The organism is Ruegeria sp. BB10 (genome assembly GCF_056535725.1).
In genome coordinates this window covers 1,636,273-1,861,103 of the sequence record NZ_JBQFIW010000001.1, presented here as the reverse complement: position 1 = coordinate 1,861,103, position 224,831 = coordinate 1,636,273, and the positions used below count along the sequence as shown (strand labels likewise).

The window sequence follows — 224,831 nt, the reverse complement described above, 5'->3', positions numbered from 1 at the left end:
TGCCGAAACCGTATGTCAGGGCCGAATCCGGGGATTGGTATGCTTTGTAGCTCAATTGGATAGAGCGGCAGGTTTCCCATCTGTAGGCGAAGGTTCAATTCCTTCCAAAGCTCCAAATGTAGCTCATTCTGGTGAGAGCAATCGACCGCAAATCGATGTGTAACGGGTTCGAATCCCGTCATTTGACAAAGCTGTTAAGTCAGCACCGGCCTTCCACGCCGGCCCGTGAAAACGGTCCAAAATCATAAGGGTCCGGGTGTTCCCCAGCAGGGGCGACACCGCGCAACGTCAGGCTTTGGCCGGGCGGGGCAAGGGTCTTCGCTGCTCTGGCTTTGTGCCGGAGGGCAGATGACGGTGTCGTCGGATCGGTGCCCCGCTTAGCCATTAGGGCGAGGCGGCGCATCGGTTCCGCGCCCCTCTCTCTGACCCTCCCGCGCAGGGACATGGCGCGGGGGATGCCCGGATCTTTCCTGCCTTCAACTGAAGGCTTCACAACTGTCACCCGTTCGGGGTGCAACCCACTGAAAACATGAAAAGGAGTTCGCATTTGCGACGACGATAGAGCGAGACGAAAAGGAGAAATGACATGACACTGTTCCAAGATCTGATTGACCGGCTGACCGGTCATCACCGGGTAACCCTGACCGAGACCCAGCGAATGCTGGTCCTGCGCAACGGGGTGTTCGATGCAATCCTGGGTGCCGGGAAACACCGGTTGCCGCGCAAGGATGTACTGACCGAGCTGCACGATCTGGAGAATCTCTTTTTCGTGTCACCCTATGAGCGGGCGCTGATGCAGAACCGGCCTGAACTGGCCGCCACGCATCTGACCGAGTTCCGGGCCGGGCCTGACGAAGTTCTGGTTCTGCTGCGGGATGGGGTGCCTGTTCGGGTACTGAACCCCGAAGCACGAGCGCTTGTCTGGAAGGACGCAGGGCCATGGAAGGTCGAACATCACGCTCTGACCGAGACCATGACTGTGCCCAAAGTGACGGCTCAGCGGTTGGTTCGGGCCGGGCTGCGGCTGAACCTGACGCAGGTCGAGGTTGCCGAAGGGCATACCGGGTTGCTGACGGTTGACGGGGTGCTGGTGGATCAACTGAACCCCGGGGCGCATGCCTTCTGGAAAGTGGGGCGGAAAGTCGAGGTCAAGCAAATCGACCTTCGGCAACGGACCCATGAGGTGACAGGGCAAGAGATCCTGACCAAGGACCGGGTAACCATCCGGGTCAACTTGTCTGCCGACTACCGGGTCGTTGATCCGGTCACGGCGGTGGGGGCGGTCAAGGATTTCGATCAGGCCTTGCACCGGGCGCTGCAACTGGCGTTCCGGAAGACCTTGGGGGCGATGACGCTGGACCGGCTGCTCGCCGAGAAGGTGACCGTCGACACCGAAGCCGCGGATCGGGTGCGGACACAAATGGCCGGGATCGGTATCGAAGTGGGGGAGATTGCGTTGAAAGACGTCATCCTGCCCGGTGAGATGCGGGAGATCCTGACCGCCGTGGTCGCCGCCGAGAAACAGGCTGAGGCCAACGTCATCCGGCGGCGGGAAGAAACCAACGCCACGCGGTCTCTGCTGAACACCGCAAAGGTGATGGCGGAAAACCCGGTGATGCTGCGGTTGAAAGAGCTGGAAGCTCTGGAAACCATCGCCGGGAAGGTCGAACGGCTGACGGTCCATAACGGGACCGAAGGGCTGATGTCCGACCTCGTCAAACTGCGGGAGTAATCCCGAATAAGGGCCGGTCCGGGGTTTTCCGGGCCGGTCCGTCTATTCAGAAGCGGCGTTTTCTTTCAGAAGGCGCAGCGGAACGATCTCAAGCGCCCTCTGATGGGTCGCCTCAAGATGCACCTTCGGGGCGCAGCCTTCGTCATGGGCCTGCAGAAAGCGTGCTGCGCATAGGCACCAACGGTCACCTGGGTTCAGGCCCGGAAAATTGAACTCGGGGCGCGGGGTGCTCAGGTCGTTTCCGACATATTTTGAAAAGGCCAGAAATTCAGCCGTCATCACCGCGCAAACTGTGTGGCTGCCCTGATCCTCAGGGCAGGTGTTGCAGGCCCCGTCACGAAAAAAACCGGTCAGCGGATCACGGGAACAGGGACTGAGCACACCGCCCAAAACGTTGATACTGTCTTGTTTTTGCATGAGACCACTTTACAGGCTTTGAGCGATCTTGCGGAACATTTCTACGTTTGCCTCGTTAATCCCGGGATCGCGGAACTTGCGATCTGCCCCGGTTGTGACGATCAATACGCCGCGCGGTTGGTCGAAATAGATATACTGACCGTAAACGCCACGGGCCAGAAACTCGCCCTCATGCGCGCCAAGAGGGATCCACCATTGATAGCCATAGCCAATTTTGCCAGGTGCGGTTGGGGCGCTGGGCAGGACGGATTCGGCGATCCAGTCCGCAGGTACAAGCTGCTGCCCGTCATGCACGCCGTTTTGCAGGATCATCTGACCAAAGCGCGCAAAATCGCGCGTAGTGAAGTTCAATCCGCCCAGCACAAACGCAACTCCAGCACCGTCGGTCACGTAATATCCGTCGTGTTCTAGGCCTAAGGGCTGAATGATCTTTTCGACCAGCAAATCTGTCACACTGCGCCCGGTGGCCCCGCGGATCACCATGCCTAGGACATGTGTGTCAATCGACACGTATTGCCAGGTCTCGCCCGGCGTGGCGAACGTATCCTGCAGTGAGGCCGCGAAATCGTCCAACTCTCCGCCCAAGGCGATGACACGACCCATTCGGTTGATGTCCGAATTGGGGTCGAAATAATCCTCATCGAAAGTAACTCCGCTGGCCATGTTCAACACATTGCGGATCGACGCGCCGTCATAAGCGGTGCCCTCCAACTGCGGCGCATATTTCACCACGGGATCGTCCAGCGAGTCGATTGCGCCCTCGGCCAACAGGATGCCGAAAAGCGCGGACAGATAGCTTTTGGCCACCGACCACGAAATCCGGCGATCCTCGGGCGTGGTGCCCAGATAGTATTCTTCGAACCGGATTTGCCCGTCCTGCATCACCAGAAGAGAGGTGACAGCGCGATCTTCGATCCACGCATCGGTATCCTCGGGCAGATCAAAGCCGGGTCCGTAAGGCAATTCCCAGGTCGGCCCGTCGCCACGGGGCAAGTCGACCGTCAGGAAAGCGTCGTTCATATGAGAGAAGTTGTGAACGATCTTTTCCTCGGAAAACAACGAGTTCACGGCCATAAGGCGTTGCAGTTCTTCGCGTTTCCAGAACCCGACAACGACCGCTGCCAGCACCAGCATCAACACGATGCGCAGCACCCATTTCAACATAGATCTCATATGTGGCCTCCCCGATCCATGCTGCATTGGAACGCGCCAAAAGCCGTTGTGCAATTGGGACGTTGCGGCAAGGTCACCCGTCTTATTTGAACTTGTCCAGTAGCTTCTGCATGGCCGAGCGCGTATCGACCTCTGGTTTTGCAGCACGTTTGGCGGTTGCTTTGGGCGCTTCGGCCGGTGACTTTGACGACCGGGGCGGGGCTGTGCGTAGGGCGACGGCGTTCATGAACTTGCCGCCATCCCCGTCGGCCAGATAGCCTGCACCGTCCGACACGCCGCGCAACACGTCGTCAAGCCAGTCAGCGTCGGCCTTGGCAAAGTCGCCCAGAACGTAAGGAGAGACCATTTCCTTCCGGCCCGGATGCCCGATCCCCAGCCGTACTCGATCATAGGCGGGGCTGATATGTTCGTGGATTGAACGTAGCCCGTTGTGCCCGGCATGCCCGCCGCCCGCCTTGACGCGCACCTTGCCGGGGGCGAGGTCCAGCTCATCATGAAAGATCGTCACATCGGTCGAGTCGAGCTTGTAAAACCGCATCGCCTCACCCACTGACTGACCAGAACGGTTCATGAAAGTCTGCGGTTTGATCAGCAGTACCTTTTCGCCGCCTAACCGACCTTCGGAGATCTCGGCCTGAAACTTGGATTTCCACGGGCCAAAGCGGTGATCCTCGGCAATGCGATCAACAGCCATAAAGCCGATATTGTGCCGGTTGCGGGCGTATTTAGACCCCGGGTTCCCCAATCCGACAAACAATTTCATAGTCTCGTCCTTGTGCATTGCAACATGTGCAGGTGGTTGATGACACGGAATGCCACCGGTTTTCCAGCCCATGTGCGCCAAAAGAAAACGGGGCCCGATCAAGGCCCCGTTTCCAAATCCGAATTGTTGGGTCCGGACTTATTCTTCTGCTTCTTCCTGGCCGACGACTTCAACTTCGTCAACTGCCACTTCTTCGCCTTCTTCCTCATCGTCGTCGGTCGCCAGACCGGTCGGTGCCGAAACGTTCGCAATCACGAAGTCACGGTCGATGGTCGGCTTAGTGCCTGCGGGCAGGTCCACGGCCGAGATGGTGACAACGTCGTTGATCTCCATGCCGGTTACATCGACGATGATCTTCTCAGGAATGTCACCTGCGGTACACATCAGTTCGACTTCCGGACGGACAACGGTCAGAACGCCGCCCTTTTTGATGCCGGGTGCTTCTTCTTCGTTGATGAACTCAACTGGGATGAACAGCGCGATCTTAGTGGTCCGACGCAGGCGCATCAGGTCCAGGTGGGTCGGCAGGTCTTTGACAACGTCACGCTGAACGTCGCGGCAGATGACACGAACGTCTTCGTGGCCTTCAACCTTCAGGTTCCACAGGGTCGACTTGAACCGGCCTGCTTTCAGGCGCTTGAACAGGACGTTGAACGGGATCTGAATCGGCAGCGGCTCTTTATCGCCACCAAAAACAATGCCCGGAACCATGCCGTCGCGGCGTGCTTGACGAGCGGCGCCCTTGCCTGTCCCCGTCCGTTCCAGAGCTACGAGATCAGGAATCTCTCCAGCCATGATAAATTCTCCAATGTTAGGGCGGGCATCCTCCAAGGCTGTATGCCCGCGTGAAGCCGCGTCCTTATCTCGATTCATTGGGTTTGGAAAGGGGTTCACCCGAATAATTTTTAGCGAGGCTCTGCCTCGCGCTCCGAGGTATTTTGGGCCAGATGAACAGGGGGTTCCAAGTTCATCTGGCCTCAATGACACAGTGGAGGCGGCCGTAAAGTCCGCAGCCCAGCCGCGGGTCAGCTCGCAGTTGGTGTATTTTGCCAGAGGCCGCCGAAATCCTCGGGGATCAGCAGATTGTGACGTCCCAAATCGCCAACATTGCGTTCGCCACATAGCGCCATGGTTGTGTCCAGTTCCTTTTGAATGACGTCCAGCGCAGTGGTGACACCTTTCTGACCCATCGCACCCAGCCCATAGACAAAGGCGCGACCGACATAGGTGCCCTTGGCCCCCAGAGCCAGCGCCTTCAGCACGTCCTGACCCGAGCGGATTCCACTGTCCAAATGAACCTCGATGTCACCGCCGACGGCATCCATGATCTGCGGCAGCATGCGAATAGAGCTGAGCGCACCGTCCAACTGACGCCCGCCGTGATTTGAGACGATAATGGCATCGGCCCCCAATTTCGCGGCCATTTTGGCGTCTTCGGCATCCAGAATACCCTTGAGGATGACCTTGCCGCCCCATTGCTTCATCAGCTTTTCGACCTTGGCCCAGTCGAGGCTGGGGTCGAACTGTTCAGCCGTCCACGCACCTAGGGACGACGCATCCGAGATACCCTCGACATGGCCGACGATGTTGCCAAACTCGCGCCGTTTCGCCCCCAGCATTTCGATGCCCCAGGACCACTTGGTCATCAGGTTCGCAATCGTTTTCGCGGTCAGTTTTGGCGGTGCAGACAGGCCGTTTTTCAAATCCTTGTGCCGTTGGCCCAGAATCTGCAAATCCAGCGTGATGACCAGGGCCGAGCATTTCGCATCTTTGGCCCGTTGGATCAGGCGGCTGACATAGTCCTGATCCTTCATAGTATAAAGCTGAAACCAGAACGGTTTTGACGTGTGCTCGGCCACATCCTCGATTGAATTAATCGACATGGTAGACAGGGTAAAAGGCACACCGAATTCCTCGGCGGCTTTGGCGGCCTTCATTTCGCCGTCCGCGTGCTGCATGCCCGTCAATCCAACCGGCGCCAGCGCGACCGGCATCGCCACATCTTCACCGATCATCTGCGAAGCGGTGGATCGTCCCGCCATATCCACGGCCACCCGTTGACGCAGGCGGATCTCCGAGAAATCCGAACTGTTGTCGCGAAACGTTTGTTCGGTCCAACTACCGCTTTCGGCATAGTCGTAGAACATCCGAGGCACCCGTCGTTCATAGATACGTCGAAGATCTTCGATAGTGGTGATTATGGGCATGAGGCAGCGCCTTTGATTGGTCGGTCAGGTAGTTCTACTGGCGCAACATCAAGGGCGCAATTGGCTGAGGCGCGAAAAAAACTGCAGCAGGCCGGAGGCTTGCTGCGGTTTTGTTTATTGGATCTTGTGATTGGTCGATCAGGCAGAATGGGCGCCGTCGGATAGTGTTTTCACAAAGTCCAGAACCTCGGCCACGGGCTTTCCTGCTCCGATCTGGCTGACAATGGCCGAGCCGACAACCGCGCCGTCGGCAACGCTGGCGATGGCCTTGGATTTCTCGGGTGTGTTGATGCCAAAGCCCACGATCACGGGCAGGTCGGTCGCGGATTTGATCCGGGCCACTTCGGGGCCGACATTCGTGGCTTGCGCTTCGGCAGCGCCGGTGATGCCGGTGATCGAGACGTAATAGACAAAGCCCGAAGTATTCTGCAGAACGCGGGGCAGGCGTTTGTCATCGGTGGTCGGCGTCGCCAGGCGGATAAAATTCAGACCGGCGGCCTGGGCCGGCAGGCACAGTTCCTCATCTTCTTCTGGCGGCAGGTCGACGACAATCAGACCGTCGATACCGGCAGCTTGCGCATCGGCCAGAAAGGTGTCCACGCCGCGGCTGTAGATCGGATTGAAATAACCCATCATAACAATCGGAGTGGTGTCGTCGGTTTCACGGAAGGCGCGGGCCAGATCCAGTGTCCGCTGCAAGGTCATGCCACTGTCCAATGCCCGTTGCCCTGCGGCCTGAATGGTCGGGCCATCCGCCATGGGATCGGTGAACGGCAAGCCCAGCTCAATCACATCCACACCAGCGCCCGGCAGGCCCTTGACCACCTCAAGCGAAGTTTCATAGTCGGGGTCCCCCGCCATAATATAGGCGACAAAAGCCTTTTTCCCTTCGGCCTTCAGGGCGGCGAACTTGGCGTCGATACGGGTCATCGGATGTCCTTGCAGTCAGGTTTGGACCTGATGTGCAGAAACTTTGCGCGAAAATCAATCCCGGTCCCGCGGGATACCGTCAGAATGCGAAATGATATCGCACCAGCGCCGAATTAACACCCGGGTTGTCATCCTGTGTGCTGGCGTTGGATTTGTGGGTGATTGCCAAGGACACTTTGTTACCACTTTCTAAGGTGTATCCGAGACCCAACAGGGTGCGAATCTGGAACTCTCCCCCAAGATCGTTGCGGCCTTCGCCCTCTGAGAAATACCCCGGCATGACACTGCCTTCGACGAACCAACGCTCGGCAAACCCGTAGGTTCCGATAAGGCCGATACCGATATGAATATCACCTGCGGTATCCACAGTCAGGGCACTACCCCATGTTGCGGAAAAACGGGAGGCCTGGTGAAAGGGGCTGTGCTGATATTCGAGTGAGAACACAGCCTCGTCCTCGGATTGGCTTTCCGAGAAATCTGAAAATCCTGCGCCAAAGACAAGGGATTGAGCTTGCGCTGCTGGTGCGGCCAAAAGCAGCGCCAAAATTGCAGAGGTAAACTTCATATTACACATTCACTATATGTTTGTTTGCAACACCTTACGTGGTGATCTTAGTGTGCCAATTTCAATCCGGGCAAGTTCACGAATGACGAACGATTTCGTGATGTTGTAAATTGGTCTTTTCCTCGTTTCCGCAGTCTGGCTTGCGCATTGATCCGGACCTGCATAGAAGCACCTCTCGAATGGCATCAGGAGGCCGCTATGGGCTTTAAAATGGGAATCGTGGGTCTGCCGAATGTGGGCAAGTCGACCCTCTTTAACGCGCTGACCAAAACCGCAGCCGCTCAGGCGGCAAATTTCCCGTTCTGCACCATTGAGCCCAATGTGGGGGACGTGGCCGTGCCTGATGACCGGTTGGACAAACTGGCGGCGATTGCCAGCTCTAAGCAGATCATCCCAACACGGATGACCTTTGTGGACATCGCCGGTCTGGTTAAAGGCGCGTCCAAGGGTGAAGGGCTGGGCAACCAGTTTCTGGCCAATATTCGCGAGACCGACGCCATCGCCCATGTGCTGCGCTGTTTCGAAGATGGTGACGTGACCCATGTGGACGGCCGCGTCGACCCCGTGGCCGATGCCGACACGATCGAGACGGAACTGATGCTGGCCGATCTGGAAAGCATCGAAAAGCGCCGCGCCAATCTGGTGCGCAAGCTGAAAGGCAACGACAAGGAAGCACAGCAGCAGGAACGCTTGCTGGCCGAGGCGCAGGCGATGCTGGAAAATGGCAAACCGGCGCGTCTGGTTGAGGTCTCGGACGAAGACGCCAAAGCGTGGAAGATGTTGCAACTGCTGACCACCAAACCAGTGCTATACGTTTGCAACGTGTCCGAAGAAGAAGCAGCTGACGGCAATGAATACTCTGCGAAAGTCGCCGAGATGGCCGCGGCGCAGGGCAATGCCCATGTCATCATCAGCGCCAAGATCGAAGAAGAGATCAGCCTGTTGGAAGAAGACGAAGCGCAGATGTTCCTGGAAGAGATGGGTTTGGAGGAACCCGGCCTCGACCGTCTGATCAAAGCTGGTTACGACCTGTTGAAGCTTGAGACTTATTTCACCGTCGGCCCGAAAGAGGCCCGCGCCTGGACCATCCGCACAGGCACCGCCGCACCACAGGCTGCTGGTGTGATCCATGGCGACTTCGAAAAAGGCTTTATCCGCGCCGAGACCATCGCTTATGACGACTTTATCTCGGCAAATGGCGAACAGGGCGCGAAAGAGGCCGGCAAGATGCGGGCTGAGGGCAAGGGCTACATCGTCAAGGACGGCGACGTAATGCACTTCTTGTTCAACACCTAAGAGGTCTCTGTGTGCCCGGTCCATCAGAGACTGGGTGCATTTTAGACGCCGGAGTTAGTTTCCGGGTTCCAGTTCCTGCCGTTGGGTGAAATAGTCCCAGACAACCCAGCTTTCCGCGATCTTTCCATCGGCGATCCGGTCGATCTGAACGCCGGTCCAGTTTACTGGCCGGTTAGTCGCGGGCACACCAAGGTATGCGCCTTTCTGGGTCCCGAAAAAGCGCCAATGGGTGGATACCCGGTCGCCTTCAGCGATCTGCCCAAAAATCTCGACCTTTAAATCAGGAAAGGCTTTGTGGTTTGCCTCGACAATTTCGGTCCAGGTGGCCAAATCGACGCTTCCGGTTCCACCGGTTGCTAATGGCGCCTGATGGTTTTGATACTCGTCAGCGAAAATTGATCGGTCAATAGTGGAATCCGCAGCCCACATTTCAACAGCCTGTCGTGACAGATTTTTTGCTGCGGAGTTATCATTCTGTTGAGCCATCACGTTTCCTCCTGCCGCAATTGTCAGTAGTATTGTTAACGTCAAAATACGCCCTGCCAAACCGGTGAGCTGTCTGGTCATTGGCTTCCTCCGTCAGTCATGTCGACACCAGTTTACGATAGCGCGCGCCAGGCCATTGCGGAAAGTGCCGTCTGCGGGTCGCCGGATCGCAACTTGTGCTTTCACCGGGCCGCAAACACGTTACTCTGCGCTTCTGATCTTAAGAAGAAGAACGGCATGATCGAAATCCGTGACCTGCAACTGCTTAGCGCCTTGGCGCGGCACCGTCATTTTGCCAAAGCGGCCGAGGAATGCGGGATATCGCAACCCGCCTTTTCAATGCGTATCCGCAACCTGGAAGATCGCTTGGGCGTGTCGATCGTCCGCCGCGCCAACCGGTTTCAGGGCCTGACCGAAGAGGGCGAGATGATCGTCCAGCGGGCACGGCGTATCCTTGATGACACCAAGGCGCTGGAACAGCAGGTGCTGGCCGCCAAGGGTGAGATCACCGGCACCCTGATACTGGGTGTGATCCCGACCGCGATTGCCTTTACCGGGCGGCTGACCAAACGGTTGCGGGATGCGCATCCCCGCATCATTACGCGCATCGAGACAATGTCTGCCACAGCGATCCAGCACCGTCTGGACGAGGGCAGTCTGGACGCGGGCATCACCTATGGGGATAGCATCGGAACCGATTTGCGGCAGGTGCAACCTTTGTACGAAGAGACCTATGTCTTGCTGGTGCCGTCGCATATGACGGATGAAACCGGCCCCATACCATGGGCACGTGTGGCCGAATTCCCGCTCAGCCTGCTGGAGCCACAGATGCAGAACCGGCGCATCCTCGACCGGATTTTCGCTGAACAGGGCCTGCACCCGGATGTCGTCGCCGAAACCAGCGGATTTACCGCTTCGATGGTCATGGCGCGCGAGGGGTTGGCGGCCACCGTGGTCCCTCGGGTGCTGGTGCGAGCGCTGGGTGATCTTAAGGGAACAAAGGTGCTGCCGCTTGTCGATCCCGTTGTCAGCAAGCCGATTTGTCTTGCGACCCTTACACGGGATCCCGAATTGCCAACAGTCGAAGCGCTGCGTGCCGTGGTGACGTCTTTGCGGTGATAAACTGTCGTTATCGTGCGATTGAAATATGCGATTTGACGATATGCTATTCTGATGAGACACGGAGCCTCAATCGGAGGGCATCATGGCACCATTAGACACCAAGCCATCAGGCGCACCCAAGGGCGTCTGGAAGTCAGGTAAAGGCAAGGGGCGGCACACGCCCAAAGGCCGTCAATTCACGGATGAGGCACAGGCGGAAATTACACGTCTGCTGGGCGACCGCCCACGCCGTCGCGATCTGCTGATTGAATTCCTGCATTTGATTCAGGACGCACACGGCCATATCAGCGCCGACCACATTGCCGCTTTGGCGGTCGAAATGCGGTTGGGGCAGGCAGAGATCTATGAAACGGCAACCTTCTATGCCCACTTCGATGTAGTGAAAGAAGACGAGGCTCCTCCGCCCGTGTTGACGATCAGGGTCTGTGATTCTTTGTCCTGCGAAATGGCTGGTGCCCAGCAATTGCAAAAGGCGCTTGAGGATGGTCTGGACGCGTCCGAGGTTCGCGTTGTCCGCGCGCCTTGCATGGGGCGCTGCGATACGGCCCCCGTGCTTGAGATCGGTCACAACCATATCGACCATGCGACGCCGGAAAAGGTGCAGGCCGCGATTGCTGCCGGTGATACCCACGCCCATTTGCCCGACTATGAAACCTTCGCTGCCTATGCTGAAAACGGCGGCTATGCCAAACTGAAAGAGCTGCGCGACGGTGGCGATTGGGAGAAGGTGCAGGAAGACGTCCTGTCCTCGGGCCTGCGTGGTTTGGGTGGCGCTGGCTTCCCGTCCGGCAAGAAATGGGGCTTCGTTCGCATGAACGAAGGTCCGCGCTATCTGGCTGTGAACGGCGATGAGGGTGAGCCCGGCACGTTCAAGGACCGTTACTATCTGGAACGCACGCCGCATGTTTTCCTTGAGGGCATGCTGATCGCCGCTTGGGCGGTCGAGGCTGAGACTTGCTTTATTTACATGCGCGACGAATATCCGGCAGTGCTGGAAATCCTGCGCCGTGAGATTGTAGCGCTGGAAGAGGCCGGGATCGTTGAGCCAGGCTATATCGACCTGCGCCGGGGGGCTGGCGCCTACATCTGCGGTGAAGAATCCGCGATGATCGAGTCGATCGAAGGCAAAAAGGGCCTGCCGCGTCACCGTCCTCCGTTTGTAGCGCAGGTTGGGGTCTTTAACCGCCCGACCTTGGTGCACAATGTCGAGACGCTGTATTGGGTCACCAAAGTGTGCCGTGAAGGGCCGGAATGCCTCAACAGCACTGAAAAGAACGGTCGCACGGGCCTGCGCAGCTATTCGGTCTCGGGCCGGGTGGCGAAGCCTGGCGTTTACCTGCTGCCCGCAGGCTCGACCATTTTGGATGTGATTGAGGCCGCTGGTGGCATGGTCGAGGGTCAGACTTTCAAGGCGTATCAGCCGGGTGGACCGTCTTCGGGTCTGCTGCCTGCATCGATGGACGATATCCCGCTGGATTTTGACACGTTGCAACCACATGGCACCTTTATCGGCTCGGCCGCCGTGGTGGTTCTGTCCGACCAGGACACCGCCCGCGACGCGGCGCTGAACATGCTGCGGTTCTTCGAGGATGAAAGCTGTGGCCAGTGTACGCCTTGCCGGGCCGGCTGTGAAAAGGCGGTCAAGCTGATGCAGGCCGACAAGTGGGATCAGGACCTGCTGGAGGATCTGTGTCAAGTCATGGGCGACGCGTCCATCTGCGGTCTGGGGCAGGCGGCCCCGAACCCGATCCGCCTGGTCATGAAACACTTCGCTGACGAAATCTGAGGGAGACAGAGCCATGCTTGATGCAAGCCCAACCAAGACCGTCACCTTCAACCTTAACGGCGACGACGTCACCGTGCCCGAAGGCACCACGATCTGGGACGCGGCCAATGGCCGTGGACTGGTAATCCCGCATCTGTGCCACAAACCGGCACCGGGTTATAAACCCGACGGCAACTGCCGCGCCTGTATGGTCGAGGTGGAAGGCGAGCGCACTCTGGTCGCCTCGTGCATCCGCCCTGCCTCGGAAGGTATGGTTGTCAAGACAGACACCGACCGCGCCGAAAAATCGCGTGCGATGGTCATGGAACTGCTGGTCGCTGACCAGCCCGAACAGCCGCATGATGTGTCCAGCCATTTCTGGGACATGGCCAAGCTGAACGATGTCAGCGACAGCCGCTTCCCGACCAAAGAGGCCGAAAAGATCCCGCTGCTGGATGACAGCCACGTTGCGATGCGCGTCAATCTGGACGCCTGCATCAACTGTAACCTCTGTGTCCGCGCCTGCCGTGACGTGCAGGTCAACGACGTGATCGGAATGGCCGGTCGCGGACATACCTCGCAGGTGGTGTTCGATCAGAACGACCCGATGGGGACTTCGACCTGCGTAGCTTGTGGCGAATGTGTTCAGGCCTGCCCGACGGGTGCCTTGATGCCGGCCACCGTGCTGGACGATCAGCAACAGGGGGACAGCAAGGATTACGACTCTGAAACCGAAAGCGTCTGCCCGTTCTGTGGTGTTGGCTGCAAAGTCTCGCTGAAGGTCAAGGATGGCAAGGTCAAGTATGTTGAAGGCATCAACGGCCCCGCAAACGAAGGCCGTCTGTGCGTCAAAGGCCGCTTTGGCTTCGACTATATCCACCACCCACACCGCCTGACCAAACCGCTGATCCGGCGCGAGGATGCGCCTGCCAAGGGCCTGAACGTCGATCCCGGCAACCTATCGACCCATTTCCGCGAAGCGACCTGGGAAGAGGCGATGGATCTGGCGGCCACCAAGCTGAAGGCGATGCGCGACGAGGACCCGCGCAGCGTTGCGGGCTTTGGCTCGGCCAAATGCACCAACGAAGAGGCCTATCTGTTCCAGAAGTTCATCCGTCAGGGCTTCCGCCACAACAACGTCGACCACTGCACCCGTCTGTGCCACGCGTCGTCGGTTGCGGCCCTGATTGAGAACGTAGGCTCCGGCGCTGTGACCGCGACTTTCAACGAGATCGAAAACGCGGATGTGGCGATCATCATCGGGGCCAACCCGATCGAAAACCACCCCGTTGCAGCGACCTATTTCAAGCAGTTCACCAAGCGCGGTGGCAAGCTGATCGTGATGGATCCGCGCGGCGTTGGAATGCGCAAGTTCGCGGATGAGATGCTGCAATTCCGCCCCGGTGCGGATGTCTCGATGCTCAACGCGATCATGAACGTGATCGTCGAGGAAGAGCTGTATGACAGCCAATACATCCACCGCTGGACCGAGAACTGGGAGGCCGAGAAAGAGCATCTGCGCCAGTTCACACCCGAAGCGATGTCGCCGATCTGCGGTATTGAACCGGACCAGCTGCGCCGTGTCGCCCGCACCTTTGCACAGGCCAAAGCCGGTCTGATCTTCTGGGGCATGGGCGTCAGCCAACACATCCACGGCACGGATAACTCGCGTTGCTTGATCTCGCTGGCACTGATGACCGGAAATGTTGGTAAACCAGGCGCGGGTTTGCACCCGCTGCGCGGTCAGAACAATGTGCAAGGTGCCTCTGATGCGGGTCTGATCCCGATGTTCTTGCCGGATTATCAATCGGTTACTGATGATAATATCCGCGCCAAGTTCAACAACGTATGGGACTCTGAGGATTTCTCGAACGAGAAGGGCCTGACGGTTACCGAGATCATTGATCAGGCTTACGCGGGCAACATCAAGGGGATGTACATTCAGGGTGAAAACCCGGCCATGTCCGACCCGGATGTAGGTCACGCGCGCGAGGCACTGGCCAAGCTGGATCTGATGATCGTACAGGATATCTTCCTGACCGAAACGGCGAACTATGCTGACATCATCCTGCCCGCTTCGGCGCTGTATGAAAAGAACGGCACCGTTTCGAACACCAACCGTCAGGTGCAGCGGGTGCGCCCCGCTGTGACGCCTCCGGGTGAGGCGCGCGAGGATTGGAAGATCACGGTGGAACTGGCGCAGCGCATCGGTCTGAACTGGGATTACACGGATGTGTCTCAGGTCTTTGCCGAGATGAAGCTGACCATGGCGTCGCTGGACAACATTACGTGGGAGCGTCTGGAAACAGAAACGATCACCTACCCGTCGCTTAGCGAAACCGATCCGGGTCAGGCGATTGTGTTTGGCGATGGTTTCCCGCGTGCCGATGGCCGTGCGCGGTTTACCCCTGCCAGCGTCATCCCACCGGACGAAGCGCCGGATGACGAATACCCGATGATCGCCACGACCGGCCGTCAGTTGGAACATTGGCACACCGGGTCCATGACCCGCCGCGCCAAGGTTCTGGATGCCGTAGAACCGGAAGCGAACTGTTCATTGAACCCCCGAACGCTCAAGCAGATGGGGATCGAACCGGGCGAAATGATCCGTCTGACCACACGACGTGGTTCGATCGAGATCATGGCACGCGCAGACCGCGCCATTGCCGAGGATATGGTGTTCATCCCCTTCGCCTATGTTGAGGCGGCTGCGAACATCCTGACCAACTCGGCCATCGATCCGTTTGGCAAAATCCCCGAGTTCAAGTTCTCGGCTATCCGGGTTGAAAAAATCGAAGACGCGGTCGCGGCAGAATAACCTTGTTGCGTACGCAGCATGAAAGGCGGCCGATTGGGCCGCCTTTTTCTTTCCTTGACAGTAAGTTACTTGCAGCCAACCCTGTCGCCGTCACTGGTGCAGGAGTTTTACATGACCCGCCGTTTCGTCGATCTGTCCGTTCCGTTGGAAACCGGGATCGTTTCGGACCCGCCAATCATGCTGCCCGAAATCGAATACATGACCCATGATCAAACCGCAGAACAGGTCATGTCCTTCTTTCCCGGCTTGCAAAAACAGGACCTACCGGGCGGCGAAGGCTGGGCCATTGAGCGGCTGCAAATTGCCACGCATAACGGCACCCATCTGGACGCGCCGTATCACCACCACTCGACCATGAATAATGGCGAGAGGGCGATCACCATCGATGAGGTGCCGCTGGAATGGTGCATGAACCCCGGCGTAAAACTGGATTTTCGCCATTTCGACGACGGCTATGTGGTGTCTGCCACCGATGTTGAGGCCGAGTTGAAGCGGATCGGGCATACCTTGCAGCCGTTGGATATCGTGGTCGTGAACACCTCAGCCGGTACGCAATACGGACAACCCGACTATCTGATGAAAGGCTGCGGTATGGGGCGCGAGGCGACGTTGTACCTGACCCAACGCGGGGTGCGGGTCACTGGCACAGACGCCTGGAGCTGGGACGCACCCTTTGCGCTGACGGCCCAGGAATATGCCGAAACGCGCGACCCGTCGATTATCTGGGAGGGCCATCGGGCGTCGATGGATATCGGGTATTGCCACATTGAGAAATTGACCAATCTGGAAGACCTACCACCAACAGGTTTCGAAATTTCGTGTTTTCCGTTCAAGATCAAGGGCGCCTCGGCGGGTTTTGTGCGAGCCGTCGCAATATTCGAGGAGAATCCAGATGACTAACCCCCTCAGCGGTCACGATGGGCCCTATGATGCCCCGATTGAAATACGAGGGTTTAGAGTTTTGCCTAAGTGGATCGACTATAACGGCCACATGAATGTGGGGTTCTACGGCGTGGCCTTCGACCGCGCGCTGGATCACTTGATGGATGATCATCTGGGTCTGGGCGAGGCGCAGGTCAGCGCGTTGGGGCAGGGGCCTTACATCCTGCAGTCGCATATGAATTTTCTGCGCGAGATTAGGCAGGACGAACCGTTCTGGTTTCGCTTTCGGATGTTGGATTCCGATCAGAAACGGGGGCATTACTTTGCACAGATGCTGTCCGATGATGGCGAACTCTGTGCGACGCAAGAGGCGCTGTTCATGAACGTCAGTCATACGACCGGGCGTTCCACTCCTTATCCGGACTGGGCGGTAGCGCGGTTGGCCCGTATGGTTCAAGATCATGCACCATTGGACCCCGCGCCGCAGGTTGGGCACACCATTGGCATCCGCCGCAGCGATTAATAATCCCGTTCGAAAAACACGCCAACCCCGGTTTCTCCGCGCCCGTCGACTGAACCGCGGACAGTAAAACTGTCCGACACGTCAAGGTTCAGGTTCACCTCGGTGTCACCTTCGGTGTTGACGGTGAAATCGGTGTAGAGATTGTCGCTCAGATATGCACCGGCCCCCAGTCGGCCCGCACCGCCTTCGGATGCGCCGATATCCACCGTGTCAACGCCGGTCGAATCGCGAAGCCCTTTGGTTGCATCTCCCCCGGCACCGCTGAGCTGCGCCAGAGACGCCGCCATTTGGGCGATGACAAAGGGTGAAATTTCGGAAAACCGGTTGCCGAACAAGAGCATGGCCAGCGCCTCTTCGGCTGGGCGTTCAGGGTCGGAATAAACGTCAACCTCCGGCGCATCCAACGGGCCCGCGATTTCGATTGTGGCGGTGCCATCGGACGTGCTGGTGGATGAGGCGAACTCGATATACGGCGTTAGGTCGCCTTGCAGTGTCACGATGCCTTTTGTCAGGGCCAGCCTGCGGCCCAGAATGTCGAAATTTCCCCGGATCAGTTCGATTTGGCCGGATGGGATAACTGCGGTGGTCGTGCCGCCGATATTCAGCCGCCCCCCTAGTTCGGCGTTCACACCCCGGCCGCGCACGAAAACCGCCTTGGGCGCCAACAGGCTGACATCCAGCGCGATACGTGAATCGCTTTTTTGCGCGCCTTCCTCGACAACAAGGCCCGCGCGTTCCCGTGTCAGGTAACCAGCCGCGCTTTCATTGACATGCCTGATCTCGGGGATCGGTGCAGCGCCCACGGCACCAGCCGCGGCAGCGAGGTTGATATTGGTTTCCTCGAACGTGATCTGACCGGAAATGGCGCTGTTGCCCGCCAGCGCTCCGGTCATGGCGATCTCACCGTTCAAAGTGGTCTCATACAGAAGCTTGTCTGTTAGCACCAACTGATTGAGCCGCGTAACAATGTTCGCGTTCAGCGGCGGTGTCAGGTCCAATGGCCCCGAGATGGTAAAAGTGCCGCCCGCGCGCATGCCACCATTCAACGAGATATTGGCGCGACTCTGCGCCAATTCGACCGAGCCGCTGATGCCGGTTATTGTCTGTCCGATCTCAGGGATCGCAATTGACGTGCCTGAAGTGGTGATAGAACCGCTGAGCGAACTTAGCTCGGGCTTTCCCTTGAGCCGCAGATTGTGCCGGGCCGATCCTTCGATCTTGTTGGGTGAGATAAAGATGTTGGCGACACCCAGGTTGATGCCACCCTGCGCCCGCAGATCGGCCTCGCCGCTGTTTTCATCGAAGGTTCCAGCGATAGTGCTATTGATCTCGGCCGGGCCATTGGCTGACCCGTCAATGGTCCAGACGCCGTTGTCGCGCTTGGCTGTGCCGGTTGCCGCAACGGTGCCAGGGAATTCGGGCGCGAACCGTTCGATCCTGTTCAACTTGGCGTCGAATTCCAAATCGGCCGAACCATCGGTGTCTACTGTTCCGGTCAGGGCTGCATAGGAACTGTCCGGGCCGCTCAGGCGCATTTCCCCTTCCAGTCCCGATCCCGTTGGGGCAACATTCCCGTCCAACGTCAGCGGGCCGGACATCGACGTCATGACACGGGACAGGTCGTCAAGCTGGGCCGAGAAGGTCAGGCCACCCGCCTCTCGGTCCAGTTTGCCCGATGCTGTAGCCGATAGGGCAGTGCCCCTCAGGCTAAATGTACGGACTTCCATACCGTCGTCGTCTTTGTCGGCATCAATGTTCAGGGTCGTGCGGCCCTGGATCAATTTATCGACCAAATCAATCCCGGTCTGAAGGTCGTCAGCGTCCACATTGCCCTGAACGTCAAAGACACGATTGGCGAGATTTCCGTTGCCCTGCACATTCGCGGTGACCGAGCCGCCCAGATCCCGCTTGGCCAACTCCGAGAACAGCGACAGATCCGGGGCGTTCACACGAGCGTTGCCGTCAACCGAAAGCTCTCCGGTAGGGTCATCCACCGTTGCGGCGACTTTTGCAGTTAAGGCGGTACCGTTGACCGTCGCTTCGCGGATTTCAATCCGATCGGTCGTGCGTGCCCCGTCCCAGGTTATCGTGGTCTTGCCGGTCAGCAGCGGATCGATGTCGGACATGCCGGTTTGTATATCCTGTCCGATCACGCTGGCCGTGCCGTCGAATTCCAAAGTCTGCACGGTGCCTTTGCCGTCCATTTCCGCCCGCAGGGCGCCACCCAGTTCACGCTTGGCCAGACCGGAAAAGACCGACAGGTCAGACGCATTCACGCGGGCCTTGCCGTCAATGGTCAGGTTGCCGTCAGGTGTCGTGACCTCGCCGCTGGCCTTTGCCTGCGCAGCTTCGCTGTTCAGGTCAAACTCGCGAATGGTGATGCCGTCGCTGCCTCGGCTGGCATCCAATGTGATGGTGGTTTCGCCTTTGATGACGGGATCGATATCGTCGCGCCCGGTGACCAGATTGCTGCCCTCAAGCACCAGTTTGCCGTCGAAGCTACGCTCTAATGGTGAGCCTGTGCCGTCAACGCGGGCCGCGGCACTACCGCCCAGATCCAGCTGCGCCAGGTCCGAAAAACGCGACAGGTCCGATGCCTCAAGCGTGGCCGAACCGTCAACCGTCAGGCCACTATTCAATCCGTCGATCAACGCATCCAGCCCAAGGGTATAGTCGGTTCCCACCAGTTCGAACCCCGACAGGTTCAGCGACTGATCGCTGCCGTAATCGAACTGCCCATCCAGCGTGATGTTCTCTCCCAAGGCCGTGTTCAGGGCCTGATCATTCAGATCGATCCCGTCGACGATGGCCTGAAGGTCTCCCGTTACACTGAATGAAGTGCCCTGTTCCAACGTGCCCTGCGCGGTGATGCGGGCTGTGTCCAGTTTCGCTTGCGGAGATTGAAACGCATTCGCCGTCAGGCTCAGATCCCACAAATTGCCGTTTTTCTGATCGAACAAAGCGGAAATCTGCGCCGCTTCAATCGAGGTTTCGCCGCCTTTGACCGGCAAAACCACCGTTGTTCCGTCGGGCGGGGTGATCCGGCCTTGCAAGGCCGCCAATTGCAACGTGCCGCCTTCGGCCAATTGCAACTCACCCTTTAGGTCCAGGGCTTGGGTGGTCAATTCCAGATCGGGGATGTCCAGCGCGCCTCGCGGTTTGGTTTGGCCGTCCACGAACAAGCGTGTTTTCGGGCCAAAGAACGGGTCCAGATCCTCGGCCATAAAGGGGGTCAGGTCGCCACCCAGATCGGCGGTAAAGGCGATCCCGTCTGCCGCACCGGTTTCAGCGGCGCGCAGCTGTATCTGCCCTGTGACCTGTTGCTGATTGTCGCTGCTCAGGGCGATATCAGCAGTGAAATCGGTCACTGGGCCCGAGCCTGTGACCGACAGGCCGATCGGTGGGCTGTCGGGAATATTCAGCGCAGTTGATATCACGCCGCCTGCGGCCTCTTTCACCTGCAGGTCCAGATTGATCTCGCGCGAGGTGTTCTGGAACCCGGCGGTCAGTGTCACCTCATCCCCTCCGCGGTCCAGGCGGGTGACATCCAGGTTGGTGTCCAATGTACCATCGGCCAGTGACAGGTTCCCCGTCACCGCCAGATCGGCGGCAACCCCGATCAGAGGTTTACCCAGTGACAGCTCATCAATCCTGATTTCACCGATCTCGATGGAAACGGGCAGTTCCGGTAGTTCGAAAGGTTTGGTCTCGGCTGTCGGCGCAGGCGTGTCCTTGGTGGTTGTGCCCGGCGCGCGGGCGATATCGATTTCCTGCGCGGTCAGGGCATTGACGGAAAACCGACCCCGTATAAGAGCCAGCCGGTTCCAGTCCAGCTCGGCGTCCTTGATGGTCAACCAGACGCCTTCGTCGTCCGACACGGTAATCTCTTCAATCGTGGCGCGGGCGCTCAGCGCGCCTTGCAGCCCTTTGACGGTGACGTTCTGATCATCTCCTGACAAGGTGTCCTGCAGGAAACGTTCCAGCATGCTGCCGCCGCCATCATCCTCTTGCGCGAGTACAGGTGGCGCTGTCAGGATCAGCACAGTTGTCACAACCGGATATGAAAACTGCCGTATCAAAACGCTTGTCCGATCCCGATATAGAATTGCAGACCATCGCCAGTGTCGCCCTGAACCGGCAGGGCTAAGTCAACGCGTAGAGGGCCGAACCCCCCAAGATCATACCGCACCCCAAGCCCGGCACCGGAATGGTATTCTGCACCGCTGCCGATGAAAGAAGAAGTGTCCACAGTACCGAAATCATAGAACCCGACAAGCGATATCGTGTCGGTGATCTTGCCACGGACTTCTCCCGACAGACCGAGGAAGGACTTGCCGCCTGCTTCACCACCGTTGACTGGAATGCCGAGGCTTTCGAACGGCTGCCCACGCACTGTGCCGGCACCACCCGAGAAGAACAGGAAATCCGGCGTCACATTGCTTGGGGAAGGACCGATTATCGATCCTATCTGAGCCCGACCAGCCAAAACGAGCCGCCCGCCCGTGCCCAGGCTGGTATAGGCGCGTGTGTCGGCGAACAGCCTGATGCCCGTGTCTGTGCCGGAAAAACCTACAAAGGGCATGATTTGCGCATCCAGATAGAACCCGCGGGTCGCGCTGACCTTGCTGTCACGCTCGTCCCATTCAGACCGGGTTGGGATAATGAAATAGCGGAACTTGCGGCCGCTGCCATAGGCGTCATCTGCATCCGACCACTGAAATCCAGCCGAGGCTTCGGCATAAAGCCGGTCGGAAAAGGTGCGACGCGCACCATAGGCCAGCGAGGCCACGGATACGTTGTAATTCTCGGTATTCCGCCGCTCCAGCAGGGCGCTCCAAAAGGTGTTGTCGTCCGGGCCCAGCCGGTCGGGTTGATCAAGGCGCAAACCAATGCGGCCGTCCAAATCCTCGGTTCCGCCGATATTGCGCAGAGCGGCTTCGAACCGCAGCCGTTCCGCGCGGCGGAAGACGTTGCGATGGGTCCAGGTCGCGGTGACGTCCAGCCCGGCATTCGAGGCCAGCTCGACCCCGAAGGTCAGGCGGCGTTTGGGCATGTCCTCAAAAGTTGCATCGAAATCCAACGTGCCATCGGGATTGGGCGTTTCATGTTCTTCGATCGAAACGATGCTGAACGTACCTGTCCGACGCAAGCGGGTGCCGACCTTCTGGATTTCCGCTGGCGAATAAACCTCGCCCGAGGGAAAGCCGGCGATCTTGTTGATCGAGTGGTGGCGTACATCTGTATCGCCTTTGATGAACATCTTGCCGAAGGTCAGGCGCGGACCGGGTTCAAGGTCGATTTCAGCATCCAGCTTTCTCTGCGCATGGCGAGCGATAACGGTTTGGTCTTCAAGTTGGGCTTTGGCGTGACCGGCGTCCCGCCAGCCCTGTGCCCCGGCCGAGGCTGCCTGTTGGATGGCACCGGTCGTGGCCAGTTTTCCGGGAGCGAACTCCTCTGGCAGGATTGTCTCCGGCGTAACGGGGGCGACGATAGCCGTTCCAAAAGTGAAGGTCGGTCCGGTATTTACCGTGATAACCGCTCGGTTGATCGTGTTGGGTACGGTTAGCGAGCTGATGTCAGCCGCTTCCCGGCCATCCAGCTTGATGCTGACGACGGGGCTGAAATAGCCCTCGTCATACAGAATCTGAACGAGTGTGCGGTAATCTGACAGGGCGGCAGACAGAACCTCGAGCGGGGTATCCAAACCACGTTCATCTGCCGTCAGGACAGATGAGGTTTCTTCGATACGTTCAACCACGCCCTGGGGCGCACCGGGCGCGGACAGGGATGTTTCCAGCGCGGCCAGAGATGAGGGCAGAGCGGCGGCAATAACGCCAAGCAGACAATATTTCACAAAGGCCTGTGGCCTGCTTCCCCGCATCGAATGGCTCCAACTGCCCCAAGTCGAAATCAATTTCACCGTCTTATGAAAAACAACGGCTGATACCGTTCATGTTAGAGCATCAGTTTCCACACAGGGAAAGAACTTATCGAATGAGATGCCAAATTACCGGTTTGTGTGCCCCGTCAGCCCCGTTTGCGGGGCGGTAATGTGGCGCCAACCCATGAACGCATTGACGGGCTCCTCCCGCCCGATCCCATCGCATCAATGATGCTTGTGATCCGTTGGGCCGGGCAGCGCCCGGGCAAGCCCGCGCGCTGCGGTTCCACGAATTCAAGGCTGTGCCATCAGGCGGGCGACGTCGAGCATACGTGCGGAAAAGCCCCATTCATTGTCATACCAGCCGAAAATGCGAACCTGCCGGTCGCCGACCATCCGCGTTTCGGGGCCTGCAATGACCAAAGATTCCGGTCGTGTACGCAAATCTGACGACACCAGCGGGTGATCGGTCCATCCCAGAATGGGAGACTGCGCGACCGTCTTGCGCAGCTCGGCTTCAAAGTCAGTGGCGGACATACCGCGTTCAAGTGTTGCGACCAAATCCACCGCAGACACGCTGGCTGTGGGGACACGCACCGCCGCGCCCGAGATGCGACCCGCGAGATGCGGCATGACCTCATCAATCAAGTGCGTGGCGCTGGTGGTGGTGGGCACCATGGAAAGCGCCCCGGCGCGTGACCGGGCCAGATCGCCGCGCGGGGCGTCAATCATGGGTTGGCTGTTGGTATAGCAATGGATGGTCGTCATATGGGCCGAGGCGATGCCGCCGATTCCATCCAGCACCTTGATCAGTGGGGCCAGCCCATTGGTGGTGCAGGACGCGTTCGAAACGATCCGGGCGTTGCCCAACTGCGCTTCGTTGGCACCCAGAACGATCGTGACTTCGGTTGCGGGCGAGGGACCCGAGATCAGCACTTTGCCCGCCCCGGCGGTCAGCCCCTGGCTGGCAACATCCGAGGTACGGGCGACGCCGGTGCAATCCATCAGGACATCCACGCCGCTCAGGTCGACGCGGGACAGGTCGGGGCTGTGGGTCACCGGGATTGTGTGGCCGTCGATGACAAGGGTTCCGTCGCCGGTATCGACAGGCCCAGAGTAGGGGCCGAACGTGCTGTCGTATTTGAACAGGTAGGCACAGGTTTCCAGCGGTGCGATATCGTTGATCAGCACCAGCTCAATATCCTTGCCCCACGGCAAAGCCAGCAGCTGCCGCAGGATCGTGCGGCCAATACGGCCGAATCCATTGATTGCAAGTTTCATGCGCAAGCTATGGCAGTGGGCCGCGCTGACCTCAATGCCCGTTTCGTGGCAAGATCAATTGCAGCTGACCTGCGAAAAGAACTGGCCTGAGATGTTTTGATACATGCTGGCCCGGATAGGCTTGCATCCGGTGGCTGCCTGAATGGCGGCCATAGCTTGAATGGTGCGCAGGCGCGGTGGCGGACCGAACGGGTTCAGATTGTTGTTGTCACGCGTGGCGCGGTACACGACCGGAGCATCCGAGACCTGCGTAACGGCCCATGTGCGGCTCATGACGAAGACCGATTTGGTTTCCTCTTTGGCGACTACAGGGGTCGCCTCTAAGGCCGTCAGGCCAATTACAGCTGCCAGTGCCAGCAGGGATCCGCGCAGTACCATTGAACAATCTCCAGTGCTAAAAACGGTGCTATTTCACCAGATTCAAGCGCTTCTGTGAACCCCTGCGCGGGAAAAACTGAATCGGCGTAAGTGGTTAGCCAGTTGCGGGGTGGTTGCTGGTTCGCGTCTTTGCACAGTTGATCGTGGTTGTTTCGGTCCGCCCACGCACCATAAGGGGCACTCGTGCGGGGTAACTCAGTTGTGCCGGGCGAACGCCACGAATGGAATGCCATGCGAGTAGCGGCCTTAGACTGTCAAAAGAATTGTTCTGGATAGTTTTAGCGTTTGCCCAACAGGGCTTGGCCCCCGTTCGCTGCCGGTATAGTCTTGAATGCAAATCTATTTCAGCAAGGTGAGGCGATCATGAAAGCCTGGATTTCTTCTACATTTGTAGCTGTTGTTGTTCTGGCGGCAATCCCGACCGTGCAGGCCAAGCCGCTTTCCCGAATCATCGCAGAAATGGGGCTGACACCTGCAGATTTCGAGGTTGTGAACACAGCCGCTGACGCGATGCTGTCAGGCGCGACACCCCGGGTGGGTGAGGAAAGTTCCTGGGTGAACGAAGCCACCGGTTCGAAAGGCACGATTCGCGTCCGCGACGTACGTGACAACTGCGTACACCTGCAGCATTTCATTCGACCCGAAGGATCGGATCAGACTCGCGAGGTCAGAACCCGCCGGTGTCGCGACGCAGGCGGAAACTGGATCCTGACACCCTGATCTGGGTCTAGTAACCGCGGGCCCTGTCGACTTCGTGCAGCAAAGGGCCTCCTGCGCTCAGGCGGCGGAAATTCTCGCCCACATCAGCCAGCGCTTCGCCCAGATGCCAGCCCGACACGTGCGGCGTGATGGTGACACTGGGATGTGTCCAGAGCGGGCTGTCGGACGGAAGTGGTTCGGTCGAAGTCACGTCCAGCACCGCATGACCGGGTGTACCATGGTCCAGCGCGGCGATCAGGGCGGTTTCTTCAATCAGATCCCCGCGACCCGCGTTCAGTAACTGGCTACCTGGCTTCATTGCCGCCAGCATCCCTGCATCGAACAAACCGATTGTCTGCGGGGTCGAAGGCAGGATCGCGCAGACATGGTCGCACTGACCCAGCAGTTCTGGCAGAGCCGCGTCGCCATGCAGGCAGGTAACCCCATCGATCTGCTTGGCTGAGCGGCTCCAACCCATCACCTGAAACCCGACGGCGCGTAGCATTTTGGCGCTGCGGGCACCGATATGGCCCAGACCCAGCACACCTACCACGGTGTCTGGCGAATAGAGTGGTGCTCTGGGGGTCCATTCCGCGCGGTTTTGCGCCTTTTCATGAAAGGTCATGTGTCGTTGATGGCGCAGAACATAAGCGACGAACCATTCGGCAATACCCTGCGCGGGGGCGTCCGGTTTCAGCCGTGTTATACGCACATGCGTGGGCAGGTGCGGATTGCTGACGATGGTTTCGACCCCGGCGCCCAGTTTTTGCACCAGTTTCAGGTTGGGCAGCCGCTTGGGGTGATCGTTGCACAGCACGACGACGGCGACCATCGTGATTTCGGTCGGATCACCAAGGGTTTCAGGCGTGCGTACATCTATGTCCGGGTGCAGCCGCCGAATGTCTTGGGCGATGTCGTTGTCGCTTATCCAGTCGGACAACCCGGTTTCGATCAGCAACGCCATGTCGCGCCCCCCTCTGCTTCAATTTGCCAGTGATGACGTGCCGTCACTGAACTGGACATCGTTGCCGCAGCTAAGTCATTCTTTGTCCCAAGGTAAAGCCCGGTCATCGGATCGGATGACCAGACACGCACAGAAAACTTTTGAGGCAGCGTATGAACGGGACACAAGACCTGAGCCAACAGGCCTATTTTCATCTGCGCCCTGATGGCGCTTTTGTGGGCAATGACCCCGCCCGGGGGCCGTGGTCGGCCGATCACTGCCACGCCGGGCCTGTCAGCGGTCTGATCGTGCGTGCCGCGGAAACCGAGGTGGGACCGGAAAAGATGCTGACCCGCCTGACGGTCGATCTGCTGCGCCCACAACCCTTGGCAGGGCTGCGCGTTGCTGCCGAGACTACGCGCCACACCAAGACGCTGGCGACCACGCGGGTAACGGTTCACGATCTGGATGACACGCTCTGCGCCACTGCGACCACGATGCACTTGGCCCACCGTAACTTGGGACCGGTCCCGAATGTCACGATTACTTCACCCCGGCTGGAAGATGCGGTGACGGGGCCATTTCCGATCGGTGAGATACGCCACGGTCTGCCGGGCTTCGCCAACCACTCAGAAGTGCTGTACCCGAAAGACGGCAATCAGGGCGCCGGTCCCAAGACGGTCTGGATGCGCACCCCGGCTTTGCTTGAGGGCGAGGACCCTTCGCCGATTCAGGCACTGTGCCCGCTGGCCGATTGTGGCAACGGCATCTCGTGGAACGCACCGACGACCGAGATGGGGTTCATGAACACCGATCTGACCGTGCAAATCCATCGCGAGCCGGGGTCGGATTGGCTGGCCTCAGAATCACTGTGCCATTGGCAGCCGTCGGGGATCGGAATGTCCCAGTCCGTATTGTATGACACGCAAGGTCCTGTCGGTACGGCCTTGCAAACACTGGTTCTGTTCCCGCCAAAATGACCCTTTGGCCGGTTTCTGCGGGCGCTGATTGAATCGCATTGCCGCGCGCGGACGCAGGCCCTATCTTTCACGCATGCGTTGGATTGTAACCCTGTTGACCTGCTGCCTCCCGATCCCGGCCATGGCGCACCCGCATGTCTTTATCGACACCGGGCTGGAATTCATTGTGGATGACGCCGGCCACCTGACCCATATGCGGGTGACCTGGGCTTATGATGAGCTTTACTCGCTGTATCAACTTGAAGACATGAAATTGGATCAGGATTTCGACGGAGTTCTCACTGAAAATGAAGAGAAATTCCTGGCCGGTTTCGACGCACAGTGGATCGAAGGGTACAATGGCGATCTGGTCGTCTTTGCAGATGGCGTGCCCGTGTCGCTGTCCGGCCCATTGGAACCGACAGCAACCACCGAAGATGGTCGTATCGTGACAACCCATTTGCGCGCGGTTGATGGCGATGCGGTGTCTGCATCTTCGCTGACGGCGAAGGCTTTTGATGAGACGTTCTACATTGCCTATGAACTGACCCGCCCGGTGACGGTGAGTGGCCCTGCGTCCTGTCAGATGGATCGGATCGACCCCGATATCGATGGTCAGCTGGCGCAGATGCAGGCCTTTTTGTTGACACTGGACGCCGATTACGACCTTGAGGAAAACGATATCCCGCTGGTCGGGGAAAACTTTGCGACCGAGATTTTCGTGTCATGTCCAAATACCTGATTGTTCCGGTTGCCATCGCCATTGCGTTGCTTCTGTGGTTTTGGGGCAGCGGTGGGTTTGACAGTCTGGCCGCGTGGGCGGCGGGTGAGCAGCGTGAGTTTCAGAACCAGATCGCCCGATCCTTACGCGCCGCACGGGCAGAACAGCCCGAGGCCGTCGCCACCCTGCTGACGGTTTGTTTCGCCTATGGGTTCTTTCATGCCATCGGTCCAGGTCATGGCAAGGTGCTGATCGGCGGGTACGGGCTGGGTCGTCGGGTCGCCTTTTGGCGGTTATCCGCAATCAGCGTGCTGTCCAGTCTGGGGCAGGCAGTGACAGCAGTCGTGCTGGTTTACGCTGGCGTTTTGGTGTTTCAGATGTCACGCGAAAGCCTTGTGGGAACAACCGAACAGGTCATGGCCCCGATCAGCTATGGTGCCATCGCCGCGATCGGTCTGTGGCTGGTGTTTCGCGCCATTCGCAGCTTTGCCCGCAGACACCGCAGTAACACAGCGCAAGCGCATCACGACCACGGTCATCACCATGGTCACGACCATCATCACGACCACGATGTCTGTTCAGATTGCGGCCATCGTCACGGCCCCTCAGCGGAAGAAGTAGCGCAGGTCGGTAGTCTGCGCGAGGCGTTGCTGCTGATTGCCGGTATCGCGGCCCGACCCTGTACCGGGGCGCTGTTTGTGTTGATCCTGACTTGGCAGATGGGAATCGCGATGGTTGGCATCGCCGGGGCGTTTGCCATGGCGCTGGGCACGGCGCTGGTCACGACTCTGGTCGGGTGGACGTCGTTCGGGTTGCGCGGTGGATTGCTGGCCTCTGCCTCGGCCACAAGGTTTGCATCTGTGCTGGCCCCGACCATTGAATTGGTGGCGGGTCTGACGATTTCAGTGATTGCCAGCGGTTTGCTGCTGCGCGCGATTTAACCGAAGACCGGTTCGGGATACCCGACCCGCGCCAGGTACAAGCCCTGCGGTGGGCATACTGGCCCACAGGCGGCGCGATCAGCGGCCTGCAGCGCGTCGCACACATCTTCGGGCGTCCACGCGCCCGCACCGACACGCTCCAGCGTTCCGACAAAGCTGCGCACCTGATTGTGCAGGAACGACCTGGCGCGGACGTGGAAATGTATCTCAGGTCCCGAGAAACCATCGACCTGTTCAACTCGCAACTCATCCAGCGTTTTGACCGGGCTCGCGGCCTGACAGATGGACGAGCGGAAGGTGGTGAAGTCATGCTGCCCGATCAACATATCCGCCCCGGCCTGCATGGTATCGACATCCAGCTGGTGATTGATCTGCCAGACTTGCCCGGCGTCATGGGTCGCAGGCGCACGACGCATCAGGATGCGGAACAGGTATTGCCTCTCTAACGCGGAAAACCTGGCGTGCCAGTCTTCGTCAACCTGTGCGGCTTTGACGATGGCCACCGGCTGCGGCTTGAGGTGATAGTTCAGCGCCTCAGACAGGCGGAAAGGGTCCCAATCCTTGACCAGATCGCAATGGGCGACTTGACCCAGCGCATGAACGCCCGCATCGGTGCGGCCCGCTGCAGCAATGGTGTGATCACCGGGTTGAATTCGCGACAAGGCCTGTTCGATTGCTCCCTGCACAGACGGCAATTCCTTTTGCCGCTGCCATCCTGCAAACGGTTCCCCTTGGTATTCGACTTTCAGCGCGTATCTAGGCATGGGCTGCTCGTAGCGCGCCGCGCGGGAACGGGCAAGAGTGGGAAAGCGCTGGTATGTACGGCGCCCTCTACCTATCTTGAGCGAAACGATAAAAGCGGGGCGACAGTTTGGTCATCTCATCCCTGGCAGACAGTCTTGTGCGCGGTGTCGAATCCGTAGGCGACCGTGTGTCTGAAACTCTGTTTGAACCGGTCATCCGTCTGGGCGTTACCGGGTTGGCGCGGTCGGGAAAGACGGTGTTCATCACATCCCTGGTTGCGAATCTGCTGGACCGGGGGCGTATGCCAGGATTGGTCGCGCAGCAGGAGGGCCGCATCAATTCGGTCTACTTACAACCCCAGCCGGACGATACGGTGCCGCGCTTTGATTATGAAAACCACTTGGCTGCGCTGACCGGGCCGCAGCCTCATTGGCCAGATAGCACGCGCGCCGTGTCCGAGCTGCGCCTTTCCTTCAAGGCCCGTCCGGCAGGGTTGCTTGCGGGTCTGCAGGGGCCGCGCACGGTTCATCTGGATATTGTGGACTATCCGGGTGAGTGGCTGCTGGACTTGGCACTACTGGACAAATCATATGAGGTCTGGTCAGCCGAAACCTTAAACCGTATCGAAACGCGGACCGAAGCGGCCGCGTATTTGACGCAGGCCCGGGTGGCAAACCCTGCGGATGCTCATGACGAACCCACGGCTCAGGCGTTGGCCAAAGCCTTTGCTGCGTATTTGAACGCCGCACGGGATGCAGGCTTTTACGACTGTACGCCGGGGCGGTTTCTACTGCCCGGCGATCTGGCGGGTTCTCCGGTGCTGACCTTTGCGCCATTGCCGGTGGAGGGCCACGCGCCGCGCCGCAGCCTGCACCGCGAAATGGCGCGGCGGTATGAGGCGTATAAATCGCAAGTGGTGAAACCCTTCTTTCGCGATCATTTCTCGCGGATCGACCGTCAGGTGGTTCTGGTCGATGCGCTGGGCGCAATCCACAAGGGGCCGCAAGCGGTTGAGGATATGCGTCGCGCGATGGCCGATATCCTGTCGGCCTTTCGACCGGGGCGCAATGCGTGGCTCAGCCAGTTGCTGTTGGGCAAGCGGGTTGAACGTATACTGTTCGCAGCCACCAAGGCCGATCACCTGCACCACACACAGCACCCCGGTCTGACCCATATCATGGAGGCCCTGACCCGCGATGCCCGCGACCGGGCCAGCTTTGCCGGGGCCGAGACGGCGGCGCTGTCGCTGGCCGCCCTGCGTGCCACGACCGAGGAAATCCGGACGCATAACGGGGCGGATCTGCCTTGTGTGCGTGGGACGTTGCTGAACGGCAAACAGGCGGCCTTTTATCCCGGTGATCTGCCTGATGACCCGGCGCATTTACTGGGTCCGGCCCGAAACGGGGCTGAAAGCTGGTTGGACAAGGATTTTGGGTTTATGGCCTTTGCCCCAGCGCATCTGACCTTGCGTCCAGGCGATGGCCCGCCCCATATCCGGTTGGACCGTGCCACGCAGTTTCTGATCGGAGACCGCCTGTGACCGTGACTCTCCGCCCCGCTCGTACCACGGATGCCGGAAAGATCGGAGAGATCCTGCACGGCTTTTCGCGCGAAAACGATTGGATGCCCGAGCTACATACCTGCGCTGAAATCATCGCCTTTTGCGGTTGGATGATCGATCTAGGGTGGGTCACGGTGGCCGAAACCGATACTGGCGTTGTGGGGTTTCTTGCGCTCAATGAAACAGAAGTTCATTCCCTGTATTTGACACCGCCAGAATGTGGACAAGGCATTGGACAGCGCTTGTTGGACCACGCCAAGTCCAATCAGATCGAACTGTCCCTTTTTGCGTTTCAGGCCAACCACGGGGCGTGCCGGTTCTATGAGCGCAACGGTTTTGCCGAAGTTGCCCGCAGCAACGGGGCCGATAACGATGAAAATCTGCCAGACATCAAATATGTCTGGCGGCGGAAAGGGGTGGCGGATGGCTAAAGGTCCGGTACTGATTGATCTCGATACGGAAGAACCTGCTGCCGACGTAGCACAGGCTCCGCCGGTCCCCGATATTGAGCCACCTCAAGGTCAGGCGATGCAAGCGGCAGCCCGCTTGGCTGCGCGGAAACCCTCGGTTCTGTCACGATGGTTTTGGGGTCTGGCGCTGGCCGTGATTGGCGCGGTGGTTTCTGTTGCCGCATGGGATTTCGCCACCTCGCTGTTGTTGCGGTCACCGATATTGGGCTGGGTTGTAACTGGTCTGATCGGTGCGTTGGTTCTGGTCGCCCTGATCATCGCCCTACGGGAGCTGGCAGCCATCGGGCGCTTGTCCCGCGTGGATGGGATGCGCCGCGCCGCAGATGCCGCGTTGGCTGAGGCGGATTTGGCACAGGCCCGTGCAGTCACCAACCGCCTGATCGCGTTTTACAAAGGGCGCGAAGAAACCCGGTGGGGCCGTGACCGTCTGGCTGAACGGATGGAAGAGCAATTCGACGCCACAACCCTGCTGACCTTGGCCGAGGACGAATTGCTGGCCCCTCTGGACGCTGCCGCCAGCCGTGAGGTCGAGGCCGCCGCCCGTCAGGTTGCCACGGTGACCGCACTGGTGCCCTTAGCGTTGGCCGATGTTGTGACGGCGCTTGCGGCCTCATTGCGGATGATCCGTCGGGTTGCTGAGATTTATGGCGGACGTGCCGGATTTCTGGGCAGCTGGCGCCTGACCCGTGCAGTGTTCGTGCATCTGGTAGCGACCGGGGCCGTGGCCGTGGGTGATGATCTGCTGGAACCTATTCTGGGCGGATCGGTCCTTAGCAAACTGTCGCGCCGGTTTGGCGAGGGGCTGGTGAACGGCGCGCTCAGCGCGCGGGTTGGTGTGGCTGCGATGGAGGTCTGCCGACCACTGCCATTTTCCGACCGGCACAAGCCATCTACGCGCGGGATGATCAAACGCGCGCTCAGCGGGTTGTTTTCCAAAACTTGACCTGACGCAAAGTCCTATGGCCCGCTGGTGTGCATAACAAAGCCGGAGCCAGCCATGACCGATCACGGACACAGCCAGCAGGAAATCGCCGCGCGGATCAATGCGCCTCCGGGGCGAGGGGTGCTGCGGGACGTGGTGTATGGCGGTATCGACGGATCGGTCACCACCTTTGCGATCGTGGCCGGGGTTGCCGGAGCGGGGCTTTCGCCGTTCATCATCGTGGCGCTGGGGCTTGCCAATGTTCTGGCCGACGGGTTTTCCATGGCTGCCGGGAATTACTCGGGCACCAAGGCCGAGTTAGACAACATCCGTCGCATCCGCGCCATCGAGGAACGCCACATCAGCCTTTACCCGGAGGGCGAGCGCCGCGAGGTGCGCGAGATACTAGCCCAAAAGGGCCTGTCGGGCGACGTTCTGGATGACGCCACCGATGCAATCACCGCCAACCACGACAATTGGATCAACCTGATGGTCGAAGGCGAATACGGGTTGGGCAGCGTCGATCCCCATCCGTTTAAAGCTGCCATGGCGACCTTCATCGCCTTTCTTGTCGCGGGCATGGTGCCATTGCTGCCATTCCTTTTATCGGTCGATCATGCCTTTGCCATCTCGGTCTGCATGACGATGGGTGTTTTCTTTGCCATTGGGGCCTTCAAAGCCCATTGGTCGCTGTCCCCGTGGTGGCGGTCCGGGCTCGAGACCTTTTTGATCGGCGGTGCAGCGGCCTTGATCGCTTTTCTTGTCGGCTCGCTGTTTCACCCCTGACGGCCAAGATTGTCGCAGTGGGTCCCATAGGGCTGGTCAATTGTTGGCCAACGGTTACGCTGCCGCAGACAGGTTCATCGGGTTGAGCAACCATTGCGGATTGAGAATAAAAACGTCCTGGTTTTAGGGGCTTATGGCTTTATCGGCGCTGCGGTGACGCGATCTCTGCAAGCCGAGGGTGCGCATGTGGCGGCCTTTGTGCGTAACTTGAAAACCGGGGTGCAGGTTCTGCCGGATGTCACGCAGGTGCAAGGCGATTTGCGGGCTTGTCTGCAGCCCAAGGACTGGGTCGCGCATCTGGAGCACGTTGACTGTGTCGTGAACTGTGCAGGAGCATTGCAGGATGGTCCCGCCGATGATCTCGAGGCTGTGCATCACACCGCCATTGCGGCCTTGGGGCAAGCCTGCGCGCAAAGGGGCATTGCGGTGGTTCAAATCTCGGCCATTGGTGCCGACCTCGATGCAGAAACGGATTTCATGCGCACCAAGGCGGCTGGGGACGCTGCGCTGCGGGCCTGTGATGTGCCGCTTTGGATTTTCAAACCCGGTCTGGTGATCGGGCAATCCGATTATGGCGGAACAGCGCTGCTGCGTATGCTGGCAGCGGTTCCTTTGGTACAACCCATCGCGTATCCGTATGTTTTGGTTCAATGCGTCGGCATGTCGGACCTGTGCCGTGCCGTGACCGCAGCCGTGGCCGATGAGGTCCCACAGGGCACTTACGATCTGGTCGAAGACACGCCCGCCCCACTATCTGAGGTCCTGGCCGAGACACGGCGCTGGATGGGTTTTCCCGCAGCGCGATTCACTGTGAGAATGCCGGCGGTTGTTACAGCCATAGTCGCACGCGGCGCTGATGCGTTGGGCCATTTGGGTTGGCGCTCGCCTTTGCGCAGCAATGCGATGACCGTGATGGGCGAAGGTGTGGTTGGTGATCCGGAACCGTATCGCGCCGCAACAGGCCGGTCACTGGCACCCTTGCCCCAGGTTTATGCAGGCCTGACTTGCGCCCGTGAACATCGGCTGGTTGCGCGAATGTCCTTGCTGATGCCACTGGTCGTCGCCGCGCTCAGCCTGTTCTGGCTGCTGTCCGGCTTTTTCGGGCTGATTGGTCTGCCTAAGGCTACATCGGTTCTGACCGGGGCCGGGTGGAGCACCGGAATGGCCGTTGCCAGCGTTTTGTTCTGGTCATTGGTCGACATTTTTTTGGGGCTTGCGATCCTGTGGCGACCGTGGGCTGCGCGCGCCTGTCTGGCGCAGGTCGCGGTGGCCTTGTTCTATTTGCTGGCGGCCAGTTTCACCGTACCCGGCCTGTGGCTGGACCCGCTTGGCCCGTTGATCAAAATCCTGCCGGCGATGACCTTGTCGCTTATTGCCTGGCCCCTGTTGCAGAGCCGCTGATGGACCCTGACCTGATCCTGCGTTTCTTACACGTTATCGGCGCCTGCGTCCTGTTGGGCACGGGGGCAGGCATCGCGTTTTTCATGCTGATCGCGCATCGTTCTGGTGACGCCAGGTTCATCGCGCAGACCGCAGGAACCGCGGTGCTGGCCGATCTGCTGTTCACGGCAACGGCGGTTGTACTGCAACCGGTGACAGGCGGATTGCTGGCGTGGCGGTTGGGCTGGCCTTTGACCGAAGGTTGGGTTTTGGCCTCGCTGGTGCTCTATGCGGTTGCGGGGGCGTTTTGGTTGCCGGTGGTGTGGATACAGGTTCGAATGCGCAGGTTGGCGCAGGCCTCTGCAGATGCGGACGCGCCGCTGCCTTGGGCTTATAACAGTCTGTTCCGCATCTGGTTCGCTTGCGGATTTCCTGCCTTTGCGTCGGTTTTGATTATCATCTGGCTGATGATCGCCCGTCCGTCGATTGGTTGGGTGTAGCCCTAAAGACCGACAAACAACTTATCGGGAATTCTGGCTGTTGCTGACTGTTCGCCTCAGGTAGCCTGACATCGAAACCGCCCGGAGAACCCATTGGAATCCCTTCTTGTCCTTGTCGGATTGATCGTGCTGGCCATTCCGGTCACCATCGTTGTGCTGTTAGTCAACCATACACGCCTACGTCGACGGGTTGAGCATCTGGAGCGCCAAATACTGTCCCTTGGCAGCGATGCGCCGGAACCGCAGCAGGTTGAGCCGCGCAAACCGACCGAAAAGCCGGACAGGGCATCAAAACCTGCCCCATGGTCTGCAGCCAAGGCGCAATCGGTCAAACCTGTGGCCGAGCAAACGCCACCCGCAGCCGTTGTCATTCGCGAGGATCGTCTGGCCGCGCTGACAATCTGGCTGCGCGAGAACTGGTTCTATGCGGTCTCGGCCCTGTCGCTGGCGCTGGCGGGGATATTCCTGGTTCAGTACGGCGTTGAAAGCGGGCTGTTGCCGCCATCCGCTCGTGTGATCGCGGCGTTGCTTTTCGGCGCAGTGCTGATTGTTGCTGGCGAGGTCATCCGGCGCAGATATGGTGATGACGAAAGCACAGCGACTGCCTATCTGCCGTCGGTCTTTTCCGGTGCTGGGCTGGTCACGCTGTTCGGAGGCGTTCTGGCCGCGCGGCAGCTTTATGACCTGATCGGCCCCGAGGTCGCTTTGACCGCAATGGTCGCGGTTGCGCTGGTGGGATTGGTTTTGGGCTGGTTTCACGGCCCTTTGCTGGCCGCTGTCGGATTAATTGGTGCGTTTTCTGCCCCCTTCGTGGTTGGTGGCACGTCAGAGAACCCAAGCTGGCTGTATACCTATTTCGTTGTCATCGCTGTTCTGGGTCTGGGAATCGACACGGTGCGGCGTTGGGCATGGATCTCGGTCCTAACCTTGTTTGGGGCCTACACAACCTGCCTGCTGCTGGTGTTGTCTTCGCCCCTGACCGAGGCCGCATACTTGTTTTGCGTGACGGCATTGGCTGTGATCGCCATCGCAATTCCGGTCCGGCGCGTTTGGCCCAATCATGGCGGGTCGATGATCTGCGAAATCGTTAGGAGGAAAAAGGGCGATGCATGGCCGGAATTTCCAACCCGACTGGGCTTTGGCGCGGTCGCTGTCAGCTCGGCGATTGTGTCGCTGCACTGGGCGGACAGTGTTGATGAGTTCTGGTTGGGCGTTGTTCTGCTATCCGGGATGACCCTTGGATTGATGTTATGGGCACAGCGGGCCGAAGCGTTGCAGGATGCTACGGCACTGCCTGCGCTTGGTTTCGTCTGGTTTGTCCTGATGCATGGTTGGGACAACGGGGTCGTATTGCGTCAGTTTGCCGAGACCTATGCAGAAACGCCCGAGGCGGATTTTCCGTGGGTAGTAACCATTCTCATCGCCCTTGGCGTGGTGATTTCGATCACTGCGGCATGGCGGTCGATGAATGCGCAAAGATACGCGGCAATCTGGGCCGGAGCAGCGGCGGTCTTTGCCCCCGCGTTGGCCATCGCGCTTGAGGTCGGCTGGCATCCGGCCCACGTCATCGGGGCATACCCTTGGGCCTTGCACGCAATTGCGCTGGGCGTGCTGATGGTCGTTCTGGCGGAACGCTTTGCACGCGCGGATGGCGAGGACCGGATGCGTCCGGCGCTGGCTACGATATCAGCCCTGTCCTGCCTGAGTTTTGCCTGCATCATTGTTCTCAGCTCGGCCGCGTTAACCATTGCGCTGGTCGTGATGGTCGTGGTGGCAGCGGCGCTGGACCGCCAATTCAATCTGCCACCTATGACTTGGTTCATCTGGGCAGGCGTATTCACAGTCACCGTTCGGTTGGTTCTGACACCGGGCCTTGTCTGGGCCAGCTATGCACCGGTGCCTGAGATGGCGCTGGTGTATGGCGGGGCCACTTTGGGATTTGTGATCGGGTGGTTGCTACTGCGGCCGATGCATCGCCCGGTGGCGAGCCTGTTGTTGGAAAGCGCGGCTTGGGCAACCGGGGGCATTCTGCTGTCCTTGCTTTTGGAGCGCTGGCTGCAAAGCTTTGGCGAAGGCAACGCCACCAACAGCCACTGGGGGTTGGGCTTGCTGGCGATCATCTGGCTGCTTCTGGCCTTCGCGCAAGTCCAGCGGTTGGAGCTGGGGGGTAAGCTGAACTACGTCCGCTATCTGCTGGCCGCGTTCTTTGCCAGCCACGGCTTGTTGCGTCTGGCGCAGGCGGTGGTCGAGGCGAACCCGCTGCTCGGCACAGCCGTGCCACCGGTTCTGGGACCGCCGGTTCTGAATACGCTTGCGGTGGCCTATCTGCTGCCTGCGCTGATTATCGGTTTCTCGGTCTGGCGCATTTACGCAACCCCGCTTTGGCTAAAGCGTGCCAGTTGGGGATTGACCTGTGTACTTGCCGCCCTTTGGCTAGGGTTGATGATCCGCCATGTTTGGCAGGGCGCCGCTGGGATGTATGAAGGCAACGGCGTGACACAGCCCGAACTTTACACCTACACCATGGCTTTGCTGGCGATTGGTGCGGTGCTGTTCTACCAATCACTGGCGCGCCGATCCGACCTGATGCGCAAGGCGGGTCTGGTGGTGATCGGACTGGCCGTGGCCAAGGTGTTCCTGATTGATATCGCTGGCCTGGGTGGGCTGATCCGGGTGTTCTCGCTGCTGGCGCTGGGCCTGGCATTGGCAGGGCTGGCATGGCTGAACCGATGGGCCAAGCTGCGCCATTCGCCGCAGGACCCGGAACCTCTGGACCATTGAGGGCGGGCGTCCTATAAGCGCGGCCATGTATGACCGGATGGCCATCATTATTCGAATTATATCCCCGGCGCTCTGACCCATTGAGACGCCGGGCAAAGGTGTTTGAGACTTCGCACCGACCGCTTCGAGCCATAAGACGACCAGATCATCCAAAGGACGCCCCCAATGTGCGCCGACACGATCCAGACACCTGATTACAAAGACACGCTGAACCTGCCCAAAACCGACTTCCCCATGCGCGCCGGCCTGCCCAAACGCGAGCCCGCATGGCTGGAGCGGTGGGAGACCATCGGCGTCTATGACCGCTTGCGTGAAAAAGAGAACCGCACGCCCTTTACCCTGCATGACGGCCCCCCCTACGCCAACGGCCACCTGCATATCGGCCACGCGCTGAACAAGACGATCAAGGATATGATCGTCCGGTCCCATCAGATGATGGGTCATGATGCGCGCTATGTGCCCGGCTGGGATTGCCACGGCTTGCCAATCGAATGGAAGATCGAGGAACAATACCGCAAGAAGGGCAAGAACAAAGATGAGGTGAACATCGTCGATTTCCGCCAGGAGTGCCGGAAGTTCGCCGAAGGCTGGATCGACATCCAGCGCGAAGAGTTCAAGCGTCTGGGCATCACCGGCAACTGGCCCGATCCCTACATCACCATGGATTACCATGCCGAAGCCGTGATCGCGGACGAGTTCATGAAGTTCCTGATGAACGGCACGCTCTATCAGGGCTCGAAGCCGGTGATGTGGTCGCCCATCGAAAAGACCGCGCTGGCCGAAGCTGAGGTCGAGTATCACGACAAGGAAAGCTTCACCATCTGGGTGAAGTTTAAAGTCGTGAATGCAGGCGACTTGGATGATGCTTTTGTCGTGATCTGGACGACGACTCCATGGACCATGCCGTCGAACAAGGCGGTCGTGTACGGTAAGGATATCTCCTACGGCCTGTACGAAGTCACCGGCGCACCTGAGGAATGCTGGGCCAGTGTCGGCGACAAGTTCTTGCTGGCAGACAACCTTGCCGCTGACGTGTTGGGCCGCGCCCGTCTGAACGACGATCAGTGGACCCGCGTCCGCGACGTGACGACGGATGAGTTGGTCAATGTTCAACTGACCCACCCGCTGGCCGGTGCCGAAGGTGGCGACGGCGAATGGGATGACATCCGCGACTTCCGTGCCGCTGAATTCGTGACCGATACCGAGGGTACAGGCTTCGTCCACTGCGCGCCGTCGCATGGTATGGAAGAATTCGAGCTTTACCGCGATCTGGGCATGCTCGAGCAGGTCATCACCTACAATGTAATGGATGACGGCTCGTTCCGCGCCGATCTACCGTTCTTTGGCGGAAAGTACATCTTGTCCCGAAAAGGTGGCGAAGGTGACGCCAATAAGGCCGTGATCGACAAGCTGGTCGAGGTCGGTGGTCTGCTGGCACGCGGCAAGATCAAGCACAGCTATCCGCATTCGTGGCGCTCGAAAGCTCCGATCATCTATCGCAACACACCGCAGTGGTTTGCCTCGGTCGACCGCAAGCTGGATGACGGTATGGGCGAGATGGGCGACACCATCCGCGAACGTGCCTTGCGGTCCATCGACGAACTGGTGAAATGGACGCCGCAAACCGGTCGCAACCGCCTGTATTCCATGATCGAAGCGCGCCCGGATTGGGTTTTGTCTCGCCAACGTGCTTGGGGCGTACCGCTGACATGTTTCACCAAGAAGGGCGCGCTGCCGACTGACGCGGACTATCTGCTGCGTAACGATGACCTGAACGCCCGCATCAAAGCAGCGTTCGAGAAAGACGGCGCGGATATCTGGTACACCGACGGGTTCAAAGAGAAAATCCTCGACGGTATCGCCAACCCCGACGACTACGATCAGGTGTTCGACGTGCTGGACGTGTGGTTTGACTCCGGCTCAACCCACGCTTTCGTTCTGCGAGACCGTGAAGATGGGACCGAGGACGGTATCGCCGATGTCTATATGGAAGGCACTGACCAGCACCGTGGGTGGTTCCATTCGTCAATGCTGCAGGCCTGCGGCACCAAGGGCCGTGCGCCCTATCGCAATGTGGTAACCCATGGCTTCACGCTGGACGCCAAGGGCAACAAGATGTCCAAATCGTTGGGTAACACCATCGTACCGGAAGAGGTCGTCAAGCAATACGGTGCCGATATCCTGCGCCTGTGGGTGGCCCAGACCGACTATACCGCTGACCAGCGGATCGGGCCGGAAATTCTGAAAGGCACCGCCGACAGCTATCGCCGTCTGCGCAACACCATGCGGTTCATGCTGGGCTCATTGGCCGACTTCACCGAGGCCGACCGCGTCGCGCCCGAGGATATGCCGCGTCTGGAACGCTGGGTTCTCAGCCGTCTGGCGGAATTGGATGAGCAGGTGCGCAAGGGCTATGCGTCCTTCGATTTCCAGGGCGTGTTCAGTGCTGTGTTCACCTTTGCCACCGTTGACCTGTCATCGTTCTATTTCGACGTCCGTAAGGATGCGCTGTACTGCGACGGCGACACCCTGCGCCGCCGCGCTGCGCGCACCGTGTTGGATATCCTGTTCCACCGCCTGACCACATGGCTGGCCCCGGTTCTGGTCTTCACCATGGAAGAGGTTTGGCTGGAGCGGTTCCCCGGCGACGACAGTTCGGTTCATCTGGTGGATTTCCCGGATACTCCCACCGAGTGGCGCGATACGGAGCTGGAAACCAACATGGCCAAGGTTCGCCGTGTGCGCCGAGCTGTAACCGCCGCGCTGGAAATCCAACGTCAGGACAAGGTGATCGGATCCAGTCTCGAAGCCGCCCCGATCGTACATGTCGAGGATGGCGACACCCGTGACCTGCTGGCGACCTTCGACGTGGACGACATGTGCATCACGTCCGGATTGACCGTCACTGGCGACCCGGCCCCGGCCGAGGCGTTCCGCGTGCCGGAAATCGAAGGCGTCGCGGTGCTGTTCGAAAAGGCCGAGGGCGACAAATGTCAGCGTTGCTGGAAAATCCTGCCCGATGTGGGCCGCCACGCCCATGAAGGCGTCTGCGGACGCTGCGACGAGGCGCTGAGCTAACCTTAGAACCCCCGGCCACACGCCGGGGGTTTTCTCTTCTTGCGCCCAGCCTGGCGATCTGAAACGGTGCGGTCATGCCTATGATTGCTGTAGATACCCAGTTTGGTCGCCTTGGAATTGAAGAGACAGATGGTGCAATCACACGCGTTGTCTGGGACGGTGACGACGACCAACCAGACTCCGCTTTGTTGCAAGAAGCAGCCGCACAGATGGAAGCCTATGATGCTGGGCAGTTAGAGCAGTTTGATCTTCCATATTTCGTCGCCGGATCAGCCTTTCAAAAGCAGATTTGCGACGTGATGTATGCCATCCCGTTCGGCGAAACTCGAACGTATGGTGACATTGCCAAAGAAGTTGGACAGCCCCCACAACCTGTTGGGCAGGCCTGTGGCGGTAACCCCATCCCTGTGATCATCCCCTGCCACAGGGTTCTGTCGGCCAGCGGTCTGGGTGGGTTCTCGGCCAAGGGTGGGGTAGAGACCAAGGTTGCCCTGCTGCGCCATGAACGGGCGGCGGGCTTGCTGATCTGATCACGGAAATCTGTTGCAATCCGGCTGGTTGAGGCTCAACTTGTATCAGATAGAGAATTCAAGGGATCGCATTGCATGACTGCCTCAACAGACCCGGCCGTCCGAAAAAGGGCCATCATTGATAAACTGATGTCATTGGAAGCACAGGAATTGGCGACGGCACAGGCCCATTACGACGCTTTCCTGAGGGATTCTCAGCTGGATGACCGGGAAGGGCATGACAAGGACGATATCGCGGCCTCGCGCGAGAACGCGGATCTGGCGGCGGCTTTTGATGCCCCTGTGCATGCCCATCACGCCAAGATTGATGTGATTGAAAACACCGATTTCAATATCACCGATAGGGTGCAGCCCGGGGCCGTCGTCAAGTTCAACAATCGCCGCTTCGTGGTCTGCGTTTCGACCACGCGGTTCGATGTGGACGGCAAAACCTATATGGGCATCTCAACACAAAGCCCGATTTATCTGGCCATGGTTGGCCTGCAAGAGGGTGACGTGTTCACCCACAATGGGACCGAGTTTGAGGTTCAGGAAGTCTTGTAATCTGCGCTCTTGCGCTGTGGAATGATCTGCTGCGCAATTCCTGCGAACACCAGGTACAGGCTGGTAATCACCAAACCCCAATGCGCCCAGCTTTCGGGGTGAAAATCGACCCAGGCCGCCCAACCTGCAAAGAATGTCCAGGCAAACGCCATGGGCAGCGACACTGTGCGCCAGCGCTCGGTCCGGACTGGGTGGATGAATTTCAGCGGCAGGAACATCGCCAGCGAAAGCAGCGACACAAGCAGCAGGATGACCCAGAAATTGGGCTCTAGCGCGAAGATGACAATCACGAACATGTTCCAGCAACCCGGGAAGCCGGAAAAGGAGTTGTCCTTTGTTTTCATCCGTGTGTCGGCAAAATACATCGCGCTGGCAAAGGTGATAACGATAATGGCGAACCAACCCGTCCAGCCGTCCATCAAACCGGATTTGAACAGCGCGAAGGCCGGGATGAACACATAGGTCAGATAGTCGATGATCAGATCCAACAGCACCCCGTCAAATTCGGGTGCGTTCTTTTTGACGTGGTAGTGCCGTGCCAGTGGGCCGTCGATGCCGTCCACGATGAACGAGACCACCAGCCATAGATACATCAGGCTCCATTTTTCTTCGACGGCCGCCAACATGGCCAGCATTGCGAAAACAGCACCTGTGGCAGTGAACAGATGGACGGAAAGGGCTTTGAATCTAAGAGTCATGGAGGGTTCATGTACGATGCATTCGGCAGATGCAAACCAAAAGCAAGATTAGAGTGAGCACCCAACGTTACGATGTAGAGACATCACGCTTTGGGATGAGCGCGGTTGTAGACCTCCATCAACCGCGCTGTATCCACAGCAGTGTATGTCTGTGTGGTCGAAAGCGATGCGTGTCCAAGCAATTCTTGAATGGCGCGCAGGTCCCCTCCGGCGGACAGAAGATGCGTGGCAAAGCTGTGTCGCATCGCGTGCGGCGTGGCGGTTGCCGGCAGGCCGAGTTGCATTCGGGCCTTGGCCATTACCCCCTGTATCGCGCGCGGATTCAGTGGGCCGCCGCGTACACCGCGAAACAGAGCTTTGTCCTTGGCGTGTGGATGTGGGCAAAGTCGCAGATAGTGGTCCACCGCTGCGCGGGCCGCGGGCAGAACCGGGACGATTCTCTCTTTGTCGCCTTTACCGATGATGCGCAGGGTCTCCGGCAGGGGGGCATCTGAGCCGGTCAGCGAGAGCGCCTCGGAAATGCGCAGGCCGCAGCCATAGAGCAGCGTGACCACCGCCACGTCACGGGCCGAGACCCAATCGTTTGTCGATTGCAGCTCGACCGTTTCGATCATGGCGCGGGCGGCGTCTTCGGCCAGTGGCCGGGGCAGTTTCTTGGTAAACTTTGGCGCGCGGGTCGACAGCACGGCAGTTGGTTCGAACCCCTCACGTTCGGACAACCAGCGATAAAAGCTTTTGACGGCTGAAAGTTTGCGGGCAAGCGAGCGTGCGCCCACGCCAGACGCGCGTTGATCGGCCATCCAGGCGCGCATGTCGGATACCGTGATCCGCGCCAACGCCGCCAGACCCTGCCGCTCGCTGTGGTGCAGGGTCATGAAGGACAGGAAATCTGTAATATCGCCGCGATAAGCGGTCTGCGTATTCTCTGACCGTCCGGCCAACGCCCCCAGACTGTCCAGCCAATGCTGCAACGCATCGCGACAGGCCGGAGAGATCAGGCTCATGACAACCAGTGGCGCATTGATCGTTCGAACACACTGGCAAAAAACGACAGCAGATCGGTGCCCAGTTGCGGAGTGAAATGGTTGGCGTCTTTGGATCCCATAACAATCATGCCGGGCAAGCGCCCATCGCCCAAATTCAATTTCAGACAGGCCTCGGACCTGAACTGATTGGCCGTAGCCCCAAAAATCCGGGGATTTGGGTTTGGAACCTGACGCAGAACAACCTCGCGTGCGGGGCCGCCGCGGTCTTGGCTGAGATAGGCGTTGATCGCGCCTGGTTCGACCACGGTCAGCACGCCGCCCAGTTTTTCGATTGCCTGATCTTCCTGCATCACTGTTGTTTCCAGAACCAACGTGATGTGATCGATGCGCAGAATCTCGGCCACGTCGCTGCCCAGCGCGCGCAGGAAATCTTCGAATTCGACCGGTTCCAGCAGGCGCAGGATGGCGCGATGCACCTGATTTGTGCCCGCCAAGTTTTCGTATGCCGCTGCAATGACCGAACGGTGCGTGTCCTCAAGCCGGTCCAGCCGCGCCTCAAGCCGTTGCATGGCGATGCCGCGCAGGTCGATGACATTGTCACCGCGCGCCTGTTCGTTGGCTGCGACCAGCGCCTGCATCAGATCCTTGTCGTCCAGCACAGCGTCCGGTTCAGCCAGAATCGCGGCGCGGAGATTATCCTTGAGTTTGGTGTTGCTGCTCATGTCCCGTCCGGTCTTTTTTTGTTGAGCGGCTTATAACACGGGTTGGTGCATTTGCCTTGGAAAAAATACAGGCAAAAGTAGAATTAAACTTGGGCTGTGTCGGAAAAGCTCCCGCCTGCAATACACTGATCAGAAGATCAGATTCTGCAGTTGGGCCGGGCGCGACGCCAGAAGGCGCCGCGCGGGTGCGTTACAGGATCAGAGGATTTTCTGACCGGTCTTGGCCCAGTCGGCCAGAAAGGTTTCAAGACCCTTGTCTGTTAGTGGGTGATCGGCCAGTTTTTTGATCACGGCGGGTGGTGCGGTGATCACGTCTGCGCCAATACGGGCGCTATCTGTCACGTGGTTCACGGTGCGGATCGAAGCCGCCAGAATCTCGGTCTCGTACCCATAATTGTCATAGACCTGACGGATATCGGCAATCAGGTCCATGCCGTCGAGGTTGATGTCATCCAGACGGCCAATAAAGGGCGAGATGAATGTTGCACCCGCCTTGGCAGCCAGAATCGCCTGATTGGTTGAGAAGCACAGGGTCACGTTAACCATCTGGCCTTCGTCGGTCAGCGTTTTACAGGCCCCCAGGCCGGCCCATGTCAGCGGTACTTTGACAGCGATATTCGGCGCGATCTTGGCCAGCTTGCGCCCTTCGGCGATCATATCGTCGGCTTCGGTCGCAACCACTTCGGCGGACACGGGGCCGTCGACTAGATCGCAGATCTCTTTGGTCACTTCCAGAATGTCGCGTCCCGATTTCAGGATCAGCGAGGGGTTGGTGGTTACGCCGTCCACCATGCCCAGATCGTTCAGTTCGGCGATGGCGTCGATCTCGGCGGTGTCTACGAAGAATTTCATGAGGGCAGTCCTTTGATGGGTTGGCCTTGGTCGCGGATGCCTTTACCTCAAAGAGACCCATGCTGAAACCCCCTGGCCCAAGGATATGCATTGAGCACTCAGGAGTATTTCGACCAAGGTGAGCTGGTGGCCGTGCTGACCGCACAGCCGCTGGACCGGACGCTGGATTACAAGGCGCCCGAGGGCGGGTGTTTTCTGGGCGCGTTTGTCGAGGTGCCGCTGGGCCCGCGCAAGGTTCTAGGCGTGGTGTGGGGGCCAGGGCAGGGCGGCTTTGATCTAAGCAAGGCCCGATCGGTGATCCGCGTGCTTGAGGTTGCGCCGATGCGCGAAGAGATGCGCGTGTTTCTGGGGCGCGTGGCTGACTACACGCTGACGCCGATGCCATCAATGCTGCGGTTGGCGACGCGCGCGCCTGGACTGGGTGATCCACCGTCAATGCGCAAGATTTATCGCCTTGGACAAGGTGAGCCAGACCGGATGACCGACGCGCGGACCCGTGTTCTGGAGGTTTTGCGGGACTATGGCGGGTTGGCATTTACGCTGAAGGAATTGGCGGAACAGGCTGGTGTGACATCGTCAGTTGTCAAAGGCTTGGTGAAACAGGGTGCCGTGCGCGAGGAGGACAGCCCGCGCGATTTGCCCTATCCACATTTGGATCCGGATCTGCCGGGCAAGACCCTGACCGAAGATCAGACGGCAGCGGTTGCTAAGTTGCAGACCGGTCAGCGTACCGGCGACTATGGAACGACATTGCTGAAGGGGGTGACCGGCTCAGGCAAGACCGAGGTCTATCTGGAAGCTGTGGCCGAGGCGTTGCGGATGGGTCGGCAGGCGCTGGTGTTGTTGCCCGAGATTGCCCTTACCGCCGAATTCCTGACGCGGGTTGAGGCGCGGTTTGGCGCGCGCCCGGCCGAGTGGCACTCGGGTGCGACAATGACCGAACGCCGCCGGGTTTGGCGGATGGTCGGGCAGGGTGACGCGCAACTAGTCGTGGGCGCGCGTTCGGCGTTGTTCCTGCCGTTTCGGGATTTGGGTTTGGTTGTGGTCGATGAAGAACACGACACCTCGTACAAACAGGAAGACGGCGTGCATTACAGCGCCCGTGACATGGCGGTTCTGCGGTCGGCCATTTGCGGTGCGCGGGTAATTCTGGCCAGCGCCACGCCGTCGCTGGAAAGCTGGGCCAATGCCGAGGCGGGCAAGTATGAGCGGCTCGACCTGACATCGCGGTTTGGGGCGGCAGTACTGCCCGAGATGAAGCCGATCGACATGCGGGCCGAGCAGATGCAGCCGGGCACGTGGATTTCTCCAAGCTTGCGGCAGGCCGTGCGGCAGCGGATCGAAAGGGGCGAGCAGTCGCTTTTGTTCATCAACCGCCGCGGTTATGCGCCGGTGACGTTGTGTCGGGCATGCGGCGAACAGATTGCCTGCGATCACTGTGATGCGCGGATGGTTGAACACCGGTTTCTCAAGCGTCTGATGTGCCATCAATGTGGTGAGACCAAACCGATGCCTGACGCCTGCCCCTCGTGCGGTGTCGAAGGCAAGCTGGCCCCGGTCGGGCCCGGGATCGAACGGTTGGCAGAAGAGGCCGAGGCGACATTCCCCGAAGCTAAGATCGCGATGCTCAGCTCTGATCTGTTCGGATCGGCGCGGGCGTTGAAGGCCAAGATCGAGGAGATCGCCGAGGGGGATGCCGACCTCATTATCGGCACGCAGTTGGTGGCCAAGGGACATAACTTTCCCAAGCTGACCTTGGTGGGAGTTATTGATGCCGATCTCAGCCTGCATGGCGCCGACCTGCGCGCCGCCGAACGCACGTTCCAGTTGATGCGACAAGTCGCAGGTCGGGCTGGGCGCGCGGACAAGCCGGGGCAGGCGTTGTTACAGACGTTTCAGCCAGAACATCCGGTGATCCGCGCCATTCTGTCGGGTGACGAGGAAGGTTTCTGGAAGGCCGAGGCCGCAGGGCGGCAGGCGGCTGGCGTGCCGCCTTACGGGCGCATGGCCGGGATCGTTTTGTCTGGGCCCGAGGTCGGCCCTGTCTTTGACATCGGCAATACCATGGCCCGAAACGATGCACCGCTGCGCGAGATCGGGGCGCAGGTGTTCGGCCCGGCCCCCGCGCCCATCGCGCGTATCCGGGGCAGACACCGTGTACGCCTGCTGGTCAAAGCCCCGAAAGGTGCGCCTATTCAAGACGCTATCGCCCGTTGGATCGCCCCATTGCGCCTGAAAGGCGACATCCGACTGACTGTGGATATCGACCCGCAGAGCTTTTACTGACTCTGCACTGGCGCAGAGCGATTGTGCATGTGCAGCTTTCCTCTCGCCAAGCAGCATAAATGGGCGTAGAGGGGTCTCATGCTGAAACCCATGCCCCTTGCTGAGGCACAGAGCCTTCCGTTCTGGCGCCGCCCGGTGACGCTCTTGTTCGTAATGGCGTTGACTATGCCCATTGCCTTCAACGCGTGGAGCGCGCTGTTGAACAACTTCGTGATCGAGGTTGCCAATTTCGACGGTGCAGATATCGGCCTGTTGCACACGGTTCGTGAGATTCCTGGCTTTCTTGCCATCGGCGTGATCGCGGTGATCATCTTTATCCGCGAACAAGTGCTGGCGATGATCTCGCTGATGATGCTGGGTGTGGCAACGGCGGTGACGGCGTGGTTCCCAAGTTTGGGCGGGCTGCTATTCGTTACCCTGTTCAGCTCGATAGGCTTTCACTACTACGAAACCGTCAACCAATCGCTGCAACTGCAATGGTTGCCTAAGGACCGCGCACCGCAGGTACTGGGTTGGCTGGTTGCAATGGGCTCGGCAGCTACGGCGGTTGTGTATGGTTTGATCGTGCTGACCTGGGAACGGTTCGATCTGTCCTATAACTTCGTGTTTATGGCGGCAGGTGGAGCAACGGCCCTTCTGGCGCTGTTTTGCTTGTTCGCTTTCCCACAATTTGATGCGCCTACGCCGCAGACCAAGAAACTGGTCCTGCGTCGCCGGTACTGGTTGTATTATGCCTTGCAGTTCATGGCTGGCGCTCGGCGGCAGATTTTCGTCGTCTTCGCAGGCTTTATGATGGTCGAGAAGTTCGGATTTGAAGTGCATGAACTGACCAGCCTCTATCTGATCAATCTGATGATCAACATGATGGCCGCCCCGTTGCTGGGCAAGGCGGTGGCACGGTTTGGTGAACGGCGTACGCTGATCTTTGAATATGCGGGTCTGGCCATCGTGTTCGCCGCATATGGCGGCATCTACTGGTTTGGCTGGGGCGTCATACTGGCCGCAACCCTCTATGTGATCGACCACGTTTTGTTTGCGTTGGCTTTGGCGCTGAAGACCTATTTCCAGAAGATCGCCGATCCGGCCGATATCGCGCCCACGGCGGCTGTGGCCTTTACCATCAACCACATCGCGGCAGTGTTCCTGCCTGCGTTGCTGGGCCTGCTTTGGGTGGCCTCGCCTGGAGCGGTCTTTGCACTGGCCGCCGCGATGGCGATGGTGTCGCTGGGCTTATCGCTGCTGATCCCGCGCCATCCTGAGGCTGGCAACGAAACCATCCTGTCGAAATACGCCCCGGCCCCAGCAGAATAAGTGCAACTGCTTGACCTTGGCGGGCCCACGCCCTAGGCGCTGTTTCAACTGAGACAGGAGGCCCCCATGCCCACATTCACTGCGCTTACCACTCTGACCGGCAGGAAAGCCGCCGAAGATCTGGGCGAAGCGATGGAGCGGCTAGACCCGGAACCCACGGGCGTTGGCGTGTTCGAGGTCGAGGACGGCTCGGGCCTGTGGGAAGTTGGCGGTTATTTCACCGAAGCCCCCGATGACACCGCATTGGCCGTTCTGGCCGCGGCCTTCGAGGCCAAGCCGTTTGTGGTTTCGGAACTGCCCGAAACCGATTGGGTTGCCCATGTGCGCCGCGAACTCGCCCCGGTCGAGGCAGGGCGGTTCTTCGTCTATGGCAGCCACGATGCCGATAAGCTGCCCGAAGGGCGCATCCCGCTATTGATTGAGGCCGCGATGGCCTTTGGCACCGGTCACCATGGCACGACCTTGGGTTGCCTCAAGGCGCTGGATTTCCTGCTGGACGATGGATTCACGGCATCCAAAGTTGCCGATATCGGCTGCGGGACTGCCGTTTTGGCCATGGCTGCCGCGCGGGTTTGGGACGGTGATATCATCGCCAGCGACATAGATCAGGTTGCGGTAGATGTGGCCGAGGCCAATCTGAAAGCCAACGATATGGCCGGTAGGGTTCAATGCATTGAAGCCGCTGGATTCGATCACCCGGATCTGCAGTCGCACGCCCCTTACGACCTGATTTTTGCCAATATTCTCAAAGGCCCACTGGTTGCCTTGTCCCCCGAAATCGGAGCGAATCTGCGGGCCGGAGGATATGCAGTTCTTTCGGGAATCCTCAATGAGCAGGCCGATGATGTGATCTCGGTTTATCTACAAAACGGGTTCAATTTGACTAAAAGAGATGAGATTGGTGAATGGACAACGCTAATCTTAAGCAAACAGGGCGTAATTTAGACCATTTTCAGGAGTTTCATGGATTCTTGCCTCTTTTTTGTCGCAATCTGTAACTACCGTCAGGACGTGGTTACGGGGGCGGTTTATTGGAGGCTGCCATGACGGGAAAACAACTGGAATTTGGTCAGCGCGTTCATCGCCTGAACAAGAAACACGCCAAGCTCAGCCGGGGCTATCGCGCCACGATGCGCAAAGATGGCCTGGTGGTGATGAAACCGCAGCGAGTCAAATCTGCGGTTCCGGCTAAGCTGCTTTTGATCTGTCTTGCTGGGCTGTTTGCATTCAAGACCTTTTTGCTAACTAGCCTTGGCGCTTCGGCCTATCAATATCGCGTTGATAGTCTGGCGCAGGGTACGTCGGTTGAACAGGCCGGCGCCTGGGTCATGCAGATTGACCCCGTGTCAGAGTTTTTGGCGACGAATATCAATAGCCTCATTCGCTGAATTCGGTCAGCTTTGAAAAGAAACGCCGCGCATCGTGAAATGCGCGGCGTTCTTTTGTGCCCCTGAGGGAGGAAAGGGGCGAATGAGTGATGGTTGCGTCTTACCGACGACCTTCCACCACGACGTCAATATCGCCGCGGCACAGGCCGATATCTTCCAGCTCGCGATCAGTCAGACCGCTCAGCGTGTTGCGGGTTACACGGGCGTCATTCCATTCTGCGACGGCGTTTACGACCGATGCGAAAGTTGCGCCGATACGGCCGACGAGGCCGAATGAGCCAGTGGTGGTGCGGGTGGTGTCCAATGCAGCCATATCCTGTTTCCTTCTGGTTGGTGTTACAGTTTTGATACTAAGCGGGCATCTAGTGATGCCGATTTGGCCGTGCAAGAGCAGAAATTGCATGTGTCCTATGCAATTTTTGCAAGGGTGGTTATTTCTAAAAAACCCTTAATTTATTAGCCATTTAACGGTCATGAAACGTGTCGAATTCAGGCATTTCACTGTCGCAAACAGGCCGCTCTGTCGCGGGTGGGTTAGGTGTGTCGTTTTCAGGCTTCGTGTCAATTCGCTTGGAAAATGTTCACGCTTCGTGCTAATCGGAAACAAAGATCACAAAAAACCCGAGCAGGCCGAGGCACGACATGCGAATTCTGGGCATTGATCCGGGGCTAAGGACCCTGGGATGGGGCGTCATCGAATCACATGGCAGCCGCCTGACCCATGTTGCCAACGGTTTGTGCAAATCAGACGGGGACGATCTGGGCGAGCGGTTGTTGTCGCTGCACAATCAGATCGTCGAGGTCATCGCCGAGCATCAACCTGATCAGGCAGCTATCGAACAGACCTTCGTCAACAAAGACGGGGCCGGAACGCTAAAGCTTGGTCAGGCGCGCGGAGTGGCCTTGCTGACACTGGCGCAGGCCGGATTGCCGGTGGGGGAATATGCACCCAACCGGGTCAAGAAAACGGTTGTGGGTGTCGGTCATGCCGAAAAAGAGCAGGTACTTCACATGGTCAAACTACAGCTGCCTGGGTGTCAGCCCAAAGGGGCGGATGCGGCGGATGCGCTGGCGATTGCCATCTGTCATTCGTATTACGGCACAGCGCCACAGGCGCGCATGAAAGAGGTGCGGGCATGATTGGGAAACTGACGGGGCGGCTAGATTATCGCGCGGCGGATCACGTGCTGATCGACGTTCGCGGCGTGGGTTACCTCGTCTATTGCTCGGACCGGACGATGGCGGCGCTGCCGGGGGTGGGTGAGGCTGTCTCGATCTACACCGACATGGTGGTGCGAGAGGACCTGATGCAGCTTTATGGTTTTCTGTCATTGGTCGAAAAGGAATGGCACCGGCTGCTGTGCTCGGTGCAGGGGGTTGGGGCCAAGGTTTCTTTGGCTATCCTTTCGGCCTTGGGCCCCGATGGGGTCAGCCGTGCAATTGCTCTGGGCGACTGGGGCGCGGTTAAGGCGGCCAAGGGTGTCGGACCAAAGACCGCGCAGCGCATTGTGCTGGACCTCAAGGACAAGGCGCCGGGTGTGATGGCCATGGGCGGAACCGTAACCGAGGCAATGGACGGCCCAGAGCTAGAGGTTGTCGAACTGGCGGAACCGGCACCTGCGCCGAAGCGAGCGGTGAAGCAGGCTTCGGGGGCTGCGGCGGCCTCGGCAGGGGCGTTGTCGGCGCTGTCAAATCTGGGGTATGGGCCGTCTGACGCGGCATCCGCCGTGGCCGAAGCGGCAGCCAACCTGCCTGACGCGGGTGAGGCTGATCTGATCCGAGCAGCGCTGAAACTGCTTGCTCCGAAGGGGTGATTGAATGGTAGATGCAGATCCCACCCTGCGGCCCGAGCCGATGCCCGAGGATAATGACCGCGCCCTGCGTCCGCAGGGTCTGGACGAATTCATCGGTCAGGCCGAGGCACGCGCCAATCTGCGTATCTTCATCCAATCCGCCCGTCAGCGGGGCGAGGCAATGGATCACACGTTGTTTCACGGCCCTCCGGGGCTGGGGAAAACCACTCTGGCGCAGATTATGGCGCGTGAGTTGGGGGTGAATTTCCGCATGACCTCGGGGCCGGTTCTGGCCAAGGCGGGGGATCTGGCGGCGATCCTGACCAATCTTGAATCGCGGGACGTGCTGTTTATCGACGAAATTCACCGTCTGAACCCAGCGGTCGAAGAAGTGCTGTATCCGGCGATGGAGGATTTCGAACTGGATCTGGTGATCGGCGAAGGCCCTGCCGCCCGGACCGTTCGGATTGAATTGCAGCCCTTTACGCTGGTCGGTGCGACCACGCGGATGGGTCTGCTGACCACGCCGCTGCGCGACCGCTTCGGGATACCGACCAGGCTGCAGTTTTATACGGTCGACGAGTTACATGAGATTGTCACCCGCAACGCCCGAAAACTGGGGGCACCTGCGGATGATGACGGTGCGCGCGAGATTGCGCGACGTTCGCGCGGAACACCGCGGATTGCTGGGCGGCTGCTGCGGCGGGTTGTCGATTTCGCTATTGTCGAAGGCGACGGCCGGATCACGCGCGAACTGGCGGACGGGGCCTTGACGCGGCTGGGCGTGGATCATCTGGGGCTGGATGGCGCAGACCGGCGCTATCTGAAGCTGATTGCCGAGAATTACGCAGGTGGTCCGGTGGGGATTGAGACCCTGTCGGCGGCGCTGTCGGAAAGCCGCGATTCGCTGGAAGAGGTGATCGAGCCCTTCTTGTTGCAACAGGGTCTAATCCAACGCACCCCGCGCGGCCGGATGTTGGCGCAAAAGGCATGGACGCATCTGGGCATGGCCGCGCCGAAGGGACAGAGCGATCTGTTTGGTTGAAGTACGCACCATTAGATTTTATGCCACCGGCGGCCGTATTTGATTCAGAAAAGGGGCAGGGCGTGACACCCGATCAGATCGAGGCGCTGTTTACGCGCGAAAGTGGTGAGTTTCTGTTTGCCCGTTGGGGGCGCCCCATCGTGCCGATTGTCTTTGGTGTTGAGGATGAAACACTGGCAACCGTCAAAGGCGCGATCGAGGCCGTGGTGGCATTGGCCGGGCACAAGATGGCCGAAACGGATCCGGAACTGGGTGCCAATTGCATGGTGTTCTTTTTCCGAGACTGGAAAGAGCTGCTGGAGGTTCCCGATCTGGATCGGCTGATTCCCGATTTGGCACCCCTGGTGGATCGTCTGATGGCTGCGGATGCCAACCAGTACCGGATTTTCCGCTTTGAAGAAGATGGAGCGATCCGCGCGGCTTTTGTTTTTCTGAGAATGGACAAGGAACTGTCCAAGGTTCCGGCGGAAACACTGGCGCTTAGCCAGGTGGTGCAGACCATCTTGCTGTGGTCGGACACCGCATTTCGGACCCAATCCCCATTGGCTGTTGCCGGGGAAACAACCGTTCTGCGACCCGAAATCGCCGAGGTGATCCGCGCGGCCTATGACCCGATCCTGCCCGGGGCTGCGCAGGATGCGTCACACGCGCTGAGGCTGTTTGCGCGGCTACAAGCGCCGCAATAAAGCCTAGGCAGGTGATTTGCTCTGGTGCTGAAACGCCTTAGTTAGATCGCTGCCGGTGTCAAAGTATGCGTCAGGCCCGACCAGATCGGTGACACTGTAGCGGTCCAGTTCTTTGCGGACATCCGGTTCGACCAGCAGAAAAACCAGTCGAATGTTCTTGGACTGCAGCAAGCCGTGGATATTTCGCAATGAGTAACCTGCGGTGAAATCCACATCATCAATGGCAGAAGCTTCGATGCAGAACCACCGCAACTTGGGGTCGGCCCTATTGACGATTGAAGCGACCTCGTCCGACAGCCGTTGCGTGTTGGCGTAATAAATGCTGTGGGAAAAGCGATAGATCACCAGGCCGGGTTTGAACTGATTTGACGTGGTGACGGGACTTACATGCCAGCCGCCATCAGGGCTTTGGGCGATGATCGCGTTCTTAGGGTGGTATCCCCGGCGCGTGTGGTCGATCAGCGACAGAACCATGGCAAAGATGATCCCTTGCTCGACCCCGATCAGAACCACAACACCTGCTGTGGCCACCGCGATCCAGAATTCTGACCGTGCCTGCCGATAAATGGCAGCAAGGCCCTTCAAATCGATTAGCTTTACACCGATCAGGAAGACTACCGCGGACAGCGCGGCATTTGGCAGGAACGCAAGCGGCCCGGTCAGAAACAGGATTACCACCAGAACAATCGCCACCGTCGTCAGTTGTGCGATTTGATTGCGGCCTCCGGCGCTGGCCACCATCTCGGTTTTGGTGGGGCTGCCGTTGACGACGAAAGTGCCAGTAAAGGCTGCGCCGAGATTGGCAAAACCCAACCCGACAAGATCGGTGTTTTCGCTGAACTTGTCCTCGTACCGGGCCGCATAAGCGCGCGAGGTTGCGGCGCTCTGGGCAAGGATCACCACAAAGATCGACAGGGCGGTAGGGGTCAGTTGCTTGAAAAGAGGCCAGTTCCAATCCACATCCGGGATTGAAAGGGCGGGCAGGCCGCCAGGAACCGCGCCCAGCACGGTGACGCCCGCCGCGCTGAACTGGAAAGTCCAACTGCAAAGGATGATGCCCAAAATTGCGATCAGCGGGCCCGGTATTTTGGGCGATAAACTTTTGCACCCAATGACGACGACTAGAACGGACAAAGATACCGCAATCGTTGGCCAGCTTGTCTGGTCATAGTGCCGTATCAAGCCCTGAAGTTTGGCCAGCGTTCCGTGGCCCGACGCCTCGATCCCCAGCATTCCGGGTACCTCTCCCGTGGCCACCTGAATTCCTACACCTGTCAGAAAGCCGACCAATACTGTGCGAGACAAGAAATCTGCCAGAAATCCAAGGCCGATCAGGCGCGCGACAATCAACAGCACAGCTGCCATCAGCGCCAGCAGTGAAGCCAGCGCCAAGTATTCGGACGATCCAGAAACCGCCACGCCCGCCAGAGCCGAGGCGGTTATGGCCGCCGTGGCGGAATCCGCCCCCACAACAAGATGCCGCGATGATCCGAACAATGCGAACAGCGCCATCGGTATCAGAATCGTGTACAGCCCCGTCACCACAGGGGTGCCTGCGATTTTGGTGTAGCCCATCACCTCGGGGATCGCGAGACAAGCGAAGGTCAGCCCGGCAAGAACCTCAGTCGGCAGGGACGACCGCTTGATCGGCACGATACCCTGCAGGATGGGCAGTGGGAATTTGCCCTCTTCTCGGTGGGGGGTGGCCATGGGATCCCCTTTAAATTCAAACCTCTATTTGGTCAGCCTAGCCAGCAATGGGATGAATTTCGATACCAAGTGTTGGGTGATCTGATTTTTGTAACCTTATGGGGATTGCGTGCCGGCCTGTATCTGTGTGAGGCATGTCCTGCCCCGTTCCAATGATTTCAACAGGATGGATTGCCAGTATGACCGCCCCGCAAAAGCACATCTATTCGGTTCGGGTCTATTATGAAGATACCGACATGGGCGGCGTGGTCTATCACGCGAATTACCTGAAATACATCGAGCGCGCCCGGTCGGACTATGTGCGCCGGTTGGGCAATGACCAAAATGCGATGCGCGATGATGGGATCGTTTGGGTCATCCGGCGGATTGAGGCGGATTACCTGGCCCCGGCCAAGTTCGACGATGAGTTGACCATCGAAACTCATTTCATTTCACGCTCGGGCGTTCGGCTTACGATGGGGCAGTTGGTAAAAAGGGGCGAAACCGAGATTTTTCGTGCTACTGTCACCGCCGTTTGCATGAATGCACAGGGCAAACCGGTGCGGCTTCCGGCAGAGATTCGCGCATTGCTGTAACAAATTGCGGCGTTGGGGTGGTTCTGTTGGCTTTTAAGGACCATCTGGGTTAGCGTTTGGCAAAACAAGGCCAAACGAACGGCCAACAGGCAAAACAAAGAGCAGGTTCATGGAAGCTGAAACGCTGGCGCTGGCGCAGGAGATCGATTTCTCCATGTGGGGGCTGTATGCCCGCGCGACCTTTATCGTCAAACTGGTGATGCTGATGCTGATCGGCGCATCTATCTGGTCCTGGGGCATCATCATTCAAAAGCTGATCAACTACCGCGCGGCACGACGTGAGGCCCAGGTGTTTGATGAAAGCTTCTGGTCAGGGAACCCCCTTGATGAGCTGTTCGAACAGATTGGAACGCAGCCTGATGGCAGTTCGGAAAAGATTTTTGCCGCCGGTATGATCGAATGGCGGCGGTCTCATCGCACTGATGGCGGGCTGATCGCCGGGGCCACGGCGCGGATCGACCGATCCATGGACGTTGCCATCGCGAAAGAGGCTGAGACGCTGCAAAAGGGCCTTCCTATTCTGGCGACCGTCGGCTCGACCGCGCCGTTTATTGGTCTGTTTGGAACCGTTTGGGGCATCATGAACGCCTTTATTGAGATTGCCGAGCAACAGAACACAAACCTCGCCGTTGTGGCGCCGGGTATTGCCGAGGCGTTGCTGGCCACGGGTCTGGGCCTGCTGGCGGCGATCCCGGCGGTCATTTTCTACAACAAGCTCAGTGCGGATAGTGACCGGATCGTTGGCGGGTACGAAGCCTTTGCCGACGAGTTCGCCACCATCCTGTCGCGACAATTGGACAGCTAACGATGGGCGCGGCAGTTCAGCAAAACGGTGGTGGGAACGGGCGCAGACGCGGGCGGCGTCGCGGCCGGGCGCAGCCAATGGCCGAAATCAACGTGACGCCGTTTGTGGACGTTATGCTGGTGTTGCTGATCATCTTCATGGTCGCGGCCCCATTGTTGACCGTGGGGGTGCCGGTAGACCTGCCGAAAACGGCGGCCAGTGCCTTGCCCGGCGATAACGAAGAACCACTGACCGTAACACTGACCGCGGATGGACGAGTGCAGATCCAGACGACGGACGTGGTGCGCGAAGAGTTGATTGGCAAACTGCGCGCCATTGCGGCAGAACGCAGCAGTGATCGCGTGTTCCTGCGGGCCGACGGGGCGATTCCTTACGCGCAGGTGATGCAGGTAATGGGTGCGTTGAATGCGGGTGGGTTTTCCAATGTGGGTCTTGTGACCGATAGCGGCGGGCCTGCCCTGGACGAAGGTGGAGAGTGAGGCCGCGCGGTGGATACCGGCACCAAGATCTCGGCTGTTGCCCATGTCGTCTTGATTGGATGGGCTTTTTTCGGCGGTACGTTCCGGTCCGACCCCCTGCCTATGGCTGTGCAGGAGGTGTCGGTGGTCTCGGTTGATCAGTTCGATGCTTTAACCGCACAGCGCACCGCGCCTGAGGTGTCGACACCCGTTGCCCTGCAACCGCCCGAAGTGCCCACCGAAGATGTGACACCGCCCGCACCGGTTGAAGAAGAACAAACCCCACCCGAGGTTGTGACCCCAGCTGAACCCGAGCCCGATCCCGTACCCGAACCGGTCGAGGCTCCGCCAGAACCCGAAGTGGTCGACGAAGCGCCGACACTGGATCAGCCCGAGCCAGTGACCGAAGTGCTGCCCGTGGCTCCGGGCCCCGAGGCGCAGCCGCGCCCCGCTGACAAGGTTGCACCGGAACCCATTGCGCCACCACCGCCCGAGGCGGAACCGGACGAAGTGGAAACGCCCGCTGTGTCGCTGGATGAGGGTGCGGATACCCAGCAGGAACAGCAGGATCAAACCGCTCCGGAAGAGGCCACGGATCAGATCGTGACCGAAGCCGAGGAAACCAAAGAGAACGCTCCGCGTACGTCCCCGCGACCGCAGGTGCGGCCAAACCGACCCGCGCCACCGGCAGATCCGGTAGTGGCAGAACCTGAGGAGCAGGAGTCGACGCCACCAACACAAGTTGACGAAAGCGCCGTTGAAGATGCTTTGGCCGAGGCTTTGCAAGAGAGTAGTGAGCCTGCTGGTCCTCCACTGACAAGCGGTGAGAAAGATGCAATGCGTCTGGCCGTGTCGCAGTGTTGGAACGTTGGGTCATTGTCCACGGATGCCTTGCAAACGGTTGTAGTCGTTGGATTTTCATTGACCCGTGAAGGGATGGTGGAAGGCGGGAGCCTGCGTATGATCGATAGCTCGGGCGGAACAACGGCGTCTGCTCAACAAGCTTACGAAGCCGCCAGACGGGCAATATTGCGCTGTGGTGCCAAAGGTTACGACCTGCCTGCTGACAAATATGCTCAGTGGCAAGATATTGAGATTACATTCAATCCCGAGAGGATGCGGATCAAATGATGAGATTTCTGACCAGCCTATTGCTTGGCCTGACGATTATGACAGCGCCGGTATACGCACAGAGCGGACCGCTGCGTCTGGAACTGGATCAGGGGATCATTGAACCCTTGCCTTTTGCGGTTCCGAATTTTGTGCCTGACGGGCCAGCCGCGGCGCAATATGCCAACGACATCTCTCGGGTCGTTGCCGCCGACCTGACCGGTACGGGGCTGTTCCGCGAAATCTCATCGGACGCATTCATCAGCCGGGTCAGTAGTTTTGATGCGCCGGTCCAGTTTGCCGACTGGAAAGCCATCAATGCCGATGCGCTGGTGACGGGTGCTGTGAACGTCTCGGGCAACCGGCTGACTGTGCGATTCCGGGTGTGGGATGTGTTTTCGGGTCAGGAACTGGGCAACGGTCTGCAATTTGCAGGCACTACCGAAGGGTGGCGGCGTATGGCGCATAAAGTGGCCGATCAGGTTTACAGCCGCATCACGGGAGAGGGCGGATATTTCGACAGCCGCGTGGCCTTTGTTTCGGAAAGCGGGCCCAAGGATCAGCGCCTGAAACGTTTGGCGATCATGGATTATGACGGAGCCAACGTGCAGTACCTGACTGACAGTGCCGCCATCGTCCTTGCCCCGCGCTTTTCGCCGTCGGGCGATCGGTTGCTCTATACCAGTTATGAAACCGGTCAGCCACGCATCTATGTTCTGGACGTCGACCGAGTGAAAAGAACCGAATTGCAGACGCAAGAAGGCACGATGAGCTTTTCCCCACGCTTTTCGCCCGATGGCCGCTCGATTGTTTATTCGCTGATTCAGGGCGGCAATACCGACCTGTGGAAGATGGACCTGGCCTCGGGCCAAAGCGTTCGACTGACGAATACGACGGCTATTGAAACCGCACCCAGCTATTCCCCGGACGGTTCGCAGATCGTGTTTGAAAGCGACCGCTCGGGCACACCGCAGCTGTATATCATGCCCGCCAATGGGGGTGAGGCAACACGGATCAGCTTTGGTCAAGGCCGCTACGGCACCCCGGTCTGGTCGCCGCGTGGCGATTTGATTGCGTTTACCAAGCAGAACAAGGGCCGTTTTCACATCGGTGTCATGCGTACGGATGGCAGTGAAGAACGACTGCTGACCTCATCCTTCCTTGATGAGGGGCCGACCTGGTCCCCCAATGGCCGCGTCATCATGTTCACCCGCGAAACGCAGGGGGCCAGCGGGCGGGCGACGCTGTATTCGGTGGATATTTCGGGGCGGAACTTGCATCCGGTGCGCACTCCGGATGGCGGCAGCGATCCGTCTTGGGGGCCATTGCAGAATTGATCGGGGCAGGCGGTTGGAAAAGTTCACAAAAATCCTGCACTGTGATACAGAGACGGCAATAAACCGATAAAACAACGAGGCACTTGAAATGAACGTATTGGGCAAAGTTCTGGCTATAGGCGCGCTGAGTGTAATCGCCGCCTGTACCAACAACGATCCATCGGCACTGGGTGGCGGTTTTGGAAATGGCGCAAATGGTGCCATTGCGCCGGGCTCGCCCAGCGATCCGCGCTCGCCCGCCTATTTCCAGCAAACTGTTGGCGACCGGGTATTGTTTGCAGTGGATCAGTCCACACTGACGCCACAGGCGCAAACGGTCTTGCAGGGGCAGGCAGACTGGCTTTTGGCCAACCCGGATTTCGTGGCTACTATCGAGGGTCATGCAGATGAACAAGGCACACGCGAGTATAACCTTGGTCTGGGCGCGAAACGGGCGAATGCGGCCCGCGACTATTTGATCTCGCGCGGGGTGGCAGGGAACCGCCTGACAACAGTCAGCTACGGCAAGGAACGCCCGATTGAGATTTGCAGCACCGAGGAATGCTATTCCAAGAACCGCCGCGCGGTTACGGTGCTGACCGGTTCAACCTTGGGGTAAAACGATGAGACTTGCAGGATGGGTTCTGGCCGCAGTTATTGCGACCGCCGGTGTGGCACAAGCACAGGATCAGCAGACGCTGGCGGATATCCGTCAGGAATTGACAGTGCTGCACGTGGAGATTCAACGCCTAAAGCGTGAGTTTTCGACGACCGGATCTCCGGCGCCGAACCTGTCTGGCAGTTCCATTCTGGAACGGGTCGACGCGATCGAGGCCGAGTTGCAACGCCTCACGAGCCAGACCGAGCAGCTAAATCAGCGGGTTCAGAACGTCGTGACCGATGGCACCAACCGGATCGGCGACCTGGAGTTCCGTCTGGTCGAACTGGAAGGCGGAGATCTGAGTACGCTTGGCGAAACCTCGACCCTGGGTGGAGATTCAGGAGCTACGGTCGGTTCTGCGGTACCCATTTCACCAACGCCCTCTTCGGTAAGTGAGCAGGGGGAACTGGCGATCGGCGAACAATCAGACTTCGAAGCTGCTGCGCTGGCCCTGTCCGAAGGGGATTTTCAGGCCGCAGCCGACCAGTTCGCGCAGTTCGATTCGTCGTATCCAGGCAGCCCGCTTGCGCCCGAAGCACATTTGAAGCGCGGGCAGGCGCTCGACGGATTGGGCGACACGCGTGAGGCCGCACGGGCGTTCCTGGCCAGCTTTACCGGCGATTCCGAGGGTGCGTTTGCCCCCGAGGCCCTGTTTGAACTGGGTGCCGCGTTGGGGCGTCTGGGACAAACCGAACAGGCCTGTATCACCCTGACAGAGGTTGGCGTGCGGTTCCCGGCCTCGGCCACAGTATCCGCTGCCACTCAGGAAATGGCGTCGCTGGGCTGTTCTTGACGGGCGAGGCCGAAACACTCCGATCAGAACTCCGCGCGCGGTTGCCTAACCGACTGCCGCCACGTTTGGGTGTCGCCGTATCTGGTGGCGGAGATTCGGTGGCGCTGCTGCATCTGCTGCATGAAATCGCGCGGTCCGAGCAGGTCGATCTGTTTGCGGCCACCGTGGATCATGGACTACGCCCCGAATCAGCATCCGAGGCCATTTGCGTGGCCGAACAGGCCGCTGGATTGAATATCCCGCACGAAACGCTCCGATGGCAGGGGTGGGATGGTGCAGGCAATCTGCAGGATCAGGCCCGTCAGGCGCGGTATCGATTGTTGACCGACTGGGCGAACCGGAATGACATACCGGCGATTGCATTGGGCCATACAGCCGATGATCAGGCCGAGACCGTTCTGATGCGATTGGGCCGGGCGGCTGGAGTGACGGGATTGTCAGGGATGCCTTGGGTACGGGACCAAAACGGCGTGTCGCTGCTGCGCCCGATGTTGGGAATCACCCGGCAAACCCTGCGCGGCTACCTGTCGCGGATCGGCGCAAGTTGGATCGAGGACCCGTCGAATCAGGACTTCAAATTCGACCGGATCAAAGCGCGTAAAGCCCTGACAGGGCTGGAACTGCTGGGGATTTCTGCACAATCGCTGTCGCGCGTGGCCGAAAATCTTGCACAAGCGCGTGAAGCACTGGCGCGTTATACGCAGGAATCCGCACGACGGGTTACTGCAGTTGATGGCGGGGACATCTGCGTGGACCGCAACGGCTTTGAACGGCTTCCGGCAGAGATCCAACGACGGCTGGTCATTGGAATCACCGCGTGGATTGCAGGACCGGGCTATCCGCCGCGCGGGGCTGCGGTGGATCAGGCTGTGGCAGCCGTTCGGGATGCAAAGACCCTGACTCTGGCGGGCTGTTTGTTGATCCCACACGGCGATAAAATGTGGTTTTGCAGAGAGCTAAACGCCGTGGTGACAGAAATCACAACCCCGGAAAAGCTTTGGGATGACCGCTGGGTTCTGTCCGGCCCTCGGGCCGTGGGCGCCGAGGTGCGTGCGCTGGGTGAGGCTGGTTTGCCGCAGGTGCCGGAATGGCGCGCATTGGGCAAACCACGCATGGCGCTTTTGGCCTCGCCTGCCGTGTGGAGCGGTGAAAAACTGCTTGCTGCACCCTTGGTTGATTATTCCAATGGTTGGACAGCAGAAATCGCCGCACAAAGGCCCGAGTTTTACTCTTCGCTTTTATCGCATTGAACATGCTTGAATCATCTCTATTTTATAGGGCAAACCGGCAGACCCCCACCTGCCGAAATCTTTTGGGAGATATTCCTTGGGCAACGCTCGTAACATCGCCTTCTGGGTCGTTCTGTTTCTGCTGATCCTTGCACTGTTCAATTTCTTCAGTGGTCAGGGCGGAACGCTTCAGAGCAATGAAAGAACCTATTCCGATTTTGTCAGCGCAGTTGAAAGCGGCGAAGTCAAAAATGTGACGCTGGACGGTGAACAGATTCGCTATTCCACGCAAAGCGGCGCGACCTATGTCACCATCAAACCCGCCGATGCCGAAGTCACCAAGCTGCTAATCGATGAGAACATTCCCGTTCAGGCCGTGAAACAGCAGCAATCCGGATTTCAGTCCTTCCTGATCACGCTGCTGCCCTTCCTGCTGCTGATCGGTGTCTGGATTTACTTCATGAACCGGATGCAGGGCGGTGGCAAAGGCGGCGCGATGGGCTTTGGCAAGTCCAAGGCCAAGATGCTGACCGAAAAGCATGGCCGCGTGACCTTTGACGATGTGGCGGGCATTGATGAGGCCAAGGAGGAGCTGGAAGAGATCGTGGAATTCCTGCGCAACCCGCAGAAATTCAGCCGTCTGGGCGGTAAGATTCCGAAGGGCGCGCTGCTGGTTGGCCCTCCGGGTACCGGTAAAACGCTGCTGGCCCGTGCCATTGCGGGTGAGGCAGGTGTGCCGTTCTTCACCATCTCGGGCTCCGACTTTGTCGAGATGTTCGTTGGTGTCGGTGCATCCCGTGTCCGCGACATGTTCGAACAGGCCAAGAAGAACGCGCCCTGTATTGTCTTCATCGACGAGATCGACGCCGTGGGTCGCCATCGTGGTGCCGGTTATGGCGGTGGTAATGACGAACGCGAACAGACCCTCAACCAGTTGCTGGTCGAGATGGACGGGTTCGAGGCCAACGAAGGCGTGATCATTCTGGCGGCCACCAACCGTAAGGACGTTCTGGACCCTGCGCTGCTGCGTCCGGGCCGGTTTGATCGCAACGTGACCGTCGGCAACCCCGACATCAAAGGCCGCGAAAAGATTCTGGGCGTTCACGCACGTAAGACGCCTCTGGGCCCCGATGTGGACCTGCGCATCATCGCGCGCGGTACACCAGGCTTCTCGGGAGCGGATTTGGCGAACCTCGTGAACGAGGCCGCGCTGATGGCCGCGCGCGTGGGCCGTCGCTTTGTCACCATGGAAGATTTTGAGAATGCCAAGGACAAGGTGATGATGGGGGCCGAGCGTCGCTCGATGGTGCTGACCCAGGATCAGAAAGAAAAGACCGCCTATCACGAGGCGGGTCACGCCGTTGTCGGCCTGACTCTGCCGCTGTGTGATCCGGTCTACAAGGCGACGATCATCCCGCGCGGTGGTGCGCTGGGCATGGTTGTTTCGCTGCCGGAAATGGATCGCCTGAACTATCACCGTGACGAATGTGAGCAGAAGCTTGCCATGACCATGGCGGGCAAAGCCGCAGAAGTGATCAAGTACGGCGAAGACCATGTTTCGAACGGCCCAGCCGGTGACATCATGCAGGCCAGCCAATTGGCGCGCGCCATGGTGATGCGCTGGGGTATGTCGGACAAGGTCGGCAATATCGACTATGCCGAGGCGCATGATGGATACTCTGGCAATACCGCCGGGTTCTCGGTTTCGGCCCATACCAAAGAGCTGATCGAGGAAGAGGTGAAGCGTCTGATCCAGCAGGGTTACGAGCGCGCCCACCAGATTCTGACCGAACAGAACGAGGAATGGGAGCGTCTGGCACAGGGTCTTCTGGAATATGAGACGCTGACCGGGGACGAGATCAAGCGCGTCATGAACGGTGAATCGCCCAGCGAGGGTGATGATGATGGTGACAATCCCGACGAGGGCAGCGCGCCCAGCGTGACGGCGATTCCCAAGACAAAGGTCAAGAAGTCTCCGCCCGATGGCGGGATGGAGCCGGAACCTTCAGCTTAAGTACATCAGACCCGGGCATTGTCCCGGGTTTTTTGCTTCACTTCACAGTCGGGATACGTACGGTGCGAAGAGCCGTTGTCAGGAATTTGGAGCGAGGCCCCACATGCCGGTGATGCGAAAAACCGAGTATTCGGCGCAGGTTGTCTGGTTGGGGCATGTCCCGTCAGGTGGCTCGCTGCGCGCCCGTCCGGTCGATCGGTTGGATCTTGATTTTACCGGGGAAACAGGCGCACGTCACGCAGGGGTCAATCGCGCCTCATGTATGCGTATGAAGAACCTGTACCCCGAAGATACTGAAATTCGAAATGTGCGTCAGTTGACGATTCTGTCGTCCGAAGAACTGGACGATATCGCAAGTGAAATGGGGCTGGAAACGCTCGACCCCACCTATTTGGGGGCGTCGATCGTGCTAAAGGGAATACCGGATTTTACCCATATTCCGCCCTCATCGCGGCTGCAGGCCCCCGATGGGCTTACGATGACCGTTGATATGGAGAACCGCCCTTGCATTTATCCAGGGAAAGAAATGGAATCTGACATTCCAGGCTATGGCAAGACGTTCAAAACCGCTGCCAGGGGCCGTCGTGGCGTCACGGCCTGGATCGAACGTCCGGGAACGTTGAAGCTGAACGACTCCGTCTCGCTTTTTGTGCCGGATCAGCGCGCGTGGGAACCCTTATAAGCCTCGGAATGTTGCGCTAACAGCGCCAGAACTGGGTCAACGCCGTTTCACGCCATGATTATGTCGGAATTCATATCCATTGCGATTGTACACGACGGTATGGATTGATCAGCACCGACGTATTGCGTCGGCACGCACGGCATTCAATCAGGGACCCTGCCCAATGAGCTACAAATCCGACATCGAAATCGCCCGTGAGGCGAACAAGAAGCCGATTCAGGAAATCGGTGCGAAAATTGGCATCTCCAGTGACGATCTGCTGCCTTACGGCCACGACAAGGCGAAAGTCAGCCAGGACTTCATCAACTCGGTTCAAGGTCGTGAAGACGGCAAACTGATTCTGGTGACCGCGATCAACCCGACCCCTGCGGGTGAGGGTAAGACAACCACCACCGTCGGTCTGGGCGATGGCCTGAACCGCATCGGCAAAAACGCGATGATCTGTATCCGCGAAGCCTCGCTTGGCCCGAACTTCGGGATGAAGGGTGGTGCTGCGGGTGGCGGTTACGCGCAGGTTGTTCCCATGGAAGAGATGAACCTGCACTTCACAGGTGACTTCCATGCCATCACCTCGGCCCACTCGCTGCTGTCGGCGATGATCGACAACCACATCTACTGGGGCAATGAGTGCGAGATCGACATTCGTCGCGTTGCGTGGCGTCGTGTGGTCGACATGAACGACCGTGCGCTGCGTCAGATCACCGCCAGCTTGGGTGGCGTGTCGAACGGTTTCCCGCGTGAAACCGGCTTTGACATCACCGTGGCGTCCGAGGTCATGGCGATCCTCTGCCTGGCCACCGACCTAAAAGACCTGGAAAAGCGTCTGGGTGACATCATTGTCGCCTATCGCCGCGATAAGACCCCGGTTTACTGCCGCGACATCAAGGCCGAAGGCGCAATGACCGTTCTGCTGAAAGACGCGATGCAGCCGAATCTGGTGCAAACGCTGGAAAACAACCCGGCCTTTGTCCATGGTGGTCCTTTCGCGAACATCGCACACGGCTGTAACTCGGTCATCGCGACCAAAACCGCTCTGAAAGTGGCCGATTATGTTGTCACCGAAGCGGGTTTTGGTGCTGACTTGGGTGCCGAGAAATTCATGAACATCAAGTGCCGCAAGGCGGGCATCGCGCCGTCGGCAGTTGTTCTGGTCGCCACCGTGCGCGCGATGAAGATGAACGGCGGTGTTGCCAAAGCCGATCTGGGTGCCGAAAACGTCGACGCGGTTCAGTCGGGCTGTGCCAACCTGGGCCGTCACATCGAGAACGTGAAATCCTTCGGCGTGCCCGTTGTTGTCGCCATCAACCACTTTGTCACCGACACCGATGACGAAGTGCAGGCCGTCAAGGACTATTGCGCCGAACATGGTGTCGAAGCAGTTTTGTCGCGTCACTGGGAGCTCGGTTCAGACGGTTCTGCGCCTCTGGCTGAGAAAGTTGTGGAAATCGTCGAAAATGGTGCTGCGAACTTTGCACCGATCTACCCCGACGAAATGCCGTTGTTCGAAAAGATCGAAACCATCGCCAAGCGCATCTACCGCGCTGACGAGGTTCTGGCCGACAACAAAATCCGCAACCAGTTGCGCGAATGGGAAGAGGCCGGATACGGCAATCTGCCGGTCTGCATGGCCAAGACGCAATACAGCTTCTCGACTGATCCGACCCTGCGCGGCGCGCCCACCGGCCATTCGGTTCCGGTGCGTGAGGTTCGCCTGTCGGCAGGTGCCGGGTTCATCGTGGTTGTCTGCGGCGAGATCATGACCATGCCCGGCCTGCCACGCAAACCGGCTGCTGAAACCATCTGCCTCAATGACGCAGGTGAGATCGAGGGCTTGTTCTAAGCGCCCGAATGATACATCTCGTGGTCCGGGGGTATCCCCGGACCGCAGGAGATTGAAATGCCCACTCTGATACCGCCGCAGGACTGCCACTCGATGCGGGAATTGCGGGTTCAGATCGACAAGCTGGATCGCCAATTGATTGAAATGTTGGTGGCGCGCGCAACTTACATAGATCGTGCGTCTCAGTTGAAACCCGGCGAGGGGCTACCCGCCCGAATTCCGGATCGTGTCGAAGATGTGGTGCAGCGCGTGCGCACAAGTTCCGACGAGTTGGGCATGGACCCCGATCTTGCCGAGAAGCTTTGGCGCATCTTGATTGACTGGTCGATTGCCCGCGAAGAACGCGTGCTCGGCCCCGAATGAAGAACCGGGCGCTTTGTGCGCCCGATCCGTTTTTGAAAAGAAGGGATCAAAGGATGGTAGCGCAGGTTATCGACGGTAAGGCCTTTGCCGCAAAAGTACGCGGCCAGGTGGCCGACCAGGTCGCAAAGCTGAAAGAAGAAAACGGCATCACCCCCGGCCTGGCCGTGGTTCTTGTAGGCGAAGACCCGGCAAGCCAGGTCTATGTGCGGTCCAAGGGAAAGATGACCGTCGAGGTCGGCATGAACTCGTACGAGCACAAGCTGGACATCGACACGTCCGAAGAAGATCTGCTGGCGTTGATCGACAAGCTGAACAACGACCCAGCCGTGCATGGTATTCTGGTGCAGTTGCCCCTGCCGAAGCACCTGAACGAAGATCTGGTGATCAACTCGATTGACCCGGCCAAGGACGTTGATGGTTTCCACATCTCGAACGTGGGACTGCTGGGTACCGGGCAGAAGTCGATGGTGCCTTGCACGCCGCTGGGGTGTTTGATGATGCTGCGCGACTACCATGGTTCGCTCTCGGGTATGGATGCGGTTGTTGTGGGCCGATCGAATATCGTGGGTAAGCCGATGGCGCAGTTGTTGCTGGGTGACAGCTGCACCGTGACCATCGCACACAGTCGCACCAAGGACCTGCCTGATGTTGTGCGCCGCGCAGATATCGTCGTTGCTGCCGTTGGCCGCCCCGAGATGATCCCGGGCGATTGGATCAAGGAAGGTGCCACGGTCATCGATGTAGGCATCAACCGAATTGAACGGGACGGCAAGAACAAGCTGGTCGGAGACGTAGATTACGCCAGCGCGGCCGAACGCGCCGGAGCGATCACACCCGTGCCCGGTGGCGTCGGACCGATGACCATTGCCTGCCTGCTGGCCAACACACTGACCGCCTGCTGCCGCGCCAATGCCTTGCCAGAGCCCGAAGGCCTGACAGCTTGATCCAAAGGAAAAAAAACTGAACAAATGGACCGAAGAGCAAACGCTTTTTGGTCCATTTGCTTTCTGAAGATTGAATTAAGTTTCACGGGCCGGGTTTGAATGTCCGGTAAATTGGTGATAAGTAAGCTATTCCAGCCGGTTACGAGAGATTGGTGAAAGCCGTGTGGTGTTGGGCTGGAACCTGTAGTCTTGTTTGTTGAGTATGTATGACCGAAGTGCCCAGACCAATTCTGGCCGAATTCACGTTACGCCGAGTGATAGCAGGCGTTGGTTTCCCGCCTTTGTTGGCCAGTGCGTTCCAGCCTTTTCCGGCCATCTACCTGACCTATCCCCAGCGGCTTGTTTTCTGGTTCGGTGTACTGGGATTGGCCCTGTGCGTGACCTGGATCGTCACACGCGTGAGCCGGAAATTTTTCGCAGAAGCCCAATTCAGCTGGCGTGACATTGCACTGGTTTTCTTCATTCTGGTTTTGTTCGTGCCATCTATGTGGCTTATGTCATATCTGCTGTTCTCTGCAGGGGGGCAACAGGCGCCGGATGTTCTGGCGGTGGCCCCTTATGGTGCCCTGTTTGCAACCGGGCTGGTCCTGGTGCGCGGGTATAGTCACGTTGATGAGCCGGTGCAGGATCAGATCGCGCCACCCTCGCCACGCCTGACCAAGCGTTTGCCAGAGTCGTTTTCCGGTCAGATCTATCGACTGACAGTCCGCGACCATGCGGTTGATGTTGTGACTTCAGCGGGGACATTCACCATCCGATCCCGCCTGACTGATGCGATCGCCGAGATGGAACCGGTACCCGGCCACTGTACGCATCGTTCCCATTGGGTGGCAGACGATGCCATTGTCGGGGTTGAAAAGCTGGACGGAAAAACCTTCTTGCGTCTGAAGAACACCGATCTGGTTCCGATCAGCCGAAAATACAAACCGGGGCTAGAGCTAGACGGCCTTATCTAAGCCACTCTATCTGGGCATTGGAATGACCCGAGGATGCGATCCGGTGAGTATGGCTATGGCCTGACCATCCATCAAAGCGTCCAATGTATGATCCGAACTGCGTAACCCGCCAGTATATGTGCCGTAGGCCGGTAGGATCAGCCGCGTCTTGTCCACCAAAAAGGCGGGCCGGGTGATGGTTCGACCCCGCGCGTTCAGACGTGCTTTGGGGTGGTAGTGGCCTGACACCTCGGCTTGCGCTGGTGCCTGCGCGATATGGCGGAAAGTCAGCGGGGCAATCTTACACTCGGACAGATGCGTACCGCCCAGATCAATCGGACCGGGGTCGTGATTACCCTCGATCCAGATCCAGCGCCGACCAGCCTGCAGGGCCGTGATATCACGCTGTTCTTCCGCTTGCATTGCGGCCGAAGCTTTCAGATCGTCGAAGCTGTCGCCCAGGCAGATCACGGTGGCAGGATTGGTTCTGGCAATATCCACAGCCAGCCGGTTCAGGGTTTCTTGACTGTCATAAGGCGGCAGACTCGGGCCGCCCCGCCGAGCGATGCGCTCAGACTTGCCCAGATGCAGGTCGGATACGCACAGCAATTGCTGATCCGGCCACCACAAGGCCCCAGATCCCAATGCCTTCAGGGTCTGTCCCGCAAAAGAAAACGCCACTTCGTTCATGATCCGTTCTTTGCGTGTTTCACCTCCGGACGCAAGCCGTATCAATCAGGTGTTAACCCGGCGGCTTGCATCAACCGCGCGCTTTCTTCTGCCAGTAGGCGTTCTTCGGCCGCGCCCTTGACCGGAACCTTGCCGACCTCAAGAAACAAAGGGGCGGCAAGAGGCGACACGCGATCCAGCCGCAGCAGATCAATACGGTCTCCGATCCGAGCGATCATCGCTTCGATCCGCCCGAAATCCACCAGCCCGCGCATGGCCTCTTCGCGGGTGATCTGCATCAACAAATGATCCGGGTCGTATTTCAACAAGGTGTCATAAAGGATATCCGACGAGAACGTCGCCTGACGACCGCTTTTGCGCTGACCGCCCATGTTCCGTTCGATCAGCCCAGCAATCGTGGCCGAGGCGCGAAAGGTCCGTTTCATCACGGCATTTCCGGCCAACCAAGTCTCAAGCCCGTTACGCAGGGCATCCAGTTGAAACAGTGGCCGCGGGTCGGTCACTGCATCCAGCCCCCAGATTAGTGTGGCATAATCGGTTGCGACAAAACCCAGCGGGGCGAGCCCGGTTTCCTCCATACGTTTGGTCAGCAATAGGCCCAGCGTCTGCTGTGCGTTGCGGCCAGCGAAACCGTAGACGCACAGATTCTCGCGCCCGTCATTCGGAAAGCTTTCGATCAGCAGCCGGTCGCGTTGAGGCAGGCGAGACATGTCGCGCTGCAGAGACAGCCAGTCGGCAGTGTGTTTAGGCAGTTGCGGCCAATCCGGCTGGGCAAACATCCGCAGAATCCGGTTGCTTAACTGCGTCGAGGTGGCGAATTTCGTGCCCGCAAAAACAGCAACTTTCGGTTTTCTGTCCGCACGGCGGCTGACCTCAACCACCATCTCGCGCAGGCCCTCATAGCGGACAATCTGCCCCCCGATCAGAAAGGTATCTCCGGGCGTTAGCGAGGCGGCAAAGGCCTCTTCCACTTCACCCAGCGGTTTGCCTCCGCGGTTGCGTTTCAAACGTACCTTCAGCGTGTCGGTGTCCTGAATGGTGCCCAAGTTCATGCGGATACGCTGCGCTGCGCGCGGGTCGCGCAGCTGCATTTGTCCGTCTGCGCGCTGTTGCAAGCGCTGCCAGCGATCATAGGCGCGTAGGGCGTAACCTCCGGTCGCGCAGAATTCCAGACAGGCGTCGAATTCATCGCGTGACAGATGCGCGTATGGCCCAGCTGTGGTCATTTCCGAAAAAAGCGCGCTGGCGTCGAACGGGCCTGCCGAAGCCGCTATCAAGATATGCTGGCATAGCACATCGCGGGGGCCAGAGCCGCGCGGTTCACCGTCCAGATCATGCGCTCTGGCGGCCTCAAGTGCCGCGACGCATTCCACCACCTCAAAGCGGTTGGCAGGTACCAGCAGGGCCTTGGAGGGCGCGTTGTAGCGGTGGTTTGCTCGCCCGATCCGTTGCACCAGTCGTTTGACATTTTTAGGCGCACCAATTTGGATCACAAGGTCCACGTCACCCCAATCGATGCCAAGGTCCAGGCTGCCGGTACATACTATGGCGCGCAGGTCGCCCCGCACCATGGCGGCCTCGACCCGCTCGCGTTGCTGTCGGTCCAGACTGCCGTGGTGAATGCCGATGGGCAGGCCGTCATCGTTGGCAAGCCACAGATTGTGAAAGAAAATCTCGGCCTGTGCGCGGGTGTTGTGGAAAATCAGCGTTGTCTTGTGTTGCTTGATCTGCTCGAGCACCGCCGGGATCGAATAAGCTGCACCACCGCCGGACCAGGGGGGCATTTCCTGCGTTTCCAGCATGCGGATATCCGGATCAGGTCCGGGGTCGGCCTGAACAATCTGACAAGGGTCCGGATGACGAGCAAGAAAGCGCGCGATGGCCTTGGGATCCTCGACCGTAGCTGAAAGACCGACCCGGCGCAGGTTAGGGCACAGGGTTTGCAGACGCGCCAAGGCCAGCATCAACTGATCTCCTCGCTTGCTTTCGGCCAATGCGTGGATTTCGTCGACAATCACCCGTTGCACCCCCGCAAACATCCGAGGCGCGTCCTCGTATGAGGTCAGCAGCGCCAAGCTTTCAGGGGTGGTCAGCAAAATATGGGGTGGGTCTACACGCTGCCGCTTTTTCTGCGTGGCCGAGGTGTCGCCGGTGCGGTCTTCGATCCGAATGGGTAGGCCAATCTCATCCGCAGGGCCGCGCAGGTTGCGGCGGATATCAGCGGCCAGTGCCTTGAGCGGAGACACATAAATCGTGTGCAACCCCTCATGCGTGCCATCTGCAAGTTCCGCCAATGTCGGCAGAAACCCGGCCATTGTCTTACCGCCCCCGGTCGGCGCGATCAGCAACGTGGCCGGGTCCAAGGCCCGGTTGAACATATCATGTTGATGGGGGTGAATGGACCAGCCCTTGGCGGCAAACCAAGATGTGATCCGGGCGGGAATCTGCGTCATACGCGCAGATTACCCGGCCCTTTACCGAAATGGCACGGCGTTATTTGACGATGGTCTCGTCCTTGACGAACATGTTTGACCACGCGCGGTCGATCAGGTCAGGGCTCATCTGATAAGGGATGCCCTCAAACTCGCAGATCGAGATCATCTGGTCGATCAGGAAGATCGGCTGATAATTCGCATAGATATTGTTGATGGTCGGGTATTTAACCTTCAACAGATGGACCAGAGCAGCCTCGTCAAGCGGCATGCCGCGTTTGCGCGCCACCATGGCAAAGATTTTCAGGAAGTTCTCCTGGTTCGGGCCGTCGATCTTGATCTTGAAGAAGATCCGGCGCAGGGCCGCTTGGTCGAAGATTTCATTCGGGTGGAAGTTGGTCGAGAAGATGACCAGCGTGTCGAAGGGAACTTCGAACTTTTCACCCGACTGCAGGCCAAGGATATCCTTGTTCTCTTCCAGCGGAACAATCCAACGGTTAATCAGGGCCTGCGGTGGTTCCTGCTGACGGCCAAGGTCGTCCACGATGAAGATACCGCCGGTCGATTTCAACTGCAAAGGGGCCTGATAGGTTCGCGCTGTGGGGTTATAAACCAGATCCAGCATACCCAGCGTCAATTCACCACCTGTAACCACGGTTGGACGTTCGCACTGAACATAGCGTGTGTCGAACCGTTTGCGGCGGCGCAGGCTGTTGGGATCGTCTGGCTCCTGTTCAATCGCAGTATGAACGATCGGGTCATAAACCGTAATCACCTGACCGGCATATTCGATGGCGAAAGGCACATAGACATTATCGCCCAGTGCATCGCGAATCCCGTTTGAAATCGAGGATTTACCGTTGCCCGGAGGGCCATACATCAGGACCGAGCGACCGGCGCTGACCGCCGGGCCCAATTGATCCAGCAGGCTGTCGGGCAGAACCAAGTGGCCCATTGCGCCAATCAGCTGGTCGCGGGTCACCTGAATGTTGCGGATCGACTGGCGTTTCACCTGTTCGCGGTAGACGTCCAGCGGTACGGGCATGGCGCCGAAATATTCTGACTGGCTCAACGCGTCCAGTGCGCGGGCCTTGCCGGCATCAGTCAGCTGATAACCCATCTCATTACCGCTGTTGGCATTCAGGGTACCGGTGGCCTCGATCAGCTTTTGCTCGCGGGCCATGTCGATCAGTTCCTGCGTGACGGAGCCCGGCAGACAAATCGCCACGGCGATCTCGGACACGGTGTCTACGTTCTTGCGAAAGATCGTTTTCAACATGATGTCGCGCATCATGACGATGGGCAGTCTCATTTCGCCCAAACCCTTTGGGGCAGGGGGGGCCATTACCGAAGTTGTCTGCATATTCATGAGCGTTGCCCGTCTATCCAGTATTCACGCCAATGGCCCCAATAAGGGCCGCTTAGGGGAAATCTGGCCCGGCTTTGTGGCAGTACCAAGGCGGCGACAAGGCGCGTTAATGATAGTTTACGAGCCGTAAACAGTGCCTAAGATCAGGTAAATAGCCAGGCTGCCACCAAGAGGCAGGCCCATTGGAAAGTGCTTCTTCCTGTTCCAGCTTTCCCAATTTGGCGCAACGTTGCGCAACGCGGTATGCATGGCCAGTCGATGCGTGACAAAGGCAGCAAGCGTGGTGGCTGCCAGAATAAACATCACCAGAACCCAATCCCCAGACCAGACAAAAGGTGAGGCGGCGGCCATGAACTTGGCATCCCCGGCACCCAAAACGCCAGCGGCATTAAACAGAATGCCCAAGATCAGCACGGTCACAATATGCAGCAAGTGCCAGACGTAAGGGGGAAGTGCCACCGAGAACGACCAGATCGTTAGTGAGGTCCACTGGGTGGACCACGGGGACAGCACAAACAACCCGACAATGGCGAAAATGACGGCCAGCGCAACAACGGCGTGGTTCTTGATCAGCATGTCCCGCAAGTCTGTGAACGCCACGTAAAAGCAGATCGGCAGAACAAACGGAAGAAACCACAGCGCAGCAAACGCGGGAATACTCATCAATCAGGCATCCTCAAGCGCGCGCAGCGAGCGGACAGCCTCGTCAAAATGCTGTGGATGGGTGGCGATGGCTTCGCGGAACAGGTTTTTGGCTGTCGCCACATCCCCTTGCTTGACCGCAGAGATACCCATCGTGTTCAGCAGCCTGGCGCGTTCCACCTGTGTCATGGGAACAACCGGTAGGCTGTAATTTCCTTGCGCAGCTCGGGCCAGAACCAGATTGTTCTTGGCGGTGAACAGGGATTTGTCCTGACGGATCGCCTCGGTAAACAGGCGTTCGGCTTCGGCAAACTGGCCGCGTGTCAGCTTGGAATAACCCCAATTGTTCATGACACCACCGGGGCGCGTGGTCAGGCCGACCGCGGTTTCATAAAAGTGGTCTGCGCGTTTCCAATCCTGTTTGGAGTCTGCGACCACCGCTTCAAGCCGATACCGTTTGAAGGTTTCATAAGTGGGTGGAATGGTATCCAGAACCGATTTGGCCTGCCCCCAATTGCCGGCACGTACAAGCGCGTCAGCATATTCGAGCTTGTCGACGTTTCCGGCGCCTTTCATCGTCGTCACCTTTTTCCAGGCGGCAACGGCTTCGGTCGACCGTTTCGCACGAGACAAGGAAATCGCCAGTCCCCGCTGCAGGTCAATCCGACCCGGATTTTTGGCGGCTGCGCCTTGAAAGTAGGTGACCGCCTCATTTGGATCGGCGGCGGTCAGCAAGACCTCGTTCAGGTTGGTCTCGTCAATGACGTTGACCTCCTGATAGGTACGCTCGACCTTTTCTTCCTCGGTTTCTTTTTCGCAGGCAGAAAGGATCAGCCCGCACATCACGATTGGCGCAATCAAGAATTGTTGGCGCATTTTTTGCGTCCCTTACTGCTCTTGCCTGTTTTACGGGAGCTTGCGCAGCTTGAATTGCCCGTCGCCTTGCTGCTCCAACGTATATTCTTGTTCTTCTGCCGTAGTATTAACAGGATTTTCCATTTTTGCGAGCGCTAAGCGCAGATTGTCCCGGATTGCGTCACTTTCGCCATTGTCCAGCGCAAAGGCCCGCTTGAAAACCTGCGCGGCCTCGGGATATTCGCCCTTTTCGACCAGCACCACGCCTAGATTGTTCCAAGCAACTGGCCAGTCAGGATTGTCCTTGACGGCCCGTCGCAGTAGGGTTTCGGCCTGTCCTAGACGTCTGAGCCCCAGATTGGCCGTGCCCATCGCCGTCAGGATTTGTGTTGTCATCCCCTGATCCAATGCGGCGCGGGCAAAAGAATCCAGCGCCAGCTCGTATTCCCCGGCGGCCATCAACCGGTTTCCCACCGTAATTTCGTCCGCCCTTTGACCTTTAGGGTCAATTCCGGGGACGTCCAGATCATCTGACGACCCTGTCTCAGTGCAAGAGGCCACCATGGCGATCACCATGGCGGCCTTTAGCATGTGGCGTATACCGTCGTGGATGCGCCTGAAGCCTACTAAATTTGGGTTATTAATTACCCGCCGCAAAATCAGCGATTCCTTTTGCCGAAGGTCCGACCAGAATAACCAGCAAAGGCGGCACCGTCAGGATCATTGTGGCAAGAGTCATCTTGGTTGGCAACTTGTTCGCGGCTTCTTCGGCGCGCATGACCCGTTTGTCGCGCATTTCGCCAGCGTAGACCCGAAGCGCTTCGGCGATCGAGGTGCCGAACGTCGCGGACTGGATCATGACGGTCACGAATGAGCTGACATCTTGCACGCCGCAGCGGGTTCCAAAGTCACGCAAAACCGTGTCCTTGTCCTTACCAGCCTTCAATTCATAAGCGACAATTTCGAACTCTTGCGCGATATCGGGGTAGGAGGCCTTCATCTCACGCGCAACCCGTACAATGGCTTGATCCAGAGATTGTCCGGCCTCGACGCAGACCAGCATAAGGTCCAGCGTATCGGGAAAACCGGCGACAATTGCTTCATTACGTTCGGCAACACGCCGGGTGATCCAGTAGCGCGGCAGAAAATATCCTGCACCTGCCGGAATCAGAACCCTAAGAGCCATCTGTTGACCAGTGAATTCCTGGCCACCCGACAGGACGGTAACCAACATGACGCCGACCAGAATGCCGATAATACCCAGCGCAAATTGTGCAAAGTGGAAGAACCGCACAGCATCCTTTGAATGATATCCGGCTTGCCGCAGCTTTAGCTGCATTGCCGACAGTTCGGCTTCGTTTTGCGGCTCAAGGAATGTCGCGAACTTTTCAAGCTGCTCGTTGCGGCTGGTGTTGCGAAGCTTGTCCTTTTTGGATTTCTTATCGTGTTTTGGTGCGGCAGTGGATTTTTGCAGCTTTTTCAGAGGGTCCTCTGGTTGGTTCAGCATCAGAGTGACAGCGATTAAGATCATCGCCAGACCCAAAACGCCGATCACGATAAGTGGACCGAATTCGCCAAGGTACTGTTTGATCAGGTCGTTGATTGGGGCCAGAACTTCCATTGCAATTCCCTCAGACCTTGATGTTGGTAAGAACGCGCATCACGATCAGGTTCAGCGTCAGCATGATGCCCACGAAGAAACAGGCCGGGATGAACAGGGGATGATCAACCACGTCGTCATAGTAATTGGGATCTGTCACCATGATGAACAGCAGGCAGAAAAGGGGAAACCCTGACAGAAACTTGCCGGACCATTTTGCCTCGGCGGTGATCGCCTTTACACGCCGGAACAGGCGGAAACGGGCGCGGATCACCTTAGCCAGACCAGCCAGAATTTCAGCAAGGTTACCGCCTGACTGTTGTTGGATACCCACGGCCACCGCCAGAAAGCGAAGGTCCTGCATGTCCAGACGTTCAGCCAGATCACTCAGCGCCTCACCCACGTCCCGGCCATAGGCGCATTCGTCGGCAATGACACCGAACTCGGTTCCCAGTGGGTCCTGTACTTCGTTTGCGACAATCTGAATGGACGACACAAATGGGTTGCCCACGCGCAGGGATCGGACCATCAATTCAACCGCGTCAGGCAGTTGCTCTTCCATCATGCCCATGCGTTTACCGGCCTTCCGGCTTACCCAGGTGTAGACACCGCCAACACCGATAAAGACCGACAATGCCACCCGCAGAACCATTTCCGTTGCGGTGCCGACGCTCAGGCCGACGAAAGCAAAGCCTGACAAAAGGATCATGACCATGATCAGTTGTTTCGGGGTGAAGGCAATAGCTGCCTTCTGCGCTTTGTCAGCCAACAGCGAATAGAGCGGGATGCTCTGCGTTTTCATATGCTGCTGCATTTCCTTGCGCAGCTGTTCCAGCACTTGTTCCCGCCCGACACCTTTGTCGAGCATATCCAGACGCCGGTTTACACGGCTGTTCAGGCTGATGGATTTGCCGAAAGCCACCAGATAGATGCCTTCGACCAGGGCGAACACCGCGACGAAGATCACGACATAGATGAGCGCCTCAACAGGCAGTTGCATTGCCAGATCTCCTACATATTCGTTGGTTCATAGACCGAAGCGGGCAGGTCAAAGCCCCACAGGCGGAAGCGCTCAGAATAGTGACTGCGCACGCCGGTCGCTGTGAAGTGACCGATGATTTTGTTGTCCGGTGTTAGCCCAACACGTTGAAATTTAAAGATTTCCTGCATTGAGATCACATCGCCTTCCATGCCCGTAATCTCGGTGATTGAGGTCATCCGACGCGAACCATCCTGCAAACGGCTGGCCTGCACGATCAGGTTCACAGCTGACGAAATCTGGCTTCTTACCGCTTTGATTGGCATTTCGATACCGGCCATCGCGATCATGTTTTCCAGGCGCGAAATCCCGTCGCGCGCCGAGTTGGCGTGGATCGTGGTCATCGAACCGTCGTGGCCGGTGTTCATGGCCTGCAACATGTCGATCACCTCGGCGCCACGCGTCTCACCCACGATGATGCGGTCAGGACGCATACGCAGGGCGTTTTTCAAACAGTCGCGCGGGCTGACCTCACCTTTGCCTTCGACGTTGGGCGGACGGCTTTCCATCCGACCCACATGGGTCTGTTGCAGCTGAAGTTCCGCCGTATCCTCGATTGTTAGGATGCGTTCTGCGTCATCGATGAAACTGGACAAGGCGTTCAGTGTGGTGGTTTTACCCGAACCCGTACCACCTGAAACGATGATGTTCAGACGGGTTGACACGGCGGCCTGAAGATAAGCGGCCATCTCTTCGGTAAAGGCACCGAAATTCACCAGGTCATCGATGCCCAGCTTGTCTTTTTTGAACTTACGAATTGAGACCAGCGATCCATCCACGGCAATCGGCGGCACCATCGCATTGAAACGCGAACCATCAGCCAAGCGAGCGTCAACGTAAGGGTTGGATTCATCGACACGACGTCCCACAGCGGACACGATCTTGTCGATGATCCGCATCAGGTGCTTTTCGTCTTTAAAGGTGATGTCGCTGATTTCCAGCCTACCGTCGCGTTCCACAAAGATCTGTTGCGGACCGTTGACCAGAATATCGTTGACGGTATCGTCCTGCAGCAAGGTCTCTAGCGGGCCAAGACCCGTCACTTCGTCATACAGTTCCTTGTTCAACTGCGAGCGGTCCTCGCGGTTCAGAACAATGTTCCGGGTTTCCAAAATTTCGCTGACAATCGAGCTGATTTCCGCGCGCAATTCAGATTCGCCTGCATTTTCGAGCGCCGCTAGGTTCAGGTTTTCCAACAGTTCGCGATGCAGTTCGATCTTGATCTCGCCAAGGCGTTCCTTGCGCTTGCGATCGCGATCTCCGGCCACCGGTTCGGCCGCCTTTTTCTGCACGGGCCGTCGAGCGACGGCATTAGCAGTGGGCTTTTTTTCCGCAACAGGTTCAGGTGTCGCGGCCGGAGTTTGAACCGGCTGCGCTTCGGGCTGTTTCTTGTAACGTGAAAACACGGCGGCTCTCTCCCTTTAGTACTGGTTACGCGGCCTCAGCGTCGCTGCTGCCCAAACTATGAAGCGATTTCGCAAGCTTCGCGATTTCGCGGCGCAGCGGATTCTTGGCGGCTGCATTGGCCAGCGGTTGTCCGTGGTCGCCACTCTGCATGACCGGCTTGCCGCCATCCGGCAATTGCAGGTCAATGGAGATACCCAGGCTTTCACCCATCCGTTTGACCCGGCTTTTGCCGTTCAGATCGGTAAATTTCGGCGCCCGATTCAGAGCAAAGCGCAATTTGTTGAAAGGCAATTCCTCGGCCTGCAGCGCACGTTTCAGGCGCAGCGCGTTCTGAGCCGAGCGCATGTCCAGTTCAATCATGGCGAAATACACATGTGCGGCCTGAAGAACGGTTTCAGACCAGTGAACCAGCGTCGAGGGCATGTCCACGATCACATAATCAAAGTTCCGGCGGGCTGTTTCGATCACGCGCTGAATATCTTCGGGTGTGATCAGATCGAGCGGCACCATGTCCGATGGCGCTGTCAGAACTTGCAGTTTCTCTTCATAGGTTTGCAACGCTTGAGAAAATACGTCGTCATCCATCAGCGATGTGTCCGAAAGCATTTCAAAGACAGTTTCGCGCCGTGGTAAATCCAGATAGGTCGAAACTGTGCCGAATTGCAGATCCAGATCCAACAGACAGACTGATGGCGCGTCTTTGTCCGATACGGTGGCCAATTCCCAGGCCAGATTGACTGCCATAGTGGTGGAACCGACGCCTCCGGCAAGTCCGTGGACCACAAAGAGGGCCCCTTCTTTCGATTCACCTTGCGCCAAAGGTGCAGCGGCCTGCTGTACTGCAACTGGATCGGGCTGGTTCATCCGGGCGATAGCTTCCTGCAATTCGCCTTCGGGCAGAGGGTAGGGGACGAACTCGTCCGCGCCTTTGCGCAACAGTTGGTGTAGAGACGCGGGAGTGACGTCTTCGGCGATCAGGACGATTTTGATCTTCTTTTCTTTGGCTCGCGTGATGATCTCACCCATCAAGGACAGGTTGTCTTCATCTTCGCCGTCAATCGCCAAGGCGACAAACTCCAAAGAATCGGCATCAGGTTGGCTGAAGAATGCCAGAGCTTCGGCAAAACCGAGATCACCCCATCGTTCTCCCAGTGCAACCTCCATATCTTCGATCAGAAGGTCGAAATTCTGGACGTCACGGCTGATGGTGCAGGCCAGAATGGCGTTTTTATCATCTTGTGGCGATGCGCTCGTCATTAACACAATCCTTGTCGCGAGAGCCGACCAACCCAGAGAACCCGAAGATTCTGTCTGGTTCGCTCTTGCCCCGTCGCGGCCAGATTTGGCCGCAGGTCACCTAATTGTTGAAAATTTGGCTTGGAACTTAGGCAAGATTTAGGCGCAAAAGAACCAATTGTAGGGAAATGGGCGACGATGTCGCCCAAATCCGACTTATTGTTCGGTTGTATCGCCAACTCGTGTCTGGCTACGCAGTTGCGCCTCGTACGTCGCGCTTTGTACATATTCGCGATAGACGATGGCGGCATACTTGCCGTCCAGAACCAGCGGGTTGCGATCCACAAAGCCCGAAACCTCGGTCACGGTGCGGCGGTTGCGCCGATCGCGATTCGGGGTATCGATCAACGGGCGTGACTTGCCGAAGGAAACGACAGCCTCAAGACGTGAGCGCGAGATGCCCTGCTGTGTCAGGAAGGCAACCGCCGCATTGGCGCGTCGCTGGCCCAGTGCCTTGTTGTAACCAGTCGAACCGACGGCGTCGGTATGGCCATAGACCCGGAACCGCGCTTCGGGGAACTGTTTGATCCACGCAGCCTGCCGCAACAGAACCCGCTGAGCCGTTTCGTCCAGCTTTGCGCTGTCAAAGGCAAAGTTGATCTGCGTCGGAACCTCGGCCGCGAACCGCTGACCCAGGATTTGGGCATAGGTCAGTTCGCCGTTCATGACCTGGGTGTTGTTCAGGGTCGCATTCCCGAAAGCACCTTGATCAACTTCATACCCGGCTTCACGCGTACAAGCGGCGACAGCAACCGAAAGACCCAGTGTGATTATCCACTTCTGCATTGGTCCTATCCTCCTATCAATCCAGAACGTAGCCGTAGGAGCTGCCAAAGTCCTGCTTGGCTACTTCCGAGGCTGCGCCGGCACCCGGGCGCGTTGTACGACCGACTTTGCCGTTCACGAACAGATCAAATTCGCTGGGCGGCTTGACCCGATCTGTTGGCAATGCCAGCGCTTCACCACGTGTCGGCGAAACCAGATGCGCAGTGATTATGATAACCAGTTCGCTTTGTTGGCGCTGGTATTCCGCAGAGCGGAACAACGCTCCCAGCACCGGAATATCACCGACCCAGGGAACTTGGCTGTTCAGGTCTGCAAAGTCATCTTGAATCAACCCCGCGATTGCGAAGCTCTCACCATCTCGCAATTCAACCGTCGTGCTGGTCTGACGAGTGACAAAGCTAGGAACTGTATCGCCTTGGATAGTAAAGTCTGAACTGGTGTCAATGCTGGACACGGCGGCGGCAAGCTCAAGATTGATCAGATCGCCATCCACAACGCGTGGAATAAAGTCGATTTCAACGCCGAACGTCTTGTACTCAATGGCAATAACACCATCTTCTTGCGGCACCGGAATGGGAACTTCACCGCCGGCAAGGAAGGTTGCTTCCTGACCCGACAGGGCAGACAGGTTTGGCTCTGCCAGACTGCGGGCAAGACCTTTGGCCTCCAATGCTTCCAGCAGCAAACGCACCTGCGTCGATCCGGCCCCAAAGCCGAACAGGATGGCGCCTGTATTTGTTTGAAGTATGGGGATATTGTCGTTCAGTGCGTTGGCCAGAGCACCCGCATTGTTGAGGGTGTTGAAACCACCTGTCACGTCACCGCCGCCGAAGCCCAGCGAAGCGGTCAGGCTTTTGGCCACCGAGCGGTTCATCTCGGCAAAACGTACTTTCAGCATGACTTGCTGTACGCCCCCGACTGACATCAGGTTCGAAACACGCTCGGGCGCGTAACGCTCGGCCAGTTCCAGTGCCCGCGCCAGTTTTGCGCCGCTGGAAACCGTTCCCGAAAGGACGATGCCATCATTGGCTGTGCGCACTTCGATCTGTTCACCTGGCAAAATCTGAACCAAACGCTCTTTGAATTCAGATACATCCGGCGATACGCGAACCCGAACATTTGCCAGCAGGTTACCCGCGCCGTCAAACAGGGTCAGCGTGGTCAGGCCCGGAGCCTTACCCAGCACATAAATAGTGCGATCCGAAAGCGACGAGATATCGGCGATGCCGGCATTAGCAATGCTAAGTTCGGCGAAAGGTTCTTCGCTTTCCACCACAATTGCGCGGTTCATCGGAACGTCCAGCGTTTCCGCTGAACCATTCTTTACCACGCGCAAAGTTTCAGCCCAGGCCGTATGGCCGACCGGACCAACTATAAGCGCCAACCCCATAAGGGTTGCGCTGATCCAAGTACGTATTGTCATGTGACCTGCCTCTCCGATCACGCCTCGTTTTTTGGGTCTATGCCCTATGTCAGGTAACACTGCGCGAATTACGAATTTATTGCAATAATCAAGGGTTTCTGGAATTTTCCTTATGTGGACAATGCGCAACATGCATAACGAAACAAGCCGCGCAGTTGGCGCGGCTTGTATTGGTAAATCTCTGATTTAACGTCAGTTTGTGCAAGGAATTTCGGTTTGCACAATTTCTCCGCTACGTCGAACTCTCGTGTAGCATTTCCGTTCTTCAGCCTGAACCGGGGCGGGGGCTGCTTCTTTGATTCCCAACAGTTTTCGCTGGTCCACTTCAACCGCACTTGCGATTGTGTCGTCCTGCACCCCAACTAAGGCCAATGACAAGCGACCTGTGTTCTGTGCTTGGGCCAAAGCCGCGATTTCTTCTGGGGTGGCGGCTACTGTCACAGTACGCGCAATTGTTGTGCCCGTCAGATCTGATCCCGCTGACTGGTCAATCGCGACCAATTCGATGTTGGTCTGAATCAGGCGGGTGATTTCGCCGACTCCAGCCTGAAGGTTGCTGTTAACGGTTCCGGTCCAATACACATCTACACTATCACCAGGGCGCAAAAAGCCAGAAACACCAGACGCAACATCAACGCTGATCGCAAAAGCGCGTTTACCTTTTTCTATCCGTGAGGTCAGACCTGCAGCCTCCCCAGGATTGGTGACTTTGACCTCCATGAGGGCCTCGTCTTTTTCCATCGCTCTCAGGACGAATCGGTCTCCCTTAGCGTCTTCAGGAAACAAAACGGCCATGTCCACGAAGCTGCCTTCCGGGATTGCTTCGTCAGGCCAGTTGACGACACGAACGTCTTCCTTGGTCAGGCGCTCTCCGTATTTCATGGCTCGGTTGGATACAAGAACGCCAGTGGTCCCTTCCAGGGCGGCATTTTCCAACGCTTGTTGCGCGGCCAGGCGTTCTCGGGCGAGTTGGTCCTGATGCTGTGCGATGTAGTCGCGCGCCAAATAGACGGCGCCTCCGGCCAAAGCCACCCCGACAATCAGGACAAGTCCAAATACTGCACGCATTCACGTCCCCTCATATTGTTCTATTTTGGTTTGTTCGCCGTGACATTACGACGAAGTCCAGTCCTTCGTAATGTTAAATTGTGTCGAAAAGGGGGACAATCTCGATTAATTTCGTGATTGTAATTCCGCACTCATTCTGAGGCGTTTCCGCATCAGGGGCTGGTGGCAGAAAACTTGGTTCGAATGTCTTGAACCTCAACCGCAGAGACTGCGGCACCATTTTTTGCGTCCAGGTTTTGCACAGGATCTGCGATGTAAAGACCGATGAAAGAACCAAACCCAACCAGCATGGCTGTCAGCACAACCCAATCAACCGTTACGGCCCCGTCCTCTTGGCGAGAAAATGTTGCAAGTCTCTTCAGCATAGGAGCACCACTTTAGGGATATTGCATAAAAAGAGGGGCCAAGCCTAAGCAAGCATGGCCCCACCATATAAATCTCTACTGGCGTTTATATTAGCCGCCGGTTGTGCCGAACTTGGTTTTGATGTCTTCAACCGTGGTGCCGTCGATCTCGGTACCGATCTTGTCCGACAGAGCTGCGGTGCCATCACCGATCGCGCTGTAAGCAACAGCGGCCAGGCCAACGATAGCTGCAGTCAGAACGACCCAGTCAACTGTTACGGCGCCGTCTTCGTCTTTGCGGAAGTTCTTGATGAACTTGATCATGTTACGTCCCTCCTAAAGGATCAAAAGTCAAATAAACCTCGGGGTCTATCAGAGCTTTCTCTCTCAGTCCGCTCCCGACCGTCTCGGTATGGCACTATGATTGCCTGTCAGGCGTGGCAGGAATTGGGCTAAACACCATTTTTTTTCTTTTCCGCTTAACTTTTTGGTAGTTTTTTCTTCAAGCTATTGAAAGTAAACAAATAAAAGTTCGTTACCGATTGGGGTGTTCTGTGTTGCCGATGCAAAATTGCGCCAAATGAGGCGAAATTGCCCCATTTCGACGTGTTTCTCTGGCTTTACAACGGGATTCGCGGTTCAAATCCCGTAAAAGAAAAAACATGAGGCAGGCAAAATGAAACTCCGGGACGCAATGATCTGCGCCGGCACGTTGGCTTTGATAATGTCAGGGCCCTTGCCCGCTATCGCGAATGAAGTTGAACCCAGGGGCGTATATAAAAGAGTAAAGCCCCCCAAACCGGGGACGCGACCCAAGATAACTGTTCAGATTTCGCCCGAAGAACATGCATCGGCGCCCTTCGCGCCCAGCACCGGGGCCGAGCTCGTTATTCCTGAGATCGTCAAACGCGCCAAGGTTGTACCCCCAAGTGTTCCAGGGACTGGATCGCAAAACAAGCCGGTCGGGTCTTACAAGGCTTTCTGGGATAAAATCTCACCTGCTTTGGCCGAAGCAGGAGCCTGGCGGTTGGATGCAGCCATAAACGCGCTGGCCGCGACCAATGTGGCCTCACCACGTTTGCAGACGCTCCAGAACATTGCGCAACAACAAGGGATCGAGATTCTGCGCTCGACCGTAGGAACAAATGTATCGCCGGCTTTGGTGCTGGCCGTGATTTCGGTTGAATCAGCGGGTCGTGAGAATGCGGTCAGCTCAGCCGGGGCGCAGGGGTTGATGCAGTTGATGCCAGCCACCGCCAAACGATTTGGTGTTAAGGACAGCTTGCAGCCGTCTCAGAATATCTCGGGCGGTGTGAAATACCTGAACTGGTTGATGGAAGAATTTGGAAATGATCCGATCCTAGTGCTGGCTGGATATAATGCGGGTGAAGGTGCTGTGCGCAAGCACAGCGGAGTTCCCCCTTATGCCGAGACGCGGGATTACGTGCCCAAAGTCCTTGCGGCCTTTCAGATCGCCAAGGCCCTTTGTTCAACCCCGCCCGAGTTGATTTCGGATGGCTGTGTGTTCCAAACATTGAATTGATAGAGGCCCGCCAGAACCGGCGGGCCTTTTAAATCTAGCGGATCAGTTGACGATCTTGGCCTCGGTGGCGGCACGAATCTCGTCTTCGGTTACACCTTCGGCGATTTCGACGATCTTCAGGCCACCGTCGACCACATCCAGAACACCCAGATTGGTAATGATGCGATCCACCACTTGTTTTCCAGTCAGGGGCAGGGTGCATTTCCTCAGCAGCTTGGACTTGCCGTGCTTGTTAGTGTGATCCATCACAACGATCACGCGGCCAACACCGGCCACAAGATCCATCGCACCGCCCATGCCCTTGACCAGAACGCCGGGAATCATCCAGTTGGCCAGATCACCTTCCTGATCAACCTCCATAGCGCCCAGAACCGCTGCAGCAATCTTGCCGCCCCGGATCATGGCAAAGGATGTGGCGCTGTCGAAATAGGACGTGCGCGACAATTCAGTGATCGTCTGTTTTCCTGCGTTGATCAGGTCGGGGTCTTCTTCACCTTCGAACGGGAAGGGGCCCATGCCCAGCATGCCGTTCTCGGATTGTAGAGTGATGTCCTTATCACCCACATAGTTCGCCACCAGCGTCGGAATCCCGATGCCGAGGTTCACATACATGCCGTCTTCCAGCTCTTGCGCCGCGCGGGCGGCCATTTGATTGCGGTCCCAGGGCATTATGCTTCCTCCTTCTTGCGGGTGGTGCGCTGTTCGATGCGTTTTTCGTGATCGCCCTGAATGATCCGGTTCACGTAGATGCCGGGCAAGTGGATCTGGTCGGGATCCAGCGAACCGCGTGGCACGATCTCTTCGACTTCGGCGATGCAGACCTTGCCGCAGGTCGCTGCGGGCACGTTAAAGTTGCGGGCGGTCTTGCGAAAGATCAGGTTGCCGGTGTCGTCGGCCTTCCATGCCTTGACGATGGCCAGATCGGCAAAGATGCCTTCTTCCATGATATAGGTTTCGCCGTTGAAATCCTTATGCTCCTTACCCTCAGCGATCACGGTGCCCACACCTGTCTTGGTATAGAAGCCGGGGATTCCTGCACCACCAGCACGCATACGCTCAGCCAATGTACCCTGCGGGTTGAATTCCAATTCCAACTCACCCGCCAGGTACTGACGCATGAATTCCGCGTTCTCGCCGACATATGAGCTGATCATCTTCTTGACCTGCTTGGTTTGCAGCAGGATGCCGATGCCGAAATCATCGACGCCCGCATTGTTCGAGGCAAAGGTCAGGTCCTGAGCACCCGACTCCTTGATCGCCTCCAACAGCAATTCAGGAATACCGCACAGGCCGAACCCGCCTGCTGCGATCATCATGCCATCCGACAACACCCCATCAAGCGCTTCGGTGGCATTGGCATAGACTTTCTTCATGGAAAACTCCCCCAATGACATGGTGATGGGCAGGTTGTGCCGCCACGTCACGGGGAAGTCAACGAATCCAAGGGGGTGGTGGTATTTCTACCTAGCCACCCTTAGGTGGCTGCCTTCTTGGTCGTTTTCTTGGCTGCCGCTTTTTTCTTGGGTGCGGCCTTTTTCTTGGTACCCTTCTTGGCAGCCCGCTCATTGACCAGCTCAATGGCCATTTCCTGCGTCACGTCTTCGGGCTTGATATCCTTGGGAATGGTGGCATTGACCTTTTCCCACTTCACGTATGGCCCATACCGCCCATCAAGAACCTGCATTGCGCCGCCATCGGGGTGCTCGCCCAGTTCTTTGAGCGGTTTGGCAGCGGCCCTGCGTCCGCGCCCCGGATTGGCGCGCTTCTCGGCCAGCATTTCAACTGCGCGGTTCATACCGATCTCGAACACATCGTTGGGGTCTTTGAGGTTGGCATAGACCGGTTTTGCTTCCTCGGGCAATTGGTGCATCAGATACGGTCCAAACCGCCCAAAATTCGAGCTGATCATACCGCCCTCGGGGTGTTCGCCGATCTGGCGGGGCAGGGACAGCAACGTCAGCGCCTTGTCCAGATCCACGTCATCCTTGCTCCACCCGCGGGGCAGGGACGCGCGCGGCGGCTTCTTGTTCTCGGGCGTGGGTTCGCCGCGCTGAACGTAAGGACCGAACCGGCCGGATTTCAGCCAAATCTCATCGCCCGCATCCTCACCCAGCAGACGTTCGTCGCCTTCAGCCCCTTCGCCCGCGATGGGACGGGTATAGGTGCATTCGGGATAGTTGCCGCAACCCACAAACCCGCCCGTGCGCGAGGTCTTCAGGTGCAGTTGTCCCACGCCGCATTTCGGGCAGATACGCGGATCAGACCCATCCTCGCGCGGGGGGTACAATTGCGGCGCCAATGCCTCGTCCAACTTGTCCAACACCTCGGAAATACGCAATTCCGATGTCTCGCCAATGGCGGCTGAGAAATCACGCCAGAACTTGCCCAGCAGTTCTTTATAGTCGCGGCCACCGGCGCTGACATCATCCAGCTGTTCCTCCAGATTGGCTGTGAACTCATAGCCCACATATTGTCGAAAGAAGTTCAGCAGAAAGATCGTAACGATCCGGCCTTTTTCTTCGGGCATCAGACGGTTCTTGTCCTTGCGTACATACTCCCGGTCCTGAATCGTGGTCACGATCGAGGCATAGGTTGAGGGGCGCCCGATCCCCAGCTCTTCCATCCGCTTGACCAAGGTGGCCTCGGTATAGCGCGGCGGCGGCTGGGTGTGGTGTTGCAGGGCCAGAACGGATTCGTTGTCGGACAGGATGGCGGCCTTGTCCTCAGCCTTGGCGCACTGATCTTTCAGCGATGTCTTGGCAAACGGTGCTGGATCACCCTGCATGATCTGCGGCAAGCGCTTCTCGTCGTCATCGGCCACATCATCGCGGCCTTCTTCATACACGCGCATGAAGCCGTCAAACAGCACCACCTGACCGGTGGCACGCAGGCCAACCTGGCCATCGGCGCTGCCTACCTCAACTGTAGTTCGCTCCAATCGCGCAGCAGCCATCTGACAGGCGATGGTGCGTTTCCAGATCAAGTCATACAGCTTGCGCTGATCCTCATCCGTCACCTTCAGTGCCTTGGCATCCCGCGCCATGTCCGTTGGGCGGATACACTCGTGCGCTTCCTGTGCGTTCTTGGCCTTGTTCTTATACATACGTGGGCTGTCCGGCACATATTCCGCGCCATACCGGTCGGCAATTGTATCGCGGGTGGCGGCCACGGCTTCGGGCGCCATATCGATACCATCGGTCCGCATATAAGTGATGTAACCCGCCTCATACAGCCGCTGCGCCACCTGCATGGCATGGCGGGCACCCATGCCAAATTTGCGGCTGGCCTCTTGTTGCAGGGTCGAGGTCATGAACGGTGCGCTGGGGTTGCGCGCGGCGGGCTTGGCTTCGACCGAAGTAACGCTGAGCGCGCGGCTGGTGACCGCCTGAACCGCCAGTTCCGCCTGAGTGGCATTGGCCAAGTCGTGCTTGTCCAGCTTTTTGCCCGCCAGAGTGACCAAGCGTGCCTCATAGGTCTGACCGCGTGGCGTTTCAAACAGGGCACGTACCGACCAGTATTCGACAGGTTTGAATGCTTCGATCTCCATCTCGCGCTCGACGATCAGGCGCAGACAGACCGATTGCACACGTCCTGCCGATTTCGCGCCGGGCAGTTTACGCCACAAAACCGGAGACAGGTTGAACCCGACCAGATAGTCCAGCGCGCGGCGGGCCAGATACGCCTCGACCAACGGCATGTCGACCTCACGCGGGTTCTGCATCGCCTCGGTCACCGCGTCTTTGGTGATGGCGTTGAAGGTCACGCGGCTGACGGGTGTATCCTTTTTGATCGAACGGCGCTTGGTCAGCGCCTCTTGCAAGTGCCAGCTGATCGCCTCACCCTCACGATCGGGGTCAGTGGCAAGGATCAGGGCATTGTCTTCCTTCAGCGCGTCGGCGATGGCTTTGACATGTTTACGGCTGTCGTTGCCGACCTCCCATTTCATCTCAAATTCATGCTCGGGGTCGACGGAACCGTCCTTGGGGGGCAGGTCGCGAACATGACCATAAGATGCCAGGACAGTGTAATCAGGGCCAAGGTATTTGTTGATTGTTTTGGCTTTGGCCGGGGATTCTACAACAACAACAGGCATTTAAGGGGAAACCTCGCTCGACGGATTGGGCGCCTTCTATGATCGTGCAAGATGTGTAGGGCAAGAGCGAATTGTCAATGCGTTCCTTTAAATACGTGAATTTTACGGCGATTTCAGCGCGATAGCCTTCAAAAAATCAGCGCGGGGCGTGAGACGCTTGCTCAGGCCGTTAGTGACAGCAACCCACCGGGCTGACGTTGGATGCGCCCGTCCAATTCCAGATCAACCAGCGCCGGACCAATCTCGCCTGCCGTGGCTGCGATGTCGCGGATCAACTGGTCCTCGGCGATGGGCGAAGGACCAAGCCGAGCCAGAATTTCGCGATGAAGGGCGGCACCCGAGGCGGCGGGTTCGGGTGTCATTTCGGGAACTGGGGTCTCGAATAATTCGGCCTGTTGCTTTGGCAAGGCTTCGATAACGTCTTCGGCGGACCGCACCAGAGTGGCCCCGTCGCGGATCAGCAGATTGCAACCGGCGGCGCGGGCATCGAAAGGATGGCCGGGTACTGCCAGAACCTCGCGCCCTTGATCCAGCGCGTCGCGTGCGGTGATCAGGCTGCCGGATTTTGCTGCCGCTTCAACCACCACAACAGCCTGTGCCAGGCCCGAGATAATGCGGTTACGACGGGGAAAGTGCCGGGCTTGCGGTGTCACGCCCATGGGCTGTTCCGACAGGCGCAGGCCAGATTGGGCGATGTCCCTTGCCAGATCGGTGTTTTCCGCAGGATAAATCACATCCACGCCGCCGGCCATGACCGCCACCGTGCCAGTATTCAGCGCCGCCAAATGCGCCGAGGTGTCAATCCCGCGGGCCAGGCCCGAGACCACGACATATCCCTGTTTTCCGAGGTCGATTGCCAGGCCACGCGCCATCCGCGCCCCTAAAGACGAGCAATTGCGCGCACCGACCATCGCAATCGTGGGCTTGCGCAACACGGATACGTCGCCAATGGCCCAAAGCATCGGTGGGGCATCGGACAAATCGTTCAGGGCAGTGGGGAAATCAGCGGACCCAAGGCACAATAGCCGCGCGTTTGCGGCTTTTGCGGCCTTGAGTTCCGCCTCAATCATGCCAGGCGGGCAAATTTCATACCCTTTGATTCCGGCGGCACGTGCCATTTCAGGCAGCGCGGCCAGCGCGTTCTGCGCTGAGCCATGTTCGCGCAGCAGCCGACGAAACGTCGCCGGGCCGACCTTGCGCGAGCGCAACAGACGAAGCCAGGAAAACCGGTCCTCTTCCGTGGTGGGTGGGAGTGTGGGGTGATAGGAAGAAAGCTGCTCTTCGGTCATCCGTTGCTCCGCCTGATTGCAGAACTGGTTTACGACTGAGGGGGTTAACAGCTTGTAAATCTTGTCAAATTCTTCAGAAGATTTCCCAGAATTGATGGCGCGCTCGGTGTAACTATCAGATAATAAACAGGAAAATAAAATGCCTGCCCGATGGAAGTTCTCAGGCAGGCATCAATATTGATTGATCGTCCACACGTGGCGTTAACCTTGTCGGTGACCGATTCTGTGTCAGGCAGCAGATCCGCCGACGGTCAGGCCGTCCATCAGAACGGTTGGCTGGCCGACACCTACCGGCACCCATTGGCCGTCTTTTCCACAGGTGCCCATACCCGGATCAAGCGCCATATCATTGCCCAATCCCCGGATGCGGTTCAGGGCGGAGGGTCCGTCGCCGATCAGGGTTGCACCCTTGACCGGGGCACCAATCTTGCCGTTTTCAACGCGGTACGCCTCGGTGCAGGAAAACACGAACTTGCCGTTGGTGATATCCACCTGCCCACCACCAAAGCCCACGGCCCAGATACCGTCTTTGATATCGGCCACAAGCGAAGCAGGATCGGCGTTGCCGCCCAACATCACCGTATTGGTCATTCGTGGCATGGGCTTGTGCGCATAGCTTTGCCGCCGCCCGTTTCCGGTGGGCGCAACATTCATCAGACGCGCATTCTGACGGTCCTGCATATAACCAGTCAAAACGCCATCCTCGATCAGCACTGTCCGCGAACTGGGCGTGCCTTCGTCATCTACAGTGATTGATCCGCGTCGGTCGGCGATCGTGCCGTCATCCACGACGGTGACGCCTTTTGACGCGATCTGCTGTCCCATCAGGCCCGCGAAGGCCGAACTACCCTTGCGGTTAAAGTCACCTTCAAGCCCATGTCCGATGGCCTCGTGCAGCAAGATACCGGGCCAGCCGGGGCCCAGGGCCACCTCCATCACGCCCGCCGGGGCAGGGATGGCGTCCAGATTGACCAAGGCGATCCGCAGCGCCTCGCGTGCTTTGTCCTGCCAGTCTGCCGGGTCGATGAGGCCATCCAGACCAACGCGTCCGCCACCCCCGGCCGAGCCGCTTTCACGGCGGCCGTTCTGTTCAACAATGACCGAGATGTTCAGGCGGGTCATCGGACGCACATCGCGCACCAGAACCCCGTCGGGGCGCAGGATCTCGACCTCTTGCACAGCGGCGGCGATCGTGGCGCTGACTTGCACGACGCGAGGATCGAGGTCGCGGGAAAAGGCGTCGATTTCGCGCAGAGTTTCAATTTTCACCGGGAAACTTGCCGATTCGATCGGGTCCTCGTCCGTATAAAGCCGCGTGTTGGTTGCGCGGGGCGCCTCGTCCAAGGTGCCACCACCATCGCCTACCGCCAGACGCGCGGTTTCGGCGGCGCGCTTCAATGCCGGGATCGAAACGTCGGTAGAATGCGCATATCCCGCCACCTCACCTTGCACCGCGCGCAGGCCGAATCCTTCGGAGGCGTCATAGGACGCCGTCTTCAAACGCCCGTCGTCAAAGACCAGAGACTCGGATTTTCGCCGCTCGACAAACAGCTCGCCATCCACGGCCCCGGCGGTAGCCGACTGCAAAACTGCAAGCGCTTCGTCCTGCGGAAGAACGCTTTCAAACGGGCGAAACGGGTCGTTGGGCATCGGTTGGGACCTTTCGAGTTTGATCCAGATCAAAAATAGCGTCTGTTTGACGCAAGCATTTTGCTTTATCTACCCGCCGGAATATGGTTTTTAACGCGGCCAAAGACAACGGGAGAGGTGCGACTGATTCACACCTTTTCGCCAGAGAAGCTAAGATCAGACGATCAGGACAGAAAATGAAGAACGCTTTGATGCTTTCCGGGCTTGCAACAGCCCTCTCCAGCCTTCCCGCCATGGCTCAGGAGCTTGAGATTATTGGCAAGCCGGTTGCCGGCGGTGTAAATTTCCAGCCTGCAGCTACAGACCTTGCCGTGGGGATTCACAGACTGGACGCGATGATTCTGGTGATCATCACCGTCATCTGTCTGTTGGTCGCGGGCCTACTGGTCTACTGCATCATGCGTTACAATCAGCGCGCAAACCCGACACCGGCGCGATTCTCGCACTATACCCCGGTTGAAATTGCTTGGACCCTGGGGCCGATCCTGGTTCTGGTCTTTATCGGTGCGTTCTCACTTCCGGTTCTGTTCAAACAGCAGGAAATTCCCGAAGGTGACGTGGTAATCAAGGTGGTGGGCAACCAGTGGTACTGGACCTACGAATATGTTGATCACGATTTTGCGTTCGACAGCTATCTGCTGGGTCACCCCGCAACTCTGGATGAAGGTGCCCGCCCGGCGGATGCCGACGTAACGCCGTTCGTTCTGGATGATGCGATGCGCTCTAAGCTGGCCGATTCCGGTTACAGCGATGATGAGTGGCTGCTGGCCACCGATACGGCCGTTGTTGTGCCGGTCGGTAAGATCATCGTCATGCAGGTGACTGCGTCGGACGTGATCCACTCTTGGACCATCCCGTCCTTTGGCGTGAAGCAGGACGGCGTACCGGGTCGTCTGGCCGAGCTGTGGTTCCAGGCTGACAAGGAAGGCATCTATTTCGGTCAGTGTTCCGAACTGTGCGGAAAGGACCACGCTTACATGCCGATCACCGTCAAGGTTGTCAGCGAAGAAGCCTATGAGCAATGGCTGCAAGGCGCTTTGGAAGAGTACGCAGGTCAACCTGCGGCCTATCAGGTTGCCTCGAACTGATCCGGGCATTGGCCGGATGAATACATGATGCAGGCTGTGCGGTGATCGCGCAGCTTTCGCCCCAAAAGGACCCGACATGAGCGACGCAAGCTTCAATGCCAGCACCGTGACCGCGCAGACCCGCGCGGACGAGGCCAGCTTTGGCGACTATTTCGCCCTGCTGAAGCCGCGGGTCATGTCGTTGGTGGTGTTCACGGCGCTTGTCGGTCTGCTGGCGGCACCTGTGCCGGTCCATCCCTTTGTCGGCTTCTGCGCCATCTTGTTCATTGCCATCGGTGGTGGTGCCTCGGGTGCGCTGAACATGTGGTGGGACGCTGACATTGACAAGGTGATGAAGCGCACCAAAGGCCGTCCGATTCCGTCCGGCAAGGTTGATGCTGGCGAGGCCATGGCCATTGGGCTGGCGCTGTCTGGCCTGTCGGTGATCATGCTGGGTCTGGCAACGAACTGGTTTGCCGGAGCCTTCCTGGGTTTCACCATCTTTTTCTATGTCGTGGTCTACACGATGTGGCTAAAGCGTTCGACGCCGCAGAACATCGTGATCGGTGGTGCGGCAGGGGCTTTCCCTCCGGTAATCGGTTGGGTCGCGGCCACGGGGTCGATGACGCTTGAGCCGTGGTTGATGTTTGCCTTGACCTTCATGTGGACTCCACCGCATTTCTGGGCTCTGGCGCTGTTCATGCGCTCGGATTACGACGATGCGGGTGTGCCGATGCTGACCGTGACACACGGCCGCCGCGCGACGCGCTGGCACATTCTTGTTTACACCGTACTGCTGGCGCTGCTGGCGGTTGGCACGTCCTTCTCGGGCATCGGTGGCCCGATCTATCTGACCGTTGCTGTTGTGATGAACGCCCTGTTCCTGCGCGGAGCGTGGCAGATCTCGCGTCGCACCGAGGATGACTCAGAGGCAGATAACTTCAAGGTCGAGCGCTCATTCTTTAAGCTGTCGCTGCTCTACCTGTTCCTGCACTTCGGCGCGATTCTGGCTGAGGCGTTGTTGAAACCCTATGGATTGGGAGGTTGGTCATGAGTCTGCGCAAAAGCCATGAACTGCACCAGCGCCGGTTCAACCGCAATCTGGGGGTGGGTCTGACGCTGGCTGCCTTCATTGTGATCATCTTTGGGCTAACGATCGTAAAAGTCTCGGGCACTGGCCTGGGTCAGCCGACACAAGAGGTTCAGAACTGATGGCCTTGTCCGGTCCGCAAAAAACAGTGATGCAGACGGTCAGTGTGGTCGTGCTGATGGGCGGTTTGGCCTGGGCGGCGGTGCCGTTTTACGACTGGTTCTGCCGGGTCACTGGTTTTGGCGGTACGGTTGGTGTGGCCGAAACCGCGCCCGAGGATATTCTGGACCGCAAGGTCACTGTCCGCTTTGACGCCTCGAAAGCCAAAGGCATGGCGTGGGAGTTCAAACCGGTCGAGCGTGAGATGGAAGTGCGCATCGGTGAGACCGGATTGGCCTTTTACGAAGCCCACAACCCGACCGACCGTCCGATTGCCGGGCAGGCGTCTTACAACGTCGCGCCGTATTCGGCCGGTGGGTATTTTCAGAAAATCGCCTGTTTCTGTTTTGAAGAGCAGGTGCTGCAACCCGGTGAGCGGGTGCAGATGCCGGTAACCTTCTTCGTCGACCCGGAAATCGTCGAGGATCTGGAAGCCAAGTATGTGCATACGATTACTCTGTCGTATACATTCTACGAAATAGACCTGCCCGAGGGCTACGCAGCCCTGGATGAGCAGGCAGATACAAATACGAACTAACGCCTGTAGGTGAGGGACGCTGATGGCACACGCAAAAAACCATGATTATCACATTCTGGCCCCGTCGATCTGGCCGCTGATCGGCGCGATCGGTGGCTTTGTGATGCTGTTCGGGGCCGTCCTTTGGATGCACGGTGTTACACCGTTTGTGTTCTGGGCCGGTCTGGTGGCCGTTCTTTACACCATGTTCGCCTGGTGGTCCGAGGTTGTGGCCGAAAGCCGCGCCGGTGATCACACACCGGTGGTACGCATCGGTCTGCGTTATGGTTTCATCCTGTTCGTGATGTCCGAGGTGATGTTCTTCTTCGCCTGGTTCTGGTCGTTCTTCAAACACCGCATGTATCCGATGTACGACTATGCTGGCACCGAGTACATCCAGCCGGATATTCACGCGGTTGACCCCTTCCACCTGCCGCTGATCAACACGCTGGTTCTGCTGCTGTCGGGCTGTGCGATCACCTGGGCGCACCACGCGCTGGTGCATGACAATGACCGCAAGGCGCTGATCAACGGTCTGGCTATCGGTATCGTACTGGGTATCGCATTTACCGCCCTGCAGGGCTTTGAATATTATGAATTGCTGGCGCACGAAGGCTGGAAATTCGGCGACGATCAGTTCTATTCGAACTTCTTCATGGCCACCGGGTTCCACGGTTTCCACGTGATCATCGGTACCATCTTCCTATCGGTCTGCCTGATCCGGGCGCTACGCGGTGACTTTACCCCTGAAAAACACGTCGGGTTTGAAGCGGCAGCCTGGTACTGGCACTTTGTGGATGTCGTCTGGCTGTTCCTGTTCTTCGCCGTCTACATTTGGGGTCAGGCCCCGCTGATTTAACGCCGGTCAGGCGATCCAATTGCAAAAGCCGCCCCAAGGGGCGGCTTTTTCTCTATCCGAGGTGCAAGATTGCGCCCGATACAATTGCGTGGTTGCAATCTTGCACGTGGCACCCTTAACAAGGCGCCGGTTCAACCCGAGCCTTTAGGTAACGAAATCTGGTCCCGATATGCGCCGCATCCTGTTCCTGCTGATATTTGGTATTGCCGGTTTGGCGATCCTGTTGTCTCTGGGCTTCTGGCAGATGCAGCGACTGACATGGAAACAGGGTGTTCTGTCCGAGATTGATACTCGCATCACGGCAGCACCGGTTGCCTTACCCGACAGCGTTTCTCCTGAGGATGACAAGTACTTGCCGGTAACGATTTCTGGTGAGATGGAGCCCGGGGAAATCCATGTTCTGGTTTCGGTCAAACTTGTTGGCGCAGGTTACCGCATTATTCAGCGGTTCAGCACTGAAGACCGAACAATTCTTGTAGACCGGGGGTTTGTTCCGACCACTGCCAAGCAGGCTGAACGGCAGGTGGGTCAGATGGAGGTAACGGGTAATCTGCATTGGCCCGATGAGGTCGACGGGTACACACCCGAACCGGACATGGAAAGCAATATCTGGTTTGCCCGCGACGTGCCCAATCTGGCCGCTGCTTTGGGGGCTGAACCGGTGCTTCTTATCGCCCGTTCACAAACTGACCCGGGCGTGACGCCCCTGCCTGTCGACACTGCGGGTATTCCCAATGACCACCTGCAATATGCAATCACATGGTTTGGTCTGGCTCTGGTCTGGGCCGCGATGACCGGTTATTTCCTGTGGCGCAATCGCGCCCCTTCTGAAAGTGAAGAGCAATGAAATACATCTCGACCCGTGGCCAAGCGCCTGAACTGACCTTTGAAGAGGCGATGCTGACCGGGCTGGCCCGCGATGGTGGCCTGTACCTGCCTGCCGAAATTCCGGTGATGAACCAGGAAGAGATCGCAGCATTGGCAGGGTTGCCCTATGAGGAAATCGCGTTCAGCGTGATGTGGCCCTATGTCAGCGGGTCCTTTGCCGAGGATGAGTTCAAGGCGATCATCGCCCGCGCCTATGAAGGCTTTGGTCATGATGCCCGTGCGCCACTGAAGCAGCTGAACGAAAACCACTTCCTACTGGAGTTGTTCCACGGTCCGACACTGGCGTTCAAAGACTTTGCCATGCAACTGATCGGGCAACTGTTCCAGGTAGCCCTGAAGCGGCGCGGTGAACGTGTGACCATCGTGGGCGCAACCAGCGGCGATACGGGCTCGGCCGCGATTGAGGCGTTCCGGGGGCTGGATGCTGTGGACGTGTTCATTCTGTTCCCCCATGGTCGTGTGTCCGAGGTGCAACGCCGCCAGATGACCACGCCGGCAGACAGCAATGTGCATGCATTGGCCGTTGATGGCGACTTTGACGATTGTCAGGCTGCCGTAAAGGACATGTTCAACGATTTCGAATTTCGCGATGGGGTGAAACTGGCGGGTGTGAACTCGATCAACTTTGCCCGCGTGTTGGCGCAGGTGGTCTACTATTTCTCGGCTGCGGCCAGCCTGGGGGCACCGCATCGCAAGGTCAGCTTCACCGTGCCTACCGGCAATTTCGGTGACATCTTTGCCGGTTATATCGCCAAGTGCATGGGGCTGCCCATTGATCGGTTGGTTGTGGCCACAAATCAGAACGACATTCTGCATCGCTGCCTTTCGGGGCAGGGGTACTTCAAGGGCGACACCATTCCTTCGATCAGCCCGTCGATGGATATTCAGGTCAGCTCGAACTTTGAACGTGCGCTGTACTATGCCTATGGCGAGGATGGCAGCGCTGTATCGCAGTTGATGGATGAGCTGAAGAATGGCGGCTTCAACGTCAGTCAGGGCGCGATGGAAGCACTGCGCGAGAATTTCGACTCGGGCCGGGTGTCCGAGGATGAAACACTGGCCACCATCAAATCCACATTGGCCCACAGCGCCGAGCTGGTTTGCCCGCACACCGCGGTCGGTATCAAGGTCGCCGAAGATCACCGTGTGGCTGACGTTCCTATGATCACTTTGGCTACTGCGCACCCAGCAAAATTCCCGGCGGCGGTTGAGAAGGCGAGTGACGTACATCCGCCTCTTCCCTCTCGCATGTCTGATCTGTATGAACGTCCGGAACGGGTGACCCGCATCGCCAATGATCTGGGTGCCATTGAGGATCATATCAAAAGGCATATTGCTGAGTGACTGTCAGACAAGACCAACTGAAGAACGGCTTTCGTATCGTCAGTGAACATATGCCGGGGCTGCAATCGGCGGCCATCGGCATTTGGGTAACCGCCGGTGGGCGGCATGAACGGATCGAGCAGAACGGTATTGCCCATTTCCTTGAACATATGGCGTTCAAGGGAACTGAGCGCAGGTCTGCGCTGCAGATCGCCGAAGCGATCGAGGATGTGGGCGGGTATATCAACGCCTATACCTCGCGCGAGGTAACGGCCTTTTACGCACGCGTTCTGAAAGACGATGTGGCGCTGGCGATGGACGTGATTGGTGACATCGTTCTGAACCCTGTCTTTGACCCGCGCGAGATCGAGGTCGAGCGCGGCGTGATCCTGCAAGAGATCGGCCAGGCTTATGACACGCCGGACGACGTGATTTTCGACTGGCTGCAAGAGCAGAGCTATCACGATCAACCACTGGGACGCACCATTCTGGGCCCAACTGAGCGGGTCAGCGCGTTTTCGCGCGAGGACCTGTCGGGTTTTGTCGCCGAGCATTATGGCCCCGAGCAGATGATCCTGTCTGCCGCGGGTGCTGTGGATCACGATGCGCTGATGAAAATGGCCGAAGAGATGTTTGGCCATCTGCAACCGCGCAAAGGGCTGGTTCCTGAAACGGCCCGCTTCACCGGTGGCGAAGCGCGACAAGAGAAAGAGCTGGAACAAGCCCATTTCGCACTCGCGCTGGAAAGCCCCGGTTACCGCGACGATGAGATCTATACGGCACAGATTTACTCCACCGCTTTGGGTGGCGGCATGTCCTCGCGCCTGTTTCAGGAGGTGCGCGAGACACGTGGCCTTTGCTACACAATCTTTGCGCAGACCGGGGCCTATGCCGATACCGGCACAACAACGATCTACGCAGGCACCTCGGCGGATCAGGTCGCAGAGCTGGCCACGATTACCATCGATGAGATGAAGCGTGCCGCCGAAGACATGAGCGCCGAAGAGGTTGCCCGCGCCCGCGCGCAGATGAAAGCCGGGATGCTGATGGGGCTGGAAAGCCCATCAAACCGAGCGGAACGTCTGGCGCGTCTGGTTCAGATTTGGGACCGGGTGCCGTCGCTTGAGGATACGGTCGCCAAGATCGATGCAGTCAGCACCGGGGATGTTCGTGCGTTTGCAGAAAAGATGGCGCTTCAGGCGCCGGCGGCCTTGGCGCTCTACGGTCCAGTTTCCGCCGCGCCCACGCTGGTAGAATTGCAGGAGAGGCGTGCGGCGTGATGCTGTTGGGCAGACGCAAGCTGAAACTCGAGACCGAGCGCCTAAGCCTGCGCCCGCCCGTTCACTCTGATTTCAACGATTGGGCGGCGCTACGGCGAGCGTCCCAAGAATTCCTTACCCCGTGGGAGCCGATCTGGGCTAAGGATCATCTGACGCGCAAATCTTTCACCAATCGCGTCTACTGGGCGCAGCGTTCAGTGGCCAGTGGCACAGCGATTCCTTTGTTTCTATTCCGTCGATCCGATGATGTGCTTCTGGGGGCGATCACGCTGGACAACGTGCGCCGCGGCCCGGCGCAGGCCGGTACGCTGGGATATTGGACCGGTCAAACCTTTGCCCGCAACGGGTATATGCGCGAGGCGATAGGCGCGATTGTCCACTATGCCTTCACCCGCTTGGATCTGAGCCGGATCGAGGCCGCGTGCCTGCCCGAAAACAAGCCCTCGCGTGGGTTGCTGGAAAGCTCGGGCTTTAAATATGAGGGCGTGGCGCAGTCTTATCTGCAGATCAACGGGCGGTGGCGGACGCATGTCCTGTATGCCAGCCTGCGGTCGGATCGGCGCGGCAAGACGGACGCGGGGTAGAGGCTCTGCCCCCGGCGCGGCCAGCCGCGCCTCCCCCGAGATATTTTTGGCCAGATGAACAAGGGGCATGACTTGTTGGCGTTCTGCGCTACACTTGCCCCATGCGCTGGATTGTTGCGGTATTGATGGTGATCTCGGGCGGGGCTGTGGCGCAGGAGCGGCGGCCGAGCCATTGTATCGCCATCGCGGATGCCGCGCCGGGGATCGAGTATATTCACAAGGCGGCGTGGCAGGACCCGATCCCGGAATTTTCCGTGCGGATCAGCTATATCGCCCATGCCTCTTTCCTGATCCAGACGCAGGGCGGGTTGAACGCAGTGACGGATTTCACCGGCTTTATTGGTAGTGCCGATTTGATCCCGGATGTGGTCACCATGAACCATGCGCACAGTACTCATTGGACCGCTCATCCCGATCCTGCAATCCCGCATGTGTTGCCGGGGTGGGGCGAGTTTGGGCAGGGTATCGATCATTACCTTGATCTGGGCGAGATGCTGGTACGCAATGTCTCGACCGATATCCGATCTGCGTATGGCGGCGTGGAAGAGCGCGGCAATTCGATCTTTGTGTTCGAGGCGGAAGGGCTGTGCATCGGCCATCTGGGCCATTTGCACCATATACCATCCGATGAACAATTTGCGGCGTTGGGGCGACTGGATGTTGTTATGGCGGCGGTGGATGGGGGAACGACGATGCCTCTGCCCGAGATGATCTCGGTCCTTAAGCGGCTGAAAAGTTCCGTTATCATCCCGATGCACTGGTTCTCGGGCTTTTCTCTGGACCGGTTTTTGGTCGATGTCCGCAATGATTTTCCGGTTGAACGCAAGGGAGCAACCGAAATCACCGTGTCGCTGCGTACTCTGCCAAGTCAGCCAACAGTGGTCGTGCTGGAGCCGCAGTATCTGATCGAACTGGAATAGGGCTTGTCCGAGCGCGCTCGCTTGGGCAATGAGGTGGCATGACACTGAATCCTGCCGATGAGAACCTGGCCCGTTTGATCCGGGCTGATCTGGGTGAAGATATTTTGCGCCCGGTCACGGAACGCTATCTGGAAGAGCCACGGGGGCGTTTTACCGGACATGCCGGTTTGTTGGCCTTACCGAGAACGGTTGATGAAGTAGCAGCGCTGGTGCGATTGGCCTTGGATAAGCGGGTACCGGTGGTGCCTTACGGTGGTGGCACAGGGCTGGTAGGCGGACAGGTAATGCCGGACGGGCCAGCGCCCCTCTTGATCTCGTTAGAGAGGATGACCGCGATCCGGGCGGTTTACCCGACCGAGAACATTCTGATTGCCGAGGCAGGTGCCATTCTGGCTGATGTACAAACCGCCGCGGAAGAGGCGAACCGGTTATTCCCTCTGGCTCTTGCAGCGCAGGGATCGTGCCGGATCGGGGGCAACCTTGCCACCAATGCGGGTGGGGTCAACGTGTTGCGCTATGGCAATGCGCGCGACCTTTGTTTGGGGCTTGAGGCGGTTCTGCCCAGCGGTGAAATCTGGCACGGGCTCAGCCGGTTGCGCAAGGACAACACCGGCTATGATCTTCGTAACCTGCTGATAGGTGCGGAGGGTACATTGGGGATCATCACCGCCGCCTCGTTGAAGCTTTCTCCGCGGCCCGAAGCGGTCGGAACCGCGATGCTTCAGGTCGCTTCGCCCCAAGCGGCGATCGATTTACTATCATTGGCCCACGACCAACTGGGTGGAGCGGTCAGCACCTTTGAGCTGATCCACAAGCAGGGGCTGCAATTCCTGACCGAGGTTTTGCCAGATGTGCGCCAGCCATTTGAGACGCAGCCTGAATGGTGCGTTCTGATCGAACTTGGATTGTTTGCGGGGCACTCGCCCGCCGACGCGCTGGAAACGCTGTATATCGAAGCGGACAAAGCTGGCCTCGTCGGGGAGGCGGTTATTGCGCAAAGCGAGGCGCAGCGTATGGACCTATGGGCCGTGCGCGAGCGTATCCCCGAGGCCAACCGGCTGATCGGGTCGGTGTCCAGTCACGATATCTCGGTCCCGATATCCCGAATTCCCGAATTCATTCAACGCGGGGCCGAGGTCGTGGCCGCGCTTGGGTTGTTCCGCATCAACTGTTTTGGTCACGTTGGTGATGGCAATCTGCACTACAACGTGTTCCCGCCCTTGGGCCACAGCCGTTCGGAGTTTGATGACGAGAGACAGGCCGTCAAACACGCTGTGCATGATCTGGTGGAGGCCTTTGGTGGCTCGGTCAGTGCCGAGCATGGGGTAGGGCGTCTGAAAGCCGATGATCTTGAGCGCTATGGCGGCGCGACAAAGCTGTCTGCAATGCGTGCCATCAAAGCTGCGCTGGACCCGCAGGGGATCATGAATCCAGGTGCGGTTTTGAGGGCGGATTGATCGTACCGCTTTCCGCGCCTCGCCCTTGGAATGAATATTGAATGAAAGGCGCTTACAACCCTTCGAATTCGCACAGAACGTGCACATCCATACCCATGTCTTCCAACGCCTTGCGGCCGCCCAGTTCCGGCAGGTCGACAATGAACGAGCATGATACGATCTCACCCCCCAGCCGTTCAATCAGCTTGATCCCGGCAGCGGCGGTGCCGCCCGTTGCCAGCAGATCGTCGACGACAAGGATTTTCTCGCCCGGTTGAATGGCGTCATCGTGAATCTCGACGATGGCCTCACCATATTCCAGTTTGTAATCCTGGCTGATGGTGGTGCCGGGCAGTTTGCCCTTTTTGCGGATCGGCACGAAGCCGACACTCAGCTGATGGGCAATGGCACCGCCCAGTATGAAGCCGCGCGCCTCGAGGCCCACGACTTTGTCGATCTGCTCACCCGCGTAGGGGTGCAACATCTGGTCGATTGCCATACGAAAACCGCGCGGATCAGCAAAAAGTGTGGTGACGTCGCGAAACATGATCCCCTCATGCGGGAAATCGACGATGGTTCGGATGTAATCCTTGACCGACTTGTTTCTGGACATTGCCAATCCCTCTGACGTCAAAACACGCGGGCGTATTTGGCCCATTGGGGACAGCCTTGCAAGGAAAGATTATCGCTGACTTCCCGACAGGGAGCGGAATTGAGCTTTGATAATACGAAATAGCGATGCTGTGCGGTGGGTGACCACGATGGACGCGCCGGACTGGTAAATGGAATGCCTGAGTCGCGGGAAGGTTGATTGCCAAAACTCAGTTTTGTTGGTAGGTCGCCGGTACCTGAAATTGCTATGCATTGTATATGCAGTGTATCGCTTGTGGATTTAGGCATTGAACAGGGTGTGCGGGAAAGATGGACAGCAAGGTATCTGCCAAGAAAAACAGCCAGTTGGTCCTGCGCCTGGACAAGGATGAGCGGGACGCATTTGTTGAATTGTGCAGGGAACTGGATACATCAGCCGCACGCGAAATACGGCGTTTTATCCGTGGGTTCATGAAAGAACACGAAGCGAGCTGAACCCTCAGGCCGGGCGGCGCAGCACGGCGGTTGCAACCCCCATTCCAATCAAAGTCAGCCCTCCGAACTGGGTCATCGCAGTGATGACCCCGGCGCGTCCGATCATCCGGCGCAGCCGGTCAGCCAACAGCGCATAGGCCAGCGCGTTCAGCCAGGCCAGACCCACGAAAGTCGCGATCAGGATAGCGAATTGCGGGCCCAATGGGTCCGCCGGACGCAGGAATTGCGGTACGAAGGCGATGAAAAAGGCAATGGATTTCGGGTTCAGCGCCGTAACGGCGGCGGCATGGCCAAAGACACTGTGTGCGGTGACATTTCGCCCGGTCGCTGGCGCCTCTAACCCGCCCGAGGGCGCGCTACGCAGCAGCTTGATGCCCAGCCACACAAGATAGGCCGCGCCCACCCATTTCAGCACAGAAAACAAAGTGGCCGAGGCTAGCACCAGCGCCCCCAGCCCCAGTAGCGACGCGGTCATTGCAACCAGATCCCCCACCGCCACCCCTGTGGCCGAGGCCACGGCGACGCTGCGCCCTTTTGATAAGGCATAGCTAAGCACCAGCAACACAGTCGGGCCGGGGATAAGCAGCAAGGCGGTCGATGCGGCCACAAAAGCCAGCCAAAGTTCAAAAGACATGGGGTTACCCGTTTGGTTTCGCCCTCACCAAGCCCCGCCGCGACGGTGAGGTCAAGCCTTTCGTGGCTCGGTGACGCGACGCATCAATGCCTCAAGTGGGCCGCGCTTGAACCGGCGGAACCACAACAGGGCAAAACCCGAGGACAAAGCGCAGAACCCAAGCGCGTAAACCACGATCTGTGTTGGTTTGAGCGTGCCATTTAGCAAACCAAGCTCCTCCAGCAATCCCATCCCGATCAGGATATGCGCCACATATAGGGTCAGGCTCTGCCGTCCCGGAGCGGTCAGGGCAGAGCCAAGGCGCAGTTTTTCGATCTTCGGCCATAACTTCAGCAACAGTCCGATCACCACGCACGCCGATCCGGTGCTGGCCAGGATATAGAACGGCCCTGGCGGAATCGACGCAGTGCCTAGATAGGCAACCAATTCCGGTTCGGACACCAACCTTTGTGGAAACAGGGCCAACACAGCAGCGCCAAATCCCCACATGATCAGGCGGTGTTGAATGCAGATCGTGTGAAGCCTTGATCGCCCGATGGCCATGCCGATCAGCAGGAAAGCAGCCCAAGGTAAAACCGGGTGCCAACCGTTGAAAATTGCATTTCGTAAAAAGCCGGGCAGGGTCCAGAGGTCGGTATAGCTAAGCGTGGACCAATCCCAGCCCCGTTCATAGTCTATGATCAAGTTGGCCAAAACGGCCAGCGCAACAATTCCCAACGCCCCCAGCCACAACATACGTCCCGAGGCCGAAAGAAACGCCGCCCCCACCACAAAATACAATGCGTAGAAATGCAGAATGTCAGCGTCGAACACGGTCATGTTGATCAGGCCGAGAACGATCAGAAAGGCCGCGCGCCGCAGCAGCACACCAGCGGGGATGCTCGACAGACCCAATCCTACACCAGCCAGAATGACGAACAGTGCGGCGGCCCTCCCCTCCAATGCGTCGACAAAACCCGACGCCCAGTCTTGGCCCGACGCAACTTGCGCCGCGATGCGGAAGTTCACCAGCACCATGCCGCAGAAAGCAAAAAAGCGGGCGGCGTCCAGGGCTTCGAGTCGTTTCATGGTGCTCCTCTGTTTGGGGTGTACTGAAATGATTTTGTGGCACAAATGCGGTTCAGTGGCGTGTTTAAGATAAACAAATTGCGAGGATTAGGGCGACCTTGCCACCCCCAACGGTCACATTGTACCTGGGTTGAGTAAGTTAAAGATTGTGTGAAAGCGTGCGTACCGTCCTTGAAACACCGGTCTGGCTCTACAACCTAGGGCATATCAAAGGATCGGAGGCGAAGGTGACGCAGACACATCCCGACTATACAAAAGCGTTCAAGGACATGTCCCGCTCAAACGACGGGCGGTTGAAACGTGTGCTGATCCTTCTGGTCCTGATCAGCGTCGTGATTTACGCCGGGATTGTAGGGTACATGTACGCCAATCAGGATGAGCTGCTATACAAACCGTCCGGAGAATTGCCCGCCCCCAATGAGGTTGGGCTGGCCGATGTCGACGTGATCTCTCTGCCCATGGCCGACGGGGTTGTGCTGACGGCGTGGTCCGCGCCACCGGCCACTGAAGATGCGCCGACCGTTCTTTTTTTCCACGGTCAAAGCGGCAATCTGGGTGACCGGGCCGACCGGCTGCGGGAAATCCTGAACAGTGGTTTTGGCCTGCTCGCCCCCAGTTATCGCGGTTTTCCAGGCAGTGGCGGCGAGCCCTCGGAACTGGCGCTGATCTCAGATGGGGTTCACATGTTTGACCAACTGGAGTCTGAGGGTGCAGCCGTCGTCCTGCACGGTCAAAGCCTTGGCACCGGCGTGGCGGCCGCTGTCGCCCAACAGCGTCCGAATGCACAGTTACTGGTGCTAGAGGCCCCCTTCACCGCGACTGTGGATGTCGCGGCCGAGCGCTATCCGTTTCTGCCGGTTTCGGTCTTGATGAAGGATCAGTTCGCCACCCGAGACTTTATCGGCGATGTTACGGTGCCAACGCTGATCTTCCACGGAACCGAGGATGAAACCGTTCCGGTGCATCACGGCCAAGCGCTGGCGGCGATGTCGGGCGACACGGCCGAACTTCATGTCATCCCCAACGGCACCCACAACGACCTCTGGTCGTATGGCTTGTGGGACGAGGTGCAGCAGACCCTTGCGCAGTAGTGTGGTTTAAAGAATCCGGCCTGCGACCGCATCCAGCTTGGCCAGTAACGCCGGATCGCGTTTTTCGGGCGCAGTGAGGATCGCAAACTCCAATGCCCGATCGCAGCCATGCGGGCAGGGCGCGCGTTCAGCCCCCAACAGATCGGGCAGGCCCTTGACCAGCGCCCGGCCTTTTTCCGCATTCCCGGTTAGGGTGGCGATAATGGCGGTTACGTCGACCTCGCCGTGATCCGGGTGCCAGCTGTCATAGTCGGTCACCATGGCGATCGAGGCATAACAAAGTTCGGCCTCGCGGGCGAGTTTCGCCTCGGGCATGTTAGTCATGCCGATCACGTCACATCCCCAATGCTCGCGATACATCTTGGATTCGGCCAGGGATGAGAACTGCGGCCCCTCCATCGCCAGATAGGTGCCGCCGCGATGGATGGTGATACCTGCCGCCTTGCCTGCGCTCTCACAAGCGTCCGACAGGCGCGGGCAGGTGGGATGCGCCACGCTGACATGGGCGACGCAACCAGTGCCGAAAAAGCTTTTCTCGCGCGCAAATGTCCGGTCAATGAACTGGTCGACAATGACGAAATCCCCCGGCGCCATATGCTCGCGAAACGATCCGCAGGCGGAAACCGAGATCACGTCCGTAACCCCCAGCCGTTTCAGCGCATCGATATTGGCGCGATAGGGCACCTCGGTCGGTGAATGAACGTGGCCACGCCCGTGACGGGGCAGGAAGGCCATTTCGACCCCATTCAAAGCCCCCGTCAGAATCTGGTCCGAAGGTGCACCCCACGGCGTTTCAACCGTAACCCATTCCGCCTTTTCCAGCCCGTCGATATCGTAGATACCTGATCCGCCGATGATTGCGATTTTCGTCTGGGTCATGGCTGCGCTCCGAATGAAAAAACACGATGCAGACTGTCTGAGGGGCAGCGGAGGATTTGGCAAGTGGGTTCAACGGTTTGTGTTGGCTGAAGGCGCGGTATGCGTCTGTTGCATATCTGGGTCCCACCTGGCGCGGTATCTCCTGCGGGGATTGACCGCTAAAAGACCCCTTTCGCGCGAACCCAAAATACCAACAGGACCGTCCCATGCCCCGAGCCATGCTGGCAAGCTTTGCCAATCGTATAGCTAAACCCGATCTTCGTTGGGTGCCGGACGAAGGGCTGACTGCCTCGCGCCTGCGGATCGAACTGCTGTCCGGTCTGACTGTGGCGCTGGCGTTGGTGCCCGAAGCAGTGGCCTTTGCCTTTGTTGCCGGGGTGCATCCGCTGGTTGGTCTGTACGCGGCCTTTATGGTCGGTCTGATCACGGCGCTGATCGGTGGCCGTCCGGGCATGATTTCGGGCGCGACCGGGGCGTTGGCCGTTGTGATGGTGGCGCTGGTGGCCCAACACGGGGTTGAATACCTGTTCGCGACCGTGGTTTTGATGGGTATCCTGCAAGTGATCGCCGGGGCCATGCATTGGGGCCGGTTCATCCGGCTGGTGCCGCATCCGGTGATGCTGGGCTTTGTGAATGGTCTGGCTATCGTGATTTTTCTGGCGCAGTTGGGTCAGTTCAAAGTGCCTGGCACCATGGAAAACACCGGCCATGGCGTCGGTGGCGGCGAATGGCTTTCGGGTCTGCAGCTTTACACGATGCTGGGCCTGGTCGCACTGACCATGGCGGTGATCTGGGTCATGCCGCGTATCACGCGCATCATTCCTGCGCCGCTGGCCGGTATTTTTGTTGTTGCCGCGCTGGTGATTGGCTTTGGTTTGGACGTGCCTCGCGTCGGTGACCTGGCGTCTATCGAGGGAGGTTTGCCGCCGTTCCACATCCCGATGGTGCCGCTGACCTGGGAAACTTTTGAAATTATCCTGCCCTATGCCGTCATTCTGGCAGCAATCGGCCTGATCGAATCCCTGCTGACGTTGAACCTTGTTGGAGAGATCACCGGTAAGCGCGGCGGGGCTTCGCAGGAATGCATCGCGCAAGGCGTTGCCAACGTCGCCACCGGTTTCTTCGGTGGCATGGGCGGCTGCGCAATGATTGGTCAGTCGATGATTAACGTGAAGTCCGGTGGCCGGACCCGTATCGCCGGTATCGCGGCGGCGCTGTTCCTGCTGGTGTTCATCTTGTTTGCCTCACCGCTGATCGAGCAAATCCCGCTGGCCGCACTGGTCGGGGTGATGTTTATGGTGGTGATCGGTACATTCGCCTGGAACTCGTTCAAGATCATGCGCAAGGTGCCGTTGACGGACGCGTTCGTGATCGTTCTGGTGACTGTGGTGACGGTGATGGAAGACCTCGCGGTCGCGGTTGTGGTTGGTGTCATCGTCTCCGCGCTGGCCTATGCGTGGAACAACGCCAAGCGTATCCATGCCATCACGCGAGAATCGGAAACCGAAAAAGGCGCAAAAGTCTACGAAATCCAAGGGCCTCTGTTCTTTGGTTCCTCCGAGGGTTTTGTCGAGTTGTTCGATGTGCCAAGTGATCCTGACACAGTGATCGTGGATTTTGCCGAAAGCCGGGTTGTGGACCAGTCCGCGCTGCAGGCCATCGAAAACGTCGCGTCGAAATACGAGGCCGCAGGCAAACGCGTCATGCTGCGCCACCTCAGCCGCGATTGCCACAAGCTGCTGAACAAAGCAGGGCATCTGATGGTCGACAGCGATGATGACCCCGATTACCAACTGGCGGTGGATTATTCTGTTCGCACCGGCATTCTGGGCGGCCACTGAGTATTTTGCGAGGCTCTGCCTTGCGCTCCGAGGTATTTGCGACCAGATGAATACAGGATCCCCTGCTTCATCTGGCTGAAAATACCTCGGGGGAGGCGCCCAAAGGGCGGCGGGGGCCGCGCCCCCCTGTAATTCCTAATCGTCTGGGCGACTAAGCGAGAACAACTCGGTTACGACTGAATAGTCCCGATATCCAAGCCGGGCGAGCGGGTTGAAGGTCGTCACGTCGAATATTCCATCCCTCAAACAATCGTCTCGCAGGTGGACACCGGTTACTTCTCCGAAAACAACCCGATTTGCCTCGCCCGGCAGATCGACAATCTTGGTCAATTTGCATTCCAGAGCAGCCGGGACGCCCTCGACTCGAGCGCAGGGGATGGTTTCGCATTCAACCGGCGTCAGGCCAGCATGTTCGAATTCGTCGTGATGTTTGGGAAGGCCTGCGGAACTGGCGTTCATCGCATCGCGGTGTGCGTGTGCCACCACGTTCACGCAGAACACTCCGGTTGCTTCGATGTTCGAAACACTGTCCTTGCCACCGTCCTGATCGTGTTTGGTGCCCGTTGAAGCGAACATCACCTGTGGGGGCGTGTAGGCGACCCCGTTGAAGAAGGAATAAGGTGCCAGATTGTTGATCCCATCGGGGCTGCGGGTGGATATCCAACCGATCGGGCGGGGGGTAATGACAGCGTTGAATGGATTGTGCGGCAGACCGTGGCCGTCTTCGGGTCGATAGAACATCTCTACTCCAAGCGTTTGCCCAAGGCGTAGCGAAGTGCTAGGGCGAATGCCAGCAAGGAAAAGAGGGCTGAGGTGCAGCAGTTCGGGATCAGGCCGGAAGAGCCGGATGATTGGTGGGAGGTCGAAGCCCTCTATGACCTGTGTTTTGCGCCAGGGCGCGAGGCGCTGTCTTCGTATCGTCTGCGCGATGATGTGCCGCCGGTTTCAGGCTTGTCTTTGGTTGCGCGTGACGGGCAGGGCATTCTGGCTGGGGCTATTCGGTTCTGGCCGGTGCATGTGGGTGATCACGATGCCTTGCTGCTGGGGCCGGTAGCCGTACACCCGACCCATCAAGGCGAGGGCCTTGGGGGTTTTCTGATCCACGAAGGTATCGAAGCTGGCCGGGCGATGGGCTGGGATCGGGTCATGTTGGTTGGTGACGCACCCTATTATGCCCGGTTCGGGTTTTCCCGTCTGAATGGGGTTGAAATGCCCCCTCCGACCAACCCGGACCGAATTCTGGGGCTGGAATTATCCTCGGGTGTTTGGGACGGAGTGGATGGGCTTGTCACCCGTTGGACCCGCTGAACTATTGAAACCTTGGCTATAAACCCCGATGTCTAATGGGCAGGAGGGTATTTATGCAGGACGTGGTTCTTGTTGAAAAGCTGGATGCTGAGGCGGAACTGGACCGATTGGCGGGGTACTACCGAACGGCCGGAGGGCCGGGCGTCAAGCTGTTGAATAGCCTCGGAGGTTCGGCAGAATCCTTGTTGGAGCAATTGCCCGAACCGATCAGGCAGGGCCTGACGGGTGCGACGGAACAGGCCCTGTGGTTGGCAATGCATGCTGCCGAAGGGTCAAGACGGGCTGTGCCGGACCAGCATCCCTGGGTCAACACCGCGGTAACCACGGCCATGGGTGCAGCCGGAGGGTTGGGCGGAATGTCCACCGCATTGATGGAATTACCTGCGACGACCGCGATGCTGTTGCGTGCCATACAAGGGGCGGCTGCGCGCGAAGGGTTTGATCCGTCGGAAGATGGTGTGAAATTTGATTGCGTGCGTGTCCTGTCCGCCGCCGGGCCTTTGTCCAATGACGACGGTGCCGATCTGGGGTTCTTCTCGGTCAGGTTGACCTTGACAGGACCTGCCATGCAGAAATTGATCGCAGCGGTCGCTCCGCGGCTGTCAGTTGTGTTGGGGCAGAAATTGGCGGCGCAATCCGTGCCGGTATTGGGCGCCATTGCCGGAGGCGGCACCAACTATGTCTACACGCGGTATTACCAGCAGATTGCCCGCGTGCATTTCGGCCTGCGCCGTTTGGCGGTCGATGCCGATATTCCCCACGATGAACTGGTGCGCAAACTTGCCGCCCGAATGTGATTTTTCTTCAAAGGCTTGGAGAATTTCACCGCATATGGTATTGATGATTTGAGCGTCCGCTAAATAAACCAAAACAACGCGGGCAAACAGGCAAATATCCATATGAAAGGCGGCTCGGCGTGATTGACGCAAGGCTTTCGCCTCATGTTTCCAACATTGCCCGGCACCTGCCGGTGCTGCAGCAATCGGCGGCTTTGTGCTATCGTGTCGAGCAAGGGCAACCCGAAGTGCTGTTGATTACAACGCGCAAATCACGCCGTTGGATCATTCCCAAAGGGTGGCTGATTGACGGATTGACTGCGTCTCAGACCGCAGGCCAGGAGGCGTGGGAAGAGGCCGGCATTCGAGGAGAGTGCGACACGCAGGCAATGGGGCAGTTTTGCTATCGAAAACGTCATCAGAAAAAAGGCGCAGTATTGTGCGTCGTGGATGTCTTTCCGTTATTGGTGACATCGGTTGCTGCGTGTTTTCCCGAATTCAAACAGCGGCAGAGACAATGGTTTGTGCCGAAAAAAGCCGCAGTTCACGTCAATTTCCCCGAACTTGGGCAAATGTTTCAAAAACTTGAGCCAATCATGCGCTAAGATGCCTCTGGTAGGGCTTGATATTGCCATGTCTGTGGTTATCAATTCGACAACCGACATTTGGACGGATCATGATTCAATACGCATTGAAATGCAGCAACGGCCATACATTTGACAGTTGGTTCCAATCGGCCGCCGCTTACGACAAACTGGCATCCACGGGCATGGTGACTTGCGCTGTGTGTGGATGTGCGGATGTTGAAAAGGCTATCATGACCCCACGTGTCCGCCCGGCCCGCGAAGCCGTGGCAAAGACCATCGCCCCCATGCCCGAGGCGGAAACGATAGATGTGGCCGCCCCGGCGCCAGACATTGAAAAAGTGCTGGCCGAGTTGCGTCGCAAGGTCGAAGAGAACTCGGACTATGTGGGTAAGGATTTTGCCAGCGAAGCGCGCAAAATCCACCTTGGTGATGCGCCCGAGCGTGCGATCTATGGTGAGGCCAAGCCGGACGAAGCGCAGGCCCTGATCGACGATGGGGTTCCAGTGGCACCTTTGCCTTTTGTTCCCAGCAGAAAGACAAATTAAGCCGTGCATGTAGTTATTACGGGGGTCAATCGTGGCATTGGCCGAACGCTGGCCGACAATTACCGGGCCCGCGGGGACAAGCTGACCGGCACCGCGCGGGATGGCAGTGCGCAGGTTGTTCTGGATGTTACCGACCCTTCGCAACATTCCGACGTGGCCACGTATCTGGCAGATCAACCCGTCGAATTGCTGATCTGCAACGCCGGGGTCTATCTGGACAAAGGGCAGAGCATTGACGGCTATCCCGCCGACATGTGGGCGCAAAGCTTTGCCATCAACGTGACAGGCGTGTTTCTAACCGTTCAGGCATTGTTGCCGAACTTGCGGGCCGCACGAGGAAAGATTGCGATTATTTCATCGACGATGGCCTCGCACACCCGCGCGCCGGGGGGCAGCTATATCTACCGCGCATCAAAGGCCGCAGCCTTGAGTCTGGGACGCAATCTGGCCACGGATTTGCGCGATGATGGAATCGCCGTAGGTATCTATCACCCGGGCTGGGTGCGGACCGATATGGGCGGGCCCGAAGCCGATATCACCCTGGATCAGGCCGCAGAGGGCCTGATTGAAAGGTTCGATGCGTTGTCACTGGAAACAACGGGTTGTTTCGAAAACTGGGACGGTCGCCCCCACGCTTACTGACGTATCAACGCTGCAGTGGGGATTTCGTAGACCTCATCCGGGTCGATGAAGATCACGGTCAGGTCACCACGTGTTTCATGGCTGATCTTGGCGGGTGAACTGCTGGAATTCGGCACGCCATCGGTGAAATAGATGCTGCGCACTTCACCGCCGCCCAATGACACAGCCAACGTCGTCGTGCCGTCGTCATGGTGGCGCAATTCGGCATGGCAGCTGTCGAGCGGTGCGCCGCCCGAGGCGCAGGGCACAGTGCCCAAAGCATTCTTGCCGTCAGTTGCGGCCAGAGTTGAAACCTGTGCAAGGGCAGGGGAAGACAGCAGGACAACTGCGAGGGCAAGGCGGAACATGGAAAACCTCTTGGAAAATTCGATGACTAAGGCTGACAGCCTCGCTGCCGGATGTAAAGCAGCCCCATGCGGCATTCGGGGCGGTTTTGAACCCTTGCCCTTGCGGCCCCCCTCGCATAAGACGCACGGAACCTGAATTCCAAGGCGCGGAGAGACCACCCCCATGCCCGTACTCGTAATGAAATTCGGTGGCACGTCGGTTGCCAACCTTGACCGTATCCGCCGCGCGGCGAAACGCATCGGTGTTGAGGTGGCCAAGGGCTATGACGTGATCGTCATTGTCTCGGCAATGTCGGGCAAGACCAATGAGCTGGTGGGATGGGTCAACGAAACCTCGCCCCTATTTGATGCGCGTGAATATGACGCCGTGGTCTCCTCGGGCGAGAATGTGACCGCCGGTCTGATGGCGCTGACATTGCAGGAAATGGATATTCCCGCGCGCAGCTGGCAGGGCTGGCAGGTGCCGCTGATGACCACCAGTGCCCACAGTCAGGCCCGGATCGAAGAAATTCCGACCGAAAACCTGATCCAAAAATTCGACGAAGGCATGAAAGTGGCCGTTGTCGCAGGCTTTCAGGGCATCAGCCCCGAAGGGCGCATCACCACGCTGGGCCGGGGCGGGTCGGACACCACCGCCGTGGCCTTTGCCGCCGCGTTCGGCGCCGAGCGTTGCGATATTTATACGGATGTGGACGGCGTCTATACCACCGACCCGCGCATCTGTGAAAAAGCGCGCAAACTGGACCGTATTTCGTTCGAAGAGATGCTCGAACTGGCCTCGCTGGGGGCCAAGGTGCTGCAAACCCGCTCGGTCGAACTGGCGATGCGGTATAAGGTGAAACTGCGCGTTCTCTCAAGTTTCGAAGAACAATCCGACGAGGCCGGTACGCTGGTCGTTGACGAGGAGGATATCATGGAATCCAATGTTGTGGCCGGTGTGGCCTATTCCCGTGACGAGGCTAAGATGACCGTCGTTTCGGTGGCGGACCGACCCGGTATCGCCTCGATCATCTTTACCGCGCTCAGCGATGAGGGCGTGAACGTGGACATGATCGTTCAGAATATTTCGGACGAGGGGCGCACCGACATGACCTTCTCGTGCCCGACCGATCAGGTCGCGCGTGCCGAGAAAGCGTTGTTGGCGATCAAGGACGCGGGTGAACTGAACTATGCCGAACTGGTTGCGGACGAAGATGTCTGCAAGGTCTCAGTTGTGGGCATCGGAATGCGCTCTCAGTCGGGTGTTGCGGCCAAAATGTTCAAGATACTCTCGGATGAGGGGATCAACATTAAGGTCATTACAACCTCTGAGATAAAAATTTCCGTCCTTGTGGATCGGAAATACATGGAACTTGCGGTTCAGGCACTGCATGATGCCTTTGAACTGGACAAGGCGGCCTGAGCATTTCAGCCAAGGATCTCGCCTGACACAATAATTTGGTTGGGCCATGGCGGACGGCACCGAAACAGAATCCCGCAAGCTGCTTGGGCGGCTGCGCGAAGAAATGGCGAGCGAAGCCGCCGGTCAGGAACGTCTTGACCGAATTACGCATCTGATCGCCGACAGCATCCGGGCCGAGGTCTGCTCGGTCTATCTGTTTCGCGACGAAGACACGTTGGAGCTGTGCGCCACCGAAGGCTTGGCACCCGAAGCGGTGCACAAGACCCGGATGCGTATGGGCGAAGGTCTGGTTGGCCGCGTCGCCCAATCTGGCAAGGTCGTGAATACCCCTGACGCGCCGTCGGCCAAAGGCTTCCGCTATATGCCGGAAACCGGCGAAGAACGGTTTTCGTCTTTTCTGGGCGTGCCGGTTCAACGGCTGGGTGAAAAACTGGGCGTTCTGGTGGTGCAATCCCGCGAGGCGCGCCAGTTTTCGGCGGATGAGGTTTATGCGCTGGAAGTCGTTGCAATGGTTTTGGCCGAGATGGCCGAACTGGGCGCCTTTGTCGGTGAGGGTGCGGCCCTGTCGCCCCTGCACCAGCAATCAGTACAGCTGAGCGGTGGTCCCGCACAGGAAGGATACGCCGAAGGTCATGTCTGGCTGCATGAGCCCCGCGTCGTGGTCACCAACCCGATTGCCGATGATCCACATCGCGAACGTGAACGCCTGAATGAAGCGGTCGAAGAGCTGCGCGTTGGCGTCGACAAGATGCTTGAAATCTCGCAGGGCGGCGACAAGGAACAGCTGCAAGTCCTTGAGGCTTATCGCATGTTTGCCAATTCCAAAGGTTGGATGCGCCGGATGGAAGAGGACATCGCCCTGGGCCTAAGCGCCGAGGCAGCGGTTGAAAAAGAACAATCGCAGGCCCGCGCGCGGATGGGGCAGGTAACCGATCCGTATTTGCGTGAACGGCTGGCTGATCTGGATGACCTGTCCAACCGGTTGCTGCGCATTCTGACCGGGCAAGGCAATACAAATGGCTCTGACCTGCCACCTGATCCGATCCTGATCGCCCGCAATATCGGTCCCGGAGACCTGCTGGAATACGGTCGATCACTGAAAGGCATCGTGCTTGAGGAAGGCTCGGTCGGCAGTCATGCCACTATCGTGGCACGTGCGTTGGCTATTCCGCTGGTGGTGCATGTGGGCCGGATCACGACCGAGGCGCTGAACGGCGACCATATCCTGGTCGATGGGGATCAGGGCATTGTCCATCTGCGTCCCGAAGACACCGTGGCAAACGCTGTGCGAGATAAAATCGCGATGCAGGCCAAGGCGCAGGAACGCTATGCCTCAATCCGTGAAACCCCGACAGTGACGCGGGATGGGGAGCGGATCAATCTGGTAATGAATGCGGGGCTGATGGCCGATCTACCCTCATTGAATAATTCCGGGGCCGAGGGCGTGGGCCTGTTCCGAACCGAGCTGCAGTTCTTGATCCGCAACCAGATGCCCAAGCGGTCAGAATTGGTGACACAATATCAACGGGTTCTGGACGCTGCTGAAGGCAAGCGCGTGATCTTTCGCACGTTGGATATCGGGTCCGACAAGGTTCTGCCCTACATGAAGCACGTGGCGGAACCGAACCCGGCGCTGGGCTGGCGCGCGATCCGCGTCGGTCTGGACAAACGCGGCGTGATGCGGATGCAGTTGCAGGCCCTCTTGCGTGCCGCCAATGGCCGCCCCCTGTCGATCATGTTCCCCTTCGTGGCGCAAGCCGACGAGTTTTACGAGGCTCGCTGGGAGGTCAATAAAACCATCGAGCGTGAGAAACGTCTGGGTCACATCCTGCCCGAAACGCTTGAGGTCGGGGCGATGCTGGAAACACCGTCGTTGGCCTTTGCGCCGCAGAAATTCTTTGACGAGGTCGATTTTGTCTCGGTCGGAGGCAATGACCTGAAGCAGTTCTTCTTTGCTGCTGACCGGGAAAATGAACTGGTACGTCGTCGCTATGACACGCTGAATGTCAGCTTTCTGAGTTTCATCGCGCAGATCGTTGAGCGCTGCAACTCCTCCAACACGCCGCTTTCGTTCTGCGGCGAGGATGCCGGCCGCCCGGTCGAGGCGCTGTGCCTGGCCGCGATGGGTATTCGGACACTGTCCATGCGTCCGGCCTCGATCGGTCCGGTCAAAAGCGTGTTGCTGCGGGCCGATCTGCAATCTTTGCGCAAGATCATCGCGGATGCGCGGCACCGGGGTGAGCAATCGGTGCGCCCCGCCGTCATGGAGTGGCTGCGCAATCAGGGCTGACATCCCAAATCCGGGCTTGCTTTCTGCATCTGCATTGCCTATGCCATTTGCAAATGTTAGCGTTAACATCGCTCAAACCACAAGTGCTGAGACTTTCTAGTGCTATGTTGGCAGAGGTAGAACTGAAGGAGCCCGTCGATGGTTTCACGCGTAATTCCGGTTAACCCGTTCGATCTGGTGCTGTTCGGTGCGACCGGCGATCTGGCTCAACGCAAGATTCTACCGGGCCTATATCACCGCTTTGAGGTCGGGCAGATGCCCGAGGACGCCTGCATCATCGGTTCGGCGCGATCGGACATGGACAGTGATGCATTCCGCGATCAGATACGCGCCTCGATGGCGGAGTTTGCGCCGGAATTCAAAAAGGACGTTCTGGATCGCTTTCTAAGCCGGGTTTCGTATGTCACTGTTGATGCGTCAGGCGATGCCGGCTGGTCGAATTTGGCCAAAGCATTGCGCCCTGACGTCGTGCGTGCGTTCTATTTGTCGGTGGGGCCTGGCTTGTTTTCGGGCATTGCGCACCGGCTGAACCAACACGGGTTGGCCACATCAGACAGCCGCATCGTGGTGGAAAAACCCTTTGGTCATGATCTGGCATCCGCCAAAGCGTTGAACGAGGGGCTGCGTACCTGCTTCGAAGAACACCAGATTTACCGGATCGACCACTATCTGGGTAAAGAGACGGTTCAGAACCTGATGGCCCTGCGTTTTGCCAATTCCCTGTTCGAACCGCTATGGAACTCGACCCATATTGACCACGTACAGATCACGGTTGCTGAAACTGTGGGCGTTGAAGGGCGCGGCGCTTATTATGATCAGTCCGGTGCCATGCGGGACATGATTCAGAACCACTTGGTACAGCTTTTGTGTCTGACGGCGATGGAACCGCCGTCGAAATTTGCGCCCAACGCTGTGCGCGATGAAAAGGTCAAGGTGATCGAAGCGTTGGAGCCTGTTGAGCAGAAAGATATCGCGCGCGGCCAATACCGCGCCGAACACGGGCAGGGTGGTTATGTCGATCACGTTGGCAACCCCGGAAGCCGTACGGAAAGCTTCATCGCGCTGAAGGTACATCTGGGCAACTGGCGGTGGGCGGGTGTTCCGTTCTATCTGCGCACCGGCAAGCGGCTGCGGGCGCGGGAATCCGAGATTGCCGTGTTCTTTCGTGACCCACCGCATACGATCTTTCCGAATGTTGGCCCGCTGCACGGGAACGTGCTGGTGATCCGCCTGCAACCGGACGAGGGCATCACCCTACGCACCACCATCAAAGATCCAGGCCCAGGCGGGTTCCGACTGTCTGATGTGGCGTTGGACATGAGTTTTGCCGACGCTTTGGGCGTCGAGGCCAGCGCGCCGGATGCCTATGAGCGGCTGATTATGGACGTCATACGTGGCGACCAGACCCTGTTCATGCGCGGTGACGAGGCCGAGGCCGCCTGGGCCTGGGTCGATCCCATCATTCAAGGCTGGGAAGATCGCGGCGATCGCCCGGCACGCTATGATCAGGGCAGTTCGGGCCCCGAAGAAGCATTGATGCTGATGCACCGCGACGGACGTCGCTGGCGTCAGATCGGAGGTTAACCATGGTTCATTCTGTTATCACTGACGTCACCCAGCGGATCATCGACCGCAGCGCCGACCTGCGTGGCCCGCATCTGGAACGGATGGAACAGGTCAAATCCAAAGGCCCGGCTCGCGCGCATCTGTCCTGCAGCGGTCAGGCCCATGCTTATGCTGGGGCGGGGACAGATCAACAGGCGATGGCGACCGGTGCCGCCGGAAACCTTGGTATTGTTACCGCTTACAACGACATGCTTTCAGCTCACCAGCCGTTTGAACGCTACCCCGGCCTGATCCGCGATGCGATCCGCACTGCCGGTGGTACTGCGCAAGTTGCAGGTGGTGTACCTGCCATGTGCGACGGCGTCACCCAAGGCGAGGCCGGGATGGAGCTGTCGCTGTTTTCGCGCGATGTGATTGCATTGGCCACGGGCGTCGCGCTGAGCCACAATACCTACGACGCAGCTGTTTTCCTTGGCGTTTGCGACAAGATTGTTCCCGGTCTGATAATTGGGGCGCAGGCCTTCGGCCATTTGCCCGCCGTGTTCCTGCCCGCAGGCCCGATGACCAGCGGCCTGCCCAATGATGAAAAGGCCAAGGTGCGCCAGAAATTCGCTGCCGGAGAAATTGGCCGCGATGAACTTATGGCCGCCGAAATGGCTGCTTATCACGGCCCCGGCACCTGTACCTTCTACGGTACCGCCAACACCAACCAGATGCTGATGGAGTTCATGGGGCTGCATCTGCCGGGCTCTAGCTTCATCAATCCGAACACGCCGCTGCGGGATGCCTTGACCGAAGAGGGCGCGCGCCGTGCCCTGTCACTCAGTGCGTTGGGCAATAACTACACGCCGGTTTATCAGGTGTTGGATGAGCGAGCCTTCGTGAATGGCATTGTCGGGCTGATGGCCACCGGTGGCTCGACCAACTTGCTGATCCACCTGATCGCAATGGCACGGGCGGGTGGTATCGTTTTGGATTGGCAGGATTTTTCCGATATTTCCGCCGTTGTCCCGCTGGTCGCGCGAGTCTATCCCAACGGTTTGGCGGATGTGAACCATTTCCACGCGGCTGGTGGTTTGGGGTATTGCATCGGCACGCTGCTCGACGATGGGCTTTTGCACCCGGACACCCTGACAGTCGCAGGGCAGGGCCTGCACAATTACACCAAGGAACCCAAGCTGAAAGACGGCGATCTGGTCTGGGAAGAGGGCGCGGGCCACAGCCTGAACGACAAGATTGTCCGCCCCGCCAAAGATCCTTTCCAGCCTACCGGTGGACTGTCACGCCTGACTGGCAATCTGGGCACCGCCGTTATGAAGGTTTCCGCAGTCGCGCCCGAACATCAGATCGTCGAAGCGCCCGTGCGTGTTTTCCATGATCAGGCCGAGGTCAAGGCGGCCTTCAAGGCGGGCGACTTCACCGGGGACGTGATCGTTGTGGTCCGTTTCCAGGGACCAAAGGCCAATGGCATGCCCGAATTGCATTCACTGACGCCAATCCTGGCGATCCTCCAGGGCAGGGGCCAAAAGGTGGCGTTGGTCACGGATGGCCGTATGTCAGGTGCCTCGGGCAAGGTTCCCGCCGCGATCCATGTCTGCCCCGAGGCGCTGGAGGGCGGTGCAATTGCCTATCTCCAGGATGGTGATGTGCTGCGCGTTGACGCAGTGAAAGGCGAATTGGAAATCCTCACTCCGGGTGTGCTGGACCGCACCCCGGTCACTGCGGATCTGTCCGCCAATCAGCACGGTGTCGGACGGGATCTGTTCGCCGTATTTCGCAACAACGTCGGGTCTGCCGACGCGGGTGCTAGCATTTTCGGAGTGTAATCTTCATGTCAAAAACCCAACGAACCCGCGAAATCTGCGAGCTGGCACCTATCGTTCCGGTTCTGGTCGTCGACGATGCCGCGCAAGCCCGGCCTTTGGCCGAAGCGTTGGTGGCAGGTGGCTTACCCGCCCTGGAGGTGACCCTGCGCACTCCGGCGGCACTGGATGCCATCCGGGCTATGGCGCAGGTGCCCGGTGGGGTGGTGGGCGCTGGCACGCTGGTCACCCCCGAAGACGTACGCGCCGCAAAAGAGGCAGGCGCGCAGTTCGGTGTTTCGCCCGGCGCAACAGACGTATTGATTGCAGCGTGTGAGGCCGAAGGCCTGCCTCTGCTGCCCGGCGCGGCCACGGCCAGCGAGGCGATGCGCCTGCTGGAAAAAGGCTATGACATGCTGAAGTTCTTCCCCGCCGAGGCGTCTGGCGGCGCGCCCGCGTTGAAAGCCATCGGCGCGCCGCTGCCGCAGATCACGTTCTGTCCGACGGGTGGTGTTTCGCCAGCCAATGCCAGCGATTACCTGTCGTTGACGAATGTCGCCTGCGCTGGCGGCAGCTGGGTTGCGCCCAAACAGATGGTGCAGAGCGGTGATTGGGCCGGGATCGAAGCCCTTGCGCGTAACGCCTCAAAGCTGATGGATTGACGCGGCTTTTTGCTGCGCTAGGTTGGGCGTCAATTCAAACAGGTTGATCCCATGACAAACCATCTCTCTCTTGCGCAGGGGCGCGAATATCTGGCGATTCCCGGACCCTCAGTCATGCCTGACGCTGTGCTTCAGGCCATGCACCGCCCGTCACCCAACATCTATGACGGCGAGCTGATCGAGATGGTGCCGACCCTGACACGCGATCTGAAACGCGTGGCGGGCACGGATCACAACGTCGCCATCTATATTGCCAACGGCCATGGCACTTGGGAAGCCGCCCTGTCCAACGTTATTGCAGCGGGGGAAACGGTGCTTGCCCCGGCCTCGGGCCTGTTCACCCACGGATGGGCCGAGATGGCGCGCGGAGTTGGCGCCGAGGTCGATCTGATCGATTTCGGTGCATCCTCGCCTTGGGATATGGATCGCATCGCCGATAGCCTGCGTGCTGACACGGCTCATCAAATCAAAGGCGTGCTGGCGGTGCATGTGGACACGTCCAGTTCGATCCGCAACGATATCCCGGGGTTGCGGGCGTTGCTGGACGATCTGAACCACCCGGCGTTGTTGATGGCGGACTGTATCGCCTCGCTGGGCTGTGATCGGTTCGAGATGGATGCCTGGGGCGTCGATGTCATGGTGTCGGCCTGCCAAAAGGGGTTGATGACCCCGGCGGGCGTGGGTTTTGTGTTCTTCAATGACAAGGCACAGGCCAAACGGGCAACGATGCCGCGCGTCTCGCAATACTGGGACTGGCAGCCGCGTGTGAACCCGCAGGTGTTTTACCAATACTTCAACGGCACCGCGCCGACGCATCATCTGTATGGTCTGCGGGCAGCGCTCGACATGATCCATGCTGAAGGGATCGAGAATGTCTGGGCTCGCCATGATCACCTCGCCAAGGCCATCTGGGCGGCATGCGAGGTCTGGGCAGAAGGTGGCGCGCTTGAGATAAACGTAGCCAACCCCGCCCATCGCAGCCACGCGGTTACCACCTTGCGTCTGACCGATGGGCGGGGAACACCACTGCGCCAGTATACCGAGCGCCAGTTGGGCCTGACCCTTGGCATTGGGCTGGGCATGGAGGATCAGAACAGCTGTTTCCGTCTGGGGCATATGGGCCACGTGAACGGCCAGATGGTCATGGCGATGCTGGGAGGGGTGGAAACCGCCATGGCCGCCCTGAACATCCCGCGCGGCTCGGGTGCGCTTGAGGCCGCTGCTGCCGCGTTGGCCGCTGAACCCTCCAAAGCCCGGGTCAAATCGTGGCCTTCGCAGTGGCCAGCGCCTTTGGCAGAGCTGCAGCAAAGGCATCCAGATCCGTAACCGTACCACAGCTGACGCGAATACAACGGTTCTGTGGGGCGGCAAAGGGCATGCGCACAAATATCCCTTGTGCCACTAACCCCTCGAGCACCGCTTTGGCAAACGCTCCATCGCCACCGCAATCAATCGCCACGAAATTGGTGGCCGAGGGTAAGGGTACCAAGCCGTTTTCCCGTGCGATCTGGACGATCCGGTCGCGTGCCGTAGCGATCTGTGCCTGAACTTGCGACAGCCAGTTGGCATCCTGCAAGGCCGCCAAGGCCCCCGCTTGTGCAGCCCGGTTCATTCCGAAATGGTTGCGGACCTTGTTGAAAGCTTCGATCAATCCCGGCGCGCCGATCGCATAGCCAACCCGCGCCCCGGCCATGCCATACACCTTGGAAAATGTGCGCATCCGGATCACACGCGGATCATCGGCTGAAACCGGGGCTGTGGTGCCTTCTGGCGCGCATTCCACATAGGCTTCGTCCAGCACCAGCAGGCATCCCGCAGGCAGGGCCTCCATCGCGGCCAGGATATCCGCGCCTTTATACCAACTGCCCATTGGGTTGTCGGGGTTCGCCAGATAGACCAGTTTTGCGTCCACCTCGACGGCTTTGGCAAACAGCGCCTCGGGGTCCTCGTGATCGTCACGATAGGGCACCTTGTGCAACGCGCCGCCAAACCCGGCCACGTGGTAGTTGAAGGTCGGATACGCCCCGTCCGAGGTCACAACTGTATCGCCGGAGCCAACCAGCAACCGCACGAGGTAACCCAGCAGGCCATCAATGCCTTCTCCGACCACGATGTTTTCCGGCTTTACACCGTGATGATCGGCCAGTGCATGTCGCAGGTCGTGACTTTCGGGGTCGCCATATTTCCAGATGTCCGTTGCTGCCATCGCCTCGATAGCGCGGGGGGAGGGGCCAAAGATGCTTTCATTCGCCCCCAGCCGGGCGACAAAGGGCGCGCCGCGCTGACGTTCCTGCGTTTCCGGCCCGACAAAGGGCACGGTTGCAGGCAGTGACAGGGCAAGCGGAGTATAGCGTGGGTCAGTCATGGTGCGAGATAACCCCATGCCCACCCGTCAGGCAACCACCTGCGACGCGCAGCCAGAAGTGCCCCAACGTTGAGGTGGAACTTGGCAGACCTTCCGGGCATGGTTGGGTCAACAAGATCAGGAGGCCCGCATGACCCGCGTATCCGTCGAGTACAAAGACCACATCGCCCATGTCACGCTGACGCGCGGCGACAAGATGAACGCGCTGGACGACGCGATGATCAAGGCGTTGCTGTCTGCCGGGCAAGAGGTCGCAGCCTCGGACGCACGCGCCGTGGTCCTGTCGGGCGAGGGCAAGAGCTTTTGCGCCGGGCTTGATATGGCCAGCTTTGCCAAGATGGCGCATATGGACCCGACTGAGTGGCTGATGACCCGCAGCCACGGGGATGCGAATGAAATGCAAGAACTTGCCCTGATCTGGCGGCGTGTGCCAGTTCCGGTGATCTGCGCCATTCAGGGTGTTGCTTATGGTGGCGGGCTGCAAATCGCGCTGGGCGCGGATATTCGCATCGCACACCCCGACGCCAAGCTGGCGGTGATGGAGATGAAGTGGGGCATTATCCCCGACATGGGTGGGATGGTTTTACTGCCACATCTGGTGCGCTCGGACGTACTGCGCCTGCTGACCTACACCGCGCGCCCCATCGGCGCGCAGCAGGCGGCGGACTGGGGGTTGGTGACGAAACTGTCAGACGATCCACTGACCGAGGCATTGGCGTTGGCCGAAGACATCGCGGGCAAAAGCCCCTCGGCCATTCGCGCCGCCAAGCGTCTGATCGAAGTGGCCGAAACCAAGACCCGCGCCGAGGTTCTGTTGGAAGAATCCGCCGAACAGGTCGAACTGATCGGAAAACCTGATCAGATGGAGGTTGTGATGGCGCAGATGCAGGGGCGAAAACCTGATTTCAAGTAGCTAGCGCATAAAGGCCCGTCGCGCATCTCGGGCCATGTTGTACCGCATCTCCAACTCGGCGATGCGCGCCATGGCAGCTTTACGTGCATCTGCATCGGTCAACTCGGCGTAATCCTTTCGGGCAGCATCAAGCTTTTTCCTGATCTCGAACTCTTCCGGCAGCACTCCGGCCTGCGCCATGATCCGGTGCCCAGTGGCGATGGCCGGATCACTCTGCGCCTCACCCGATCGATCCGGCAAAGGTTTGCCTTCACCCTCGAGCCCCTGCAACTGGCCCTCGGCCTGTGCCTTTTTGATCTGGCGTTCGATCAGTTTTCCAAGCGATCCGAGCATGGTCAAACTATATCCCAAGCCGAGTGAGCACCGCTAGCGAATTCGCTTCGTGACCAGATACGCAATGCCACCAGCCAGCAAACCCCAGACTGCCGCGCCCAGACCAAAGACCGAGATACCTGAAGCAGTGATGGCAAATGTCAAAATAGCGGCTTCCCTCTCCGCTGGAACATCAAGCGCTGCGTGGGTGGCGTTGGCAAGCACTCCGATCAACGCAATTCCTGTCAGGGTGCCCATCAGCAGCGGATCAGCATGTACGGCAAACCCGGTGATGGCCACCGCGAATACACCAAACAGGCAATAGAATACGCCTGCCATCACCGCCGACCAATACCGTTGGGCTGGGTCTGGGTGGCTGTCTTCGTTGGAACACATGGCGGCGGTGATCGCTGCAAGGCAGGTGGCCGGCGCTCCGAACGGGGCCGACAGGATACTGGCCGAACCGACCGAAGAGAACAACCTGCCGGGGGCTGGGGTGTAACCAAAGCTACGCATCACCGCGATACCGGGGATGTTCTGCGTCGCCATGGTGACAATGAACAGCGGCAGGCCAATACCGACGGCAGAGGCCAGCGAGAAGGTTGGCATTGTCCAGACCGGTGCGGCGACAAGATGGGTTGGCGTGACGGACGTGTCGCCCGCATTCAGAACCACAACAATTGCTGCGGCGACAACCGCTGCCGGAACCGCAAACAAGCGGTTCACCCGCCCTGCGATGAACCAAGTCAGGATCACCGGCAAAGCCTGCCAGGGCAGTTCAACAGCGGCCTTGAAGGGCAAGATGCACAGGGGCAACAGAACACCACCCAGCATTGCCTGCGCCAATGTTGTCGGGATGGCCGCCGCCAGCCGTCCCAAAGGTCGCCACAGCCCGGCCAGCACGGTCAGCGCTCCCGCGCCCAGGAACGCGCCGACCGCGTCGGAAAACCCTGCTGAAGGCATCGCGGACACGGCCAACAGCGCTACGCCCGGAGTGGACCACGCAACGCTGATGGGTTGCCGATACCACAAGCTGAGACCGATGGCCGTCACTCCCATGGCAATGGCTGCCATCATCAGGCCCGACGCGGAATCCTGCGCCGAGGCCCCCATGGCCGCGAGCCCTTGCAATACGATAGGGAAAGAGCTGAAGAACCCAACAATGGCGACCACCAGCCCGGTCGAGATGGTTTGGATCGGGGGGAATGCGCGTGCCATCTGAGTCCTCGGGGTTATTATCCGCCTTTGCTAGCAAGGGCTTGCGAGTGGGGGCAAGGGTCGTGTGTGCAAAAGTAAACCCCACCGTGGCATGCGCGGCGGGGTTTGGAATTTGAGAATTTTTGAAAAGATGAAGATCAGGCGATTTCGGCCAGACGGGCCAGCGCCTCGTTCAGCTTGGCCTCTTCCTCTTCACGGGCTGCGAGATTGGCCTTGGCTTCGGCAACAACCTCCTCCGGGGCCGAGGCCACGAATTTCGGGTTGTTCAGGCGTCCGCGCAGGCCGCCGAGTTCCTTGGCCAGCTTGCCTTTAGCTTTTTCCAGCCGTTCCTTTTCAGCACCGATGTCGATGATATCCGCCAGTGGCAGGCCGAAAGTGGCGCCCGGTGCGGCAATGGAAATCGTTCCTTTGGGTAAGTCGTCGACCTTGGTCAGGCTGTCGATCCGTGCGAGACGCTTGATCAGCGCCTCGTTGCGGTCCCACGCTGCCTGTCCGTGGGCGTCGATCTCGGTCACCAACATCGGCACATAGAGCCCTGCGGGAACCCGCATCTGCGCACGGGCCGAGCGTGTATTTTCAATCACCGAAATTACCCAGTTCATCTCACGATCCGCATCGGCGTCGATCAGGTCGGCGGGGGTGTAAGTTGGCCAGTCGGCGTGGACGACCATCTTGGCGCGGTTGCCGGTTAGGCCCCACAGTTCTTCGGTGATGAAGGGCATAATCGGGTGCAGCAGGACCATGCACTGATCCAGAACCCAGCGCATTGTGGCGCGGGTTTCGGCCTGCGCCTCGGCGTCGTCGCCTTGCAACAGCGGTTTCGACAGTTCCACATACCAGTCGCAGACCTTGCCCCAGACAAAGGCATAGAGCCCATTGGCCGCGTCGTTGAAGCGATAGCTTTCCAGCGCGGCGTCGACCTCAGCCCGCACGCGGGCGGTTTCGCCGATGATCCAGCGGTTGACGGCGGCCTTGGGTTTCAAGTCGGTCACGTGCAGTTGTGGCACCGCGTCAGTGAAGACTTCGTTCATCTCGGCAAAGCGGACGGCGTTCCACAGCTTTGTGCCGAAATTTCGATAGCCGGTGATGCGCTCGCGGGACAGTTTCAGCACGCCGCCAATCGCCGCCATCGAAGCGTTGGTAAAGCGCAGCGCGTCGGCGCCGAATTCATCCACAATTTCCAGCGGATCGATGACGTTGCCGGTAGTTTTGGACATCTTCTTGCCCTTCTCGTCGCGGACGAGCTGGTGCAGATAGACGGTGTGGAACGGAATCTGATCGACCACGGCCAGTTGCATCATCATCATCCGGGCGACCCAGAAGAACAGGATGTCGAAGCCGGTGATTAGAACGTCTGTGGGGAAGTAGCGCTCCAGTTCCTCGGTCTGCTCGGGCCAGCCCAGCGTGCCGATGGGCCAGAGGCCGGAAGAGAACCAGGTGTCGAGCACGTCGGGGTCGCGCCACACCGGATAGACAAGCTTGGTCGGGTCTTGGTCGACAGCGTATTGAGCAAGGCTTTCAGCGAACTGATGGATCGCTTCCTGTTTGTCTGCGACTTCGATAACGGTCGCGTGGCTCAACGGGCTGGGGATGTTGGCATTGTCGTCGAGGAATTTTTCCGTGACGGCCTCAAGGCTCGCCGCGCACTCCATGACATTGCCACGGTGCAGCATGCCGCCTTCGTTCAGCAAACGACCCAACTCGACCAGATCAAGATCGCCGTCGTTCTCGTCGTCTTTGAACCCTTCTGCGGACAGGTCGATCCCATACCAAACCGGAATCTGGTGCCCCCACCACAGCTGACGCGAGATGCACCAAGGCTCGATGTTTTCCAACCAGTGGTAATAAGTCTTCTCGCCTGACTCGGGGATGATTTTGACCGTGCCGTCTTTGACCGCGTCCAGCGCGGGGCCGACAACCTTTTCGGCGTCGACGAACCACTGGTCGGTGAACATCGGCTCGATGACAACTTTCGAGCGGTCGCCGAAGGGCTGCATGATTGGTTTGCTCTCGACCAGCGGGACCAGCTTGTCGGCACCTTCATGCTCGGGCTTCAGCGCGGTCGAACCCAGACGTGCGTCATCGGCGCGGCACATGACGGCCAGTCCATCGGCGGTGATTTCTTCGACCACTTTCGCGCGCGCCTCGAACCGGTCGAGGCCACGCAGGTGATCAGGGACAAGGTTGATTGCGTCGATTTCGTTCTCGGTAAATTTACGCCCTCGCGCGTATTCCTGCGCTTTCCCTGCTTCGTCTGCGTAAGGGGCGCCATCGGCCCGCATCGCGCCTTTGGTGTCCATCAGACGGTACATCGGAATGCCGCCGCGCTTGGCAACCATGTTGTCGTTGAAGTCATGCGCACCGGTGATCTTCACCGCGCCCGAGCCGAAATCAGGATCAGGGTAGTCGTCGGTGATGATCGGGATCTGACGGCGGTGTTCTTTCGGACCAACCGGGATTTCGCAGAGTTTCCCAACGATTGGCGCGTAACGCTCATCCGACGGGTGAACCGCAACCGCGCCGTCCCCCAGCATGGTTTCGGGCCGCGTGGTGGCGATCGAGATATAGTCGCGCTCCTCGCGGAAAGTCACATTTCCATCTTCATCTTTTTCCAAATACTCATATGTCTCACCGCCCGCCAAGGGGTACTTGAAGTGCCACATATGCCCGGCGACCTCAATATTCTCGACCTCCAGATCCGAGATCGCCGTTTCGAAATGAGGATCCCAGTTGACCAGTCGTTTGCCGCGATAGATCAGGCCCTTTTCGTACATATCGACGAAGACCTTGATCACCGCGTCATGAAAATTCGCAGAATTTTCGTGCCCCGTGCGTGGATCACCCGCCGCACCGGCCATAGTGAAGGCATTGCGCGACCAGTCGCAGGATGAGCCGAGACGCTTCAACTGCTCGATGATCGTGCCGCCGTATTCGCCTTTCCATTCCCAGACTTTCTCAAGGAACTTCTCACGGCCCAACTCGCGCCGTCCGGGCTGTTGGGTCGCAGCCAGCATCTTTTCCACCTGCATCTGGGTGGCGATACCGGCGTGGTCCTGACCCGGTTGCCACAGCGTGTCGAAGCCACGCATACGGTGCCAGCGGATCAGAATGTCCTGCAGCGTGTTGTTGAAGGCGTGGCCCACGTGTAGCGCGCCCGTCACGTTGGGCGGCGGGATCATGATGGTAAAGCTTTCGTCGCGCGATTGGTTTGCGCCTGCCTTGAAGGCTCCGGCCTGTTCCCAGGCCTCGTAAATGCGGGCCTCAGCCTCGGCCGCGTTGAATGTCTTTTCCATCGCCATGGGGTGCGTCCTGCGTCATCAATCTTGGGTCAGCGCCTGCAATAACGAATGCGCAGGGGAAGGGGAAGGGTCTGCGGGTACTCTGGACAACGAACCGGTGCAGCCTAAAGTCGCCCCTACAGGCCGAGGCAGGAGCATCCAATGGACAAGTTCGGAAAAAGTCAGCCGGTCAAACGGACCGAGGATCAGCGGTTTCTAACCGGGAAGGGGCAGTACATCGACGATGCTGTGCCCGGCGACGCCCTGTTTGCGGCGTTTTTTCGCAGCCAGGTTGCGAATGGGCGGATCACCGCGCTGGATCTGGATGCCGCGCGTGAGGCGAATGGCGTGCGGCTGGTCATGGCGCTGGACGAACTGACTGAGGCCGGGATCGACACAGTTTTAAACGCGGCGCTTGTGTCGAACCGGGACGGCTCGAAAGCGGCGGCGCCGGATCGCCACATGCTGGCCAAGGACCGAGTGCGTTTTGTCGGTGAGCCGGTCGCGGTGGTCATCGCCGAAACGCAGATACAGGCCCGTGATGCGGCCGAGTTGATCTGGATGGAAACCGAGGATCTGCCCGCCAAGCTTGATTTGGAGGTGGGCGGCGAACCGCTGCACATCGAAGCTCCTGACAACCGTGCCTTTGACTGGGGCATGGGGGATGAGGCAGCGACCGAGGCGGCCTTTCAGGACGCCGCGCACAGAGTGCAACTGAACGTTGCGGATAACCGGGTGATCGTTACATCGATTGAGCCGCGCGGCTGTCAGGCTGCTTGGTTCGACGGGCGGCTGCACTTTGCCTATAGCGGGCAGGGCGTCTGGGCGATGCGCGGGCAATTGGCGCAGAAGCTGAAGCTGGAACCTGAATTCATTAGGGTCACCACGCCCGACGTGGGCGGTGGGTTTGGCATGAAGGTGATGCCGTATCCCGAGTATTTCTGTGTCGCCGTCGCCGCGGTGAAACTGGGCCAACCCGTTCACTGGATGTCGGACCGATCTGAGGCGATGCTGTCTGATCACCATGGGCGCGACCTGACTTCGCTGGCTGAGCTGGCTTTTGATGAAGACCACCGAATTACCGCTTACCGCGTGCATAGCAAGGTCAATCTTGGGGCCTATAACAGCCATTTCGGTCAGGCAATCCAGACAAATCTGTTCAGCAAAGTTCTGATGGGGGCCTATGATGTGCAGACCTCTTATCTGCGGGTCGAAGGGTTCTTTACCAACACAACGCAGGTGGACGCTTATCGCGGCGCTGGTCGGCCTGAGGCTATCTATGTGCTTGAACGGGCTATGGACCGCGCCGCGCGTGAATTGGGCGTCGATCCGTGGGAGTTGAGGCGCAAAAACTTCATCCGGCCTGAAGCTTTTCCTTACAAAACGACGACTGGTGAGGTCTATGACGTCGGCGATTTCGACATGGTCCTGAGCCGCGCGAGTGAACAGACATTAGGTTTTGCTGCCCGTAAGGCGGCTGATGCCGAACGCGGCCTGATCCGGGGGCAGGGCATCTGTTACTATATCGAAAGTATTTTGGGCGACCCTTCCGAGAACGCAAAGATCGCATTCTGCGAAGATGGCACCGTGAACCTCTATGTGGGGACGCAATCAAACGGCCAGGGCCATGAGACGGCCTATACCCAGTTTTTGTCGGATCAGATCGGAGTTCCGTTGGATCAGATCAATGTCATCCAGGGGGACAGCGATCAGTTACCTGCCGGAGGAGGGACAGGAGGATCGCGGTCCGTTACAGTCCAAAACACGGCCACCCTGGCCACAATCGACGTCATGATCGCCGCATTCGCGCCTTATCTGGCCGATAAGATGGGCGTCGAGGAGGCTGACGTGAATTTTGATCACGAAACATTCCGCGCGCCAGGGTCGAACCTGACGCCTACATTGATCGAAGCGGCCGAGATGGCCCGCGCCGATGGCCGAACCGATCTTCTGCAACATGAGGCGCGCATTACGCTGGACGCACGCAGTTATCCGAATGGCGCACATGTTGCCGAAATCGTTATTGATTGTTTCACCGGTGAAACATGGGTCGACCGCTACACCGTAGTTGACGATTTCGGCAATCTTATCAATCCGATGTTGGCCGAGGGGCAGGTACATGGCGGCGTGGCGCAGGGCATTGGTCAAGCCCTGTCCGAGCGTGTTGAGCATGATGCGCAGGGGCAACTGCTCACGGCTTCGTTGATGGACTACGCCTTGCCCCGTGCGTCTGAGATACCCATGATAAAGTTTACCTCGGCACCGGTTCCGTCAACTTCGAACCCAATGGGTATGAAAGGATGCGGAGAGGCCGGCACCGTGGGCGCGCTGGCCGCTGTGGCGAACGCGGTGCAGGACGCGCTTTGGGAACATGGGGTACGGCAGGCGGATATGCCATTCACACCCCTAAGAGTTTGGGAATTGCTGACGCATGGTTCTGTCACGGCTAAGTAAAAAGATACTTGGATGGCTCGGACGGCCTTTGCGGTCCGAACATTCGGCCGAGGCGCTTCACCGTGAACCTATTAGTCATGTCATTATCCTTGACGGCACCATGTCGACGTTGGAGCCGGGATTTGAAACTCATGCGGGTCAGACCTACCATCTGTGCCGCGAGATGGGCGGCAAGGTCTCGGTCTTTTACGAATCCGGTGTGCAGTGGGAAAGCTGGAAAACCTCTCTGGACGTGATGATGGGGCGCGGCATCAACCGGCAAATCCGGCGGGCCTATGGCTATCTGGCGTCACGCTACAAACCTGGTGATAAGATATTTTTCATCGGCTATTCGCGCGGCGCTTACGGCGTGCGCAGCCTTGCGGGCGTGATCGACATGATCGGTCTGCTCAAGGCCGAACACGCGACCGAGCGCAACATCAAGCAGGCCTATCGCCACTATGAATGTACGCCTAGCGGCGAGGCAGCCTGTGAGTTCCGCCAAAAATTCTGTCATGACGAGCTCGCAATTGAAATGATCGGTGTCTGGGACACCGTCAAGGCGTTGGGCCTGCGTCTTCCGCTGCTGTGGCGCTGGGCCGAAGATAAGCACGCGTTTCACAACCATGAACTTGGCCCCGCCACCCGGCATGGCTATCACGCTATGGCGCTGGACGAGACGCGCGAGGTGTACGAGCCGGTTCTGTGGAAATGTACGCCCGAGTTTAAGGGCCACGTTGAACAGGTCTGGTTCCGTGGAACACATGGTGACGTGGGCGGGCAATTGAACGGGTTTGAAGAGGCGCGTCCCCTCAGCAATATTTCCCTGATCTGGATGCTGGACAAGGCCGAGCAGCATGGATTGCCGCTGCCCGAAGGTTGGCGCGACCGGTTCCCAACTTCAACTACTGCAACTTCGGTCGGGACCTGGCGGGGGTGGGGCAAGGTTTTCTTGCTGCGCAAGCATCGCAAAGTCGGGATGGACCAGTCCGAGCAACTGCATGTCTCGGTCGCCCCCGATGAACTGCCGGGTTGGGTACCGATGCCGGATTCGTCCTCGCACCCGGCGCAATAGGTCAATCGAACAGAGTTTGGGATTGGTCTGTTGAATGGGCGCGGAACGCTGCTGTGACATCCGCGTGAATATTTCGTGCCAAAGATAGTGCAGGTATTTTGTCCGGGGGAAAGAAGGCCGCGTCGCTGGTCTCGGCACCCGGCTGCGGGGCGTCCGTGCCATCCTCATCGCACAGGAAGAAAAGTTTATAAAAATCTCGCGAATCCGGCGGGTAGGGATGCCGTGCCTTGTGGCGCAGAGCATAGAGGTGTCTGGCACGGACCTGCAGCCCAGCCTCTTCCCAGACTTCACGTTCCATATTTTCCGCTGGAGAGCTGCCAATGTCCGCAAAACCACCCGGCATGGCCCACAGCCCGTCCAGTCGTTCGCGGACCAGCAGAATGTGGCCATCACGGATTACAGCGCCGCGAATGTCGATGCTGGGCGTGGCATAACCACCAGCATGATCCGAGATCAGCCCCTCGATCCGCGATAGAGGCACCCGGCCCAAATCGGCCAGCATGGCGCGGGCCATGGCTGCGATCTCGTCATAGCGTTCGCGATCAAATGGGTCTTTGGTGAAATGCTGGCCGGTTTCGGCCAGCGCCAACAAGCGTTTTGCCCGTTTCAGCCAGGCATCCTCCAGTGCAGTCGGATCCTGGCGCATCTTCCTTACCGCCGACGGTCGCGGCGCGAGCTCATGGGTTGGAAGGCCACGCCCACATGCGCCTCGCAATAGGGTTTGCCGGCTTCCACAGGCAGGCCGCAGAACCAAAAATCCTCAGTCGCAGGGTCGCCGACAGGCCATTTGCAGGTCTTCTCGGTCAGTTCCATCAACGTCAGTTTCTTAGCCTTCTTCTCGATCTCATTGACCTTGGCCAAAGCCTCGGGGCTGATTTCGTTGGCCGAAGGCTGCGGTGGCAGCGGCTGACCAGCCGGAATGATCTGGCGGCGGGCAGGCACAGCGGGCTTGGCCTCGGCCGCAGGTGCGGGGGCCGGGCGGGCCGGTTCGGTTTTGGGTGTCGGTTTCGGCTTGGCCTCGGCCTTGGGCGCGGGGGTCGGTTTTTCCTTGGGCTCGGCCTTGGCCGGGGATGCACCGGTGGCACGGTTCGACAGGCCCAGACGGTGCACCTTGCCGATTACGGCGTTGCGGGTCACCCCACCCAGTTCCTTGGCGATCTGGCTGGCCGACTGGCCTTCGCCCCACATTTTCTTCAGCAGCTCTACACGCTCGTCAGTCCAGGACATCATTTGCCTTTCAAAAGCGGAAAGCGGCCCCGGATTCGGGCCGCCTTGGGAAATCGTCTCAGCCCCCTATTCTAATCACTGCGCCCCGAGTTACAAGCAGTCTTCGAATCAGGTTGAGGTCAGATGATGCGGATACCCCTTGAGCAGAACGAACACCGTTTCGGAGCGGTTAACTGGATGGGTCTTTTTACGTTGGCTCAGCGCGAAACATTGCGTTTTCTGGCGGTCTGGACCCAGACCCTGTTGGCGCCGCTGGTGACCGCAGGTCTGTTTCTGCTGATCTTCAACATCGCTATTGGCCCCAGCCGACCCGACGTGATGGGGGTGCCGTTCCTGACATTTCTGGCGCCGGGTATCATGATGATGACCGTGATTCAGAATGCTTTTGCCAACACCTCGTCTTCGATGGTGATTGCCAAGGTACAGGGCAACATTGTTGATACGTTGATGCCACCACTGTCTCCGTTGGAAATTCTATTGGGCTATCTGGCGGGAGGCATCGTGCGTGGTGTTCTGATCGCCTGTGTGGTTGCCGTTGCGCTGGCGCTGGTGCTGGGGCTGGTGCCGCGGAACCCGTTGATTGCGCTGCTGTTTGTTGTTCTCGGCGGTGCTTTCATGGGGGCGTTGGGCCTGTTTGCGGGAATATTTGCCAACAAGTTCGATCAAATGGCGGCGATTACCAATTTCATCGTCACGCCGCTGGCCTTCCTGTCGGGTACATTCTATTCGGTCGAGGCATTGCCACCTGTTCTCAACCGCCTCAGCCACGTGAACCCGGTATTCTACCTGATTGATGGGTTGCGAAATGGCATGATCGGGGTGTCTGACAGCTCTCCCGCACTGGGTTTCGCGGTTTGCAGTGGCGCAACGTTGATTGTCTGCGCCATTACCTGGCAGATGCTGCGAAAGGGATACAGGCTGAAAGCATGACGGTGCAGGTTTTGGATCCCGCAATCCCAAAAAAACGCCTAGCTAGGCGGTTCTGACGCGTGCCTCGCGCCAGACAAGGATTAGTCCGCCCGTCAGAATGATTGCAGAACCGATTTGGCTAACCACATCCGGGATAACGCCAAACACCGCAAAGTCATAGAGGGCGGCAAAGATCAGTGTGGCATAGCTGATTGGCGCCACAAAGGATGCATCCGCGCGCGCCATCCCGTTGACGAAACAGGCTTGGGCACAGGCCATCAGCACCCCGATTGCCACCAGCGCGATCCATTGTTCGGGCGTTGGCATCTGGAACACAAAGCTGACCGCGACCGAGGCGATGGTCAGCCCCATCGCGTTGTTGATCAACAGAATCTGGATGGGAATTTCACGGCCCGAAAGCTTTTTGATAAAGATCAGCTCCATCCCGATCACAGCCGCCGCCGTCAGGGCAAGCAACGCCGCAGGTTGGAAGCTGGCCGGTGTCGGGCGTAGCAGGATCAATGCACCGGTCAGAGCAACAGCAGCGGCCAGCCAGCGCCACGGCCCAACGCCCTCTTTCAACAGCGGGATGGCCAGGACCATGCCAAAGACGGGGTTCAAAAAGGAAATCGCAGTGGCATCCGAGATCGGGATGAACGCGACCGAGGCGAACATCAGCGTAATCCCCACCCAGCCAAAGCTCGTCCGCCCAATATGCAACCCCCAATGCGGGCGGCTTAACCGTGGGCGCAAAACGCCCACCGCGCTGACGATCACCAGAAACGCGAACAGGAACCGTCCGTGGCTGATCTGCATCGGATGCAACGCCGGGCCTAAGGTATCCGTCCCCAACGCTTTGGCCAGAAGTGTGGTGGCGGCCAGAAAGGCGCTGGCGGTGACGATCAGCAAAGCCGCAAGGGCAGGGTTCTGGCGCGCGGGTGTCATGACCCAGCGGTGCGTCACTGCGCCCTAAATGGCAAGCGATAAAAGCTGAGTTTCAAAGTGAAGTTTCTGATTTTGGAAATTCGGGGTTTTCAGAGGTCAAACACCCGGCTATACGGCCCCGCATGATCAAACACGCACATATCCTGCGACTCCGACGCCGACGCATTACTGCGTAACCAGCCTGTTTGACCCATTGCGCGCTGTAAATCCGCGCAAAGCCCACCAAATCTGTTGACGAATCCGGCCTTCGTGTATCACTCACGGGGCTTAACCTAACGAAAAGGATGATCCGATGATCCCGTCCGTTCTGCCGACCTATAATCGCGCGCCCCTGACTTTCGTGAAGGGCGAAGGCGCCTGGCTGACCGAGGCGGATGGCCGACGTTTCCTTGACCTAGGTGCCGGGATTGCGGTGAACGCGCTTGGCCACGCACATCCGGCGCTGGTCAACGCGCTGACTGAACAAGCGCACGCACTTTGGCATGTCTCGAACCTGTACAACATCCCGCAGCAGCAAGCGTTGGCGGATAAGTTGGTTGAACATACCTTCGCCGATACGGTTTTCTTCACAAACTCGGGCACGGAATCCTGTGAGCTGGCCGTGAAAATGGCCCGCAAGTATTTCTATGACAAGGGGCAACCCGAACGGGTCGAGATCATTACCTTTGACGGCTCGTTCCATGGCCGGTCGTCGGCTGGTATCGCGGCGGCCGGATCTGAAAAGATGACCAAGGGCTTTGGCCCGCTGTTGCCCGGGTTCGTGCATGTCACATTCGGCGATCTTGACGGCGTTACCAATGCGATCACGGACAAGACCGCCGCGATCCTGATCGAACCGATTCAGGGTGAGGGTGGCATTCGTCCGGTGCCCGACGTGGAACTCAAGGCCCTGCGCCAGATCTGCGACGACAACGGCCTGTTGTTGATTTTGGATGAGGTGCAATGCGGCGTTGGCCGCACCGGCAAGCTGTTTGCCCACGAATGGGCAGGTATTACCCCCGATATTATGATGGTTGCCAAAGGCATCGGCGGCGGCTTCCCCTTGGGCGCGGTGCTGGCCACCGAAGACGCGGCCAGCGGTATGACCGCGGGTACCCATGGCTCGACTTATGGGGGCAACCCTCTGGGCTGCGCCGTGGGTTGCGCGGTAATCGATCAGGTGGCAACGCCTGCTTTCCTTGAAGGCGTGAACCGCAAGGCGGGGATGCTGCGCCAGAAGCTCGAAGGCCTGATCGCCGATCACCCCGACGTGTTCGAAGAGGTGCGCGGTACGGGCCTGATGCTGGGCTTGAAATGCAAGGCGACCAATACCGATGTGGTTAACGCGGGCTATGACAATGAGGTCATCACCGTTCCCGCCGCCGACAATGTCATCCGCCTGTTGCCGCCCCTGACGCTGACCGAGGATGACATTGCTCAGGCCATGATCCGCCTCGACAAGGCTGCCGCACAAGTCGAAGCCAGCCTCGAATCCGCGTAATCCTCATCTTTTTCTAAATACTCCGGGGGGCCGGGGGCAGCGCCCCCGGCGACCGACAGCCAAAAGCGAAACGATATGAACCATTTCCTCGATATCCACAAAACCGATGCAGGCGATCTGCGGACGATGATTGATCAGGCCGGCGAAATGAAACAGGCCCGTCTGGGTCGCCCCAAAGCCGCGCAGGATGATGATCAGCCGCTCAAGGACCGCATGGTCGCACTGATCTTTGAAAAACCCTCGACCCGAACGCGCGTGTCCTTCGATGTGGGCGTACGGCAGATGGGCGGGCAGACCATGGTGTTGTCGGGTAAGGACATGCAACTGGGCCACGGCGAAACCATCGCCGACACGGCCCGTGTCCTTTCGCGTTATGTCGACATGATCATGATCCGGACGTTCGATGAAACCATCCTGACCGAGATGGCTGAATATTCCAACGTGCCGGTGATCAACGGCCTGACCGACCGTACGCATCCCTGCCAGATCATGGCTGACGTGCTGACTTTTGAAGAACATCGCGGGCCGATCAAAGGAAAAAAAGTGGTCTGGACCGGAGACGGCAACAACGTCTGCGCCTCGTTCCTGCATGCGGCGGGCCAGTTTGGATTCGATCTGACCTTCACCGGTCCCGCTCAGTTCGATCCCGAGGAAGAATTCATGGGGTTCGCCCGTCAGAAGGGTTCGAAAATCGTGGTCGAGCGTGACCCTTACAAAGCGGTGGAAGATGCCGATCTGATCGTGGCCGATACTTGGGTCTCGATGCACGATTCCCAATCGGCCAAAGAGCGTCGTCACAACCTGCTGCGCCCCTATCAGGTGAATACCGAGTTGATGTCTCATGCCAAGCCGGATGCGCTGTTCATGCATTGCCTGCCTGCGCACCGCGAGGAAGAGGCGACATCCGAGGTCATGGACGGACCGAACTCGGTAATCTTTGACGAAGCTGAAAACCGTCTGCATGCCCAAAAGGCGGTCATGCGCTGGTGTCTGGGCGTTTAACTGCGCCGCCGGATATCCCACACACGCAATCTGGCGAGCGTTCGGACGCTCGCCAACAGAACCAGAACGCAGAGGGCGGTTTTGGTCATGATCTCCATCGTCCCTTCAATCAGCATCGCATGCACGACACTGCCGACAATGGTTATGGCGGCTAACCCTGTGTGACCCAGCCTCCAGATACGGTACCGCGGGGCCAGACGCTGCCGAAAGATGCCCAGACAGGCGGCAGCGAAGGCGGCCCACATCGCAACGACGCCCCAGGCTGAAAACGGGGTGGGTGAGACGAGCAGCAACGCATCCACAACATCCGGGGGGCTGGTGATCCACAAGCCGCCCACATGCACCACAAGGGCGATGATCAGAGTGATGCCAACCCGTCGATGCCAGCGCCGGCTGGCCAAAGGCAGTAATCCAGCCAAGTCGCGCCCGGCCAGCAAGGGTTGCAGCAACAACAGCCCCATACTCAGCACTCCGGCAAACCCGGCCACGATGTAGACTGGGTCGCGCCACGCCAATAAAGGGCTATGCGCCGCCGCAATCAGCGGCACAGCTATGGCGGCGATCACAGCCGCCCAGATCAAAAGGCTGCGGATCACGTAAATCAGGCGGGTTGCAGGACGAAATGCGCGGCAAGGGTCTGGTCTTTTGAACTTGCCATGATCGGACGCAGGAATACCGTCTCAAACTCGCCGCTGTCATAGGCCAGATGCCCGTGCGGCTGGCCAAAGGCGGGCACGATCTGCGGCATCTCCAACCGGAACTCACCATTGGCGTCGGTCAGTGTAGCACCATGGCTTTGCGGATCCCGCTCATGCCCTTCGGTTGTGTGAGCCCAGATTTGGATACGTTGGCCGGGCAGAGGGGCACCGTCCCCAGCCCGCCGCACAGTGCCGGTCATCCAGAACCCACCGCCGCCGATCCGCTCGACGATGGGTGCGCCGGGGCGGTAGTTGTTCGACCCACCGCGCATGGACCGTGTCGGGGCCAGCCCGGCGGCGCGTGCGGGCATCCGCAAGCCCGAACCGCCAGTGACCAGAGCAGCCCCGCCCAGCGCCATTACGGATCTACGAGACAAGTGTGAATTCGTCATGTCGGGACCTCCTGCAAGGTAACATCCATAGCAACCTGAGCGCGCCACAGCGCAAAGATAGCACGGTTCAGATCAATTCCGAGGCGATCTTCACCACTCTGTGATCACCCCAAGCCCCAGCGAATTTCTTTGACCCTGTGCTGGTTGCGGTGCCATCGTCGGTATAACGATGCGAAAGGCTGAAAAATGGACAAGACACAATCGGTTTCGCCCGACGAAATTGCAGCCTTCAAGCGGGACGGTGCCGTTGTGCTGCGCTCGAAATTCTCGGAACATTGGTTGGACTTGTTGCGCGAAGGTATCAGTGCGGACCTGGCCAACCCGACCGACAATTTCACTCGTCACACCAAGGACCCAGACGCCCCTGCTTATTTCGAGGATTTCTGGGCGTGGAACAAGATTCCGCAATTTAGGGATTTCGTGCATCACTCGCCGTGCGCCCCACTGGCTGCGGGTTTATTGGATGCGCCGTCGATCAACCTTGTGATGGATAACTGGTTCCTGCGTGAGGCCGGATCGACCTCGCGCCCACCCTTTCATCAGGACCTGTCCTATTTCGATTTCGAAGGCACTATGTGCGTCCTTTGGCTGCCTCTTGAACCGGTGACTAAAGAAAACGGCATTGCCTTCGTCAAAGGCTCGCATCTGTGGGACAAGCTGTTCATGCGGGTTCGGTTTGCGGATGGTCATCCCAGTCTTGGGTCCACTGAGGTCGCAGGCCGAACGTATCACCAGCCCCCGGATATCAACGCCGATCCCGGCGCCTATGACTTGTTGCAGTGGGATATGGAATTAGGGGATTGCATCTATTTCGATATGCGAACACTGCATGGTGGTCTGTCCTCGGTCACGCCGACGGAAACAGTGCGTCGGTTTAGCCTGCGGATGACAGCGCCGGACGGGATTATCCGATATCGCGGAGATTGGGCGAAAGACGAACGTGCGCAGTTCGAGGCCGCCGGTTACAGCGAAGGCGACCGCATCGACGGGCCGTTTTTCCCCCGGCTTTGGCCAAGAGAGGCACTTTGAGCAATGGGATGAAATAACATAACATCGAAATTGCACTTAATCTGTGCGAAATGGCGAATACTCAAGCTGAAAATACCGTGTATTCTGCGATGGTGAACGCAACTACCTGATCGCAGGAGCGCAGCAATGAGTTGGAACCCGACCCAAAGCCTCGAATCTCTGTCACACAACACGGCGCTGGACACATTGATCATTCCGCGCGCTCGTGATCTGGGCGGGTTCGAAGTACGTAGGGCGCTGCCCTCGAGTAAACGGCAGCTGGTTGGGCCATTCATCTTTTTTGACCAAGTAGGTCCAGCCGAATTCCTGACTGGTGACGGCATCGACGTCCGACCACACCCGCATATCGGTCTTGGGACGGTGACGTATCTCTATCAAGGAGAGTTCGAGCATCGCGACAGTCTTGGCACGCATCAAATGATTTACCCCGGCGAGGTCAACTGGATGGTTGCCGGGCGCGGGGTGACTCATTCCGAAAGGACCAGTCAGAAGACACGAGACAAGAAACACAGCCTGTTCGGCATCCAGACCTGGATAGCATTGCCCGAAGCGCATGAGGATATGGCTCCGGATTTCGAGCATCACAAGCAAGGTGCGCTGCCACATATTCAGGACCAAGGTGTCAGCGCCCGTTTAATCCTGGGGTCAGCTTATGGTGAAACCAGCCCGGTTACGATGCTGTCCGAGACCTTCTATCTGGACGTGCGACTTGATCCCGGCGCGTCGTTTCCTTTGCCGGATGACCATGAAGACCGGGGTGTTTATGTCACCCAAGGTTCCGTCGAGATCGCAGGCGATACGTTCACACAGGGCCGTATGATGGTGTTCCGCCCCGGCGATCCCCTTTCGGTCAAGGCTGGGCCGCAAGGCGCGCGGTTGATGCTGCTGGGCGGGACGACATTGAACGAAGAGCGCTATATCTGGTGGAATTTCGTGTCATCCTCGAAGGAAAAGATCGAGGCCGCCACGCGTGAATGGAAAACCGCCGATTGGGCGAAAGGTGCGTTCCACCTGCCGCCGGGTGATGATCAAGAGTTCATACCGATCTCGGATGAACTGGAGCGTACTCGACTAAGACGCGCGCGCTGACCGCGCGTCAGGGGGCCTTGTCCGTGCCCTCGTTCCCGGCGATCCTTTGCGCCAGGAGGGATGTCATGAAAATCGTGATTGCGGGTGCAGGCAGTATCGGATGCTATTGCGGGGCATTGTTGGCGCATTCAGGGCATGACGTTACCCTTTTGGGCCGTCCACGCATATTAGATCCGATCCAAGAACAAGGACTGACGATTTCGGATTTTTCGGGCCTGACCCGGCATGTGGCCGCGCAAGATTTGACCCTGACCGAAGATGCAACCTGCCTGGCCGGTGCCCAGGTCGTCATCGTGACCGTTAAATCAGGTGCCACAGCGGAAATGGCTGCGCAGATCGCGGAATACACGCCCATCTCAATTCCGGTGGTATCGTGGCAAAACGGTATGGAAAACGCCCGTACTTTGCGCATGGTTCTGTTAGAGCATGACGTGCGCGCCGGAATGGTGCCGTTCAATGTGGTGCCGACTGAACCGGCCAGCTTTCATCGCGCCACTTCTGGTGAGATCGTCATCCAAAGCGGTCCCGGTGCGCTGGGTCAGAAGCTGAGTAGCGCTGACATGCCGGTTGTGGAAAGCGATGATATCGAAGCGGTCCAATGGGGTAAGCTGGTAATCAACCTCAACAACGCGCTGAATGCGCTGTCGGGGCTGACGTTGAAAGATCAACTACTGGACCGGAACTGGCGACGCCTGATGGCGGATCAGATGGCCGAGGCTCTGATGGTGTTGAACGCTGCGAGCCATCCGGTCGCTTCGACTACTCCGCTGCCTGCATGGATGACGCCGCATATCCTGCGCCTGCCAACGCCGATCTTTTCCAGGATCGCCGCGCGAATGCTGACCATTGACCCCAGCGCGCGCACCTCGATGGCCTATGATCTGATGGCAGGTCGCCCGACTGAAATCGACAGTCTTCAGGGTGAGATCATTCGCCTGGGCGCGCAATTCGGCGTCGAAACCCCGATCTGCGCCAAGATACGAGATTTGATCGAGGACGCGCCTAAAAACGCGATTTCTGTGGATCAAATTGCGTCTTAGGCCGGATTAGGCGAAGGCCGTCAGGATTAGAAATATTGTCGCTGACATCGCCGCGGCTGCGGGGACCGTGATCACCCAGGCGGCCACGATGGTCATGAAGTGTGAACGCCGCACCAGCTTGCGGCGCTGATGCTCTTCCCGGGCCAGCCGCTGTTCGACCGGGCGCTGGCGGTTGGAGTGTTTCCACCGGCGATCTGAATGCCATTCGCGATAGAAACCAACCCCAAACACGCCGCCTACGGCAATATGAGTTGAGCTGACCGGCAGGCCAAGCCAGCTGGCCACGATAACGGTAATGGCTGCGGACAGCGCCACGCAGAAGGCCCGCATTGGGTTCAGTTTGGTGATCTGACTACCGACCATGCGGATCAATTTGGGCCCGAATAGAAACAGGCCGAACGAAATTCCAAAGGCTCCGATCACCATGACCCAGTTGGGGATCGCAACTTTTGCGGCAAAGTCGCCGAATTCCGCTGCGTGTACGATAGCGGCCAGGGGGCCGACCGCGTTGGCCACGTCATTGGCGCCATGCGCAAAGCTGAGGAATGTGGCCGAGATGACCAACGGCAGGCCAAACAGAGTTTTCAGTGATTTGGTGCGGTTTTCCATCCCCTCGGATTTGTGCCGTACCCAGGGCACCGTGACCGACCAGACCAGGAACCCCGTTGCAAGGCCGATCAGCAGGGCCACCTCAAGCTCAATCTTCACGATCCGCTTAAGACCCTTAACGGCCAGATAGGTGGCAAACGCCGCAGCCATTACGGCCACAAGGATCGGAAGCCAGCGCCGTGCAGCCGCTATTTTATCGTCCTGATATTGAATCTTGGCTTTGATCAGTGCCAGAAACCCAGCCGCGATCAAGCCACCCAATACTGGCGAGATTACCCAGCTTGCGGCAATCGCGCTCATTGTGCTCCAGTTGACGGCGCTCAGGCCCGCTGCGGCGATGCCGGCCCCCATCACGCCGCCGACAACCGAGTGCGTCGTTGACACCGGTGCCCCGACCCATGTGGCCAGGTTGACCCATAAGGCCGACGAAATCAGCGCAGCCATCATTGCCCAGATGAATACATTGCTGGTTTGAACCGAGGCCGGATCGATGATCCCCTTAGAGATGGTCGAAACGACATCTCCGCCTGCCAACAGGGCACCGGCGCTTTCGGCAATGGCGGCGATGACGATAGCACCACCCATGGTCAGGGCGTTGGCACCAACCGCGGGCCCCATGTTGTTGGCCACGTCATTGGCACCGATATTGATCGCCATATAGGCCCCAAAGGCGGCTGCCGCAGCAACGATCAGGCCGCCATCCGCCAGCCCGAACACTATCGCCGCCGACAACCCGGCCAGCGCAATAAAGGTCAGTGAAATACCAGGGGCCAACAGCGGGCGCGCCACATGGGCGTTGGCATTCTCAACGCGCGAGATACGGTGAAGGTCGCTGTCCAGAGCCTGCCAGCGGGATTTCGAGGTCAAATTCGACATGATCTTTTTTCAAGCAGCCAGTGCATTTCGGCACGCGGCTAGACGGTTTCCCCCCTCGGGACAACAGTTATGTTATCAATTTTTTGCGAAATTATCACACTTGCAGCAGCAAATCGCGCAATTCCGGCTCGTTAACACGATCAGCCGCAGTTGAGGGCGAAACCCAGACCCGCTCGCGTTTGCCAGCTTCGGGAAAGTCATCTTCCAGATCCTGAACATCAACCCGATAGACACTGGTCAGAACGGGATAGGCCGTGCCATCGTTCAGGATTTTATCGTAAGTATAGTGCCCGATCGGTTCCTTGGAGGGGTTCGGCGCGCGCACGCCTGCTTCCTCCCACGCCTCCTGCAGTGCAGTTTCGGCACCGTCCATGCCATCAACCGGCCAACCTTTGGGAATGATCCAGCGCCCGGTGTCGCGACTTGTGATCAATAGAACCTCTGGTCCGCTTGGGGTTTCACGGGTGCAAAGGGCTGCAAACTGCACCCGTTGCGGGCGCAGGAAAATTGGTCGGGCGACCTCGTCCCAGATTTTTCGCAGCCATTTCGTCATTGGTCGATCGATCCTGTGCTTTTCTTGCCTGAAACGTCGGCACATAACAGTGAAATAGGGCTGGTACAAACAATTGCCTGAACCAACTCTATCACAAATGTCGGGGTCGTGGTTATTTCCGCCGTTTGGCGCGCAGGGTTGGGTCGGCCTGTGTCGGGTCTTCGGGCCAGGGATGCTTGGGGTATTGCGCGCGCATATCCTTGCGAACATCGGCGTAAGAGCCCGCCCAGAATCCTGGTAGATCACGGGTGATCTGGATCGGTCGTTGCGCAGGAGAAAGCAGGGTAATTTTCAACGCCTCGCCCCCCACAACCGGATGCTGCGTTACGCCAAACAACTCTTGCAGGCGCACGGAAATCTCAGGCACCGCGCCGCCATAATCAATCGGCACCTTTCGGCCCAGCGGTGTTTCGAACGATCCGGGCGCGCGGCGATCCAGTTCTTGCGTCTGGATCCAGTCTAGCCGGGCGCGCAGAGCGGGCAGCAGGTCAAACCGCTTCCACTCTTCGGCGTTGCGTACGCCCGAGAGCATGGGCAGCAGCCAGTCCTCAAGCGACTCTGTCAGCCCTTCGATGGTAAAGTCAGGCAGATCAGCCCCTTCGGCCCGCACCAATTCAACGCGCGCCGCCAACCGCGCCGCCGCTCCGTCCAGACGCAATCCAAGATCGCGCACGCCATCCAGCATGGCCTGCGCCACGGCATCGTCCGGCACGTCCTTCCACAGACGGTCGCTTAGCGTGATCGCGCCGAACCTTTCCTGTTTGCGCGCCACCACCCGGCGGTCGCGTTTTGACCAGGCGCAGCTGTCGACCCAGCTGATTTGCCCGGCAAACAGATCGCGGATTTCGCCTTCGCTGATCTGGGCGGCCATGCGCACCCGTGCTTCGCGCGGATTACCGTCTGTGTCCGTGACCACCAGATAAGGTGCCGCGGCCAGCGTATCGCCGCTGTCCAGCACCACCCCTTTGCCGCCTGACAGAACATAGCGGGGAACGTCGCCTTTGCGGCGCTGTCCGATGCGGTCGGGATAGGCCGACGCGGCCATGGCGGCGGGGCTCAGATCACTGGCCTTGCCCTTGGTACGCAGACGTTTGGTTTCGGCTTTGATCCGATCCACTGCGCCCGCATTCACTTGCCAGACGCGGTTGCGTTGAAACGCGCGGATGTCGCGCAGCGCCTCTAGTCGCAGCAAAAGGTCTGACGGCGCGCCCTTTAGCGGATCGCGTTCGGCCATCAATGCGGCCAAAGTGGCGGCACCGGAACCGGCAGACACCAACATATGACCCAGGCGCGGATGCAGGGGCAGGGCAGCCAGGGCGCGCCCGTGTTCGGTAATCCGCCCCTTGGCATCCAGCGCCCCCAGCATCGTCAGCAGAGCCTTTGACTCGGCCATCGTGCCTTCGGGCGGCGGTGTCAGAAAGGCCAGATCGCCCGGTTCGGCACCCCACAGCGCCAGTTCCAATGCCAAACCTGTCAGGTCCGCGGCCTCGATCTCGGCCGGAGGGTAAGCAGACAACGCACCTTCTTCACCCTTGGACCACAACCGATAGCACTTGCCCTCTGCCACGCGGCCTGCGCGACCGGCGCGCTGGGTGGCTTCGGCGCGGGTTACACGCTCGGTTACCAAACGGGACATGCCCGAACCGGGATCGAACCGCGCCCGTCGCGCTTGCCCCATATCAACCACGACCCGAATGTCGGGAATGGTCAGTGAGGTTTCGGCAATCGACGTGGCCAACACCACTTTGCGCCCTTGATCCATCGGCGCAATCGCAGCGCGCTGGGCGGCAAAAGGCATGGCCCCGAACAGGGGACGCAGCACGCAGTTCTCCGGCAAGCGCGCGGACAAGGCGGCCTCGGCCCGGCGAATTTCACCCTCACCTGGCAAGAACACCAACACCCCGCCGCCGGTTTTGCGCGTGTCCCTTTCAGCCTGAACAACCAGATCGACCAGAGCGTCCAGCCGCCGTGCCTGCGCCCCCAAAGGGCGGTCCAGCCAGTGTGTTTCGACCGGAAAACTGCGCCCTTCGGAGGTGACCAACGGCGCGCCTATCAACCGTCCAACCGGCTCGGCATCCAACGTTGCCGACATGGCCAGTAGCATCAGGTCATCCCGCAGAGCGCCGGTGACTTCCAAACAAAGGGCCAATCCCAGATCGGCGTTCAGGGATCGTTCGTGGAATTCGTCGAAAATCACGGCGTCCACACCCGGTAAGTCGGGATTGGATTGCAACATCCGGGTCAGAATGCCTTCGGTCACGACCTCGATCCGGGTTGATTTTGAAACCTTGGCTTCGCCCCGCACCCGATAACCTACGGTCTCACCCGCGCGTTGGCCCAAAGTGTCGGCCATCCTTTCGGCAGCAGCGCGCGCGGCCAATCTGCGCGGCTCCAACATCACGATCTTGCCTTCGCACAAGCCCGCCTCGAGTATCGCCAGGGGAACTCGTGTTGTTTTACCTGCCCCCGGAGGGGCCTGAAGAACAGCGCGGCCGGAACTCTTGAGGGCCGCAAGCAGGTCTGGGATGGCGTCTTCAATGGGCAGTCGTGTCATGCGGGCTTTATCCGCCAACGAAACGGCAAGGTCCAGTTCCGCCATGTGCGCGGCGCGAACAGGAGTAGCGCAACCGCTAACAGCGGAGGAACGGCAACACATGGGTGCGAATAATTGGTGTGCGGCGTATTTCCGCAGCGGTCCAGTCTGGACAAACAGTTTGTCGGGGCGGCAAGTAGTCGTGCCGCAACACATCGAGGATGAAATGGACATAGACAGCCTGAGCGACAGGATTTTGAACGGTGAGCGGCGCGCACTTGCCCGCGCCATCACTCTGGTCGAAAGCGGCCGTGAGGATCACCGGGCACAGGCGACCGAATTGCTGGCGCATCTGGCCAAATCCAAACGGCAATCGCTGCGCATAGGCTTGTCAGGAACGCCAGGGGTCGGCAAATCCACCTTTATCGAGAGTTTTGGCATGATGCTGATCGCCCAAGGGCTGCGGGTGGCGGTGCTGGCGGTGGACCCTAGCTCGTCCCGCTCCGGAGGCTCGATTCTGGGCGACAAGACCCGGATGGAACGTCTGAGCCGCGAGAGAAACGCCTTTATCCGCCCATCCCCCAGCCAGTCGCATCTGGGTGGAGTGGCCCGACGTACGCGCGAGGCGATTGCCCTGTGCGAGGCTGCCGCATTCGATGTGGTGCTGATCGAAACCGTGGGTGTGGGTCAGTCAGAAACCGTTGTGTCCGAAATGTCCGACCTGTTCCTGTTGCTGCTGGCCCCAGCGGGCGGAGACGAATTGCAAGGCGTCAAGCGCGGCATCATGGAAATGGCCGACATGATTCTAATTAACAAGGCAGACGGAGATCTGAAGCCTACAGCCATCCGCACCTGCGCTGACTATGCCGGAGCGCTGCGCCTGTTGCGAAAGCGCCCGCAGGACCCCGAGACCTTTCCCAAGGCTATGACAGTGTCGGCGGTGGAAGAACACGGCTTGGAAGACGCGTGGTCCGAAATGCAATCGCTGACTGATTGGCGGCGAGAAGCTGGCCATTGGGAGGCCAATCGAACCAATCAAGCGCGATATTGGTTCGATCAAGAGGTCCGGCATGCCCTGTTGGCCCGGCTCGAAACACCACAGGCGCGTGCGATGATGGATCGTTTCAGCACTCAGGTAGGTGAAGGTGTCCTTAGCCCATCGATCGCGGCCAAACAAATGCTGACTGAATTGGCGGCAGACTAACCGGCCGGGCAGAGTGGCGCGTTCATCATTTGTCGTGTAAGATCGACGCGAATGCAATTTTGAGTTGTGCGATTGGCCCAGGCGACAGGAACCGTCGAACATGCCCGATATCAACGGGACGAATAACGACGACGACATTGAAGTCACCGACAATACCGGTTCTTTAAACGGGACAACGGTACCCGGACCAATTGACAATATTCGCGCCAGACAGGGCGATGACGACGTAACCGTTACCAACAGTACGATTTCCGGTTCCGTGCGGGGCAATCGCGGAGACGACGATATCGTTATCACCGGCAGTACTGTGGTCGGGCAAGTGAATGCCGGAATTGATGATGATACGGTCAACCTTCAGGGATCTACCGTTGGTGATGTTCGGCTGGGGCAGGGCAACGACACCCTGAACATCAACAGCACAAACGTTACAGGCGACGTTCGCGGTGGCGGTGGAACGGACAGCTTGAACCTGCCCGTTGGCACGGTCGTCACCGACGATACGTTTGGAACTTTCACAGTTGAGGAAGGCGTTTCCTACTCGGTCTCAAGCGGCACTTTTATCCTGCCGTCGAACCTACCGTCTGGGCCGTCCGTCTCTTATCAGGCATTCGAGAACGGAACAGGGGTTCCATGCTTCACACGCGACACTGAGATTTTGACACGATCCGGCCCCGTGCTTATCCAAGATCTCTGCACCGGTGACATGATTGAGACACTGGGTAAGGGGTTGCAACAGATTCGCTGGATCGGGAGGCGACGCTTTGATCTGGACGGATTGAAGAGGAATCCCAAGCTTTATCCCATTCGAATTCTGGCAGGGGCGCTGGGCGGCGGTTTTCCAAGTCGGGACTTATTGGTTTCGCGACAGCATCGGATGCTGGTCCAGTCCCCCATTGCCCAACGCATGTTCGACGAACGCGAAGTGCTGATTCCCGCTATAAAGCTAACAGCCTTGCCCGGTATTTTCGTGGACGAAGACGTCACATCGGTTGAGTACTACCATCTGCTTTTCGATCAACATCAGGTCATCTTTGCCGAAGGCGCGCCGACAGAAAGCCTGTTTACAGGGCCCGAGGCGCTGAAAACTCTGAGTTCTGAGGCCCGCCGCGAGATTTTTGAGATATTTCCTGAGCTGATCGAAAAGAAACTGACACCGCGACCCGCCCGCTATATTCCGCGCGGACGGCAGCAGTCGCATCTGTTGGAACGCCATCGCAAGAACAAAAAACCGCTTTTGTAGGCGTGTATCCAACCGCCCGGTGATGCCTGAGCAAAGATTTCGCGCGATCTGTCTTGACCCTTCTGGCGATTCCCACTACACGCATCCAACCAGTTTTCGGGCGCGACTTCGGGTTGCGCCCCTTGTGATTTGGCCGCTGGCATCATGCCCGGCCTCCAGAAACAAAGGAAGAAACCATGTCGCGCCGTTGCGAACTGACCGGAAAAGGCCCGATGACTGGCAACAATGTCAGCCACGCCAAAAACAGAACTCGTCGTCGTTTTCTGCCGAACCTGAACGACGTTACCCTGCAGTCCGAAACCCTGGGCCGTGGCGTCAAGCTGCGCATCTCGGCGGCTGCACTGCGCTCGGTCGACCACCGTGGTGGTCTGGATGCGTTCCTGGCCAAAGCCAAAGATGACGAACTGTCGGCAAACGCGCTGAAAGTGAAAAAGGAAATTGCCAAGGCACAAGCCACGGCGTAAACCCTTTTCCCTTCAAAGAATTCAACCCTGTACCGCAAGGTGCAGGGTTTTTTCTTGCGCGGCCTGCTCCTGAACTGGAATTAAATTTTCAACCACGGTGATATTGTTCACATACCCTGCGCCAGGACTGTTTTATGTTTAGTCATATTCATCTGGCGGAGTTTACCCCCATGTCTTTAAAATTGTCTGATTTCCTCTCCCTGTTGGCTGCCTTTTTTGGCAAGACGTTTGGGACATGCTTTCGGATGCAACGACAGGTGAACAGGTTGCATACGAGCCTGACCAAAGGGTCCGTCAAACGTCCTGGCGTAGACAGCTGACACGAACCCAGTGGTTGCGGGTTTCAGGCGTATTCGATTGCGCTTGAAGCCCGCTTTAAGTCCGGCCTATATCAGGCGCAGGATGAAACCCGTTCTGAACAGATTTCTGCCTTTGGCGCTTTCGCTGCTTGTCATTCTGACAGGGCAGGGGGTGGCTGCATCGCGCGGAATGGACAGGGCGGTGGGGCAGATGGTGCTGTGTACAGGTACCGGCCCGGTGGTGGTCTATATGGACGCCGAAGGCCAGCCGACTCAACCCCCTCATTTCTGCCCTGAATACGCGCTGGCCCTTTTGGGGGCGGTCGTTGTCCCGGCAGCCGCCATGCCCGTTGCGCCAGAACAGGTTCAGCCCGCGCCTTTGCGCAAGGCAGGCAATCTGGTTGCCCTGCCGGTTCCCTTCAGACCGGCGCGCGCGCCTCCGGTTGTGATCTGAAGACACATTTTCTTTTAGACACTTATACAAGGAGAGGCGCGATGTCCCTCAAATCCAAACTTCTGATCACTCTGGTCGCTGCAACGCTGGCAACATCTGCTTTTGCACAGGATACAATTGCCGTTGATGACGCCTATGCGCGGTCCGCAGGCAAAGCAGCCAAGGCCGGTGCTGCCTTTATGATGATCAAAAACACGGGCGAGGCTGACGACCGGTTGATTGGCGTGGAATCCGATGCGTCTGCACGTGTTGAGCTGCATACCCACAAGATTGATGACAACGGCGTAGCTAAGATGATGCACGTCGAAGAAGGTTTTGTCATTCCAGCCGGTGAAACCCACATGCTGAAGCGCGGTGGCGACCATGTGATGTTCATGGGGCTGACTGCCCCATTCGAGCAAGGCGCGACCGTACCGGTGACGCTGATTTTTGAGAAGGCCGGAGAGATCGAGATCGAGGTGCCGGTTGATCTGGAACGTCAGGACGCCGGCGGCCACGGGACACATTCGAACTGAGGCTACGCCTGTCTTCAGGCCGCGCTGCGGCCCTCATCCATGCGTCAGGTCGGGCTTTGCCCGGCCTGTTGCCGTTTCCGGAGGTGGTTAGCGATTGACCACGCGCATGGCGACCCGGTCATGGGCGCGTTTGAACCGGGCCGTCAGCCAGAACATCACCGCCGAGAAGGCCAGGGCCCCGAAGGCAATGGCCCATCCCAGCGCCACCATTCCGCTGCCGGGCCAGAAGATCAGCACCAACCCGATCAGCAGCGCTATGACCCCGGAATTGCGCACTGAGGGCGCATCGGGGTGTTGATCCGACATTTGCCGCCATGCCATCAGCGAGCCAACGCCGATGATCAGGGCCCACGCCCCCAACAAGAAGAAGGTCAGCCGCGCCACGCCTTCGGGCCACAGGAGAAGTACCAGACCGATCAACAGGGCGCCGACCCCTACGCCCCCTATCAATCCACGCCGACCAAAGCCCAGCAAGGTCAAGCCACCATCCACGATCAGAAGCAGACCGACCAGACGCAACAGCAGTGAAATGCTGCCTGTCGGCCAGAACAGCGCAGCGATGCCCAGTGCCCCAGCGAAGATGCCGCGCAACAGGAACGTCCACCACAGTCCCGCGAGTTGATCGCCCAAAGCGTCGCGGCCGTCCAAAGTGCCATCCTCGAGGATTTCCTCGTGCGGGGATTGAGGGTCTGACATGATGCTCTCCCAGCTGGTTAGGCCTTCACTATAAACGGAAAATTCTGCCGGTGTCTGCTGTCATCTCGGGCTGAGCAAGCCATCTACCCAAGATGGGACTGTTTCCGTTGCGGGGCCGAGAATGACCTCATCAAAACTGGAGGCTCCGGTTGAAGGTTCGAGGTTCAGTTCGACCGTGCGGGCGCCGGATTGCAAGGCTTCATGAACGAAGGCGGCGGCTGGATAGACCTGACCCGAGGTGCCGATGGCAGCAAACAGGGTCGCTTCGGCCAGATGGTCGTAGATTGCGTCCATGTGATAGGGCATCTCGCCAAACCAGACCACATCCGGTCGCGCGGTGGCGGCACCGCAGGCAGGGCAGGGTTCGCCCACGGCCATCTCGGGTGGTGATGCCCAGCGGTGGCTGCATGCCGGGCAAAACGCTCCGGCCAACGTGCCATGCATGTGGATCACATGCTCGGCGCCGCCAGATTCGTGCAGGCTGTCGACGTTCTGAGTGACGATCACCACCTCGCCGGGAAAGTCCATTTGCAGCCGTGCCAGCGCGGCATGCGCAGCGTTAGATTTGGCCTTGGCAGCCTGTACGCGCCGGGCGTTGTAGAACCGGTGAACCAGAGCGGGATCGCGGGCGAAACCTTCGGGAGTGGCGACGTCCTCAATCCGGTGTTGTGCCCATAACCCGCCTTCATCGCGGAAGGTGCCCAACCCGCTTTCGGCAGAAATACCGGCCCCTGTCAGTATGACGATCTTTTCCATCTTTGCCCTTCGCGGTACACCTTGGCCCATGACCCACCGTATCCTCTTTGTCTGTCTCGGCAATATCTGCCGTTCTCCTGCTGCCGAAGGCGTGTTTCGCGCCCGCGCGCCGCATCACACCACCGATAGCGCCGGAACCTCGGGTTGGCATATTGGTAATCCGCCTTATGGGCCGATGCAGGCAGCGGCACAGGCCCGCGAAATTGACCTTAGCGACCTGCGAGCCCGGCTGTTTGTAGCCGAGGATTTCGAACGGTTCGATTTGATCATCGGTATGGACGCCGAAAACATTGCAAGTATCGAGGCGTTGCGCCCCGCTGGGAGCACTACCCCTGTACAGTTGCTCACCGATTTCGCACCCGAAACGGGTGCCGATCATGTACCCGATCCGTATTACACCCGTGATTTCGACGGGGCGCTGGACCTAATCGAAGCTGCCGTTAAAGGGCTTCACGCGCATCTGCGGGCCTAGCCCATTACTTTCAGTTTATCCGTCAGCCATGGCAGTTGCACCAACGCCGGGTCGACGATCTGATTGCGCATAAGGCGGCGCATCATGCCCGCGACCTCTTGTGGAACCTGATCGGACCAATCGGTGCGCGTGAACAGGGAAATTGTGCGCGAAAACTCTCCGAATGGTACGGGATGGACCGCCAGCGCGTCGTGGAAACGCGCTGCCCGCATATAGCCCAGCGGCGTTGTGATCGCCCAGCCCAACCCGCGTGCGACCATGGCCATTAAGGCAAGATGCGAACCGATCTCGAACCGTTCCTCATATTTCTGTTGCTGCCGCGCCAGATGCGACTCGATTTGGCGGCTGATCAGCTGTTCACGGGCATAGCGCAGAAAGGGCAGGTCCTGCGTGGCATTGTCGACCCCCTTGGGGGTCACCAGAATAAATGGGTCGCGGACCAAGGGATATTCGACCACACCTTCAAGCACTTCGCCGGAATGGGCCGAGACCATCAGGTGCAGGCGTTGCGCTTCCAACTCGGCAAACAGATCCAGGCTGGGCAGGGTAATGAGCTTGAAATTCGACCGTGTCAGGTTGTCGGCCAATAGGGTCGCCAATCGAGGCGTCAGGTCATTGTCAAAGTCGTCGATCAGCCCGATGGACAAAGTGGTGAGGTGCCCCAGGTCCATCACGGTCAACTCGCTTTGTGCTATTTGCAGCTCGGCCAGAACTGACTCGGTTCGTGCCAAAAAGCTGTGCCCGGCCTGGGTGAGCCGCATCGGGCGTCGCCCGTGATCCACCAATTCGGTGCCAAGAGCGTTTTCCAGATTACGCAATTGCTGTGACACTGAAGGCTGGCTGAGCCCGGTGATCTCGGCCGCCTGCGCCACCGATCCTGTCCGCGCCAAGGCTTCGAACACTTCGAGCCCACGCAGGGTCAGCCCTTTCATTACCATTAGATACACCTTTCGCTGCGCCTTTTCTGGGGCGCAGGACGGATCAGGTCAAGGATTCAGAATGCCTTAGCTGCAGATCGCCTGTGCCATCTGGCCAAAGTTCTGATACCGATCCCACAGCGCATCATCGCGCGCAGTTTGCGACATCTTCAACTCTTGCGCCTGGTGGGGGTCGGTGAACCACTTCGCGACGGTTTTCTGATCGCTGCGGGTCAATGCCTGATTGGCCACGCGTTGAATGCAGTTGCATCGATCCCGTGTCGCGGCTGTACGATCAGACGCCAGACACGCCCGTTTGATCTGCGCAGCTTCGACCGGTGCTATCGCCGTCAGAGATGTGGCACATAGTGCGATTAGGAGGAACTTTTTCATGCTCTTGCCTCGTTTTTGCCTGCCCGGAGTGATCTGACGCCCCTCTCGGTCTGCGGCGGAGTATGAATCAATCGGGTTTGCGGATCAATGGACAACAGCGATTGGAGCAAAAATGCGGCCTCACGGCGTTTTAAGGCCAGTCTTGCCGTGTCTGTTGTTTCCATAACACGCCCCGTGAGTTCGGGAAAAAATAGCCTGTCTGGGTTTAGCTGATCCGCCAAACATGCGGTCAGCAGACTTTCGGAGGCTGCGCCGTTCGCCCGGACGACGTTATGCCGTTCCAGTAAAAAGTGATGAAAGCGAGCCGTTCGATCTGTAGCCAGATATGCGATACCGGCATCCACAAGGCTTATGGCGGGGACAAAAACTTCATTCTCTGCGAACAACAACTCGGCCAATGGATGTGAAATCAATATCCTATGTTGCTGGGAGACTTTGAGCGGGGCAAAGTTGGATAGAACGCCAACGGGAATTTTCACTAGTTTGAAGCGGCCTGCAGCAATGACATCCTGGACACCCGTCCATTGCACCGAAACAAACCCATCATCCTGTGTCCAAACCCTGTCACCCGGCTTCAATGCTTCGATTGGCAGGTGACCCTGTTCCGTTTCAATTAAAGTTCCAGCATCATAGCAGATCGGTGTAACATATTCGCTTTCATCAAAGCTCGGGCCTTCCTGCGTGCTGACAACGGTCAAGGGCACGCCAGCGGGGGGAAACTGACCGGGCCCTCCGATAAAGGCAATCCCCTCAACGGTTGCGTATGCTGGAGAAGAGTTGGTTACGTTGAACGCAACCGCCTGCCAAGTGTTCACTCCATCTGTTAAGGTGATGCCGTACTCAGCCTCAACTCGCGTGCCGTCGGTGAATAGCGTGCCGTCTATCGTCTGGTCGCCGTCCAAACGCTGATTTCCATCGTTGTCGGCAAAATTGGTGTCGCTTCCCGCGTCGGTGATGAAGACCTCGGTCGCCGCGCGAGAGTCAATCGTGATCGTCTGACCGATCAAATGTATGCCCGTGCCCTGAGTGATGCCGTCCAACCCCTGAGGCACCGTGATCGACAGTTGGCTTTCACCAAGAACGAAAATCGAATAGTCGGCCAACGTTTAAACTGCTTTCTTGTTAGTGTTCGGGCCAATCAACGGCATAATCCTATCCGTTCGCAAATACTGGGTAAATGCATTTAGGTAGAAAGACCCACTGCGCGCCTATGCTGCAACGCTTCACGGCTTGACGAGACCCAAATCTCCGGACATATCCCAACCCATGACAGACCTCGCTCATATCCGCAATTTCTCCATCGTCGCGCATATCGACCATGGCAAATCCACTCTTGCTGACCGGCTCATCCAAGAGACCGGAACGGTCAAGGATCGCGACATGAAGGAACAGCTGCTCGACAGCATGGATATCGAACGCGAGCGTGGCATCACCATCAAGGCCAACACGGTCCGCATCGACTATACCGCCGACAATGGCGAGCAATACGTGCTGAACCTGATCGACACCCCCGGCCATGTGGACTTCGCCTATGAGGTCAGCCGGTCCATGCGCGCGGTCGAGGGCTCGCTACTGGTTGTGGACTCGACCCAAGGGGTTGAGGCGCAGACGCTGGCGAACGTCTATCAGGCCATCGACGCGGATCATGAGATCGTGCCGGTGCTAAACAAGATCGATCTGCCCGCGTCCGATTGTGACCGCGTGGCCGAACAGATCGAAGACGTCATCGGCATCGACGCGACCGACGCCATTCAGGTCAGCGCCAAGACGGGGCAGGGCATCCATGAGACGCTGGAAGCCATCGTGCAGCAACTGCCCGCACCGCAGGGCAATCTGGATGCACCGCTCAAGGCGATGCTGGTGGATTCGTGGTACGACGCTTATCTCGGCGTCATCGTTCTGGTCCGCATCATGGACGGCACGCTGAAAAAGGGCATGCGGGTCAAGTTCATGTCAAACGGCACCCTGCACCATGTGGACCGCGTCGGTGTTTTCCGCCCTGAGATGGAGATGGTGGACTCGCTTGGCCCTGGTGAGATCGGCTTTCTCACCGCATCCATCAAACAGGTCCGCGACACCCGCGTCGGCGACACCATCACCAATGACCGCAATGGCACCGAACAGGCGCTGACGGGCTTCAAACCCGCGCAGCCGGTGGTGTTCTGCGGCCTCTTCCCCGTGGACAGCGCCGAATTCGAAGACCTGCGTGATGCGATCGACAAGCTGGCGCTCAACGACGCCAGCTTCAGCTTTGAAATGGAAACCTCGGCCGCGCTGGGCTTTGGCTTCCGCTGCGGCTTCCTGGGCCTTCTGCACCTTGAGGTCATCCGTGACCGCATCGAACGCGAATACGATATCGAGCTCATCACCACCGCGCCCTCGGTGATCTATCACGTCTACATGAAAGACGGCGAGATGATCGAGCTGCACAACCCCGCCGACATGCCCGACCCATCCAAGGTCGACCATATCGAGGAACCGCGCATCAAGGCGACCATCCTGGTGCCCGACGAATACCTCGGCGACGTGCTGAAACTCTGCCAGGACCGCCGCGGTATCCAGCTGGACCTGACCTATGCGGGCAGCCGCGCCATGGTCGTCTATGACCTGCCGCTGAATGAGGTGGTCTTTGACTTCTACGACCGCCTGAAATCGGTGACCAAGGGCTATGCCTCGTTCGACTACCAGATGACCGGCTATACCGAGGATAATCTGGTCAAGATGTCGGTGCTGGTGAATGACGAACCGGTTGATGCACTGTCGACCATGGTTCACCGCGACCGGGCCGAGATGCGGGGCCGGGCGATGTGCGAAAAGCTCAAGGACCTGATCCCGCGCCACATGTTCAAAATCCCGATCCAGGCCGCCATCGGAGGCAAGGTCATCGCCCGCGAGACCCTCTCGGCGCTGCGCAAGGACGTGACTGCGAAGTGTTACGGAGGCGACGCCACGCGGAAACGCAAACTGCTGGACAAGCAGAAGGCGGGTAAAAAGAAGATGCGCCAGTTCGGGAAGGTGGATATCCCGCAGGAGGCGTTTATTAGCGCCTTAAAAATGGACAGCTAATGTTGTCCATTTTTAAGGCGGGTGGGCGAAAGCGGTTGGCGCAGCCAACTGCGTGCCCACATTACCATTTCCGTTATGTTAGGTGTTATCTGAACATTTCGCCTCCGGGGCGTTTTGTCAGTGCGTCTGATACAATTATTCCACCACGGCTGCGTCCGCTTGCTTCTTGGTACCGATATTGGATGCCCTTTAACCAAGACTTGTATTTACTTTTTATTTTTACGTAGTTGGGCGAACATGAACCGATTGAATTTGACCTTCGCAATAGGTGTTAATCGAAATCAGAGTCACGAAGGCAGATGCGAGTAGATCTGAAACCTGCAATCCTGCATGGTTGTCGGAGTGCGAGAACGCGGGTAACTCGACTATACGGTCATACGAGTCACCTGTTCCCTTAAACTTCTGGGTAAAGATTGAGTGTGCCACCTGAGTGTTTAAATTGTGTACTCGGCTGTCTGCCACGACAAACCCATAATCGTTATGATACGTCAAATAGCGTTGAAAGTCTGCGTAAATCGATTGCATGGAGGACGTATAAACCGACACGCCATTCATTGTTTGCGCGATACCTTTGATCCAAACGCGACCTACAATTTGTGCGTTTGCTTTGTCTATGAGTTGGGTGGCGGCGTCCATCACACCGAATGTGTCTCGCCAAGTTCCGACTTCCGGAGCACGCATTTTTTCTCAGATCAGAACCTTTGATTTCCGCCCGAATCCAGTCCAGATGAGTAGCGGTGCTAGGAAGTATCTTAGGAAAGAATCGTTGCTTCAGTTCGATCAAATCAGTGGTTAACTGGTGAAGATCGGCGTAATCGATAAAGACCCGGTGATAACTAGAGCTGGCTGTATACTAGATGTGGTAGAAGGCAGGCTGCCGGTGCACCCTGCTTCGTCAATGTAGCAAATTTTCACTGCTCGTTTACCTAATTTTTCTACTTTTCGTTGACACTGACCCTTCTAATAGCCATATGCTGTTTGTAGCAATCGCTATTCGCCGAACTGCAATGCAGGCGGCAAGTCCTATAGCCACCCTTGTGGCTATAGTTGTTTTTAAAGTTAAAATGTTGCGATTGTGCAAATTTGCTGGACTTCTAGGCTACGTCACTTTATGGGCGTAGCCCATCGACGTAGCGCGAAGCTGTGCGTTTTCGCACAGTAATGATGGTGATAGCTGAGTCTTGTCGGCGGTTACTGCCTATTAACATTTAAGAATTCAACTGCCCGGCGATACCGCCGGACCGCGCCGACCCGCCCTGATGAGGCGGCGCGTTTGCGCCCCGGGGCTTCGCCCGTTCGAGGCTGAATTCGTCCACTGGACGAATTCCGAGACGCCGCTCATCCCCTCGGGCCGGCGCTGCCCTCAGTTCTTTTGATCGAACGGTATTCATAATCCGTAGGGCGGGCTTCAGCCCGCCATTCGCCTGACCCAAACCCTACGCGCATGGATCGGAAGGGATGGCGGGCTGAAGCCCGCCCTACGGTGTATTGGTGGGTTGAAAACCCACCCTACGTAGGATGGGTTTTTAACCCATCACCCACACTGTGACCCACCTCACAGCCCCAACCGCACCCTCCTGCTACACTTGACCCAACGGAACCCTCTGCGGGAGGCCCAAATGTCCACGTCCATGATCCCCATCATCGCCCTTGGGTCGGCGGGTCTCTATTCCGTGGCCATGATCGCGATGAAGTTCTGGTGGAAACTCCCCGGCGTGGGTCTTGGCCTGCTGATCGTGGCAACCCTGCTGGCCGGGGCGACGCTGGAGCTTGCCGCGTTGCGCGAGGAACGGTTGGGCATCATCTATACCGGCATTCTGGGGGCCGAGGTCATCCTGATCGCCATCGCCTCGTACTTCCTGTTCGGCGAAAACTTCTCTGGTCGCGAAGTCGCCGGGATTGGCCTTGTCCTGGTCGGCACGGCTTTGGCATGGGCCTGATCGCGCCTCGTACTTCCACTTATTCTGACCCAGATCAAGGATCACCCTCAAGCTTGGTTTTAAGGTGCGCGCAAACAGACTGGAAAAACGAGGCACCCTATGCTGACCCTGATGCTGATCCTTCACATCTTTCTTGGTTCCACCTTTGCCGGGTCCGCTGTAATTGCGGTTTTGGCAATGGGTTACACGTCGGCGACGCATATTCTGGTCGCAGCTGTCGTGGGGTTTGTGGCGGCGTTCCCGGTCTCGTATCTGGTGGCCCGCAAGCTCGAAAGCTGATCCGTGGTGCATAGTTCCCCGCTTTAGACGCACACATCTCAATCTGTTATTGTGTCCGTGGGGGACCGCGTTTGGGCGGCTTTATTCTTCGGGTGCCTGCAACGCATGACCCTCAGAAATGAGAGGTTATTATGCACAAATTCTTAACGACGACCGCAGCCACAGTTCTGACCCTAGGCTTGTCCGCAGGTTTGGCTCAGGCCGAGACCTATGACGCCGCAGCCAAGGGCATGGGGACGAACGCGAACCAGGTCTATGGCATCTCGGACGGGAACGCCGTGGTCAAAACGCAGACCGACTATGACAGTTTCGAAGTTACCGTCGGGCACCCGCTGGAGGGGGCAACGGGTTCGTGCTTCGGTGCGCTGCTGGTCAACGGAGCTGTGGTCTCGGGCACCGGGAATTGTGTGTTCGATACCACCTCGGGCGAAAAGGCGGTGATGACCTGGACGGCCACGGGCCTTGGTGCGGATGGGGCTTTGACGGGCGACTGGACCGTCTCGGGCGGTTCGGGCAGTTGGGCCAGCGCCACCGGAAGCGGGGGTTTTTCGTCGCTGACTGATCCTGACACCAAGAAGTTCGTGAATACGATCACAGGTAGTATCACAATCGAATAGATCAATCTTCACAAAGGCTTGCGACAGGGGGCGCGGGGTTTGACGTGCCCCCGTTCGCTGTGGATGTCTAAGGGGTCCATGAACCAATCATGAAGTTTCCCTCAGGTAAGTTGTAACTGGATCGCGCCCTCCCAATCTGTTGAGCAGGCCAGCATCGGCCCGACAGAAGGAGAGAGCCAATGACCAGATACATGACTGCCGGAGCAGCCGCTCTGGCCACGACCCTCACCCTTGGTACGGCCGCGCTGGCTGATACCGCGCCGGATCTGCGCGGTACCTGGTTGGGCTCGTACACAACCGTTTCACCAAGCCATTATCAACGCGGCGATGAGCCCAGGTTCAATCAGGCTGAATGGATGCTGGATGTCCAGATTCAGGAAGACAACGTGTTCTGGGGTCCCAGCAAATGGCGTCGCGAAGGCGATGCCGAGTGGAACGAAAATGAGGCCACTGGCACCATCAGCCTGGACGGTTCGGGAAGTATCGGGATCATCGAAACCTCGCCCATGATCATCGGCGCAAACGCGTTGATCGACGCCCGGTACGAAGATGGAAAGATCTATGCGGATTTCCGTAGCCTGCGTAACGGAACGACTTACAGCACCGTTCTGGAACGTCAGGTGAACTGAAGCGTTTCCGGCCCGATCGGTCTCTAGGGGGTACTGGCTGCGGTTTGTTGTAGCACGTAATAGGTAATCCTGATCGGGTCGGAGCGCTTCTCAAAAAGCGGAATTAGGATCCCCTCGGTGAGGGGGCGGGTCGGGCGGTGATGGTGCCACCTGCGACAGGGCTCGGATTGGTCTATGCCCAAAAGCGGCGTTCCTCGGTACAGGCCAGCCGGGCTTCGCGATCCTTCAGCGCGGTATTGCAGAAAGTGGGCAATGGCGCTCGACCCAAAACTCACATTATGTTTGCTGCGAAAAGTGGGATCGATTCTTGGAAACTTGCCTCTGGGGATCGGAGAATCTCACGGTTTTTACCAATTTGACCGATTAATGGCCTTTGCACTCGCAGAAAGACTGCAAAATTGCGTTATTGTCGGATGATTTTATTTTTCCACCGCCAAGCTAGTGGCACTTCGAAGTTTCCAGAGTTATCCACATAAGCTTCCCGGCACATATCAACATCTTATCCCCGTCTAATTTTCATGCTGCAGTGCTATTTTCTTGTTCGAGACAGGTCCGAATGTAACAGTCTGATTACTGCAACGGTTCTTCGGAACCTGAGCGGGGCGCAAAGGCCAGGGGGTCAGAGCGATGAGAGCAGATTTTAGGATTTGTTTTTCGTTGCAATGATTTACCGGTGGGCAAATGGCTGATCTAGGTTTCGAATTTGGATCAGGCGATTACCCTCTCAGAAGGTCGGCGCGTGCTGTGTGGTGCCAGCAGGTACGACGCAGCGGCTTTGGCCCTTTAGGGGGCCGGGGCAACTGGCTCGGGACGTTCCTCGGACGTGTCGACCCGGCAAGGCGTCAGGAGTATCCGCAAGGATGCATGCATGGACCGCGTCTGCGCACCTGACGCCTTTTCCTTTTGCCGTACATTGGCTTGAAACAGACTGCCACTCTATCCCCTTTAAAAAAGGGAACGGGGTTCTTGTGTGTACACAAGAACCCCGTCGTGTTGTCAGAAATGCAATACCGCGTCTATGCACCTGTGATCCGCAGTTTACTGTGGATCGTGGCCGGTATCAACTATATGTTGCGGTTCCTGCCTCGACCCAGCAATAAATGGAGTGGTTTACAGGTTTTCCTGCACGTCCGTAGCCGCGCCTTGAATCGCGTCGCCTGCTTTCTCGATGTCTTTGCCAGCGCCCTTTGCGGTTTCACAAGCGGTGAGGGTGAACAGGGCCAGGCCAATCAGAATTGCACGGGTCATCGGTGTCTCCATTTGTGTCAGTTATGTGTTGCGTAGCAGTTTTTCCCGAACGGAACCAGAGCTTTGGGTCCCGTATTATTCCTTGCGGATCAACGGACCAAACAGCGCGGTTGCAACAAAGATCAAAGCCGCCGCACAAACGATGCTGGGCCCGGCTGGCGTGTCGGCCAGATACGCGCCCCACAGCCCGCCCAATGCGGCCACAGAGCCTATGATCGCGGCGTAGAACGCCATGGCTTCGGGTGTTCTGACCAAAGACCGCGCACCCGCTGCTGGGATTACCAGCAAGGCTGCGATCAAAAGAACGCCAACCACCTTGATTGCAACGGCCACGACCAGAGCCATGGCAACGGTCAGCCACATTTCTTCGCGCTTTGGGTCGATATCTGAGGCGTAGGCCAGGTCCGGGTTGAGCGTGGCCACCAACAAGGCCGACCACCTCCAGATCATCAGGGCAAGGATCAATGTGCCGCCAACCCAGATTGTCGTCAAATCGGTTTTGGTGACGGCTAGGATGTCGCCGAACAAAAAGGCGTTCAGATCCAGTCGGACATCCGCCAACAAGGCTACGGTGACCAATCCGGCTGCCAGTGCAGTATGGGCGATGACGCCCAGCAACGTGTCCATGGCAAAACCCTTACCACTCAGCAGCGTCACGGTCAGGCCCATGGCCAAAGCGGCAGCGACAATAGCTGGCAGGAAGGGCAGCGAAAACGCAAGCGCTAGCGCAACCCCCAAAACCGAGGCATGCGCGGTCGCCTCGCCCAGATAAGCCATGCGACGCCAAACCACGAAACAACCCAGAGGGGCCGCCGCAATTGCAACGCCAACCCCTGCAAGGGCGGCGCGTACCATAAAATCGTCCAGCATCAGTTGGTATTGTCCTGTGCGTGATGGTGATCGTGATGGTGGGAATGGCTGTGCTTATGTTGATACAAAGCCATGGTGCCCTTGGTGCCGCTGCCGAACAATGCCCGGTATTCAGGTGCGTCAGCGACAGTGTTGGGCGAACCTTCACAGCATATATGTCCGTTCAGACACAGCACTCGGTCCGAGGCCGCCATGACCACATGCAGGTCGTGGCTGACCATCACGACCGCGCAGCCCAATTCGCGGCGAACCTGCTCAATCCGTTGGTAGAACGCAGCCGCACCGGGTTGATCAAGCCCTTGTGTCGCTTCGTCCAATAGCAGCAGTTGCGGATTTTCTAGCAAAGCACGCGCCAGAAGAACGCGTTGAAACTGGCCGCCGGACAGTTTCGTCATCTGTCTGCTGCGAAGGTCGGGGACGCCGGCAATGTCTAATGCATTGACTGCGTCGCGGGCCGAGATTCGCTTGGGAAGACCTAGAAACCGCTGGACTGTCATCGGCAGGGCCGCATCAAGCGCCAGATTCTGGGGCACATAACCGATACGCAGGCCTGGCGCGCGTTGCACGGTGCCTTGGGCAGGAGAGACCGCACCAATCATCGCGCGCAGAAGGGTCGATTTGCCCGATCCGTTTGGTCCGACAATCGTGACAATCTCGCCTTCGGAAACCGAGGCGTTCACATGTTCAAGAATGGTTCGGCCATCCACGCGAATGGACATGTCCTTCAGAGAGATCAGCGTTATTGTCACGGTTGATCCCCAATGCATTCGGGGCACAGACCTTCGGCTTCGACCACAACCCGCTCGATCCGAAACCCCGAGTTGCTGGCCGCAGCGCCCAAACGCCCCTGCGTCAGCTCGGTTTCAGTTTCGGCTACAGCTTTGCAGGATCGGCAGATCAGGAAGGCCGGAATATGGTCATGGGTCGGGTGGGCGCAGGCGGTATAGGCGTTCAGTTGTTCGATCCGGTGGACAAACCCGTTCTGCACCAGAAAATCCAGTGCGCGATAAGCCACGGGCGGTTGCGAACCCATCCCCTCGGCGGACAGGACGCTGAGGATGTCGTAAGCACCCATTGCCCGATGTTTTTCCAGCAGAATCTCAAGTACGCGGCGCCTGACCGGTGTGAATTGCAGGCGCTGCGCTTTGCACTTTGCGTCGGCCTGAGCCAGGGCTGTGTGAACGCAATGCGTGTGGTCGTGTTGTCTGAAGCCAACTGTGCTCATGGTGATGCGCTCCGGGTATTTTCTGCTTGATATGTTATAACACCAAGCTTATCAAGCGCTCGAAGTATGTGATAACATATCATCTTGGAGTGCGTATGATCCGTTTTTCCCTCTTTGTAATTGGTGCCGGTTTGGCAGGTCAAGCTGCAGCCGAAGCCCCAAAGGTCGCCACTGATATTGCTCCGGTTCATTCCTTGGTGGCACGCGTCATGGATGGGGTAGGATCGCCAGATCTGATCATCCCGCCGGGTGCTTCACCGCACAGTAACGCGATGCGGCCTTCTCAGGCGCGTGCATTGCAATCGGCGGATGTGGTGTTCTGGGTCGGCGAAGAGCTGACTCCCTGGATGGTCAAGCCACTGAGTGCATTGTCCGGGGATGCGCAGCTTGTGACTTTGCTGGATACAGATGGAACAGTTCTGTACGATTTTCGCGATGTTACCGAAGAGGGTCATGAAGAGGATCATCATGATGATCACGATGACCACGCCAAGCATGACGACCATTCTGATCATGACGATCATGATGGTCATGACGATCATGCCGAAGACAAACATGAAGGCCACGACGACCACGAAGAAGGGCACGCAGGCCACGACGATCACGGTCATGACCATGACGGAATTGATCCGCATGCCTGGTTGGACCCCGAAAATGCGCGGGTTTGGATCCAGGTAATCGCGGAAACTCTGGCGACCGCTGATCCGGAAAACGCGCAACAGTATCGAGACAATGCACAGGCCGCCGATGCCGAACTGGCTGGCTTGCAGGATGAAATAGCTGCTGACTTAAGCGGCATGCAGGCACGCAGCTTCATCACATTCCATGATGCCTATCAGTATTTCGAAAAGCGCTTTGGCTTGGAAACCTCTGGATCCGTCAGCTTGGGCGACGCCTCGGCGCCGGGACCCGCGCGTCTGGCCGCCCTGCAGGAAAAAGTCACCGAAGATCAGATCGTCTGCGCCTTTGCGGAACCACAATACGACACTCGTTTGGTGAAAACTGCGATTGAGGGAACGGGCGCCGCAATCTATCATCTGGATCCGATCGGCGTGGCCCTTAACCCTGGCGCAGATCAATATACGGATTTGCTGCGCGCATTGGTCGACGGTTATCAGGCCTGTGCCAACGGATCGTAAAAGGCTGAAAGTTCAGCCTTTTTCCTCGCCACAGAACATGTCGTAGACAAGTTCCAGCATGCGGCGCGGGCGGTCATCCGCCAGACGGTAATAGATCGCCTTGCCCTCGCGGCGGGGCGTCACCAGCCCCTCAAGGCGCAGGCGCGACAATTGCTGGGACACGGCAGCCTGACGCGCCGATAACAATTCTTCCAATTCGGTCACGGATTTTTCGCCAGACACCAGGTGGCACAGGATCATCAGGCGACCTTCATGGCTGATGGCTTTCAGGAAATTCGACGCGCGCGTCGCGTTGTTAACCATCTTGTCGAACGACTCGGGAGGCATATTTTGCGAAAGCTGGGGAAGGGCCATCGTTTGTTTCCTTTTCTACGCGTAAGCGGGGTGGGTGTTGTTTTGAGCGGATCCGATACGCGTTATGTTTGGTTACATATTTTGATCATGTATTTCCATATGCACGGATCAAAATGATGTGATGTGACAGCGATGAGATTTGATGGACATCACCGCGATAACTTTGGCGACAGCGGGATTAAGCCTTAAAACACGGCGATAGGGGGTGAAGTATCCGGTCCCCCTTGCAGCCCCCCGATGGCGACACTAAGACTTGGGTAACGTTTCTTCGGGTAATGTCCCGATCCATAGCAAAGCAGGCAGGTTCAGAATGTTCGATCCAGTTGATACCTATATGAATACGCTCGTCCCAATGGTGGTCGAACAGACCAGCCGGGGCGAACGGGCCTACGATATTTTCTCGCGCCTTTTGAAAGAGCGGATCATCTTCATCAACGGCCCGATCCATGACGGGATGAGCCATCTTGTCGTGGCGCAGCTGCTGCATCTTGAGGCGGAAAACCCCAGCAAAGAGATCTCGATCTACATCAACTCGCCAGGTGGAGTGGTGACCTCGGGTTTGTCGATTTACGACACAATGCAGTATATCAAGCCGAAATGTTCGACATTGGTAATCGGTCAGGCGGCCTCGATGGGGTCGGTTTTGCTGGCTGGGGGCGAAAAAGGTATGCGGTTCTCGCTGCCCAACAGCCGCATCATGGTCCACCAACCCAGCGGCGGGTATCAGGGTCAGGCCAGCGACATCATGATTCACGCAGCTGAGACACAGAAACTGAAGGATCGCCTTTATGACATATACGTGCGTCATACGGGCCAGACCAAAAAGGCAGTTGAAAAGGCACTTGATCGTGACAATTTCATGAGCCCGGAAGAGGCGAAAGATTGGGGTCACATCGACGAAATCGTTGAAAACCGCGCCAAAATGGACGGCGACGAGGCCTGAGTTTAAGCTCCCGGGCCGGTGGTGCGGGGGCGCATTTTGAGATTGTAGCCGTCTCGGTGCTGGCCTAAGCTGCACGAACAGGTGGCAAGCGCGGTTCAGTATGGGCCGCAGGGACGAAGCCCGAAAGGTAGAACATGGCGACGAATTCAGGCGGTGACGGCAAGAACACGCTCTACTGTAGCTTCTGCGGCAAGAGCCAGCATGAGGTGCGCAAGCTGATTGCCGGACCGACCGTGTTTATCTGCGATGAATGCGTCGAACTGTGCATGGACATCATCCGCGAGGAAACCAAGGCCAGCGGTCTGAAGTCCTCGGACGGGGTTCCGACACCGAAAGATATCTGCGAGGTTCTGGACGACTATGTGATCGGTCAGGCGACGGCCAAACGGGTTCTGTCGGTTGCGGTTCACAACCACTACAAGCGTTTGAACCACGCCCAAAAGGCGGGTGGCGATATTGAGTTGGCGAAATCCAACATCCTTCTGATCGGCCCAACCGGTTGCGGTAAAACCTTGCTGGCGCAGACATTGGCTCGGATTCTGGACGTGCCGTTCACTATGGCAGATGCCACCACGCTGACCGAAGCCGGTTACGTGGGTGAGGATGTCGAGAATATCATTCTCAAACTGCTGCAAGCCAGCGAATACAATGTCGAACGCGCGCAGCGCGGCATTGTATATATCGATGAAGTCGACAAGATCACACGCAAGTCCGAAAACCCCTCGATCACGCGCGATGTGTCGGGCGAAGGCGTTCAGCAGGCGCTGCTGAAACTGATGGAAGGCACCGTGGCCAGTGTTCCGCCTCAAGGTGGTCGTAAACATCCGCAGCAGGAATTCCTGCAGGTGGACACGACGAATATCCTGTTCATTTGCGGTGGTGCGTTTGCGGGTCTGGACAAGATCATCGCGCAACGTGGCAAGGGCTCGGCCATGGGCTTTGGTGCTGACGTACGTGACAATGATGAACGCGGTGTGGGCGAAATTTTCAAAGATCTGGAGCCCGAAGATCTGCTGAAATTCGGTCTGATCCCGGAATTTGTCGGTCGTTTGCCGGTTTTGGCAACGCTGGAAGATCTGGATGAGGACGCGCTGGTTACCATTCTGACCAAGCCCAAGAACGCTCTGGTCAAGCAATATCAGCGCCTGTTCGAACTGGAAGATGCCGAGCTGGCGTTTACCGACGACGCGCTGAAGGCGATTGCCAAGAAGGCCATCGAACGTAAGACCGGCGCGCGCGGGCTGCGCTCGATCCTCGAGGACATCCTGCTGGATACGATGTTCGAACTGCCCGGCATGAAAAACGTGACCGAGGTTGTGGTCAACGAAGAGGCTGTGTCGTCCGACAAGCAGCCGCTGATTATCTACGCGGACGCGGCGGAATCGGCCTCGGCCGGTTAAGTTCAAAATGAATTAGCAAACACGGCGCGGCATGGACCGCGCCGTTTTCTTTTGGAGGCATCATGACGATCAAACGTATCTCCTCGGGCGGAGAATTCGAAGCCAAAATAGGCTACTGCCGAGCGGTGGTAGCCGGTGGCTGGGTTCATGTGGCTGGGACGGTCGGGCAGGGCGATGATGTGACCCAACAATGTCGTGCAGCACTGGTGACAATCGAAAAAGCCCTTAGCGAGTCTGGGGCCAGCTTTGCTGATGTTGTTCGCGTAACATACATGCTGCCCGACCGTGCCGAATTTGAACCCTGCTGGCCGATTTTGCGAGAGTATTTTGGCGGCAACCCTCCGGCGACATCCATGATCGAATGCGGGTTGATTGACCCAAAATACCGCATCGAAATCGAAGTAACGGCTTATTTGCCAGAATAGTGAGTGCGGCCCTTGTGACACTGGACCTTGGCGTGGCTTTGGTCCATATCTGCGGGGACAGAAATGCCGGAGGCAGCCGATGGGAATCCTGAACACGCTATTGCGGGCCGTAACCTGGTGGAACGGGGCGACTCTGAACACGCAGATCTATACCGCACGCAAGGGTGTTAAGGTCGGCGAGGATAACGAAGGCAACGTTTTCTACAAGAACGCCGATGACAGCAAGCGCTGGGTGATTTTCAACGGCGAAGCCGAGGCGAGCCGGATCGATCCGGATTGGCACGGTTGGCTGCACCGTACCTGGGACGAGCCGCCAACCGACAAACCGTTACAGCACAAATCCTGGGAGAAACCCCATCAAGAAAACCTGACGGGTACCGCATTGGCTTATGCGCCCGCGGGATCTCTGCGTCGGCAAGACCCGATCGAGCGCAAAGATTACGAGGCCTGGAGCCCGGAATAAACGAGGCGAGCAATGTCTACTTATAATGTGACCGAAGTTCTTGTCGGTGGGGCCGTATTGGCCTGCGCCGTTGCCTTTGGGGTCTATGCAAGCCAATCCACCGGTCTGTCGCAAGGCGGTGAAGGGTATCAACTGGGGGCGTCCTTCCGGTCGCTGGAAGGTGTCGGTGTCGGCACGGATGTACGTCTGGCCGGGGTCAAGATCGGCACGGTAACCGGTGTTACCCTAAACGCAGACACCTATCGTGCGGACACGACATTCACGATCCGGGACGGTATTCTGGTGCCTGATGACAGCGCCATCGTGATCTCTTCCGAAGGGCTGCTGGGCGGCAATTTCGTTGAGGTGATGCCCGGTGGTTCGCCTTTCTATTTCGAGCCGGGCGATCAGGTCGAAGATACCCAAGGCGCGGTGAGCCTGATCTCACTACTGGTCAAATTCGTGGCCGGGGATAGCAGCGAATGAGGCGTTTCGCCCTGATCGCTGCGCTGCTGGTCGCCTCTGGCACATCAGCTCAGGAAAAGGTTCAATCCGCCCCCGGAGCAATCCTGCGGGGCCTGGACAAAGTCAGCGGCCAAACCGTCGATGTCGAAATGCAAAACGGTCAGACCGGAGAGGTATTCGGTCTGGATGTTGCATTGGGGGATTGCCGCTATCCTGTCGAAAACCCGACAGGTGATGCGTTTGCCTATCTTACGATCTGGGAAAAAGGTAAGTCGGATCAATTGTTTGACGGCTGGATGATTGCAACGTCTCCAGCCCTGAACGCGCTGGATCATGCGCGCTATGACGTCTGGGTGATCCGCTGTATTACGCCCTCGGGCAACTGAACCAAAGGCGTGGTAAAATCTGCGTTGGTGTTCAATGCCTCGTCCAAGTCCTGACGGTATTGCGAGCGCGGAATTTCGATTGCACCCAAGGACGCCAGATGAGTTGTCAGAAACTGCGTATCAAACAGCCGAAACCCGGTTTGGCGCAGTCGGTCCACCAGATAGGCCAGCGCGATTTTTGACGCATCTGTTCGGCGTGAGAACATGCTTTCCCCAAAGAATGCAGCGCCCAATGTAACGCCGTAAACACCGCCAACCAATTGATCTTTTTCCCAAATCTCCAGAGAATGCGCATAGCCTGACTGATGAACTTGTATGTACAGCTCGCGAAGTTCGGCATTGATCCAGGTGTCGGCGCGATCTGCGCAGCCGTCGACCACCCCGGTAAAATCCTGATCTATGGTGACAGAGAACCCGCAATTTCGGATGCGGCGAGCCAGACTGCGCGAGACGTGGAATCCATCCAAGGGAAAGACTCCGCGAAACTTGGGATCAACCCAGAACAATTCAGGCGCGTCACGATTTTCGGCCATCGGAAAAATGCCAATGGAATAGCCGTGCAGTAAAAGTTCCGGGGAAAGGCTCATGCGGAATGCTCGAAGGGCGAAGGACTGTAGCCCTTCGCCCCCAGTAGGTTAGTCAGGCATATTCTCAGCAAGCCAGCGTTCCAACCAGTGGATGTTGTAGGTGCCGCTGTGAATATCGGGTTCCTGTAAGAGGTCGTGAAACAGCGGCACAGTGGTATCAATGCCGTCCACGATCAGTTCGCCCAATGCGCGTTCCAGACGCGCCAGTGCCTCGGCCCGGTCGCGGCCCTGTACTATCAGTTTGGCAATCAGCGAGTCGTAATAGGGCGGGATTGAGTAACCATCATAAAGCGCTGAATCCATCCGCACGCCCAATCCGCCGGGCGCATGATAGGCAGTGATCTTGCCCGGGCAGGGTGAGAAGTTGGGCAGTTTTTCAGCATTGATCCGAACTTCGATGGCGTGGCCATTGATTTCTAGATCGTCCTGACCGAACGACATGTCTTCACCGGCAGCCACGAGGATCTGTTCCCGCACCAGGTCGACGCCAAAGATCCCTTCGGTTACCGGGTGTTCAACCTGAAGACGGGTGTTCATCTCGATGAAATAGAACTCACCGTTTTCGTACAGGAACTCGATGGTACCCGCACCTATATAGTTGATTTTGGCCACGGCGTCGGCACAGACCTTGCCGATCTTGGCGCGTTCCTCTGGCGTGATGCAGGGGCCAGGGGCCTCTTCAAACACCTTCTGGTGGCGACGCTGCAGCGAACAGTCGCGTTCGCCCAGATGAACCGCTTTGCCTTTGCCATCGCCAAACACCTGAATTTCGATGTGGCGCGGCGTGGTCAGGTATTTCTCAATATAGACCTCGTCATTGCCAAAGGCGGCTTTGCCCTCGGCCCGTGCGGTCATGAATGCGCTTTCCATCTCATCGGCGTTCATCGCGACCTTCATGCCGCGCCCACCGCCACCTGCGGTGGCCTTGATGATAACGGGATAGCCGAAATCTTCGCCGATCTTTTTAGCGGTTGCCAGGTCAGGCACACCACCATCCGAACCGGGAACGCAGGGCACACCCAGTTGTTTCATCGTGTCTTTGGCGGTGATCTTGTCGCCCATGATGCGGATATGTTCCGCGGTGGGGCCAATAAAGGTGATGCCGTGATCTTCGACGATCTGCACGAACTCGGCATTCTCGGACAGGAAGCCGTAACCGGGGTGGATCGCCTGTGCGCCGGTGATTTCACAGGCCGAGATGATCGCGGGCATCGAAAGATAGCTCTGCGGGCTGGGCGGAGGGCCGATACATACCGATTCGTCCGCCATGCGCACATGCATCGCGTCGCTGTCAGCGGTTGAATGCACGGCGACCGTCTTAATCCCCATCTCGCGCGCGGCGCGGATGACGCGCAGGGCGATCTCGCCTCGGTTGGCAATCAGGATTTTATCGAACATGGGCCCGCCTTACTCAACGATGACCAGAGGGGTGCCGAATTCTACAGCGTCACCATCACCAACCAAAATACGCTTGATGGTGCCTGCTTTGGGCGCGTGGATATGGTTCATGGTTTTCATCGCTTCTACGATCAGCAGCGTGTCGCCTTCGGATACCGACGCGCCGACCGAAATAAACGCAGGTGCGCCCGGTTCAGCTTGCATATACACGGTGCCGACCATGGGCGAGGTTACGGCGCCGGGGTGGCTGGCCGGATCTTCCTGTGCGGCGGGGGCTTCGGCTGCTGCAGGCGCGGCGGCAGGGGCAGCAACGGGCGCAGCCGGGGCTGCGGCAGGAACGGCAACCTGAACCGGAGCAGCGGCGACCTGGTTCATGCGGCTGACACGCACGTTCAGGCTGTCTTCTTCGCCATATTCGCGTTTGACCTGCAATTCGGTCAGATCGTTTTCGCGCAGCAATTCGGCCAGTGCCTTGATGAATGCCACATCCGCTTCGTGTTTGGTGTCTGTCATGAGTGTCCTCGACGGTTCCCCTTTGGCCCGTCTGTTCCTGCGGGCTTTGGTCTAATTACGCAGCGTTATAAGCCAAGCGCCCGGCCATGAAAAGCGCAGTCTCGGCCTGACAGATAAGGGTTTTACCCAAGTTTTCCCGAGGGGGAAGGGGCTACAGTGGCATTCCTGAAAGTTTCGCCACCAATTCGGGTAGTTTGCGTGCCCCGAATTTCTCAAGCAGGCGTGCGCGATAGGCTTCGATCGTCCGATAACTAAGGCCCAATTCAACCCCGATTTCCTTTGCGGACAAGCCACGGCAAGACATGATGGCAACCTCACGCTCGCGAACAGTCAGTTCGACCAGGGGACGTTCTTCCGAGATATCGGAAAAGCTCCAGATGCCATGTCGGAACGGATCGTCCGGTGTTAACGAGCGCCCGCGGGCACGGCACCAGAACAGATCGCTGTTGCGCCTCCGCATGACCCGCTCATCCGTGTAATACCCGGTGTCGCGCATCACCTGCAGGCTGCGTGCGCCTATGCGCTCCCAATCGGCGACCGAGGGGTACAGATGCAACAGAGGCATGTTCCGATAATCCGCAACCTCGCCGCCAAAGGTGCGGGCGAACTGCAGGTTGCAGCGCCGGATAATCCGGTTTTCCAATTCGACTAACCCGATTGGCGCATATTCAAAGGCGGGATCGCTCATCCAGCTATCGTGCCGGGAATTGGGTGAAATGAGAAGGGGCAGTACGCAGATTCTGATCACGGCTGGCGAACGATGCGTCGTGCAGATGTGTTAAATTTGTAAAGTGGCTATGAAAATTTGTGCATAACTAATAGAAAAGAAAAACAAGTTTTGAAAACATCGTTAGGAAATGGCTAATTAAGTTCCTATGAGATTGGGGTAAGGGTATGCGCGATACGCTGACAGGCAGTCGCATTCGGGAAAGGCGTCAGATCGCCGGGATGCGCCAGGCTGAGCTGGCGCGGCGGGTCGGGATATCGGCATCTTACCTTAATCTTATCGAACACAACCGCCGCCGGATCGGTGGCAAGTTGCTGGTCAATATAGCGACGGTGCTGGCGGTGGAACCATCGGTGCTGACACAGGGGATCGAAGCCACATTGATTGCCGCGCTACGCGAGGCGGCGGCTGATGCCGTTGGTCAACAGGCTGAACTGGACGGGTTAGAAGAATTCGCGGGCCGGTTCCCTGGATGGGCCGGTGTACTGGCCCAGATGCATCGGCGTGTGGTGTCGTTGGAGCGCACAGTCGAAACGTTATCCGACAGGTTGACTCATGATCCCCATCTGGCGGCGTCCATGCATGAGGTCCTGTCAACCGCTGCTGCGATTCGTTCAACCGCGGCTATTCTGGCAGACACGCAGGAAATCGAACCAGAATGGCGGGACCGGTTCCACAGCAACCTGCATCAGGATGCGGAACGCTTGGCGGATAGCTCGAAATCGCTTGTGGCTTACCTTGATGAAAGCGATTCCGCCGGGGATCATCGGGGCGTTCCGCTGGAGGATGTCGAGGCGTTTTTCGACGCCAACGGGCATCATTTCCCGCAGATCGAACAGGAGGGGGCCGGCGCTGAAATTGATCTGAGCGATCTGGATTCGGCGACAGCCAAATCCCTGACACGAGACTTTCTTGACATCTATGCTGCAGATGCCCGGGCCATGCCGCTAGAGGATGTGCAAGCGGCTTTGGCAGAATCTGCGTTGAACCCGCTGCAATTGGCGTCCCGGTTTTCGGTGGATCTTGCGACGGTGCTGCGTCGGTTGGCGGCCCTGCCGGACGGGTATCTGGGCCGCCCGACGGGTCTGGTGGTGTGTGACGCATCCGGCAGCATTCTGTTCAACAAATCCGTCCCCGGCTTTGCTATGCCGCGTTTTGGCGAAGCCTGCCCCCTGTGGCCGTTGTTTCAGGCCCTGAACAGGCCCTTGGTGCCCATTCGGCAACGCATTGTACAGCTTGGTCGGACGGCCGCTGTCTTCGACTGTTATGCCTATGCCTGGCCGCAATCCGTTTCCGGGTACGACGAGGGGCCAGTTTATCGCTCGGTGATGCTGGTACGCTCGGTCGAAGACGTGGCGCATGACGAACAGGCCGTGGCCCGGGTTGGGCCCAGTTGCAGGGTCTGCCCGCACAGCGACTGCAAGTCGCGGCGCGAACCGTCAATTCTGAGCGAAGGTTTTTGACAGTTTCCTGACACTGCGCGTAAGCTGTCGGAGACGGGTCTGCCAGTTTGTAGCCCGTCACGGGGAGGACAGATAATGAGCCGTAAGGTTCTGTTAATTGAGGATGAGCCCAACATCGCCGAGGCCATTCGGTTTCTACTGACGCGTGAGGGTTGGCAGGTGGAAACCCATGCCGAAGGCGCGGACGCGTTGCAGGTCATTCAGGGGGCAAGCCCGGATCTGGTCATTCTGGACGTGATGTTGCCGGGCAAAAGCGGGATGGAGATTCTACGCGATCTGCGTGAGCTTGAAGATATGCAGAGCCTTCCGGTTTTGATGCTGACAGCCCGCGGCCAGTCCCGAGATCGCGAAATGGCCGAAAACGCCGGTGTCAGCCGCTTCATGACCAAGCCGTTTTCCAATACCGAGATGCTGACGGCAGTGCGCGACCTGCATGCGCAGGCGACACAGTCATGAGCACTGGCGAAGACCGGCCGCCCTCGGGGGTTCGACCTTCGCTGTTTCTTGAGCGACAGAGTTATCGCCGCCGCAGGCTGTCAGACGCCGCGCGCCTGTTGCCGTTTTTGGGGGCGGCGCTGCTGGCCATTCCGTTGCTGTGGCCAGATGAGCCGGGCGCGCCGGAAGGGGTGCCTCTGTCCTCAGCGATCTTTTACATCTTTGCCTGCTGGGCGGGCCTGATTGTTGCCAGCCTAGTGTTTGGCTTTGCTGCCCGGCGTATGGCCATTCCGGACGATTCCGAGCCCGAGACGGATTGATGGCCACGCTGAACGTCCTTATTCTGGTCTGCCTTGCCTATGTTGTTCTGCTGTTTGGGGTCGCTTTTGCCGCGGATCGGATGGCGGCGGCTGGGCGTGGGGCTTGGTTGCGATCTCCGCTGATCTACACACTGTCGCTGTCGATCTATTGTACGGCTTGGACGTTTTATGGCGCCGTGGGCAACGCCGCGCGGTCGGGGTTAGAATTCGTGACCATTTATCTGGGGCCAACTCTGGTGATGGTCGGCTGGTGGTGGGGACTGCGCAAACTGGTGCGGGTCGGGCGCAGTCAGCGGGTGACCTCGATCGCTGACCTGATTTCTTCACGCTATGGCAAATCCAATACGCTGGCGATCTGTGTGACCATTCTGGCTGTGCTAGGCGGAACCCCCTACATCGCGTTGCAACTGCAATCCATTACCCTGTCATTTTCTATCTTTGCCGAGGCTGACCCCTCGGGGCTGTATCGCGAAGGAGCCAGTGTTTTCTGGGTTGCTGCAGGGTTGGCCATCTTTGCGATCCTGTTTGGGACCCGGAACCTGGATGCCAATGAACGGCACCACGGAGTAGTGACGGCCATCGCATTGGAATCCGTGGTCAAGCTGTTCGCGCTTTTGGCGGTTGGTGCCTTTGTGGTCTGGGGCGTTGCGGGGGGCGTGGGGCCGATGATGGACCGGATCGACGCCTCTGAGATCGGTCAGTGGAATGTGGATGCGGGGCGCTGGACAACGTTTATTTTCCTCTCCGCCGCGGCTTTTATCTGCCTGCCGCGTATGTTTCAGGTGATGGTGGTTGAAAACGCGGATGAAGGGCACCTGAGGACCGCTGCCTGGGCCTTTCCGCTGTATCTGCTGTTGATGAGTCTTTTTGTGGTGCCGATCGCGGTCGTTGGTCTGGATCTGATGCCCGAAGGGTCAAATCCCGATCTGTTTGTCCTGACTGTACCCTTGTCTCAGGGCAATGATTGGTTGGCGATGTTGTCCTTTATCGGCGGCTTCTCTTCGGCCACATCGATGGTCATCGTTACCGCAATGGCGTTGTCGACCATGGTGTCAAACCATTTGGTCATGCCAATCTGGCTGAGCACGCAGGAAGGGTCCGGCTCAGTTTCGGGGGACGTTCGGAATGTCGTTCTGATGGCACGGCGAGTGTCGATAGCTGTCATCATGGCGCTGGGTTTCTTTTACTACCGCCTGTCCGGTGGCGGCGCGGCTTTGGCGTCAATCGGATTGGTGGCCTTTGCAGGGATTTCCCAGATCCTGCCGGCGCTTGTTGGCGGACTGTTCTGGCGTGGTGCTACGCGGACCGGCGCGCTGGTGGGCCTGACGGTAGGTTTCCTGCTTTGGATATACACACTGCTGTTGCCGGGGATGAGTGGGGCGTTGATACCCGAAACGGTCGTTCAAAACGGACCCTTCGGGTGGGTTTGGCTGCGCCCGCAGGCCCTGTTTGGGATCGATGGTATGGACCCGATGGTACACACCGTAATGTGGTCACTGTCCCTGAATACGGTGGCGTTCTGTGTTGCATCGTTGCTAAGCGTTCCCAGCCCGTTGGAACGCCTGCAAGGGGCGCAATTCGTTAACGTTTTCGACCATTCGGTCGCGCCGCGCGGCTGGACGGGATCGGTGGCTCAGAGCGAAGATTTGATGATCATGACCCAGCGGATTTTGGGGGCGGGCCCGGCGCAAGACTTCTTTCATGCCGAGGCAGAACAGCAGGGTGGTCGCTCTAGCCTGCCGGAACCCACGCCCGCCTTTCTGGAACGTCTGGAACGGGAACTCAGTGGCTCTGTCGGTGCGGCCACAGCGCATGCGATGATTGGCCAGATCGTCGGGGGATCATCCGTTTCGGTCGAAGACCTGTTGGCGGTGGCTGACGAATCCGCTCAGTTGCTGGAATATTCCAGCCAACTGGAGGTCAAATCCGCCGAGCTGTCCCGCACCGCGCGGCAATTGCGCGAGGCAAACACCAAGCTCACGCAAATCTCGGAACAGAAGGATAGTTTCCTTAGCCAGGTCAGCCATGAGTTGCGCACACCCATGACCTCGATCCGCGCGTTTTCCGAGATCATGCGTGACACCGACGGGCTGAGCCCCGAAGAACAGACGCGCTATGCCGCGATCATTCATGACGAAGCTTTGCGCCTGACGCGATTGTTGGATGACCTACTTGATCTTAGCGTGCTGGAAAGCGGACAGGTTAGCCTGAACGTGGGCGGGGATACGCTTCGCTCGGTTCTGGATCGGGCGGTGTCCAGTGCATTGGCCGGAACCGGGCAAACACTGACCGTCAAACGCGCGAAAGCGTCCGAGCGTATCCCGCTGTTAACCGATCTGGATCGGCTGGGGCAGGTGTTCATCAATTTGATTTCCAATGCTCAGAAATATTGCGATGCCGACGAGCCCGAACTGACTATCTCGGCCCATGATGTTGGCGGGCAAGTTGTGATTGATTTTGCCGATAACGGCAGTGGCATCCCGCCCGAGGCCCGCTCGATGGTGTTCGAAAAATTCGCCCGTGTTGGCGTCGACAAGGCCGGGGGTGCCGGGTTGGGTTTGGCGATCTGCCGCGAGATTATGCAGCGCCTGGGCGGTGAAATCACCTATCTGCCCGGTCAGGGCGGGGCGGCCTTCCGTGTTCGGTTGCCACTGGCCTATCGGCAGGCCGCGCAGTGATGTGCTTGTAAAGACATTCGTAACCAGCACCGGTTTAGACAGGGTGTCAGACGCGGAAAAACACAGCGGATTCGGGAATGTCGCAAACGGTCAGCGCAGCATTGGCGCGCAAGCTTTCAGCGGGACGGGAAGAGCAGGGCAATAAGCCACGCTCGATCTTGCGGGCGCTGCGGCTGGCTTTTGCCCGCTCGGCCGGGGACAATTTGCAACTCCCGCTTGTTGTCATAGGGGCCAAACAATCCAACCGTACGCCGGACATGCTGGCGGGGCCGGTTGGGGAAGATTGGTTGATGCTGCAGTTTATGAACAGCGAAGGAATCTCTGCCGCTGTCTGCATGGATCTGGGCGCTGTTTCAGCCATCGTTCAAGTGCAAACGATTGGTGAGGTAATGGCGGATGATCCTGCGCCACGTGCCTTCACGCACACGGATGGTGCGATGGTTGCCCCGTTGGTCGAGCAGGTCTTGGCACGGTCTGTGGAACTGGTGGATGCGCCCTTGGATCAATCCAGTTTGTTGGGGTATGAATTTTCCACGCGTTTGGCAGATTTGCGCACATTGTCGCTGGCGATGGTTGAAGATACGTATCGGGTGTTTGACCTTACCGTGGAACTTGGCGGTGGCCTGCGGCAGGGCCAAATTTCTGTCTTTCTGCCCGATTATCCGGCAGAGCAGGAGGGGGAGGTCAGGCAAGAGGACACAGGTCCAAACCTTGAACAGGCTTCGGGTGTTTTGCGGGCAGAGTTAAACGCGGTGATCTGCCGAATGACCTTGCCGCTGGCGTCGCTGTCTGACCTTGCCGTTGGGGATGTGCTGCCGTTGACGGGATCACGGCTGGATCGGGCGCAGGTCTTGACGATCGACCGCGCGCCCGCTGCCGTTGGCCGTTTGGGGCAATGTGGCGGGATGCGCGCCGTGCGCCTGAACGAATGCGCACCGCTTACGGCGTTGACCCAATCTGAAGCGGAGGAGTTTCTGGAGGCCCGGTCGCCTGTGGCATCTCATCAGGAACCGGACATGCCCGCACAACCAGAGATGTCGCAGATGCCTGTGCCGTTCGATTCAATCGCACCGGAGGATTTGGAAACGAACCTGAATTTTGCCGACTCAGATCAAATGGTTGCCGAAATTTCGCAGCTGGCCGGGTTGTCGACGCCCACAACTGATCCCAATAATTCTAGCTAGTTTACTCAGTGTCGCCGCGGATCTGTTCAAGGATCGGGCGCAGGTTGTCCAGCGTGTAACCCGCTTTGGTAGTCGCGTTCAGGATGTCGTCCGCACTCATCCGATCGCACTGCCCCAATGCCCACACTACCGAACACCGCGTGCCCGAGGCGCAATAGGCCAGAACCGGTCCGCCGCAGCTTTCGGCCAACTCGCGTTGCAGGGCCACATTTTCAGGGGTCATGGTCTGGTGGGTCAGTTCCAGAACCTCGTATTCCATACCCGCCGCACGCACCGCGTCGCCGATGGCGTCTGATTGCATGTCCGCAGGAACCTCGACATTGGGCCGGTTGCAAATCACTTTGACAAAACCGGCATCGGCGATGGCTGGGACGTCCTCGACCGAAATTTGCGGCGAGACGGCATAGCGGGGGGTAATCGGGCGAATCTCCATGGCAATTGCTTAGGCCGCGTTGGCGGCTCTGTCCAGTTGCGCACCAAGGGTAGGGGCCGCAACCATGCCCACAATCATGGCGATCAGGAACACAATTCCGCCAACTCCCCCATAGCCAAGCGAGGCAAGGGCCGGTCCGGGGCACAGCCCAACCAATCCCCAACCCATGCCAAACAGAACAGAGCCAAAGATCAACTGGCGGTCCAATTCGGGTGCGGCTTTTTGCGGAAACCTCCCTCCGGTCAGTGGGCGGCGGTTGGACGTCAACCGCCATGCGACAAGCATGGGAAGGATCGCCCCAGCCATCACAAAGGCGAGCGTTGGATCCCATTGTCCGAACATATCCAACCAGCCCTGCACTTTGGTTGTGTCGGTCATACCAGAGATCAGCAGGCCGATTCCGAACAACGATCCTGCAAGAAATGAAATGACTACGCGCATCAGATCAGCCCCCAGACATGGCGCAGCAGAGCGACCGTTGCGATCCCAGCCATGATGTAGACGATTGTGGCGACAATGCCCCGCAGGGAAAATCGGGATATTCCGCAAACGCCGTGCCCCGATGTACACCCATTGGCGATGCGTGTGCCCAAGCCCACCAATAGACCGGCGATAATCACGAGGGTGATGTTCCCGGTCAGATGAGTTTGGGCCGCGGGCAAGAGCAGGGGTCGCAGCAACAAGGGCACTCCGATCAATCCCGCAAGAAAAGCCAGCCGTTCAAGTGATCGATCACTGCCGTCGACCAGTCCGCCCAGAATGCCACTGGCCCCCATGATGCGCCCATTGCCCAGTAAATAAAGGGCAGCACTCAGCCCAATTAGAAGACCTCCGCCAAGGCCCCATATCCATTCAGGTTGCATTGTTTGTCCTTTGCGTGACAGCCGCCAATGTTTCAGAGTTTGTTCAGTGGCAGTTTCAGGTAAACGTCGCCATCTTCATCGGCAGGTGGCATCTGCCCTGCACGCATATTCACCTGCAGCGACGGCAGAATCAGGCGGGGCATGGGCAGCGTTGCATCACGGGCGTCGCGCATTTCAACGAACTCTTCGACAGAGCGTCCTTGACCAATATGGACGTTCAGCGCCTTTTGCTCTCCCACGGTTGTTTCCCAAGCATATTCGTCGCGCCCCGGCGCCATGTAATCATGCCCCACAAAGACGCGCGTCTGATCCGGTAGTGCCAGAATTTTTTGGATCGATTCGTATAGCGTTGCGGATGACCCACCTGGAAAATCACAGCGCGCCGTGCCGAAATCGGGCATGAACAGAGTGTCGCCGACAAACGCGGCATCGCCAATCACATAGGTCAGGCAGGCCGGAGTGTGGCCGGGCGTATGCAGAACATCGCCGCGCATCTGACCAACGTGAAAGCTGTCGCCTTCGCGGAACAAGGCGTCGAACTGACTGCCGTCCCGCTGAAACTCGGTCCCTTCGTTAAAGATTTTACCGAAGGTTTCCTGAATGGTAACGATCTGATCCCCGATCCCGATCTTGCCGCCCAGCTTTTCCTGCAGATAGGGGGCAGCGGATAAGTGGTCGGCGTGCACATGGCTTTCCAGAATCCATTCAACCCGCAGGTTGTTCGCCCGCACGTACTCGATGATCTTATCGGCTGCGTGCGTACCCGTCCGGCCAGAGGCATGGTCAAAATCCAGAACGCTGTCGATAATCGCGCATGCAAGCCCTTCGGGCTCTTGCGCCAAGTAAGAAACCGTAAAGGTCTCGGGGTCGAAAAACGCTTTTACTTTTGGTGTCATGTGGTCCTCCGCCTATGTCGGTATTTCATATATCAATTACGGAATATATTGCAATCAACACTGCGTGATTTGATGCGGGTCAAAGCAGGGTAGCCGCGTTTCGAGTAAAATTTAATCAAATCGCCCCCGGTCGTAAAAATAGCCCGACGAACAGGCGGTTTTCCGCGCGATTGTGTGGCAATCTAAACGGGTCTTAAAACGGTCACATATATCAGACTAAATGAAGACATTTGGGAGGATAGAAATGTCGTCAGTCAATTTATACTCAGAAGCCGAACAACTTGAAGAAAAGCTCAGCGGAGCGTGCCTTGATACACGTCTGGCATTGCAACCGAGTGTGGCCAAGGTGATTCAACGGATGCGCCAGCAGGGAATGCATGTCCCGTCGCGCCTACGTCGTTTGGATGCAGCCCTGTGCGAAGATGCGATGGAAGCGCGCTTTGATAATCTGCCCGTTTGAATTCAACGGTCAGCCGAAAGAAATACCGACGATCACCACCATCAGGCCAAGAACCGACAAAAACAGTGATGCCAGGTTCCACGGCAATACACCTTGAACAACAGCGCGCAGTTCCTCGTCCGACAGGCCGGACTTGCGCGCCTTCATCACACGCAGGATACACCAAACCAGGCCGCAGAGCCCGGCAAGCGACAGGGCGGCACCGCCCCAGGTGATGAATTCGAACATGGTTCCCCACATTTGCTTGTCAATTCCACCAGCGCTTAGCGGATCGCCACTGGTCACACAAGCCCGGCAGGATTGGGTGCTTGCGGCCCGTGCGGCATCAATGTATCCGGCGTAGTGCCCGCTGTCACAGCATCAGATATCCACCTCTGGGAGAGACATTAATGGATGACATGACCGAAGATCAGGCCACTGCGAATTATCGTGTTACCGCGGGTGAGCTGCGCCAGTTCATCGAACGCTTTGAACGCCTGGACGCAGAAAAGAAAGACCTTGCGGAACAGCAAAAAGAGGTGATGGCCGAGGCCAAAGCCCGTGGCTACGACACCAAGGTCATGCGCAAAGTAATCGCGCTGCGCAAGCGCGACAAGGACGATATTGCCGAAGAAGAGGCGGTGCTTGAGATGTACAAGGAAGCGCTGGGCATGAGCTGAAACAGGGCTGGGTCCGTCTGACGATTCTTGTCATGCGGGTCCCTCACATTCACGATCAGGGTTTCAGAACACGCACGCCCGGTACGGCACCAAGCCGTTCAAGATCCTGTTCGTACAGTTCGGAAAACGCGTCCACGATCTCGGTGGACCAGCCGGGCAAGTCCAACTCTTCCTCGATTTTCTCAGGCAGCGCGTGCTCTTCAAAGATCTGAGCCAACTGTTCATGCAGGGCTGACCTGTCTTGCGGCTCAATTTGGTTGCTCAGGGCCAGCAATTTGGTTTTTCCGGCTTCATCCAGCAAAGTCGCCAACAGGTCATATTCATCCACCAGCACCGTACTGTCGTCCAAGCCAGTCAAAGACCGTATAATGTCCCCCCAGATAAACGGGGTGTCCTCATTGCTCCACAATGTGATTTGAACGCTGGGGGCGAGGTCCTGAATGTCTTCGATCATGCCGATCCAGCTAAGGCAGCTCAGGTCAGTGTTTCGAACAATTTCGGCACGCTCACCTTCGGGCAGCGACATCAGGAGTTTGGGGATAAAGCTGCCCGGATTTCTGAGCCCTATGAACAATTCAAGTTGGTGTTCACCAAAGGCTTGCTCCAACAGCGCCATTCTGCGACCGGCTAAAGGATACAGCTGCCCTTCCTGCAAGGCATCAGCCGGTTCACCCGCGAATCTTCCGCTGGAAAAGATCGCTCGCTGGGTATGTGCATCGTTTGGCAGAATGCTATTGAGGTTTTGGGGTAAGTCGACGGCCTCAGTTCCTAACTTTTCGAATATAGGATTGAAGGTCCAGTTGTATCGCCGCGCGCCATATATCTTGACCCCATTATTTTTCAGGATGCCTAAGTTTTTCTTCAACGAGTTCAGCACGCGGCCTTCATCTGTAAAAGCCGCGCCCGCGTGGATAGCAACCTTCATTTTCGGTTCTTGTCCTTGCTTTCAACTCTTCTAATCGGGTTACAGCTTGCGGTCGGAACAGTCAAATCCACACCATTCTGCCGGGTTGTTTCTTCGCGTTGCCAAGAAATCCGACATTCACTAAGTTAAGATAAAAATATGGGCTTGCAGTCTCCTAAAAGAGAAAGTAATCGACACCCAGTGCCCCTATAGCTCAGCTGGTAGAGCAACTGATTTGTAATCAGTAGGTCCGCGGTTCGAGTCCGTGTGGGGCACCAAACCAGACGCAGAAGCGTTGCAATCCGCTAACGCTCTGAAAGGTAAAGTCAGATTCACGGTTCGAAACCCTTGTTTATGGCTGTAGACCGCTGGAGCGGCAAAGATCATTCGAAGCATAGATTTTCGCCATTCGAGCGTTGACTTTTCCATATATCAAAGGGCTTGAGAGAATCCGCATTGCCGGTTCGAACGCATCTGAGAAGTCTGGGCTGTTTTGGTCGAATTCTCTTAATTTGTGCTCCTCATGGGCCTTTTCATTGTGTAGTTTTTCTAGCTTTCTCTCTAGGGCCGAAGACACAACTTCCAACTCAGTGTCTACGTACTTGTCAGTCGTCTTTTCGATTTCACTGTTTATCTGAGAGATTCGCTTTCTGCGCTCCTTACGTGACTGTTTATCCTTGAGCCTCCGAAGCTCCCACGCATCTCGCAGCATTTGGGAAAATACCTTCACGAAACCAGGCTCGGGTTGAATCTGGCGCAACAAAGATTCGAACTCACCTTCAAGCTGCTCTCTTCGAATTGACTTTCCGGCCCTGCTGCATCCGTGTTTTCGGCAAATGTAGTAAGGATAGTGCTTTGATCTTCCTCCTGACCAATTCGAGGTCATGAAGTTCCCGCAAGCTTCACAAAGGACGAATCCACGGAGAGGAAAATCCTCGCTGACATCTTGCCTGACACGAGCCACCACCTTTCCATCCAAACGCTTCAGAATTTTCTGATGTTCCTCATATGAGATCAGTGGAGAATGCTTTCCTTTGGTGAGTGGGATGTTCCACTTGAGGTTGCTGTAGCGCCCTGCATATAACGGGCGCCGCAATATCGCTGAGACGTATGAGTAAGTAAGTTTGCTTTTTCCGATATAGCGCATGAATGTAGGATCATTCTCAAGGAACGATTTGGATTCTCCCACAGTTTCGAAGCGACCAGCGGCAAACCCTGATAACATCTCTGATAGAATGGATGCCACGGGCTCGTCCCTTACAACCTTTTTTCGCCCTTGATTGTCCGAACGAACATACAGGTAGCCAACCGGCAAGCGGCTGAAAGCATAATATCCGTTCAACATTCGACCACGAGTGCGGCTCTTGTTTGTCTCTGCATTTTTTTGGCTAAAGTGCTGAGAGAACACTGCTTGCATCATCTCAAACAGGATTTCATCGGCGCTTTCGCCAAAGCGAAGTCGAGGGCTTACCAATTTACCGCCCGCGCTTTCGATTTCCTCCTTTATTCGCAAGTATGCCTTCATACCTCGGGCAAGCCGAGAGACGTCATCAATGATGACGGCTTTCGTATGCCCTTTAGATCGTTTTAGATAACTAAGCAGACTGCTCATGCCTTTTCTTTTATCCAATCGACCCGACGCTATATCTCTAAATTCTTTTTCGACATCTAAGTTGTTTTTAAGTGCAAACTCGCGGCATATGGTTAGCTGCGATTCTAACCCATCGCCTTCCTTAATTTGCTTGGAACTCGAAACTCTGACATAAATTACTGCCGCGATCTTTGTGTCAAGGTTGCTCATTTTTAATTCTCCTTTTTATTCGATGTAATTCCGCTATTTTTGATATTTCATTCACTAATATTCGCAATAGCGAGCACGATTTGCCATGAGGCCCATAAATGTGATCTTCCAATTCTCCTTTGACCCGCTACCCAGTTGAGCTCGGTGCAATATTTTTCGAAATTCTCATTAAATTTCGCCGTCACACATAGAGAACTTGTTCGCGTAGCCAACGCGTCTACGTCTGAACATACCGCGCCCCAACCATTTGAAATTGCGCCGACTGTGCTGGCTCCTTGGTCGACTTCCACGAGATGCTTGGCTTATCTTTCTTTTCCTTTTTGATCGGATCATTTCACAAACCATTTATTACATTAACTGACTTCCCTATTGCCTCAAATGAAACTCAATTCGTCAAGGGTAATGAAAAAACAAGCTCGGTGGAGTAGCGTCACTAATTCTAGACCAGTTCATTTATCCTTGAATTCCTGGTGCTAAAATTCTGTGAGGTCTATTCTTTCAAAATCTCCTATCGGACTCATCTATTCATGTTGGCAAGAATAAATTTGGCACCCATTAGATCTAAAAATACGAATATTGCCTTGAAGTCTTGGTAAGTATTTTGGTGTGGAATTCCATTTGCCATTGGGAAAATGGTAGCCAGTCAAACTCAAAATTCTACGAGAAAAAAGCGAATCAGTCAGGAGTGCTGTCGCGATTTTCGGGCCTACCTGTTAGCAATTGACTTGAGTCCCAAGTCTTCTCAACTTAGGAGAAAATTCCTGAGTTTGGGGTTTCCCGAATGGAAGTACAGGTAGCGCCATGCCGCTCATGAAGTGGGATTGAGCAGCCTCATCTGACTGGTCCAAGTTGATTGTTAGTGCATCATTGGCCTGTGATCCATTGAGATGATGGTTTCGGGCGCTGGCGGGCGGTAGCCCAGTGCACTGTGGGGACGTTTTGTGTTGTAGTGTCTCCTCCATTGTTCGATCAAGATTTGTGCTTCGCGCAGGCTGTAGAAGATTTCGCCGTTGAGCAGCTCGTCTCTGAACCTGCCATTGAAGCTTTCACAATATCCGTTCTCCCAAGGGCTTCCAGGTTCGATGTAGGCTGTCTTGGCCCCGACAGCAGCCATCCAATCCCTGACGGCCAGGGCAACAAATTCCGGCCCATTGTCTGAACGAATGAAACCGGGCGCGCCACGCAGGATGAACAGATCCGTTAGAGCATCAATCACGTCCGTTGAGTTCAGCTTGCGCTTCACTCTAATCGTCAGGCACTCCCGGCTGTGCTCATCAAGGATGTTCAGCGTCCGAAAGGCTTTGCCATCGTCGGTTCGACAATGAACGAAGTCATAGCTCCATACATGATTGCGATACTCCGGCCTCAGCCGAACACACGACCCATCGTTCAGCCAGAGCCGTCCTTTCTTCGGTTGTTTCACTGGCACTTTCAGCCCCTCTCGTCGCCACAGGCGTTCAACCCGCCCGTCGCTAACAGACCATCCAGCCTCTCTCAGCAGCGCTGCGATCCTGCGATAGCCATATCGGCCGTACTGTCGGGTCAACTCGATCATGTCGGCCACCAGTCGGTCTTCGTCTGCGCGACCTTGTGGGACGCGCCGTTGCGTGGACCGGTGTTGCCCCAGCACGCGGCAGGCGCGTCTCTCGGAAACGTTCAGCTGGTTGCGTACATGGTTAATACAAGCACGACGACGAGCGGGGCTCAGTAGTTTCCCTTTGTGGCTTCCGTCAGGATCAGTTTGTCCAGCGTCAGATCTGAAACTGCGCGTCTCAGCCGCTCGTTCTCTTTCTGAAGCCGTTTCAGTTCCTTCAATTGATCAACACCCATTCCACCGTACTTCCTCCGCCAGCGGTAATAGGTTTGTTCGACAACCCGATCTGTCTGATCGCATCAAGACGGGACATGCCTTGCCCCATCAGAACTTCAACCTGCCGTAACTTCGAGACAATCTCTTCAGGCTTCGGTCTCTTATTTGCCATTCGTGGCCCTCCGTTTCCTAAACATAACGGTGGACCAGTTCAGTTGGGAGGCTCACTCCAGGCTCCACTTACTTGATCCCTGGACATTTTATTGATCTCCCACCGGATATCTGTCTCTGTGGGACATCGAAAGAACCGATGCTGAAGAATGCACTGTGAAGCTCAAGCATATCAACCCGAGACAGACTGCCAAAATGCGGTTTCTGATGGACGAGATGCCGCAGGGAAATCCTCAGCTGGCCTGTCCGATGCCAAACGTCGAGTTCGACAAAGCTAGTGTTGCTAAGATGGGTGTAATGGCAGAAATTGTCGTGTCGTTCGTTGCCCCACAGGTATTGGGTGCCACGCGGCTACGCTGAGCGTGTGAGCTGCACGCCTGGAAGCCCATATCTTAAGAAAGGGAGCATCAACCAATAAACTCACTCTCCCACCTCTAGCCATATAGCTACTGCAACAAGCCGCAGGCAGCCCAAGCGGACATTCGTAACAAGTATTTTCAGCTCCTGCTTCGGACCATAGGCCGTCAGAGATTGATAGGAGGTGTCGTCACACTGGTTAGCATCGCCGTTGCAAACAGGATCAGGACAACAGCCAACATCTCCATTGAAATCGACCGCCGGAGAGCAATTTCCGCGCCACGCTTCTCAGCCCTGAGAGCCGGAACAAATCTCAGCTTGTTCAGCGCCGCCAGGCCAAGAAGGGCAGAAACGATAACGACCTTGGCCAAAAGTACCAATCCATAGGCCGTTCCGAACAAGGCGACCACAGAGCCCGAAAGCAGCCATGCGAGTGCTGCGCCAGCAACAATCAGGACGGCAACTCCGTAAGCAGCGACATTGCCAAAATGGTGCAGTAGATCGGCCCCAGTGGGAGTGAGCGCCGCTTTGTGCAGGGGCAGAAGAGCGCCAACCCAAAAGGCGACTGCCAGAAGATGAAGAACCAGTAAGACTGCGAGAGGCGCCCTGGGCTCTCCAAGCGAGTGTCCCACCTGAGCAAAGGAAATCGCTATGGCAAGGCTGCCCGCCAAAGCGACCCACTGCCCTACGCGGGGGAGCAGGATTGCCAATATCGCGAGTTCGCCCACCCCTCGCCAAATCGCAGCGGTGCCAAGCGGGCTGTCCCAGACAATGCCAAGCATCATTGGGTCCGTCGCGCCCTCAAAGCCCATTCCGGATATCCGCGCCGCTCTGATGCCGAAACGTAGAGCCAGAACGGCGAGACCGAGAAGCGCCGCACCGACCGAGAGGTGACGTGCAAGGCGCAAAACGGACGCCTCGGCGCGCGTGGCAAAGAGAACGGTGAACAGGATGCTGCCCATCGCCAGCAGCGCCGCGCCAAGTGCTTTCGCCAAAATGGCCAAGACGACAACACCGTCAATGGGGCCAGTCCGGTCACTCAGCGACCGTGAAAGAGAAGCTGCCCTGCATCGGGTGACCGTCTGACGCCATACCTCGCCAGTCGAAGCGGTAGCTTCCCGGTGCAAGCTCTTCCAACGGCATGGCCCGGAATTCTGTGGCGGGGTCCATACCTGTCTCGCGTTCAATTTCGACGTCGCCATCTGAGGAGGTCAGCGTAATCGAAATGATGCGCATCGGATCATCGAACCGCATGGAAATCTCCGGCGCGTTCGTGACAGTCGCGCCGTCAGCCGGTGTCGTTGCTTCAGACTTTGAATGCGCAGCCGCAAGCATCGGAGCCATTGCAACGGCCAAACCGAAAAGAGTTTGTTTGATCATCTGAGTTGTTTCCTATTCGGACTGGGCATTCAGTTCGTCATGATACTCACGAAGGTCATCGGGCCAGGTTGATTTGATAAAGGATAGCACCGCAATGATTTCGTCATCGCTGAGCACACCTTCATAGACCGGCATACCAGTTGCGGGCGCATTCTCTATCAGCCCGGCCAGGCCAAATTTGGTCAGGGTGAAAAGCGTTTCATCATCGTGGTGCCACGTATGCCCTGTGGCGTCATGCGGAGGTGCCGGTAGCAAACCATCCTCGCCGCGTATCCGCCAGTTTGGCTGTCCTTCCAGGCGTGCTCCGTGGCAGGCAGCACATTGTTCCGCGTAAATTATTTGGCCAATGGCGACCAGTTCAGCGTCATCCGGTGTCAATAGACCGACCGCTTTGGTGGGCTGGGCCAGAACGAATGCTACGGTGAAACCGGCGAGCGTAAGCCCGCCGGTGACCAATAATGTTGTGCGCCCAGCCATCAGGTGTCGAACGGCTGCGCGGTGCCCGCGCGGTAGTACACCGTTCCGGTTCCAGCCTTTCCCCCAAATGCAATGACATCATAGCGGGCGGACGGATCGTCGCCCATACCAGGGACCCCACTGGCATGCCGGGAACAGCAAGCCCTGTGATGTCAGGCCGATCCTTCAACACGGCTTCCAGTGCTTCAAACGGCACATGGCCTTCAAAGACATAACCATCGGCTTCTATGGTGTGACAGGATGCGAGGTTCAACGGGATACCCCGCGCTGACTTCTGTGCCTCGGGGTCGGTCAGTTCCTCAACGGTAACGGCGTAGCCACGTGCGCGAGCCAAGTCGGCCCATGCGTGACAACATCCGCAACCTGGTGAGCTGAGCACGTGCATTGGGGTGCCTGCACGAACGGGAAGAGCGGTCGCGATGAGAGCAGTTGCAGACAGTGCTGTGAAGTAACGACGTGTGATCATGTCTGTCGGTCCTTTGAAGTGAAATTTGAACGGATTGCGGGCGAGCGCCCGTAGCCATTCAGGCTTTCGGAGGACCGGTGGGGACACCCAGTGCGAGGCTCGAATAATCGGAACCAGCGTGCGTCACACCACCCACTGAGATCACCAATGGAGCAATCGGCGAAATCCCCGCCGTGGCGACAAAATCACCAAAACAGGATGTTGAACCCATGCCGCTACTGGTGTCGCAACAATCCGCAGCAGCTTTTTCGGCATCAGCCAACGGATCGTCGCCCGCCATTTGAGCATGATGACCAGAATGATCCGATCCATGGGTCAAGCCATGCTTCGCGGACGCTGCGGATGCGCCAGAGAATGCAACAACTAGAAATATCGACAGGACCGGGCGAAACATACCAAATACCTACTGGGGGTATGTGGTTTTGACAAGTTGCGAGGATGGGTCGCCATATACATCCTAGTTGCACTCATTATGGGTGCGCCACATCTCTGGATCATGCCCGTCCGGAACAGTGGAACACAGATCACCTGAAATTCCGGTAAGACTGATTATTGACTGACTTGCGCATTAGTTGGCAACGGCAATGTCAGCAGGTAGGCGTTTAGCCCAAGGTGTTGCCGGTGATGAAGGTGTACGAGCTTTCAACCAGATCGATGACGACATCCAACTCTTCGGGTGTCGTCGGTGTATAGATCATAACAAAGCCGCTCCACCCAGGACGTTGATTGGCCCACGGGTGCGCTACGGCCCAACCCGCCTCAACTGCCCGTCGCGCCATTGCGGGGTCTAGCGAAGCGTGCAAGCTGCCATCAGGATGCATGTGCGCAAACTCAAACCCACCAACGATAGAGTTCGGGTGAGACAACAACATGTCGGGATCAAGTTGAAAACCAATCGCGCCAGGTAGTGATATGCGTGTGGGGCCTAGTGTGACCCCGGAATTGCGCAACACGCTCCAGCAATAGCTGGGCCAATTCGGCATCAATTTTGACACCAATCTGAGTATGCGGTACGCCGCTTGTCGTTTCCGGACGGGGCGAGGTGCGCTCTGGCAAGGAGCGCTCTTGTGCGGATACCATCGGGCACATCAATGCCACCACCGTTACAGCAACCGCCAATGTTCTCAGGTAGACATTCATCGCTTTGACCATCCGCCAAAATTAAAGATTGAGTGCTCAGCGCCGTATCGGTGCCCCTGCACACATCATTCAGCTTTTAGCGCTTCGATATTGATCAAGAGCTCTATTTCGTCGCTCACCGCAGGTGCAAAGGCCCCAAGTCCGAACTCAGACCGCACGATAGTCGCCGTGGCTGCCAGACCCAAGGTCGGCGTGCCCTCTTTTTGGCCAAACGGGTATGGCGCTGACTTGTTAAGCGTTGTTTCCAGAACCACAGGTTTGGTGATGCCATTCATGGTCAGGTCGCCAGAAATATTCGCGGTATTGTCCCCGGTCACTTCAATGCTGGTTGAGGCGAAGGTGACCACGTCATCGTCACTCGCGCTGAAAAAGTCATCGGACATGAAGTGTTGCAGACGGGCGTCCCAGCCGGTGATCATGGATTTTACAGGCATAGACACTGTGACAGATGACGCAGACGGATCATCTTCATTGAACTCTATCTCGCCGCTAAAACCTGAGAACATTCCAAACGTTTCTGAGAACCCGATGTGGTTGTAGCTGAACAAGACCTGGCTGTGTCCAGGATCCAGCTCGTAAGTGCCACTCTCGGACAGCGCGGTTGTCGCACCAATCGATAAGAGTACCGCCAGCGGGGTTGCTGCCACTTTGAACATTGATACGCTCCCATTTTGACAAGACGTGTTCGCGGAATTGAGTATTGAGCTTTAGTTTTAGCCGGCCATACTTTTAGTACAAAATGTTCTGCTATGCAACAATATGTTCTATAGGAGGGGCGATTGAAAGAAGATCCCAGGCTGATCGCCACACGACAGGCCGCACTTGATGCGGCGCAAAGGATACTGATGGATGAGGGCGTGCTGCACGTAACTCATGGCGCGGTTTCAAAGGCAACGGGCATTTCGCGCAGCACACTTTACAGGCACTGGCCAGATGCGCGCAGTCTGCGTGATGCAGCATTCAGGCGCATAGCAACCCCGCCGAACATACCGCCCAAAACCCATGGCCCGCTACGATCTGATCTGCGCTGGTTACTCGGAGTACTGATGGGAGCCTTAAATGACACACCATGGGGCCAGATCGCGCCTCAAGTGGTCGCTGCTGCGTCCACCGACGAAGAGGCGCGGTTAGTGATAACTGAATTCATGAAAGACAGGTTCGCAAGTGTAGAAGCAGTATTTGCAGCCGCAATCGGCCGCGGTGAGATCACCGCCGACGTTCCGGTTGACCAGCTCATAGAACTAGCAGTCGCTGCACCTTATTTTCGCAAGCTCATACGTCACGAGGCCCTGGACGAAGATTGGTTGGATCGACATGTCGATCTGCTTTGCAGTTTTGCGAAAACCAATTCTGGACGGTGAGAACCGCCTGAAATTGCAAACAAAGCGGCCAATAAACATAACAGTTTCCAAGATCGCAGTATGGCTACGTTCGCCGCTTGACATCAGCACGTCGCAGGGTCAATTCGATGCGCTCCTCACAACGTTGACGACTGCACTCTGATTTGTCGCTGCCGCTAATTCACAATGCAACATGAATACCTTTGGGTTCAGTGTCGCCCACGGCAATGTCGACTTTCGGGAACCGGCCAAACAATGCAATGTCCAGTATCCTCCTCGGATGCGCCTTTCTCTGACTTGCACATAAGTGACTTGAAGCAGCCCAAACTGAACCTTCTCACCCAAGCATTGCAATTTAGTAAACTCGCAACGAAGCGGCATTTAGACTATTTCCCCAAAAACCGCTTCCAAAACGCGATCCCCAGACTGACTTGGTAATGTCAGGTTCAATGCGGGCGTCACGCGCACCAATGCTGCCTGATCAGTCGGTTGCGAAGCAATAAAATAAGCCCGCCCCTCCAGAACGTGGCAGATGTTCCTCTCCGCAACCGCGCGAGCCGTGCGATGAGTTCCAGGACAACATGTTTCGAGCATCGTTGAGACCTACACGGTCATGGTGCCCAACAATCGCGGATCCGTCCTCACTATTCGAAGTCCAGTTGCTGCATGTCGTATCGCCACCCGCCGTCGAGAAGTAACCCGCGGAATCGGAGCCGGTCAGAATGTCATGTTTGTTCGGCTGACTGCCACGCCCATTGACGGGGTTACCGTTTTCGTCGAGCGCGGTTTGAAGACTAATATTCACGCCGTCACTGTGCAGCTCTTCAACATTGTTGGCGATAAGCTCTCCATTGGCATTATACCAAGGGCCCGACCCGATCCGGTCGCGTGCAGAAATGCCATTGGTGATTGTCATCGGGTCAGTGCTTCGATCAATGGACATAGAAGTGCTCAAATAGGCCGCAAAAGTTCTGGAAGAACCGGCCGCCGAAGCAAGCTCGTTGCAATGAGCATCGGCGCCTTCAAGGCCGCCCAGATTGGCGCCGTCCCCCTTACCCACACTGGTTATGAAAAACGACATCTCCTCGCTCGCCGATTGTGCCTGTGTGGCCGTTGCGAAACAGCAGATTACGAGTGCAGCAACCCCATGGGCAGTTGTTCTATAGGTGAACTTCGACATGTTTGTCTCCCTTCGTGCTGAGTAATCACTGATGCTAGTCGTATGTAACAATCGGGTCCATCCGAGTAACAGATGTATGACGCTGTGGTGCCAGCGCCATTCACGACAGCCGGTCGAGCATGACCGACCCTACGGCCCTGTTCATCTTTATCCTAATCCTGTCTTACGTGTTAAGCACGATAGCTCATCTGTTCCTAGGATCTCTTGTAACGATTGACTGAGGGTCGTGGCCAAATGACACAAAAAATCGCTCTTTGGTCCATTCCGATATCCATTGCCGTACTGGCTCTGAAACTTCTCGCTTGGTGGCTGACAGGCTCGGTCGCGTTGTTGTCGGACGCAATGGAATCTACCGTGAATGTCGTTGCGGCGTTGCTGGCATACTTTGCGGTTCGGGTTGCCAATAAACCCCCTGATGAAAACCACCCCTTTGGTCACAAAAAGGCCGAGTATCTTTCCGCTGTCGTCGAGGGCGTACTGATTGTGCTGGCGGCGTTCTTGATCATCAGAGAAGCTGTATTGGCACTCCCAAACCCGCATCTTGAGGATGCGCCGCTTCTTGGAATCGTCGTCAACGTCGTTGCAACGGGCGTGAATGGCGCATGGGCCTGCCTATTGCTCAAAATCGGCAGGCGCGAGGGTTCGCCTGCATTGGAGGCAAGCTCCCGGCACATTTTTACAGATGTCATGACTTCAGTTGGTGTCATCGCAGGTCTGATACTGGCGCTTGCCACCGGCTGGTTGATCCTCGACCCAATCTTGGCAATTCTTGTTGCGCTGAACATCTTGTGGGAGGGCTGGAAAGTTATTCGGGCGTCCGTCGATGGCCTCATGGATGCGACCCTTTCGGATCATGACTTGCAGACCGTTTCTAATGCAATCGAAGCAAATCTCGGCGCAGCCTTAGAGTACCACGACCTCAAAGGGCGCAGGTCCGCAAATGTCATCTTCGTGGAGTTTCATCTTGTTGTGGACGGCACAATGCCATTAAGCGCGGCGCACGATATATGCAATGACATCGAGGAAGAATTGGAGCGTTTGTACCCGGGTTCCGTCTTTGTCATTCACCTCGAACCTGATGACGAGTTGAAGGGTGACGGGGTTAACTCCCATTAAACTTGTCATTTGGCTCTACAAAAAACTATCGGCTTGACTGATCTGATTAAGACGTTCGGCCTGAAATTCGTCAGACCTAAGCCCGATGTGAAAAAGCCGGACCAGAAATAACGTGTCTTCAATGTCACGAAGCGTGATGCTCAGAATTGGAGGCGAAAATGAAAATTCAAAGAAAGCTGGGTCAACTTCTAAGTACTGCAGCGTTGGCTTCGTTGATCACGGCGACGCCTTATGTGCCAGCGTTCGACGCCGATGGTCGCCTACATTTTGAACCGTCATATGCCTTTGCCAAGAGCGGCAGGGGAAGCGACGGGGATGGTCGCGACGATGATCGTGACGACAACTCTGGGTCTGGCAATAGCGGCCGTGGTGGTGACAGTGACGGTGACCGGGACGACAACTCAGGTTCGGGCAATAGCGGCGGCGGTGGCGACCGGGACGATGATCGGGATGACGATAGAGAAGATGATCGCGACGACGACAGAGATGATGACCGGGACGACAATTCGGGATCAGGCAAAGGTAGTCGCGACGACGATGATGATGATGACTCCAAACGCTCCAATAGAGGCAGCGGAAAGAAGGATCGGTCTCAAACAGGGGGCAATCCGTCGGGTTCGGCTGGGATAACGAAGGTCGAAACAAACGCTAACGGTATTGAAGTGCGGTACGCCGACGGAACCAAGGAAGAGATCGAAAACGGGCGGTATGAGAGAAAGAATGCGCAGAACCGAACTGTTGAGGAACGCCCCGCGACCGGCGCTGACGTCTCAAGGCTTCGGTCTTTGGCGAATGGTATCTCAATCGACAACGTTCGCTCTTCTGGACAAAGCGGCACTGTTGGAAGTCGGCCCACGAAAATCGAACGCCAGGGCAATAATATCGAAGTGAACTATGCCAATGGTTGGAAAGAGGAGATCGAGTTTGGGCGCTACGAGTTGAAAGACCCGTACAACCGGACTGTTGTTGAAAGAAACGCAACGGCCTCTGATCGTCGGAGGTTGCAGTCGGTTGCCAACTGAACCGCAACTTTAGTCAATACTCGGTTGGCGGCGTCTCTTGGTGAGGGGCCGCCATCGCCGTCAAAGAGACCGATTTTAATCTCCCTTGTTCCAAACATCATGGGCAATAAGCGCGGCCTCTACCCGATTTCGCGCATGAAGCTTGGACAGGATTGCCGTCATGTAGTGCTTCACGGTCTTTTCCTGAAGGTCTAACTCATCAGCGATTTCACGATTACTCAGTCCTTTGGCCACACGTCGAAGTATTTCTTCCTCACGATGCGTAAGGTCATCGAGAACGCTGCTGTTAATAGACATGCCGGTGTCAGCATTGATTTGCAGCAATACCCGCGAGGCCAAGCCCGGAGAAACGAACCCTTCACCTGCGGCTATGCTGCGTAAGGAAGCGGTTAGTTCGCTCGCGGTCACGCCCTTCACAATGTACCCAAGCGCGCCCGCTTCCAAGGCGTCCGCTACATCGCTGCTGTTCTCTGAGACCGTCAAGATTGCAATAACGGGTGGATTTTCCATTGCCGCAATTTCACGTGTCGCGCTTATCCCGCCACCGGGCATAGAGAGGTCAAGAATAGCTATGTCCGGCTGATGCGTGCCGACCAGCGACACTGCCTCTTCAGCGCTGGACCCAGCGGCCAAAACTTCAAAATCATCAGCTTCATCCAACGTTCGTTGCAAACCATCCCTGAATATCGGGTGATCATCAGCTATTACGACAGACGTAGTCATGATGTGCCTAACTTTCTGGGAAATAGTGTCATAGAAATGGTGGTGCCTTCGCCCGGTCTCGATGCGACTTCGAACCGCCCACCAATACTCTCGACCCGATCTCGCAAGCCCATTAACCCCTGGCCACCATCGTCTCGCAACGCGGTTTCTTCTGACTTGTCAAATCCAGGTCCGTCGTCTGTTACCTTCACAACTATGCAGTCGCTCTGCGCCTCAGAGATAACAGTGCACTTGGAAGCTGGAGCATACCTCGCGGCATTGGAAAGCGTCTCCTGAAGGAACCGAAAAACGCACAGCTTGTCGGACAATGACAACTCTGGAGTCTGGCTACATTGGAATGAAATATCAGGTCGCAACGGGCTGTGTTCGGCATGATCCTCTACGGCTCTCTTCACAACATCAACGAGCGACAGGCTGTCGATATCAGGCGCGGACAGCCCTCGCGATATTGCACGAATTTCAGTTAGAGATTTTTGCAAAGACTGCTGAATTTCTTCTGCCTCCTTAGGCCTTTCGGACTCTTTGGAAAACGCCGCCTCCAGTCTAAGGGCGGCGAGCGACAAGTATTGCGCAGGACCATCATGTAGCTCGGCACCGAGTTTTTTTAGGAACCGGTCTGTTTGCGTGGCATATCTTTCTGACGCCTCGACCACACGCAAACGCAGCCGGGCATTCTGCTCGGCCATCCTCTCACTTTCTTTCAGACGCTGATTAAGAAGAGCCCCCTGACGTCGAATTGTTTTGTCACCAATTGCGACGATGGAATACAGAACGATAGTACTTGCCAGAAATGCAGAACCGACGACCAACCAACTTGTTCGCCTGGCCTTGGCCAAATCTATCTCCAGCTGGTCGGCTCTTTCGTAGAACTCCGCAACTGCGATGATTTCGCCGGACCAGAGTTCGCGGATGGGACTGTAAACTTCAAGCAATGGTATCCCCAATGCCGCCTCGGCGGCGCTCTCGGCATGATCAAGCTCTTCGAAGGAGCCGGAGATATCACCGCTCCACGCCTGCCTTAAGTCATCCGTTGGATTGAAACGGTTCCCAATAATGTCTGTATCCGAAGCATGTGCAATCACACCGCCATTCTTCCAGAATTTGTAGGAAACGATGCGGTCACGCATTGGCTGGGTCGTGAAAATCTCGTCAAGCGCCAGGCTCGCCTGCTCGGAAAGATGGTCGCCATGTGCCAATTCCTGACTGAGCGGGGATACTACGCTTTCCATATATAGCGCTGCAGAGTTGGCGGAGTTTTGCACGACTGCATTCTGGATTCGATTTGACACCCAGACCCCGACGATTGCGGTAGCAGTACCCATTACGAAAATGCTGGCCGCAAGAAAGACTCGCGACAACGACCAATTGCCAATATTCAGGTCAGTTACTTTCGCTCTCATCGTGAAATCGACTATGAACTACAATCTGTTATCGCACCACAGACCTTGGTCTGAACTGATTTGGCTAAATCTCGGATCCTGAGCTTCCACACAGTGGCCAGAGTTAGATATCATCCATCGTTCTCAGTCTTCGCAGCATCCGGCATTGAAGGTTTCCGCTTTCACAATTGGCGGTAAGCTCAATCTATGCGTACTCCAGGCTTCTGAGCTCTTCAATCTTGCTTCGAACGCCGGCAATGTATGTCCCGGCCAATTCTTTCACTAACCCGCAGTCTTCGGCAGTTCCTTCTGACAGCTCCAAAAGCGCTTTTGCTTCAGATAGAGGAAACCCCAGGTCGCGGCATTTCTTCAAAAATCGAAGTCTTCCCACATTGCTTGCGGAATAGAGGCGACGATTGTTCAGAGCTCGTGCGGGTTTTGGCACAATACCTTCGCGCTCGTAGTAACGAATGGTTTCTATTCCGACCCCGCTTTGCCGGGAAGCCTCACCAATCGCAATCATGTGAAGTGCCTCCACTTGATCCTGTAGTTACTACAGGAGTTATACGCTCTGAATGCCGGTGCCTCAACACAATCAAATAGAGTACCTCGGGAGCAAAAGATGAAGAAATATTTGAGCCTCAGCTACTTGGGATCGGTTTCAGCTCTGGGGGTCGCGACATGCTGTGTTCTTCCAATGGCCATGATGTTGCTCGGCTTGGGTGGCAGTTGGTTGGCGATATTCGGAAAATAGCGGCAGCAAGCTACTATGTTCTCGCCATCTCAACAGCGCTGGTCGCGGTTTCGTTGTTCGTAGCGCATCGAAACGGGACGTTGGCAAATCTGAAATGGTGGCTTGTCGGAAGCACGGCGACTACCGCGTTGGCATGGGTCATCGTGTTCAATGAGGCTCAAATCAACGATTATCTAATCATGCAGATGTGAGACAATGACAAAACAAACTGTGGTGCTGAATAGCATTTTGACCTGCCCTCGGTGTGGGCACGTTGAAACCGAGAAAATGCCAACTGAATCGTGCCAGTGGTTTTATGAATGCAAGTCATGCAAGGCAGTCTTGAAACCGTTAGAAGGCGATTGCTGTGTTTTTTGTTCCTACGCAACTGTCCCGTGCCCGCCAATTCAGTTAGGTGATTGCTGTTGTGGATGAGCGGGCCGCAACCGCAATATCCGACAAAGATGTTGAGTGTCTTAATTGGCTCGTCCGCCAAAGTTTGCAATGTCTGCTTTCTGCGCTAAGCCGGAATTGCAAAGTCTTGAGTTCAATGTCTGCTTTGGGCTGAGGCTGTGTGAAAACTCCGGCCCACGAGCTCTCTCGTCGCGCTCGTTTTGAGCGCCTGAGCAAAAGCTCTCAGAAGTGCGAGAGAATGCACATAGAAGGTGTTTTCGGCGTATTTCGCCAGACTGTCAGAGTTTTCACACAGCCTCGGCTGCGAGCGGTCTATCGCACCATTTCAGAAATCGCCGGCACTGACCCTTTTAGACCTGCTTTGGGGCGAGTTTGTTCCACTCATCCGCGCTCATGCTTTTTCGCGCTAGCCCATCCTCTGACGCGAACTGAGCTGCTTTGACGAGGAGAAAGGCCACCGTGATGGCGTCTACCTCGCAGCGTTTCTCGAATTCTTCGGTAGTTTCATTGGGCCTTTCTTCTGACATTCCCATTCCCTCTGTATCTGACGCTTTCGGGTAATTGGCTCACTTTGCATAATACTTCGTCGCCCTAAGAAAGCCAGTTCTCGGGCGTGCGAGCGCTTCTTCAGGAGAGGCTCTAATTCTGCAAACAACCTCGTCCTCCAGCGCAAGTGATTTGCAACGGTGTTGAAGGGCGGGAGATCGGCTCTGATACTCCTCATTGTTCGTTTTGATGGGCGTCATCTGGCGACACATCCCGCTCATTTTCAGACGTTGCCATTCTCCCGAACAGCCAACTCGGTGATTTTTCGAACCAGATACCAAACGCTGCTGCGGCGCGCGTGACCCTTGATCCAGCCGGTGACATTCTTGACCAGGATATCGAGATGCGGGGCTTCGTCTTCGAATACTCTGACTTTGTAGTCGGAGATATCCGCAAGCCCGGACATGTTTCCTGCACGGGCTTCCGCGATTGGGGTACGATTTACGTAAACAACAACTCTTAGCATTTTCGCCTTTCCTATTTTGTGGTGTCTGCATGCTTGGGTCCTCGTGGATCCGTCCTAGTTCCACGAGTGGGTTTTGGTCTTTTGATGCAGAAGGCCGCGCACCAGCCGTCTCAAAACCCGCACTGATCGGTGCCGTCCATAGGTACTCACCAAAGCTTCAACATCGCCGAGATCCAGCCGAAAGAACTCAGGCCTCAACCCAAACTCAGCAGCGAATTCGCTCACCAGGCTTTGAATGATCGCAGGCAGTTGTTCTTGGGTCGGGGCGGGATTTCATAGATTGTGCAACGGCTGAGAAGAGGGGCGGGTACGCCACTCAAGTGATTTGCGGTCAAAATCCAGCTCACATGTGAGGCATCCACGTCAACCGCCAGATATTTCTCTCGATATCTCCGGCCTCAGAGGGCTCGAGCAACGCAAGAAGTTCGCCGGTGATATCTCCGTTGCGGCTCGCGTGCGTCTTGTCGATTTCGTCGAGGATGATCATTGGGTTAAGGAGGCGTGCCGTTGCCACGGCCTCCGTCACGATCCCTGCATGCGCGCTACCCAACCTACCGAAAGACCAAACAAATGGTTCTCCGATTTGCCGCCGACGTTTGCGCTTTGCACATAAAGGCCGAGAGCTTTACAGGCTGTCTTTGCAAAGCTGTTTTGCCGACGCCGGGCTCGCCAACCAGTAGGGTGGGTTGGATATGAAGGATGTCAGATCCGATGCTCCATCGACACTCGATATCGTGGACCATCCCCTCGATGACGAAGTTGCAATGAGGGAACCTTTGGGAAACTGCACGAAGCTCGTTCAACTCATCAAGTGAGGCCAGTCGGGCGAACTGATTGCTCCAGGTTGTGAGTTGCTTGATATGTTCCGGCATCTCGTTTCGGAGGGTGCGCGGCAGTTACTCAAAGTCCACTTTGTCCAGAAGATATCGGGCAGCAGTGGTCTTCTCACCCTCTGCACGAGAAGCTTCCATGCTCATATCGGCAGTGTGACGTTCCGAAATGAGGCCCATGACCTCTTCCAGCGCTTCAGGCTCGGCATCTGTTCCACCGTGTCTTGGGCGAAGACTGCCAGAGCAGGATCGATTTCCCTCAAACGGTTAATTTCCGTCTGCCGCCAGTTGTCAGGATCATCGCTAAATCTTGCGGTTTCTTCTGATCGTTGTTTGATCACCTTGAGGAGGTCTTCAGAACTGGCTCTTTCCAAAATCATTTGCTTCACGATTTCCAGGATGCACGGGAGTTGAGAGCGCTTAAAACAAGGCGGAGGATGTCTGCCTCGTCATGGCAGAAGCCAGCCAGCGCAAAGATTTCATCTTCTTCCCGGTTGTTTCACTCATCGGGCTACCAACCTTTCGCGACACAGGAAGGGCAGCGGTGACCCGATGCGCCCCAGGCAATTTGGCCGATATAGCCGCAGCTTCGGCATTGAAGCACATCTCGCTTGGCACGCGTATTCAAACGCACTGTGGGAAAGGTCTCCATCCGTTCACTGGCCGCCTCGTGCGCGTGCCAGCAGCACAGGTTGACATGCCAGGCAGCAATGACTTGAGTTGTGGAGGCGTTGCCGCACCGCTCGCAAGACATCTCTGCTTCCTGCACGGCTTGCTGCAACCGCAGTTGAATGAATGTGTCTTCCTGCACGCCGTCTAGGTAGATCCGAAGCGAGCCGAATTTTTGCTTGATCTGTCCGACCGTGAGATAGCTTTCCTCTCGCTGATCGCAGTGCTTCTTGATCGCTTCAAAACACTCAGTGACAATCCGAACCCAGCCCAGATTGTCTTTTCCCAGATGCTTCTCAACGGAGCCGCGGATGTCATCGTAGTCGAAGGTGTCAGTCATCCGTCAGATCCCCGGTTCCGGGGCTCGGACTCTTGCGCTGAAGCGATTTCCTCCAGCGCAGCAATGAGACGATGCAGGCCTTTTTCTGTCTCTGCCGCCACCGTCGATTTGAGAGCGGAGAAGTGTTCGTCCGGTAAGTCGAACAGGCATTCAGCGACGTTTTGATGCCTGATACTGTCTGGGTCGAATTCGTGAAAGGGAATACCAACCGCAGAATGGCATCTGGAGGAAGAAGGCGCTTATCTTCCTTCCCATCGTCTGAGTACATGCGACCTGTATCGCCATGGAACAGAAGCGTTTCTTTCAGCTCACCAGTCTCGATGCGCGTTTTGACTTCAGATAGAAGCTCGTCGTTGGCGTAGAGCTTCAGGCGTCTTCTCAGATCTTCATTTGTTTTGGGGTCTTGTGACATGGAATGCCTCCAAAGAATGGTAGGAGGCGTCGGAATCGAACCGACTCGTGCACTCTGATCTGGAGCTATCACAGGGTATAAGCCCCGCCCGCATACCAATGCTGCCTCCCGCGTGTTTCGCGTGGGCTATCGACCTCAGGTCGATATTCGCTGGCAGTGGATGCGTGTGTTGGTCATGCGGTGAAGCTGAACCAGCGCGGGCCGTCGTGTCAAGATGAAGTGAGCAATACATCGTGGTTTACCGCGTAGTTCCGGGAACTTTCTATCATGGGTTGTGTGAATTGCTGCCTCCCGACCGTATCAGGCACGTATATTTCGCCACTCAAGGTGAGAATCGGTCGGTGATTCTGATCTAATGAAGAGCGCCCGAACGTTCTGTTTCTCGGTCGGCGCAACCGGGGTTTATGTATTCGCGTCTTCGCTGACACCGCTGGAGAGTGGTTCTTGTTTTATCGAACGTAGTGCGACGGGTTTCATGATCGGCGTGGAACCCGCCCAGATCTCACCAGTCTTTTTTCACGCAGCAGGGGCACCTCCGCCTGTCATCGGAACGGTCAATATGTCCAACATAACCGCAAACAGCACAGGTAAGGTGCTCGGCTGCGTCCGTTCGGCGGAAATAGCGGCGTTTGTGCTCGTTGAACCGTCTGGCAGCTTCTTCATGTGCACACCAACAGCATAACGTCATGATCCAGCTCTCTAAAATCTGTGGGCGTGCCGCGTTCCCGCATCGCTCGCAGCTCTGGTTTGCCCTATTGATAGTAGCTGCGACCCAGCTGCGGATGCGTTCATCCTCAGATGCCTTGCTGAAGTAGATCCGAGCTCGCCGAATTTTTCTTTGATCTGGAGAATCTTTGGATAGTCGATCCCAATCTCGTCACTGCGTGCTTTGATCTGCTCAAAAGCTCGGTCACGATCCCTGACCAACCCAGTGGGGTCTCACCCAATTCGTGTTCAACGCTTGTTTTAATATCGTCGTAGTCGACCACATTGATGGTGGCTTCGGTTTCGGACATGCCGCGTCCTCCTGGAATTCCGCCGGTAGGGGGTCAGCTCCGATTGGGTTCCGGCAGCACTTCGCTGGACAAAATGGTCTTTGCTTGGAGTGTCAACTGCAAGTTGTAGTATCTATTACTACAGGAAAGTCGCGTTTCTTTGTGCCGGATTTGCAACTGCTTCTCGTCGCGCATGACCTCAGGGAATTTTGGCTCGGTCGGGTTTTTCCTAGAGCGCATGCTTCCCATGCTTGCCTTGTTCCAACCGTGCGATCTCGGCTTTCAACAGCGCGATCCTCTGCGACGTCTGATGTTCCGCAATCAGATCGAGAAACATCTTAGTCTTGCCGCCGTGCTTCATGCCATAGCGCTCGTAGACCATCGCATTAAACACATCCAGCTTCGCCTTCGGAATCCGGAACTGGATGTGTTCATATTGTTCAATCGCTGTTTTTGTCATCGAATCCACCTTTATTGTCTGGTCGGTCATTTCAAACCTTTGTATTTTTAGAGAGTTCAGAAAGGGTCAGTTTCAGGGATAAGCCAAGTTCCCGCTGCAACAGTCTTTGCTGGAAAAATGGCTTGATGAGATTGCTTTCCTTGCAATTGCCAAGCAGTATCAAGGCATTGCTAACAACGAATACTTGATCGAACGGAAGCTACAACTTGACTACACCAAATGAACTTGGTCCCCACAACGCAATTTGGCTCGGCGACGGTGAGTGGATTAGCTGGGATGAGATCAACTGGCAGATTCAGTGCAAGGAATGGCGAGCAAGGTATCCGAACGCCCGGCTCTCACTCGTGCCTATTTTCGAGCAACTATTGGATGCTGCTGCCGCGTATTATGATGCCACCGGCAGCCATCTTCAGGTCTACGGTGACATCGGTGAGCTTTATGGCGCCATTACCTACGGCCTTGAACTTCATAGGAACTACGCACAGGGGTCAGACGGCCGCATGGGCAATGATTTCGTTGAGGTAAAGACGATTACACCATTCAAGAATAGAGACGAGGTCGTCGTCAACATGGATGGGAACCAGCAAACTGCTGGTGGTTCGTATTAACGAAGACTTTGACCTGTCTCACAAACTTGTCGACCGCAAGGACATACCCAAGCGAAAGGGAAAGTCATAGTTAAATGGGCTGACATGTAATCAGGTATGCAAGAGTCACTATCCTTTCCTTGTGGTAAGTGACAACACAGAGTTAGCCAATGAACGCGGATTCTAGGGGTGCAGATCATCTGATTTACTACCTTTGACCAGTCTGCGAGTTCCTCCAAGATCCGGTTCGAAGTTTGTTCGTTTGGGGCACCACGAAACTCATGAAATTACTTAAATATCAAAGCGTTAAAGTGCAGTCGCTAGATTCGAAGGTGAAACAAGAGGTGACGTTATGCCTCTAGTCATCGCTGAACTTGGAGCGATCATGATCTTAGTAAAGCACGTAACCCAGAAGAAAGAGGGTGGTGTTAACCAAGTCCTAAACGGTCACGGTCGTGAGAACGAGGTGAACCTCTTTTGGGATGTCTGCGTGCAACAGCTGCCATCGACTATTTAATCCGAAATGATCGACCATCGCCGTCCAAGCCAATTTCCAGCAGCTTCTGGCACGGGCCGCCAAAATATTCAGAACAGTTTCTTTATTGTTGCACCCAGTGACGTTTCGATAGGGGCAGGCGCTACGGGCGGTTCAGCTCAACTCGATGGTATTGCCGAAAAAATAGATGCTGGAAGGTTTCGTTATACTTTGTATGAACTCCACCCAATCTTCTCCGTAAACCTGCTCGAAAGATTCCGGGTAGGCCCAGATTGCATTGTGGTAGGTAAATGTGGTCAGCAAAACACCTAGCGTGCAGGCGCTGGCAAATTCCTTTTGCTTACCTTTGAAAAGCATCGAAACAAACAGACCAGCCATGCTTGCAAGACCAATTCCGACAATGTCTTGCGCGCCGGGTTGCCCACTTCCGGGCACGTTAACCAGCTGAGACTGAAAATAGCGTGTCAGAAAAACTGCAAAGGCACCTAGGAAAAAGGCTCCGATGAAAGAACCTGGGTATGCCAATCGTACCCAGATGCTGTCTGTTCTGCCAGGAGTGGCTTTGCTGGCGGCAACTTCGGCGCGCTGATTGATGCTTGAAACGCGGTCCTGAAAGGACTTTTGTTCTTTCTGCATAATAATACTCAGGGACCTTGATGAATCATCTCAATCAAACACCCTCCGAGTAGCGAAGCTGTAATGAGCGTGCAACCCTGGCGGGTGTGATCCTGTTCTGAGTAGAGCTTGCGCATCATTTTGGGAAATCACATGAAGTTGCGTAGCAAGCGTGTGGGTCGCCAACAAGCTGCGTGCTTCTTGGTCCACGCAAACATTTGCAGCCGGGATGTTTGCCGGTTCTCTTGGCGGCAAGCAACTTGCGGCTTTTCAATCACTTTGGTTGGCAGTATGAGTTTCGGAAGTCACCCGCTTTACAGCTTTGGTGGCGCGCGGATGTGGCGAAACTGGTAAACGCAAGGGACTTAAAATCCCTCGCCCTAGGGCTTGCGGGTTCGATCCCCGCCATCCGCACCAATTTTTACTGAAATGAGATGGTTCCAGATTGCCTTTGCCCGAGATTACAGCCGGCTTGGCAGGCAATGCGGCGACTGTTCAGTAAAATGGATGGCAGCTGAAGCGGGCTTTTAAGTACGGTTCTAATGATGTGTGATCAGACCGGGAAACCAAGTTGGTTGATCAGGCGCCAGATATCACGGTTTGCATTCGACAATTGCGCTACGATGCTTTCGATTTCCTGAATGGCCTTTTCATCAACCGTGTCTTCACGCCCCAGCTTAATATCGGTCTTTCGGTCCGCAATGCGCATCAGGATGGTCTTGGGGTTCCCGCTGTCGGCATCAAAGGAATAAATGCAATGGTTATACCTGTTCCGAATGGACGACAGTTTGGCCAGCCGTTGCGTGTGGGCGAGGATCGGATCGCGAATTTCGGCAGGGCGGCCTTCCATCTTTGCAAGACGTTCAACCAGATCGATCCGGGCGCGCGTCGTGTTGAGCGTCAAGAAGATGATAACGGCGACGTCCTTGTTGGTGCCGCTCAGCCCGGCAATCAGGTGGATCAACAGGCTTTCTGTGTTGGTCCACATGTAGTTCAGTTTGCCGACCAGCAAGATTAAGCGGTCAAAGCGGGTTTCCAGCGTCTCAGTCAATGGTTTGTCCGTGCGCTTCATCGGACGCCACTTCGAAATAGAACTGTGCTGCCGCGGTCCGGTTGCTTACACCGATCTTACCGGCAACATTGTGCATGTGCAGCTTGACCGTGTGCTCAGTGATGCCGAGGTTCGACGCGATGATCTTGTTGCTTTGCCCTTTCGAGACAAGGTGCAGAACCTGTTTTTCCCGCCGCGTCAGCCGGGAATAGATCGGATTAGGTTTCTTTTGATTTTGCTTTGGCTTTGCGGGTGTTTCACGCAGCAAGCGAGGTTTGTTCTGATTTTGCAGATTTGACACGCAATCAGCCATAAAGCACGGCAGATACAATTCCTCATGCATCAGCAGGCGCAGAATGGACCGCCACACATCCGGTGCAACATTCATGGGAAGATAGCCGACATCCCCGAACTGTCCCCGATCCCAGTTTTCGAACAGAAAACGGGCCGAGTCCTCTTTGCGGTACGCAAAGGCCAAACAACCTGATCCGGTTGCTTCGGTATAGACCTGCGGGCGGGCCAGCAAATCGTCTAACATAATCTGATCGACAACAACCACTTTGCCAGCTGCGGCAACCGGGGCGCCGGAAGTTTTCAAGTCGGCGATGTCGTCATACCGATGAGCGGCCACACCGAATTCGGATTGAACGCTTCGCAGTGTCTGGTTGGAAAAGAAGAGTTCCTTGCCGATGAAATTAATCGAGAAATCTTCGGTACTAACATCAAGTTGGGCAATATTATCCTGTAACGGATTGCTCATTATTTCCCCCTATAAACCCACGCCACAAAATCGGTGACGAAATCGTAAACAACAATCGGAACACAAATTAACGGCAAATTAGCCGACAGTCCTGACCGACTATACCTGAAAGTCTAATTTTCTTCAATAATTCGTATCGCCCTGCCAATTGGGACTAGAACTATTGATTAGGTTCGCCATGGCCGTTCTCGTAAAAGTAGAGAAAAATTATGGATTTAACCGAGTGGTCGAATTTCCGCCGCATTTTCGTGTATTTGCGCGTTAATTTTGGGTTAATTTTTAAAATTTTAAATTAAATCAGCATCTTACCATATCTAATGCTTTAGGGCAGCTATTCAGACAGCCTTCACGCTGCAACCATGTCCCTGCTTCAATTTGAGAAGCTTGGTTCCTGACGTGTCCGCGATTCGTGAATTTGCACGAATCCTGATTATCGCGGACAGCGCATCGGCTTAGCCGGGAAAGGAAGGTGGTGAACGAATCAACCAAATGAAACCGCTTCATGCGCGTATTGCGCCTGAATGCTTAAAAATTGTTTCAACTGCGCCAGTAGCCGTTTTGTAGATGAATGACGGTCGGGCGCTTAAAAAGTGGAATTTTGAAATGAAAAAGCGCAACCATGAACAACCTGTCAATGATGTTACTGCCATCGGCGAAGTGAACGTCGATGATGCATATGTTCATGTCGAAGCAGACGTGACCGTTGAAGAAGCAGAAATTGATGCGAACCATAATGAGCAAGGTCAGGACCAGGACCAGGGTCAAGATCAGGACCAGGGTCAGGACCAGGACCAAGGTCAAGACCAGGACCAGGGTCAGGACCAAGACCAGGGCCAGGACCAGGACCAGGGTCAGGACCAGGACCAGGGTCAGGATCAGGACCAGCACCAGTACAATGGTGACAACACCAATGACAACTCCAACTCTGTACACATTGACTTTGGTGAGGAAGGTCTCCGCCCCAATGACGATGATCTGGTCGATGTAGACGTATATGAAGGTGGCTCAGTCGAAGACATTATCACCGTCGGAAACGACTTTAACTATGATCCGGGCGACGACATGAACCTGGATATCTCGTTGGACGGTCAAGGCAACGACATGCTGGCCATCAACAACCAGGTGGCCCACCTGAATGACGATGACCATCTGGGCGCGGCACGTGTGTCGAATGACGGTGGTACCTTTGAACAGAAGGGCGATGCCTACGGTGGCGAGGCCAATGCTGCTGAAGGTATTGCATCACACGCAGACGGCGGTGACTCCGGTAACGGTGGATCAACCGACGGCGGCAATGCAATGTCATACACCAAGGGCGCATCTGCCTATGCGGGTGGTGGCGAAGCAGGTGATGCTGACGCCGACGCAGATGCCGGAAACGGTGGCGACTCGGGTGATGCAACAACATTGGGTCTGAACGTTGGTAAAGGCTACGCAAGCGCTGACGGCTCCGGAGACGGTGGCGATAGTGGCGATGCAAGTGCCGACTCGAGCGCCGACAATCAAGGTGACTCGGACGCGTCGGATGCGGACAGTGACGGTGGTGACGGCGGTAATGCCGGATCGATCGGTCTGGGTCTTGGTGTTGGTCTGTCGGGCGCTGGCAATGATGGCGACTCAACCGGCGGTGACAATGACTCCGATGCTGACGCTGACCAAGACAGCGATGCAGACGTCGATTCCTCGACTGGAGACGCAGACGGCGGCGACAGCGGCGCTGGCAATTTGGGCCTGGGTCTTGCGGGTGCCCTTGCTGGCAGCGTTGCTGGTAACGACGCCAGTGGTGACGGCGGCGACGGAACCGGTGGTGACGGCGGCGACGGTGGCGACGGCGGCGACGGTGGCGACGGTGGCGACGGTGGTGCTGGTGGCGCAGGTGGCGCTGACGGTGGTTTCCCCTTCGTGAGAGTGGCTGAGAGTAGAGACGGTCGCGACGGCGAAGACGGCGGTGCCGGTGGTGACGGCGGTGACGGCGGTGCCGGAGGTGCCGGTGGTGCCGGTGGTGCTGGCGGTGTCGGCGGTGTAGGTACTGGTGGTTCGGGTGACGGTGGTGACGCTGATGCGGACGCTGATGCGGACGCTGATGCTCAGGGCGTTGGCGATCAAACCGCAGATTCAGTGGCCGGAGCCGGTGGGTCCAACAATTCCGACGGTTCGGCAGATGCTGGCGGATCCGCTGACGCAACAGCCGACGGTGTTGGTGGCGGCGGCGGAGCACTGGATCTGGACGCAACTTCGGATGCCAGCGGTTCTGGGTCTGTAGACGCTGACAACGACGCCGGTGATGGCGCAGCTTCCAGCCTTTGGGCGGTTGCGGACACTGACGGATCCGCTGACGCGATGGCCGACGCAATCTCTGGCTATGGCGGCGCTGGCAGCTCCGACAACGACGCAACGGCTACCGGATACGGTACATCGGACGGAACGTCCACGTCGGGCATCGGTGGCGGCGGCGGTGCTGCACAAGCCACGGGTGGCCAAGGCGGTAATTCGCACGGCTTCGTCGATATTGGTGACACCAAAGGTGGCATGCAGCAAGGCGGCGACGCATCGGGTGCGAACTCGGGCGCAGGTGGTGCCGGTGGCAACGCTGGTGACTGGGGCTCGGGCAACGGTGGCGATGGCATCGTCAACGGTGAGTCGCACGCATCGGCCGCAGCGGTCGTCGATACTTCGGCGTTCAACCAGTCGATCGTCATGGGTGCCAACGTTCTTGGTAACTCGGTCGATACGACCATGGTTGGCGGCAACATGTCGTCCAGCTACTCCAGCGACGACACCGACGTTTAATCGGAAGCAGAGCCCGCTTTGGCGGGCTCTGACCTCTTAAAAACTGCCGGGGGCGCATTATGCGGCCTCGGCCCAACTTAACCTAAACCGGAAATTTCAGGCCGGGGCGGGGAAAGGATACTAAAATGGCACTCGACAGTATTACGGAACAAATTGCACATTTTGTTGGCACTTTTGAACTTACGACCGAACAGGCCCGTTGGCGTGATTTTTATGAAGAATTTACTGCTCTGCGCAAGAAAGCAGAGCTTGAGGGTCTCGAAGATCCGGCCCGCATCAATGTCAAAGCCAATCTGAAAATGGATCCGGGCGATTACGGCCCGGTGCCTTACAAGTTTGGACCCGCACAAGATGATGTCCCCCCACCAACGAAAAATTCTGGTCTGATTGATGGTGCTGATGGGTCACCCGGCCCTGCGATCGGCCCGGATGCCATCTTGCCCGAAGACGCGCCGGGATTCAGCTCGTTTGTGCAGATGAACATCATTCTGGAGCCCGAATACATCACCGAGCTGATTGGATCAGCGGTCACCTACACGGTGCAGAAAATCCATCTGATCGACAACGATGTCGTGGGCGAAGGTGACTTCCGCGATGTCGAGGCCCTGATGGCGCAAGCCGACGCGCTGCAAAGCGCGGCACTGTCCTTGCATGCCATATCGACCCCATCGATCCACATCCAGGACTATCAGTCCGGTGAGGCTGTCGAACAACTCATCGAACAAATGCAATCGCCCATTAATCTTGAGATTGAAGGCGTAACGGTACATCAATTCCACGGCGAGGATGCCTCGGGCATTATCGTGAATGGCGAGTATGTCGATGAAATTCCAGACTTTTTGGAACTGCTGCCGGAACATCACAAGGAAGATTTGGAGGACGAAGACGCCGAGGACGAGTTGGCCGAGGCATTGCCGGCCGAATGGGATCAATCCGAAGACCCCGAATTTGAAGACGGTCATTCGGTGGTCGCGGGTGGCAACTATGCCGTCAACGAGGTCGCAGTATCGGTTGGCTGGGTCGATGCGCCCAACATCGTGGTCGGTGGGCAGGCGATCAACCTGACCGCTGTCAGCCAGGTCGCTGTCGTCTCTGATGTCGACCAAGGTGCGCCGGGTGCGCAAAGCGACACGCATGTTGTCCAGTCTTCAAGCATCGCGACCGAAGCCAACGAGGCATCATGGGTGGAACACAATGTCTCGGATAATCCCGATCAGGACCCGATTGTCATGATCGACTGGATTTCCGGTGATCTGCTGGTGACCAATTTCATTGAGCAGCTTATCGACGCCACGGATATTGACCACATCAATACGGAAATCTCAGCTTCGTCCACAGCCTATACGCTGGGCGATAATGATATGGCCAATGTGACCAACATCATTCAGCTGGGCAGCTACTATGATGTGATCATTATTGGCGGCGATATGGTCTCGATCGACGTTGTGAACCAGACCATCGTTTTGTTGGACAATGATGTGATTCACGGCGCAAACCCGACGGATGCCGAAGACAATCTTGTAATGAACCAGGTATCGTTGACGACCGAAGGGGAAGACACCCACGAAGAGTTAAGCGACAATCTGGCCAGCACGGTATCTCTGCAAGAGGTGGATACCGATGCTCTGGAAGACGCGTTGTTGAATGATCCGATGTTTGCCGGAACAGAAGTGGTGCGGGTTCTCAAGATCGAAGGTGACCTGCTGCAGATCAACGTCATTGATCAGGTCACCATGTTGCAGGATGACGACGATGTTTACGTCGAAAACTCAAGCGGAGAAGGGGTTTCCGCGCTGGGTGCGGGCAACGCGCTATTGAATTCGGCCAACGTGACCAAAATGGGAATCGACTCTGTCGTGATGGCGCAAGAGGGCGAATACTCGGATGTGATGTTGCATCAGGCCAGCCTTATCGACAGCCCAGAAGAGGAAAATGCCGAGCTTGTCAACGAAGCGATCGCGATGTTGTTGGAGGATGTAGACGGGCCGGGCAATTCGGAAAACGCCCCAGGCCAGAGCAATCTGACGTCCTCAGAAGCGGCTGCCATCGACGACGGCCTGCAATCTATGCTAGCGTAGTAACCCTGTTTGTTACGAGTGTTTTGAAAGTTTTAACATGTCGATTGTTTTTCCGTCGCGCCCGAGACGATACGCCAGTCCGTTGGATCGTAACGCTGGTGCCGTTTCCAAGCCGCCAAGTGCGAGCAAATCAGATTTGAAACGGAAAAAAGTTCTCGGATTGCGCTTGAGCGAAGATTTACGCGTTAGTAATCCGCCAGACGGTGAACGGGAGGCAGTCGCCAAAAGCGATGCGAGCGCCGGCAAAACCGTGAAAGCTGATCCTGAACATCACGAAGTGAAAGAGGAACCGCACCTGCGCGCCGGATCTTCCCCCCGGCGCAAGCAGCCGCAGCCTGCCGAAGACAATGACCAACAGGGCAGCGGTGATGGGGTGGCCGATGTCGAGGGCCCCGATCCTGAACCCGTCAATAAAACGAGCGACCGTACACCCCCCGCGTCGCGCTCGAGTGGCGGTGATCGCATGGGCACCACTATCGAGGCCAAAGCGAACGAGCCAATGCTGCGCAGTAATTCTGGCGGCGGCGATGGCAAGGGGCCACCCCAAACATTTCACAAGCGAACGCCGCCTGAAGATTTTCAGGCGACGTTGCGCACTTCGTTACGCGCGATCTATCGCAATCTGGCTTTCGTGCTGGTTCTGACCTGTGCAACGAATGTTCTGATATTGGCGATCCCGATCTATCTGTTCCAGATCAGTGACCGCGTCCTGACTAGCCGGTCGTTGGACACGCTGATCATGTTGACCGCCATTGTCGCCGGGGCAGTGATTTTCCAATCCGCCTTCGATGCGGTGCGGCGGTTCATGCTGATGCGCACCGCGGTTGAGGTGGCAGCCCGTCTGGGTGCCCCGGTTCTCAGCGCTGCGGCGCATGCGTCGCTGCATGGCTCTGGGCGGGAATACCAAACACTGGGTGATTTGCAGCAAGTGCGCAGCTTTTTGGTCTCGGGGACGCTGATTTCCTTCCTGGACGTGCCCTTCGCACCATTGTTCATCCTGATGATCTTTTTGGTTCACCCGCAGCTTGGGATGATCGTGATCGTTACGGCGGTTTTGCTGATGACAATTGCATTCATCAACCAGCGTATGACGGCCAAACCCTTTGCCGAAGCCAACAAGGCGCAGTCCATGGCCAACATGCATCTGGATTCGATGTCGCGAAATAGTCAGATCATCAACGCACTGGCAATGATCCCCGAGGCCGTGCGCATCTGGGGCCGCGACACCGCACAATCCCTGACATGGCAGGTCCGCGCGCAGGACCGGAATGTGATTTTCGCGGCCATTTCGCGGGCGGTGCGTTTGCTGACGCAGATCGGCATTCTGGGTTGGGGCGCGTTTCTGGCTTTGCAGGGTGAGATCACCGGCGGCATGGTCATTGCGGCCTCAATTATCGCGGGCCGCGCTTTCGCGCCCATCGAGGGTTCGATCGAAGGCTGGAACGGCTTCCTTCTGACACGCGGAGCCTATGGCCGGATCAATCAATTGCTATCCAACTCGGCCCTGCAATTCGAAAAGCTGCGCTTGCCGCGCCCCGAGGGTCGGCTGGACGTGGAACGCCTTCTCTATGTGCCGGGCGGCACCAAGCGTGTTGTGCTGAACGGGATCAGTTTCTCGCTGAACCCGGGTGAAACTCTGGCCATCATCGGAAACTCGGGCGCGGGCAAGACCACGCTGGGCAAAACGCTGGTTGGGTCAATCCTGCCCACATCCGGCAGCGTCCGGCTGGACCTGATGGATATCCGCAACTGGGATCCGCGTCAGTTTGGCGAAAGCATCGGCTATCTTCCGCAGGACGTGCAATTGTTCCCCGGTACGATCAAAGACAATATCGGCCGGATGCGGGACGATGCGACCGACGAACAAATCCACGACGCCGCCGTTCTCGCCGATGTACACAACATGATCGCCACGTTGCCGCAAGGCTATGAAACCGTGGTGGCTGCGGATGGGTCACCCTTGTCAGGTGGTCAGAAACAGCGCATCGCACTGGCACGGGCCTTCTTTGGCAATCCGCGCATGGTGGTTCTGGACGAGCCGAACTCGAACCTGGACGTTGCTGGTGACAGGGCCCTTGCCCGGGCCATCGAACAGGCACGGGAAAGCAAGATTACCGTTGTAGTGATCACGCAGAAACCAACGCTGCTGAACGTGGTCGACAAGATCATGCTGCTGACGGATGGCCGTGTGGCGCTGTTTGGTCATCGCGAACAGGTTCTGCAACAACTGAACGGGCCGCGTAATAATCAGCCCGGCATTCAAAACAAATAAGGGGGGTGCGACATGAATGAACTGGTACCCGTGAACAACGATCCTAATGATCCGACCGTCTGGTATGCCGAAGTTCCACGCTCGATCAATCGTCTGGTTGTAATTGGGCTTACCATGCTGGTTGTTTGCTTTGGCGGTTTTGGCGTCTGGTCGTTCAGTGCACCGCTGGCCGCTGCTGTGATCGCACAAGGTAGTTTTGTCGCGACAGGTCGCAACAAGATCGTGCAGCACCTTGAAGGCGGTATCATCGAGGAAATCCAGGTTGTTGAAGGTCAGGCCATCAAAGCCGGGCAAGTGATGATGACGCTGGACCAGACCTCGGCCGAAGCCAATGAGCGTGAATTGTTCATCCGTAAAATCCGCCTGCAGGCCATGTCAGATCGTCTGAATGCTGAGTACAATGAACTGCAGCGGCTGGAGTTCTCGCCTGACCTTATTGCCAATTCAGAAGATACAGAAGTTCTGTCCATTCTCGATGGGCAAAAGATCACTTTTGATCTGTCCCGCAAGACGCTGTTGAACGACATCGCTCTGCTCGAACGCAACATGGAAGCTCTGAGAATTCGCTCCAGCGGGTTCAATGCACAGTTGGACAGCATGGTGCGGCGCTCGGAAATCCTGCAGGAAGAACTCGAAACCAAGCAGGCGCTGTTCGAAAAAGGCCTGGTGCGCAAAGGTGAGCTGAACACGATCCGTCGGGTTCAGGCCGAAGCGGAAGGGCAACAAGCACGGCTGCAGGCCGAAGCGGCTGAGATCAGCCAGATGCTGTTGAAATACGAAGAACAGATTACCCGCACCCGTGCTGCCTATCGTGAGGCCGCGCTGGATGAGTTGGGCGTGATCGAAGCCGATCTGGAAAGTGTCCGTGAAAAAGCTCGCCAGGCCCGCAGCGTTCTGGACCGCGCCGTTGTGCGGGCTCCGGTATCCGGCACAGTGGTGCGACTGCACTATCATACGCCAGGTGGCGTGATCGAAACTGGTGAACCCATCGCCGAAATTCTGCCTGCAGACGCTCCGCTGATCATCGAAGCGCAAATTCCGCGCACCGAAATCGACAGTGTTGTGACAGGGCAGGACGCCACCGTGCGTCTGGTCGCCCTGAATCAGAGGACAACACCGGTGCTGCAAGGGCAGGTGTTCTATCTGTCTGCGGACTCGGTGATCGAGGATTCAACCGGAGCCCCGCAAGAGGTCTATCTGGCCCGCATTTCACTGGAACCAGAAGAGATTGAACGCGTGCGCGGCTTTATCCCAACACCGGGTATGCCCGCCGAGATCATGATCCAGACCGAAGAGCGGACCTTTGCGGCCTATATCGCGAAACCTGTGACGGACAGCATGTCGCGCGCATTCCGCGAACAATAACAGGGGCGGTCTACACCTTCCATTTTTCGCATGTTAGCCTTCGGTGATATTCACCGGAGGATTACTGATGCCATTGACAGTAAAAGCCATGATGGAGGCCGCAAATGCGGTCGTCGAACGTGTAGACACCGATTTTGCCCAACAGGTCATGGAACAGGGCGGGTTGCTTCTGGATGTGCGCGATGCCGTCGAATTGCAGCAGACGGGCCGGGCCAATGGCGCTCATCACATTCCGCGCAGCATGTTGGAATTTCGCGCCGATGAAAGCTTGCAATCTCACGACCCCGAGCTTCGGAAAGACCGCCCCATCGTTCTTTATTGCGCCGCTGGTGGCCGCGCTGCTTTGGCCGGTAAGCTGCTGAAAGACATGGGATATGAGCAGGTCTACAATCTTGGCGGATTGCCCGATTGGATTAATGGTGGGGGTGAGGTGTCGTCCTAAAGGATCAGGCGTTCAGAAACGCCCTTACGGCGGCTTCGAATTCGCGCGGTTTTTCGGCGTGCAGCCAGTGGCCTGCACCGGGGATTTTGGCAAACCTGGCGGCCGGGAATAGCGTGCGGATCAGGCCACGGTGTTCAGGCAGGACATAGTCAGAATCGCCGCCCGAAAGAAACAGGGTCGGACCATCCCAGGTTGCGTCCAGCTGCGGAAAACCCATGATTTTGGGCATCTCGGCGGCCAGAACATCCAGGTTCAGTAGCCAGCGTTGCCCCTGAACATCCAGCGACTGCGTGAAAAAGCTTTGAAGCGCTTTTTCTACACCCAGTTCGGCCAACTGCTCTGACGCGTCCGAGCGCCGCTCGACTTTTGACAGGTCAACGGCGCGCATCGCCTCGATGAACTGGATCTGGCTATGAGAATAGGTGACTGGCGCGATGTCGGCGACCACCAGTTTGCGCAGCAGTTCGCCGTGTTGCAGCGCCAGCGTCATCGCCGCCTTGCCGCCCATCGAATGGCCCACCACGTCGGCTTTGCCGCCAAAATGCGTGATCACTTCGGCCAGATCATTGGCAAGGTCGCCATAGCTGTGCTGCTCGGTCCACATGCTGTACGCGTGGTTGCGCATATCGACGGCCACAACCTGCCGCTCATCAGCCAGCCGTCTGGCAATTACGCCCCAGTTCCGGGCCGAGCCGTACAGCCCATGCGCAATCAGCAAAGGGGGGTTCGCGGTCGGTTCACCATGTATGATCGTGTTCAGCATGAAGTTGTGATACCCGCCGTGAATAGAAACGACCAGCCCCATTGTCGCCTTCGCAAGAGGCGGCTAGATTGGCGGGCTTGGAGGCCTCGTCATGTCGGAAAAAACAGATATCCAAACCCAGATCGCGCAGACGGTTCAGTTGCTGCGCAAAAAGTTGGGTGTGCGGGATAAGACGCTGACGGCTTCGATCCGCAAGGCCAAGCGGCAACTGCCCCGGCGGATTTACAAACAGGCCTTGCTGTTGGCCAGTGCCGAGCCAATGGCCGCCCATCCAAAGCTGCGGCTGGTTCTGGACACCCCGAAACTTGCGCGTGCGTCAGAAGAGGTTCAGGCGCATCTCAGCGGTATCAATCGCGCCGACCGGCGGCTGGGCTGGTTCCTGGGGATGCTGGGGGGACTGGCGTTCAACCTGATCGCTTTAACGATTCTGTTGCTTGTCTTCTTGTGGTGGCAGGGTTTTATCTGATCCGTATGAAAAACGGCGCCTCAAAGGCGCCGTTCAAGTCTTTGATTTTCGACCTGATTACAGGTTCGGATAGAGAGGGAACTTGGCGCAGAGGTCCGCGACCTCGGCCTTGACCTTGGCTTCGACGGCGCTGTTGCCGTCTTCGCCATTGGCGGCCAGCCCGTCGACCACTTCGATGATCCAGTCGGCGATCTGGCGGAATTCGACCTCGCCAAAGCCACGGGTGGTGCCAGCAGGCGAGCCCAGACGGATACCCGAGGTGATGGTCGGTTTTTCAGGATCAAACGGCACGCCGTTCTTGTTGCAGGTGATATGCGCGCGGCCCAGGGCCTTTTCGGTCGCGTTGCCCTTCACGCCTTTGGGGCGCAGGTCGACCAGCACCACATGGGTGTCGGTGCCGTGGGTCACCGTGTCCAGACCGCCCTTGATCAGCTGATCCGACAATGCCTGCGAATTGACGACGACCTGCTTGATATAGTCCTGAACGCAGGCTGCAGAGCCTCGCCGAAGGCCACGGCCTTGGCCGCGATCACATGCATCAGCGGGCCGCCCTGAATGCCGGGGAAGATCGCCGAATTCACTTTCTTAGCGATATCTTCATCATTGGTCAGGATCATGCCACCACGCGGACCGCGCAGGGTCTTGTGCGTGGTCGTCGTCGCCATGCGCGTGCGGGAAGGGCTGGGGTGTTCGCCTGCCGCAACCAGACCGGCGAAATGCGCCATGTCCACGTGCAGATAGGCACCGACCATGTCGGCGATCTCGCGCATGCGGGCAAAGTCGATCACGCGGGGAATGGCCGAGCCGCCAGCGATGATCAGCTTGGGGCTATGCTCTTCGCCAGCGCCTCGACCTGATCATAATCCAGCATGTTGTCTTCCTTGCGGACGCCGTACTGCACCGCGTTGAACCACTTGCCCGACTGGTTGGGCGCGCGCCGTGGGTCAGGTGACCGCCGGCATCTAGGCTCATGCCCAGAATGGTGTCGCCGGGTTGGATCAGCGCCGAACACGCCCTGGTTGGCCTGGCTGCCCGAGTTCGGCTGCACGTTGGCGAAGTCGCAGCCGAACAGCTGCTTGGCGCGGTCGATGGCCAGGTTTTCAGCGATATCAACGAATTGGCAGCCGCCATAGTAGCGCCGCCCGGGATAGCCTTCGGCGTATTTGTTGGTCATCACCGAGCCCTGCGCCTCCATCACGGCGGCAGAGACGATGTTCTCGGACGCGATCAGCTCGATCTCGTCGCGCTGGCGGCCCAGCTCAGATGTGATCGAGCCAAAAAGCTCAGGGTCACGGTCGGATAGGGATTGGGTGAAAAAACCGGTATCACGAAGATTAGCGTTCATGGGGGCTCCACAGGGCTGGGTAAGAATCTTGCGGATTTCCTATCGGAAACGATTCATATGCAAAAGCTGTAAAGCGACGATTTGGCCCGCTACGGCGTCAAGTCTGGCCTATTGGGGAAAGGTATGTTTGTTTCGGAACCAAATGTACAACACCGGAAACCGGAAAAGATGACAAAGAGAATCGCCTTTCTCGCAAGCGACGTCAAAGTGGCGCAATCTGCACGGGAAAGCCTTGTGAAACGGTATGGCAATGCAGCGCCCCGAGATGCGGATGTAGTGGTCGCGTTGGGGGGCGATGGATTCATGTTGCACACGCTGCACAACATGCAGCATCTGGACACGCCCGTTTATGGCATGAATCGCGGCACCATCGGGTTCTTGATGAATGAATTCCACAAGGACGATTTGTTGGACCGTTTGGCCGCGGCTGAAGAAGAGGTGATCAATCCGCTGGCGATGAAGGCCATGGATCAATCCGGCAAAATGCACGAGGCGCTGGCGATCAACGAGGTATCGCTGCTGCGGGCCGGCCCGCAGGCCGCGCGTTTGAAGATCAGTGTCGATGGTCGGGTGCGGATGGATGAGTTGGTCTGCGATGGGGCCTTGCTGTCTACGCCCGCCGGATCAACGGCTTACAACTATTCGGCGCACGGGCCGATATTGCCTATTGGGTCGGATGTCTTGGCCTTGACGGCGATTGCCGCGTTCCGTCCACGCCGTTGGCGTGGGGCCCTGTTGCCCAAGATCGCGAAGGTTCGTTTCGACGTGCTGGACGCGGATAAACGTCCAGTCATGGCTGACGCGGATTCTGTTTCCTTTCCGGATATAGACTGGGTTGAGATTCGCTCGGAACCCACGATCCAACACCGTATTCTTTTCGATCCCGGGCACGGATTAGAAGAGCGCTTGATCTCGGAGCAGTTCACCTGATCTCTCAAAAGTGAACTTTTTCGAACTTGTGTGATCCAGTTCACAGGCGTTTGACTCACCCTTTGGTAATCTTAACTTGCCCGGAGAACACGCCAAGGTGGGAGTGAGTGGCCACCAGACGGCGTTTTCGAATGATTGCGCAGTTTTCGCGCCGGCGAGGGTAGGTGGTGCTACGCTCGTTGTCAGATTTCCGGGCTTATTTAAGCAAGCGGACCTCGGGTACAAGAACCCGGGGTCTATTTTTGTGATTGAGCGTATTCAAGCGCGTTCTTCCATATTTTGCCATAGCGGCAGGTACATATGACCCACGCGCGCTTCGATCGCGGCGGCGGCGTCAACTGCCATGTCCTCGCGCCACTGACGTGCAGCGATCTGGATATTGATCGGTTGCGGCCCTTGCGGCAATTCGGCCAGACGCGCGGGCACACTAGCGGCAGGAAGCCCCAGGAAGTTCATTGCGTAGGAATAGACCGCACAACCCAGAACCTCATGCACGCCTTCTGGCCCTTCGGTGTCCCGGTCAGGTTTGAAGAAGGGCTGCGGCAGGAAGGGTGACAGGACCAAAGGGTAATCCTGCATGAACAACGACCATTCCCGCGCATAGTGGCTGCGTTTTGCCATTACTTGCAGCAGTTCGGTGCCGAGAATGGGCGGAAACTCCTGAAAATAAACGTCAAAGATATTACGTATGGTTTCAGATCCGGCGGCCTCGATATCGCTTTTCAAAAGGGTCAAAACTTCGCCCATCAGCGCACGGTACCCGGTTCGGCCACAGTCGAATACGTCCGGCGGCGAGACCTCTTCCACCTGATAGCCCGCGTCATTCAGCGCATCGCGCGCGGTGTCAAGGGCCCTGTCGACCTCGGGATGCAGCGCATAGCCAAAGGTGTCTTTGGTGAAGGCTACCTTGATAGGGCCATCCATCGGCGCACCGCGCCAAGGCATCGGGACGTGAAACGGATCACGCGGGTCTGCTGCAATCAGGCTGGGCATCGACAGGTGAAGGTCGGCAGCAGAGCGAGTGATCAGCCCTTGTACTGACATGGATTGCGCCAATAATCCGCGCTCGGTTTGTTGGCTTGGGTTCCAGGCAGGCACGCGGCCCAGGCCGGGCTTTACGGTAACTGCACCGTTGGCGGCGGCTGGAAACCGCAAGCTGCCGCCAATGTCGTTGCCATGCGCCAACGCCCCGATCCCGGCCATTACGGCAGCCCCTGCGCCCCCTGACGAGCCGCCGGGCGAGATGTGCCGACCCCAGGGGTTCTGCGTGCGCCCATGCAGCGGGTTGTCTGTGTCAGCGCGAAACGAGAACTCGGGCGTGTTGGTGCGCCCGATCACCACCGCCCCGGCGTTTTGCAGGTTACGGACAATCGGCGCATCATCAGGCGCAATCACGTCTTTCAAGGCCACAACGCCATTTGAAGTGGCATGGCCTTTTTGATCGACATTGATTTTTATTGTGACTGGCACCCCGTGCAGCGGACCGGTTTGTGCGCCCTGTGTCCGCTTCTGATCAAGGGCGCGTGCGCGCTCCAACGCCTCGGCGCTCAAGTCCTCGACCACTGCGTTCAGGCCGGGGTTGGCCTGATGCATTCTGTCAACGGAGCTTTGCACCGCGTCCTCGGCGCTCAGATCCCCACTGCGGGTCAGGGCGGTCAGGTCGGTGGCGGTCAGACGCCAGATGTCTGTATGTGTCATGGGGCCTCACTGTCTTGAGCAGACAGTAGGGGCCTTGTGTCCGGTTGCAAGGGAAAGCCGTGCAGCGGGCGACCAAAGGCCGCCCGAGGCTTGTCTACTGCGCAAAGCCGATGGATTTCAAAGCCACGGTGATTTCGTCCAGAATGGCCGGATCATCGATAGTTGCGGGCATTTTGAATTCCTTGCTGTCGGCAATCGACACCATAGTCCCGCGCAGAATTTTTCCGGATCGGGTCTTGGGCAGGCGATCCACCACAACGGCTTGTTTAAATGCAGCCACCGGGCCGATCTTTTCGCGCACCAGCCTGACCACATCCTGCACCACCTCGCCGTGGTCGCGATCGCAACCCGCGTTGAGACACAAGAAGCCTACTGGCATCTGACCCTTGAGCTGATCTGAAACACCGATCACTGCGCATTCGGCGACGTCAGGGTGGGCGGCCAGAACCTCTTCCATCCCGCCAGTAGACAGGCGGTGACCGGCCACGTTGATCACGTCATCGGTGCGCGCCATGATGTAGAGGTATCCTTCCTCATCAATCATGCCCGCATCGCCGGTTTCATAGTAGCCGGGGAATTGGTTGAGGTACGAGCTTTTGAACCGCTCTTTCGCATTCCACAGGGTTGGTAGTGTACCCGGGGGTAGCGGCAGCTTCACAGCAATCGCACCCAGTTCGCCGGGCTTCATCGGATGGCCACCTTCGTCCAGAATCTGCACGTCATAACCCGGCATCGGCTTGGCGGGAGACCCTAGCTTGACCGGCAATTCTTCGATCCCCAGCGGGTTTCCGGCAATAGTCCAGCCAGTTTCGGTTTGCCACCAGTGGTCGATCACCGGCACTTTCAGCGCGTCCTGTGCCCACTCGATCGTATCGGGGTCGGCGCGTTCACCGGCCAGAAACAAGGCGCGCAGGTTGGACAGGTCGTATTTTGCGATCAACTCACCCGAGGGATCCTCGCGCTTGACAGCGCGAATGGCGGTAGGGGCGGTGAAGAAGCTTTTGACCTTGTGTTCGGAAATCACCCGCCAGAAGGTGCCCGCATCGGGGGTGCCGACAGGTTTGCCTTCGAATACAATCGTGGTGTTGCCATGGATCAGCGGGGCATAGCAGATATAGGAGTGCCCCACGACCCAACCCACATCCGACGCCGCCCAAAAGACGTCTCCGGGGTCGACGTCATAGATGTTCTTCATCGTCCAGTTCAGTGCCACCAAATGACCGGCGGTGGGGCGCACCACACCCTTGGGTGCGCCGGTGGTGCCCGAGGTATAGAGGATATAGGCCGGATCGTTGCCATCCACAGGCACACATTCCGCAGGTTCGACCCCGTATTGGAAGCCATGCCAGTTAAAGTCACGCCCCTCGATCAATTGCGCCACTTCCTGTTCACGCTGGAAAATCACGCAGAACTCGGGCTTGTGGTTGGCCAAGTCGATTGCACCGTCCAGCAAGGGTTTGTAATGGACCACGCGGCCCGGCTCCATTCCGCAGGACGCGGCGATGATTGCTTTGGGCTTGGAATCGTCGATCCGCACTGCCAACTCGTTGCTGGCGAAACCGCCGAACACCACTGAATGCACGGCCCCCAAACGGGCGCATGCCAGCATCGCCTCAAGCGCTTCGGGGATCATCGGCATGTAGATGATGACCCGGTCGCCTTTTTCGATACCCTTCGCCCGCAATGCCCCTGCCAACGTCGCCACGCGGTTGCGCAGCTCGACATAGGAAATCTCGCGCTTGGTGTGGGTGATGGGACTGTCATAGATGATGGCCGTTTGCTCGCCTCGGCCACTTTCGACATGGCGGTCCACCGCATTCCAGCATGTGTTGACCTTGGCATCGCAGAACCATTCATAAAGCGGCGCGTTGTCGTCAAACAGAGCCTTGGTCGGTGGTTGAACCCAATCGATGCCCTTAGCGGCCTCCATCCAGAACCCTTCTGGGTCGTTCTTCCAGCTTTCATATACGTCCTGATAGGCCATGGCGCCCTCCTCCAACACAGCTTTTGGAATGTGTTAGGCATCCTTAGCAAACCGGGCAAGCCGTGCAGCAGATGGCGCGTCAGTTTATCGCAAAAATATTTGCAACTTCGGTCAAATTGCTATGCAAATTTTTGCAAAATGCGTGCTTTTGAAAGGTTTGTTGGCAGGCGCGCAGCGGTTTTGCAAATGTGCAAACTCTACCATGCAAATCATGCGCTACGCAGGAATCAACTTGGCTGGCGTTTTGACGGGGCATAGGGTCGTGCCCCTTGGGCCGTCTCTGGCAAGTACCTAGTATAAAAGACACGGCGACACAGCATCAAACGACGCGATGGCATCTGCAACACTGGTCGCAATACCATAACGTTTCCTGAGCACCGCGTAGCAATGACAGGGCTCTTTAGTCCTGTTCTACAGTTCGACCGGGGGGGGCGAACTAGCCGTAATGCGTGACCGGAGTGCCGCCAATCGCGGCCATGTTCAGCAATCCACGCGCGGTGATGGACGGGGTCACGATATGTGCCTTGTTTCCCATGCCCATCAGGATCGGCCCAACCTCTAGCCCGTCGGCTTTCATCTTCAGAATATTGCGCACGCCACTGGCCGCATCCGCATGAGCAAAAATCAACACGTTTGCGGCACCCTCTAGACGTGAGTTCGGGAAGATTCGCTCGCGCAGTTCCGGATCCAAAGCAGTGTCCAGGTTCATCTCGCCCTCATAGATGAAATCGCGGGGTTCGCTGTCCAGGATCGCAATGGCATCGCGCAGTCGCCTGCCGGACCCTTCGGCCTGATTGCCGAATTGCGATTGTGAGCAGAAGGCGATCTTGGGCTCGATTCCGAAACGGCGCACATGGCGGGCCGCGCCTATTGTGGTCTCGGCCAGTTCTTCAGGGGTGGGCAGTTGCCGCACATGGGTGTCTGCGATGAACAGGGGCCCATCTTCCAGGATCATCAGCGACAGGGCGCCATGGGGGCGCAAGTCGCCATCGTTGAGAACCTGCTCCACGTAGTTCAAATGCCAGCGGAATTCGCCGAACGTGCCGCAGATCATGCTGTCGGCTTCGTCGCGATGCACCATGATGGCACCGATGGCCGTGTTGTTGGTGCGCATGATCGCCTTGGCCTGATCTGGGGTGACGCCGCGGCGTTGCATGATCTGGTGGTACGAGGACCAATAGTCGTAATAGCGCGGGTCGTCATGTGGGTTGACGATCTGAAAGTCTTGACCCGGACGTACCGCCAGCCCCAGCCGTTCACAACGAGTCTCGATCACTTCGGGGCGGCCAATCAGGATCGGGGTTTCGGTGGTTTCCTCAAGAATGGCCTGGGCCGCGCGCAGCACCCGCTCGTCCTCGCCCTCGGCAAAGACGATCCGGCGCGAGGCGACCGATGCGGCCTCAAAAACCGGGCGCATCAGCAAGGCGGATTTGAACACGGATTGGTTCAGGCGCTCTTTGTACGCCTCGAGATC

Annotated in this window: 222 protein-coding genes, 3 tRNA genes and 2 pseudogenes (1 of these 227 running past the window's edge); 121 read left to right on the top strand and 106 right to left on the bottom strand. The window is 57.6% G+C overall.

Translation table 11 applies throughout. The features are described from left to right. Positions 1-112 precede the first annotated feature (112 nt). Positions 113-187 (top strand) — tRNA-Cys (locus tag ACR3EP_RS09435). 399 nt (positions 188-586) lie between these two features. After that, entirely contained in the window at positions 587-1,732 is a 1,146-nt protein-coding gene (locus tag ACR3EP_RS09430) for a slipin family protein (protein ID WP_480637474.1), read from the top strand. A gap of 42 nt (positions 1,733-1,774) precedes the next feature. Here the strand turns inward: ACR3EP_RS09430 and ACR3EP_RS09425 are convergent, their stop codons facing one another. The 7 genes from ACR3EP_RS09425 to ACR3EP_RS09395 all read right to left on the bottom strand — a co-directional run bounded on the left by ACR3EP_RS09425 (position 1,775) and on the right by ACR3EP_RS09395 (position 7,787). Then, positions 1,775-2,149, bottom strand: coding sequence for a DUF2237 family protein (locus ACR3EP_RS09425; protein WP_480637472.1), 375 nt, complete (start codon positions 2,147-2,149; stop codon positions 1,775-1,777). A 9-nt stretch (positions 2,150-2,158) separates the two neighbouring features. After that, positions 2,159-3,322 carry a serine hydrolase domain-containing protein gene (locus ACR3EP_RS09420; protein WP_480637471.1) on the bottom strand — a complete coding sequence of 388 codons (1,164 nt, stop codon included), beginning with the start codon at positions 3,320-3,322 and terminating at the stop codon, positions 2,159-2,161. An 82-nt stretch (positions 3,323-3,404) separates the two neighbouring features. Beyond that, positions 3,405-4,085, bottom strand: a complete 681-nt coding sequence (gene pth, locus ACR3EP_RS09415; protein WP_480637470.1) for an aminoacyl-tRNA hydrolase — start codon at positions 4,083-4,085, stop codon at positions 3,405-3,407. 138 nt (positions 4,086-4,223) lie between these two features. Next, on the bottom strand, positions 4,224-4,880 hold the full coding sequence (locus ACR3EP_RS09410; protein ID WP_170351752.1) for a 50S ribosomal protein L25/general stress protein Ctc: 657 nt from the start codon (positions 4,878-4,880) through the stop codon (positions 4,224-4,226). Between the two features lie 230 nt (positions 4,881-5,110). After that, the gene (locus ACR3EP_RS09405; protein ID WP_480637468.1) at positions 5,111-6,292 is read right to left on the bottom strand and encodes an alpha-hydroxy acid oxidase; all 1,182 of its coding nucleotides are present in this window, start codon (positions 6,290-6,292) and stop codon (positions 5,111-5,113) included. Between the two features lie 138 nt (positions 6,293-6,430). Further along, on the bottom strand, positions 6,431-7,222 hold the full coding sequence (gene trpA, locus ACR3EP_RS09400; RefSeq protein WP_480637466.1) for a tryptophan synthase subunit alpha: 792 nt from the start codon (positions 7,220-7,222) through the stop codon (positions 6,431-6,433). A 79-nt stretch (positions 7,223-7,301) separates the two neighbouring features. After that, positions 7,302-7,787, bottom strand: coding sequence for an acyloxyacyl hydrolase (locus ACR3EP_RS09395; RefSeq protein WP_170399185.1), 486 nt, complete (start codon positions 7,785-7,787; stop codon positions 7,302-7,304). Positions 7,788-7,985: 198 nt separating this feature from the next. On the opposite strand from ACR3EP_RS09395, the gene ychF reads away from it, so the two are divergent. After that, complete coding sequence (ychF, locus tag ACR3EP_RS09390; RefSeq protein WP_170399188.1) at positions 7,986-9,083, top strand: redox-regulated ATPase YchF; 1,098 nt, start codon at positions 7,986-7,988, stop codon at positions 9,081-9,083. A gap of 54 nt (positions 9,084-9,137) precedes the next feature. On the opposite strand, the gene ACR3EP_RS09385 is transcribed toward ychF, so the two are convergent. Next, positions 9,138-9,569, bottom strand: coding sequence for an ester cyclase (locus ACR3EP_RS09385; RefSeq protein ID WP_480637463.1), 432 nt, complete (start codon positions 9,567-9,569; stop codon positions 9,138-9,140). A 237-nt stretch (positions 9,570-9,806) separates the two neighbouring features. Between ACR3EP_RS09385 and ACR3EP_RS09380 the strand changes: the two genes are divergently transcribed. The 5 genes from ACR3EP_RS09380 (at position 9,807) to ACR3EP_RS09360 (ending at position 16,679) form a co-directional block, all read left to right on the top strand. Then, positions 9,807-10,688 carry a LysR family transcriptional regulator gene (locus tag ACR3EP_RS09380; protein WP_170399292.1) on the top strand — a complete coding sequence of 294 codons (882 nt, stop codon included), beginning with the start codon at positions 9,807-9,809 and terminating at the stop codon, positions 10,686-10,688. 85 nt (positions 10,689-10,773) lie between these two features. Next, the gene (locus ACR3EP_RS09375) at positions 10,774-12,477 is read left to right on the top strand and encodes an NAD(P)H-dependent oxidoreductase subunit E (protein WP_480637462.1); all 1,704 of its coding nucleotides are present in this window, start codon (positions 10,774-10,776) and stop codon (positions 12,475-12,477) included. Between the two features lie 13 nt (positions 12,478-12,490). Continuing rightward, positions 12,491-15,274 carry a formate dehydrogenase subunit alpha gene (fdhF, locus tag ACR3EP_RS09370; protein ID WP_480637460.1) on the top strand — a complete coding sequence of 928 codons (2,784 nt, stop codon included), beginning with the start codon at positions 12,491-12,493 and terminating at the stop codon, positions 15,272-15,274. A gap of 111 nt (positions 15,275-15,385) precedes the next feature. Beyond that, positions 15,386-16,174, top strand: coding sequence for a cyclase family protein (locus tag ACR3EP_RS09365; protein WP_480637459.1), 789 nt, complete (start codon positions 15,386-15,388; stop codon positions 16,172-16,174). After that, complete coding sequence (locus ACR3EP_RS09360; protein WP_480637457.1) at positions 16,167-16,679, top strand: thioesterase family protein; 513 nt, start codon at positions 16,167-16,169, stop codon at positions 16,677-16,679. Before ACR3EP_RS09365 ends, ACR3EP_RS09360 begins: the two co-directional genes overlap by 8 nt. Here the strand turns inward: ACR3EP_RS09360 and ACR3EP_RS09355 are convergent. The 4 genes from ACR3EP_RS09355 to ACR3EP_RS09340 form a co-directional block, all read right to left on the bottom strand. Then, the gene (locus ACR3EP_RS09355; protein WP_480637455.1) at positions 16,676-20,758 is read right to left on the bottom strand and encodes a translocation/assembly module TamB domain-containing protein; all 4,083 of its coding nucleotides are present in this window, start codon (positions 20,756-20,758) and stop codon (positions 16,676-16,678) included. The two genes, ACR3EP_RS09360 and ACR3EP_RS09355, sit on opposite strands and share 4 nt — an antisense overlap. After that, positions 20,755-22,560, bottom strand: coding sequence for an autotransporter assembly complex protein TamA (locus ACR3EP_RS09350; RefSeq protein WP_480637453.1), 1,806 nt, complete (start codon positions 22,558-22,560; stop codon positions 20,755-20,757). Before ACR3EP_RS09350 ends, ACR3EP_RS09355 begins: the two co-directional genes overlap by 4 nt. Positions 22,561-22,854: 294 nt before the next feature. Beyond that, entirely contained in the window at positions 22,855-23,841 is a 987-nt protein-coding gene (locus ACR3EP_RS09345; RefSeq protein WP_170414197.1) for a type I glyceraldehyde-3-phosphate dehydrogenase, read from the bottom strand. Between the two features lie 54 nt (positions 23,842-23,895). After that, positions 23,896-24,219 (bottom strand): hypothetical protein, encoded by a 324-nt coding sequence (locus ACR3EP_RS09340; RefSeq protein WP_170351739.1) that lies wholly within the window; start codon positions 24,217-24,219, stop codon positions 23,896-23,898. Positions 24,220-24,582: 363 nt separating this feature from the next. Between ACR3EP_RS09340 and ACR3EP_RS09335 the strand changes: the two genes are divergently transcribed. Beyond that, the gene (locus tag ACR3EP_RS09335; protein WP_480637452.1) at positions 24,583-24,939 is read left to right on the top strand and encodes a hypothetical protein; all 357 of its coding nucleotides are present in this window, start codon (positions 24,583-24,585) and stop codon (positions 24,937-24,939) included. 7 nt (positions 24,940-24,946) lie between these two features. Here ACR3EP_RS09335 and ACR3EP_RS09330 read toward each other — a convergent pair whose 3' ends face one another. Next, positions 24,947-25,882 carry a 2-hydroxyacid dehydrogenase gene (locus tag ACR3EP_RS09330; protein ID WP_480637450.1) on the bottom strand — a complete coding sequence of 312 codons (936 nt, stop codon included), beginning with the start codon at positions 25,880-25,882 and terminating at the stop codon, positions 24,947-24,949. A 152-nt stretch (positions 25,883-26,034) separates the two neighbouring features. Between ACR3EP_RS09330 and ACR3EP_RS09325 the strand changes: the two genes are divergently transcribed. The 3 genes from ACR3EP_RS09325 to ACR3EP_RS09315 all read left to right on the top strand — a co-directional run bounded on the left by ACR3EP_RS09325 (position 26,035) and on the right by ACR3EP_RS09315 (position 28,482). Beyond that, on the top strand, positions 26,035-26,841 hold the full coding sequence (locus tag ACR3EP_RS09325) for a thioesterase family protein (RefSeq protein WP_480637448.1): 807 nt from the start codon (positions 26,035-26,037) through the stop codon (positions 26,839-26,841). Between the two features lie 121 nt (positions 26,842-26,962). After that, positions 26,963-27,562 (top strand): DUF1007 family protein, encoded by a 600-nt coding sequence (locus ACR3EP_RS09320; protein ID WP_480637447.1) that lies wholly within the window; start codon positions 26,963-26,965, stop codon positions 27,560-27,562. Then, positions 27,547-28,482: a nickel/cobalt transporter gene (locus ACR3EP_RS09315; RefSeq protein WP_480637445.1), complete on the top strand. Its 936-nt coding sequence runs from the start codon at positions 27,547-27,549 to the stop codon at positions 28,480-28,482. Before ACR3EP_RS09320 ends, ACR3EP_RS09315 begins: the two co-directional genes overlap by 16 nt. Here ACR3EP_RS09315 and truA read toward each other — a convergent pair. Further along, positions 28,479-29,246, bottom strand: a complete 768-nt coding sequence (truA, locus tag ACR3EP_RS09310; protein WP_226688954.1) for a tRNA pseudouridine(38-40) synthase TruA — start codon at positions 29,244-29,246, stop codon at positions 28,479-28,481. The genes ACR3EP_RS09315 and truA overlap by 4 nt on opposite strands. 107 nt (positions 29,247-29,353) lie before the next feature. Here truA and ACR3EP_RS09305 point away from each other — a divergent pair, with 107 nt between their 5' ends. The 10 genes from ACR3EP_RS09305 (at position 29,354) to ACR3EP_RS09260 (ending at position 41,777) form a co-directional block, all read left to right on the top strand. Then, a complete protein-coding gene (locus tag ACR3EP_RS09305; protein WP_480637444.1) occupies positions 29,354-30,766 on the top strand; it encodes a YcjX family GTP-binding protein in 1,413 nt (470 codons plus the stop codon). Further along, a complete protein-coding gene (locus ACR3EP_RS09300; protein ID WP_480637442.1) occupies positions 30,763-31,218 on the top strand; it encodes an N-acetyltransferase family protein in 456 nt (151 codons plus the stop codon). The genes ACR3EP_RS09305 and ACR3EP_RS09300 overlap by 4 nt, the downstream gene beginning before the upstream one ends. Continuing rightward, positions 31,211-32,200 carry a YcjF family protein gene (locus tag ACR3EP_RS09295; RefSeq protein WP_170399232.1) on the top strand — a complete coding sequence of 330 codons (990 nt, stop codon included), beginning with the start codon at positions 31,211-31,213 and terminating at the stop codon, positions 32,198-32,200. The genes ACR3EP_RS09300 and ACR3EP_RS09295 overlap by 8 nt, the downstream gene beginning before the upstream one ends. A gap of 54 nt (positions 32,201-32,254) precedes the next feature. Then, the gene (locus tag ACR3EP_RS09290; RefSeq protein WP_480637440.1) at positions 32,255-32,965 is read left to right on the top strand and encodes a VIT1/CCC1 transporter family protein; all 711 of its coding nucleotides are present in this window, start codon (positions 32,255-32,257) and stop codon (positions 32,963-32,965) included. A 93-nt stretch (positions 32,966-33,058) separates the two neighbouring features. Beyond that, a complete protein-coding gene (locus tag ACR3EP_RS09285) occupies positions 33,059-34,366 on the top strand; it encodes an SDR family oxidoreductase (protein ID WP_480637438.1) in 1,308 nt (435 codons plus the stop codon). Next, the gene (locus ACR3EP_RS09280; RefSeq protein WP_480637436.1) at positions 34,366-34,845 is read left to right on the top strand and encodes a DUF2269 family protein; all 480 of its coding nucleotides are present in this window, start codon (positions 34,366-34,368) and stop codon (positions 34,843-34,845) included. Before ACR3EP_RS09285 ends, ACR3EP_RS09280 begins: the two co-directional genes overlap by 1 nt. A gap of 93 nt (positions 34,846-34,938) precedes the next feature. Beyond that, on the top strand, positions 34,939-37,626 hold the full coding sequence (locus ACR3EP_RS09275; protein ID WP_480637434.1) for a DUF2339 domain-containing protein: 2,688 nt from the start codon (positions 34,939-34,941) through the stop codon (positions 37,624-37,626). A 165-nt stretch (positions 37,627-37,791) separates the two neighbouring features. Continuing rightward, the gene (gene ileS, locus ACR3EP_RS09270; protein ID WP_480637432.1) at positions 37,792-40,704 is read left to right on the top strand and encodes an isoleucine--tRNA ligase; all 2,913 of its coding nucleotides are present in this window, start codon (positions 37,792-37,794) and stop codon (positions 40,702-40,704) included. 74 nt (positions 40,705-40,778) lie between these two features. Then, the gene (locus ACR3EP_RS09265; protein ID WP_226688959.1) at positions 40,779-41,234 is read left to right on the top strand and encodes a methylated-DNA--[protein]-cysteine S-methyltransferase; all 456 of its coding nucleotides are present in this window, start codon (positions 40,779-40,781) and stop codon (positions 41,232-41,234) included. A 129-nt stretch (positions 41,235-41,363) separates the two neighbouring features. Continuing rightward, positions 41,364-41,777, top strand: coding sequence for a hypothetical protein (locus ACR3EP_RS09260; RefSeq protein ID WP_480637430.1), 414 nt, complete (start codon positions 41,364-41,366; stop codon positions 41,775-41,777). Here the strand turns inward: ACR3EP_RS09260 and ACR3EP_RS09255 are convergent. The 4 genes from ACR3EP_RS09255 to fsa form a co-directional block, all read right to left on the bottom strand. After that, entirely contained in the window at positions 41,762-42,475 is a 714-nt protein-coding gene (locus ACR3EP_RS09255) for a CDP-alcohol phosphatidyltransferase family protein (protein WP_170362412.1), read from the bottom strand. The two genes, ACR3EP_RS09260 and ACR3EP_RS09255, sit on opposite strands and share 16 nt — an antisense overlap. A gap of 83 nt (positions 42,476-42,558) precedes the next feature. Beyond that, on the bottom strand, positions 42,559-43,479 hold the full coding sequence (locus ACR3EP_RS09250) for a tyrosine recombinase XerC (protein ID WP_226688960.1): 921 nt from the start codon (positions 43,477-43,479) through the stop codon (positions 42,559-42,561). Then, the gene (locus tag ACR3EP_RS09245) at positions 43,476-44,183 is read right to left on the bottom strand and encodes a DUF484 family protein (protein WP_170379045.1); all 708 of its coding nucleotides are present in this window, start codon (positions 44,181-44,183) and stop codon (positions 43,476-43,478) included. Before ACR3EP_RS09245 ends, ACR3EP_RS09250 begins: the two co-directional genes overlap by 4 nt. 198 nt (positions 44,184-44,381) lie before the next feature. Then, the gene (gene fsa / locus ACR3EP_RS09240) at positions 44,382-45,035 is read right to left on the bottom strand and encodes a fructose-6-phosphate aldolase (protein ID WP_480637428.1); all 654 of its coding nucleotides are present in this window, start codon (positions 45,033-45,035) and stop codon (positions 44,382-44,384) included. 90 nt (positions 45,036-45,125) lie between these two features. On the opposite strand from fsa, the gene ACR3EP_RS09235 reads away from it, so the two are divergent. The 4 genes from ACR3EP_RS09235 to ACR3EP_RS09220 all read left to right on the top strand — a co-directional run bounded on the left by ACR3EP_RS09235 (position 45,126) and on the right by ACR3EP_RS09220 (position 50,020). After that, positions 45,126-47,321 (top strand): primosomal protein N', encoded by a 2,196-nt coding sequence (locus ACR3EP_RS09235; protein ID WP_480637427.1) that lies wholly within the window; start codon positions 45,126-45,128, stop codon positions 47,319-47,321. 78 nt (positions 47,322-47,399) lie between these two features. Further along, positions 47,400-48,632 carry an MFS transporter gene (locus ACR3EP_RS09230; RefSeq protein WP_170399256.1) on the top strand — a complete coding sequence of 411 codons (1,233 nt, stop codon included), beginning with the start codon at positions 47,400-47,402 and terminating at the stop codon, positions 48,630-48,632. 66 nt (positions 48,633-48,698) lie between these two features. Further along, positions 48,699-49,577, top strand: a complete 879-nt coding sequence (locus tag ACR3EP_RS09225) for a 50S ribosomal protein L11 methyltransferase (RefSeq protein WP_480637425.1) — start codon at positions 48,699-48,701, stop codon at positions 49,575-49,577. A 98-nt stretch (positions 49,578-49,675) separates the two neighbouring features. Next, positions 49,676-50,020, top strand: coding sequence for a hypothetical protein (locus ACR3EP_RS09220; RefSeq protein WP_170351716.1), 345 nt, complete (start codon positions 49,676-49,678; stop codon positions 50,018-50,020). 100 nt (positions 50,021-50,120) lie between these two features. Here the strand turns inward: ACR3EP_RS09220 and ACR3EP_RS09215 are convergent, their stop codons facing one another. After that, the gene (locus tag ACR3EP_RS09215) at positions 50,121-50,333 is read right to left on the bottom strand and encodes a DUF1127 domain-containing protein (protein WP_480637424.1); all 213 of its coding nucleotides are present in this window, start codon (positions 50,331-50,333) and stop codon (positions 50,121-50,123) included. Between the two features lie 329 nt (positions 50,334-50,662). On the opposite strand from ACR3EP_RS09215, the gene ruvC reads away from it, so the two are divergent. The 4 genes from ruvC to ACR3EP_RS09195 all read left to right on the top strand — a co-directional run bounded on the left by ruvC (position 50,663) and on the right by ACR3EP_RS09195 (position 53,544). Next, positions 50,663-51,160: a crossover junction endodeoxyribonuclease RuvC gene (ruvC, locus tag ACR3EP_RS09210; RefSeq protein WP_170351714.1), complete on the top strand. Its 498-nt coding sequence runs from the start codon at positions 50,663-50,665 to the stop codon at positions 51,158-51,160. Then, positions 51,157-51,834, top strand: coding sequence for a Holliday junction branch migration protein RuvA (gene ruvA / locus ACR3EP_RS09205; protein WP_170351713.1), 678 nt, complete (start codon positions 51,157-51,159; stop codon positions 51,832-51,834). The genes ruvC and ruvA overlap by 4 nt, the downstream gene beginning before the upstream one ends. Positions 51,835-51,838: 4 nt before the next feature. Continuing rightward, positions 51,839-52,858, top strand: coding sequence for a Holliday junction branch migration DNA helicase RuvB (gene ruvB, locus ACR3EP_RS09200; protein ID WP_058283170.1), 1,020 nt, complete (start codon positions 51,839-51,841; stop codon positions 52,856-52,858). Between the two features lie 62 nt (positions 52,859-52,920). Further along, complete coding sequence (locus tag ACR3EP_RS09195) at positions 52,921-53,544, top strand: hypothetical protein (RefSeq protein ID WP_170506532.1); 624 nt, start codon at positions 52,921-52,923, stop codon at positions 53,542-53,544. Positions 53,545-53,547: 3 nt separating this feature from the next. Here the strand turns inward: ACR3EP_RS09195 and ACR3EP_RS09190 are convergent, their stop codons facing one another. Next, positions 53,548-55,254 carry a SulP family inorganic anion transporter gene (locus tag ACR3EP_RS09190; RefSeq protein ID WP_480637423.1) on the bottom strand — a complete coding sequence of 569 codons (1,707 nt, stop codon included), beginning with the start codon at positions 55,252-55,254 and terminating at the stop codon, positions 53,548-53,550. A gap of 179 nt (positions 55,255-55,433) precedes the next feature. Between ACR3EP_RS09190 and ybgC the strand changes: the two genes are divergently transcribed. The 14 genes from ybgC (at position 55,434) to ACR3EP_RS09120 (ending at position 69,000) form a co-directional block, all read left to right on the top strand. Then, the gene (gene ybgC, locus ACR3EP_RS09185) at positions 55,434-55,829 is read left to right on the top strand and encodes a tol-pal system-associated acyl-CoA thioesterase (RefSeq protein ID WP_480637422.1); all 396 of its coding nucleotides are present in this window, start codon (positions 55,434-55,436) and stop codon (positions 55,827-55,829) included. A gap of 109 nt (positions 55,830-55,938) precedes the next feature. Further along, the gene (gene tolQ / locus ACR3EP_RS09180) at positions 55,939-56,634 is read left to right on the top strand and encodes a protein TolQ (protein WP_170351709.1); all 696 of its coding nucleotides are present in this window, start codon (positions 55,939-55,941) and stop codon (positions 56,632-56,634) included. Positions 56,635-56,636: 2 nt separating this feature from the next. Beyond that, positions 56,637-57,113, top strand: coding sequence for a protein TolR (tolR, locus tag ACR3EP_RS09175; protein WP_170351708.1), 477 nt, complete (start codon positions 56,637-56,639; stop codon positions 57,111-57,113). A 9-nt stretch (positions 57,114-57,122) separates the two neighbouring features. Continuing rightward, positions 57,123-58,223: an energy transducer TonB gene (locus ACR3EP_RS09170; RefSeq protein ID WP_480637421.1), complete on the top strand. Its 1,101-nt coding sequence runs from the start codon at positions 57,123-57,125 to the stop codon at positions 58,221-58,223. Next, the gene (gene tolB / locus ACR3EP_RS09165) at positions 58,220-59,539 is read left to right on the top strand and encodes a Tol-Pal system beta propeller repeat protein TolB (RefSeq protein WP_170351706.1); all 1,320 of its coding nucleotides are present in this window, start codon (positions 58,220-58,222) and stop codon (positions 59,537-59,539) included. The genes ACR3EP_RS09170 and tolB overlap by 4 nt, the downstream gene beginning before the upstream one ends. Positions 59,540-59,627: 88 nt before the next feature. Then, positions 59,628-60,137, top strand: coding sequence for a peptidoglycan-associated lipoprotein Pal (gene pal, locus ACR3EP_RS09160; protein WP_170351705.1), 510 nt, complete (start codon positions 59,628-59,630; stop codon positions 60,135-60,137). Between the two features lie 4 nt (positions 60,138-60,141). After that, positions 60,142-60,972 carry a tol-pal system protein YbgF gene (gene ybgF / locus ACR3EP_RS09155; RefSeq protein WP_170399274.1) on the top strand — a complete coding sequence of 277 codons (831 nt, stop codon included), beginning with the start codon at positions 60,142-60,144 and terminating at the stop codon, positions 60,970-60,972. Then, positions 60,969-62,222 (top strand): tRNA lysidine(34) synthetase TilS, encoded by a 1,254-nt coding sequence (gene tilS, locus ACR3EP_RS09150; protein ID WP_480637419.1) that lies wholly within the window; start codon positions 60,969-60,971, stop codon positions 62,220-62,222. Before ybgF ends, tilS begins: the two co-directional genes overlap by 4 nt. Before the next feature lie 76 nt (positions 62,223-62,298). After that, a complete protein-coding gene (ftsH, locus tag ACR3EP_RS09145; RefSeq protein WP_170362401.1) occupies positions 62,299-64,215 on the top strand; it encodes an ATP-dependent zinc metalloprotease FtsH in 1,917 nt (638 codons plus the stop codon). Positions 64,216-64,318: 103 nt separating this feature from the next. Then, positions 64,319-64,897 (top strand): MOSC domain-containing protein, encoded by a 579-nt coding sequence (locus tag ACR3EP_RS09140; protein WP_480637417.1) that lies wholly within the window; start codon positions 64,319-64,321, stop codon positions 64,895-64,897. Between the two features lie 163 nt (positions 64,898-65,060). Continuing rightward, entirely contained in the window at positions 65,061-66,737 is a 1,677-nt protein-coding gene (locus ACR3EP_RS09135; protein ID WP_170362956.1) for a formate--tetrahydrofolate ligase, read from the top strand. A gap of 57 nt (positions 66,738-66,794) precedes the next feature. Next, entirely contained in the window at positions 66,795-67,100 is a 306-nt protein-coding gene (locus ACR3EP_RS09130; RefSeq protein WP_170352146.1) for a chorismate mutase, read from the top strand. A 53-nt stretch (positions 67,101-67,153) separates the two neighbouring features. Further along, positions 67,154-68,044: a bifunctional methylenetetrahydrofolate dehydrogenase/methenyltetrahydrofolate cyclohydrolase FolD gene (folD, locus tag ACR3EP_RS09125; RefSeq protein ID WP_170425634.1), complete on the top strand. Its 891-nt coding sequence runs from the start codon at positions 67,154-67,156 to the stop codon at positions 68,042-68,044. A gap of 206 nt (positions 68,045-68,250) precedes the next feature. Then, entirely contained in the window at positions 68,251-69,000 is a 750-nt protein-coding gene (locus ACR3EP_RS09120; protein ID WP_480637415.1) for a LytTR family DNA-binding domain-containing protein, read from the top strand. Positions 69,001-69,006: 6 nt separating this feature from the next. Here the strand turns inward: ACR3EP_RS09120 and pdeM are convergent, their stop codons facing one another. The 15 genes from pdeM to ACR3EP_RS09045 form a co-directional block, all read right to left on the bottom strand. Continuing rightward, complete coding sequence (gene pdeM, locus ACR3EP_RS09115; protein ID WP_480637413.1) at positions 69,007-69,669, bottom strand: ligase-associated DNA damage response endonuclease PdeM; 663 nt, start codon at positions 69,667-69,669, stop codon at positions 69,007-69,009. A 41-nt stretch (positions 69,670-69,710) separates the two neighbouring features. Further along, complete coding sequence (locus ACR3EP_RS09110; protein WP_480637411.1) at positions 69,711-72,122, bottom strand: ligase-associated DNA damage response DEXH box helicase; 2,412 nt, start codon at positions 72,120-72,122, stop codon at positions 69,711-69,713. Between the two features lie 40 nt (positions 72,123-72,162). Beyond that, a complete protein-coding gene (locus ACR3EP_RS09105; RefSeq protein ID WP_170351466.1) occupies positions 72,163-73,470 on the bottom strand; it encodes a P-loop NTPase family protein in 1,308 nt (435 codons plus the stop codon). A gap of 117 nt (positions 73,471-73,587) precedes the next feature. After that, positions 73,588-74,133 (bottom strand): prepilin peptidase, encoded by a 546-nt coding sequence (locus tag ACR3EP_RS09100; RefSeq protein ID WP_480637409.1) that lies wholly within the window; start codon positions 74,131-74,133, stop codon positions 73,588-73,590. A gap of 3 nt (positions 74,134-74,136) precedes the next feature. Continuing rightward, entirely contained in the window at positions 74,137-74,988 is an 852-nt protein-coding gene (locus tag ACR3EP_RS09095) for a tetratricopeptide repeat protein (protein ID WP_170553807.1), read from the bottom strand. Positions 74,989-75,018: 30 nt separating this feature from the next. Beyond that, positions 75,019-75,558, bottom strand: a complete 540-nt coding sequence (locus tag ACR3EP_RS09090; RefSeq protein ID WP_226689821.1) for a tetratricopeptide repeat protein — start codon at positions 75,556-75,558, stop codon at positions 75,019-75,021. 49 nt (positions 75,559-75,607) lie between these two features. Continuing rightward, positions 75,608-76,588, bottom strand: a complete 981-nt coding sequence (locus ACR3EP_RS09085) for a type II secretion system F family protein (protein WP_170351461.1) — start codon at positions 76,586-76,588, stop codon at positions 75,608-75,610. A 10-nt stretch (positions 76,589-76,598) separates the two neighbouring features. Further along, positions 76,599-77,567: a type II secretion system F family protein gene (locus ACR3EP_RS09080; protein ID WP_170351459.1), complete on the bottom strand. Its 969-nt coding sequence runs from the start codon at positions 77,565-77,567 to the stop codon at positions 76,599-76,601. Positions 77,568-77,578: 11 nt separating this feature from the next. Continuing rightward, on the bottom strand, positions 77,579-79,012 hold the full coding sequence (locus ACR3EP_RS09075) for a TadA family conjugal transfer-associated ATPase (protein ID WP_170351457.1): 1,434 nt from the start codon (positions 79,010-79,012) through the stop codon (positions 77,579-77,581). A gap of 25 nt (positions 79,013-79,037) precedes the next feature. Further along, positions 79,038-80,270: a CpaE/TadZ family protein gene (locus ACR3EP_RS09070; RefSeq protein ID WP_170351455.1), complete on the bottom strand. Its 1,233-nt coding sequence runs from the start codon at positions 80,268-80,270 to the stop codon at positions 79,038-79,040. A 195-nt stretch (positions 80,271-80,465) separates the two neighbouring features. Further along, entirely contained in the window at positions 80,466-81,095 is a 630-nt protein-coding gene (locus ACR3EP_RS09065; RefSeq protein WP_170351453.1) for an OmpA family protein, read from the bottom strand. A gap of 16 nt (positions 81,096-81,111) precedes the next feature. Beyond that, entirely contained in the window at positions 81,112-82,518 is a 1,407-nt protein-coding gene (locus ACR3EP_RS09060; RefSeq protein ID WP_170351452.1) for a type II and III secretion system protein family protein, read from the bottom strand. A 192-nt stretch (positions 82,519-82,710) separates the two neighbouring features. Further along, positions 82,711-83,586: a Flp pilus assembly protein CpaB gene (gene cpaB, locus ACR3EP_RS09055; protein WP_170362506.1), complete on the bottom strand. Its 876-nt coding sequence runs from the start codon at positions 83,584-83,586 to the stop codon at positions 82,711-82,713. A gap of 152 nt (positions 83,587-83,738) precedes the next feature. Beyond that, a complete protein-coding gene (locus ACR3EP_RS09050; protein WP_425082206.1) occupies positions 83,739-83,951 on the bottom strand; it encodes a hypothetical protein in 213 nt (70 codons plus the stop codon). 90 nt (positions 83,952-84,041) lie between these two features. After that, a complete protein-coding gene (locus ACR3EP_RS09045; RefSeq protein ID WP_480637405.1) occupies positions 84,042-84,254 on the bottom strand; it encodes a Flp family type IVb pilin in 213 nt (70 codons plus the stop codon). 352 nt (positions 84,255-84,606) lie between these two features. Between ACR3EP_RS09045 and ACR3EP_RS09040 the strand changes: the two genes are divergently transcribed. Next, entirely contained in the window at positions 84,607-85,473 is an 867-nt protein-coding gene (locus ACR3EP_RS09040) for a lytic transglycosylase domain-containing protein (RefSeq protein ID WP_170362509.1), read from the top strand. Positions 85,474-85,515: 42 nt separating this feature from the next. Here ACR3EP_RS09040 and ACR3EP_RS09035 read toward each other — a convergent pair whose 3' ends face one another. The 5 genes from ACR3EP_RS09035 to tldD all read right to left on the bottom strand — a co-directional run bounded on the left by ACR3EP_RS09035 (position 85,516) and on the right by tldD (position 92,505). After that, positions 85,516-86,142, bottom strand: coding sequence for a CoA transferase subunit B (locus tag ACR3EP_RS09035; RefSeq protein ID WP_170516918.1), 627 nt, complete (start codon positions 86,140-86,142; stop codon positions 85,516-85,518). Next, complete coding sequence (locus ACR3EP_RS09030; protein ID WP_170362511.1) at positions 86,142-86,846, bottom strand: CoA transferase subunit A; 705 nt, start codon at positions 86,844-86,846, stop codon at positions 86,142-86,144. Before ACR3EP_RS09030 ends, ACR3EP_RS09035 begins: the two co-directional genes overlap by 1 nt. Positions 86,847-86,947: 101 nt before the next feature. After that, the gene (gene topA, locus ACR3EP_RS09025) at positions 86,948-89,566 is read right to left on the bottom strand and encodes a type I DNA topoisomerase (RefSeq protein WP_480637403.1); all 2,619 of its coding nucleotides are present in this window, start codon (positions 89,564-89,566) and stop codon (positions 86,948-86,950) included. Positions 89,567-89,727: 161 nt separating this feature from the next. Beyond that, on the bottom strand, positions 89,728-90,855 hold the full coding sequence (gene dprA, locus ACR3EP_RS09020; RefSeq protein WP_480637401.1) for a DNA-processing protein DprA: 1,128 nt from the start codon (positions 90,853-90,855) through the stop codon (positions 89,728-89,730). Positions 90,856-91,083: 228 nt separating this feature from the next. Further along, positions 91,084-92,505: a metalloprotease TldD gene (tldD, locus tag ACR3EP_RS09015; protein ID WP_480637400.1), complete on the bottom strand. Its 1,422-nt coding sequence runs from the start codon at positions 92,503-92,505 to the stop codon at positions 91,084-91,086. 176 nt (positions 92,506-92,681) lie between these two features. On the opposite strand from tldD, the gene coxB reads away from it, so the two are divergent. The 11 genes from coxB to ACR3EP_RS08960 all read left to right on the top strand — a co-directional run bounded on the left by coxB (position 92,682) and on the right by ACR3EP_RS08960 (position 102,649). After that, a complete protein-coding gene (gene coxB, locus ACR3EP_RS09010; RefSeq protein WP_480637398.1) occupies positions 92,682-93,593 on the top strand; it encodes a cytochrome c oxidase subunit II in 912 nt (303 codons plus the stop codon). Between the two features lie 76 nt (positions 93,594-93,669). Then, on the top strand, positions 93,670-94,626 hold the full coding sequence (gene cyoE, locus ACR3EP_RS09005) for a heme o synthase (protein WP_170351429.1): 957 nt from the start codon (positions 93,670-93,672) through the stop codon (positions 94,624-94,626). After that, positions 94,623-94,784: a hypothetical protein gene (locus ACR3EP_RS09000; RefSeq protein WP_170351427.1), complete on the top strand. Its 162-nt coding sequence runs from the start codon at positions 94,623-94,625 to the stop codon at positions 94,782-94,784. Before cyoE ends, ACR3EP_RS09000 begins: the two co-directional genes overlap by 4 nt. Next, on the top strand, positions 94,784-95,359 hold the full coding sequence (locus ACR3EP_RS08995) for a cytochrome c oxidase assembly protein (protein WP_170351425.1): 576 nt from the start codon (positions 94,784-94,786) through the stop codon (positions 95,357-95,359). The genes ACR3EP_RS09000 and ACR3EP_RS08995 overlap by 1 nt, the downstream gene beginning before the upstream one ends. A 22-nt stretch (positions 95,360-95,381) precedes the next feature. Continuing rightward, on the top strand, positions 95,382-96,197 hold the full coding sequence (locus tag ACR3EP_RS08990; protein ID WP_170351424.1) for a cytochrome c oxidase subunit 3: 816 nt from the start codon (positions 95,382-95,384) through the stop codon (positions 96,195-96,197). Positions 96,198-96,366: 169 nt separating this feature from the next. Beyond that, on the top strand, positions 96,367-97,044 hold the full coding sequence (locus ACR3EP_RS08985; RefSeq protein ID WP_170414291.1) for an SURF1 family protein: 678 nt from the start codon (positions 96,367-96,369) through the stop codon (positions 97,042-97,044). Then, positions 97,041-98,429 carry a threonine synthase gene (thrC, locus tag ACR3EP_RS08980; protein ID WP_480637397.1) on the top strand — a complete coding sequence of 463 codons (1,389 nt, stop codon included), beginning with the start codon at positions 97,041-97,043 and terminating at the stop codon, positions 98,427-98,429. The genes ACR3EP_RS08985 and thrC overlap by 4 nt, the downstream gene beginning before the upstream one ends. Continuing rightward, a complete protein-coding gene (locus ACR3EP_RS08975) occupies positions 98,426-99,688 on the top strand; it encodes a M16 family metallopeptidase (RefSeq protein ID WP_480637396.1) in 1,263 nt (420 codons plus the stop codon). Before thrC ends, ACR3EP_RS08975 begins: the two co-directional genes overlap by 4 nt. Beyond that, positions 99,688-100,272: a GNAT family N-acetyltransferase gene (locus ACR3EP_RS08970; protein ID WP_170351416.1), complete on the top strand. Its 585-nt coding sequence runs from the start codon at positions 99,688-99,690 to the stop codon at positions 100,270-100,272. Before ACR3EP_RS08975 ends, ACR3EP_RS08970 begins: the two co-directional genes overlap by 1 nt. Positions 100,273-100,373: 101 nt before the next feature. Further along, complete coding sequence (locus tag ACR3EP_RS08965) at positions 100,374-101,192, top strand: MBL fold metallo-hydrolase (protein WP_480637394.1); 819 nt, start codon at positions 100,374-100,376, stop codon at positions 101,190-101,192. Between the two features lie 38 nt (positions 101,193-101,230). Continuing rightward, the gene (locus ACR3EP_RS08960; protein ID WP_480637393.1) at positions 101,231-102,649 is read left to right on the top strand and encodes an FAD-binding oxidoreductase; all 1,419 of its coding nucleotides are present in this window, start codon (positions 101,231-101,233) and stop codon (positions 102,647-102,649) included. A gap of 52 nt (positions 102,650-102,701) precedes the next feature. Here the strand turns inward: ACR3EP_RS08960 and ACR3EP_RS08955 are convergent, their stop codons facing one another. Continuing rightward, on the bottom strand, positions 102,702-103,241 hold the full coding sequence (locus ACR3EP_RS08955; RefSeq protein WP_170351410.1) for an adenine phosphoribosyltransferase: 540 nt from the start codon (positions 103,239-103,241) through the stop codon (positions 102,702-102,704). Positions 103,242-103,549: 308 nt separating this feature from the next. Between ACR3EP_RS08955 and ACR3EP_RS08950 the strand changes: the two genes are divergently transcribed. After that, complete coding sequence (locus ACR3EP_RS08950) at positions 103,550-103,714, top strand: hypothetical protein (protein WP_170351409.1); 165 nt, start codon at positions 103,550-103,552, stop codon at positions 103,712-103,714. Positions 103,715-103,718: 4 nt separating this feature from the next. Here ACR3EP_RS08950 and ACR3EP_RS08945 read toward each other — a convergent pair whose 3' ends face one another. Beyond that, complete coding sequence (locus tag ACR3EP_RS08945; protein ID WP_480637391.1) at positions 103,719-104,348, bottom strand: LysE family translocator; 630 nt, start codon at positions 104,346-104,348, stop codon at positions 103,719-103,721. Positions 104,349-104,399: 51 nt separating this feature from the next. Next, positions 104,400-105,416 carry a DUF418 domain-containing protein gene (locus ACR3EP_RS08940; protein WP_480637390.1) on the bottom strand — a complete coding sequence of 339 codons (1,017 nt, stop codon included), beginning with the start codon at positions 105,414-105,416 and terminating at the stop codon, positions 104,400-104,402. A gap of 227 nt (positions 105,417-105,643) precedes the next feature. Between ACR3EP_RS08940 and ACR3EP_RS08935 the strand changes: the two genes are divergently transcribed. Then, the gene (locus ACR3EP_RS08935) at positions 105,644-106,507 is read left to right on the top strand and encodes an alpha/beta hydrolase (RefSeq protein ID WP_480637388.1); all 864 of its coding nucleotides are present in this window, start codon (positions 105,644-105,646) and stop codon (positions 106,505-106,507) included. A 6-nt stretch (positions 106,508-106,513) separates the two neighbouring features. On the opposite strand, the gene ACR3EP_RS08930 is transcribed toward ACR3EP_RS08935, so the two are convergent. Then, complete coding sequence (locus tag ACR3EP_RS08930; protein ID WP_170398917.1) at positions 106,514-107,386, bottom strand: S-methyl-5'-thioadenosine phosphorylase; 873 nt, start codon at positions 107,384-107,386, stop codon at positions 106,514-106,516. A 206-nt stretch (positions 107,387-107,592) separates the two neighbouring features. On the opposite strand from ACR3EP_RS08930, the gene ACR3EP_RS08925 reads away from it, so the two are divergent. Continuing rightward, positions 107,593-109,227, top strand: a complete 1,635-nt coding sequence (locus ACR3EP_RS08925; RefSeq protein WP_170351401.1) for a SulP family inorganic anion transporter — start codon at positions 107,593-107,595, stop codon at positions 109,225-109,227. A 135-nt stretch (positions 109,228-109,362) separates the two neighbouring features. Here the strand turns inward: ACR3EP_RS08925 and ACR3EP_RS08920 are convergent, their stop codons facing one another. Continuing rightward, positions 109,363-109,968: a flavin reductase family protein gene (locus tag ACR3EP_RS08920; protein ID WP_170414317.1), complete on the bottom strand. Its 606-nt coding sequence runs from the start codon at positions 109,966-109,968 to the stop codon at positions 109,363-109,365. Positions 109,969-110,040: 72 nt separating this feature from the next. Here ACR3EP_RS08920 and ACR3EP_RS08915 point away from each other — a divergent pair, with 72 nt between their 5' ends. From ACR3EP_RS08915 to ACR3EP_RS08895, 5 genes are all read left to right on the top strand, one after another. Next, the gene (locus ACR3EP_RS08915; RefSeq protein WP_170362527.1) at positions 110,041-110,535 is read left to right on the top strand and encodes a GNAT family N-acetyltransferase; all 495 of its coding nucleotides are present in this window, start codon (positions 110,041-110,043) and stop codon (positions 110,533-110,535) included. Between the two features lie 53 nt (positions 110,536-110,588). Then, entirely contained in the window at positions 110,589-111,332 is a 744-nt protein-coding gene (locus ACR3EP_RS08910) for an EcsC family protein (protein WP_170379120.1), read from the top strand. Positions 111,333-111,451: 119 nt separating this feature from the next. Further along, positions 111,452-111,916, top strand: coding sequence for an NUDIX hydrolase (locus ACR3EP_RS08905; protein WP_170351393.1), 465 nt, complete (start codon positions 111,452-111,454; stop codon positions 111,914-111,916). A gap of 71 nt (positions 111,917-111,987) precedes the next feature. Continuing rightward, complete coding sequence (locus ACR3EP_RS08900) at positions 111,988-112,443, top strand: DUF1178 family protein (protein ID WP_170351392.1); 456 nt, start codon at positions 111,988-111,990, stop codon at positions 112,441-112,443. 3 nt (positions 112,444-112,446) lie between these two features. Next, positions 112,447-113,085: an SDR family NAD(P)-dependent oxidoreductase gene (locus ACR3EP_RS08895; RefSeq protein ID WP_480637386.1), complete on the top strand. Its 639-nt coding sequence runs from the start codon at positions 112,447-112,449 to the stop codon at positions 113,083-113,085. Here ACR3EP_RS08895 and ACR3EP_RS08890 read toward each other — a convergent pair. Beyond that, positions 113,079-113,432 (bottom strand): hypothetical protein, encoded by a 354-nt coding sequence (locus tag ACR3EP_RS08890; protein WP_170351390.1) that lies wholly within the window; start codon positions 113,430-113,432, stop codon positions 113,079-113,081. The genes ACR3EP_RS08895 and ACR3EP_RS08890 overlap by 7 nt on opposite strands. A 163-nt stretch (positions 113,433-113,595) precedes the next feature. Between ACR3EP_RS08890 and ACR3EP_RS08885 the strand changes: the two genes are divergently transcribed. From ACR3EP_RS08885 to ACR3EP_RS08860, 6 genes are all read left to right on the top strand, one after another. Next, positions 113,596-114,834, top strand: coding sequence for an aspartate kinase (locus tag ACR3EP_RS08885; protein ID WP_480637385.1), 1,239 nt, complete (start codon positions 113,596-113,598; stop codon positions 114,832-114,834). 46 nt (positions 114,835-114,880) lie between these two features. Further along, on the top strand, positions 114,881-117,124 hold the full coding sequence (gene ptsP, locus ACR3EP_RS08880) for a phosphoenolpyruvate--protein phosphotransferase (protein WP_170379127.1): 2,244 nt from the start codon (positions 114,881-114,883) through the stop codon (positions 117,122-117,124). Positions 117,125-117,262: 138 nt separating this feature from the next. Next, entirely contained in the window at positions 117,263-118,708 is a 1,446-nt protein-coding gene (gene zwf, locus ACR3EP_RS08875) for a glucose-6-phosphate dehydrogenase (protein ID WP_480637383.1), read from the top strand. Positions 118,709-118,710: 2 nt separating this feature from the next. Beyond that, complete coding sequence (edd, locus tag ACR3EP_RS08870; RefSeq protein ID WP_480637381.1) at positions 118,711-120,516, top strand: phosphogluconate dehydratase; 1,806 nt, start codon at positions 118,711-118,713, stop codon at positions 120,514-120,516. A gap of 5 nt (positions 120,517-120,521) precedes the next feature. Beyond that, complete coding sequence (eda, locus tag ACR3EP_RS08865; protein WP_480637379.1) at positions 120,522-121,154, top strand: bifunctional 4-hydroxy-2-oxoglutarate aldolase/2-dehydro-3-deoxy-phosphogluconate aldolase; 633 nt, start codon at positions 120,522-120,524, stop codon at positions 121,152-121,154. 51 nt (positions 121,155-121,205) lie between these two features. Then, positions 121,206-122,480: a pyridoxal-phosphate-dependent aminotransferase family protein gene (locus ACR3EP_RS08860; RefSeq protein WP_480637377.1), complete on the top strand. Its 1,275-nt coding sequence runs from the start codon at positions 121,206-121,208 to the stop codon at positions 122,478-122,480. Here the strand turns inward: ACR3EP_RS08860 and ACR3EP_RS08855 are convergent. Continuing rightward, on the bottom strand, positions 122,413-123,519 hold the full coding sequence (locus tag ACR3EP_RS08855; RefSeq protein ID WP_480637375.1) for a pyridoxal phosphate-dependent aminotransferase: 1,107 nt from the start codon (positions 123,517-123,519) through the stop codon (positions 122,413-122,415). The genes ACR3EP_RS08860 and ACR3EP_RS08855 overlap by 68 nt on opposite strands. Before the next feature lie 130 nt (positions 123,520-123,649). Between ACR3EP_RS08855 and ACR3EP_RS08850 the strand changes: the two genes are divergently transcribed. After that, positions 123,650-124,432, top strand: a complete 783-nt coding sequence (locus ACR3EP_RS08850) for a crotonase/enoyl-CoA hydratase family protein (protein ID WP_170533616.1) — start codon at positions 123,650-123,652, stop codon at positions 124,430-124,432. Here ACR3EP_RS08850 and ACR3EP_RS08845 read toward each other — a convergent pair whose 3' ends face one another. From ACR3EP_RS08845 to ACR3EP_RS08835, 3 genes are all read right to left on the bottom strand, one after another. Next, on the bottom strand, positions 124,433-124,765 hold the full coding sequence (locus ACR3EP_RS08845) for a DnaJ family domain-containing protein (protein WP_480637373.1): 333 nt from the start codon (positions 124,763-124,765) through the stop codon (positions 124,433-124,435). It abuts the gene before it with no gap. Between the two features lie 33 nt (positions 124,766-124,798). After that, complete coding sequence (locus ACR3EP_RS08840) at positions 124,799-125,962, bottom strand: benzoate/H(+) symporter BenE family transporter (RefSeq protein WP_480637372.1); 1,164 nt, start codon at positions 125,960-125,962, stop codon at positions 124,799-124,801. A 137-nt stretch (positions 125,963-126,099) separates the two neighbouring features. Continuing rightward, positions 126,100-129,261, bottom strand: coding sequence for a valine--tRNA ligase (locus ACR3EP_RS08835; RefSeq protein ID WP_480637370.1), 3,162 nt, complete (start codon positions 129,259-129,261; stop codon positions 126,100-126,102). Positions 129,262-129,402: 141 nt separating this feature from the next. Between ACR3EP_RS08835 and ACR3EP_RS08830 the strand changes: the two genes are divergently transcribed. Together ACR3EP_RS08830 and ACR3EP_RS08825 are read left to right on the top strand one after the other, a co-directional pair. Next, entirely contained in the window at positions 129,403-131,694 is a 2,292-nt protein-coding gene (locus tag ACR3EP_RS08830) for a xanthine dehydrogenase family protein molybdopterin-binding subunit (protein WP_480637369.1), read from the top strand. Beyond that, positions 131,672-132,748: a DUF2235 domain-containing protein gene (locus ACR3EP_RS08825; protein ID WP_170362536.1), complete on the top strand. Its 1,077-nt coding sequence runs from the start codon at positions 131,672-131,674 to the stop codon at positions 132,746-132,748. The genes ACR3EP_RS08830 and ACR3EP_RS08825 overlap by 23 nt, the downstream gene beginning before the upstream one ends. A gap of 1 nt (position 132,749) precedes the next feature. On the opposite strand, the gene ACR3EP_RS08820 is transcribed toward ACR3EP_RS08825, so the two are convergent. Both ACR3EP_RS08820 and ACR3EP_RS08815 read right to left on the bottom strand, forming a co-directional pair. Beyond that, positions 132,750-133,394, bottom strand: coding sequence for an NUDIX hydrolase (locus ACR3EP_RS08820; RefSeq protein WP_217354400.1), 645 nt, complete (start codon positions 133,392-133,394; stop codon positions 132,750-132,752). 5 nt (positions 133,395-133,399) lie between these two features. Further along, positions 133,400-133,975, bottom strand: a complete 576-nt coding sequence (locus ACR3EP_RS08815) for a GcrA family cell cycle regulator (RefSeq protein ID WP_170414445.1) — start codon at positions 133,973-133,975, stop codon at positions 133,400-133,402. Between the two features lie 126 nt (positions 133,976-134,101). On the opposite strand from ACR3EP_RS08815, the gene ACR3EP_RS08810 reads away from it, so the two are divergent. Continuing rightward, the gene (locus ACR3EP_RS08810; protein WP_170362588.1) at positions 134,102-134,905 is read left to right on the top strand and encodes an ABC transporter permease; all 804 of its coding nucleotides are present in this window, start codon (positions 134,102-134,104) and stop codon (positions 134,903-134,905) included. A gap of 42 nt (positions 134,906-134,947) precedes the next feature. Here the strand turns inward: ACR3EP_RS08810 and ACR3EP_RS08805 are convergent, their stop codons facing one another. Further along, positions 134,948-135,829: a DMT family transporter gene (locus tag ACR3EP_RS08805; protein ID WP_480637366.1), complete on the bottom strand. Its 882-nt coding sequence runs from the start codon at positions 135,827-135,829 to the stop codon at positions 134,948-134,950. 292 nt (positions 135,830-136,121) lie between these two features. Here ACR3EP_RS08805 and ACR3EP_RS08800 point away from each other — a divergent pair, with 292 nt between their 5' ends. Then, positions 136,122-137,309 carry an acetylornithine transaminase gene (locus tag ACR3EP_RS08800; RefSeq protein WP_480637364.1) on the top strand — a complete coding sequence of 396 codons (1,188 nt, stop codon included), beginning with the start codon at positions 136,122-136,124 and terminating at the stop codon, positions 137,307-137,309. Positions 137,310-137,384: 75 nt separating this feature from the next. Continuing rightward, positions 137,385-138,311 carry an ornithine carbamoyltransferase gene (argF, locus tag ACR3EP_RS08795; RefSeq protein ID WP_480637362.1) on the top strand — a complete coding sequence of 309 codons (927 nt, stop codon included), beginning with the start codon at positions 137,385-137,387 and terminating at the stop codon, positions 138,309-138,311. On the opposite strand, the gene ACR3EP_RS08790 is transcribed toward argF, so the two are convergent. Continuing rightward, positions 138,308-138,904 carry a ferric reductase-like transmembrane domain-containing protein gene (locus ACR3EP_RS08790; RefSeq protein ID WP_437440783.1) on the bottom strand — a complete coding sequence of 199 codons (597 nt, stop codon included), beginning with the start codon at positions 138,902-138,904 and terminating at the stop codon, positions 138,308-138,310. The genes argF and ACR3EP_RS08790 overlap by 4 nt on opposite strands. Positions 138,905-138,912: 8 nt before the next feature. Further along, the gene (locus tag ACR3EP_RS08785) at positions 138,913-139,401 is read right to left on the bottom strand and encodes a peptidase associated/transthyretin-like domain-containing protein (RefSeq protein ID WP_170414356.1); all 489 of its coding nucleotides are present in this window, start codon (positions 139,399-139,401) and stop codon (positions 138,913-138,915) included. Between the two features lie 186 nt (positions 139,402-139,587). On the opposite strand from ACR3EP_RS08785, the gene ACR3EP_RS08780 reads away from it, so the two are divergent. From ACR3EP_RS08780 to ACR3EP_RS08770, 3 genes are all read left to right on the top strand, one after another. Beyond that, the gene (locus tag ACR3EP_RS08780; protein ID WP_480637360.1) at positions 139,588-140,430 is read left to right on the top strand and encodes a phytanoyl-CoA dioxygenase family protein; all 843 of its coding nucleotides are present in this window, start codon (positions 139,588-139,590) and stop codon (positions 140,428-140,430) included. 126 nt (positions 140,431-140,556) lie between these two features. Next, positions 140,557-141,519, top strand: coding sequence for a pirin family protein (locus ACR3EP_RS08775; protein ID WP_480637358.1), 963 nt, complete (start codon positions 140,557-140,559; stop codon positions 141,517-141,519). A 65-nt stretch (positions 141,520-141,584) separates the two neighbouring features. After that, positions 141,585-142,559: a 2-dehydropantoate 2-reductase gene (locus ACR3EP_RS08770; protein ID WP_480637356.1), complete on the top strand. Its 975-nt coding sequence runs from the start codon at positions 141,585-141,587 to the stop codon at positions 142,557-142,559. Positions 142,560-142,565: 6 nt separating this feature from the next. Here ACR3EP_RS08770 and ACR3EP_RS08765 read toward each other — a convergent pair whose 3' ends face one another. From ACR3EP_RS08765 to hrpB, 3 genes are all read right to left on the bottom strand, one after another. Further along, positions 142,566-144,044: an inorganic phosphate transporter gene (locus ACR3EP_RS08765; protein WP_480637355.1), complete on the bottom strand. Its 1,479-nt coding sequence runs from the start codon at positions 144,042-144,044 to the stop codon at positions 142,566-142,568. A gap of 94 nt (positions 144,045-144,138) precedes the next feature. Continuing rightward, positions 144,139-144,597: an NUDIX hydrolase gene (locus ACR3EP_RS08760; protein WP_170351364.1), complete on the bottom strand. Its 459-nt coding sequence runs from the start codon at positions 144,595-144,597 to the stop codon at positions 144,139-144,141. Between the two features lie 112 nt (positions 144,598-144,709). Continuing rightward, complete coding sequence (gene hrpB / locus ACR3EP_RS08755) at positions 144,710-147,151, bottom strand: ATP-dependent helicase HrpB (protein WP_480637353.1); 2,442 nt, start codon at positions 147,149-147,151, stop codon at positions 144,710-144,712. A 205-nt stretch (positions 147,152-147,356) separates the two neighbouring features. On the opposite strand from hrpB, the gene meaB reads away from it, so the two are divergent. The 5 genes from meaB to ACR3EP_RS08730 all read left to right on the top strand — a co-directional run bounded on the left by meaB (position 147,357) and on the right by ACR3EP_RS08730 (position 151,306). Next, complete coding sequence (gene meaB / locus ACR3EP_RS08750) at positions 147,357-148,334, top strand: methylmalonyl Co-A mutase-associated GTPase MeaB (protein WP_170351482.1); 978 nt, start codon at positions 147,357-147,359, stop codon at positions 148,332-148,334. Positions 148,335-148,434: 100 nt separating this feature from the next. After that, complete coding sequence (locus ACR3EP_RS08745) at positions 148,435-149,574, top strand: Hint domain-containing protein (protein ID WP_480637351.1); 1,140 nt, start codon at positions 148,435-148,437, stop codon at positions 149,572-149,574. Positions 149,575-149,750: 176 nt separating this feature from the next. Next, positions 149,751-150,038: a 50S ribosomal protein L28 gene (gene rpmB / locus ACR3EP_RS08740; RefSeq protein ID WP_170362546.1), complete on the top strand. Its 288-nt coding sequence runs from the start codon at positions 149,751-149,753 to the stop codon at positions 150,036-150,038. Between the two features lie 402 nt (positions 150,039-150,440). Next, complete coding sequence (locus ACR3EP_RS08735; RefSeq protein WP_480637349.1) at positions 150,441-150,791, top strand: hypothetical protein; 351 nt, start codon at positions 150,441-150,443, stop codon at positions 150,789-150,791. Between the two features lie 41 nt (positions 150,792-150,832). Then, positions 150,833-151,306 carry a copper chaperone PCu(A)C gene (locus ACR3EP_RS08730; RefSeq protein ID WP_170362548.1) on the top strand — a complete coding sequence of 158 codons (474 nt, stop codon included), beginning with the start codon at positions 150,833-150,835 and terminating at the stop codon, positions 151,304-151,306. Positions 151,307-151,393: 87 nt separating this feature from the next. Here the strand turns inward: ACR3EP_RS08730 and ACR3EP_RS08725 are convergent, their stop codons facing one another. Both ACR3EP_RS08725 and ACR3EP_RS08720 read right to left on the bottom strand, forming a co-directional pair. Then, positions 151,394-152,002, bottom strand: a complete 609-nt coding sequence (locus ACR3EP_RS08725) for an HdeD family acid-resistance protein (RefSeq protein ID WP_170351359.1) — start codon at positions 152,000-152,002, stop codon at positions 151,394-151,396. Between the two features lie 60 nt (positions 152,003-152,062). Further along, positions 152,063-152,758, bottom strand: a complete 696-nt coding sequence (locus tag ACR3EP_RS08720) for an NAD-dependent deacylase (RefSeq protein WP_480637346.1) — start codon at positions 152,756-152,758, stop codon at positions 152,063-152,065. 28 nt (positions 152,759-152,786) lie between these two features. Here ACR3EP_RS08720 and ACR3EP_RS08715 point away from each other — a divergent pair, with 28 nt between their 5' ends. Further along, positions 152,787-153,230: a low molecular weight protein-tyrosine-phosphatase gene (locus ACR3EP_RS08715; RefSeq protein WP_480639010.1), complete on the top strand. Its 444-nt coding sequence runs from the start codon at positions 152,787-152,789 to the stop codon at positions 153,228-153,230. Here ACR3EP_RS08715 and ACR3EP_RS08710 read toward each other — a convergent pair. The 3 genes from ACR3EP_RS08710 to ACR3EP_RS08700 form a co-directional block, all read right to left on the bottom strand. Next, on the bottom strand, positions 153,227-154,168 hold the full coding sequence (locus tag ACR3EP_RS08710) for a LysR family transcriptional regulator (protein ID WP_480637344.1): 942 nt from the start codon (positions 154,166-154,168) through the stop codon (positions 153,227-153,229). The two genes, ACR3EP_RS08715 and ACR3EP_RS08710, sit on opposite strands and share 4 nt — an antisense overlap. A 66-nt stretch (positions 154,169-154,234) precedes the next feature. Beyond that, entirely contained in the window at positions 154,235-154,540 is a 306-nt protein-coding gene (locus ACR3EP_RS08705; protein WP_170351356.1) for a hypothetical protein, read from the bottom strand. After that, on the bottom strand, positions 154,537-155,643 hold the full coding sequence (locus ACR3EP_RS08700; protein ID WP_425082177.1) for a Hint domain-containing protein: 1,107 nt from the start codon (positions 155,641-155,643) through the stop codon (positions 154,537-154,539). The genes ACR3EP_RS08705 and ACR3EP_RS08700 overlap by 4 nt, the downstream gene beginning before the upstream one ends. A gap of 163 nt (positions 155,644-155,806) precedes the next feature. Here ACR3EP_RS08700 and lepA point away from each other — a divergent pair, with 163 nt between their 5' ends. After that, on the top strand, positions 155,807-157,606 hold the full coding sequence (lepA, locus tag ACR3EP_RS08695) for a translation elongation factor 4 (RefSeq protein WP_480637342.1): 1,800 nt from the start codon (positions 155,807-155,809) through the stop codon (positions 157,604-157,606). Between the two features lie 219 nt (positions 157,607-157,825). Here lepA and ACR3EP_RS08690 read toward each other — a convergent pair whose 3' ends face one another. Beyond that, positions 157,826-158,287: a DUF3800 domain-containing protein gene (locus ACR3EP_RS08690; RefSeq protein WP_480637340.1), complete on the bottom strand. Its 462-nt coding sequence runs from the start codon at positions 158,285-158,287 to the stop codon at positions 157,826-157,828. 938 nt (positions 158,288-159,225) lie between these two features. Between ACR3EP_RS08690 and ACR3EP_RS08685 the strand changes: the two genes are divergently transcribed. The 4 genes from ACR3EP_RS08685 (at position 159,226) to ACR3EP_RS08670 (ending at position 161,071) form a co-directional block, all read left to right on the top strand. Then, a complete protein-coding gene (locus tag ACR3EP_RS08685) occupies positions 159,226-159,546 on the top strand; it encodes a hypothetical protein (RefSeq protein WP_170362554.1) in 321 nt (106 codons plus the stop codon). A gap of 99 nt (positions 159,547-159,645) precedes the next feature. Next, a complete protein-coding gene (locus tag ACR3EP_RS08680) occupies positions 159,646-159,825 on the top strand; it encodes a CTP synthetase (RefSeq protein WP_170351351.1) in 180 nt (59 codons plus the stop codon). Between the two features lie 131 nt (positions 159,826-159,956). Beyond that, entirely contained in the window at positions 159,957-160,442 is a 486-nt protein-coding gene (locus ACR3EP_RS08675) for a hypothetical protein (RefSeq protein WP_480637338.1), read from the top strand. A 179-nt stretch (positions 160,443-160,621) separates the two neighbouring features. Next, entirely contained in the window at positions 160,622-161,071 is a 450-nt protein-coding gene (locus tag ACR3EP_RS08670; RefSeq protein WP_170351349.1) for a hypothetical protein, read from the top strand. A gap of 1,110 nt (positions 161,072-162,181) precedes the next feature. On the opposite strand, the gene ACR3EP_RS08665 is transcribed toward ACR3EP_RS08670, so the two are convergent. The 4 genes from ACR3EP_RS08665 to ACR3EP_RS08650 all read right to left on the bottom strand — a co-directional run bounded on the left by ACR3EP_RS08665 (position 162,182) and on the right by ACR3EP_RS08650 (position 164,414). Then, positions 162,182-162,319, bottom strand: a complete 138-nt coding sequence (locus ACR3EP_RS08665) for an entericidin A/B family lipoprotein (protein ID WP_082643663.1) — start codon at positions 162,317-162,319, stop codon at positions 162,182-162,184. Positions 162,320-162,394: 75 nt separating this feature from the next. Beyond that, positions 162,395-163,189 (bottom strand): metal ABC transporter permease, encoded by a 795-nt coding sequence (locus ACR3EP_RS08660; RefSeq protein WP_480637336.1) that lies wholly within the window; start codon positions 163,187-163,189, stop codon positions 162,395-162,397. Further along, positions 163,189-163,932, bottom strand: coding sequence for an ATP-binding cassette domain-containing protein (locus ACR3EP_RS08655; protein ID WP_480639009.1), 744 nt, complete (start codon positions 163,930-163,932; stop codon positions 163,189-163,191). Before ACR3EP_RS08655 ends, ACR3EP_RS08660 begins: the two co-directional genes overlap by 1 nt. A 2-nt stretch (positions 163,933-163,934) precedes the next feature. After that, positions 163,935-164,414 (bottom strand): Fur family transcriptional regulator, encoded by a 480-nt coding sequence (locus ACR3EP_RS08650; protein WP_480637334.1) that lies wholly within the window; start codon positions 164,412-164,414, stop codon positions 163,935-163,937. A 95-nt stretch (positions 164,415-164,509) separates the two neighbouring features. Between ACR3EP_RS08650 and ACR3EP_RS08645 the strand changes: the two genes are divergently transcribed. Further along, the gene (locus tag ACR3EP_RS08645; RefSeq protein WP_480637333.1) at positions 164,510-165,553 is read left to right on the top strand and encodes a zinc ABC transporter substrate-binding protein; all 1,044 of its coding nucleotides are present in this window, start codon (positions 164,510-164,512) and stop codon (positions 165,551-165,553) included. 12 nt (positions 165,554-165,565) lie between these two features. Here the strand turns inward: ACR3EP_RS08645 and ACR3EP_RS08640 are convergent, their stop codons facing one another. Further along, positions 165,566-165,907: an ArsR/SmtB family transcription factor gene (locus tag ACR3EP_RS08640; RefSeq protein WP_170351344.1), complete on the bottom strand. Its 342-nt coding sequence runs from the start codon at positions 165,905-165,907 to the stop codon at positions 165,566-165,568. Between the two features lie 310 nt (positions 165,908-166,217). Between ACR3EP_RS08640 and ACR3EP_RS08635 the strand changes: the two genes are divergently transcribed. The 6 genes from ACR3EP_RS08635 to ACR3EP_RS08610 all read left to right on the top strand — a co-directional run bounded on the left by ACR3EP_RS08635 (position 166,218) and on the right by ACR3EP_RS08610 (position 169,968). Further along, the gene (locus tag ACR3EP_RS08635; RefSeq protein WP_058282412.1) at positions 166,218-166,850 is read left to right on the top strand and encodes an ATP-dependent Clp protease proteolytic subunit; all 633 of its coding nucleotides are present in this window, start codon (positions 166,218-166,220) and stop codon (positions 166,848-166,850) included. 134 nt (positions 166,851-166,984) lie between these two features. Further along, positions 166,985-168,250 (top strand): ATP-dependent Clp protease ATP-binding subunit ClpX, encoded by a 1,266-nt coding sequence (clpX, locus tag ACR3EP_RS08630; protein WP_170351343.1) that lies wholly within the window; start codon positions 166,985-166,987, stop codon positions 168,248-168,250. Positions 168,251-168,312: 62 nt separating this feature from the next. After that, positions 168,313-168,675, top strand: a complete 363-nt coding sequence (locus ACR3EP_RS08625) for a RidA family protein (RefSeq protein ID WP_480637331.1) — start codon at positions 168,313-168,315, stop codon at positions 168,673-168,675. Positions 168,676-168,754: 79 nt separating this feature from the next. Further along, positions 168,755-169,138 carry an NADH:ubiquinone oxidoreductase subunit NDUFA12 gene (locus tag ACR3EP_RS08620; protein ID WP_170516968.1) on the top strand — a complete coding sequence of 128 codons (384 nt, stop codon included), beginning with the start codon at positions 168,755-168,757 and terminating at the stop codon, positions 169,136-169,138. A 12-nt stretch (positions 169,139-169,150) separates the two neighbouring features. After that, entirely contained in the window at positions 169,151-169,603 is a 453-nt protein-coding gene (gene mlaD / locus ACR3EP_RS08615) for an outer membrane lipid asymmetry maintenance protein MlaD (RefSeq protein ID WP_170379185.1), read from the top strand. After that, the gene (locus ACR3EP_RS08610) at positions 169,600-169,968 is read left to right on the top strand and encodes a DUF2155 domain-containing protein (protein ID WP_480637329.1); all 369 of its coding nucleotides are present in this window, start codon (positions 169,600-169,602) and stop codon (positions 169,966-169,968) included. The genes mlaD and ACR3EP_RS08610 overlap by 4 nt, the downstream gene beginning before the upstream one ends. Here ACR3EP_RS08610 and aat read toward each other — a convergent pair. The 4 genes from aat to ACR3EP_RS08590 all read right to left on the bottom strand — a co-directional run bounded on the left by aat (position 169,923) and on the right by ACR3EP_RS08590 (position 173,154). After that, complete coding sequence (gene aat, locus ACR3EP_RS08605; RefSeq protein WP_480637327.1) at positions 169,923-170,555, bottom strand: leucyl/phenylalanyl-tRNA--protein transferase; 633 nt, start codon at positions 170,553-170,555, stop codon at positions 169,923-169,925. The genes ACR3EP_RS08610 and aat overlap by 46 nt on opposite strands. A gap of 48 nt (positions 170,556-170,603) precedes the next feature. Further along, positions 170,604-171,953, bottom strand: a complete 1,350-nt coding sequence (gene accC, locus ACR3EP_RS08600) for an acetyl-CoA carboxylase biotin carboxylase subunit (RefSeq protein ID WP_170351337.1) — start codon at positions 171,951-171,953, stop codon at positions 170,604-170,606. Between the two features lie 9 nt (positions 171,954-171,962). Beyond that, on the bottom strand, positions 171,963-172,466 hold the full coding sequence (accB, locus tag ACR3EP_RS08595) for an acetyl-CoA carboxylase biotin carboxyl carrier protein (RefSeq protein WP_170351336.1): 504 nt from the start codon (positions 172,464-172,466) through the stop codon (positions 171,963-171,965). Positions 172,467-172,617: 151 nt separating this feature from the next. Beyond that, positions 172,618-173,154: a LuxR C-terminal-related transcriptional regulator gene (locus tag ACR3EP_RS08590; protein WP_170351335.1), complete on the bottom strand. Its 537-nt coding sequence runs from the start codon at positions 173,152-173,154 to the stop codon at positions 172,618-172,620. Between the two features lie 206 nt (positions 173,155-173,360). Here ACR3EP_RS08590 and ACR3EP_RS08585 point away from each other — a divergent pair, with 206 nt between their 5' ends. The 5 genes from ACR3EP_RS08585 to ACR3EP_RS08565 all read left to right on the top strand — a co-directional run bounded on the left by ACR3EP_RS08585 (position 173,361) and on the right by ACR3EP_RS08565 (position 179,273). Continuing rightward, positions 173,361-174,656 (top strand): helix-turn-helix transcriptional regulator, encoded by a 1,296-nt coding sequence (locus ACR3EP_RS08585; RefSeq protein ID WP_170553941.1) that lies wholly within the window; start codon positions 173,361-173,363, stop codon positions 174,654-174,656. 75 nt (positions 174,657-174,731) lie between these two features. Beyond that, a complete protein-coding gene (locus ACR3EP_RS08580; RefSeq protein ID WP_170351333.1) occupies positions 174,732-175,112 on the top strand; it encodes a response regulator transcription factor in 381 nt (126 codons plus the stop codon). Further along, on the top strand, positions 175,109-175,411 hold the full coding sequence (locus ACR3EP_RS08575; protein ID WP_170351332.1) for a hypothetical protein: 303 nt from the start codon (positions 175,109-175,111) through the stop codon (positions 175,409-175,411). Before ACR3EP_RS08580 ends, ACR3EP_RS08575 begins: the two co-directional genes overlap by 4 nt. Then, entirely contained in the window at positions 175,411-178,089 is a 2,679-nt protein-coding gene (locus tag ACR3EP_RS08570; RefSeq protein WP_480637323.1) for an ATP-binding protein, read from the top strand. The genes ACR3EP_RS08575 and ACR3EP_RS08570 overlap by 1 nt, the downstream gene beginning before the upstream one ends. A 77-nt stretch (positions 178,090-178,166) precedes the next feature. Continuing rightward, positions 178,167-179,273: a FliM/FliN family flagellar motor C-terminal domain-containing protein gene (locus ACR3EP_RS08565; RefSeq protein ID WP_480637321.1), complete on the top strand. Its 1,107-nt coding sequence runs from the start codon at positions 178,167-178,169 to the stop codon at positions 179,271-179,273. Position 179,274: 1 nt separating this feature from the next. On the opposite strand, the gene ACR3EP_RS08560 is transcribed toward ACR3EP_RS08565, so the two are convergent. From ACR3EP_RS08560 to ACR3EP_RS08545, 4 genes are read right to left on the bottom strand one after another with little or no spacing between them, the layout of a single operon-like run. After that, entirely contained in the window at positions 179,275-179,706 is a 432-nt protein-coding gene (locus ACR3EP_RS08560) for a protein tyrosine phosphatase family protein (protein ID WP_170362573.1), read from the bottom strand. Positions 179,707-179,715: 9 nt separating this feature from the next. Continuing rightward, a complete protein-coding gene (locus ACR3EP_RS08555) occupies positions 179,716-180,147 on the bottom strand; it encodes a DUF6691 family protein (RefSeq protein ID WP_170398798.1) in 432 nt (143 codons plus the stop codon). Continuing rightward, entirely contained in the window at positions 180,147-180,569 is a 423-nt protein-coding gene (locus ACR3EP_RS08550) for a YeeE/YedE family protein (protein WP_170379201.1), read from the bottom strand. Before ACR3EP_RS08550 ends, ACR3EP_RS08555 begins: the two co-directional genes overlap by 1 nt. 32 nt (positions 180,570-180,601) lie before the next feature. Next, a complete protein-coding gene (locus tag ACR3EP_RS08545) occupies positions 180,602-181,465 on the bottom strand; it encodes an MBL fold metallo-hydrolase (RefSeq protein WP_480637319.1) in 864 nt (287 codons plus the stop codon). Between the two features lie 244 nt (positions 181,466-181,709). Here ACR3EP_RS08545 and ACR3EP_RS08540 point away from each other — a divergent pair, with 244 nt between their 5' ends. Then, complete coding sequence (locus ACR3EP_RS08540) at positions 181,710-181,925, top strand: hypothetical protein (RefSeq protein ID WP_170351325.1); 216 nt, start codon at positions 181,710-181,712, stop codon at positions 181,923-181,925. A 9-nt stretch (positions 181,926-181,934) separates the two neighbouring features. Here the strand turns inward: ACR3EP_RS08540 and ACR3EP_RS08535 are convergent, their stop codons facing one another. Next, positions 181,935-182,153, bottom strand: coding sequence for a hypothetical protein (locus ACR3EP_RS08535; RefSeq protein ID WP_170351324.1), 219 nt, complete (start codon positions 182,151-182,153; stop codon positions 181,935-181,937). A gap of 161 nt (positions 182,154-182,314) precedes the next feature. Here ACR3EP_RS08535 and ACR3EP_RS08530 point away from each other — a divergent pair, with 161 nt between their 5' ends. Next, positions 182,315-182,584 (top strand): DUF2312 domain-containing protein, encoded by a 270-nt coding sequence (locus tag ACR3EP_RS08530; RefSeq protein ID WP_058282431.1) that lies wholly within the window; start codon positions 182,315-182,317, stop codon positions 182,582-182,584. A 55-nt stretch (positions 182,585-182,639) separates the two neighbouring features. On the opposite strand, the gene ACR3EP_RS08525 is transcribed toward ACR3EP_RS08530, so the two are convergent. Beyond that, positions 182,640-183,509 carry a hypothetical protein gene (locus ACR3EP_RS08525; RefSeq protein WP_480637317.1) on the bottom strand — a complete coding sequence of 290 codons (870 nt, stop codon included), beginning with the start codon at positions 183,507-183,509 and terminating at the stop codon, positions 182,640-182,642. Between the two features lie 182 nt (positions 183,510-183,691). Between ACR3EP_RS08525 and ACR3EP_RS08520 the strand changes: the two genes are divergently transcribed. Next, positions 183,692-183,766: transfer RNA gene (locus tag ACR3EP_RS08520), tRNA-Thr, on the top strand. A gap of 74 nt (positions 183,767-183,840) precedes the next feature. On the opposite strand, the gene ACR3EP_RS08515 is transcribed toward ACR3EP_RS08520, so the two are convergent. Both ACR3EP_RS08515 and ACR3EP_RS08510 read right to left on the bottom strand, forming a co-directional pair. Beyond that, entirely contained in the window at positions 183,841-185,289 is a 1,449-nt protein-coding gene (locus ACR3EP_RS08515; protein WP_480637315.1) for a recombinase family protein, read from the bottom strand. 856 nt (positions 185,290-186,145) lie between these two features. Continuing rightward, positions 186,146-187,271: pseudogene (locus ACR3EP_RS08510) on the bottom strand (IS3 family transposase). A 194-nt stretch (positions 187,272-187,465) separates the two neighbouring features. Here ACR3EP_RS08510 and ACR3EP_RS08505 point away from each other — a divergent pair. Continuing rightward, positions 187,466-187,630, top strand: a complete 165-nt coding sequence (locus ACR3EP_RS08505) for a hypothetical protein (RefSeq protein WP_170351317.1) — start codon at positions 187,466-187,468, stop codon at positions 187,628-187,630. 164 nt (positions 187,631-187,794) lie between these two features. Here ACR3EP_RS08505 and ACR3EP_RS08500 read toward each other — a convergent pair whose 3' ends face one another. The 7 genes from ACR3EP_RS08500 to ACR3EP_RS08470 all read right to left on the bottom strand — a co-directional run bounded on the left by ACR3EP_RS08500 (position 187,795) and on the right by ACR3EP_RS08470 (position 191,746). After that, on the bottom strand, positions 187,795-188,631 hold the full coding sequence (locus ACR3EP_RS08500) for a copper resistance D family protein (protein ID WP_480637313.1): 837 nt from the start codon (positions 188,629-188,631) through the stop codon (positions 187,795-187,797). Positions 188,632-188,662: 31 nt separating this feature from the next. Then, positions 188,663-189,007: a copper resistance CopC family protein gene (locus tag ACR3EP_RS08495; RefSeq protein ID WP_226689772.1), complete on the bottom strand. Its 345-nt coding sequence runs from the start codon at positions 189,005-189,007 to the stop codon at positions 188,663-188,665. 12 nt (positions 189,008-189,019) lie between these two features. Next, positions 189,020-189,484, bottom strand: coding sequence for a c-type cytochrome (locus ACR3EP_RS08490; RefSeq protein WP_170351315.1), 465 nt, complete (start codon positions 189,482-189,484; stop codon positions 189,020-189,022). Beyond that, entirely contained in the window at positions 189,372-189,869 is a 498-nt protein-coding gene (locus tag ACR3EP_RS08485) for a DUF411 domain-containing protein (protein ID WP_480639008.1), read from the bottom strand. The genes ACR3EP_RS08490 and ACR3EP_RS08485 overlap by 113 nt, the downstream gene beginning before the upstream one ends. A 139-nt stretch (positions 189,870-190,008) precedes the next feature. Then, a complete protein-coding gene (locus ACR3EP_RS08480) occupies positions 190,009-190,230 on the bottom strand; it encodes a hypothetical protein (protein ID WP_480637311.1) in 222 nt (73 codons plus the stop codon). Positions 190,231-190,552: 322 nt separating this feature from the next. Further along, entirely contained in the window at positions 190,553-190,933 is a 381-nt protein-coding gene (locus tag ACR3EP_RS08475; RefSeq protein WP_480637309.1) for a luciferase domain-containing protein, read from the bottom strand. Between the two features lie 222 nt (positions 190,934-191,155). Beyond that, entirely contained in the window at positions 191,156-191,746 is a 591-nt protein-coding gene (locus tag ACR3EP_RS08470; protein WP_170351311.1) for a YceI family protein, read from the bottom strand. A 123-nt stretch (positions 191,747-191,869) separates the two neighbouring features. Here ACR3EP_RS08470 and ACR3EP_RS08465 point away from each other — a divergent pair, with 123 nt between their 5' ends. Beyond that, positions 191,870-192,451, top strand: coding sequence for a TetR/AcrR family transcriptional regulator (locus ACR3EP_RS08465; RefSeq protein ID WP_170351310.1), 582 nt, complete (start codon positions 191,870-191,872; stop codon positions 192,449-192,451). Positions 192,452-192,911: 460 nt separating this feature from the next. Here the strand turns inward: ACR3EP_RS08465 and ACR3EP_RS08460 are convergent, their stop codons facing one another. Continuing rightward, positions 192,912-193,610, bottom strand: coding sequence for a hypothetical protein (locus ACR3EP_RS08460; RefSeq protein WP_480637307.1), 699 nt, complete (start codon positions 193,608-193,610; stop codon positions 192,912-192,914). 234 nt (positions 193,611-193,844) lie between these two features. Between ACR3EP_RS08460 and ACR3EP_RS08455 the strand changes: the two genes are divergently transcribed. After that, positions 193,845-194,726, top strand: coding sequence for a cation diffusion facilitator family transporter (locus ACR3EP_RS08455; protein ID WP_480637305.1), 882 nt, complete (start codon positions 193,845-193,847; stop codon positions 194,724-194,726). A 146-nt stretch (positions 194,727-194,872) separates the two neighbouring features. After that, positions 194,873-195,748, top strand: coding sequence for a hypothetical protein (locus ACR3EP_RS08450; RefSeq protein WP_480637303.1), 876 nt, complete (start codon positions 194,873-194,875; stop codon positions 195,746-195,748). 75 nt (positions 195,749-195,823) lie between these two features. On the opposite strand, the gene ACR3EP_RS08445 is transcribed toward ACR3EP_RS08450, so the two are convergent. From ACR3EP_RS08445 to ACR3EP_RS08435, 3 genes are all read right to left on the bottom strand, one after another. Then, the gene (locus ACR3EP_RS08445; protein ID WP_480637301.1) at positions 195,824-196,471 is read right to left on the bottom strand and encodes a response regulator; all 648 of its coding nucleotides are present in this window, start codon (positions 196,469-196,471) and stop codon (positions 195,824-195,826) included. Next, positions 196,468-197,871 carry a sensor histidine kinase gene (locus ACR3EP_RS08440; RefSeq protein WP_480637299.1) on the bottom strand — a complete coding sequence of 468 codons (1,404 nt, stop codon included), beginning with the start codon at positions 197,869-197,871 and terminating at the stop codon, positions 196,468-196,470. The genes ACR3EP_RS08445 and ACR3EP_RS08440 overlap by 4 nt, the downstream gene beginning before the upstream one ends. A gap of 184 nt (positions 197,872-198,055) precedes the next feature. Next, on the bottom strand, positions 198,056-198,373 hold the full coding sequence (locus tag ACR3EP_RS08435) for a MerR family transcriptional regulator (protein ID WP_480637297.1): 318 nt from the start codon (positions 198,371-198,373) through the stop codon (positions 198,056-198,058). Between the two features lie 158 nt (positions 198,374-198,531). On the opposite strand from ACR3EP_RS08435, the gene ACR3EP_RS08430 reads away from it, so the two are divergent. Together ACR3EP_RS08430 and ACR3EP_RS08425 are read left to right on the top strand one after the other, a co-directional pair. Beyond that, on the top strand, positions 198,532-198,795 hold the full coding sequence (locus ACR3EP_RS08430) for a hypothetical protein (protein WP_480637295.1): 264 nt from the start codon (positions 198,532-198,534) through the stop codon (positions 198,793-198,795). Between the two features lie 4 nt (positions 198,796-198,799). Next, on the top strand, positions 198,800-199,018 hold the full coding sequence (locus tag ACR3EP_RS08425) for a GDCCVxC domain-containing (seleno)protein (RefSeq protein WP_226689765.1): 219 nt from the start codon (positions 198,800-198,802) through the stop codon (positions 199,016-199,018). 329 nt (positions 199,019-199,347) lie between these two features. Here ACR3EP_RS08425 and ACR3EP_RS08420 read toward each other — a convergent pair whose 3' ends face one another. The 4 genes from ACR3EP_RS08420 to ACR3EP_RS08405 form a co-directional block, all read right to left on the bottom strand. Next, positions 199,348-199,524 carry a hypothetical protein gene (locus ACR3EP_RS08420; protein WP_170351303.1) on the bottom strand — a complete coding sequence of 59 codons (177 nt, stop codon included), beginning with the start codon at positions 199,522-199,524 and terminating at the stop codon, positions 199,348-199,350. A 242-nt stretch (positions 199,525-199,766) separates the two neighbouring features. Then, complete coding sequence (locus ACR3EP_RS08415) at positions 199,767-200,009, bottom strand: hypothetical protein (RefSeq protein ID WP_480637293.1); 243 nt, start codon at positions 200,007-200,009, stop codon at positions 199,767-199,769. Positions 200,010-201,350: 1,341 nt separating this feature from the next. Next, positions 201,351-201,848, bottom strand: a complete 498-nt coding sequence (locus ACR3EP_RS08410) for a hypothetical protein (RefSeq protein ID WP_170351299.1) — start codon at positions 201,846-201,848, stop codon at positions 201,351-201,353. Continuing rightward, entirely contained in the window at positions 201,841-202,260 is a 420-nt protein-coding gene (locus tag ACR3EP_RS08405) for a hypothetical protein (RefSeq protein WP_480637291.1), read from the bottom strand. The genes ACR3EP_RS08410 and ACR3EP_RS08405 overlap by 8 nt, the downstream gene beginning before the upstream one ends. A gap of 355 nt (positions 202,261-202,615) precedes the next feature. On the opposite strand from ACR3EP_RS08405, the gene ACR3EP_RS08400 reads away from it, so the two are divergent. Further along, positions 202,616-202,942 (top strand): hypothetical protein, encoded by a 327-nt coding sequence (locus ACR3EP_RS08400; protein ID WP_480637290.1) that lies wholly within the window; start codon positions 202,616-202,618, stop codon positions 202,940-202,942. 112 nt (positions 202,943-203,054) lie between these two features. Here ACR3EP_RS08400 and ACR3EP_RS08395 read toward each other — a convergent pair whose 3' ends face one another. Continuing rightward, entirely contained in the window at positions 203,055-203,276 is a 222-nt protein-coding gene (locus ACR3EP_RS08395; RefSeq protein WP_480637288.1) for a hypothetical protein, read from the bottom strand. Positions 203,277-203,484: 208 nt separating this feature from the next. Then, a complete protein-coding gene (locus ACR3EP_RS08390) occupies positions 203,485-203,715 on the bottom strand; it encodes a hypothetical protein (RefSeq protein ID WP_170351296.1) in 231 nt (76 codons plus the stop codon). 206 nt (positions 203,716-203,921) lie between these two features. Between ACR3EP_RS08390 and ACR3EP_RS08385 the strand changes: the two genes are divergently transcribed. Then, entirely contained in the window at positions 203,922-204,323 is a 402-nt protein-coding gene (locus tag ACR3EP_RS08385; protein WP_480637286.1) for a hypothetical protein, read from the top strand. 628 nt (positions 204,324-204,951) lie between these two features. On the opposite strand, the gene ACR3EP_RS08380 is transcribed toward ACR3EP_RS08385, so the two are convergent. Further along, complete coding sequence (locus tag ACR3EP_RS08380) at positions 204,952-205,434, bottom strand: hypothetical protein (protein ID WP_480637284.1); 483 nt, start codon at positions 205,432-205,434, stop codon at positions 204,952-204,954. Between the two features lie 311 nt (positions 205,435-205,745). On the opposite strand from ACR3EP_RS08380, the gene ACR3EP_RS08375 reads away from it, so the two are divergent. Then, positions 205,746-205,830: transfer RNA gene (locus tag ACR3EP_RS08375), tRNA-Leu, on the top strand. 136 nt (positions 205,831-205,966) lie between these two features. On the opposite strand, the gene ACR3EP_RS08370 is transcribed toward ACR3EP_RS08375, so the two are convergent. Beyond that, positions 205,967-206,464, bottom strand: coding sequence for a hypothetical protein (locus ACR3EP_RS08370; RefSeq protein WP_480637282.1), 498 nt, complete (start codon positions 206,462-206,464; stop codon positions 205,967-205,969). Then, entirely contained in the window at positions 206,457-207,224 is a 768-nt protein-coding gene (locus ACR3EP_RS08365) for a helix-turn-helix domain-containing protein (RefSeq protein ID WP_480637280.1), read from the bottom strand. The genes ACR3EP_RS08370 and ACR3EP_RS08365 overlap by 8 nt, the downstream gene beginning before the upstream one ends. Positions 207,225-207,827: 603 nt before the next feature. Here ACR3EP_RS08365 and ACR3EP_RS08360 point away from each other — a divergent pair. From ACR3EP_RS08360 to ACR3EP_RS08340, 5 genes are all read left to right on the top strand, one after another. Beyond that, positions 207,828-210,014: a hypothetical protein gene (locus ACR3EP_RS08360; protein WP_480637279.1), complete on the top strand. Its 2,187-nt coding sequence runs from the start codon at positions 207,828-207,830 to the stop codon at positions 210,012-210,014. A gap of 125 nt (positions 210,015-210,139) precedes the next feature. Next, entirely contained in the window at positions 210,140-212,092 is a 1,953-nt protein-coding gene (locus ACR3EP_RS08355) for a type I secretion protein (RefSeq protein WP_480637277.1), read from the top strand. Positions 212,093-212,342: 250 nt separating this feature from the next. Then, positions 212,343-214,364 (top strand): type I secretion system permease/ATPase, encoded by a 2,022-nt coding sequence (locus tag ACR3EP_RS08350; protein WP_480637275.1) that lies wholly within the window; start codon positions 212,343-212,345, stop codon positions 214,362-214,364. 12 nt (positions 214,365-214,376) lie between these two features. Next, positions 214,377-215,729: an HlyD family type I secretion periplasmic adaptor subunit gene (locus tag ACR3EP_RS08345; RefSeq protein ID WP_170351284.1), complete on the top strand. Its 1,353-nt coding sequence runs from the start codon at positions 214,377-214,379 to the stop codon at positions 215,727-215,729. A gap of 67 nt (positions 215,730-215,796) precedes the next feature. Beyond that, a complete protein-coding gene (locus tag ACR3EP_RS08340) occupies positions 215,797-216,171 on the top strand; it encodes a rhodanese-like domain-containing protein (protein ID WP_170379222.1) in 375 nt (124 codons plus the stop codon). Between the two features lie 4 nt (positions 216,172-216,175). Here ACR3EP_RS08340 and ACR3EP_RS08335 read toward each other — a convergent pair whose 3' ends face one another. Then, entirely contained in the window at positions 216,176-216,976 is an 801-nt protein-coding gene (locus ACR3EP_RS08335; protein ID WP_480637273.1) for an alpha/beta fold hydrolase, read from the bottom strand. 49 nt (positions 216,977-217,025) lie between these two features. On the opposite strand from ACR3EP_RS08335, the gene ACR3EP_RS08330 reads away from it, so the two are divergent. Continuing rightward, on the top strand, positions 217,026-217,400 hold the full coding sequence (locus ACR3EP_RS08330; RefSeq protein WP_170362584.1) for a hypothetical protein: 375 nt from the start codon (positions 217,026-217,028) through the stop codon (positions 217,398-217,400). Between the two features lie 57 nt (positions 217,401-217,457). Here ACR3EP_RS08330 and glyA read toward each other — a convergent pair. Continuing rightward, positions 217,458-218,745: pseudogene (gene glyA / locus ACR3EP_RS08325) on the bottom strand (serine hydroxymethyltransferase). 168 nt (positions 218,746-218,913) lie between these two features. Between glyA and ACR3EP_RS08320 the strand changes: the two are divergent. After that, positions 218,914-219,675: an NAD kinase gene (locus tag ACR3EP_RS08320; RefSeq protein ID WP_254438711.1), complete on the top strand. Its 762-nt coding sequence runs from the start codon at positions 218,914-218,916 to the stop codon at positions 219,673-219,675. Positions 219,676-219,933: 258 nt separating this feature from the next. Here the strand turns inward: ACR3EP_RS08320 and ACR3EP_RS08315 are convergent, their stop codons facing one another. The 3 genes from ACR3EP_RS08315 to ACR3EP_RS08305 form a co-directional block, all read right to left on the bottom strand. Further along, positions 219,934-221,373: an amidase family protein gene (locus tag ACR3EP_RS08315; protein WP_480637271.1), complete on the bottom strand. Its 1,440-nt coding sequence runs from the start codon at positions 221,371-221,373 to the stop codon at positions 219,934-219,936. Between the two features lie 94 nt (positions 221,374-221,467). Beyond that, on the bottom strand, positions 221,468-223,357 hold the full coding sequence (prpE, locus tag ACR3EP_RS08310; RefSeq protein WP_480637269.1) for a propionate-CoA ligase PrpE: 1,890 nt from the start codon (positions 223,355-223,357) through the stop codon (positions 221,468-221,470). Between the two features lie 436 nt (positions 223,358-223,793). Further along, positions 223,794-224,831, bottom strand: partial view of an NADP-dependent malic enzyme gene (locus ACR3EP_RS08305; RefSeq protein ID WP_170349321.1) — the 3' end only. The gene runs 1,236 nt beyond the window's last position; the window shows 1,038 of its 2,274 coding nt (coding positions 1,237-2,274); its start codon lies off the right edge, out of view — the gene reads right to left on this strand; it ends in the stop codon at positions 223,794-223,796.

Excerpts from the sequence above, each read along its gene's own strand:
- ACR3EP_RS08540 (WP_170351325.1), top strand. The coding sequence starts at position 181,710 with ATGTCGTCAGTCAATTTATACTCAGAAGCCGAACAACTTGAAGAAAAG.
- ACR3EP_RS08425 (WP_226689765.1), top strand. The coding sequence starts at position 198,800 with ATGACAAAACAAACTGTGGTGCTGAATAGCATTTTGACCTGCCCTCGG.
- ACR3EP_RS09220 (WP_170351716.1), top strand. The coding sequence starts at position 49,676 with ATGACGGGAAAACAACTGGAATTTGGTCAGCGCGTTCATCGCCTGAAC.
- ACR3EP_RS09135 (WP_170362956.1), top strand. The coding sequence starts at position 65,061 with ATGAGCTACAAATCCGACATCGAAATCGCCCGTGAGGCGAACAAGAAG.
- ACR3EP_RS08495 (WP_226689772.1), bottom strand. The coding sequence starts at position 189,007 with ATGATCAAACAAACTCTTTTCGGTTTGGCCGTTGCAATGGCTCCGATG.
- pal (WP_170351705.1), top strand. The coding sequence starts at position 59,628 with ATGAACGTATTGGGCAAAGTTCTGGCTATAGGCGCGCTGAGTGTAATC.
- ACR3EP_RS09380 (WP_170399292.1), top strand. The coding sequence starts at position 9,807 with ATGATCGAAATCCGTGACCTGCAACTGCTTAGCGCCTTGGCGCGGCAC.
- meaB (WP_170351482.1), top strand. The coding sequence starts at position 147,357 with ATGGACATAGACAGCCTGAGCGACAGGATTTTGAACGGTGAGCGGCGC.
- ACR3EP_RS08570 (WP_480637323.1), top strand. The coding sequence starts at position 175,411 with ATGGCCACGCTGAACGTCCTTATTCTGGTCTGCCTTGCCTATGTTGTT.
- ACR3EP_RS09100 (WP_480637409.1), bottom strand. The coding sequence starts at position 74,133 with ATGAGTATTCCCGCGTTTGCTGCGCTGTGGTTTCTTCCGTTTGTTCTG.
- ACR3EP_RS08330 (WP_170362584.1), top strand. The coding sequence starts at position 217,026 with ATGTCGGAAAAAACAGATATCCAAACCCAGATCGCGCAGACGGTTCAG.
- ACR3EP_RS08960 (WP_480637393.1), top strand. The coding sequence starts at position 101,231 with ATGACACTGAATCCTGCCGATGAGAACCTGGCCCGTTTGATCCGGGCT.
- zwf (WP_480637383.1), top strand. The coding sequence starts at position 117,263 with ATGGTTTCACGCGTAATTCCGGTTAACCCGTTCGATCTGGTGCTGTTC.
- ACR3EP_RS08470 (WP_170351311.1), bottom strand. The coding sequence starts at position 191,746 with ATGTTCAAAGTGGCAGCAACCCCGCTGGCGGTACTCTTATCGATTGGT.
- tldD (WP_480637400.1), bottom strand. The coding sequence starts at position 92,505 with ATGCCCAACGACCCGTTTCGCCCGTTTGAAAGCGTTCTTCCGCAGGAC.
- ACR3EP_RS09000 (WP_170351427.1), top strand. The coding sequence starts at position 94,623 with ATGAGTCTGCGCAAAAGCCATGAACTGCACCAGCGCCGGTTCAACCGC.
- ACR3EP_RS08335 (WP_480637273.1), bottom strand. The coding sequence starts at position 216,976 with ATGGGGCTGGTCGTTTCTATTCACGGCGGGTATCACAACTTCATGCTG.
- ACR3EP_RS09065 (WP_170351453.1), bottom strand. The coding sequence starts at position 81,095 with ATGCAGAAGTGGATAATCACACTGGGTCTTTCGGTTGCTGTCGCCGCT.
- ACR3EP_RS09095 (WP_170553807.1), bottom strand. The coding sequence starts at position 74,988 with ATGCGCCAACAATTCTTGATTGCGCCAATCGTGATGTGCGGGCTGATC.
- ACR3EP_RS08355 (WP_480637277.1), top strand. The coding sequence starts at position 210,140 with ATGGCACTCGACAGTATTACGGAACAAATTGCACATTTTGTTGGCACT.
- ruvB (WP_058283170.1), top strand. The coding sequence starts at position 51,839 with ATGGTAGATGCAGATCCCACCCTGCGGCCCGAGCCGATGCCCGAGGAT.
- dprA (WP_480637401.1), bottom strand. The coding sequence starts at position 90,855 with ATGACCGAAGAGCAGCTTTCTTCCTATCACCCCACACTCCCACCCACC.
- eda (WP_480637379.1), top strand. The coding sequence starts at position 120,522 with ATGTCAAAAACCCAACGAACCCGCGAAATCTGCGAGCTGGCACCTATC.
- prpE (WP_480637269.1), bottom strand. The coding sequence starts at position 223,357 with ATGGCCTATCAGGACGTATATGAAAGCTGGAAGAACGACCCAGAAGGG.
- ACR3EP_RS08780 (WP_480637360.1), top strand. The coding sequence starts at position 139,588 with ATGGACAAGACACAATCGGTTTCGCCCGACGAAATTGCAGCCTTCAAG.
- ACR3EP_RS09040 (WP_170362509.1), top strand. The coding sequence starts at position 84,607 with ATGAAACTCCGGGACGCAATGATCTGCGCCGGCACGTTGGCTTTGATA.
- ACR3EP_RS08800 (WP_480637364.1), top strand. The coding sequence starts at position 136,122 with ATGATCCCGTCCGTTCTGCCGACCTATAATCGCGCGCCCCTGACTTTC.
- coxB (WP_480637398.1), top strand. The coding sequence starts at position 92,682 with ATGAAGAACGCTTTGATGCTTTCCGGGCTTGCAACAGCCCTCTCCAGC.
- ACR3EP_RS08455 (WP_480637305.1), top strand. The coding sequence starts at position 193,845 with ATGACACAAAAAATCGCTCTTTGGTCCATTCCGATATCCATTGCCGTA.
- fsa (WP_480637428.1), bottom strand. The coding sequence starts at position 45,035 with ATGAAATTCTTCGTAGACACCGCCGAGATCGACGCCATCGCCGAACTG.
- ybgC (WP_480637422.1), top strand. The coding sequence starts at position 55,434 with ATGACCGCCCCGCAAAAGCACATCTATTCGGTTCGGGTCTATTATGAA.
- ileS (WP_480637432.1), top strand. The coding sequence starts at position 37,792 with ATGTGCGCCGACACGATCCAGACACCTGATTACAAAGACACGCTGAAC.
- ACR3EP_RS09295 (WP_170399232.1), top strand. The coding sequence starts at position 31,211 with ATGGCTAAAGGTCCGGTACTGATTGATCTCGATACGGAAGAACCTGCT.
- hrpB (WP_480637353.1), bottom strand. The coding sequence starts at position 147,151 with ATGACACGACTGCCCATTGAAGACGCCATCCCAGACCTGCTTGCGGCC.
- ACR3EP_RS08855 (WP_480637375.1), bottom strand. The coding sequence starts at position 123,519 with ATGACTGACCCACGCTATACTCCGCTTGCCCTGTCACTGCCTGCAACC.
- ACR3EP_RS08900 (WP_170351392.1), top strand. The coding sequence starts at position 111,988 with ATGATTCAATACGCATTGAAATGCAGCAACGGCCATACATTTGACAGT.
- ACR3EP_RS09410 (WP_170351752.1), bottom strand. The coding sequence starts at position 4,880 with ATGGCTGGAGAGATTCCTGATCTCGTAGCTCTGGAACGGACGGGGACA.
- ACR3EP_RS09320 (WP_480637447.1), top strand. The coding sequence starts at position 26,963 with ATGGCGCACCCGCATGTCTTTATCGACACCGGGCTGGAATTCATTGTG.
- ACR3EP_RS09280 (WP_480637436.1), top strand. The coding sequence starts at position 34,366 with ATGGACCCTGACCTGATCCTGCGTTTCTTACACGTTATCGGCGCCTGC.
- trpA (WP_480637466.1), bottom strand. The coding sequence starts at position 7,222 with ATGACCCGTATCGACGCCAAGTTCGCCGCCCTGAAGGCCGAAGGGAAA.
- ACR3EP_RS09345 (WP_170414197.1), bottom strand. The coding sequence starts at position 23,841 with ATGAAACTTGCAATCAATGGATTCGGCCGTATTGGCCGCACGATCCTG.
- ACR3EP_RS08825 (WP_170362536.1), top strand. The coding sequence starts at position 131,672 with ATGGTTCTGTCACGGCTAAGTAAAAAGATACTTGGATGGCTCGGACGG.
- folD (WP_170425634.1), top strand. The coding sequence starts at position 67,154 with ATGGTAGCGCAGGTTATCGACGGTAAGGCCTTTGCCGCAAAAGTACGC.
- topA (WP_480637403.1), bottom strand. The coding sequence starts at position 89,566 with ATGCCTGTTGTTGTTGTAGAATCCCCGGCCAAAGCCAAAACAATCAAC.
- ACR3EP_RS09350 (WP_480637453.1), bottom strand. The coding sequence starts at position 22,560 with ATGCGGGGAAGCAGGCCACAGGCCTTTGTGAAATATTGTCTGCTTGGC.
- ACR3EP_RS09080 (WP_170351459.1), bottom strand. The coding sequence starts at position 77,567 with ATGCAACTGCCTGTTGAGGCGCTCATCTATGTCGTGATCTTCGTCGCG.
- argF (WP_480637362.1), top strand. The coding sequence starts at position 137,385 with ATGAACCATTTCCTCGATATCCACAAAACCGATGCAGGCGATCTGCGG.
- thrC (WP_480637397.1), top strand. The coding sequence starts at position 97,041 with ATGAAATACATCTCGACCCGTGGCCAAGCGCCTGAACTGACCTTTGAA.
- ACR3EP_RS08460 (WP_480637307.1), bottom strand. The coding sequence starts at position 193,610 with ATGTCGAAGTTCACCTATAGAACAACTGCCCATGGGGTTGCTGCACTC.
- ACR3EP_RS08770 (WP_480637356.1), top strand. The coding sequence starts at position 141,585 with ATGAAAATCGTGATTGCGGGTGCAGGCAGTATCGGATGCTATTGCGGG.
- ACR3EP_RS09255 (WP_170362412.1), bottom strand. The coding sequence starts at position 42,475 with ATGACTCTTAGATTCAAAGCCCTTTCCGTCCATCTGTTCACTGCCACA.
- ACR3EP_RS09315 (WP_480637445.1), top strand. The coding sequence starts at position 27,547 with ATGTCCAAATACCTGATTGTTCCGGTTGCCATCGCCATTGCGTTGCTT.
- ACR3EP_RS09360 (WP_480637457.1), top strand. The coding sequence starts at position 16,167 with ATGACTAACCCCCTCAGCGGTCACGATGGGCCCTATGATGCCCCGATT.
- ACR3EP_RS08485 (WP_480639008.1), bottom strand. The coding sequence starts at position 189,869 with ATGCACGTGCTCAGCTCACCAGGTTGCGGATGTTGTCACGCATGGGCC.
- ACR3EP_RS09325 (WP_480637448.1), top strand. The coding sequence starts at position 26,035 with ATGAACGGGACACAAGACCTGAGCCAACAGGCCTATTTTCATCTGCGC.
- ACR3EP_RS08950 (WP_170351409.1), top strand. The coding sequence starts at position 103,550 with ATGGACAGCAAGGTATCTGCCAAGAAAAACAGCCAGTTGGTCCTGCGC.
- ACR3EP_RS09225 (WP_480637425.1), top strand. The coding sequence starts at position 48,699 with ATGCCCACATTCACTGCGCTTACCACTCTGACCGGCAGGAAAGCCGCC.
- ACR3EP_RS08315 (WP_480637271.1), bottom strand. The coding sequence starts at position 221,373 with ATGACACATACAGACATCTGGCGTCTGACCGCCACCGACCTGACCGCC.
- ruvA (WP_170351713.1), top strand. The coding sequence starts at position 51,157 with ATGATTGGGAAACTGACGGGGCGGCTAGATTATCGCGCGGCGGATCAC.
- ACR3EP_RS08340 (WP_170379222.1), top strand. The coding sequence starts at position 215,797 with ATGCCATTGACAGTAAAAGCCATGATGGAGGCCGCAAATGCGGTCGTC.
- ACR3EP_RS08920 (WP_170414317.1), bottom strand. The coding sequence starts at position 109,968 with ATGTTCTATCGACCCGAAGACGGCCACGGTCTGCCGCACAATCCATTC.
- ACR3EP_RS08400 (WP_480637290.1), top strand. The coding sequence starts at position 202,616 with ATGAAGAGCGCCCGAACGTTCTGTTTCTCGGTCGGCGCAACCGGGGTT.
- ACR3EP_RS08685 (WP_170362554.1), top strand. The coding sequence starts at position 159,226 with ATGTCCACGTCCATGATCCCCATCATCGCCCTTGGGTCGGCGGGTCTC.
- ACR3EP_RS08985 (WP_170414291.1), top strand. The coding sequence starts at position 96,367 with ATGCGCCGCATCCTGTTCCTGCTGATATTTGGTATTGCCGGTTTGGCG.
- fdhF (WP_480637460.1), top strand. The coding sequence starts at position 12,491 with ATGCTTGATGCAAGCCCAACCAAGACCGTCACCTTCAACCTTAACGGC.
- tolQ (WP_170351709.1), top strand. The coding sequence starts at position 55,939 with ATGGAAGCTGAAACGCTGGCGCTGGCGCAGGAGATCGATTTCTCCATG.
- ACR3EP_RS09385 (WP_480637463.1), bottom strand. The coding sequence starts at position 9,569 with ATGGCTCAACAGAATGATAACTCCGCAGCAAAAAATCTGTCACGACAG.
- ACR3EP_RS08585 (WP_170553941.1), top strand. The coding sequence starts at position 173,361 with ATGCGCGATACGCTGACAGGCAGTCGCATTCGGGAAAGGCGTCAGATC.
- aat (WP_480637327.1), bottom strand. The coding sequence starts at position 170,555 with ATGAGCCTTTCCCCGGAACTTTTACTGCACGGCTATTCCATTGGCATT.
- ACR3EP_RS09110 (WP_480637411.1), bottom strand. The coding sequence starts at position 72,122 with ATGACGCAGATTCCCGCCCGGATCACATCTTGGTTTGCCGCCAAGGGC.
- ACR3EP_RS09190 (WP_480637423.1), bottom strand. The coding sequence starts at position 55,254 with ATGGCCACCCCCCACCGAGAAGAGGGCAAATTCCCACTGCCCATCCTG.
- ACR3EP_RS08760 (WP_170351364.1), bottom strand. The coding sequence starts at position 144,597 with ATGACGAAATGGCTGCGAAAAATCTGGGACGAGGTCGCCCGACCAATT.
- ACR3EP_RS09375 (WP_480637462.1), top strand. The coding sequence starts at position 10,774 with ATGGCACCATTAGACACCAAGCCATCAGGCGCACCCAAGGGCGTCTGG.
- ACR3EP_RS08430 (WP_480637295.1), top strand. The coding sequence starts at position 198,532 with ATGCTGTGTTCTTCCAATGGCCATGATGTTGCTCGGCTTGGGTGGCAG.
- ACR3EP_RS08390 (WP_170351296.1), bottom strand. The coding sequence starts at position 203,715 with ATGACAAAAACAGCGATTGAACAATATGAACACATCCAGTTCCGGATT.
- ACR3EP_RS08965 (WP_480637394.1), top strand. The coding sequence starts at position 100,374 with ATGCGCTGGATTGTTGCGGTATTGATGGTGATCTCGGGCGGGGCTGTG.
- ACR3EP_RS08845 (WP_480637373.1), bottom strand. The coding sequence starts at position 124,765 with ATGCTCGGATCGCTTGGAAAACTGATCGAACGCCAGATCAAAAAGGCA.
- pth (WP_480637470.1), bottom strand. The coding sequence starts at position 4,085 with ATGAAATTGTTTGTCGGATTGGGGAACCCGGGGTCTAAATACGCCCGC.
- ACR3EP_RS08835 (WP_480637370.1), bottom strand. The coding sequence starts at position 129,261 with ATGGCGATGGAAAAGACATTCAACGCGGCCGAGGCTGAGGCCCGCATT.
- truA (WP_226688954.1), bottom strand. The coding sequence starts at position 29,246 with ATGCCTAGATACGCGCTGAAAGTCGAATACCAAGGGGAACCGTTTGCA.
- ACR3EP_RS08395 (WP_480637288.1), bottom strand. The coding sequence starts at position 203,276 with ATGTCCGAAACCGAAGCCACCATCAATGTGGTCGACTACGACGATATT.
- ACR3EP_RS08620 (WP_170516968.1), top strand. The coding sequence starts at position 168,755 with ATGGGAATCCTGAACACGCTATTGCGGGCCGTAACCTGGTGGAACGGG.
- lepA (WP_480637342.1), top strand. The coding sequence starts at position 155,807 with ATGACAGACCTCGCTCATATCCGCAATTTCTCCATCGTCGCGCATATC.
- ACR3EP_RS09230 (WP_170399256.1), top strand. The coding sequence starts at position 47,400 with ATGCTGAAACCCATGCCCCTTGCTGAGGCACAGAGCCTTCCGTTCTGG.
- ACR3EP_RS08575 (WP_170351332.1), top strand. The coding sequence starts at position 175,109 with ATGAGCACTGGCGAAGACCGGCCGCCCTCGGGGGTTCGACCTTCGCTG.
- ACR3EP_RS08545 (WP_480637319.1), bottom strand. The coding sequence starts at position 181,465 with ATGACACCAAAAGTAAAAGCGTTTTTCGACCCCGAGACCTTTACGGTT.
- ACR3EP_RS08490 (WP_170351315.1), bottom strand. The coding sequence starts at position 189,484 with ATGGCTGGGCGCACAACATTATTGGTCACCGGCGGGCTTACGCTCGCC.
- ACR3EP_RS08830 (WP_480637369.1), top strand. The coding sequence starts at position 129,403 with ATGGACAAGTTCGGAAAAAGTCAGCCGGTCAAACGGACCGAGGATCAG.
- rpmB (WP_170362546.1), top strand. The coding sequence starts at position 149,751 with ATGTCGCGCCGTTGCGAACTGACCGGAAAAGGCCCGATGACTGGCAAC.
- ACR3EP_RS09060 (WP_170351452.1), bottom strand. The coding sequence starts at position 82,518 with ATGACAATACGTACTTGGATCAGCGCAACCCTTATGGGGTTGGCGCTT.
- ACR3EP_RS09430 (WP_480637474.1), top strand. The coding sequence starts at position 587 with ATGACACTGTTCCAAGATCTGATTGACCGGCTGACCGGTCATCACCGG.
- ACR3EP_RS08955 (WP_170351410.1), bottom strand. The coding sequence starts at position 103,241 with ATGTCCAGAAACAAGTCGGTCAAGGATTACATCCGAACCATCGTCGAT.
- ACR3EP_RS09070 (WP_170351455.1), bottom strand. The coding sequence starts at position 80,270 with ATGACGAGCGCATCGCCACAAGATGATAAAAACGCCATTCTGGCCTGC.
- ACR3EP_RS08970 (WP_170351416.1), top strand. The coding sequence starts at position 99,688 with ATGCTGTTGGGCAGACGCAAGCTGAAACTCGAGACCGAGCGCCTAAGC.
- ACR3EP_RS08705 (WP_170351356.1), bottom strand. The coding sequence starts at position 154,540 with ATGAAAAAGTTCCTCCTAATCGCACTATGTGCCACATCTCTGACGGCG.
- ACR3EP_RS08610 (WP_480637329.1), top strand. The coding sequence starts at position 169,600 with ATGAGGCGTTTCGCCCTGATCGCTGCGCTGCTGGTCGCCTCTGGCACA.
- ACR3EP_RS09395 (WP_170399185.1), bottom strand. The coding sequence starts at position 7,787 with ATGAAGTTTACCTCTGCAATTTTGGCGCTGCTTTTGGCCGCACCAGCA.
- ACR3EP_RS08535 (WP_170351324.1), bottom strand. The coding sequence starts at position 182,153 with ATGTTCGAATTCATCACCTGGGGCGGTGCCGCCCTGTCGCTTGCCGGG.
- ACR3EP_RS08710 (WP_480637344.1), bottom strand. The coding sequence starts at position 154,168 with ATGGTAATGAAAGGGCTGACCCTGCGTGGGCTCGAAGTGTTCGAAGCC.
- ACR3EP_RS08565 (WP_480637321.1), top strand. The coding sequence starts at position 178,167 with ATGTCGCAAACGGTCAGCGCAGCATTGGCGCGCAAGCTTTCAGCGGGA.
- ACR3EP_RS08530 (WP_058282431.1), top strand. The coding sequence starts at position 182,315 with ATGGATGACATGACCGAAGATCAGGCCACTGCGAATTATCGTGTTACC.
- ACR3EP_RS09130 (WP_170352146.1), top strand. The coding sequence starts at position 66,795 with ATGCCCACTCTGATACCGCCGCAGGACTGCCACTCGATGCGGGAATTG.
- ACR3EP_RS08670 (WP_170351349.1), top strand. The coding sequence starts at position 160,622 with ATGACCAGATACATGACTGCCGGAGCAGCCGCTCTGGCCACGACCCTC.
- ACR3EP_RS09050 (WP_425082206.1), bottom strand. The coding sequence starts at position 83,951 with ATGCTGAAGAGACTTGCAACATTTTCTCGCCAAGAGGACGGGGCCGTA.
- ACR3EP_RS08885 (WP_480637385.1), top strand. The coding sequence starts at position 113,596 with ATGCCCGTACTCGTAATGAAATTCGGTGGCACGTCGGTTGCCAACCTT.
- ACR3EP_RS08995 (WP_170351425.1), top strand. The coding sequence starts at position 94,784 with ATGGCCTTGTCCGGTCCGCAAAAAACAGTGATGCAGACGGTCAGTGTG.
- ACR3EP_RS08475 (WP_480637309.1), bottom strand. The coding sequence starts at position 190,933 with ATGCCGAATTGGCCCAGCTATTGCTGGAGCGTGTTGCGCAATTCCGGG.
- tolB (WP_170351706.1), top strand. The coding sequence starts at position 58,220 with ATGATGAGATTTCTGACCAGCCTATTGCTTGGCCTGACGATTATGACA.
- ACR3EP_RS09250 (WP_226688960.1), bottom strand. The coding sequence starts at position 43,479 with ATGAGCCTGATCTCTCCGGCCTGTCGCGATGCGTTGCAGCATTGGCTG.
- ACR3EP_RS08405 (WP_480637291.1), bottom strand. The coding sequence starts at position 202,260 with ATGTCACAAGACCCCAAAACAAATGAAGATCTGAGAAGACGCCTGAAG.
- ACR3EP_RS08680 (WP_170351351.1), top strand. The coding sequence starts at position 159,646 with ATGCTGACCCTGATGCTGATCCTTCACATCTTTCTTGGTTCCACCTTT.
- ACR3EP_RS09260 (WP_480637430.1), top strand. The coding sequence starts at position 41,364 with ATGTCATTGGAAGCACAGGAATTGGCGACGGCACAGGCCCATTACGAC.
- ACR3EP_RS08480 (WP_480637311.1), bottom strand. The coding sequence starts at position 190,230 with ATGGCGGGCGACGATCCGTTGGCTGATGCCGAAAAAGCTGCTGCGGAT.
- ACR3EP_RS08775 (WP_480637358.1), top strand. The coding sequence starts at position 140,557 with ATGAGTTGGAACCCGACCCAAAGCCTCGAATCTCTGTCACACAACACG.
- ACR3EP_RS08345 (WP_170351284.1), top strand. The coding sequence starts at position 214,377 with ATGAATGAACTGGTACCCGTGAACAACGATCCTAATGATCCGACCGTC.
- ACR3EP_RS08945 (WP_480637391.1), bottom strand. The coding sequence starts at position 104,348 with ATGTCTTTTGAACTTTGGCTGGCTTTTGTGGCCGCATCGACCGCCTTG.
- ACR3EP_RS09045 (WP_480637405.1), bottom strand. The coding sequence starts at position 84,254 with ATGATCAAGTTCATCAAGAACTTCCGCAAAGACGAAGACGGCGCCGTA.
- ACR3EP_RS09085 (WP_170351461.1), bottom strand. The coding sequence starts at position 76,588 with ATGGAAGTTCTGGCCCCAATCAACGACCTGATCAAACAGTACCTTGGC.
- ACR3EP_RS08525 (WP_480637317.1), bottom strand. The coding sequence starts at position 183,509 with ATGAAGGTTGCTATCCACGCGGGCGCGGCTTTTACAGATGAAGGCCGC.
- ACR3EP_RS08890 (WP_170351390.1), bottom strand. The coding sequence starts at position 113,432 with ATGTTCCGCCTTGCCCTCGCAGTTGTCCTGCTGTCTTCCCCTGCCCTT.
- ACR3EP_RS09420 (WP_480637471.1), bottom strand. The coding sequence starts at position 3,322 with ATGAGATCTATGTTGAAATGGGTGCTGCGCATCGTGTTGATGCTGGTG.
- ACR3EP_RS09365 (WP_480637459.1), top strand. The coding sequence starts at position 15,386 with ATGACCCGCCGTTTCGTCGATCTGTCCGTTCCGTTGGAAACCGGGATC.
- ptsP (WP_170379127.1), top strand. The coding sequence starts at position 114,881 with ATGGCGGACGGCACCGAAACAGAATCCCGCAAGCTGCTTGGGCGGCTG.
- ACR3EP_RS09425 (WP_480637472.1), bottom strand. The coding sequence starts at position 2,149 with ATGCAAAAACAAGACAGTATCAACGTTTTGGGCGGTGTGCTCAGTCCC.
- ACR3EP_RS09290 (WP_480637440.1), top strand. The coding sequence starts at position 32,255 with ATGACCGATCACGGACACAGCCAGCAGGAAATCGCCGCGCGGATCAAT.
- ACR3EP_RS08665 (WP_082643663.1), bottom strand. The coding sequence starts at position 162,319 with ATGACCCGTGCAATTCTGATTGGCCTGGCCCTGTTCACCCTCACCGCT.
- ACR3EP_RS08720 (WP_480637346.1), bottom strand. The coding sequence starts at position 152,758 with ATGGAAAAGATCGTCATACTGACAGGGGCCGGTATTTCTGCCGAAAGC.
- ACR3EP_RS09035 (WP_170516918.1), bottom strand. The coding sequence starts at position 86,142 with ATGCCCTGGGACCGCAATCAAATGGCCGCCCGCGCGGCGCAAGAGCTG.
- ACR3EP_RS09215 (WP_480637424.1), bottom strand. The coding sequence starts at position 50,333 with ATGGCTGCATTGGACACCACCCGCACCACCACTGGCTCATTCGGCCTC.
- ACR3EP_RS08765 (WP_480637355.1), bottom strand. The coding sequence starts at position 144,044 with ATGTCGAATTTGACCTCGAAATCCCGCTGGCAGGCTCTGGACAGCGAC.
- ACR3EP_RS08735 (WP_480637349.1), top strand. The coding sequence starts at position 150,441 with ATGAAACCCGTTCTGAACAGATTTCTGCCTTTGGCGCTTTCGCTGCTT.
- accC (WP_170351337.1), bottom strand. The coding sequence starts at position 171,953 with ATGTTCGATAAAATCCTGATTGCCAACCGAGGCGAGATCGCCCTGCGC.
- ACR3EP_RS09105 (WP_170351466.1), bottom strand. The coding sequence starts at position 73,470 with ATGAATATGCAGACAACTTCGGTAATGGCCCCCCCTGCCCCAAAGGGT.
- pdeM (WP_480637413.1), bottom strand. The coding sequence starts at position 69,669 with ATGAACGAAGTGGCGTTTTCTTTTGCGGGACAGACCCTGAAGGCATTG.
- ACR3EP_RS08940 (WP_480637390.1), bottom strand. The coding sequence starts at position 105,416 with ATGAAACGACTCGAAGCCCTGGACGCCGCCCGCTTTTTTGCTTTCTGC.
- ybgF (WP_170399274.1), top strand. The coding sequence starts at position 60,142 with ATGAGACTTGCAGGATGGGTTCTGGCCGCAGTTATTGCGACCGCCGGT.
- ACR3EP_RS08625 (WP_480637331.1), top strand. The coding sequence starts at position 168,313 with ATGACGATCAAACGTATCTCCTCGGGCGGAGAATTCGAAGCCAAAATA.
- ACR3EP_RS09140 (WP_480637417.1), top strand. The coding sequence starts at position 64,319 with ATGCCGGTGATGCGAAAAACCGAGTATTCGGCGCAGGTTGTCTGGTTG.
- ACR3EP_RS08590 (WP_170351335.1), bottom strand. The coding sequence starts at position 173,154 with ATGAGCGATCCCGCCTTTGAATATGCGCCAATCGGGTTAGTCGAATTG.
- ACR3EP_RS08515 (WP_480637315.1), bottom strand. The coding sequence starts at position 185,289 with ATGAGCAACCTTGACACAAAGATCGCGGCAGTAATTTATGTCAGAGTT.
- ruvC (WP_170351714.1), top strand. The coding sequence starts at position 50,663 with ATGCGAATTCTGGGCATTGATCCGGGGCTAAGGACCCTGGGATGGGGC.
- cpaB (WP_170362506.1), bottom strand. The coding sequence starts at position 83,586 with ATGCGTGCAGTATTTGGACTTGTCCTGATTGTCGGGGTGGCTTTGGCC.
- ACR3EP_RS08815 (WP_170414445.1), bottom strand. The coding sequence starts at position 133,975 with ATGTCCTGGACTGACGAGCGTGTAGAGCTGCTGAAGAAAATGTGGGGC.
- accB (WP_170351336.1), bottom strand. The coding sequence starts at position 172,466 with ATGACAGACACCAAACACGAAGCGGATGTGGCATTCATCAAGGCACTG.
- ACR3EP_RS08930 (WP_170398917.1), bottom strand. The coding sequence starts at position 107,386 with ATGACCCAGACGAAAATCGCAATCATCGGCGGATCAGGTATCTACGAT.
- ACR3EP_RS08745 (WP_480637351.1), top strand. The coding sequence starts at position 148,435 with ATGCCCGATATCAACGGGACGAATAACGACGACGACATTGAAGTCACC.
- ACR3EP_RS08860 (WP_480637377.1), top strand. The coding sequence starts at position 121,206 with ATGACAAACCATCTCTCTCTTGCGCAGGGGCGCGAATATCTGGCGATT.
- ACR3EP_RS08990 (WP_170351424.1), top strand. The coding sequence starts at position 95,382 with ATGGCACACGCAAAAAACCATGATTATCACATTCTGGCCCCGTCGATC.
- ACR3EP_RS08675 (WP_480637338.1), top strand. The coding sequence starts at position 159,957 with ATGCACAAATTCTTAACGACGACCGCAGCCACAGTTCTGACCCTAGGC.
- ACR3EP_RS09030 (WP_170362511.1), bottom strand. The coding sequence starts at position 86,846 with ATGAAGAAAGTCTATGCCAATGCCACCGAAGCGCTTGATGGGGTGTTG.
- ACR3EP_RS08380 (WP_480637284.1), bottom strand. The coding sequence starts at position 205,434 with ATGCAGAAAGAACAAAAGTCCTTTCAGGACCGCGTTTCAAGCATCAAT.
- ACR3EP_RS08715 (WP_480639010.1), top strand. The coding sequence starts at position 152,787 with ATGACCCACCGTATCCTCTTTGTCTGTCTCGGCAATATCTGCCGTTCT.
- ACR3EP_RS08645 (WP_480637333.1), top strand. The coding sequence starts at position 164,510 with ATGATCCGTTTTTCCCTCTTTGTAATTGGTGCCGGTTTGGCAGGTCAA.
- ACR3EP_RS08420 (WP_170351303.1), bottom strand. The coding sequence starts at position 199,524 with ATGTCAGAAGAAAGGCCCAATGAAACTACCGAAGAATTCGAGAAACGC.
- cyoE (WP_170351429.1), top strand. The coding sequence starts at position 93,670 with ATGAGCGACGCAAGCTTCAATGCCAGCACCGTGACCGCGCAGACCCGC.
- edd (WP_480637381.1), top strand. The coding sequence starts at position 118,711 with ATGGTTCATTCTGTTATCACTGACGTCACCCAGCGGATCATCGACCGC.
- ACR3EP_RS09120 (WP_480637415.1), top strand. The coding sequence starts at position 68,251 with ATGACCGAAGTGCCCAGACCAATTCTGGCCGAATTCACGTTACGCCGA.
- ACR3EP_RS09265 (WP_226688959.1), top strand. The coding sequence starts at position 40,779 with ATGCCTATGATTGCTGTAGATACCCAGTTTGGTCGCCTTGGAATTGAA.
- ACR3EP_RS08560 (WP_170362573.1), bottom strand. The coding sequence starts at position 179,706 with ATGGAGATTCGCCCGATTACCCCCCGCTATGCCGTCTCGCCGCAAATT.
- ychF (WP_170399188.1), top strand. The coding sequence starts at position 7,986 with ATGGGCTTTAAAATGGGAATCGTGGGTCTGCCGAATGTGGGCAAGTCG.
- mlaD (WP_170379185.1), top strand. The coding sequence starts at position 169,151 with ATGTCTACTTATAATGTGACCGAAGTTCTTGTCGGTGGGGCCGTATTG.
- ACR3EP_RS09335 (WP_480637452.1), top strand. The coding sequence starts at position 24,583 with ATGAAAGCCTGGATTTCTTCTACATTTGTAGCTGTTGTTGTTCTGGCG.
- ACR3EP_RS08925 (WP_170351401.1), top strand. The coding sequence starts at position 107,593 with ATGCCCCGAGCCATGCTGGCAAGCTTTGCCAATCGTATAGCTAAACCC.
- ACR3EP_RS08440 (WP_480637299.1), bottom strand. The coding sequence starts at position 197,871 with ATGAGAGCGAAAGTAACTGACCTGAATATTGGCAATTGGTCGTTGTCG.
- ACR3EP_RS09405 (WP_480637468.1), bottom strand. The coding sequence starts at position 6,292 with ATGCCCATAATCACCACTATCGAAGATCTTCGACGTATCTATGAACGA.
- ACR3EP_RS08810 (WP_170362588.1), top strand. The coding sequence starts at position 134,102 with ATGCGGATACCCCTTGAGCAGAACGAACACCGTTTCGGAGCGGTTAAC.
- clpX (WP_170351343.1), top strand. The coding sequence starts at position 166,985 with ATGGCGACGAATTCAGGCGGTGACGGCAAGAACACGCTCTACTGTAGC.
- ACR3EP_RS08640 (WP_170351344.1), bottom strand. The coding sequence starts at position 165,907 with ATGGCCCTTCCCCAGCTTTCGCAAAATATGCCTCCCGAGTCGTTCGAC.
- ACR3EP_RS08840 (WP_480637372.1), bottom strand. The coding sequence starts at position 125,962 with ATGGCACGCGCATTCCCCCCGATCCAAACCATCTCGACCGGGCTGGTG.
- ACR3EP_RS08650 (WP_480637334.1), bottom strand. The coding sequence starts at position 164,414 with ATGAGCACAGTTGGCTTCAGACAACACGACCACACGCATTGCGTTCAC.
- ACR3EP_RS08555 (WP_170398798.1), bottom strand. The coding sequence starts at position 180,147 with ATGCGCGTAGTCATTTCATTTCTTGCAGGATCGTTGTTCGGAATCGGC.
- ACR3EP_RS08850 (WP_170533616.1), top strand. The coding sequence starts at position 123,650 with ATGACCCGCGTATCCGTCGAGTACAAAGACCACATCGCCCATGTCACG.
- ACR3EP_RS08410 (WP_170351299.1), bottom strand. The coding sequence starts at position 201,848 with ATGACTGACACCTTCGACTACGATGACATCCGCGGCTCCGTTGAGAAG.
- ACR3EP_RS08505 (WP_170351317.1), top strand. The coding sequence starts at position 187,466 with ATGCGGTTTCTGATGGACGAGATGCCGCAGGGAAATCCTCAGCTGGCC.
- ACR3EP_RS09340 (WP_170351739.1), bottom strand. The coding sequence starts at position 24,219 with ATGGTACTGCGCGGATCCCTGCTGGCACTGGCAGCTGTAATTGGCCTG.
- ACR3EP_RS08660 (WP_480637336.1), bottom strand. The coding sequence starts at position 163,189 with ATGCTGGACGATTTTATGGTACGCGCCGCCCTTGCAGGGGTTGGCGTT.
- ACR3EP_RS09090 (WP_226689821.1), bottom strand. The coding sequence starts at position 75,558 with ATGCTAAAGGCCGCCATGGTGATCGCCATGGTGGCCTCTTGCACTGAG.
- ACR3EP_RS08690 (WP_480637340.1), bottom strand. The coding sequence starts at position 158,287 with ATGCGTGCTCCGGAAGTCGGAACTTGGCGAGACACATTCGGTGTGATG.
- ACR3EP_RS08580 (WP_170351333.1), top strand. The coding sequence starts at position 174,732 with ATGAGCCGTAAGGTTCTGTTAATTGAGGATGAGCCCAACATCGCCGAG.
- ACR3EP_RS08445 (WP_480637301.1), bottom strand. The coding sequence starts at position 196,471 with ATGACTACGTCTGTCGTAATAGCTGATGATCACCCGATATTCAGGGAT.
- ACR3EP_RS08725 (WP_170351359.1), bottom strand. The coding sequence starts at position 152,002 with ATGTCAGACCCTCAATCCCCGCACGAGGAAATCCTCGAGGATGGCACT.
- ACR3EP_RS08910 (WP_170379120.1), top strand. The coding sequence starts at position 110,589 with ATGCAGGACGTGGTTCTTGTTGAAAAGCTGGATGCTGAGGCGGAACTG.
- tolR (WP_170351708.1), top strand. The coding sequence starts at position 56,637 with ATGGGCGCGGCAGTTCAGCAAAACGGTGGTGGGAACGGGCGCAGACGC.
- ACR3EP_RS08635 (WP_058282412.1), top strand. The coding sequence starts at position 166,218 with ATGTTCGATCCAGTTGATACCTATATGAATACGCTCGTCCCAATGGTG.
- ACR3EP_RS08785 (WP_170414356.1), bottom strand. The coding sequence starts at position 139,401 with ATGACGAATTCACACTTGTCTCGTAGATCCGTAATGGCGCTGGGCGGG.
- ACR3EP_RS08435 (WP_480637297.1), bottom strand. The coding sequence starts at position 198,373 with ATGATTGCGATTGGTGAGGCTTCCCGGCAAAGCGGGGTCGGAATAGAA.
- ACR3EP_RS09245 (WP_170379045.1), bottom strand. The coding sequence starts at position 44,183 with ATGAGCAGCAACACCAAACTCAAGGATAATCTCCGCGCCGCGATTCTG.
- ACR3EP_RS08415 (WP_480637293.1), bottom strand. The coding sequence starts at position 200,009 with ATGCTAAGAGTTGTTGTTTACGTAAATCGTACCCCAATCGCGGAAGCC.
- ACR3EP_RS08360 (WP_480637279.1), top strand. The coding sequence starts at position 207,828 with ATGAAAAAGCGCAACCATGAACAACCTGTCAATGATGTTACTGCCATC.
- ACR3EP_RS08365 (WP_480637280.1), bottom strand. The coding sequence starts at position 207,224 with ATGAGCAATCCGTTACAGGATAATATTGCCCAACTTGATGTTAGTACC.
- ACR3EP_RS09330 (WP_480637450.1), bottom strand. The coding sequence starts at position 25,882 with ATGGCGTTGCTGATCGAAACCGGGTTGTCCGACTGGATAAGCGACAAC.
- ACR3EP_RS08820 (WP_217354400.1), bottom strand. The coding sequence starts at position 133,394 with ATGCGCCAGGATCCGACTGCACTGGAGGATGCCTGGCTGAAACGGGCA.
- ACR3EP_RS08730 (WP_170362548.1), top strand. The coding sequence starts at position 150,833 with ATGTCCCTCAAATCCAAACTTCTGATCACTCTGGTCGCTGCAACGCTG.
- ACR3EP_RS08550 (WP_170379201.1), bottom strand. The coding sequence starts at position 180,569 with ATGCAACCTGAATGGATATGGGGCCTTGGCGGAGGTCTTCTAATTGGG.
- ACR3EP_RS08805 (WP_480637366.1), bottom strand. The coding sequence starts at position 135,829 with ATGACACCCGCGCGCCAGAACCCTGCCCTTGCGGCTTTGCTGATCGTC.
- ACR3EP_RS08320 (WP_254438711.1), top strand. The coding sequence starts at position 218,914 with ATGACAAAGAGAATCGCCTTTCTCGCAAGCGACGTCAAAGTGGCGCAA.